Origin of the sequence: Pseudomonas aestiva (assembly GCF_039908605.1) — a bacterium.
Taxonomy (GTDB): domain Bacteria; phylum Pseudomonadota; class Gammaproteobacteria; order Pseudomonadales; family Pseudomonadaceae; genus Chryseomonas; species Chryseomonas aestiva.
In genome coordinates this window covers 1-222,201 of sequence record NZ_CP150916.1, presented here as the reverse complement: position 1 = coordinate 222,201, position 222,201 = coordinate 1, and the positions used below count along the sequence as shown (strand labels likewise).

Genomic DNA, 222,201 nt, shown 5'->3' with positions numbered 1-222,201 from the left:
ACCACGCAGTCGACGATCAGCTTGGCGTTGGGGATCGACAGGATCTCCAGGGCACGCTGATAGGAACCCACCAGCGGCAGCTGGGCATCGTTCCAGGGCACCATGGACACCACCAGGAAGATGGAGACCAGATAGAACAGCGCGATCCGCCAGATCACCGAGTTGGTGGCCCTGCTGATCTGCCGCGACGGGTCTTTGGACTCGGCGGCGGCGATGGTGACGATCTCGGTCCCCATGAAGCTGAACATGGTGGTCAGCAGGGCACCCAGCACCGCGCCGAAGCCATTGGGCATGAAGCCGCCGGTATGGGCCATCAGGTTGCTCAGGCCACTGACCTCGCGACCCGGCAGGGCCCCGACCAGGGCCGCCGCGCCCAGGGCGATGAAGGCGACGATGGCGATGACCTTGAGCAGGGCGAACCAGAATTCGAACTCGCCGTACTTGGCGACGCTGAACAGGTTGGTCACGGTCAGGATGCCGGTGATGATCAGGGCGAACTGCCAGGTGGCGATCGCCGGGAACCAGGCACTGAGGATGGCCGCGGCGGCCACCGCCTCCAGCGGAATCACCAGCACCCAGAACCACCAGTACAGCCAGCCGATGGTGAAGCCGGCCCAGCGACCGATGCCCTGCTGCGCATAAGAGGAAAAGGAACCGGTATCGGGCGAGGCGACGGCCATTTCACCCAGCATGCGCATGACCAGCACCACCAGGGTACCGGCCAGGGCATAGGCCAGCAGTACGGCCGGGCCGGCCGCGGCGATGGCATGACCGGAGCCGACGAACAGGCCGGCACCGATCACCCCGGCGATGGACAACATGGTCACATGGCGCGGTTTGAGCGCCGGAGAGAGGCTGCATTCTACGTTGGACATAAGGTGTTACCTGACAACGGAAAGCCTCCCAAGTGCAACTTGCGCGCCATCCCTGCTGAAATCGGCACAAATCGAACTCAAAGAGTGCAATGCCTCGCGGAAAGCGGCGAAAAAGCGGCGCTCCAGCGAGCTATCGCGCTAACCATCTGATGTGCAAAGTGATTTCTTTTAAGTGCACAAGACCGTTTGGCTTGCTTCGTTAGGTATCACCTTGTGCAACTTGCACCCTTATGGTGCTTGCAAAGGTGGAACCTTAGGTAACTCAGACAGGATCTGAGCGCCAGCAACCTGCTCCCCATGGTCGGAAATGCCCCCCACGGCGGCGAGATCGCCATGCCTGGAGCGTCGCGACCGGTTCTCGCCGCACCAAGCTCACCCGAGGCCGCGCCCAGGCGCTTTTCCCTTCGCAACGGGAGCGCGGGAACTTGCCGGGCCGCTTGGCCTCTGCACAGCTGCGACAAAATGTAACCGCGGCCGGTAGATGTTGGTAATATTCCAACATATTAGCTAGCTAACCATAAGCCCCTAGTTTTCATGTCGGGCACCTGATGAGACCCCTGACCATGTCCGCAGACGATTCCGTCCCGGCCCGCCGCGACTTCCTGCGCAAGTCCCTGAGCCTGATTCCCGTGGTCGCCCTGGCGGGCGGTGCCCCCTCGGGCCTGGCTCTCGCCGCGCCCACTCCGGAAAGCAAGCCGGGCAGCAGTCCGCGCGCCGACCACTATCAACCGGTGTTCTTCAACGCCGAGGAATGGGCCTTCGTGCAGGCCGCGGTGGCCCGGCTGATTCCGGCGGACGAACTCGGTCCGGGCGCGCTGGAAGCCGGCGCGCCGGAATTCATCGACCGACAGATGCAGACCGCCTATGCCCGCGGCGGCCTCTGGTACATGCAGGGTCCCTTCGCCGTCGATGCCGCACCGGAGATGGGCTACCAGAGTCGCCTGGTACCCCGGGACCTCTATCGCCTGGGCATCGCCGCGGTGGATCGCTGGACCCGTCAGCAGCACGGCAAGGTCTTCGCCGAGCTGGCACCCGCCGACCAGGACGCGGCCCTCAAGGCCCTGGAAAGCGGTGACGCCGCGCTCGAGGGCGTGCCGGCCAAGCTGTTCTTCGCCCAGTTGCTGCAGAACACCAAGGAAGGCTTCTATTGCGATCCGCTGCATGGCGGCAACAAGCAGCTGGTCGGCTGGAAGCTCGTGAATTTCCCCGGCGCCCGCGCCGACTTCATGGACTGGGTGGAGCGCGACGAGCGCTATCCGCTGCCGCCGGTCTCCATTCGCGGGGAGCGCGGTTGATGGCCAAGGTATTGCCCAGCAAGCAGGTAGTGATCGTCGGCTTCGGCTGGACCGGCGCCATCATGGCCAAGGAACTGACCGAGGCCGGTCTGGACGTGGTAGCCCTGGAACGCGGCAGCTACCGCGACACCTATCCCGACGGCTCCTACCCCCAGGTGATCGACGAACTCACCTACAGCATCCGCAAGAAGCTGTTCGTCGATGTCTCCAAGGAAACCGTCACCATCCGCCACAGCGTCAATGATGTCGCCCTGCCCAACCGCCAGCTCGGTGTCTTCCTGCCCGGCGATGGCGTGGGCGGCGCCGGCCTGCACTGGTCGGGGGTGCACTTCCGCGTCGATCCGGTGGAACTGCGCCTGCGCAGTCACTATGAAGAGCGCTACGGCAAGAAATTCATCCCCGACGGCATGACCATCCAGGACTTCGGCGTCAGCTACGGCGAGCTGGAGCCCTACTTCGACTTCGCCGAAAAGGTCTTTGGCACCTCGGGCACCGCCTGGAGCATCAAGGGCCAGGTCGTAGGCGACGGCAAGGGCGGTAACCCCTATGCCGCGGATCGCTCCAGCGACTTCCCGCTGCCGGCGCAAAAGAACACCGTCTCGGCGCAACTGTTCGAGAAGGCCGCGCGGGACGTGGGTTATCACCCCTACAACCTGCCCTCGGCCAACACCTCGGGGCCCTACACCAACCCCTATGGGTGTCAGATGGGCCCCTGCAACTTCTGCGGCTACTGCAGCGGCTACGTCTGCTACATGTATTCCAAGGCCTCGCCGAATCTCAACATCCTGCCGGCGCTCAAGCAGGAGCCGCGCTTCGAGTTGCGCAGCCAGGCCCATGTGCTGCGGGTGAACCTGGACAGCACCGGCAAGAAGGCCACCGGGGTGACCTACCTGGACGCCCAGGGCCAGGAGCTGGAACAGCCGGCCGACATCGTCATCCTCGCCGCCTTCCAGTTCAACAACGTGCGCCTCATGCTGCTGTCGGGCATTGGCCAGCCCTATGATCCCAGGACCGGCGAGGGCGTGGTCGGGCGCAATTTCGCCTACCAGAACATGGCCACCATCAAGGCCTTCTTCCGCCAGGACCAGCACCACACCAATCCCTTCATCGGCGCCGGCGGCAATGGCGTGGCGGTGGACGACTTCAACGCCGACAACTTCGACCACGGCCCCCACGGCTTCGTCGGCGGCTCGCCGATGTGGGTCAACCAGGCCGGCACCCGGCCCATCGCCGGGGCGGCCAATCCGCCCGGCACGCCGCAGTGGGGCAGTGCCTGGAAAAAGGCCCAGGCCGGCTACTACAACCATCAGCTGTCGATGGACGCCCACGGTGCGCACCAGTCCTATCGCGACAACTACCTGGACCTGGACCCCACCTACCGTGACGCCTATGGCCAGCCGCTGCTGCGCATGACCTTCGACTGGAAGGACAACGACATCCGCATGACCCGCTTCATGGCGGCCAAGATGAAGAAGATCGCCGAGGCCATGAGCCCCGAGCACATCAGCGTCTCGGTCAAGGAGTTCGGCGGGCACTTCAACACCGCCAGCTACCAGACCACCCACCTCAACGGCGGCGCCATCATGGGTACCGATCCCAAGACCAGCGCGGTCAATCGCTACCTGCAGAGCTGGGACGTGCACAACGTCTTCGTGCCGGGCGCCTCGGCCTTTCCCCAGGGTCTGGGCTACAACCCCACCGGCCTGGTGGCGGCCCTGACCTACTGGGCGGCGCGCGCCATCCGCGAGCAATACCTGAAGAACCCCGGCCCCCTGGTGCAGGCATGAGAGGCGCGCCCATGATCCTCCGTACCCTCGCGACCCTGCTGCTGGGCGCCGGTCTGGCCATGACGGCCCAGGCCGCCGAAGATCCTGACCCGGCGCTGGTCAAGAAAGGCGAATACCTGGCCCGGGCCGGCGACTGCGTGGCCTGCCACACGGCGCCGGGCGGCCAGCCCTTCGCCGGCGGCCTGCCCATGCAGACGCCCATCGGCAATCTCTACTCGACCAACATCACCCCGGATCGGCAGACCGGCATCGGCGCCTACAGCTATGCCGAATTCGACGCCGCCATCCGCCAGGGCATCGCCAAGGAGGGTCATACCCTCTATCCGGCCATGCCCTACCCCTCCTATGCCCGGGTCAGCGAGGGCGACATGCGCGCCCTCTATGCCTACTTCATGCACGGCGTGACGCCGGTCGAGCAGGCCAATCGCGACAGCGACATCCCCTGGCCGCTGTCCATGCGCTGGCCCCTGGCGATCTGGCGCCAGCTGTTCGCGCCCGAGGTGGTGCAATTCCAGCCCGCGCCGGACCAGGATCCGGTGGTGGCGCGTGGTGCCTATCTGGTGGAAGGCCTCGGCCACTGTGGCGCCTGCCACACGCCACGCGCTTTCACCATGCAGGAAAAGGCCCTCTCCCCTGCCGATGGCAAGGACTTCCTGGCCGGCAGCGCACCCCTGGAAGGCTGGATCGCCAAGAATCTGCGTGGCGATCATCGCGATGGCCTGGGCAACTGGAGCGAAGACCAGCTGGTGCAGTTCCTCAAGACCGGGCGCTCCGCCGACAGTGCCGTGTTCGGCGGCATGACCGAGGTGGTGCAGCACAGCCTGCAGTACCTGAGCGACGCCGACCTGCAGGCCATCGCCCGGTACCTCAAGACCTTGCCGGCCAGGGATCCGCACGATGTGCCCTTCCAGGCCGACGGGCGTGCCGCCGCGGCGCTCTGGCGAGGCGATGACAGTGCCCGGGGCGCCCAGGTCTATGTGGACAACTGCGCCGCCTGCCACCGCACCGATGGCCAGGGTTATGACCGGGTATTCCCGGCGCTGGCCGGCAATCCGGTGCTGCGTACGGCCGATGCTAGTTCGCTGATCAACATCGTGCTCAAGGGCGGCACCCTGCCCGGCCTGCACACCGCGCCGTCGATGATCGTCATGCCGCCCTTCGGCTGGCGCCTGAACGATGCCCAGGTGGCCGACGTGGTCAGCTTCATCCGCGCCAGCTGGGGCAACGACGCCGCCCCGGTCAAGGCAGCTGAGGTCGCCAAGTGGCGCACCGACGATACGCGCACCACCTCCGGGGACGATCTCGGCCAGGCCTTCGGTCATGGTCAGCCAGAGCCGCGCGAAGCGGGTAAATAGCGTTCGCTTCAGCGCCGCAGCCAGGCCGGATCCACGGCGGCGAACACCTCCAGCAGCCACTCGACCCAGGCGCGTACCCGCGGCGAGGTCTGGCTGGCCAGGGGGTAGACCGCCGCCAGCGGCAAGTCCGGCGGTGGCTGGTCGGGCAGGACTTCGCACAGCCGGCCGGCCGCCAGATCCGCCGCCACGTGATAGCGCGGCGCCTGGATCAGGCCCAGCCCGGCCAGGGCGGCGCCGACATAGACGTCGATGCCGCTGAGGGTCAGGCGTCCGGGCTGATCCAGACAGTGCAGCTCACCCTCGTGCCGGAATTCGAAGGGCAGCCGACGACCGCTGCGCTGGGAGCGGTAGTGCACCAGCTGGTGCTGGGCGAGATCCGCGAGGTTGTCCGGCCAGCCCTGGTGCGCAAGATAGTCCGGACTGGCACAGGTCACTTGCACCAGCTCGCCCAGCGCCTGGGCGGCCAGACCCTCGTCGAGCAGGGGTCCGCTGCGCAGCACGCAGTCGATGCCCTCGCCGATCACGTCCACCGGTCGATCGTCGGCGCTGACGACCAGCTCCAGTTCGGGATAGCGGCGACAGAAGTCTGGCAGCGCCGGTATCACCAGCGCCCGCCCCAGGGCACCGGGCAGATCGACGCGCAGCCGACCGCGTGGCTGACGCCGCCGCTGGCTGAAGGCGCCTTCGATGTCATCCAGCTCGGCCAGCCAACCGACGCAGCGCTCGTAGTAGGCGGCGCCGTCCAGGGTCGGACTGACCCGCCGGGTGGTGCGATGCAGCAGCGTCACGCCCAGATGGGCTTCCAGCTGCTGCACCAGCAGGGTCGCCATTGCGGGTGACAGGCCGAGATCGGCGGCCGCCCGGCTGAAGGAGCGGCGCTCGACGATCCGCACGAAGCCGCGCATGGCTGCCAGTCGGTCCAAGACTCTTCAATCCCATCGAATACTGCCTGTCTTGATAGCAGCTTTGTTCACGTCCTCTCAATAGCGAGACTGGCCTGGTCTTTCACGAACGGAGCGTACGTCATGCTGCAACGACAACTGGGCCGCAATGGCCCGCAGGTATCCGCCATGGGACTGGGCTGCATGGGCATGAGCGAGTTCTATGGCGCCACCGACGAGAGCGAGGCCCTGGCCACCCTGGACCTGGCCCTGGAACGCGGCGTGACCCTGCTGGATACCGCCGATGCCTATGGTCCTCATCACAACGAGGAGTTGCTGGGCCGAGCCCTGCGCGGACGCCGTGAGCAGGTATTCCTGGCCAGCAAGTTCGGCCTGGTGCGCAGCGAAGATCCTGATACCCGTGGGGTGAATGGCCGGCCCGACTACGTGCGTCAGGCGGTGGAGGGCAGTCTGCGCCGGCTGGGCATCGAGCATCTCGATCTCTACTACCAGCACCGGGTCGATCCCGAGGTGCCAATCGAAGACACGGTTGGCGCCATGGCCGAGCTGGTGCAGGCCGGCAAGGTGCGCTACCTGGGGCTGAGCGAGGCCTCCAGCGCGACCCTGATCCGCGCCCAGCGGGTCCATCCCATCGCGGCCCTGCAGAGCGAGTTTTCGCTCTGGTCACGCGATCCCCAGGAACGCGGCGTGCTCGCCACCTGCCGCGAACTGGGAGTCGCCCTGGTGGCCTACAGCCCGCTCGGCCGCGGTTTTCTCACCGGCGCCCTGAAATCACCGGAGGATTTCGCCGCGGATGACTATCGCCGCCTGAGTCCGCGCTTCCAGGGCGAGAATTTCCAGCGCAATCTGGCGCTGGTGGAGCGGGTACGCGCCCTGGCCGGCGCCAAGGGCGTCACGCCCGGCCAACTGGCCCTGGCCTGGGTGCTGGCCCAGGGCGAGGACATCATCCCTATCCCCGGTACGCGCCGGCGGCATTATCTGCAGGAGAATCTTGCCGCGCTCGACGTGCAGTTGAGCGCAGCGCAGGGCGCCGAATTGGCTCGGCTGTTTACCCCGGAACAGGTGGCCGGTACGCGCTACCCCGCCGCCTGGATGCAGCTCGTCGAGCGCTAGTGACCATCAAGCCCGTCGCCGACCGACGGGCTTGCACGGTTGGCATCGATCCTGCTAGCTTGATCGGGTTAGTACCAAGCTGACCCCAATCGCTGGACGCCTTTCCGCTCGATGTAGCAGCGCGAAACAAGCGTCATCCAGATCAAACCGATCCCTCGATTGCTCAGGATCTGCCGCCCTGGCCTCTGAATCTCGTGCCAGGCCGGTTGCCTGCCTTCCCAAGTACTTACCTGCATGCCTGGGCATCTTGCCCACACGCTGCCTTCCTCCAGCCAGAGATTCAGCCGTCGGCCGTTATGGGTACGAGGTTGCTGGAGTTATTTCACCGCGCCGACTGAGCGTGGGTCCCAAGGATAGACAGATGAACATTCAAAATCAGGCCATCGCGGCCATGCAACACCTTCAAGCGGCCTTTGCACCGTTCCAATGCATCACCACCCCGGCTTCGCGCAAGGGCGGTTTCAGCTTTACCGTGGTCGACGAGCGCGGTGTCGCCTGTCGCAGCGAGCGTCTCTATCCCGAGCAGTACAACGCTGCGGCCGGGCTGGAACGCGTCATCGAACGTACCCGTCGCGCCCTGGTGGCCTGAAGCGCCACACGAGTGCCGGACGCATCACGGTTTCCGTGATGCCCATGCCGGCAGCCTCCATCTGCGGTATGTTTGGCACAGCTTCGCGTAGGCGTGAGCCAAACAATGAATCCCAAGATGGAGGTCGCATGTCGCAAGTCGTATTCATCCGCCATGGCCAGTCGGCGTGGAACCTGGAAAACCGCTTCAGTGGCTGGGCGGATGTGGATCTGACCGAACAGGGGATCCGCGAGGCCCACGAGGGCGGTCAGGCGCTCAAGGACGCCGGCTTCCTCTTTGACGTGGCCCATGTCTCGGTGCTCAAGCGCGCCGTGCGGACCCTCTGGCACGTGCAGGAAGGCATGGACCAGATGTGGCTGCCGGTGGTGAGCGACTGGCGCCTCAATGAGCGTCACTATGGTGGCCTGACCGGCCTCAACAAGTCCGAGACCGCGGCCAAGTACGGCGAAGAGCAGGTACTGGTCTGGCGCCGCAGCTACGACGTCCCGCCGCCCGAGCAGAGTGTCGAGGAGCAGCAGGCGCTGGCCGCCGACCCGCGCTATGCCGGTCTGTCGCTGGATCAGGTGCCGCGCACCGAGTGCCTCAAGGATTGCGTCGAGCGCGTGCTGCCCTACTGGAACGAAGTCCTGGCCCCGGCCATCCGTAGTGGCCAGCGCGTGCTGGTGGTCGCCCATGGCAACTCCATGCGTGCCCTGATCAAGTACCTGGACAATATCTCCGACAGCGACATCGTCAGCCTCAACATCCCCAACGGCGTGCCGCTGGTGTACGAGTTCGACGAGAATCTCAAGCCCACCAAGCACTACTACCTGGCCGACCCGGACGAGGTCGCTGCCAAGATGGCCGCGGTGGCCAATCAGGGCAAGGCGAAGTAAGGCGTCTTCGTCCTGCTTCGATCGCGGCTATGGCCGCGATAGTCCGAAAACCCAGACCCGTAGCGTGGAAAACCGCTTGGCGTTTTTCACAAGCAGGGTCGCTGGTGAACGGTGGACAAAGGCTGGCGCCGATATCCACCGTACCTCAGGTGCGACCGTTCGGTCGTTGCACCACCCGGGCTTCACCCAGGACGCCTTCTTGCTGGGCGCCCTCGTCCTGCCCCGCCTGAATCTCTTCGTCGGCTTCCACGCCCCCATCGCCTGGCGTCTTCTCGCCCTTTTCCTTGCCTTCGTCGCTGTGGTGTTCGATCACCGCATTGATCTCCGCGCCGAACAGCAGCACCGCTGAAGACAGATAGAAGTACAGCAACAGCACGATGATGGCGCCGATGCTGCCGTAGGTGGCGTTGTAGTTGGCGAAGTTCTGCACATAGTAGCCAAAGCCCAGGGATGCCAGGATCCAGACCACCACCGCCAGCACCGAGCCGGGGGTGATGAAGCGGAAGCTCTGCTTCACGTCCGGGGTGACGTAGTAGAGCGCCGCCACGGCGATCATCAGCAGGGCCACCGCCAGCGGCCAGCGGATCAGCGCCCAAAGGGTCACCATGTAGTCCTCCAGCCCCACGTAGGCAGCTAGCCAGTTCATCACCTGGGGCCCTAGCACCATCAACGCCGCAGCGCTGAGCAGGATTCCGGCGAGGCCGATGGTGTGCAGCACCGACAGCGGAATGCGCTTCCAGGCCGGACGGCTTTCCACCACGTCATAGGCGCTGTTCATGGCGGTCATCAGCGAGCGGAAGCCACCGGACGCGGACCAGAGCGCGACGATGATACTGAAGGACAGCAGGCCGCCCTTCTGCGTCTGCAGCTGGTCGATGATGGGATTGACCGTATCCAGGGCGGTGGGCGGCAGCAGGTAGGCGGCCTGTTCGCGCAGGAAGGTGAAGAAGTCCGGCAGGTGCAGGAAGCCGATCAGGGCGATCAGGAACAGCAGGAAGGGAAACAGCGAAAACAGCATCTGGTAGGCCAGTGCCGCTGCATAGGTGGGCATGTCGTCGGCCACGAATTCCTGGACGGCACGCTTGATGACGGTGAACGGCGAAACGCCGCGCAGGCTGAAGGCAAACAAGGACATGACGGCTCCTGACGAACGTTCCTCACGAAGGATTCCTGGGGCGGACCTGCCCGGCCCGCACCCGGCGGCTTTGCAGATCCGCCCTACCTTCAGAGTGGCAGCAGCCGGGTTGGTTGCGCCCTGACGTCAGAAGCCGGAACCCGAGGCATCCCGGCAGGCGGCGATCTCGGCGGCCGTGGGCATCCTGAGTTCCTCTATCCCGCGGCTTTCATCGAAACGGATGAAGCCGGCGGCGGCGAATTCGCGCAGCCAGCCATCCATGGGCCACAGCCCCCAGCGCGCCTGGAAGCGCCGGGCGTTCTCCAGGATGCTGGCGAAATGATTGAGCGGTGGGTGATAGGTCGGATGGTACTGATGGAAAGCGCGCGCCTCGACCTGATAGACGGGCACCCCCGCCTCGCGGGCGCGAAAGGCGAAGTCGGTGTCTTCGCCGCCATAGCCGCGATAACCCTCGTCGAAGCCGCCGATGCGACCGAAGGTGGCGCGGGTACAGGCGAAGTTGAGCGACCAGAACAGCGGATGGGGAATCGCCTCGCCCGGTGGACGCTCCCGGTGCAGGGGATGGACAACACCGCTGGCGAGCAGCTCCTCCGGCGTCCAGTCGCCTTCCGCGATGCCAGCCGGCAGGTAGTGGACGAAGCCCTGGTGCAGGGCCTCGGGGCGCGCGGTCAGCGCCTGGCGATAGGCATCGAGCAATCCGGGCGCGGGGATGCAGTCCACGTCGAGAAACACCAGGTCCTCGCCTGGTGCGGCGGCTACGGCGGCATTGCGCGCGGCGGCCAGGGGCAGGATGCCGTCGCCTGCCACGCCAAGCACCTGAATCGGAAAGCCTGGGGTGTGCAGCGCACGCGGCGGCTCGTTCATCTGCACCACCACCAGGGCCGCCGGAGGCGTCGGTGCCAATTCCAGCCCACGGATGAGATTGGCCAGTTGCCGCTCGCGACCTTTGACCAGGGTCAGGACGATCATGCCAGCACCTCCTGGGCGACCTGCCGAATACAGGCAGCGGCGCGCTGGGCACCCGCGCCGTCGCTTACTGCCATCCAGCCCTCGGGATCGAGCTCGAGGGTCCTGGCCAGCAGTTCCGGCCAGGCGTCGTCGGCGGGCCAGCTTTCGCAGGTGATCGCCAGGCCCTGTGCGGCCAGCAGGCTTCCGGTGGACAGTTGCTCGTCGAAGGGCCGGGCATCCGGCAGACAGAGGAAACGACAGCGCAGGTCGGCCAGTTCCGCCACCAGGCTGTCACCCGCCGAGCCGATCACCAGCTCCGCGCGGGTCAGCCAGGGTGCGGGATCGGCGACGCTGCCCAGGAAGCTCAGATTGGCCGGCACCTCGGTCGCGTCGTCCAGCACCGGACCCAGTACCGTCCAGCGCCAGTCGGGACAGGCCCGGGCCGCCGCGACCAGCCGCGCGCGACCGAAGGCGGTGCCGCCATGGCCGGCGATGACGGTGACCGTGCCGGGCTCGCGGAGGCGGTCGGGTTGCGGCCCGGCATAGCGCGACAGGCTGCCGGCATAGCAGGTCTTGGCCCGCCAGGAAGCCGGGGTGGCAGGCTCTTCCAGGCATTGCGGATAGGGCGCCAGCAGGCGACTGGCACTGGCGTAGGCCAGTTCGTGGGCGGCATCGAAGCGACTGCCGCGCTGGCGCAGGTAGATTGTCGGCACGCCGCACAGCCGGGCCAGCAGGGCCACCTCCACCGAGACGTCGACCACCAGCAGGCAGGGCCAGGCGCGGCGGAACCAGTCCACCAGCAGGCCCATGCGCTCGCGCAACCCTGCCACGCCGAGCGGCGCATAGTGCAGGCAGGCGAAGGCTTCGCCTTCGACGCCAGGGGCCACGTCGGGCGGCAGCGGACAGAGCCGGACGTTGGGCAGCGCCACCTGCTCGGGCAGGCGACTGCCAAACAGGGTCAAAGGGCCGTCGAAAGCAGCGGCGATGGCCAGGGCGCGGGTCACGTGGCCGGCGCCATGATGGTGGGCGTAGTAACCGATGTTCAGCTCAGTCACGGGCGGTCTAGCCACGGGCCACCCGGCCGGCGGCGACATCGGCGAGCAGGCGCTCGTAGCGGTCGATCATCAGCCGGTGGCTCCACTGCGCCTCGGCCCGCGCCCGGCAGGCGTCACGGGACAGCGACAGGGCTTCGCGCAGGGCCGCCGCCAGGGCCGGCACATCGCCCGGCGGGGCCAGGGCACCGGTCTCGGTGGTGAGCAGTTCCGGCAGGGCACCGCGGGCAAAGGCGGCGACCGGCGTGCCGCAGGCCAGGGCCTCGGCGACGATCAGGCCGAAGGGTTCGTCCCAGCAGGGCGTGACCAGGCAGGCACGGGCCTGGGCGACTTCGACCGCCAGGGCGGTACGGTCCAGGTGACCGAGGTAGACGGCCTGCTCGCCCAGGCGCGGCGCGATCTCCTGGCGGAAATAGCGCTCGTCGGTGGCCTGGCCGGCCAGGCGCAGGGGTACGCCGGCCTCGCGCGCGGCATCCAGCGCCAGGTGCGGCCCCTTGTCCGGCACCAGGCGGCCGAACCAGAGGGCATGGTCGCCGATCGGCGTAGCGCGCGGGCGCCAGGCGTCGAGGTCGATGCCGTTGGGAATCACGTGGCAGGCCGGCGCCAGATGCGCCCAGTTGTCGGCATTGGCCTGGGAGACGGTGCAGTAGTGGCCGCCACCGCGCTTGTGCAATTCGCCGATGGCGTTGATCAGTTCGAAGAACGGCGGGGTGTGCAGCACCGTGAGCATGGGCGTGCGGATCAGCCCGGACATGGTCACCGGCACATAGTGCAGGGCATTGTTGAAGATGACGTCGAAGCCATGGCCATCGATGCGCTGCAGGCAGTCGAGATAGCCGTGGTGCTCGTCGAGGTACTCGGAGCTGAGCACGTTGCGCTTGCGCCGGCAGCCGTCCGCGCCGTAGTTGCCGTCGTCGAGGATGGGCACCACCTTCAGCTCCGGCGCCGAGGCCGAACTGGCGAACAGCGTCACCGCGTGGCCCCGTTCGCGCAGTTGCAGGGTGATGTCGTAGGTGAAGGCTTCGAGACCACCGGCGAAGGGCTGGCGTACCGGGTGTTTCACGTGGGTGAGAATGCCTATGCGCATGGAACCGTCCGCCTACTGTTGCCTGTCATCCCACCGTCCTTATCGCGAGCCGCTGGTTGATAGGAGTCTCAGCGACGGGAATTGGTTGTGCGCTTCGTCGTGAAAGCCGCGCGGCGGGCAAACCTCCGAAGCGGACCAGGGGTCAGCTTTCCTGGACCCGTATTCCCAGCAGACGACGGAGGTTTCCATGCGTTATGAATTGCACTACTGGCCCAGCATCCAGGGCCGCGGCGAATTCGTCCGCCTGGCGCTCGAAGAGGCCGGCGCACGCTATCTGGATGTCGGCAATGCCCCGGAGGACGAAGGTCTGGGCATACCCGCCATGGCGGACTACCTGCAAGGCCAGAAGACCCATCGGCCGCCCTTCGCCCCACCCTTTCTCAAGGCCGGCGACGAGGTCATCTCCCATGTCGCCAACATCCTCCAATTCCTCGGGCCACGGCTGGACCTGGTACCGGCCGATGAAGAATCCCGCTTCTGGGTCCACGGCCTGCAGCTGACCATCACCGACCTCACCGCCGAGGCCCACGACGTCCATCATCCGGTGGCCATCTCCCTGACCTACGAAGAGCAGCAGGACGAGGCCCGGCGGCGGGCCAAGGCCTTTGCCGGCGAGCGGATCCGTACCTACCTGAGCTATTTCGAGCGGGTGCTGGGCTTCAACCCGGCAGGCGACAGCTGGCTGGTGGGCGAGCGTCGCTCCTATGTCGACCTGTCGCTGTTCCAGGTGGTGGCCGGCCTGACCTACGCCTTCCCCAACGCCATGCGGCGGCTGGCGCCGGAGATACCGCGGGTGCTGGCCGTGGCCGAGCGGGTGGCCGCGCTACCCAACATCGCCGCCTACCTGGCCTCGCCACGCCGCCTGGCCTTCAGCGAGAACGGCATCTTCCGCCATTATCCAGAGCTGGATCCGGCCTGACCGGCAAAAGAAAAGGCCGCCCTGGGGCGGCCTTTTCCGTACAGCCTGGGCTCAGGCGCGGTCGATGGTGTTCTTGACCGCTTCCTTGCCCTTGCCGACGTTCTTTTGCAGTTTGCCTTCGGCTTCCTGAGCACGACCCTCGCCTTTCATGCGCGAGTTGTCGGTGGCATCGCCGACGCCTTGCTTGACCTTGCCGGCCACTTCTTTGGCGGTACCCTTGATCTTGTCGCTGGTGCTGCTCATATCAGTCTCCTTGGGATCGCACAGGCAGTGCGCTTGTAAAATCCGACTGCGGCTCTAACCGGGAGGTTTCGACCATTCGTCGCACAGCGCAGCGGCCAAAAGCATCAGGAAGCTTTGGGCAGCGGTTCCGGAAGCCTTTAGACTTCCTGCCCTTTTTCGTGAGCGACCACCCAGGCGCCTTTCCCGCCGGGAACGTTGCGCGGGGCCGCCTCTCCAATTTCCACACCCCTTCACCGGAGACTTCTGATGTCGCTGAGCCAATTCGACAACCTGCCGGGCGTGACCGCCCAGCCCGACGCCGCCACCCGCGAGTTCGTCTTCAACCACACCATGCTGCGGGTCAAGAACCTGGAGACCTCGCTGGACTTCTACACCCGCGTGCTGGGTTTCACCGTAGTCGATCACAAGGACTTCCCGGACGCCAAGTTCAGCCTGACCTTTCTTGCCCTGGTCGATCGCAACCAGGTACCGGAAGATCCGCAGGCCCGCCAGCACTGGCGCAAGTCCACCCCGGGCATTCTCGAACTGACCCACAACCACGGTACCGAAGACGATGCCGGCTTCAGCTACCACAATGGCAACAGCGATCCGCGCGGCTTCGGCCACACCTGCGTGGCGGTCCCGGACATCCGCGCCGCCTGCGAGCGCTTCGAGCAACTGGGCGTGGCCTTCCAGAAGCGCCTGACCGACGGCAGCATGAAGGAAATCGCCTTCATCAAGGACCCCGATGGTTACTGGGTCGAAGTCATCCAGTTCACCCCGCTGTCCTGATCCCTCCGGGCCCGGCGTCCGTCGGGCCCACCCTGCCTGTCCTTCTGAAGACATCCGACGACTTTTCGGCGCTTAACTGATACCGACTGGCTCCAGGCCATCGACGCCTGCTCATGCCTTTGGCGTACTGCTGGCGAAAAGCCTTACCAAAGTCGTATTGCGCACCCCAGCCAGCGACGTCGTCAGAGAGCCCAACATGAACAAAACAACAAGAATTCGTACCGGGATGTACAGCGTGCTCAGCCTGTTCGTCGCCTGCCTGCTGCTGGCTTGCCTGTATGGGTGGCTCAGCGCCCGGACCAGTGCCCAGCAGATCCGCGACCTGGATAGTCTGACCATGGAACAGCTGGACAAGGTCAACAACGCCGCCACCTGGATCAGCCGCGCCAGCGCCAACTCCCATACCGCCATGCTCGACCGGGTCAACGGCGATGCGGCCAAGGCCGAGAAAGGCGTGAAGCTGGCGCTGGAGCGGTTGGACATCGCCCGCAAGCTGATCACCGACATGCAGGCCAGCGTCAGCGATCCCAAGCTGAGCGGCCAGATCGAAGCCATGCTCAAGGCCTTCGACGCCTACAAGGTCATCGTCGAAGGACAGATCGCCGCCTGCCGGGCCGGCGACCTGCCCGGCTACATCCGTATCAGCGACGGGGCCAAGGGGGCCAGCACGGCCTTCGCCGACACCCGTCAGGCCTTCACCGACGAGATCACCGGCCGTATCGCGGCCACCCTCGCCGCCTCCGACAGTCGCGTGTCCCAGGCCCAGATCGGCAGCCTGCTGCTGGTCGGTCTGACCCTGCTGCTGGCAGTGCTCTCCGGCTGGTTCATCGCCCGCCGGGTGCTGGCCCCGCTCAACGAAGCCGGCGAGCACTTCGCCGCCATGAGCGAAGGCGATCTGACCCGCCGTATCGAGGTGCGCAGCCATGACGAGATCGGCCAGCTGTTCGCCGGCCTCGCCACCCTGCAGAGCCGCCAGCGCGACACCCTGGCCCAGCTCAATCGCACCGCCGAGCAACTCGACAGCGCCGCCCAGGAACTGGGCGAGGTGACGGCCCAGAGCAACCGCACCCTGAATCAGCAACAGCAGGAACTGGAACAGGCCGTGACGGCGGTGACCGAGATGACCACCGCCGTTGAGGAGGTGGCCCGCAATGCCGCCTCCACCTCGGATACCGCCCGCGAATCCGATCGCCTGGCCACCGGCAGTCGCGGCCAGGTGGCCCAGGTGCTCAGCGAATTGCAGAGCATGCAGACCACGGTCAACGAAAGCGAAACCGTGATCGCCAGCCTGGCGCAGCAGGCCAACCAGATCGGCAAGGTGCTGGACGTGATCCGCGCGGTCTCCGAGCAGACCAACCTGCTGGCGCTCAATGCCGCCATCGAGGCCGCACGCGCCGGCGACGCCGGCCGTGGCTTCGCCGTGGTGGCCGACGAGGTGCGCAGTCTGGCCCAGCGCACCCGCCAGTCGACCCTGGAGATCGAGCAGATGATCGGCAACATCCAGGCCGGCACCGGTCAGGCGGTGACCGCCATCCAGCGCAGCAACACCCTGGCCGGCACCACCCTGGAAACCACCGAGCGGACCGGCCAGAGCCTGGAGCACATCTTCGTCGCCATCGGCGACATCAACGAGCGCAACCTGGTCATCGCCAGCGCCGCCGAGGAACAGGCCCAGGTGGCGCGGGAGGTGGATCGCAACCTGATCAACATCCGCGAACTGGCGGGCGTGTCCAAGCGCGGCGCCGACCAGATCGAGACCTCCAGTCGCCAGCTGGTCGCACTGACCCGCGAGATCCACGGCCTGGCGGCGCGCTTCCGCGTCTGACCTGCCAGGCGACTACCCGGGAACAGGCGTCCCGGGGTAGCCGCGGCTTTACCCAACTTTACGTTTTCTTGGCATGACGTCGCCGCCGCTACAGGAGAAAATTGGCCCGGGCGCCAGGCGTGGCGCCCGTTCTCGCCACGGAGCTGCCTGACGTCATGACGACCTGCCCTACCCCGCGCGGCCCTCGCCTGAGGTGCCTGCTGCTGTCCTTTCTCGCCTCGCCCCTGGGTCTGCTGGTGGTGCTGACCGGCGTGCTGCAAGTGCTCGGCCCCGGCTAGGGCCGCAGCGTCCGGCCACCGAAGCGGCCGGAACCGCCTGGCTCACAGGCGGAAGCGCGTGACCAGGCCATTGAGGTCCACGGCCAGGCGCGACAGCTCGGCGCTGGCGGCGCTGGACTGCTCGGCACCCGCGGCGGTCTGGACCGACAACTCGCGGATGTTCACCAGGTTGCGATCCACTTCGCGGGCCACCTGGGCCTGCTCTTCCGCCGCGCTGGCGATCACCAGATTGCGCTCGTTGATGCCGCCGATGGCGCCATGGATGCGCTCCAGGGCATGGCCTGCGCCGCGCGCCACCTCCAGGGTCGATTGGGCCCGCTCGGTGCTGCTGCGCATGGCCGCCACCGCCTGCTCGGTGCCCTGCTGGATGGTGCCGATGGAGGTCTCGATCTCGCGGGTCGACTCCTGGGTGCGATGGGCCAGGGCCCGCACCTCGTCGGCCACCACGGCGAAGCCGCGACCCGCTTCACCGGCGCGCGCCGCCTCGATGGCGGCATTGAGCGCCAGCAGATTGGTCTGTTCGGCGACGCTGCGGATCACGTCGAGCACCTTGCCGATGTCGTTGACCTGTACCGCCAGATCGCCCACCAGGGTGGCACCGTGCTGGACGTCGTCGCTCATGGTGGCGATGGCGCCCACGGTTTCCTGCACCAGGTCGCGGCCGTCACGGGCCACGCCGGCCGATTCCTGGGAGGCCTGGGAGGTATTGACGGCATTGCGCGCCACCTCGTCCACAGCCGACGACATCTGGTTCACCGCGGTGGCGGCTTGTTCGATCTCGGCGTTCTGGCGTTGCAGGCCGCGACTGGATTCATCGGTCACGGCATTGAGTTCTTCCGCCGCCGAAGCGAGCTGGGTGGCCGAGCCAAGGATGCCCTGCAGGGTCTGGCGCAGCTGGCCCTGCATGGTTTTCATGGCCTGCAGCAGGCGCGCGGCCTCGTCGCGGCCTTCGCTGTGGATCTCCTGGCTGAGGTCGCCGGTGGCGATCACCTCGGCGGCCTGCACGGCGCGGGCGATGGGCTGGGTGATGCTGCGGATCAGCAGCCAGGCGAAGACCACGGTCAGCAGCGCAGTGGCCGCCAGCAGCAGCACCAGCCACTGGATGGCATGGCTATAGTCGGCAGCGGACTGGGCGTTGGCCGCGGCGGTCTGCTGATCCACCAGGTCGGTGAGTTGCTTGAGCACGCCATTGACCGCATCGGAGTTGGCCAGCAGGTCTTCGTTGAGCAGGCGGCGCAGGGGCTCCAGCTGATCGGCGGCGGAAAATGCCAGCATGCGCTGCTGCAGACCGTCGTACTGGGCGATCAACTGACCGTAGCGGCTGTAGGCGGTGCGCTCTTCGTCAGACTGGATCAGCGCCTCGTAGCGCTGCTGGGCGGCGCGCATCTGGCCATTGCGCTGCTGGAACAGCGCCTGGGTCTTGGCGATGATCTCCGGCTCGCGATTGAGCAGCAAGCGATAGGAAAGTACCCGCAGGCGCAGGGTCAGGGCGGTCAGCTCGTCGAGCGCGGCCACGCGCGGCATGGCGCGGTCTTCGATGGCCAGGCCCGAGGCGCGGATGTCGTTCATCTTGACCAGGGCGGTGCCGCCGAGCAGCAGCAGGAGCAGACCGATAAAGGCGAAACCAAGGGTGGCACGCCGCGCGATAGAGAGATTGCGAAAGGACATGGAGAGTTTCCGTTGAGCCTGGAAAGCACCCGCTATCGACCGCACCGTGCAAATCCTGAGGTCCGTTGTCGGACCGGATTTCTCCACCCCTGTCGAGCAAAGGCCGCAAACCCTTGTCCTATAGGGCATCGGAGCTATTGAAAGGCTGGCGAAAGGTCTAGGCTGCGGCACTGTGCCGCAGATCACAGGCCGGAGGCAAAGTGGGCGAAAGACGCTCGATTTCCCCCAGCGGCATTGCGTTCACATTTTTGCACATCTCTCGCAAGCCCCTGATCGCCAAGGAAATCTGTTCGGCTATCGCGATTCACGTTTTCTTCACGGGGAAAAGCACGATTCGGCGCCTATATTCCGGCTTCGTGCCGATAAAAGGTCTAAAAGCGCTGATCGTGCAGCGATAATGGCTGGATGATCTCAGTATAAGTTTGAAATATCTTCTGCGTTGTCCGTCACGAGCTATTGTTTCAGCGTGGATTAAGGTTGAGGTCACCAAGATGACCTGCCGGGTGCCAGGACGCTGCCCGGATACGCGATGGACCGCCAGACAATGAAGCCACCAGCACCCCCAGAGGGCCGGGGCGTATCGAGGCGATGCCAGGGGGCGTCTAGCCACTAACCAGCGCTTGCCGCTGCCATTGCGTACTTGAGAAGAGGTCAGAAACAGATGAGCGATAACACGGATACCTTCGGCGCACCCGACGAGGCCCTCCTGCAGCTGGTCGATGGTTTCAAGCGTTTCCGCCAGGATGTCTTTCCCGAACAGGAAGCGCTGTTCAAGAAACTCGCCAGTGCGCAGTCGCCCAAGGCCATGTTCATCACCTGCGCCGACTCGCGCATCGTCCCGGAACTGATCACCCAGAGTTCGCCAGGCGATCTGTTCGTAACCCGTAACGTCGGCAACGTGGTGCCCCCCTATGGCCAGATGAACGGCGGCGTCTCCACCGCCATCGAGTACGCGGTCGTGGCCCTGGGCGTGAAGCACATCATCATCTGCGGCCACTCCGACTGCGGCGCCATGAAAGCCGTGCTCAATCCCGATCCGCTGGAAAAGATGCCGACAGTAAAGGTCTGGCTGCGCCATGCCGAGGTCGCCCGTACCGTGGTCGAAGACCATGGCCATTGCGACTGCGGCCACGGCGGCACCCTGGGCTTTCTCACCGAGGAAAACGTGGTGGCCCAGCTGGTCCACCTGCGCACCCACCCCTCGGTAGCGTCGCGGCTGGCCAGCGGTCAGCTGCAGATTCACGGCTGGGTCTATTCCATCGAAACCAGCGAGATCAAGGCGTACGACGCCCAGCAGGAGCGCTTCCTGCCCCTGGATGGCGAAAACATGCCGGTCGCCACCCCGCGTCCGCGCCTGCAACCGGCCTGATCCACCGCGGCCAGCCGGTTCGCCGGCTGGCCGCCCCGAGACGGGTCGCTCGGCCCGTCTCCATAACAGCGCACTGCGCCGGACGATCCCACCTTGGGGCTCCATGGGGATCGCCCACCCTAGCCGCTAGCCGCCTGTATCCCGAACCGTGTCATATGACGTGATATGACACGCGGGCACCCTTTTTCCTAGTCGCTGGAGGACCAGGACCATGCTTGGCAATCAACAGACCCTGGGGCGCAACCTGTCGCGCGACGCCCTGGCCTCACTGGTAGTGTTTCTGGTCGCCCTGCCGCTGTGCATGGGGATCGCCATCGCCTCCGGCATGCCGCCGGCCAAGGGCATCATCACCGGCATCATCGGTGGCCTGGTGGTCGGCTTTCTCGCCGGCTCGCCGCTGCAGGTCAGCGGTCCGGCCGCCGGCCTGGTGGTGCTGGTGTTCGACCTGATCAACCGCCATGGCATCGAGGCGCTGGGTCCGGTACTGCTGCTCGCCGGCCTGCTGCAACTCATCGCCGGCTTCACCCGGCTGGGCGCCTGGTTCCGCGTCACCTCACCGGCGGTGGTCTACGGCATGCTCGCCGGCATCGGCATCCTCATCGTGCTCTCGCAGCTGCATGTGATGCTGGACGCCAAACCGGCGGCCTCGGGTCTTTCCAACCTGCTGGCCTTCCCGGGCGCCGCCCTCACCGCGGCGGGCCAGTGGAACGGCAGTGGCAGCGGCGCCCAGGCGGCGCTGATCGGGCTGCTGACCATCGCCAGCATGTGGCTGTGGGAGAAATTCCGCCCACAGACGCTGCGCTTCCTGCCCGGCGCCCTGATCGGCGTGACCCTAGCGACCCTGGCCAGTCTCTGGCTGGCGCTGGACATCCGCCGGGTGGAAGTGCCCAACAACCTGGCCGACGCCATCGACTGGGTGACCTTCGCCGACCTCGGCATGCTGGCCAACGCCGAACTGGTGGTGGCCGCCCTCGCCCTGGCCTTCATTGCCAGCGCCGAGACCCTGCTCTCGGCCGCCGCGGTGGACCGCATGCACAACGGACCGCGCTCGCACTTCGACCGCGAACTGGGTGCCCAGGGGATCGGTAATCTGCTCTGCGGCGCCGTCGGCGCGCTGCCCATGACCGGGGTCATCGTGCGCAGCTCGGCCAATGTCCAGGCCGGCGCCACCAGTCGCGCCTCCGCCATCCTGCATGGCCTCTGGCTACTGGCCTTCGTCGCCGCCCTGCCCTTCGTGCTCAAGCTGGTGCCGGTGGCGAGCCTGGCCGGCGTGCTGGTGTTCACCGGCGTCAAGCTGGCCGATCCCAAGTCGCTGACCGGGCTCAAGCGCTATGGCCGGACGCCCATGGTCATCTATGCCCTGACCGCCCTGATGATCGTCGCCACCGATCTGCTGACCGGGGTGCTGGTGGGCTTTGGCCTGTCGATCGCCTTCCTGGCGGTCAAGGCGGCCCAGCTCAAGGTCAGCCTGACCTATCGCGAAGACCAGCCGGACCAGGCCGATCTGCGCCTGGTGGGCGCCGCGACCTTCCTGCGCGTGCCCCAGCTGACCAAGGTGCTGGAGCAGGTCAAGCCGGGCACTACCCTGCACGTGCCCCTGGAGCGCGTCTCCTATATCGATCACGCCTGCATGGAGCTGCTGGAAGACTGGGGACGGACCCAGGCCAGCAATGGCATGCGCCTGGTGATCGAGCCCAAGGCACTGGAGCGGCGCCTGGAAGGCCAGGCACCGGCGGGTCAATCGGTCATGCCGACCCAGGCACCGGCCTGATCCGGGTGGCGGAGCAGCCAGGCGGCGCTCCGCCACGCTTCATCCAGCGCCAGGGTCCGCCGACGGAGGGCCGGACCGCCAGCGCGATCGCTGATCGCGATACTGGCTTGCCAGAGCCTCGCAGCGTCCCAGTGACATGCAAAGGCCACTCCATAAAGTGGACATTCTGTCCACAAAAAGCGCCTGAATTGACTGATAAATGCCCAAGTTGGCGTCGGTCATCCTACCAACGGCTAATAGTCTGCTAATTAACTTTCGCTCTTCTCGGGTTTGCCTTATAACGCTATCTGGTTCGACTTTTGTCGCACCAACGATCTTTGTGTCGGGCCACCCTCTATCTCGGGGGTAATCGCTTTGCCAGGAAAGCCATGCGACGCCCACACGGCTAAAAATGACCCCACGAGAGGTAGCTATGCGCAAGCCTGAATTGGCGACGGTGATCGCTGAAAAAGTCGGACTTCCAAAGGAACAGGCCAACGTCGTGCTCAACACGCTGTTGGACGAGATCGCGAATGCGCTGCACCGCAAGGACAGCGTTACCCTAGTCGGCTTCGGCACCTTCCTGCCGCGTCACCGCGGTGCCCGCATGGGGAAGAATCCCCAAACTGGCGAGCCGGTCAAGATTCGTGCGAGCAACACGGTGGCGTTCAAGCCCGGCAAGGCGCTGAAGGACAGCATCGAAGGCTGAACATGAGGCGGCACGGATCGCCGCTGCAGCCAAAAGGCATCGCCTCTGCGATGCCTTTTTTGTGTCCGCGTGGAGGACGCGGAGCGGGGTGATCAGCCGATGGCGATCATCTCGAAGTCGCCCTTGCCCACGCCGCAATCCGGGCACAGCCAATCCTCGGGCACATCCTCCCAGCGCGTCCCCGGCGCGATGCCGTCGTCCGGCCAGCCCAGGGCTTCGTCATAGATATAGCCGCACACGATGCACTGCCATTTCCGCATGTTCTGTTATCTCCCAACCGGCTTCAGGTAGCGCGAACGCTACGCGAAAGCCTGGCAAAGGCCAACCGTGCCGGAGCCCGACTGATACCCGGAGCGCCATGGTTGCGCCTGGCGACTGTCCACCCCCTATCTCCATCAGCTAGGCTGCGCCCATGAATTCCTCGTCAGCGCCCATGCCCTGGGCCATCTATTTCGCCGTGCTGGGCAGCGTCATCAGCGTCGGCCTGGCCATCGGCCTGTCGATGCCGCTGGTCTCGCTGCGGCTGGAGGGCTGGGGCTATGGCAGCTTCGCCATCGGCGTCATGGCCGCCTCGCCGGCCCTCGGCATCCTCACCGGCGCCAGCCTGGCCGGACGCCTGGCCGCGCGAGTCGGCACACCGCGGCTGATGCAGCTGTGCCTGGTGACGGGCGCCGCCTCGCTGATCCTGCTGTCGCTGCTGCCCAGCTATCTGCTGTGGCTGCTGCTGCGCCTGGCCCTGGGCGCCATCCTCACGCTGATCTTCGTGCTCGGTGAAAGCTGGATGAACCAGGTCATCACCGATCGCTGGCGCGGCCGCCTGGTGGCCCTCTATGGCAGCAGCTATGCCCTGAGCCAGCTGGCCGGCCCGCTGCTGCTGGGGGTGCTGGGTACCGAAGGCGACCAGGGCTTCTGGCTGGGCGCCCTGCTCATGCTCGGCGGCGCCACCCTGCTGCTCGGTCGCCGGGGTGCGCCAGCGGCCGGCGGCCATACCGCGGCTTGGCGGGCCCTGCTGGACTTCTGCCGCGGCGCTCCGGCCATCGCCTGGGCGGTGGCGCTGTTCGCCTGCTTCGAGGCGATGATCCTTACCCTACTGCCGGTCTATGCCCTCAACCAGGGCTTCGGCCAGCAGCTGGCCTTGTACATGGTCAGCGCCGTGGTGGTGGGCGATGCCCTGCTGCAACTGCCGCTGGGGCTGCTCGCCGACCGCCTCTCACGCCAGGGTCTGTTTCTCGGCTGCACCCTGGGCCTGCTGGCGGTCAGCCTGGCCCTGCCACTGCTGCTGCACACCCCGGGCGTCTGGCCGCTGCTGGTGCTGTTCGGCGCCACCGCGGGCGGTCTCTTCACCCTGGCGCTGATCCTGGTCGGCGAGCGCTATCGCGATGCCGAACTGGTCAGCGCCAATGCCTGCATCGCCCAGCTCTGGGGACTCGGCTGCCTGGTCGGTCCGCTGGTCACCGGCGCCGCCAGCCAGTGGCTCACCGGCCATGCCGTGCCGCTGCTGATGGCCTTCGGCGCCGCCGTGCTGCTGGTGATCGTCAGTCGCCGGGGCAGCGTGCCGGTTACAGCCGAGCAAGCAGCCTGACGAGCCCCATGAAAAACGCCGGCACTGGGCCGGCGTTTTTCATGTCAGGCAGTGTCAGGCGGCGCTCAGAACGCCGGCACCACGGCACCCTTGTACTTCTCTTCGATGAACTGCTTCACCGCCGGAGTGTTCAGCGCCTTGGCCAGCTTCTGCACGGCGTCGCTGTCCTTGTTGTCCGGGCGGGCGACCAGGATGTTGGCATAGGGCGATTCCTTGCCTTCCAGCAGCAGGGCGTCCTGGGTCGGGTTGAGCTTGGCTTCCAGGGCGTAGTTGGTGTTGATCAGCGCCAGGTCGACCTGGTTCAGCACGCGCGGCAGGGTCGCGGCCTCCAGCTCCTTGAACTTGAGCTGCTTGGGATTCTCGGCGATGTCCTTGGGCGTGGCGAGGATGTTGGCGCTGTCCTTGAGCTTGATCAGCCCGGCCTTCTCCAGCAGCAGCAGGGCGCGGCCGCCATTGGTGGCATCGCTGGGGATGGCCACGACGGCGCCTTCGCGGACTTCGTCGAGCTTCTTGATCTTCTGCGAGTAGATGCCGAAGGGCTCGACGTGCACCTGGGCGACGGTTACCAGATCGGTGCCACGGCTCTTGTTGAATTCGTCCAGGTAGGGCTGGTGCTGGAAGAAATTGGCGTCCAGGCGCTTCTGGGCGACCTGCAGGTTGGGCTGCACGTAGTCGGTGAAGACCTTGATCTGCAGGTCCACCCCTTCCTTGGCCAGCTGGGGTTTGACGAATTCGAGGATCTCGGCGTGGGGCACCGGGGTGGCGGCGACGCTGAGGGTCTCGGCGGCGTGGGCGGTCAGGCTGGCGGCCAGCAGGGCGGCGGTGGCGAGCAATTTCTTCATGGCAGTTTCCTAAAGCGGGGTGGAACCGTCGGCGCCTCTGCGGGCGTCGACGGCGGTGGAGCTGAGGCTCAGAAGGCGGGAACGACGGCGCCCTGGTACTTCTTCTCGATGAATTGCTTCACCTCGGGGGTGGTCAGGGCCTTGGCCAGCTTCTGGATGGCCGGGTCATTGGCCTTGTCGGCGCGGGTATAGAGCAGGTTGGCGTAGGGCGACTCGCCGCTCTCGATGAAGAGGGCGTCCTTGGTCGGCACCAGCTTGGCTTCCAGGGCGTAGTTGGCGTTGATCAGCGCCAGGTCGACCTGGTTCAGCACCCGCGGCAGGGTCGCGGCTTCCAGTTCCTTGAACTTGAGGTGCTTGGGATTCTCGACGACGTCACGCGGGGTGGCGGTGACGTTGCTCGGATCCTTCAGGGTGATCAGACCCTGCTTGGCGATCAGCAGCAGCGCACGACCGGAGTTGCTCGGATCGTTGGGGATGGCCACGGTAGCGCCGTCCTTGAGCTCCTTGATGTCCTTGATCTTCTGCGAGTAGGCACCGAAGGGCTCGACGTGCACCGCCACCACCGGCACCTGGTCGCTGCTCGGATTGCTCTTCTGGTAGCTGGCGTAATAGGGCTTGGTCTGGAAGTAGTTGGCATCCACCTGCTTCTGATCGGTCTGGCGATCGGGCTGGATGTAGTCGGTGAAGACCTTGATCTTGAGGTCCACACCTTCCTTGGCCAGCTGCGGCTTGATGAATTCCAGGATCTCCGCATGGGGAACCGGATTGACCGCGACGGTCAGGGTCTCGGCGGCCTGGGCGGCGGTGGCGACACCCAGGCCGAAGGCCAGGGACAGCAGGGTACGTTTCAGCGACATCGGGGATTTTCCTTGTGCAAAACCTTCGAGTGGATGAGGCCTGAATCAACGACGACTGAAATGGGCGACGAGGCGATCGCCGACCATCTGCAGTACCTGGACCAGCACCAGCAGCAAGAGCACCGTGACCACCATGACGTCGGTCTGGAAGCGCTGGTAGCCGAAACGGATGGCCAGATCGCCGAGGCCGCCGCCGCCGATCACCCCGGCCATGGCGGTGTAGGACACCAGAGCGATGGCGGTGACGGTGGTGGCCGCGATCAGCCCGGGCAGGGCCTCGGGCAACAGGGTGCGGGTGACGATCTGCCAGAGACTGGCGCCCATGGCCTGGGTCGCCTCGATGATGCCGCGGTCGACCTCGCGCAGGGCGGTCTCCACCAGCCGGGCAAAGAAGGGCGCGGCGCCCACCACCAGCGGCGGAATGGCGCCCTCGACGCCCAGGGAGGTACCGATCAGCCAGACCGTGATGGGGATCATCAGGATCAGCAGGATGATGAAGGGCACCGAGCGCAGCACGTTGACCACGAAGGAGAGGATGCCGTAGACCAGCGGCTGCTCCAGCAGCTGGCGGCGGCTGGTAAGGAACAGCAGCACGCCCAGCGGCAGGCCGAGGATCAGGGTGAAGAGCATGGACCAGCCAAGCATGGCCAGGGTGTCCTGGGTCGCCTGCCAGATCTCGGCCCAGTCGATGTTGCTGAAGAGTTCGTCCATCAGCGCAGGACCTCCACGGTGACGTCGGCGGCCTGGAAGCGAGCCAGGGCGGCGTCCAGGTCACCGCCCACCAGGGCGATGGTGAGCTGGCCATAGGGCTCGTCCCGGATGCGGTCGATGCGCCCGCCGAGAATGCTGTAGTCCACACCGGTCTCCCGGGCGACGTGGCCCAGCAGCGGTGCATAGGTGGCTTCGCCGCGGAAGGTCAGCCGCAGGATGCGGCCTTCGACATGGGCATAGGCGTCGGCCAGTTCGGTCTCGTCCTGATGCTCGGCCTCGAACACGAAGCGGCGGGTGGTGGGGTGCTGCGGGTGCAGGAAGACATCGGCGACGGTGCCCTGCTCCACCACGGCGCCGCCATCGAGCACGGCGACGCGATCGCAGACGCGGCGGATCACGTCCATCTCGTGGGTGATCAGCACGATGGTCAGACCCAGCTCGCGATTGAGTTCGGCGAGCAGTTGCAGCACCTGGGCGGTGGTCTGGGGATCGAGGGCGCTGGTGGCCTCGTCGCAGAGCAGGATCTTCGGCTCGGTGGCCAGGGCGCGGGCGATGCCGACGCGCTGCTTCTGACCGCCGGAGAGTTGCGCCGGGTACTTGCGCGCCTGGTCGGACAGGCCGACCCGCGCCAGCAGTTCCTCGACCCGCTGGGTGATCTGCGCCCGCGAGCGGCCGCCGGCCAGTTCCAGCGGCAGGGCCACGTTGGCCGCCACGGTCTTGGACGAAAGCAGGTTGAAGTGCTGGAAGATCATGCCGATGCGGCGGCGGAAATCGCGCAGCTCGGTCGAGCCCAGGGTGGTGACCTCGGCGCCATCGACCTGGAGGCGACCGCCACTGGGAGCTTCGAGGCGGTTGATCAGGCGCAGCAGGGTGCTCTTGCCGGCACCCGAATGGCCGATCAGGCCGAAGATCTCGCCGGCTTCGATCCTCAGGTCGACCGGCTGGAGCGCCGCGACCTCGCGACCGCGCGTGCGGTACGTCTTGTGGACAGCGTGGAATTCGATCAATGGAAAAACCTTGTGGGTATCGTCAGACAACAGGATGGTGATCCAGCCGCGCAGTTTAACGTGCGCGCTTATATCTGCTTAGCACTTGTTGTCGGGTATTACGCCAATAAAGGCATATGGCCAGCCAAGACCCTGGCCGAGCGCCAGGCGAACAGCCCGTCGCCTCGTCTCAGCCAAGCGGAACACCGGCTCTGGACCGCGAGTCACTAGAAGACTGCCTGAATTCGCCCCACATTCCGTAGGGGACGCAAAGAGCGCCCTCCAGGCGCCTGACGAGGACTTTCCATGGCTACGCCCCCCAAGAGTGAACTCGCCGGTACCGATACCCAGGATCGCCAGAACACCTCGAAGAAGATCGAGCAACTGGAGCAATTCCGTTCCGATGCCACCGGCCAGGCACTGCGTACCAATCACGGCGTGAAGATCGCCGACAACCAGAATTCGCTGCGCGCCGGCACCCGCGGACCTTCCCTGCTCGAAGACTTCATCATGCGGGAGAAGATCACCCACTTCGACCACGAGCGCATCCCGGAACGCATCGTCCATGCCCGTGGCACCGGTGCCTATGGCTACTTCCAGCCCTACCAGGACTGGTCCGACCTGACCAAGGCCGCCCTCTTCCGCGACCCCAACCACCAGACCCCGGTGTTCGTGCGCTTCTCCACCGTGCAGGGCCCGCGTGGCTCCGGTGACACCGTGCGCGACGTGCGCGGCTTCGCCATCAAGTTCTACACCGAGGAAGGCAACTGGGACATGGTCGGCAACAACATGCCGGTCTTCTTCATCCAGGACGCCATCAAGTTTCCCGACTTCGTCCATGCGGTGAAGCCCGAGCCGCACAACGAGATTCCCACCGGCGGCAGCGCCCACGACACCTTCTGGGACTTTGTCTCCCTGGTGCCGGAGTCGGCGCACATGGTGCTCTGGACCATGACCGACCGGGCCATCCCGGTGAACCTGCGCAGCATGCAGGGCTTCGGCATCCATACCTTCCGCATGATCAATACCGCGGGCAAGGGCGTCTTCGTCAAGATCCACCTGAAACCCGCCGGTGGCGTGCGCTCCCTGGTGTGGGACGAAGCCCAGAAACTGGCCGGCAAGGACACCGATGCCCACCGGCGCGACCTCTGGGAAGCCATCGAGGCCGGTGACTATCCCGAGTGGGAATTCGGTGTGCAGATCATCCCCGAGGAAGACGAGCACAAGTTCGACTGGGACATCCTCGACGCCACCAAGATCATTCCCGAGGAGCTGGTGCCCATCACGCCCCTGGGCAAGCTGGTGCTCAACCGCAACCCGGACAACTATTTCGCCGAGACCGAGCAGGTCGCCTTCTGCCCCGGCCACGTCGTGCCCGGCATCGATTTCAGCAACGACCCCCTGCTACAGGGTCGCCTGTTCTCCTACACCGACACCCAGATCAGCCGCCTCGGCGGACCGAACTTCCACGAGCTGCCGGTCAATCGCCCGGTGGTGCCGAATCACAACGGCCAGCGCGACGCCAAGTACCGCATGACCATCGACAAGGGTCGTGCCTCCTACGAGCCCAACTCCATCGATGGCGGCTGGCCCAAGGAGACGCCGCCGGCGCCCCAGGATGGCGGTTTCGAGAGCTATTACGAGCGTATCGATGGCCACAAGGTGCGCGAGCGCAGCGAGACCTTCGGCGACCACTTCTCCCAGGCCACGCTGTTCTACAACAGCCTGTCGGAAGCCGAACAGTCGCACGTCGCCGATGCCTACAGCTTCGAGTTGGGCAAGGTCGAGCGGATGTGGATCCGCGAGCGGCAGGTCAACGAGATCCTCGCCAACATCGATCTGGAACTGGCGCAGAAGGTCGCCAAGAAGATCGGCGTGACCCCGCCCACCGCGCCCACCGTACAGCCGCGCAAGGTGTCCATCGACAAGTCGCCGGCGCTGAGCCAGCTCAACCTGCTGTCTGGCAATATCAAGGGCTTCAAGGTGGCGGTACTGGTGGGTGACGGCGTCATCGCCAGCGAAGTGGCGGCCATCAAACAGGCGCTCAAGGCCGAAGGTGCCCATGTGAAGGTGCTCGGCCCCACCGCCGGCCCGGTCAAGGCGGCCGACGGCAGCGAAGTGGCCGTGGACGGTTCGGCCGAGGGCATGCCTTCGGTGGCGCTGGACGCGGTCTATGTGCCGGGCGGTGCCGAGAGCGTCAAGGCCATGCTCGACGACGGCGTGATCAAACACTACCTGCTGGAAGCCTACAAGCACCTCAAGGCCATCGCCCTCACCGGCGAAGCCGAACAGCTGCTCAAGGCGGTCTATCTGAGCCCCGACGAGGCGCTGCTCACCGGCGGCGACTTCAAGGCGGTGCAGCAGGACTTCTTCGCCGCCATCGCCAAGCACCGTTGCTGGGCGCGGATGCCGAAGATCAAGTCCATCCCGGCCTGATCACTCGGGCATAAAAAAGCCGACCGTCGCGAGACGGTCGGCTTTTTTCGTTTTGGGGCTATCGCGGCCCACCGATGGGGCCACGATGATTCCGTAGGTTGGGCTGAGACGGCTCCATCGTCGAAGCCCAACAGGCCGAGCCGTCAGCGCGCTTATTGTTGGGCTTCGCTGCGCTCAGCCCAACCTACGGCCATCCACTAGCTCGGTAAGCCACCGCTGCAACCGTGATGCCCCGTAGGTTGGGTTGAGACGGCTCCATCGTCGAAGCCCAACAGGCCGAGCCATCAGCGCGCTCTATTGTGGGCTTCGCTGCGCTCAGCCCAACCTACGGGTCCTGCGCGGGATCAACCCAGCACCAGCACCCCGTCCATTTCCACCTGGGAGCCCTTGGGCAGCGCGGCAACGCCGATGGCAGCGCGCGCCGGATACGGCTGCTGGAAGTAGCGGCCCATGATTTCGTTGACGGTGGCGAAATGCGAAAGGTCGATCAGGAAGATGTTCAGCTTGACGATATCGGCCAGGGAACCACCGGCGGCTTCGGCGACGGACTTGAGATTCTCGAACACCTGGACCACCTGGGCTTCGAAGCCGTCCACCAGCTCCATGCTGGTCGGGTTGAGCGGGATCTGCCCGGAGAGATAGACGGTGTCACCGACCTTGATCGCCTGGGAATAGGTGCCAATGGCGGCGGGCGCCTTGTCGGTGTGGATCACTTGCTTGCTCATGGGTCGCTCCTGTGCGGGAAAGGATCGATTCTGCAAGCCGGTGGCGACCTGCTGCAACCTCAGAACCTGTTCACGATCGTGCGAGCTAGAGGCAAACAAGGCGAAAATGCCTGAGGAAGCAGAGTTTACGAGGGGTAAATGAGCATTCCGAAGGCATTTTCAATGCCGTTTGGCCGACGCGCAGCAGATCGTGAGCAGGTTCTCAGCTGCGAACCCGAGTGATACCGGCCACGCCCTTGAGCGTGCGCAGCTTCTTGATCACCCGCGCCAGGTGCACGCGATCGCGCACGCTGACCACCAGCTGGACCACGCTGACCCGGCCGTCGCGCTCGTTCATGCCGATCTTCTCGACGTTGGCGTCCACCGCGGTGACGTTGTTGGCCAGCATGGCGATCAGGCCGCGCTGGTGCTCCAGCTGGACACGCAACTCGACGCTGAATTCGCCGGTGACGTCCTTGGCCCAGTTGAGCACGATGCATTTTTCACTGTTGTGTCGGAATTCGGCGATGTTCCGACAGTTTTCCAGGTGGATCACCATGCCCTTACCGGCCGAAAGGTGGCCGACGATGGGATCGCCCGGAATCGGCGTGCAGCACTTGGCGTAGCTGATCACCAGGCCTTCGGAGCCGCGGATGGCCAGCGGACCCTGCGGCGTGGTGCCGGGCTGCGGCTCCAGCGGCTCTTCCTGCTCGCTGCCGGACACCAGGCGCCGCGCCACCACGTAGGCCATGCGATTGCCCAGGCCGATCTCTTCGAGCAGGTCTTCCAGCACCACGCCCTTGTACTCGCCCAGCACCGAGAGGATGCGCATCGGCGAGATCTTCGACAGCTGGGTGCCAAAGCCCGACAGCGCCTTGTTCAGCAGGCGCTCGCCAAGGCTGATGGACTCGGAACGCCGCTGCTGCTTGAGCGCGTGGCGAATGTTGGTGCGCGCCTTGCCGGTGACCACGAAGTTGAGCCAGGCCGGATTGGGCCGGGCACCGGGCGCGGTGACGATCTCCACCGTCTCGCCGCTGCCCAGCGGCTGCGACAGCGGCGCCAGGCGGCGATTGATGCGGCAGGCGATGCAGCTGTTGCCCACGTCGGTGTGCACCGCATAGGCGAAGTCCACGGCCGTAGAGCCCTTGGGCAGCTCCATGATGCGACCCTTGGGGGTGAAGACGTAGACCTCGTCGGGGAAGAGGTCGATCTTCACGTTCTCGATGAATTCCAGGGAGTTGCCCGCGCGTTGCTGCAACTCGAGGATGCCCTTCACCCACTGGCGCGCGCGCAGGTGGCTGGCGCGCGGCTCGTCACCCCCGGCCTTGTACAGGCCATGGGCGGCGATGCCGTTGTTGGCCATCTCTTCCATCTCGCGGGTGCGGATCTGGATCTCGATGGGCACGCCGTGCATGCCGAACAGGGTGGTGTGCAGGGACTGGTAGCCGTTCGCCTTGGGGATGGCGATGTAGTCCTTGAAGCGCCCCGGGAACGGCTTGTAGAGGTTGTGGACCGCACCGAGTACCCGGTAGCAGGTGTCGACCTTGTCGACGATGATGCGGAAGCCGTAGACGTCCATGATCTCGTTGAACGACTTACGCTTGCCGCGCATCTTCTGGTAGATGCTGTGCAGGTGCTTTTCGCGGCCGACCACCTCGCCGTCCAGGCCGTCGCGGGCCAGGCAGTTGGCCAGGGATTCCTGGATCTTGCCGAGGATCTCACGGCGATTGCCCCGCGCGGTCTTGACCGCCCGCTGGATGCGTTCGGCGCGCATCGGGTGCATGGCGCGGAAGCCCAGGTCCTCGAATTCCACGTAGAAATCGTGCATGCCCAGCCGGTTGGCGATGGGCGCGTAGATTTCCAGGGTTTCCTTGGCGATGCGCCGACTCTTGTCCGGTGGCATGGCGTCCAGGGTGCGCATGTTGTGCAGCCGGTCGGCCAGCTTGACCAGGATGACGCGAATGTCCTTGGACATCGCCATGGTCATCTTCTGGAAGTTCTCCGCCTGGGCCTCGGCCTTGGTCTCGAACTTCATCTGGGTCAGCTTGCTGACCCCGTCCACCAGCTCCGCCACCGTTTCGCCGAACTGGGCGACCAGGGCTTCCTTGGCGATACCGGTGTCCTCGATCACGTCGTGCAGCATGGCCGCCATCAGGCTCTGATGGTCCATGTGCATGTCGGCGAGGATGTTGGCGACGGCCAGCGGATGGGTGACATAGGGCTCGCCGCTGCGACGGCGCTGCCCATCGTGAGCCTGCTCGGCGTAGTAGTAGGCCCGCCTGACCAGATTGACCTGGTCGGGGGTCAGGTAGTCCGCCAGACGCTCGGCCAGCAAATCGATGCCGGTCGGGCGGGCGTCACCATACGCAGGCTCGGCGGCCATGGCTTAGAGGGCCTCGCCGTCCGCTTCTTCGTTGACTTCGAAAGCGGCAAACAGCGGCTCTTCTTCGACGATGTCGTCCAGACGGATGACTTCCTCGTCGACCAGGCCTTCGGCGATCTCGCGCAGGGCGACGACGGTGGGCTTGTCATTGTCCCACGGTACCTTGGGCTCCTTGCCGCCGGTGGCCAGCTGGCGCGAGCGCTTGGTGGCGAGCATGACCAGCTCGAATCGGTTGTCTACGTTGTCCAGGCAGTCTTCGACAGTAACGCGGGCCATGGTCTTCCTCGTGGCGATGATGATCCCGGGAACGGGGGACCCGATAGTATAAAAATTCGCCAGTGGCAAGGGAAGAGGCGGTGGTCGGAGGACCGCCGGCACCGCTCCGTGCAGAAGCGGCTCCCGCCAGCGCCGGACGGGAGCCCTGGCCGGATCAGGCGCTCGCTTTCTTCTTCAGGCGCCAGGCGTGCAGCAGCGGCTCGGTGTAGCCGCTGGGCTGCTCGCGGCCCTTGAAGATGAGGTCGCGGGCGGCGCGGTAGGCGTAGGAGCTGTCGAAGTGGCCGGCCATGGGTTCGTAGAGCGCATCGCCGGCGTTCTGGCCATCGACCACCCTGGCCATGCGCTGCAGGGTCTCGTCCACCTGTGCGGCCGTGACCACGCCGTGGTGCAGCCAGTTGGCGATGTGCTGGCTGGAGATGCGCAGGGTGGCGCGGTCTTCCATCAGGCCGACGTCATGGATGTCGGGCACCTTGGAGCAGCCCACGCCCTGGTCGACCCAGCGCACCACGTAACCGAGGATGCCCTGGCAGTTGTTGTCCAGTTCCTGCTGGATGGCTTCGGCGGACCAGTCCGGCGACTCGGCCACCGGCACGCTGAGCAGCCCGGCGAGCAATTCGCCACGGGCGGCGTCGACGTCGCTGCGTTCCAGCTCCTGCTGCACCTGCTGGACGTTGACTTGGTGGTAATGCAGGGCGTGCAGCACGGCGGCGGTGGGCGACGGTACCCAGGCGGTGTTGGCGCCGGCCTTGGGATGACCGATCTTCTGTTCCAGCATGGCCGCCATCAGGTCGGGCATGGCCCACATGCCCTTGCCGATCTGCGCCTTGCCACGCAGGCCGCAGGCCAGGCCGACCAGCACGTTGTTGCGCTCGTAGGCGGTGATCCACTTCGAGGTCTTCATGTCGCCCTTGCGCAGCATGGGCCCGGCCAGCATGGCGGTGTGCATCTCGTCACCGGTGCGGTCGAGGAAGCCGGTGTTGATAAAGGCCACCCGCGCCGCGGCGGCGGCGATGCAGGCCTTGAGGTTGACGCTGGTGCGGCGCTCCTCGTCCATGATGCCCAGCTTGACGGTGTTGGCCGGCAGCCCCAGCAGGGCCTCGACGCGGTCGAACAGCTGCACGGCGAAGGCCACCTCGGCCGGGCCGTGCATCTTCGGTTTGACGATGTACACCGAGCCGCTGCGGGAGTTGCCCTGGCGCTTGAGGTCGTGCATGGCGATGGTCACGGTGACCAGGGCGTCGAGGATGCCTTCGGGGATCTCGCGACCGCCCTCCAGCAGCACCGCCGGATTGGTCATCAGGTGGCCGACGTTGCGGATGAACAGCAGCGAGCGCCCGTGCAGGCTCAGCGGCTGGCCGTCGGCGCCTTGATACTCGCGATCGGGGTTGAGGCGACGGGTAAAGGTCTCGCCACCCTTGCTGACCTCTTCGGCCAGATCGCCCTTCATCAGGCCCAGCCAGTTGCGATAGGCCAGCACCTTGTCGGCGGCGTCCACCGCGGCGATGGAGTCTTCCAGGTCCATGATGGTGCTGACCGCGGCTTCCATGAGCAGGTCCTTGACCCCGGCGGCGTCGGTCTTGCCGATGGTGCTGGCGCGGTCGATCTGGATCTCCAGGTGCAGGCCGTTGTGGCGCAAGAGCACCGCGGACGGCGCGGCGGCATCGCCCTGGTAGCCGACGAAGGTGGCTGGATCGGCCAGTTCGCTGGTGCCGCTCCTGAGGTCCACCACCAGGCGACCGTCCTGGATGCGGTAGGCGGTGGCGTCCCGGTGCGAGCCACTGGCCAGGGGCGCCACGCCGTCCAGCACCTGGCGGGCGAAGGCCACCACCTTGGCGCCGCGGGTGGGGTTGTAGCCCTTGCCGCGCTCGGCGCCCTCGCTCTCGGGCAGGGCGTCGGTGCCATAGAGGGCGTCGTACAGCGAACCCCAGCGCGCGTTGGCGGCGTTCAGGGCGTAGCGGGCGTTGAGCACCGGCACCACCAGCTGCGGACCGGCCTGCTCGGCGATCTCGCGGTCGACGCCGGCCGTCGAGGCCTGCACCTGGCCGGGGACCGGTTGCAGATAGCCGATGCCTTCGAGGAAGGCCTGGTAGGCGGGCAGATCGGTGACCGGACCGGGATGGGTGCTGTGCCAGGTGTCCAGCTCCACCTGCAGGCGATCACGCTCGGCCAGCAGTTCGCGATTGCGCGGCGCCAACTCGTGCACCAGGGTGTCCACGCCCGACCAGAAGGCGGCGGTGTCGAGCCCGGTGCCGGGCAGCACTTCCTCGTCGATGAAACGCTGCAGTTCGGTGGCCACCTGCAGGCGGCCCAGGGTAGTGCGGTCGGTCATGATGGCTTTCCTTGATAACGAAACTGTCGAGAGAGGGTTAACCCAGTGCCGCGATGGCGGCCTTGGCGACCTGCGCATCTTCCGGGGCCTTGACGCCGGAGACGCCAACCGCGCCCACCACCTGGCCGTCCACCAGGATGGGTACCCCGCCTTCGAGCATGCCCTGCATCAGCGGAGCGCTGAGAAAGGCGGTGCGGCCGTTGTTGATCATCTCTTCCAGCACCTTGGACTCCTTGCGCGCCAGGGCGGCGCTGCGGGCCTTTTCCGGAGCGATGTAGGCGCTGTTCGGCGCGGCGCCGTCGAGGCGCAACAGCGCCAGCGGATGGCCGCCGTCATCGGCCACGGCGATGCACACGGCCCAGCCCTGGCGTTCGGCTTCGGCGCGACCGGCGGCCAGCAGGGTGTTGATCTCGGCAAGGGTGAGCACGGCTTTGGTGTTCATGGGGCCTCCAGGGTTAAGGGTTGGGTCGGAGCGGCCAGGGCCGCGTCGAGGATTTCGATCCAGTGGCGTACCGGGGTGCGCCCGGCGCTGTCGAGATGGCTCTGGCAACCGATGTTGGCGGTGGCGATCACCTCGGGGTGACCACTCTCCAGGGCATCGAGCTTGGCGTCGCGCAGCCGCCGCGACAAGTCCGGCTGGGTCAGCGAATAGGTGCCGGCCGAACCGCAGCAGAGGTGACCGTCCGGCACCGGCGCCAACGGAAAGCCTAGGCGCTGCAGGACGCCTTCCACGGCGCCACCGAGGCGCTGGGCGTGCTGCAGGGTGCAGGGGCAATGGAAGGCCAGCCGCGGGGTGTTCTGCAGCTGCAGCTCTTCCAGCGGCAGCTCGCGCAGCACCTCCACCAGGTCGCGGGTGCGCGCCGAGACTTCCCGCGCCTTGGCGGCATAGGCCGGGTCGTCCTTCAACAGGCTGGCGTATTCCTTGACGAAGGCGCCGCAGCCGCTGGCGGTCTGGATGATGGCTTCGGCGCCGCCCTGCAGCGCCGGCCACCAGGCATCGATATTGCGCCGGGCGCGATCGAGGCCGGCTTCCTGGGCATTGAGGTGATAGTCCACCGCGCCACAGCAACCGGCGCGGGGCGCGGCGTCCAGGCTGATGCCGAAGCGATCCAGCACCCGCGCGGTGGCGGCATTGGTATTAGGCGACAGCCCAGGCTGCACGCAGCCTTCGAGGATCAGCATGCGCCGGGCATGGCGCGGTGCCGGACGCATGCCCGGGGCGGCGATGCGCGCCGGCAGCTTGGCCTGGACGCCGGCCGGCAGCAGCGGCTTCAGCGCCTGGCCGCCTTTCAGCAGGGCGCCGAACAGCCAGGGCTGCGGCAGCACCTGGCGCAGCCCGGCGCGCAGCAGGCGCTGGCCCAGCGGCCGCGGCACCCGGCGCTCCACCTCGGCGCGGCCGATGTCGAGCAATTCGTGATAGGAGACGCCCGAGGGACAGGTGGTCTCGCAGTTGCGGCAGGTCAGGCAGCGGTCGAGGTGCTCGCGGGTCTTCTCGCTGACCTCGCCGCCTTCGAGCATGCCCTTGATCAGATAGATGCGCCCACGCGGACCGTCCAGCTCGTCGCCGAGCAACTGGTAGGTCGGGCAGGTGGCGTTGCAGAAGCCGCAGTGCACGCAGCTGCGCAGCACCCGCTCGGCATCGGCGGCACGGGGCAGTTCACGGGCGGCGGGACTCAGATTGGTTTGCATGATGTCTTTCCCCTACAGCCCGGCGTACAGCCGACCCGGATTGAAGATCCCCTGGGGGTCCAGGCGCGCCTTGAGGCGGCGGTGATAGTCGAGCAGCGCGGCGGGCAGCGGATGCTGGGCCTCGCGCTCGGCGTCCGGCGTGTAGCACAGCGCATGGCCACCGGCACGCTCGGCGATCTCGCGCAGAACCGTGGCCGGGGCATCGCTCTTGAGCCAGTACTGGGCACCGCCCCAGTCCAGCAAGAGGCTGCCGGGCAGCTCCAGCAGCGGGGTATTGACCGGTACCGACAGCCGCCACAGCGGCCTGGGGTCGTCGAAGAAGGCCAGCCGCTGTTCGTTGAGCTCGTCCCAGAACGTCTCGCCCAGGGCTTCACCGCCCAGGCGATCGACGGCCGAGCGCACCGAGCCCTCGCCGCCCTCCAGGCGCAGCTGCAGCCGCTGGCCGTCATGGCAGGCCGCCGAGATCGGCAGGGCTTCGCGGCCCCAGACGGCGAGGCGCTGCAGGGCGCGCGCGGCGTCCAGTTCCAGGCTCAGACTCTGGCTGCAACGCGGCCGGGGCAGCACCTTGAAGGACACCTCGGTGATCACCCCCAGGCAACCCTGGCTACCGGCCAGCAGGCGAGAGACGTCGTAGCCGGCGACATTCTTCATCACCTCGCCACCGAATCTCAGGTGCTCGCCGGTGCCGGTGAGCAACCGAGTGCCCAGGACGAAATCCCGCAGGCTGCCGGCCCAGGGCCGGCGCGGACCGGAGAGGCCGCAGGCCAGGGTACCGCCGACCGTGGCGCCCTCCCCCAGCCGTGGCGGCTCGCAGGGCAGCATCTGCCCCCGCTCGGCCAGGGCGGCATCGAGTTCGGCCAGCGGCGTGCCGGTACGGACCGTGGCCACCAGTTCGGTGGGGTCGTAGTGCACCAGACCGCAGTGGCCGCTGACGTCCAGCGGCTCGCCCTCGACCGCACGCCCCAGGTGGGCCTTGGTGTCGCCGCCATGGATGCGCAGCGGCTGGCGACGGACCAGGGCCTCGCGGACCTGGTCGAGGAGCAGTTCCAGGCTGTCCATCAGAAGCGCTCCAGTTCGGGGTGGGGCAGTTGGCCACGATGCACGTGCAGGCCACCGAATTCGGCGCAGCGGTGCAGGGTCGGCACGTTCTTGCCGGGATTGAGCAGCCCGGGGGCATCGAAGGCGGCCTTCACCGCGTGGAAGAAGAGCAGTTCGCCGGACTGGAACTGGGTGCACATGGCATTGATCTTTTCCCGACCCACGCCGTGTTCACCGGTGATGGTGCCGCCCACCGCCACGCAGAGGTCGAGGATGCGACCACCCAGGGCCTCGGCCTGCTCCAGCTCGCCGGGCCTATTGGCATCGAAGAGGATCAGCGGATGCAGGTTGCCGTCGCCGGCATGGAAGACATTGCCCACCGCCAGGCCGTATTCCGCGGACAGCGCCTCGATGCCGCGCAGTACCTCGGGCAGGGCGCGGCGTGGAATGGTGCCGTCCATGCAGTAGTAGTCGGGCGACAGCCGCCCCACCGCGGGAAAGGCATTCTTGCGCCCGGCCCAGAATTTCTGCCGCTCGGCCTCGTCGCGGGCCAGGCGGATCTCGGTGGCGCCGGCGGCGGCCAGCAGGCTGCTGACGCGCTCGATGTCGGCGGCCACGTCGGCTTCCACCCCGTCCAGCTCGCAGAGCAGGATGGCCGCGGCGTCCACCGGGTAGCCGGCGTGGATGAAGTCCTCGGCGGCTCTCAGGGTCAGGTTGTCCATCATCTCCAGCCCACCGGGGATGATGCCGGCAGCGATGATGTCGGCCACCGCCGCTCCGGCGCGTTCGATGTCGGCGAAGCTGGCCATCACCACCCGGGCACAGGGCGGCTTGGGCAGGAGCTTGACGGTCACCTCCACCACGACGCCGAGCAGGCCCTCGGAGCCGGTGAACAGCGCCAGCAGGTCGAAGCCGGGACTGTCCAGGGCGGCGCTGCCCAGGGTCAGGCGCTCGCCCTCCAGGGTAACGATCTCCACCGCCAGCACGTTGTGCACGGTCAGGCCGTATTTCAGGCAGTGCACGCCGCCGGCGTTCTCGGCCACGTTGCCACCGATGGAACAGGCGATCTGCGACGAGGGATCGGGGGCGTAGTAGAGGTCGTGGGGCGCCGCAGCCTGGGAGATGGCCAGGTTGCGCACCCCGGGCTGGACCCGGGCACGGCGGCCATCGGGGTCCACGTCGAGGATGCGATTGAAGCGCGCCATCACCAGCAGCACGCCCTGCTCCAGTGGCAGGGCGCCACCGGAGAGACCGGTGCCGGCACCGCGCGCCACCAGGGGCACGTTCAGTTCATGGCAGAGGCGCAGGGTCGCCTGCACCTGCTCCACCGTTTCCGGCAGCACCACCAGCAGCGGCGTGGTGCGATAGGCCGCCAGGCCATCGCATTCGTAGGGCTTGAGGTCTTCCCTGTCGTGCAGCAGGCAGTGCTCGGGCAGTTCGACACGCAACCGCTGCAGCAGTTGCGCCTTGTCCGGGCGGGGCAAGGCGCCGTCGAGACGTTCGTCGTAGACCAGGCTCATCGGGTAACCACCCTTGTTGTTGTTCTGGCTGGAGAGGCTTTGTTGTACCCCGACTGCAACCAGGGCGTCCATGACCCAGCGCACTGGTCATACCAGTTTTTACGCCCTCTTAGACCAAAGGATTAGCAGGTTTCAGCCTGCTTGACGGCAAATCCGGCCGATGGCTCACTAGGATGAAACCTCGTGGTCATACCAGCAGGAAATCCTTATGTCCGCACCCGTCGCCCGCCTTCCCGTCGCCGAGAACGTCAGCCAGCAGATCGAACGGCTGGTGGTGGACGGGGTGCTCAAGGTCGGACAGTCGCTGCCCTCCGAGCGCCGCCTGTGCGACAAGCTCGGCGTCTCCCGCACCGCCCTGCGCGAGGGCCTGGGGCTGCTGCGCGCCCGTGGCATCATCGAGACCCGCCACGGCCAGGGCAGCTTCGTCGCCCGCCTGGCGGCGCCGGCGGCGGAGAATCCGCTGCTGCACCTGTTCAGCAGCCAGCCGCGCACCCTCTATGACCTGCTGGAAGTCCGCGCCCTGCTGGAAGGCGAGGCCGCGCGCCTGGCCGCGCTGCGCGCCACCACCGCCGACCTGGTGCTCATCGGCCGCCGCTACGACGAGCTGTGCGCCGCCTGCCAGGATCCGGCCAGCCTGCCGGCGGAAACCCACGCCCGCCTCGACCACGCCTTCCACCTGGCGATCAGCGAGGCCTCGCACAACCCGGTGCTGGTGCACACCCTGCAATCGCTCAACGAGCTGCTGCTGGGCTCGGTGTTCGCCTGCATCGCCAATCTCTATCATCGGCCACCGCAGCGCCGCGAAATCGACGCCCAGCATGCCCGCCTCTATGCCGCCGTGAGCCAGCGCCTGCCCGACGAAGCCCATGCCGCCGCCCGCGAGCACATCCACAGCGTGAGGGACAGCCTGCGCGAGATCGAGCAGGAAGAGCAGCGCCTGGTGCGGGCCACCATGCGTCTGGAAGGCTGGACCTAGCGAAAAAGGCCCGCTGGCAAACATCGGCGCCAGAGCCACTGTCCGTCAGCCCAGGGTGCGCCCCGTCCCTCCACCGGGCGCAACATCTTGCAACTGCCCTGCCCCGCCCCCATGCTTAGCCGACCTTTCTGCAGCTCTCGGCCCTAATGGACCCTTCCACCAGTCTCGCCTCGACGTTGTTCGCCGATCTCGGCCTCGTGTTCTTCGCCTTCTTCCTCGTGCTGCTCAACGGCTTCTTCGTCGCCGCCGAGTTCGCCATGGTCAAGCTGCGCGCCACCCGCGTGGAAGCCATCGCCAAGAAGCATGGCTGGCGCGGGCGCATCCTCAAGAAGGTGCACAACCAGCTCGACGCCTACCTCTCCGCCTGCCAGCTCGGCATCACCCTGGCCTCCCTGGGCCTGGGCTGGGTCGGCGAGCCGGCCTTCGCCGAATTGCTCGAACCCCTACTCGGCGCCGTCGGCGTCAGCAGCCCCGAGGTGATCCATGGCATCGCCTTCTTCTCGGCGTTCTTCATCATCTCCTACCTGCATATCGTGGTCGGCGAGCTGGCGCCCAAGTCCTGGGCGATCCGCAAGCCCGACCTGCTCTCGCTGTGGACGGCGGTGCCGCTGTACCTGTTCTACTGGCTGATGTACCCGGCCATCTGGCTGCTCAACGCCAGCGCCAACGGCATCCTGCGCATCGCCGGCCAGGGCGAGCCGGGCGCGCACCACGAGCACCACTACAGCCGCGACGAACTCAAGCTGATCCTGCACTCCAACCGCGCCACCGACCCGGACGCCCGGGTGCTGGCCTCGGCGGTGGAACTGGGCGAGCTGGAGGTGGTGGACTGGGCCAATTCCCGCGAAGACCTCATCTACCTGGACAGCAAGGCCAGCCTGGACGAGATCCTCACCCAGATCCGCCGCTCCAAGTACAGTCGCTACCCGGTCTATGACGAAGACAGCCAGACCTTTACCGGGGTGCTGCACATCAAGGACCTGCTCCTGGCCATCGCCGGCCTGGACAGTGAAGCCGCCTCCTTCGACCTCGACGACCTGGTGCATCCGCTGGAGCGGGTGACCAAGCACATGCCGCTGTCCGACCTGCTGGAGCAGTTCCGCCGCGGCGGCGCGCACTTCGTGCTGGTGGAGGAAGCCGACCACAAGGTCATCGGCTTCCTGACCATGGAAGACGTGCTCGAGGTCCTGGTGGGCGACATCCAGGACGAACACCGCAAGACCGAGCGCGGCGTGGTCGCCTACCAGCCGGGCAAGCTGCTGGTGCGTGGCGACACCCCGCTGTTCAAGGTCGAGCGGCTGCTGGGCATCGACCTGGATCATGTCGAGGCCGAGACCCTGGCCGGGCTGATCTACGACAGCCTGAAACGCGTTCCGGAAGAGGAGACGGTGCTGGAGGCCGAAGGGCTGCGCATCATCGTCAAGAAGATGAAGGGCCCCAAGATCGTCCTTGCCAAGGTCATCAAGCTGGACCCCAAGGACGTCCGCCGACGCCCGCCGGAAGAGCGCTGAGGGCGCGCGGCTTCAGCCGCGTCCGCTGCCCAGCTCCGGCAGGCCATCGCCCAGGCAGACACGATTGCGCCCGCCGCGCTTGGCCGCATAGAGCGCCCGATCGGCGTCTTCCAGGAGCCCCAGGCCGTGTTCGAGATTGCTCGGCACGGTCACCGCGACCCCGATGCTGATCGACGGCCGCAGGCGTCCGTGCTCGGTCTGCAATTCCAGCGCCGCCACGTCCTTGCGGATGCGCTCCGCCAGCGTCCGGGCGGCGACCTGGTCGCTCCCGGGCAGGGCGATGACGAACTCCTCGCCGCCATAGCGCGCCGCCACCTCCCCCGCCCGCTGGACGTGCTGGCGCAACACCTCGGCCACGCACCTCAGGCATTCGTCGCCCAGGGTGTGGCCATGGGTGTCGTTGACCGCCTTGAAGTGGTCGATGTCCACCAGCAGCACCGCCAGCGGCAGTTCGGCACGGATGGCGCGGCGGATCTCCTGCTGGAAGAGGCGCTCGAAATGCCGGCGGTTGCCGAGTCCGGTCAGGGGATCGGTCTGGCTCTGGTGCAGCAGTTCGCGATTCAGTCGTTCCAGGGAAGCCTTGGCCTGCTGCAACTCCACGGTGCGCAGCGCCACCCGCAACTCAAGCTCGACAAAGGAGGCCTCGCGCTCCCGGGCCAGCGCCGTGGAGGCTTCCAGGGCCTGTCGTTGGGCCTCGATTCGCGCCCGCCGCTGCAGACTCAGGCCCTCGGTGAGCCCCAGCGACAGCATCACGAAGCCCAGGGCGAAACCGGCCATCTGCCCATGGAAGGCCGGACTGTCCGCGGCCAGCCAGCCGGCCACAGCCAGCAGCTGGATGGCGCTGCCCAGCAACAGCAGGGCCCAGGCGGCGCTGAACCACAGCGCCATGCGGCTGCCGCGCAGCGCCAGGTAGGTGGTGGTGCCCAGCAGGCCCAGGCAACTCAGCGCCATCATGCCGAGCATTTCCTGAAAGCTCAGCAGGTCCGGCCAGATTAGCGTGACGACCAGCGCCACGTTCCAGTAGCCGATCAGCAGGCGATTGCCGAAATCGATCCAGCGACCGCCGTGATAGAGACTGAGCAGATAGCGCACGAACAATCCGCCACTCAGAAAGCACAGGGCGGCGAAGGCCAGGTGCGCGCGCAGAGCGAAGGCCGGGCTCTCCGGCCAGAGTTGCCAGGCGCCATAGCCGCTGGTGACCGCCTGATAGCCGATGACGCTGAGCAGATAGAGGGCATACCAGCCAAAGCCCGAACGGCGGCCGAAACCCCACAGCGTGAGGGTCAGCAGCAGGATGGTGATCAGGCAGCCAAAGAAGCTGCCGACCAGCCAGGCATCCTGCTGGGCCTCGCGCAGATAGGTGGCCGGGGTGACCAGGCGCAGCGGTAGGACGAAGGTCTCCCGCGAATCCAGCCGCAGGTAGACCTCCTCCACGGCGCCCGCGGTCGGCGCCAGGGCGAACATCAGCTGGCGCCCGGGCAGCGCCCGTTGCGTCGCCAGCAGCGCCAGGCCGCTGCGCTGCAGCGGACTCCAGCGACCATCGGTAGCGCGGGTGCGCAGGTCCAGGCGATCCAGCACCGGCCAGGTCGGAATCAGCCACCAGGCCTGGTCGTCGCGGCCCTGGATGGCGAAGCGCAGCCAGAGGCCCTGGCGACCGTCATGGAGCAGCATTTCCAGCTCATCCGGCGCATGCCAGCCGTCCTCGCCACCGCTTGGGCGCGCAGCGGCCTCGGCAAAGGTCAGACTGGCGGGCGCCTTGAGAATCTCCAGTGCCGGGCGGGGATCGTAGCTGCGCGCCGGATCGTCGAGCCGCAGCACCTGCGCCTGGCCGTCGAGGGCGATCAGCAGCAGGACCAGCAGGTGCAAAGCCCGATTGCGCCCACCGGCGCACAGGGCGGCCAGGAATCCTTTCATGGGGCGGCATCCGTAGCCTGAAGGAAGGAAAGGCCGCGGTAGAGCCCGCGCCCTGGAGGAAATAGCGTGGTGATAGCATAACGCCACCAGACCTGTTCCTGCCAAGGGATTTCTATCGGCGACAGGGTGCCTGGGCCCTGGATGGGCCCGGTGGCGTCAGCCGGTCTGGAACGCCCTTAAGCGCGGACTCAGCGGTCGCCCAGCGCCATGTTGGGCAGGGCCGCCAGCGGTCGCACGAAACGGAAGGGAATGGAGACCATTTCACCGCCCGTGTGGGCCTGGACGACGAAATGCAGATGGGGACCGGTGCTGCGACCGGTGTTGCCCGACTCCGCCAGGGGCGTGCCGATCTCCACCCGCTCGCCGGGTCGCACCTTGACCGAACCACGGCGCAGGTGCAGGTAGGCGCTCTGGCTGCCGTCCTCGTGGGCGATGCGCACGAAGTTGCCGGAGGGGTTGGGACCATGGCCGAACTGGCCGTTTTCGACGTCGATCACCGTGCCGGCCCGGGCGGCGCTGATCGGCGTGCCCTCGGGCATGGCGATGTCCACGGCATAGCGGCCCTTGGGCGTGTGGTGACTGAAATCGCCGCCCGCGCCCTGGGTCACGTAGTAGACACCCTGGCGCCAGGGCCAGGCGTAACCATAGCCGATGCCGTTGTCGGCAGCACCTGCGACATCCGTCGCCAGCGGCGGCAGGGTGCCGACCGGCAGCTGCGGACTGTAGCTGAAGGCCTGTTCGAAGTGCATGGGAAAGCCCTGCTGGCGCTTGCGGATCACCGCCAGCTGCACCGTGGAGCGGGGCTCGATGACCTGGCGGATCGGGCGCTCGGCACCGGCCACGTTGACGGTGCGCTGCAGGCGCAGCTCGACCCGCACGGGTACGTCGAAATCGTTGCGAACCTCGAAGATGCGGCCTTCACTGGCATTGCGTACCTTGAGCTTGACCTGCCCCTTGCGGGCCGGGCTCTTGGCGGAGGTCTTGGTCAGGGTCGCCTTTTCGGCCGCCGGCGCGAGGGCGGGCATGGCCAGGGCGAGGGTCAGGCAGGAGATCAGGGCGGTCAGGCGTCGGTCCATGGCATAGGGCCACCATGATGGGCAAGGACAGAACCTAACAAAGCCATGCAGACTGGGCGACGGCCAAACCCCGGCTTTGTGAAGCCGCTGGCAAAGCATCGACGCAAATAAAAAAGCGTGGCACTCAAATCCCTGTGCCACGCTGCCACCGATCGGACGGTAGTTCAATACAGGCCTGATGGTTCAGGCAGGTCAGCCAAGCGGCGGGTGTTCTGTGCGACACTCCCGCGAGAGGCAGGTTTGCGGCGTGCAGAGGGGTCACCCCTGGGCGCGCCCGATGCTCCGGCCATAGTGCTGCAGGTTAGGCCCTGGCACCTGGACCCGGCCCAACCGAAACGGACAGCTGTTATGCAGGAACAGACAATCGACCGAGCGCGGAGCGTAGTGGCGGATGCCCCCATCCCGCCTGCCGGTCCCCTGGTGTCCCAGCTCAGCACCTTCGCCCATGGCCAGGTGTGGCCGCCGCATGTGCACGATCAGGCGCACCTGATGTACACGGTCAACGGCGTGCTGGAGGTCACCACCCACGAAGGGGTCTGGTACGTACCGCCCAAGCAGGCGATCTGGATTCCGCCACGCATCGAGCACCAGGCGCGGGCCAATGGCGAGGCCACCCTGCAGGTGGTGATCATCGAATTGCCGAGCGGCCTGCCCTGTCCCCAGGCGGCCACCCGCATGGTGCTCATCTCGCCGCTGCTGCGCGAATTGTTGCGCTGCCTGAGACGCGGCGGCGCTTCCTACGGCGAGGCCGAGCTGGGCAGCCACGTACGGGCGCTGATGCTGGCGGAGCTGGTGTTTCTCGAAGAGACCGCCCTGCACCTGCCGGCGCTGGCCGACCGGCGCCTGCGGGCCATCCAGACCAGTCTGCACGCCGATCCCGCCGACGACACGGCACTGGCGACTTGGGCGCAGCAGCTGCACCTCTGCTCGCGCAGTCTGGCGCGGCTGTTCCTCAAGGAAACCGGCACCAGCTTTTCCACCTGGCGCCAGCACACCCGGCTGATGCTGGCCCTGCCGCGACTGGCCGCCGGCGAGCCGGTGACCCGGGTGGCCCTGGACCTGGGCTATGCCTCGCCCTCGGCCTTTACCCGGATGTTTCGCCGGGTACTGGGCGTCTCGCCCAGCGAGTACCTCGACGCCCAGGGCTGACCCCGGCGCTCAAGGTCCGCCGACGGCGAAGTTCGGTAGGCTGTCCACCGCCTGGGCGAAGCGGAAGGGAATGGATTCGACCGCTTCGCCGGTGTTGCGCTGGACCACGAAGTGCAGGTGCGGCCCGGTGCTGCGTCCGGTGTTGCCGGAAGACGCCAGCGCCTGGCCCGGGCGCACCCATTGGCCTTCGGCGACCTTGATCGAACCGCGCTGCAGGTGCAGGTAGACACTCATGGTGCCGTCGTCGTGGAGGATACGGACGAAGTTGCCGGAGGGGTGATTGCCGCGCCCGTCCTGGTCGTTCTCCACCTCCACCACCTGACCGGCGCGCGAGACCACGATGGGCGTGCCCTCGGGCATGGCGATGTCCACCGCATAGCGACTCTTCGGCGTGTTGTGGCTGAAACCACCGCCGGCGCCCTGGCTGACGTTGAAGGGTCCGCCCAGCCAGGGCAGCGGATAGGCGAAACCGGAGGCGAAGACCGGTGTGGCACTGCCCATCAGGGTGGTGAGCTGCGGGGTATAGCGTTGCGGACGCCCCGGATCGGGCGCGATCAGCGTCGCCAGGCGCGTCAGGCTGCGCGCCGGCAGGACCTTGCGGATGGGCGCCTCGCCGACGCCGCTGACATTCTGCAGCGCCGAGAGGCGCAGGGTGACGGTCACCGGCAGGAAGCTGTCGTTGCGCACCTCCAGCACCGTACCGCCGGCATAGTGCCGCGGCTGCAGCTTGACCCGCTGGTCGAGTCGCTCGATGGGGTCGTCACTGAAGGTCATCACCTTGGCGCCCTTCTGCGCCTTGTCGGTGTAGGTGACCACGCCGTTGCCATCCACGTACTTGTAGATGGGCGCCGCCAGGGCGGGACCCGAAAGGACGAGTGACAGTAGCAGCAGGCGACAGGCAAGTGGCATGGGCAAGGCGTCAGAAAGCCGCGGTGTCGCAGTGCGAAGCAGTCTCCGTGCCAGCCTCTGCATGGCGCCGCCCTGCCCTAGGCGCCCGGCACGTAGTGCCGCTGGGCGGTGCCCTTGGCGATCAGTCGCGACAGGTAGTCGAGCTTGGCCGGGTCACGGTCGATGAAGCGGAAGTTGACCTGCACCCACTCGCTGGCCGGGGTCGCTTCCACCGCGCTGAGGGAATGCAGGTAGCCATTGAGGCGCGCCACGTCGCCACCGTCTTCGCCCTGCTCCAGGTCGAGCACGGCGGTTTCCAGGATCTGCGGCAGCGGGTCGCCACGGCGGACCACCAGCAGGGCCTCCTTGATGCTGATGGCCTTGATCAGGCAGGCCATGCTGGCGTTGGGCAGGCGCAGCTGGCCCTGGCCAAAATTGGCGGCGGGCTTGCCGCGGGCGGGTGGCGGCGGCGCGCCGCCGGTGAGCAGGGCGGCACTGGAGGTGGCAGCCGGGGCCGCCACCGGGGCGGCGACCGGCTGGACCACGTCGCTGCGGCCGGCGGTCAGGGCGCCGAGGGAGTCATTGGCGAAGCCGGTGGCCGGGCGTGGCTGGGCGCCGGCCTGCAACTCGGCGAGCTTGCCGGTGCGCTGCAGGGCCTTCTTGACCTTGGCCGCCAGCTGTTCGTTGGAGAACGGCTTGCCCATGTAGTCGGACACCCCGGCCTGGATGGCCTGGACGACGTTTTCCTTGTCGCCGCGGCTGGTGACCATGATGAAGGGCACGCCCTTGTGGTCCGGCTGGGCACGAAACCAGCTCAGCAGTTCCAGACCGGTCATGCCGGGCATTTCCCAGTCGCAGAGGATGAGGTCGAAGCGCTGCTTGCCGAGCAGCGTCTGGGCGCGGCGACCATCGGCCGCCTCGTCCACCACCAGCCCGGGAAACAGGTTGCGCAGGCCCTTCTTGATCAGATCGCGAATGAAGGGCGCATCATCCACCACCAGTACGTTCAACTTGCTCATCGGTCACTCCATGCCAAGTCTTCCAGCATAGCAGGCAGGTCCGGGACGCCACCCGGGGAGTGACCGGGCGGATCATTCGCGCGACCGATTGACCTCTTCGGCCATGCGCTTGAGGCCCATGTGCCGTACGTCGGTGCCCTGCACCAGGTAGATCACCAGTTCGGCGATGTTGCGCGCGTGGTCGCCGACCCGCTCCAGGGAGCGCAGCACCCAGATGATGCTCAGCACCCGCGAGATGGAGCGCGGGTCCTCCATCATGTAGGTGGCCAGTTCGCGCAGCGCGGACTTGTATTCACGATCGATCAGCTTGTCGTACTGGGCCACCGAGAGCGCCAGTTCGGCGTCGAAGCGGGCGAAGGCGTCCAGCGCCTGATGGACCATCTTGCGCACCTGTTCGCCGATGTGGCGGACTTCGACGTAGCCGCGCGGGGCCTCGCCGTCCTCGGTCAGCTCGATGGCGCGGCGGGCGATCTTGGAGGCCTCGTCGCCGATGCGCTCCAGGTCGATCACCGACTTGGAGATGCTGATGATCAGGCGCAGGTCGGAGGCCGCGGGCTGCCGGCGGGCCAGGATGCGCAGGCATTCCTCGTCGATGCCGCGTTCCATGATGTCGATCTGGTCGTCGATGGTGCGCACCTGGCGCGCCAGGCCGGCATCGGCGTCGATCACCGCGCGCACGGCGTCGCTGACCTGCTTTTCCACCAGACCGCCCATGGCCAGCAGGTGGCTGCGGACCTCTTCCAGTTCGACGTTGTATTGCTGGGAGATGTGCTGCGTGTGGCCTTCTTTGTTGATCATGCTTTCAGTCCTGCCTGAGAGGAGCGAGTCGCCGGGTGGGGCACCGGCCTGCCTGGAACTAGCCGTAGCGGCCGGTGATGTAGTCTTCGGTCTGCCGCTTTGCCGGATTGGTGAAGAGGGTGTCGGTGTCGCCGTGTTCGACCAGCTGGCCCATGTACATGAAGGCGGTGTAGTCGGACACCCGCGCCGCCTGCTGCATGTTGTGGGTGACGATGACGATGGTGTAGCGCTGTTTCAGTTCGTGGATCAGCTCTTCCACCTTGAGGGTGGAGATGGGGTCCAGCGCCGAGCAGGGTTCGTCGAGCAGCAGCACATCGGGCTGCACGGCGATGGTGCGGGCGATCACCAGGCGCTGCTGCTGGCCGCCGGAGAGCCCCAGGGCCGACTCGTGCAGGCGGTCCTTGACCTCTTCCCACAGCGCCGCGCCGTGCAGCGCCCACTCCACCGCCTCGTCGAGCACCCGCTTCTGCTTGATGCCCTGGATGCGCAGGCCGTAGACCACGTTCTCGTAGATGCTCTTGGGAAAGGGATTGGGCTTCTGGAACACCATGCCCACCCGCCGCCGCAACTCGGCGATCTCGGTGCCGCGGGCATAGATGTTCTGGCCGTCGAGCAGGATCTCGCCATCGATGCGGCAGTCTTCCACCAGGTCGTTCAGGCGATTGAAGCAGCGCAGCAGGGTCGACTTGCCGCAACCGCTGGGGCCGATGAAGGCGGTGACCCGCTGGCGCGGAATCTCCAGGGCGATGTCCTGCAAGACCTGCTTCTTGCCGTAGAACAGATTGAGCCGCGGCACCGACAGGGCCACGCCACCTTCGCTCGCCGCAGGCTGGGCGCTGGCCGCGTAGGCGGCGGCGGTTCTGAAGATGGAGGAATCGGAAGGCATGGGGTCTCCTCGGCCGCGGGCGCTAGTGTGGCGCTTCAGAAGTTCGCACGAGATTTGGCGAGTGATTTTTGGCGGTTCGGCGCTCCGATGGGGGCCAGGCGCCGCGACGAGTCATAGCAGGGCTATGGCGAGGAGTGGCAACGCCGTCCACGCCGAAAAAGCGTCGCCAAAATCGTGTAGTTAACTTCTGAAGGACCATACTATTCTTCCAGCAGCCGGTATTTTTCGCGCAGCCGGTTGCGCAGGAACACGGCGGACAGGTTCAGCCCGGCGATCACCAGCACCAGCAGCAGCGCGGTGGCATAGACCAGCGGGCGGGCGGCTTCCACGTTGGGGCTCTGGAAGCCGACGTCATAGATGTGGAAGCCCAGGTGCATGATCTTCTGATCCAGGTGCAGATAGGGGTAGTTGCCGTCCAGCGGCAGCGCGGGCGCCAGCTTGACCACCCCCACCAGCATCAGCGGCGCCACCTCGCCGGCGGCGCGGGCCACGGCGAGGATGAGCCCGGTCATCAGCGCCGGGCTGGCCAGCGGCAGCACCACCTTCCACAGCGTCTCGGCCTGGGTAGCGCCCAGCGCCAGGGAGCCCTCGCGAATGCTGCGGGGGATGCGCGCCAGGCCCTCTTCGGTGGCGACGATCACCACCGGCACGGCGAGGATCGCCAGGGTCAGCGAAGCCCACAGCAGCCCCGGGGTGCCAAAGGTCGGCGTCGGCAGGCTGGCCTGGAAGAACAGCTGGTCCAGGGAACCGCCGAGCACATAGACGAAGAAGCCCAGGCCGAAGACGCCATAGACGATGGCCGGCACCCCGGCGAGGTTGTTGACGGCGATGCGGATGGTGCGGGTCAGCGGACCCTGGCGGGCGTATTCGCGCAGGTAGATGGCGGCGATGACGCCGAAGGGGGTGACGATCACCGCCATCAGCAGGGTCATCATCACGGTGCCGAAGATGGCCGGGAAGACGCCACCCTCGGTGTTGGCCTCGCGCGGATCGGCGCTGAGAAATTCCCACAGCTTGCTGCCATAGAAGCCGAGCTTGGCACCCAGGCCCATGGCGTTGGGCTGGTAGGCGCGCACGATGCGCGCGAGATTGAGTTCCAGGGTGCGGCCCTCGACGTCGCGCAGCACCACGCTGTCACGGCGACGCTCCTGGCGTAGGCTGGCCAGCTGGTCCTCCAGCTCGCCGTAACGGGCTTCGAGCTCGGCGCGGCGGGCGGCGAGATCCGCCTGGGCGGTGGCGTCGAGACGGCCGTCCAGCTCCAGGCCGCGGCCCTCCAGGCGCAGCCGCTCCAGGGCGTAGTTGACGCTGCCGATGTCCTGTTTCTCCAGACGCTCCAGCTGCTCGCTCAGGTCGCGGGTGCGCAGCAGGCGACGCTGCAGTTCGGGCACCGCCGCGGCGCCCTTGGCCACCTGGCGCCCCTCTTCGCGCACCTCCAGTGCATAGCCGTAGAAGTTGCCCCATTCGCGGCGCTCCAGCACCAGGGCGTCGGTCGGGGTCTGGCGATCGCGCAGCCAGTCGCCGACCAGCCAGACGAAATCGCTGCCATAGAGGTCGCGATTGCCCAGCTTGAAGAGTTCGCGGGTCAGGGTTTCGCCGCTGTCCGGCGGCAGGGTCACCCCGGCGCTGCGCAGCCGCTCGGCCGGTATCGTCTCCTGCTCCACCACCTGGCCGAGCACCAGGCGCGATTCCAGGCCCGGCGGCGTGTAGCGCGCCTGTACCACCTCGGCCGGCCAGAAGTGCGCCAGGCCGCGCACGGCGAGGATGCCGATCAGGCCCAGGGTCATGAGCACGGCGATGGCCACGGCGCCGGCGCTGAGCCAGATCCCGGGCGCGCCGCCCCCCAGCCAGGCGCCCAGGGAGCGCCGCTGCCCGATGCCCCGCTGTTGCGGCGCGCCGGCGCTAGAGGGCCGCATATTTTTTCCTCAGCCGCTGGCGGATCAGTTCGGCCAGGGTGTTCATCAGGAAGGTGAAGCTGAGCAGTACCAGCGCGGCCAGGAACAGCAGCCGGTAATGGGTGCCGCCTACCTCGGATTCGGGCATCTCCACGGCGATGTTGGCCGCCAGGGTGCGCATGCCCTCGAACAGGTTGGCATCCATGATCGGGGTGTTGCCGGTGGCCATGAGCACGATCATGGTCTCGCCAACGGCGCGGCCCAGGCCGATCATCAGCGCCGAGAAGATCCCCGGACTGGCGGTGAGCAGCACCACCCGCACCAGGGTCTGCCAGGGGGTGGCGCCCAGCGCCAGGGAGCCCAGGGTCAGGCTGCGCGGCACGCTGTAGATGGCGTCTTCGGCGATGGAGAAGATGTTGGGGATGACGGCGAAGCCCATGGCCAGGCCGATGATCAGGGCGTTGCGCTGGTCGTAGGCGATGCCCAGGGTCTGGCTCAGCCAGAGGCGCAGGTCGCCGGCGAACAGCAGGGTTTCCAGCCAGGGACTGAGCCACAGCGCCAGGGCGGTGGTCAGCAGCACCACCGGCAACAGCAGCAGGCTTTCCCAGCCTTCCGGGATCCGCTCGCGCAGACTCAGCGGCAGGCGCGACCAGCCGAAACCCGCGGCGAGGATCGCCAGCGGCAGGAGCAGCAGCAGGCTGAACAGCCCCGGCAGGTGATTTTCCACGAAGGGCGCGAGGAACAGCCCGGCGAAGAAGCCGAGGATCACCGTGGGCAGCGCCTCCATCAGCTCGATGACCGGCTTGACCGTACGCCTCATGCGCGGCGCCATGAAGTAGGCGGTATAGACCGCCGCGGCGATGGCCAGGGGGGCGGCGAACAGCATGGCGTAGAAGGCCGCCTTGAGGGTGCCGAAGGTCAGCGGCGCCAGGCTCAGCTTGGGTTCGAAGTCCGCGGTGGCGGCGCTGGATTGCCAGACCCGCGCCGGGGCTTCGTAATTTTCGTACCAGACCTTGCCCCACAGCGCCGACCAGGAGACTTCCGGGTGCGGATTGTCCAGGCGGAAGCCGAGCAGCCGGCCATTTTCCTCCAGCAACAGCCGATCGGCGCGCGGCGACAGCGCCAGCACCCCGGCAGCGGGGGCGATCCGCTCGCGCAGCAGGGTACGCCCGGAGGTGCTGTGGAAGACCCCCAGTTCGCCTGCGGCATCCAGCGCCACGAAGCCCTTGCGCCGCTGCTCCGGCACCAGCTGGACGATGGGCGCGCTGCCCAGCTGGAAGCTGCGGATAGGCCTCAGCACCGGTTCGCCGTCCTGGCCGCGGACCATGAACCACTGGCCGATGCCACCCTTGGCGGTACCCACCAGCAGCGACACGCCGCCCAGCAGCTGGGCGCTGGCAGTGACCTCGTCGTCGGCCGCGTCGAGCAGCTTGTAGTGGCCATTGAGGCTGCCGTCGCGCAGGTCGAAGACATCCGCCTGGGCGCGGCCATTGAGGGCATAGAGCCAGCGACCGCGGGGATCGAGGTAGAGCGCCTTGGCCGCGGCGTTGAGCGGCCCGAGGGTGAGCGAGGTACGCACGGGAACGGCCGCGCCACCGGTCACCGGCGCGGCCAGGCCGGCCAGGCGCAGGGCCGTCACCCGATTGCCCTGGGCGCCGGCCAGCACCAGCAGGTCCTCGTCACCGGCGATGGCGACCCGCTCCAGGGCCGTACGAGCGGCGCCCAGGTCCAGCGGCTCGCGCCCGTAGGGAAAGTCCAGTTCCGGGGTGATGACCCGGGTGCCCTGGGGATAGCGGGAGACATAGCGCTTGTGCGCCACCAGCACGCGGCCATCGGACAGGCCCAGGGCGATCAGTCCGCGGGGGGCGTCCTGGGCCTGGCTGCTGATGGTGACACCGGGCGGCAGCGGCAGACGCTCGCGCATGACTGGCTGGCCGTCGGCCAGGGTGAAGAAGGTGGCCTCGCCGGCCCGGGAAAGATGCAGGCCGAGGCGATTCTGCTCGTCGATGCCCAGCAGCAGCGGCGCCCCGGCGGCCGCCAGCCAGTCGGGCTGGGGCAGCGGCTGGGCTTCCAGACTGGCGCCACGCAGCAGCGGCAGCACCACATAGGCCAGGTAGAAGAAGATCAGGGTGATGGTGGCCAGTACGGCCAGCCCACCGGCCAGCACCGAGCCCCGTATCAGACGATCCTGCAGGGCCCGCCAGCGCCGCCGCCGGCGTAGTGCAGGCGTGTTGAAGTCCAGCCGAGCAGGGCCGCGAGGATCGGGCGGGGACGGGGGTACCGGGGATATCATGGCGCAGAGCCTAATCACGTCGTGTGACAGAAAGGTTACAGCGAATGGGCGGCCAGAGACGCTACGCCCGGCGCGGGCGCAGGGTCTCTGGGCACTCAGTAGCCCAGGGTCTTCAGGGCCTGCTGCACCACCGCTGCCGGCAAGGGGATATAGCCATCCTTGACCACGGCCTCCTGGCCGCTGCGCGAGAGGATCAGCCGCAGGAATTCTCCTTCCAGGGGGTTGAGCGGGCGATTGGGCGCCTTGTTCACATAGACGTAGAGATAGCGCGCCAGGGGATAGCGCCCGGACAGGGTGTTCTCCTGGTTGTCCGCGACGAAGTCGGTGGTGCCCTGGCGGGCCAGCGCCAGGGTATGGACGCTGGCGGTCTGGTAGCCGATGCCGGAGTAACCGATGCCACCCAGGGACTGGCTGATGGCCTGGACCACCGAGGCCGAGCCCGGCTGTTCGTTGACGTTGGCGCGGAAGTCGCCACGGCACAGCGCCGCTTCCTTGAAGTAGCCGTAGGTGCCCGACACCGAATTGCGGCCGAAGCGCTGGATCGGGCGCTTAGCCCAGTCGCCGGTCAGGCCCAGGTCGCCCCAGGTCTTGAGTTCGTGCGGACCGCCGCAGAGCCGGGTGCTGGAAAAGATCGCGTCGACCTGTTCCAGGGTCAGCTGGCGCAGCGGATTGTCCTTGTTGACGAAGATCGCCAGGGCATCGATGGCCACCGGCACCGCGGTGGGCTGGTAGCCGAAACGCTGCTCGAAGGCCTGGAGTTCGGCGTCCTTCATCTTGCGACTCATGGGGCCGATGGCGGCGGTGCCCTCGGTGAGCGCCGGCGGTGCGGTGGACGAGCCGGCCGCCTGGATCTGGATATTGAGATTGGGATACTGGCGCTTGTAGCTCTCGGCCCAGAGCGTGACCAGGTTGGCCAGGGTGTCGGAGCCGACGCTCGACAGATTGCCGGAGATTCCGCTGACCTTCTGGTAGGCGGGGATGGCCGGGTCGACGCCCTCGGCCCGAGCGGTCGTACCACCTAGCGCCAGGGCGAGCGCCACAGCGGTCAGCGGACCTTTGATGTCCATGCCGGATTCCTCGCGAGGATGGGAGACGGGCCTGGGCCGGCGACGCTCAGGCGCAAGCCGGCACTCGAGGCTCTGTACGAAAGATCGCCGAGCGAAGGTCAGGCAAGGCGAAAATCAGTGAGGAAGCGGACCGGGCTCGCGAACGAGTTTACGAGGGGTAAATGAGCATTCCGAGCTGATTTTTAACGCAGCATCACCGAGCGCAGGCATTTTTCGTACAGAGCCTAGGCGCGCATTGTGACGGATTTATGAGCCAGCGCCAGCCGCCCCTGCAGGTTCGACTAGGCTGCAAGGGAGTCTGCGCTGCACCACCCTGGCGCAGACCTGGCCGCTGGCTCCGCCACGACCGCCCAGGCACGCGGCCTCCGCGGGCCGGACCACCATTTGCATAGCTAAGCATTCATCTCAGTGCAGAGGAACGCACCATGGCCCAGGCTCTTCCGACGTCCTCCTCCCCCGCCGACGCCACTCCCGCCAGCGCGGGCGCCACGCCCTCGCGCGCCAAGCTGATCGCCGCGGCCAGTCTCGGCAACGGCCTGGAGATGTTCGACTTCACCGTCTTCAGCTTTTTCGCCGCCATCATCGGCCAGCTCTACTTTCCTTCGGACACTCCCTATGGCTCGCTGCTGATGGCGGTCGGGGTGTTTGGCGTCGGCTTCGTCATGCGCCCGCTGGGCAGCATGGTGCTGGGCGCCTATGCCGATCGCCACGGGCGCAAGCAGGCGATGCTGCTGACCATCACCCTGATGGGCCTGGGCAGCGCCCTGATCGCCTTTACCCCGACCCATGCCCAGATCGGCCTTGCCGCGCCGCTGATCCTGCTCGTGGGGCGCCTGCTGCAGGGCTTTTCCGCCGGCGGCGAGATCGGCGCCGCCACCACTCTGCTGCTGGAGTCGGCCAGTCCCGGCCGGCGCGGCTTCCATGTCAGCTGGCAGGTGATCAGCCAGGGCGGCAGTGCCCTGCTCGGCGCCGCCCTGGGCGCCCTGCTCACCCGCAGCCTGTCCGAGGCCGAGCTGCACGCCTGGGGCTGGCGCATCCCCTTCCTGGTCGGCTTGCTGATCATTCCGGTCGGCCTCTATATCCGCCGCCAGGTGGACGAGACCTGGAGCGGCGCCGGCACGGTCGAGGGCGGTCCGGTGCGCGCCTTCCTGCGCGAGCATCCGCGGCGCTTCGGCCTGGGCCTGCTGATCGTGATGTCGGCGACCCTGCTGACCTACCTGATGCAGTTCTACATGCCCACCTACATGACCCGCATCGTCGGCCTGCCGGCCACCAGCGCCTACCTGGCCGGGGTGGCCTCCAGCGCCGTGCAGATGGCCGCCGCCCTGGCCGCCGGGCTGCTGCTGGATCGCTTCGGTCGCTACAAGCCGGTGGCCCTGGTCAGCCTGGCGGTGGCCCTGCTGGGCATCTACCCGGCCTTCGTCTGGCTGAATGACCCTACCACCCAGGGCCTGGCCTTCGCCGCCCGCTTCGTGGTGATCACCGCCATGAGCGTCAACATGACCGCCGGGCTGCTGCTGATCCTCGCCGGCCTGCCGCGGCCGGTGCGCGCCACGGGGCTGGCCATGACCTACGCCCTGGCGGTGACCCTGTTCGGCGGCACCGCCCAGTTCATCGCCACCTGGCTGATCGAGGCCACCGGCAGCCCGCTCGCCCCGGCCTGGTACCTGATCGTCATGCTGCTGATAGGATGGCTGGCACTGCTGAGCTATCCCGAACGCCACCTGGATTGAGAGAGATCGCCATGAGCCTTGCCACTGCTGCGGATCAAGACGCCACCGCCCGTCATATCGCCGGCTACCTGCCGGAAATGGTCGCCCTGCGCCGCGACATCCACCGCCATCCCGAACTGGGTTACCAGGAACAGCGCACCAGCGACCTGGTGGCCGCCGCCCTCGCGGGCTGGGGCTACGAAGTCCATCGCGGCCTGGGCGGCACCGGGGTGGTTGGCACCCTGCGCGCCGGCATCGGCAGCAAGGTGCTGGGCATCCGCGCCGACATGGACGCCCTGCCGATCCTGGAAACCACCGGGCTCGACTACGCCAGCCAGCACCCGGGCCGCATGCATGCCTGCGGTCACGACGGCCACACCACCACCCTGCTCACCGCCGCCCGCTGTCTGGCCGAGACCCGCGCCTTCGACGGCACCCTGCACCTGATCTTCCAGCCGGCCGAGGAAGGCCTGGGCGGCGCCCTGAAGATGATGCAGGACGGCCTCTTCGAGCTGTTCCCCTGCGACCAGGTGTTCGGCCTGCACAACATGCCCGGTGTGCCCACCGGCAAGTTCTGCTTCGTCGACGGCGCCGCCATGGCCTCGTCCGACACCGCCCTCCTGCGCATCCGCGGCCAGGGCGGCCACGGCGCGGTGCCGGACAAGGCCGTCGACCCCATCGTCGCCAGTGCGGCCACGGTGATGGCGCTGCAGACCGTGGTCTCGCGCAACGTGGCGCCGCTGGACACCGCGGTGATCACCGTGGGCAGCATCCACGGCGGCGAGGCCTCCAACGTCATCCCCGATGCGGTGGAGATGAAGCTCACCATCCGCGCCTTCCAGGACAGCACCCGCGACCTGCTGGAGCAGCGCATCGGCGCCCTGGTGCGCGCCCAGGCGGAAAGCTTCGGCGCCACGGCCGAACTGGACTACCAGCGCGGCTATCCGGTGCTGGTCAACCATGACAGCCCCACCGCCTTCGCCCGCCAGGTGGCGGTCGAGCACTTCGGCGCCGAGGCCCTGCATCCCTTCGCGCCCATCCCGGCCAGCGAGGACTTCGCCTACATGCTGCAGCAGGTGCCCGGTTGCTACCTGTTCGTCGGCAATGGCCCGAGCGCCAACCTGCACAACGCGGCCTACGACTTCAACGACGCCCTGCTGCCGGTCGGCGCGCGCTACTGGGTCAAGCTGACCGAGGCCTTCCTCACCGCCTGAGGCGCCGCCCCGCCGGCACCCTCACCCGGGGTGCCGGCGACGGAATCTTCACGCGCGGGCCGCTAGACTGCAGGGTCATCCCCCAAACTCGAGAGGTCGCCATGCGACGTGTTCCGCGCCTGGGCTGGCGCCAGGGTCTGGCGCTGGGCGTCGCCGTGCTGGCGGCGGGGTTCGCCTATCCAGCCTGGCGACATTTCCATCCGGTCAGTGCGGCCGAGGGCTGGCGCTATCGGGAATTCGCCGCCGACATCCCCATGGTCAGCGCCCTGGCACTGGATGCCGACGGCAGCCTGTTCGTGACCCAGGAATTCTCCAGTCGCCGCGGCAGCCTGCTGCGCCTGCTGCCCAGCGGCGCGCGCCAGCCGGTGCTGGGCGAGCTGTCCAAGCCCGATGGCCTGGTCATGTTCCAGGGCGGTCTGGTAGTCAGCCAGGAAGGCGGGCCGCTGCCGGTGTTTCTCCTGCGCGATGGCCAGCGCCAGGCCCTGTTCGACGGCAACGATGTCGAGGGCGTCGCCACCGATGGCCAGACCCTCTATGCCATCGAGGACCTGCCACGCGGTCGCCTGCTCAGCTACGACCCGCTGCAGCGCCACCTGGCGGTGCTGCGCGACGGCCTGGAAGAAGGCGAAGGGGTGGCGCGCTGCCCGGATGGCCGGCTGTTCTATACCGAGAAGGCCAAGGGCTGGGTCAAGCAGTGGCAACCCGGGGGTGCAGACACCCTGGTCGCCACTGGCCTCGACGCCCCCGGTTTCGTGCAGTGCTCGGCCGATGGCCTGTGGATCACCGAAGACGCCACCCACGGCGCCCGGGTGCTGCTGGTGCAGCCCGACGGTCGCCTGGTCACGGTGCTCTCGCACCTGCGCTCGGCGCAGACCCTGATCCCTCGTGGCGACGGTCATTACCTGGTCGCCGAGCAGGGGCGCAACCGCATCCTGGAGTTGTCGCGAGAAGCCGGAGCCGACCGCTAGGGCGAGCGGCTCCGGGTACCTCAGGGCAGGCGATACACCAGACAGGGATTGCCGTTGAGGCGGCGACCCAGCACCGGGGTGAGGTCGGCCAGCGGGGTGCCCGCCAGCAATTCACGGTCGTCACGGGCAAGGATGATCCAGGCGCCGGACGGCAGGTGCGCCAGGTCCGCGACCTGCGGCCGGGCGATGAAGATCGGCTGCTCGTCGTGGTCCAGATTCATCATGTAGCGGATCGCCCAGCTGTCCTGACCGAGGCCGAAGAACACCAGGGGGCCCGGCTGCTGCTGGCGCAGACCCTCCACCTGCTGGACGAAGCCGCGGGTGTCGTACTGCAGGTCCTGGGCCGGCTCTACCACCGTGACCAGCATCAGCCACTGGGCGGCCAGCGCCAGGGCGCTCAGCGTGAGCAGGCGGCGGTGGCCGTGCAGCCGGCGCCAGCTGACTAGGGCGGCGAGCTGCAGGGCGACGAAGACCGGTACCAGCAACGCCAGCGAGACATCCGGCCAGTAGCCATGGCGCTGCCAGAGGTGACGACAGACCAGCATGGCCACCAGGGCCAGTCCGGGCAGCGCCAGCACCAGCGCCGTGTAGAGCGGCGCGACCCGGCGGAACCAGCCCTCGGCGCGCAGGAGGCCATGGGCGGCGATGGCGGCCAGGAAGGGCACCATAGGCACCACATAGTAGGCGCGCTTGAAGTGCGGGATGGACAACCCGACCAGGATCAGCAGACCGCTCCCGGCGAGGCCCAGCAGCAGGCGGCGCTGGGCGGTGTGCGGCCAGGCCAGCAGACGACGGTGCTCGGCCAGCAGCACCAGCAGCGCCAGCGGCAGCACCGGCAGATAGCGATACAGCCCCAGCTGCAGATAGAACCAGAACGGCTTGCCGCTTTCGTCCAGCCGGCCAGTGACCTGCATGTGCCAGACCTCGGCGGCGAAGTCCGCCCCGCCCTCATGATGGGCCAGCTGGATCAGCGTCCACCAGCCGAGGGCGAGCAAGGCCAGACCGGCCAGGCCGTAGCCCAGCAGGCGCTGCACGGCGAGGGTGCGCCGCGCCGGCTCGCCCCAGGCGACCACCAGCCAGTAAAGGCAGACCACGCCACAGGGCTCGATCAGCCCCAGCGGGCCGCGGATGGCGAAGCCCAGGGCGAACAGCGGCAGCACCAGCAGACGGCGCAGCGGGCGGCCGTCGCGGTCGGCGCTATGGAGCAGGTAGAAGCAGAGCAGCACCACCAGGGCGACCAGCTGGTCCAGGCAGACCGCGCGAGCCTTTTCCAGCCATTGCGGGGTCAGGGCCACCAACAGCACCGTGAGCAGCGCCCAGGCGCGGCGGGTGTCGGCCAGCAGGCGATAGGTCAGCGCCAGCACCGCGGCCGAGGCCAGGGCGGTGGGCAGCACATTGGCCAAGTGATTGGGCGCGCCGATCACCCGCGCGGCCAGCCAGCTCAGCCAGGTGGCGGTGCCGGGATAGTCCGGATAGGGCTGGCCATAGGTGGTGGCGAAAAAGGACGGGCCATGGCGAAACATCTCGCCGAGGAAGACCGCCCAGCGACCGTCGAAGCCCTGGGGCGCCTGGTTCCAGATGCCGAGGGTGAACATCAGGGTGGCGACCACCCCGAGCAGCAGGCTTTCGCGGCGCAGGCGACTGGCCGCCGGCAGCGCGTAGAGGGGCGCGCTGCGTGGGGTCAGGGGCATGGGCGAGACCATCAGGCGGCATCCACGCGGCGGGCGACCTGGGGACCGCCCAGGGCGGCGCCACGCCCGATGGCGAAGTATTCGATGCCGCGGCGCTCCATGCGCTCGGGATCGAACAGGTTGCGACCGTCGAAGATCACCGGCTGGTTGAGCTGGCGGGCGATCAGATCGAAGTCCGGGGCCTTGAACTGCTGCCACTCGGTGCAGATGACCAGGGCATCGGCCCCGGCCAGGGCGGCTTCGGGGGTGCCCATCAGTGCCAGGCGCTCGTCATGGCCATAGAGGCGCTGGGCCTCGGCCATGGCCACCGGATCGAAGGCGCGCACCTTGGCGCCGGCCTCCCAGAGGGCCTCCATCAGCACCCGGCTGGGCGCATCGCGCATGTCGTCGGTGTTGGGTTTGAAGGCCAGCCCCCAGAGGGCGAAGGTGCGGCCGCGCAGGTCACCGTCGAAGTAGGTGTTGATGCGCTCGAACAGCTTGGTCTTCTGGCGCACGTTGATGGCTTCCACGGCGCGCAGCAGATCCAGCTCCACGGCGTTTTCCTCGCCGGTGCGGATCAGCGCCTGCAGGTCCTTGGGGAAGCAGGAGCCGCCGTAGCCGCAGCCCGGGTAGATGAAGTGGTGGCCGATGCGCGGATCGGCGCCGATGGCCTGGCGCACCGCCTCGATGTCGGCGCCGACGTGCTCGGCCAGTTCGGCGATCTGGTTGATGAAGCTGATCTTGACCGCCAAGAGGCTGTTGGCGGCGTACTTGGCCAGCTCGGCGCTGCGCAGGTCCATGCACTGGATGCGGTCATGGTTACGGTTGAAGGGCGCATAGAGTTCGCGCATCACGTCGCGGGCCACCGGCGAATCGGTGCCCACCACGATGCGATCGGGCTTCTTGCAGTCGGCGATGGCGGCGCCTTCCTTGAGGAATTCCGGATTGGAGACCACCTCCACGTGCAGGGTGCGACCCTCTTCGGCGAGCACCTCGTGGATCAGCGCGCGGACGCGGTCGCCGGTGCCCACCGGCACGGTGGACTTGTTCACCACCAGCAGCGGATCGCGGGACACCGGCTGGCCGATCAGCGGCTCGCGCCGCAGGCGGGCGATGGTCTCGGCCACGGCGAAGACGGCGGACAGATCGGCCGAGCCATCGGCGGCCGGCGGGGTGCCGACGGCGATGAACTGCACGGCGCCATGGGCCACGGCCTCGGCGGCCTCGTGGGTGAACACCAGGCGCCCGGCAGCCAGGTTGCTGCGCACCAGCTCTTCCAGACCCGGCTCATAGAGGGTCACCTCGCCGCGCTTGAGCTTGTCGATCTTGGCGCGATCGATGTCCATGCACACCACCTGGTGGCCGACTTCCGCCAGCACGGCGGCCTGCACCAGACCCACGTAGCCGATGCCGAAAACGCTGATGTTCATAGGGTATTCCTCAGGGTGGGAGCGGCGCTGGCGCGGGGCCCGCCGACGAGGGCGACGCCGGCCACGACCAGCGCGACGCCCAGGGTTTTCCAGGGGGTGAAGGATTCGGCGGCGCCCGGCAGCCAGGCCGCTCCGAGGTGGACGAAGACGTAGGAGAGGCCGAGCGCCGCATAGGCGCGACCCAGCGGCAGGCGCGCCAGGGCGGCCAGCCAGGCCAGCAGCGACAAGCCATAGCAGAGGATGCCCAGGGCCAGCAGCAGCCCGGCCGCGCCGAACAGCGCCGACGGCGTGCTCAACCACGTGGCCATCGCCGGCAGCCGCACCAGGGCGGCGCGCAGAGACAGTTGCGCGAGGGTGGTGAGCAGGATGCTCAGGCCAAGCGGCAACAGGCCGTTCATAGCTGGCCTCCCAGCAGGGCGGCGCCGGCGACGATGCACAGGCAGCCACACCAGGCGCGGGCATCCACCGCCTCGCCGAACACCAGGCGGGCCAGCAGGGTCACCGCCAGGGTGTTGAGCGAGAGCAAGGGATAGGCGACGCCCACCGGCACCCGCTGCAGCACCGCGCACCAGACCAGCAGGGCCAGGCCCAGGCAGACCAGGGCGCCCCACAGCCAGGGCGAGCGCAGTCGCGCGGCCAGGGCATTGCCGGCGGTCACCGCGCGCTTCTGGCCCAGTTGGCCGGCGCAGGTGAGGCCGATCACCACGGCGATCAGCAGGCCGTCGAGGGCGGTCATGGCGCCGGCCTCGGATAGACCAGCAGCACCAGGCGCTCGCTGGCGATGCTCTCGCCGGGCTCGGGCAGGCTGTCGAGCAGCTGGCGATCGCTGGGGCCGTCGACCCGCAAGAGGATGGCCACCGGACCCTGGTCGCGATGGGCGGCGAGCCAGGCGGCCAGGTCGCGCTCTTCGATCAGGCGACCGCTGGCCGGCTCGCGGGCGAAGCCGTACTTGAGCTCGCCCGGACCGCCCACCAGCACCACGTCGTCGCGGTGGGTGGCCCAGGCCAGGCTGGCGGCCACGCCGAGGTCGTTGCTGACCAGCAGGCCGGCATTCTTGAAATGACCGAGCTGGGCCTGGATGAAGCTGCTCGGCAGCTTGTTGTCGACCAGGCTGTTGGGCAGGGCGATGGACAGCAGCGGCAGCAGCACCCAGAGCGCCAGGGCCGGCGCCAGCAGGGTGCGCCGCGGCCAGACCAGTGTGGCCAGGCCGGCCAGCAGCAGTGCCAGGGGCGCCAGCAGGGCCAGGGCGCGGGTCAGGCCTTCGCCGCTATCGTAGAGGCGACCGCCATAGATCAGCAGGGCGGCAACGCCGGCCAGGCCCAGCAGCAGATTGCACAGGCCGTTCAGGCGCAGGGCGCCGGTGGCGTCGCGCCTGCCCGCCTCCAGCAGGGTGCGCGCCAGCAGCGGCACCAGGGCGGCCAGGGTCGGCAGCAGGTAGGTGGGCAGCTTGCCGCGGCTGAAGCTGAAGAACAGCAACTGGCCGACCACGGCGATGCCGAGGAAGGCGGTACCGGCATGGCGGCGCTCCTGCCAGGTCCGGCCCAGGGTACGCGGCAGCAGGCCGGCCCAGGGCAGGATGGCCAGCAGCAGCACCGGGCCATAGAACCAGAACGGCCGCTCGTGCTGGGCATCCTGGCCGGCGAAACGCTGGATGTGCTCGTGCCAGAAGAAGAAATTCCAGAAATCCGCGTCGCGCCGGGCCACCAGCAGCGCCCAGGGCGCTACCACCAGGATCGCCACCAGCACCGCCAGGGGGCCGCGGCGGAGCAACTCGCCCAGGCGCCGCTGCAGGAGGAAGAAGGGCACGGCCACCAGCACCGGCAGCACCAGGGCGAGAAAGCCCTTGGTCAGCAGGCCGCAGCCACAGGCCAGTCCCAGCAGCGCCCACTGGCCCAGGGCCGCGCTACGGGTTTCGGCGGCCTGGGCCTGCCAGAGGGCGAGCAGCGCCAACGCCATCCAGAAGGCGAATTGGGCGTCGAGGGTGACGTAGGTGGCCAGCCCCGCCACGGCCACGCAGGACAGATAGACCACCCCGGCGAGCAGCGCCAGCGGGCGGTCCTGCCAGATCAGCCGGGTCAGGCGCGCCACCAGGGCGGCGGTGGCGAGACTGGCCAGCAAGGGCACCAGGCGCACGCTCAGCAGCGAATCCCCGAGCCAGGCCTGGGCGATGGCCTGGGTCCAGTAGCCGCCGATGGGTTTCTCGAAATACGGCAGGCCGAGGAAGTGCGGCACCACCCAGTCGCCACGCCGCCAGAGTTCCTGGGCGATCTGCGCATAGCGCGACTCGTCCGGAATCCACAGGCCGCGCCAGGCCAGCGGCAAGGCATAGGCCAGCAGCGCCAGCGGCAGCAGCATCCACAGGCGCCGCCGACTCATGCCTGCACGCCCAGCCAGCCCTGGCGTCCGGCCAGGCTGCCACGCACCAGGTTGCCCGCGGGCAACTGGCGCGGATCGGCCGGCAGGCGGTCGCCCAGGGTCAGGAACAGGATGCCCTCCTCCCGCGCGGCCTTGAGCAGGGCGCGGAAATCCTCGGCGAAGGCGATGCCTTCCACCTCGGCGTGCAGGGTGTAGACGTTGAGCGCCCCCGGACGGAAGCGCTTGAGCAGATAGTTGTTCCAGTCACCGGCGGCCAGCTCCGGGCCGACCACCTCGTCGAAGGTCGGCATGTCCACCGGCACCTGGGGGGTGCCGTGGCCGCCGTTGCCCAGCCGCGGGCGGAACAGCGCACTGCCGCGGCAATCGCTGTTGTACCTGAGGCCGAAGGCTTCCTTGGCCAGCACCACCCGCGGATCGGCGCGCCAGCCGGCGGCGGCGGAGCAGTCCACCTTGCCACCGAGGATGTCTTCCAGGGCCTGCAGGCCACGGCCGAATTCGGCGCCCAGGCGCTCCAGGCTCCAGCTGCCGGTATGGGCCTGCCAGGCGTGGTGGTCCCAGGCGTGCAAGCCGACCTCATGGCCGCGGGCGCGGGTCTCGCGCATCAGGTGACCGAGGTCGCGCCCGATGGGGCGACCCGGCCAGGCGGTACCGGCCAAGAGGATGTCCCAGCCGTAGAGGCTGGCGGCCTTGGATCTGAGCATCTTCCACAGGAAGGTGGGCTTCACCAGGCGCCAGAGGTGGCGCCCCATGTTGTCCGGTCCGACGCTGAAGAAGAAGGTGGCCTTGACCCCGGCTTCGTCCAGCAGGTCGAGCAGCCGCGGTACCCCTTCGCGGGTGCCGCGATAGGTGTCCACGTCGATGCGCAGGCTGGCCGGGATCAGGGTGTTCATCAGGCCTCCCGCTGCGCCATGGCTTCGCGCAGGAAGAAGTCCAGCGTCTTGCCGACGGTGGCGGCCATGGCGGTGCTCGGCTGCCAGTCGATCAGGCGGCGGGCGTTCTCCACGCTGGGCTTGCGGTGGGCCACGTCCTGGTAGCCGTCGCCATAGAAGCTCTTGCTCTCCACCTCACGGAAGCCGGCGAAGGGCGGGAATTCATGGCGCAGCGGATGGGCCTCGAACTGGGCCAGCAGCTCTTCGGCCAGCTCGCGGATGCTCGCTTCGTTGTCCGGATTGCCGATGTTGATGATCTGGCCGTCGCAACGACCGCCCTGGTTCTCGATGATGCGGAACAGCGCCTCGATGCCGTCGTCGACGTCGGTGAAGCAGCGCTTCTGGGCGCCGCCGTCGACCAGCTTGATCGGGGTGCCTTCCACCAGGTTGAGGATCAGCTGGGTGATGGCGCGGGAGCTGCCGATGCGCGCCGAGTCCAGACGATCCAGACGCGGACCCATCCAGTTGAACGGGCGGAACAGGGTGAATCTCAGGCCCTTGGCGCCGTAGGCCCAGATGACCCGGTCGAGCAGCTGCTTGGAGACCGAGTAGATCCAGCGCTGCTTGTTGATCGGGCCGACCACCAGGTTGGAGCGGTCTTCGTCGAAGCGCTCGTCCTGGCACATGCCGTACACCTCGGAGGTGGACGGGAAGATCACGCGCTTTCCGTACTTCACGCAGTGGCGAACGATCTTGAGGTTTTCCTCGAAGTCCAGTTCGAACACGCGCAGCGGATTGCGGGTGTATTCGATGGGGGTGGCGATGGCCACCAGCGGCAGCACCACGTCGCACTTCTTGATGTGGTATTCCAGCCACTCGGTGTGGATGGAGATGTCGCCTTCCACATAGTGGAAATTCGGATCGGCCTTGAGCCGCTCGATGGCGTCGGAGCCGATGTCCAGGCCATAGACCTCGTACTCGCCGTCGGCCAGCAGGCGTTCGGAGAGGTGGTTGCCGATGAAGCCGTTGACGCCGAGGATCAGCACCCGGGTACGGCGCTTGGCGCGGCGATCCTGGCGGTGCAGGCGGGCACCGGCCACCAGGCCGGCTTCGCGGGCCAGTTGCGGACCGGACAGATAGAGGCCGTTGTCGCCCAGCTGGCCGGCCTGGATTTCCAGGACGCCTTCGCCACAGGCGATGCGCAGCGGCTCCAGGCTCAGCACGCTGCCGGGGGCCTGGTCATGGCTTTCCTGACGCGCCTGGGCGCTCCAGACGATCAGCTTGCGATCACCGATCCAGCCGAAGGCGCCCGGATAGGGTTGGGTCACGGCGCGCACCAGGTTGCCCAGCTCCACGGCCGGACGGCTCCACTCCAGCTCGCCATCGGCGGCGCTGCGGCGGCCAAAGGTGGTGGCCTGGCTCTCGTCCTGCTCGCGCTCGGTCAGGCGGCCTTCGGCCAGGGCCGGCAGGCTGTCGCGCAGGAGCGTCTGGCTGGCTTCGCGCAGCTTGGCGTGCAGGGTCAGGGCGGTGTCGTCGGCGGCGATGGCGACGCGCTGCTGGGCGACGATGGCGCCGGCGTCGGCGCGCTGGACCATGCGATGCAAGGTCACGCCGGTCTCGGTCTCGCCGTTGACCAGCACCCAGTTGGCCGGGGCGCGACCGCGATAGCGCGGCAGCAGCGAACCGTGCAGGTTGTAGGCGCCGCGCTTGGCGCAGGCCAGGACGTCGTTGGACAGCAGGTTGCGGTAGTAGAAGGAGAAGATGAAATCCGGCTCCAGGGCGCGGATGCGCTCGACCCAGATCGGGTGGTTGACGTCTTCCGGGGCATGCACCGGGATACCGTGGCGGGCGCAGAGCTGGGCCACCGAACCAAAGAAGCGGTTCTCGCTCGGGTCATCCGGGTGGGTGAAGACGGCGGCGATGGGATAGCCGGCCTGGATCAGCGCGGCGAGGCCGGCGCAGCCGATGTCGTGGTAGGCGAAGACGATGGCGGTTTTCATCAGGGGCTTTCCTGTTACTGGACCTGGCGCAGCGGCGCCGGCGAAGGAGAAAGGGTGGCGGCGCGGATCACTTGTTCCACGTGGAACCGGGGCCGGGCACGGACGTCGTGGTACACCCGGCCGAGGTACTCGCCGAGCAGACCGAGGCCGACGAACTGGGCGCCGGTAAAGATGAACAGCACGGCGAACAGCGAGAACACGCCATCGGCCGCCCACTCGGCGCCGTGGGTGACGCGCAGTACCAGCAGCAGCGCGGCGAAGAGGAAACCGAAGATGGCCAGGCCACCGCCGAACAGGCTGAGCATGCGCAGCGGGGTGGTGGTCATGCAGGTCAGCAGGTCGAACATCAGGTTGATCAGCTTGAGGAAGCCGTACTTGGAATCCCCGTGTTCGCGCTCGGCGTGGGCCACCTCGATCTCGGTGGTGTGGCGGGCGAAGCTGTTGGCCAGGATCGGGATGAAGGTGCTGCGCTCGTGGCAGGCCAGCATCGACTGCACCACCTGGCGGCGATAGGCGCGCAGCATGCAGCCGTAGTCGCGCATGGCGACGCCGGTGGAGCGCTGCACGGCGCGATTGATCAGCCGCGACGGCAGGGTGCGCAGATAGGAATCCTGGCGCTGCTGGCGCACGGTGCCGACTACGTCGTAGCCCTGGGCGGCGGTGTGCACCAGGCGCGGGATCTCTTCCGGCGGATTCTGCAGGTCGGCGTCCAGGGTGATGATCAGATCGCCACGGGCCTGTTCGAAGCCGGCGAGGATCGCCGAGTGCTGGCCATAGTTGCGATTGAGCAGCACTGCCACGACCGGGCTGTCCGGCTCGCTGGCGGCCTGCTGCAGCAGTTCGGCGCTGCGGTCGCGGCTGCCGTCGTCGACCAGGATGATCTCCACCTGGCAATCCAGCAGGCGGCAGGCGGCGCGGGTGCGGCGCAGCAGTTCCGGCAGGCTGGCTTCTTCGTTGTAGACGGGGATCACCACGGATACCCGGTCGATGGCATAGGGCTTCATGCGCCTTTCTCCAGCAGGTCTTCGATGGCGCCGACCACGCGGTCGACGTCGGCGAGGGTCATGTCGGGAAACAGCGGGATGGAGCACAGCCGGGCCGAATTCCATTCGCTGTTGGGCAGCGCCAGCTCCGGCCAGCGCTCGCGGTACCAGGGGTGCAGGTGGGTGGCGGTGAAATGGATGCCGGTGCCGATGCCCCGCGCCTTGAGGCCGCCCATGAAGGCTTCGCGCTCCATCCCGCACCGCTCGGGGCAGATGCGCAGGATGTAGAGGTGCCAGGCGTGGGTCTGGGCGTAGTCGGGCAGCGAAAGAGGGGCGACCGGCAGGTGCGCCAGGCGCTGGGTGTAGGCCTGGGCCAGCAGCCGGCGGCGGCTGTTGATGTCGCCCAGGCGATCCAGCTGTACCAGTGCCAGGGCGGCGTGGATGTCCGAGAGGTTGTACTTGAAGCCGGGCTCCTGCACCTGGGCCTGGGGCTTGCGGCCCAGGGCGTGACGGTCGAAGGCATCCACCGCCAGGCCGTGGAATTTCAAGCGGCGCACCCGCTCGGCCAGGGTGGCGTCGTCGGTCACCAGCATGCCGCCTTCGGCGCAGGTCAGATTCTTGATGGCGTGAAAGCTGAAGATGGCGGTGCCGCGCTGGCCGATGGACTCGCCCTGGTAGCGGGTGCCGGCGGCGTGGGCGGCGTCTTCGATCAAGGCCACGCCATGCTCGCGGGCCAGGGCGCGCAGCGGGGTCAGGTCACAGCTGGCGCCGGCGTAGTGCACCGGCACGATGGCCTTGGTGCGCGGGGTGATGGCGGCGGCCACCTGCTCGGCGGAGACCATCAGGGTGTCGCGGTCGACGTCGACGAACACCGGGGTGGCGCCGATCAGGGTGATCATGTTGGCGGTGGAGACCCAGGTCAGCGAGGGGGTGATCACCTCGTCGCCGGGGCCGATGTCCAGCGCCAGCAGGGTCACGTGCATGGCGGCCGTGGCCGAGCACAGGGCGACGGCGTGGGCGGCGCCCACCGAATCGGCGAAGCGCTCTTCCAGCAGGTTGGCCTGGGGCCCGGTGGTGATCCAGCCCGAGGTAAGCACCTTGCTCACCGCGGCTACTTCCTCGGCGCCGATGCTGGGCCGCGAGAACGGCAGGAAAGGCTCGTCCAGCTGACGCGGGGCGGTGCTCTGGGACAGATCGGTCATGGCGGCTCATCCGAAGCGAGGGGCGCCGGGACAGGACAGCCGACGCGGTGAGCCCAGGCTAAGGCGTCTTGCCTTACGGCCCCCTTAGCGCAACCTGACAACTGCCTGACAGCCGGTCAGCTCGCTGCCCACCCCCGTGAACCTCTTGGCAAAACAAGGGCTTAGCCTGTTACTAATGGGGTGCCGGTGGTCGGTGAGAGGCCTAGAATGCTGACCCCTGCCGCCTTGGCAGTCCCGAACCTGACACGAGAGACGACCGCGCCCATGCTGGACAACACCCTGAGCGAACTGGAAACCGCCATCCGCGGCCTGCTGCAGCACAACCAGCGCCTGACCGCCCGCACCCAGGAGCTGGAGCAGGCCCTGCTGGCCGCGCGCGAGGAAAACGACACCCTGCAACTGAGTCTGCTGGAGCAGGAAGAACACGGCGCCAGCACCCGCCAGCGCGTGGAAGGCCTGCTGGCCCTGCTCTCCGCTCAGTCCGTCGAGCAGGCGGTAGCCGCCGACGCCGAGCAGCGCCACGCGGCCAGCGTCGAGTGAAGACCGCCAACGCGGGCGACGAGGTGGAGGTGCTCGGTCGCCGCTACCGTTTCAAGGTGGCCGAAGGCGACCGCGCCGCCCTGCAACAGGCCGCCGCCCGCCTGCGCGACGAACTGGTCGCCATCCAGGGCGATCGCCGCCGCGGTGATGCCATCGAGCTGCTGGTGCTGGCCGCCCTGCGCCTGAGCCTGGACACCGCCGCCGACGCCGGCGCCCTGACCGCCCTCGACGCCCGCCTCCAGGCCCTGACCGCCGAGGTACGGGCGACGCAGGAGGCCTAGCCTCATCCACAGAGGCACGGCACCCGCGTGGAAAACGCTCCGCGGTTTTCCACCCTACGCCGGACGCTCGCTCCGCCCCCTCTCCCCCTGGGAGAGGGTTGGGGTGAGGGCACCCCTCCGGCCGAAGCCACCGGCATAGGCTCGACTCCGCCAGAACCTACCGCCTGCGGTCGATCCCGTAGCGTGGATGACGGCGCAGCCTCATCCACAGAGACACAGCACCCGAGTGGAAAACGCTCCGCGGTTTTCCACCCTACGCCGGACGCCCTCACCCCACTCCCTCATTCCCGTGCAACCGCCCTGCCCCGGCCAGCTTGACCACTCCGCGACCCCGTGCGAGCTTCGGGGCCCTTTCCCTGCCCTGGAGGTCCGTCATGTCGAGTGCTCGCTGGCTCTTCCTGCCGCTCTTGAGTATCGCCCTCGGCGCCCAGGCCGCGCCGGCGCCGCTGCCGGCCCTGCTGGACGCCATGGCCCAGCGCCTGACGCTGGCCGATCAGGTCGCCCGCAGCAAGCACGACAGCGGCAAGCCGGTGCTGGACGAAGTCCGCGAACGCCAGGTGCTGCAGGACGTCGCCCAGGCCGCGCCCGCCGCCAGCGTCTCACCGGCCACCGCCCAGACCTTTTTCGCCGCCCAGATGGAAGCCAACAAGCTGGTGCAATACGGCCTGCTGCAGGCCTGGCGGCGCAACGAACAGCCGCTGCCCGCCAGCACGACGGACCTAACGGCACTCAGGACCCAACTGAACGAACTCCAGGCCAGGCTGCTCGGCGGTCTCGCCGCCACCGGCGAATTGCGCGCCGCCGCGGATTGCCCGGCGCAGCTGGATCGCGCCCTCGCCGCCCATCTCGCCGCCGCACACCCCGATGCTCTCCACCGCCTGGCCCTGGTGCGGGCGCTGGGCGATTTCTGCACCCTGCCCCGCTGAGAGCGTGTGCATAATCGGCGGCACGGCGACCGAACCGCGTTGAATCCAAGGACTCCCCATGCACATCCTGCTCGTCGAAGATGACGCCACCCTGGCCGACGGTATCCGCCGCGTCCTGGAAGGCCATGGCATGCAGGTCGACCTCCTGCGCAACGGCGCCGAGGCCGACGCCTGGCTGCGCACCACCCGCTTCGCCGTGGTGGTGCTGGACATCGGCCTGCCCGGTGGCCTGGACGGCTTCGAGGTGGTCCGCCGCCTGCGCCAGCGTGGCAGCGACCAGCCGGTGCTGCTGCTCACCGCCCGCGACGCCATCGACGACCGGGTGCACGGCTTCGAGGTGGGCGCCGACGACTACCTGGTCAAGCCCTTCGCCGTGCCCGAGCTGGTGGCGCGGATCAAGGCACTGGTCCGTCGCGCCGGTGGCCAGAACAGCGCCGACCTCGCCCTCGGCGCCCTGCGCCTGGACACCGCCGCCCACCAGGCGCGCCTCGGCGACACCCCGCTGGATCTCTCGGCCCGCGAGTGGGCAGTGCTCGAACACCTGCTGCGCCAGGCCGGCAAGGTGGTCTCCAAGCAGCAGATCATCGACGCCCTGGCCCCCTGGGGCAGCGAGGACCTGACCCACAACGCCGTGGAGGTCTATGTCTCGCGGCTACGGTTGAAACTGGCCGACTCCGGGGTCGGCATCCGCACCGTGCGCGGCTTCGGCTATCGCCTGGAAGAAGCCGCGCCATGACCGCCACCGCGCCCAGCCTGCGCCGGCGGCTGCTGAAATGGCTGGTGCTGCCGGTGCTGCTGGTCAATCTCGGCGGCGCCGTGGTCAGCTACCAGTTCGCCCGCAAACCGGCCTTCAGCGCCCTGGACGGCGATCTCACCGATGCGGCGATCCTGCTGCTCGAACAGCTGGAAGTGGATGGCAACGGCCGCCTGTGGCTGCCGACGGAAGCCGACTACCTGCTGCGCCACAACAGCCACGACCACGTCTGGCTGGCGGTGCGCAGCCTCGACGGCCAGCTGCTGTTCGGCGATGCCGCCATGCCGGTCCAGGAGATCACCGACGAGATGCGCGACGGCCATACCACCGCCCTGCGCACCCGCATCAACGATCGCTCGGTATTCATGGTCGGCCGCCTGGGCGTGGTGGCCGGGCAACCGGTGGTGGCCAGCGTGGCCCAGACCCTGAGTCGCCACACCGCCGCCCTGCAGCGCATGGTGCTGACCCTGGTGGCGGTGCAGATCCTGGTCGCCCTGCTGATCGCCGCCCAGCTGCTCTGGGCGGTACGCCGGGGCCTCAAGCCCCTGGAACGGCTGGAGCGTCAGCTCGACAGCCGTCACTACGATGACCTGGCGCCGCTGCGCGAAGAGGGTGCGCCCCGCGAACTGGGCACCTTCGTCACCGCGCTCAACGGTCTCCTGCTGCGCATCCGCGAGGGCGCGCGCAACCAGCGCGCCTTTCTCGATGACATGGCGCACCAGTTGCGCACCCCGCTGGCCGGCATCAGCACCCTGACCCAGTGGCTGCGCCAGCGCCATGCCGGCGATGCCGAAAGCGCCGCGGCCCTGGCGCAGCTCCAGGCCGCCACCGAGCGCATGACCCGCCAGACCAACCAGTTGCTGACCCTGGCCCGCGCCGCCACCGCGCGGCTGGAAAGCCCGCCGCGCGAGCCCCTGCGGCTGGACGAACTGATCGGCGCAGCCATGCCCAGCCAGCTGTCCCAGGCCGATGGCCACGGCATCGACCTGGGCTACGAACTGGAGCCGCAGACCGTGCAGGGCAATGCCTTCCAGCTGCGCGACCTGCTCGACAACCTGGTCGACAACGCCCTCAGATACAGCCCGCGCGGCGGTCAGGTCACGGTGCGGCTGCGTGGCCAGGCCGGAGCCACGGTACTGGAGGTGGAAGACGACGGCCCGGGCATTCCCGAGGCGGAGCGCGAACGCATCTTCGAGCGCTTCTATCGCCTCGACAGCGGCATCCATGGCACCGGCCTGGGCCTGGCCATCGTCCGCGACATCGCCACCGCCCACGATGCCGGCATCGAACTGGCGACCGCGGCAGGTGGCCAGGGCCTGCGGGTGGCCATCCATTTCCCGCCCCTGGTCGTGCCGCCGGTGGAGCCTTCGTAGGTTGGGTGGAAAGCTACCCTCACCCCAACCCTCTCCCCGAGGGAGAGGGGGCTGTCAGGCGCGACGTGCGCCATCGGTAGGTTAGGCTAAGCCCCGCGAAGCCCAACACGCCGAAGCCTAGCCCCTCCCCCCGAGGGAGAGACGCTGTCCGGCGCGATCGAAACCCCGCTGTTCCGCCCTACCCCCGCCACCCCGGATTCTCCAGCAGCACCGCCATCCCCTGCCCACCGCCGATGCACACCGCCGCTACCCCGTACCTGAGCCCCTCGGCGCGCAGCTGACGCGCCAGGGTGATGGCCAGGCGCAGGCCGGTGGCAGCCAGCGGATGCCCCAGGGCGATGGCGCCGCCATGCACATTGAGCCGCGCCGGATCCAGCTCCAGGGCGCGCTGCACTGCCAGCAGCTGGGCGCCCTGGGCTTCGTTGATCTCCAGCCGGTCGATGGTCTCTAGCGCCAGGCCGGCGCGGTCGAGCAGGCCCTGGATGGCCGGTACCGGGCCGCTGCCCATGACGTCCGGCGGCACGCCTACCACGCAACTGCCGCGCACCCAGGCCAGTGCCCGTGCCGACGGAGCGTCCGCGCCCCGCGCCAGCAGCACGGCGGCGGCGCCGTCGGCCACCGCGCAACTGTTGCCGGCGGTCTGGACCCCGCCCGGATGCACCGGCGTCAGCCGTGCCAGGGCCTCCCGCGAGGTTTCCCGTGGATGGCTGTCATGCTCGACCACCGCACAGCCCCGCGGCAGGCGCAACTCCCGCGGCGCCAGGCCCGCGGCCTCGAAGCGCGCCGCCGCCACCGGCACGATCTCTGCGGCGAACCAGCCCTGGCGCTGGGCCGCCAGGGCCCGCTCGAAACTGCGCAGCGCCCAGGCATCCACGGCCTCGCGGGCGATGCCGTGGCGCTGCGCCAGGCGCTCGGCGGTGGCGATCATGTCCAGTCCGGCCGCCGGGTCCTTGAGCGCCTCCCAGAGAAAGTCGTGGAATTCCACCGGCGCGCCGAGGCGAAAGCCGCTGCGGTGGGTATAGGCGGCGATGGGATTGCGGGTCATGGACTCGGCCGCCACGCACAGCACCTGGCTGGCCTGGCCGCTCTGCAACTGATCGCCGGCCTGGCGCAGCAGCTCCAGGCCGGTGCCGCAGACCCGTTGCAACTGCAGCGCCGGCACCGCCTCGGGCACCCCGGCATAGAGGCCGATATGGCGTGGCAGCAGATAGGCATCGAAGCTGGCCTGGGCCACCGAGCCGGCCAGCACGGAATCCACCGCCCCGGCCGCATGCCCGCGCGCCAGCAGCGCCCGCGCCACGGTGATGCCCAGGTCAGTGGGCGATACCTGCCCCAGAGCGCCACTCAGATCGGTCCAGGGCGTGCGCACGCCGTCCAGCAGCAGGACGTCGTCGTAGAGCGCCCCCATACCGTTACGCATGACCAGGCGCCTCGGCGCGGGCCGCCGCCGCAGGCGCCGCCGTCCGCCGCTGCAGCAGGGCCAGCACCGCGCCCGCGGCCACCAGCACCGCCGGAGTGGTGGCCACCACCAGGGTCGCCGCGCCACCGCCCAGGGCCAGGACCTGACCCGCCAGCAGCGGTCCGGCCATGGCGCCCAGACGCCCGACCGCCACCGCCGCGCCGGTCCCGGTCGCCCGCACCGCCGCCGGATAGAGCTGCGGCGCCAGGGCATAGAGCACCAGTTGGCCACCCACCACGAACAGCCCGGCGGCGAAACCGGCCAGGGCCACCAGTGGATAGGCCTCGGCCAGACCCAGCCCGGCCAGCCCTAGCAGGATGCCCAGGTAGATGGCCAGCACCGTCAGCCGTGGCCGCCAGCGATCCATGAGCAGGCCGAACAGCACCGAGCCGATGCCGCCGCCCAGGTTGAAGAGGATCTGCACCCCCACCGCCTGGCCGCGGCTGAAGCCCTGGCCCACCAGCAGCGACGGCAGCCAGTTGAGCAGCATGTACATCACCGTGAGGGTGAAGAAATAGCCCAGCCACAGCAGCAGGGTGGTCGACAGCGGGATGGCGCCCAGCCAGGCCCCGGGCGAGCCGCTCGACTGAGGTCCGCCTCGATTGCGCAGAAAGCCGGCGGTCTCCGCCAGGTAGCGTCCGAGCAGCGGCGCCACCAGCAGCGGCGTCAGGCCGCCGACATAGAACACCGTCTGCCAGCGGCCGACGTCCAGCAGCCCCACCACCGCCGCCAGGGCGCCACCCAGGGGCACGCCGCAGTACATCAGGCTGACCGCCGTGGCGCGGGCGCGCTCGTCCACCGACTCGGCGGACAGCGCGATCAGATTGGGCAGGGCGCCGCCCAGGCCGATGCCGGTGAGCAGCCGCGCCAGCAGCAGGCTCTCCAGACTCCAGACATGGGCGGTGGCCACCGAGAAGACCCCGAAGATCAGCACGCAGGCGATCAGCACCCGCTTGCGGCCGATGCGATCGGCGCACCAGCCGCCGATGAAGGCGCCGGGCAGCAGGCCGAGGATGCTGGCGCTGAACACCAGGCCCATCTGCCCCGGCTGGAAGCCGAAGGCCTTGGCCATGGCCGGGGCGGCGATGCCCATAGCCTGGAGGTCCATGCCCTCCAGCAGGGCGACGATAAAGCACAGCAGCAGGGTCAGGCGGGCCCCGGGCGGAACGGTCGAGAGCAGGCGCATGGTGGACTCCTCAGAAGCGGAAGGTGGTGGCGACCATCAGGAAGCTGGTGTCGTCGCCATCGGCCTGGCGCACGGCGGCGCCGGCCTGGAAGTAGCTGTATTCCAGATCCAAGGTCAGGTTGGCGGTGGGCATCCAGCGCAGGTTGTTGCGCCAGAGGGTGCCGGCCTTGCGCGCCGAGCTGGCCGCGGTGCCCGGCACCGTGGTCATGCCCGGCAGGTAGACGCCGTCTTCGGTGCTCTGCCGCCAGACGCCGAACAGCCCGCTCTCCAGCTGCAGGGTCGGCTGCGGCGCCAGGGTCAGCAGCGGGCCGACCAGATAGAGGTTGGCCAGGGTGGTGAGACCGGAGTCGCCATAGAAGCCGTTCTTAGGATAGAGCGGATCGAAGGTGCCGACGCGGTCGTCGCCCAGGCCGTGATCGCCGCTGGCGGCGTCCACCCGCAGGGCCAGCCGCGGCTTCCAGGCGCCGCCCAGGCGATAGCCGGTTTCGCTGCTCAGGCCCCAGGCGCGGATCTGGGCGCCGGCCAGATGCCCGCCCTGCCCGGCCAGGTCCCAGCTCCAGTCCCAGGGACCGGCGTTGCCGAACAGGCGGAGGCCGGCGGTGTAGCGCTTTTCCGCGCCGGTCAGGCCGTCCAGGGTGCGCTGGTCGGTCTCCAGGCCGAAGCCGTAGACATCCAGCTTGAGCGGCCCGGCCAGCGGCAGGGTGCCGTAGAGGCCATAGAACTTGACCGCGTTGTTGGAGCCATCGTCGAAGCTGTCCTCGCCGGTCACCACGGGCCTCAGGCCGAAGGCGTCCAGCCGGTAGCCGTCCGGGCGACTCCAGGCCAGGCGCAGGCCGTCGAAGTTGAGGCGGATGTTGCGGGCGTCGCGGTAGGTGACGAAGGCCTGGTTGCCATAGCCCAGCTCCTGGCGACCGATGCGGGTCATCAGCTTGCCGCCGGCCAGCGGCGTGTTGAGGTCAATGAAGGCCTGGTGCAGTTCGGTGCGGCTCTGATCGTAGGGCCCGTAGAGCGCCTTGTTCCAGGCGCGGGTGTTTTCCAGCTGGACGAAGGCGCGCACGGCGTCGTCGAACAGGTGCAGATCGGCGTGCAGCTGCAGGCGCTGCTGGATGTAGTGATCGGTGGCCACCCCGCGCCGGCCAAAGACCGGATTGCGGATGCTGTCGAAGCGATAGCGCGCCTCGCCGCCGGTCTGCAGCCAGGCCGCGTCGCCGAGGCGCTGGTAGCGCAGCCCGTCGAAGGGATCGGTGCGCTTTTGCGGATCGTCGAGAAAGCGATAGTCCTCGGCCCAGCGTGGCGGTCCGGGCGGCAGGGGACGCGCGGTCTCCAGGCTGTTGAGCGGCTTGGGCCGGGCGCTTTCCAGGGTGGTGGAAGGCGCGGCGAGTAGGCCCTGGCTGGCGAGCAAGGAGGCAAGAGTGGTAAAGGCGAGGCACGAGCGGGCCCGTGCGCGGGCCGGAAGCGAGCGCGGAAAAGACATGAGATGACCGTCCTGACTGGGGAAGCGGAAGGCGCCGCCGGGGCGCGCGGATCAGGGCCTAGCGGGCGCGGATCAGGTAGCGGTCAGGAGGGAGGGTGGTTGGATAGCGAGCTGACATGGCGGGTGTCCCTTTGTTGTTGTTGTCGTCACCAGAGGGCGGCTTGGCCCTGGCTCGATGATGGTCGATGGCAGAAATGGATCAAGCCATCCGGACCGAATCTGGCCGATTACCGAACGTTATCTTTATTAACTTTATTCCTGCAGGACGACTGGTCAGCCAGGTCTCTCGACGTCTTCTGTATCGCGCTTTGTAACAATGCCCGCCCTTGAGGGGTCCATGAGGAGGCCCGTACGGGTTAAGGTTCCTTCTCCCACGATCGAAAAGGCGAACTCATGAGCTCCAAGACTCCCCTCCTGCTGGCTGGTGCCGCGCTCTTCACCCTGCTGGCCGGTTGCGGCTCGCACGAAACCCAGAGCAGCCCGGCGGCGGCCTCCTCGGCCCCGAGCGGCGCCGTCAGCAGCAGTGGCCGTTGCAACTCCGATGCGGTCCAGGATCTGGTCGGCAAGGCCCTCTCCCCGGCTCTGGCCGAAGAAGGCCGGCAGCGCGCCGGTGCCCAGGTCGTCCGGGTGGTCCGTCCGCAGGACCCCATGACCATGGACTTCAATTCCCAGCGCCTGACCATCACCACCAGCGCCAGCCTGGTGGTGCAGACCGCCACCTGCGGCTGATCCCCGGCGCGCCCCACGACCTGCCGGCCACCGCCGCGCAGGTCGGCGCGTCCAGCTAGAGGCCGAAGCCCTGGCGCAGGGCCGCCACGCTGTGGAAGTGAAAGGCCGGGCGCTGGCGCTCCAGCTCTTCCCGACTGCCGAAGCCATAGCCCAGCGCCACCGCCGCCACGCCGTTGGCCTGGGCGGCGATCAGGTCGTGCTCGCGGTCACCCAGCATCAGGCAGCTTTCCGGCGCCAGGCCTTCGGTTTCCAGCACGAAACGCAGCAGTTCGGTCTTGTCGGCGCGGGTGCCATCCAGCTCGCTGCCATGCAGGGCAGTGAAGAATTCCGTCAGGGCGAAGTGCCTGAGGATCTCCACGGCGAACACCCGCGGCTTGGCCGTCACCAGATAGAGCCGCCGTCCGGCCGCCTGCAACTCGGCCAGCAACTCGCGGATGCCCGCATAGACCTCGTTCTCATAGAGACCGGTAGCGCGAAAATACCCCCGATAGGCCTCCACCGCGCGCCAGGCCCGCGCCTCGTCGAAGCCGTAGTGGATCATGAAGCTCTGCAGCAGCGGCGGGCCGATGAAGATTTCCAGCCTGCGCAGATCGCGCTCCTCGATCCCCTCGGCGCGCAGCGCCACCTGGATCGCCCGGGTGATGCCCAGGCGCGAATCGGTGAGGGTGCCATCGAGATCGAACAGCAGATGAGGGTGATGCATGGGATGTCCTGGCAACGGGAAATCCTGACCAGTATGGCGAGCGGGGACAGAGACCGGTAGGCTCGACCGCTCCATTGGAAATGAGTCTTGTTCGCCGATGCCGCCTTTGCCCCGTTCCGTCCGTCACAGCGCCTGGCTGGCCCTGCCGCTGCTGCTCGCCCTCGCCGCTCCCGGCCAGGCCCGCCCCATCGATCGGCCCATGGACGCCCAGGTGCTGCAGCAGCCGGGCCACGGCTATGCCTTCAGCGAACTCCAGCTGGATTCCGTCGATGGCGCCCGCCACTACCAGGTATGGATCGCCCGACCCGCCACCCCGGCACCGGCCGCCGGCTATCCGGTGCTCTATCTGCTCGACGGCAACGCCGCCCTGGGCGGGCTGAACGCCGAGTTGCTCGATACCCTGGCCAGGCGGCCCCATCCGCCCGTGCTGGTCGCGGTGGGCTACACGGGCGGCAAGCGCATCGACGGCCCCGGACGGGCCTACGACTACACGCCGTCCGCGCCTACCAGCGAACGCTTCCGCGAGCTGGCCACCGGTGGCGCCGACGTCTTTCTCGCCTGGCTGCTGGAGCGCCTGGAGCCGGCGGTGGCGCGGCAGTTGCCGCTGGATCATGGCCAGCGCGCGCTCTGGGGCCATTCTCTGGGCGGACTGTTCGTCCTCCACGCCCTGCTCACCCGCCCCGACGCCTTCGCCCAGGGCTACGCCGTGAGTCCCTCGCTGTGGTGGAGCCCCACCGTGCTACCTCAGAGTGATGAGCAGCTCAAGGAGCGTTTCAAGGCCCATCCGGCCCGCCTGGTGCTGCTGCAGGGCGGCGCCGAACGCGAACTGCCCGCGCACTTCCAGAGCGAGGTCCCCGCCGATGCCACCCGGCGCCTGGCCGACCGCCTCGGCCAGCTCCCCGGCATCCGGGTGCGCTACGAGGTGCTCGAAGGCCTGGGCCACGGCCCCATGCTGCCGGCCTCGCTGCGGGCCGTGTTGAGCGAGTGGCGCTAGTCCGCCAGCCAGCGATACATCACCAGGCAATCCACCAGCCCCAGACTGGCATGGCGATAGGCCCTGGGCAGGGTGCCGACGATCTCGAAGCCGTGTTTCTGCCAGAGCCGCACCGCCACCTGGTTGCTGGCCACAACCGAGTTGAATTGCATGGCCTGGAAGCCCAGTTCGCGAGCCACCTGCACGGAGTGCTCGCAGAGGGCGCCAGCCACGCCCTGGCCACGGGCGGCAGGAGCGACCATGTAGCCGCAATTGCAGACGTGATCGCCCGGGCCCATGGCATTGGCCTTGAGGTAGTAGCTGCCGAGAATCTGGCCATCGCGTTCGGCGACGAAGGTTGCCCGCGGCAGCTCCACCCAGAGGCGCCAGGCGTCGTCGCGGCTCATGTCCGGGTCGTAGGCATAGGTCTCCCGGGCCTGGGCGACCTGCTGGATCAGCGGCCAGACCTGATCGAAATCGGCGGCGGCGAGGGGGCGAATCTGCATGGGTGACTCCGGCGGACGAAGGAGTCGCCAGTGTCGCCTAGCCGGCCGCCGCTGCCAAATCATCGCCCTCTTCCAGCAGGCCCTGGGCGCCCTGGTGACAGGCCACCAGCAACTCCTCGGCCAGGGCCTCGTCGTCCAGCGCCCGCGCCAGGGCCACGCCACCGATCAGGGTGGTGGCCAGCTGCAGCGCCCGGGCGCGCCGCTGCGCCGGCGGTCCTGGCAAATCCCGCTCCAGCCGGCTGACGAAGCGCGCGAAGAAGCGGGTATAGCTGCCACGGATGGCGGCCTCTCGATGGGTGACGTCGGCCGCGAGAAAGGCCAGCGGACAGCGCAGCGAATCGCCCTCGGCATGCTCGCGACTCAGGTAATGCTCGACCAGCTGCCCGAGGCCTTCGCTACCGAGACCGTCGAGCCGGGCCCTGCCGACCCGCGCGGCATGGGCGATGGCCTGGTCATAGACCTCGGTCTTGGTGCGGAAGTGGTGATAGAAGGCGCCGCGGGTGAGACCGGCATCGGCCATCAGGTCATCGAGGCCGACCGCATCGAAGCCGCGAAGGGCGAACAGGCGGGCAGCGCTGTCGAGGATGCGCTGGCGGGTCTGCTCGCGCTTATCAAGGGGCCAGGCCATGGCTCCTCCAGATTATGTTCTTGAACATAAGGTCTCCTTTGCCAGCATGCAGCCTTCTTTGCAAGGAGCCTGCAGCATGACGCCCTATCTCTTCGGTCCCGCCTTCAGCACCCTGGTGCGCAGCGTGCGCCTTCATGCCCTCGAACAGGACCTGGAGCTACCCTGTGGCCTCGCCCCTGACGGCCAGGCGATCGCCTGGCGCAGCGAAGCCCATTTGGCGCTGCACCCCTTCGGCCAGGTGCCGGTGCTGTTCGATGGCGAGCTACGAATCTTCGAGACCCTCGCCATCTGCCGGCATCTCGATCGTCGGCTCTCGCCGGAGCGCGGCGGCAACCCGGAGCAGGACGCCTGGAGCAGCGCTCTGCTCACCACCGTGGATACCCGCCTGGTCCGCCGCTATCTGCTGCGCGTCGCCGGGCCACGACCCGAGCCCTTCCGCACGCCGGAGGAGGAGCAGCGCGCCCTGGCCGACGTCGACGCGACTCTGGCCGTGCTCGATCGCCAGTTGGGCGACCAGAGCTTTCTCTGCGGCGCCGACTTCAGCCTACCCGACGCCCTGCTGGCGTCCATGCTCGACTACCTGGAGCCCCTGCCCGACCTCCACTGGCAGACGACCTGGCCCCGCCTCGCCGCCTACCTCGACCGCCTGCGCGCGCGACCCTCCGGCCAGGCGATCCTGGTGGCGACCGACTTCAAGCTGCGCTGAGCCGACAGGAGCTACCAGGGGCCACCTACCTTCCCAACACGCCGTAGCCACCCCCTCTCCCTGCGGGAGAGGGCCAGGGTGAGGGCCGCCCACCACCCCTCCCTACCTGCTAGCCTTGGAAGCTCCTCCCCCGTCCAAGGACCGCCCATGACCACCGCCCGCCCCATCGCCCTCGTCACCGGTGCCTCCCAGGGCATCGGCCGCGCCGTCGCCCTCGGTCTGCTGCAGGACGGCTTCCGCGTGGTCCTCGCCGCTCGCCGCGCCGAACCCCTGGAGGCCCTCGCCGAAGAAGCCCGGCAACAGGGCGGCGAAGCCCGGGCGGTACCCTGCGACGTCACCGATGCCGCCAGCGTCGAGGCGCTGTTCGCCCGCATCCGCGATACCTACGGCCGCCTGGACCTGCTGTTCAACAATGCCGGCGTCGGTGCCCCGGCGGTGCCCATCGACGAGCTGGAACTGGACGCCTGGCACCGGGCGGTCAACACCAACCTCACCGGCGTCTTTCTCTGCAGCCGCGCGGCCTTCGCCCTGATGCGCGCGCAGACACCCCGTGGCGGACGCATCATCAACAACGGCTCCATCTCGGCGCACACGCCCAGGCCCTTCAGCGCGCCCTACACCGCCACCAAGCATGCCGTGGCCGGGCTGACCAAGGCTCTGGCCCTGGACGGCCGCGCCTTCGACATCGCCTGCGGCCAGATCGACATCGGCAACGCCGCCACCGAGATGACCGAGCGTATGGCCAACGGCGTACTCCAGGCCGACGGCAGCACCGCGGTGGAGCCGCGCATGGACGTCCGGCACGTCGCCGATGCCGTTCGCTACATGGCCAGCCTGCCGCTGGACGCCAACGTCCAGACCCTGACGGTGATGGCGACCAAGATGCCCTATGTAGGGCGGGGCTGAGGGGTTCCACGTAGAGTCCGATTAGACAAGGAGTGCAAGATGAATCCAGTCGAGGTCGTCTCCTTCTGGCGTGCCGCCGGCCAACGCCTGTGGTTCAACGGCGGTCCTGCCTTCGACGCCGAGTGCCGCTCGCGTTTCGAGGCCACGCATCTGGCCGCCAGTCGCGGTGAGCTGGACGGCTGGGTTGCCAGCGCCGAAGGCGCTCTGGCTTTGTGTCTGCTGCTTGATCAGATCCCGCGCAATATCTTCCGCCACAGCAGCCACGCCTTCGCCACCGACGGCCTGGCTCTGCAACACGCGCGACAGGCGATCGACGCCGGGCTGGATCAGCAGATCGAAGCCGAACTGCGCGCCTTCTTCTACCTGCCCTTCGAGCACTCCGAGGCGCTGGACGATCAGCGGCACTCGCTCATACTTTTCGAGGCACTGGGGATCGAGCACTACCGGCGCTATGCAGAGGCTCATCTGGAGGTGATCGCTCGCTTCGGTCGTTTTCCGCACCGAAATTATGTTCTAGGCCGGCTCAACACTCCGGACGAACAGGCATGGTTAAACGCAGGTGGCGGCTTTTAAACAAGCAGTAAAGGTACTTCCGGTAAGCTTCAAGAAGGCCGGCTATCAAGCACCCAAACGCCGATCGATTTTCCGATTCAGGATGATCGACGTCTGCGTCTGCTTGACCCCTTCGAGGTTGCCGATGCGGTCGAGCAGTTCGTCGAGCTTTTCGTGGGTGGTGCAGCGCAGGAAGGCCAGGTAGTCGAACTGGCCGCTGACCGAGGAGACTTCCTCGACCTCGACCATCTTTTCCAGGGCGCGGATGACGCCGGCGGTGCTGCGCGGCAGGACGCTGATGGCGCAGTAGGCGCGCACGGCGGCCTGTTCCAGTTCGGAGCCCAGGCGCAGGCCGTAGCCCTGGATGATGCCGTCGCGCTCCAGGCGCGCCAGGCGGGTGACCACAGTGGTGCGCGCCAGGCCCAGCTGGCGGGCCAGGGTGGCGTTGGAGGCGCGGGCGTTCTGCTGCAGCAGGTGAATGAGCTGCCAGTCGGTCGGATCGAGTTTGGTGAACATCGTGGCTGCCTGCCAGGGGCGGACGTCGGGACCGGGGGCCGCCGACGCGGGAGCCTCCATTCTAGGCGGGGCGGCCGAGGGCAGCCAGGGCGGTGTCCAGGGATTCCTGTTGCTGGCGTTCGTACAGCGCCATCTCGTCGAGCACCGGCGCACCCAGGACGGCTTCGAAGGCGGCGCGATTGCCGCCGCTCTGGTACTCCTGCTGGCTGCCGGCCCCCAGGTTGGACTGGAAGATGCCTGCGGCGCTGACGGGCAGGAAGTCTTCGTAGGTGATGGGATCGGCCAGGAGCTGGCCGGCGCCGATCAGGGCTTCGGTATCCGTGGTCTCGACGCTCGACCCAGTGCTCTGCGCGGCACGATAGCGGAACCAGGCCAGGCCCTGGCGGCGCAGCTCGTCCCAGTTGTCGGGTAGCGCCTGGAACACCTCGGCCAATACCGTTGCGTAGTCACTGCCGGCCGCCTTGCTGCGCTGGCGGACCTCCTGCAGGAGTTCGTCGTAGCGCTGGCGACCGGCCGGCGTGAGGGCGATGCCACGCTGCTCGATCTCGCCGAAGCGCGCCGTGTGCGAACCCTGGACCTCGCCCTGGAACAGGATGGGTTCTTCCAGCGCCTTGAAGCTGGTCTGGCGCAGCAGGATGGGGCACTGGCGGCGGGGCGGCCCCTCGATAGTTTCCTTGGGCGCGATACCGCGCGCGGGCATCCGGGCCTGGACGGCGTCGATGTCGAGGGTGCGCGGGGTCAGGTGGTTGATGTGCGGACCCTTGAAGCAGACCACGTCGGCGATCAGCCGATGGGCGTCGTGCAGGCGCTGATAGAGGCTGGCGTCGACATTGGCCTCGCGGTGCCAGCGAAAGGTCTCCAGGGCTTCCTGGACGAAGGCTTCGGCTTCGGCATCCGTCAGCCCGCCCTGGGCCTCGGCGCGCTCGATCAGCTCCAGCGCGCCCGGGGTGAAGATGCGGCGCTCGTTCAGGACCTTTTCGGCCAACTGGCGCAGCTCGGCGTCTTCGATCAGCTCCAGGCGCAGCAGCGAGGTGAAGACGCGAAACGGATTGATCTGCAGAGCCGCCGGCTCGACGGGGCGGAAGGCGGTGGAATGCACCGGCACCCCGGCCACGCTGAGGTCGTAGTAGCCGACCGGCTGCATGCCCATCACGGCGAACAGGCGGCGCAGGGTGGTCAGTTCCGCGGCGGTGCCGACGCGGATGGCGCCGTGGCGCTCTAGGTCCAGGCGCTCCGCGGAATCCCCGGCGAAGCCCGGCTGTCCGGCGTTCACCTCGGCGACCAGTTCCAGCAGGGTGCCGTACTGGGGCACCTCCTGGCGGTACATCGCTGACATGGCCTGGGAAAAGCGGGTGCGGATCAGATCCGGGGAAAGCAGCGACGCGGCGGTCATGGGAGCGACTCCTGGCTCAGGCTAGAAGCCGATTTCGACATGCCCGCGCGGGCTGCTCAAGCGATCTTTGCTCATTGGATCATTCCCCGGGGGAATGGGCGGACTGCCTCAGTGATCCTTGTGCTGGGTCTTGGGCTTCTTCACATGATCGGCGCCGGTATTGCTGCCCGATCCGCCGCTGGAGCCGTTGTCGGCCGCGCCGACGCCGGTGCTTGGTGCCTTCTCCATGCCATGGGTGCTGGTGGGATCGGGCCGCGCGGGGGTGGCCGGGGGATTGGTCGGGCTGGTCTGGGCCAGGGCGGCGCCGGACAGGCTGAGGCCCAGGATCAGGGCGGGAAGCAGGGGGAACGGGCGCATGGGAGGACTCCTCTGGACGGATTCACTCCCCTTTAGGCACCTCCCGCGCAGGGAGGTGCCGCGCCGTGGATCAGCTGCCGCTGGTAGTGGCCTTGTGGACCTTCTTGTGCGCCACCTTCTTGTGGTGGGTGGTGGCCTGCTTGCCGGTCTTGGCCGGGCTGCTGCTGGTCGCGGCAGGGGGCGTGGCCGGATCGGCGGGCGCCGTCTGGGCGAAGGCGGCAGAGGTGGCCAGCAGGCCGGCGAGGGTCAGGCAGAGGGTGGTGCTTTTCATGGAAGTCACTCCTTCGGTGGCTGATTGCAGGTTCAGTTAGCCGGCTTTCGCCCGGCAAATCCGTGTCCTCGTCCACAGCCGGGGCCATTGGTAACAATATATTTCAATCGACTGCCAAGGCGTTAACAGTCTGACGACCTCTTCGCCAGGGTCCCGGCTTGGGCATAATGCCGGGACGCCCCCCTGATCGTAGCCGCGCATGCCCAAGAGTCCTCACCTTCCCAAGCGCCCCCGCTGGAGCAGCCTGCTGCTACTGGCCCTGGGTCTGACGCTGCTGCTGATTCCGCTGCGCTACGCGGCCCAGCACTATTACGAGGCGCAACTGGGCGAGCAGAACGGCCAGACCCTGGATCTCTATGTCGCCAACCTGCTGGGCACGCTGCGGCGCTACGAGGTGCTGCCGGACCTGCTGGGCGATCTGCCGGTGCTGCGCCATGCCCTGGAAGGCCAGGGCGACAGCACGGCCCAGGACGCCGCCAGCCAGATGCTGGAAGACATCCGCCAGCGCACCGGGGCGGACGTCATCTACCTGATGCAGGACGACGGCACCTGCCTGGCCAGTTCCAACTATCGCCAGGCGGACAGCTTCGTCGGTCGCGACTTCTCCTTCCGGCCCTATTACAAGGCGGCCATGCAGGGCCAGCCGGGGCGCTTCTTCGGTCTCGGCACCACCTCCAGCAAGCGCGGCTACTATTTCGCCGCCGCCGTGCGCGATGGCACGCGGGCCATCGGCGTGGTGGTGGTCAAGGTCGACCTGGACAGCGCGGAAAAGCTCTGGGGCAATGCGCCCGAGCAACTGCTGGTCACCGACGACCTGGGCGTGGTCATCCTCACCTCCCATGACGCCTGGCGCTTTCGCGCCACCCATCCGCTGGACGAACGCCAGCGCGAGCAGGTCAATGCCAACCGGCCCTACCCCACCACCAATCCGGCGCCCCTGACCCTGGTGCCCGGCGACTGGCTGACCCAGACCCGCAATCTCGACGAGGTCGGCTGGAACGCGCAGATCCTGGCGCCGCGGGAGATGGTCGAGCGCCAGGTGCGCAGTGCCCTCTACGTCGGCGCGGCGACCCTGCTGGCGCTGCTGCTGTTGCTGGTGGTCATGACCCTGAGACGGCGCCACTTCATCGAGCGCCTGGCGCTGGATGCCCGGGCCAAGCGTGACCTGGAGCTGAACGTGGAGGAGCGCACCCGCGACCTGCAGACGCTCAACGCGCGGCTGCAGCAGGAGGTGCACGACCGCGAGCAGGCCCAGCGCGAACTCATGCGCGCCCAGGACGAAGCCGTGCAGGCCGGCAAGCTGTCGGCGCTGGGGACCATGTCGGCCAGCATCAGCCACGAACTCAACCAGCCGCTGGCCGCCATCCGCAGCTACACGGAAAACGCCGTCGTATTGCTCGACCACGATCGGCTGGACGATGCCCGCGGCAATCTCAAGCTGATCGGCGAGCTGACCACGCGGATGGCCAACATCATCGCCCACCTCAAGGCCTATGCCCGTGGCGCCCGCCGTGCGCCGGAGAGCGTGGTGCTGCAGGGCGCCCTGGAAGACGCCCTGGCGCTGGTCGCCGCGCGGCGCCGAGCCATGCAGGTGGAGCTGATCCGCGACCTGCCCGATGCGCCGCTGTGGGTGCAGGCCGGCGAAACCCGCCTGCGGCAGATCATCAGCAACCTGCTGAGCAATGCCCTCGACGCCCTCGCGGAAAAGACCAGCACCCGCCGGCTGTGGCTGACCACCAGCATCGACGAGCGCGGCGTGACCCTGATCCTGAGAGACAACGGTCCGGGCTTTTCCAGCGAGGCCCTGGCCCGCGCCCACGAACCCTTCTTCACCACCAAGGCCACCGCCCAGGGCCTCGGCCTGGGCCTGGCGATCTGCGATAACCTGTTGCGGACCCTCGGTGGCCACCTGCACCTGTCCAACCATGGCGACGGTGGCGCCGAGGTACGTCTCTATCTGCTGCATGGCAAGCCGGGGGTCGCCTCGGTGCCCCAGGAAGAAGTCCGCGGTTGACCGTCAGCCCTCTACCTTAGGTCCCAGTCATGAGTGCCCTGCCCCCCTTCGATCCCGCCAGCCAGATCCTGCTGATCGACGACGACGCCCACCTGCGCCTGGCGCTGAGCCAGACCCTGGACCTGGCCGGTTTCAAGGTGACGACCCTGGCCGATGCCCGCGAGCTGGAGCTGGCGGCCGTGCGCGACTGGCCCGGCGTGGTGGTCAGCGACATCCGCATGCCCGGCATCGATGGCCTGGAGTTGCTGGCCCAGCTGCACCAGCGTGACGCCGAATTGCCGGTGGTGCTGATCACCGGCCACGGCGACGTGCCCCTGGCGGTGCAGGCCATGCGCGCCGGCGCCTATGACTTCCTGGAAAAGCCCTTCGCCAACGATGCGCTGATCGACAGCGTGCGCCGCGCCCTGGGCGCCCGCCACCTGGTGCTGGAGAACCGCAGCCTGCGCCTGGCCCTCGCCGAGCGCCATGAACTCCAGACCCGGCTGATCGGCCAGACTCCGGGCATGGCCCGGCTGCGCGACCAGATCGGCGCCCTTGCCGCGACCCAGGCCGATGTGCTCATTCATGGCGAGACGGGCGCAGGCAAGGAGGTGGTGGCCCGCGCCCTGCACGACCTGTCGAATCGTCGCGACGGCCCCTTCGTCGCCATCAACGCCGGCGCCCTGGCCGAATCCGTGGTGGAGAGCGAACTCTTCGGCCATGAACAGGGCGCCTTCACCGGCGCCCAGAAAAGACGCATCGGCAAGTTCGAATACGCCAGCGGCGGCACCCTCTTCCTCGACGAGATCGAGAGCATGAGCCTGGATGTCCAGGTCAAGCTGCTGCGCCTGCTGCAGGAGCGCAAGGTCGAACGCCTCGGCTCCAACCAGCAGATCCCGCTGGATATCCGGGTGGTCGCCGCCACCAAGGAAGACCTGCGCCAGGCCGCCGACCAGGGTCGCTTCCGCGCCGACCTCTACTACCGGCTCAATGTCGCCACCCTGCGCATCCCCGCCCTGCGCGAGCGCAGCGAAGACATCCTGCCGCTGTTCCGCCACTTCGCCCTGGCCGCCGCCCAGCGCCATGGCACCCCGCTGCGCGAAGCCGATGCCGAGCAGCGCGCCGCTCTCATCGCCCACAGCTGGCCGGGCAACGTGCGCGAATTGCAGAACGCCGCCGAGCGCTTCGCCCTGGGGCTGGAGCTGGCGCTGGACAACAGCGCCTATGCGCCCCTGGCGCCCATGACGGCGCCGCCCGTGGCCGCGGCCCCGGTGCTGGCGGCGCCCGCCGCGGCAGCCCTGGCTGCCGGACTGGGCGAGCAGGTCGAGGCCTTCGAGCGCGAACTCATCCAGCGCGAACTGGCCCGGCCCCACGCCTCCCTGCGCAGCCTGGCCGAAGCCCTCGGCCTGCCGCGCAAGACGTTGTCCGACAAGCTGCGCAAGCACGACCTGCAATTCACCGGCGGTGCGGCGGACGAAGGCGACTAGGCCAAGGTCGGCTGGTCGCGCCTGTCCAGGAGTGGCAGAGTGCGAGACTTAGGCGTACGCCCAAGGAGACCCTCTTGACCTCGCTCATGCTCGCAGAAGCCGCCGCCAGCGGCGCGGCGGTCGCTCGCCAACTGGCGACCATCGACCAGGCCCTGGCGGCTCTGGCCGACGACCTCAGGGGCAATCCGCCGCAGCTGGCGCTGACGGTGGCGCGTGGCAGCTCGGACCATGCGGCCAGCTATTTCGCCTACCTGGCGATGGCCCACCTGGGGCTGCCGGTGCTGTCCCTGCCGCCCTCACTGGTGACCCTGCGCCAGGCGCCGCTACGCGTCGAAGGCCAGCTCGCCCTGGGCTTTTCCCAGTCCGGACGCAGTCCCGATCTGATCGAGACGCTGTCCGCCCTGGATCGCTACGGCGCCCGCACCGCGGCCCTGGTCAACGAGATCGACTCGCCGCTGGCCCTGGCCTGCCGCCATGCCATCGGCGTGCAGGCCGGTCCCGAGCGCAGCGTCGCCGCCACCAAGAGCTTTATCGCCACCCTGGCCGCCGCCGCCCGGCTGATCGCCCACTGGCAGCAGGACGAGACCCTGCTTGCCGCTGGAGTCGCCTTGCCCGAGGCCCTGGATCGCGCCGCCGAACTGAGCTGGGCGCCGGCCCTGACCGTCCTGCGCGACGCCGAACGCTGCATGGTGGTCGGCCGCGGGCCGGGCTTCGCCATCGCCCAGGAGGCCGCGCTCAAGCTCAAGGAAACCTCGGCGCTGCAGGGCGAGGCCTTCAGCGGCGCGGAATTGCAGCACGGTCCCCTGGCGCTGGTGGAGCGTGGCTATCCGCTGCTGATCTTTGCCCTGCGCGGCCCCGAACAGGCCGGTCTGCTGCAACTGGCGCGGGACCTGCGCGCACGCGGTGCGCGGGTGCTGCTGGCCGCGCCGGACGAGATCGCCGAGCGCGACCTGCCCCTCGCCGTCGCCGGTCATCCGGACCTGGACGGCCTGCTGGCGATCCAGAGCTTCTATCGCCTGGCCGCACTGCTGGCCGAGGCTCGGGGCCAGGACCCGGACCAGCCGCGCCACCTGCGCAAGGTCATCCTCACCCGCTGAGGCGGCGATCGCTCGTCCAGGCGCTGCCGCTTGCAGAGCGCCTGGATTACCCGCTCCATCCAGAGAGCTAAGTCTTTGGAGCTAGCCGCCGACGGCTGGTCGACGGGTAATCTGCCAAGCGGTCCACAGAGCCGGTAAGTCGCTGGAAATCGGTCAGTTTTTTCTTGTCGCTCCCGGCGATTTGTCTCAGCGTTCGCGCAACGGATGATGAGACAGCCCATATGGACATGCGCGCGATACCTGCGAGCAAGGTCTGCCTGACGACGAGAAACGTCCTCCTGGCAGAACTGCTCAAACCCTTTCTCGAAGAACGCCACGGCATCGAGCTCAGCTGCGCCCGCGAGCTGGAAGCGGCCGGCGAGACCAGCCTGGTACTGGTCGATCTCGGCAGCGTGCCCGAAGCGCCACTGGAGCGCTGGCTGGAAAGCCTGGCGCCGGCGGTCACCGTGGCCTTTCTCAACGCCAGCCTCGAACAGGCCCTGCCCTGGGTCGAGCGCTTTCCCGCCATCCAGGGCGTGTTCGCCCCCCAGGCCAGCCGCGACCAGCTGCTGCAGGGGCTGGGCGCACTGCTGGCCGGCGAGGACTGGCTGCCCCGCGCCATCCTGGCCCACCTGCTGCGGCGCTCCCGCGAGCGCCCCAGCATCGCCGCCGACGGCCTGACCCGGCGCGAGCGGGAGATCCTCCGGCTGGTGGGGCGCGGGCTGTCCAACGCCGCCATCGGCGAGGCGCTGTGCCTGAGCACCCACACGGTCAAGAGCCACATGCACAACCTGCTGCGCAAGACCGGCGCGGCCAATCGCGCCGAGGCGGCGCTGCGCTTCCATGCCGGGCAGGACCTGCCGGGATGAAGGCGGCCTGGCTGCTGCTCGGCCTGCTGCTGGCCGGACCGCTGCGGGCCGAGGGCGAGCTGATCCAGGGACTGCTGGTGGACAACACCATCTCCCGCTTCGGCCACGACTTCTATCGCCACTTCGCCGACCGCCTGACCGATACCACCGACCTGGACTTCAACCTGGTGGTGCGCGAACGGCCTTCGGCGCGCTGGGGCAGCCTGGTCTGGGTCGAGTACGAGCAGCGGCTGCTCTATCGCCAGTTCATTCCGCCGAACAACAGCGAACTCAAGGATGCCGCCTACGCCGCGGCGGACCAGGTCCACGAGGGCATCACCCGCCGGCGCCTGGAAAATCTGCTGCAGGACACTTTCGACATGGATAAGGACGAGTTATGAACGCGCACGCCTGGAAGGCCCTGCCCCTGCTCTGCATCCTGGGCGTCGCCCCGGCCATGGCGACCGAGCTGGTCTACTCGCCGGTGAATCCGTCCTTTGGCGGCAATCCGCTCAATGGCACCTACCTGCTGAACAACGCCACCGCCCAGGATCGCCACAAGGATCCCGACCTGCGCAGCAGCGCCAGCAGCCAGTCGCCCCTGGAACGCTTCACCAGCCAGCTGGAATCGCGGCTGCTGTCCCAGGTGCTGACCGACATCAAGGACGGCAACTCGGGCACGCTGTCCACCGACCAGTTCATCGTCAACATCGTCGACGATTCCGGCAACCTGACCGTGCAGATCACCGACCGCGGGACCGGGGAGATTTCGGAAATCTCCGTCAACGGCTTCAACCAACCCTGAGCACGGATGCCTGCCATGAACGCCTTTTCCCTGGCGGCGGCCCTGAGCGCCGCCCTCGTCCTGACCGGCTGCGTGCGCGACCCCATGCCCGCCGAACAGAATGCCGCCCCGACCCTGACGCCGCGCGCCTCCACCTACTATGACCTGCTGGCGCTGCCGCCGCCCAAGGGCCCGCTGGTGGCCGCCGTCTACGGCTTCCGCGACCAGACCGGGCAGTACAAGCCCAATCCGGCCAGCTCCTTTTCCACCGCCGTGACCCAGGGCGCCGGCAGCATGCTGGTGGACGCCCTGCAGGCCAGTGGCTGGTTCGTGGTGCTCGAACGCGAGGGCCTGCAGAATCTGCTGACCGAACGCAAGATCATCCGTGCCACCCAGAACAAGCCGGACCTGCCGGAGAATCTGCAGCAGGCGCTGCCCTCGCTGCAGGCGGCCAACCTGCTGCTCGAAGGCGGCGTGGTGGCCTATGACACCAACGTCCGCAGCGGCGGCGAGGGGGCCCGCTACCTGGGCATCGGCCTGTCCGAGGAGTACCGGGTGGATCAGGTCACGGTCAACCTGCGTGCCATCGATACCCGCAGCGGTCGGGTGCTGGCCAATGTCATGACCTCCAAGACCATCTACTCCATCGGCCGCCAGGCCGGGGTCTTCAAGTTCATCGAATTCAAGAAGCTGCTCGAAGCCGAGTCCGGCTACACCACCAACGAGCCAGCGCAGCTGTGCGTGCTCTCGGCCATCGAGGCGGCGGTCGCTCATCTGGTCGCCCAGGGCGTGGAGCGGCGCCTGTGGCTGGTGGCCGACGGTCGCGATCCGCGCGATCCGGCGCTGACCAAGTACCTGGAGCCGAACCGGCGCTAGGGATTAAGCCGCCGGCCCCGCGGGATTCGCTCCCTGGAGCGATAGCGATGGGCCAGGCGGCTCCGGACAATGCCAGGCGGAGAATCTTAGGCAATGACGGTGACAGAGATGCGCAGCCCAACCCGCGGCCTGGCCGTGGTCCTTGCCCTGGCCCTCGGCCTGGACGCCCTGGCGTCGGCCGCCGATCTCATGGAGACCGGCGACCTGGGTCAGGCCCCAGCGGCCGGGCGCGACGCCGTCATCCGCCAGTTCGGCGTAGGCAACCAGGCGCTCATCGACCAGCGCGGCACCGCGCTGCGCGCTCAGGTGGCCCAGAGCGGCGCCGCCCAGGAAGCCCGCATCCTGCAGGACGGCACGGAGCTGAGCGCGGTCATCCTCCAGGGCGGCTACGGCAACGTCGCACGCATCGAGCAGGTCGGCAGCGGCAACCAGGCCGACATCCTGCAACTCGGCGTCCAGGGCAACGCCCGCATCGAACAGCACGGCTCGGGCCTGTCCAGCCGCATCGTCCAGTACGGAAGCAACCAGAATACGGTGGTACGTCAGTACCGCTGATGGCACTCATGGAGATCAGACAGATGTTTCTACTCAGGCCCCTGGCCGCCCTGACGCTGGCCCTCGTGGCCGCCAACGCCTTCGCCCAGAACAGCACCGCCCTCGTCCAGCAGGACGGCACCAGCGGCACCCTCACCCTGGACCAGAGCGGCGCCGGCAACAGCGCGTCCCTCTATCAGCTGCAGGGCGAAGGCAACGCGATCAGCGTGGTCCAGACCGGCGCCAGTAGCGCCACCATCACCCAGGGCGGCGATATCTACGGCTACGCCCAGGGCAATGTGGCGACCCTGCGCCAGGAAGGCGGCAGCAGCGTCCATAGCCTGGCCCAGGACGGCTTCGGCAACCAGGCCACCATCAGCTCCGTGGGCAGCAACAGCGGCACCCTGGTCCAGTCGGCCTCCAGCGCCCAGCTGACCCTGGAGCAGAACGGCGACAACAACCAGGTGCGCGTCGACCAGAGCGGCGATGCCGTGACGGCGACCCTCGCCCAGTCCGGCACCGACAACCGCATCGACCTGACCCAGCAGGGCTACTCGGTCGACACCGTGGAGCTGACCCAGCGTGGCCAGGCCAATGTCGCCACGGTGCTCTCCTCCGGCAAGTTCAACGAACTGACCTTTACCCAGGACGGCAATCGCAACACCCTGAACGTCGACCAGGCCGGCCGCGGCAATCGCTTCAGCGGCAGCTCCACCGGCGACGACAACCTGGCCAGCGTCACCGTCCAGGGCGACAGCAACCAGACCAGCATCGTCCAGAGCGGCAACGGCAACGAGGCGCGTCTCGACGTCACCAGCGCCATCAGCACGGCCAGCGTCAGCCAGGTCGGCGACAGCAACCGCGCGAGCATCCTGCAGACCTCGGCCAACTTCAACGGCTTCAACGACAGCGCGCGGATCTCGCAGAGCGGCTTCGGCAACAGCGCCACCATCAACCAGCGGTGACGCGCGCTGCCTGGCTGCTCGCGGCCCTCCTGCCCCTGGCAGGCGGCGCCGCGGCCAGCGCCCGCCTGGAGTTGCAGCCGCAACCGGCGGGCGCTCAGGTACAGCTGTGCTTTACCGGCGAAGACACACCCCTGAGCTACGAACTCGTCATCGAATTGCACGGACCGGGGGGCGTCGCCCGCACCCGTCAGGCCGGCGCGGCCAGGGGTGACGGCTGCCCGGTCACCACGCGCCTGGGCGCAGCACCGGGCAGTCTGATCGAGGCGACGCTGAGTTGGCAGCGGCAGGGACAGGCGCAGCCCGTCATCGAGCGACGCTTGCAGCTGTAGCTCAGCGCAGAGGTTCCACGTGGAACCTGGGCTACAGGGTCAGCGGCAATTCCAGCGGGGTCTGCTGCCGCGCCGCCAGGCGCTGCTGGAATTCGACCGGGTCATGAATCAGCACGTCCTGGCCGGCAAAGGCCTGGGCGGCGATCAGTCGTGACAGCCAGAAGCGCACGCAGGCGACGCGCAGCAGCACCGGCCACAATTCGGCTTCGCCCGGCGTGAAGTGGCGATCGGCGGCATAGGCCGCCAGCAGCGCCCGAGCGCGCGGCAGGTCCAGCGCGCCGCTCTCGGTGGAGCACCAGTCGTTCACCGTGATGGCGAGGTCATAGAGCATCCAGCCGGAACTGGCATTGTAGAAGTCGATGACGCCCGAAAGCCGGGGACCATCGAACATCACATTGTCGCGGAACAGGTCGCCGTGCAGATTGGCCTCGGGCAACGGCGGCTGCTCGCTCAGCAACGCGCGGATCTCCCCCAGGGTGCGCTCCAGCAGCGGCCGGGCCGTGGCGTCCAGGCCCGGCGCCAGGCGCTCGCCTTCGGCCAGCATCCAGGCCAGGCCGCGATCACTGGCGCGCTCGATGCGGCGCTCGCCGGCGGTGGCCCGGTGCAGATGGCCCAGCAGGTGGCCGACTTCGCCGCAATGATGGGGATTGGGCGCACGCTCGTGGCGGCCGGCCAGGCGCGGTTGCAGCAGCGCCGGCTTGCCGGCCAGCTGGCGCAGGGCCTGGCCATCCTGGGTGCGCACCGCATAGGGCACCGGCAGGTCGGCGTCGTGGAGGACATCGAGCAGTTCGATGAAGAACGGCATCTCCGCCACCGGACCGCGCTCCACCAGGGTCAGGACGAATTCGCCGCCTTCCAGGCTGATGAAGTAGTTGGTGTTTTCCGAGCCCTCGGCGATGCCCCGGAAATCCCGCAGCCGGCCCAAACCATAGGGCGCGAGAAAGGCTTCGAGGGTGGGACGATCGAGGGGCGTGAAGACGGACATGACAGGGCCTGGCGGAGGAATGTGCGAGCGGCGCGCAGTTTACCGGTCCAGGCGCCTTGCGCCTACCAGCTGAACAGGCGCCAGCTGGGGACGTGCAGGGTCGGCTTGTCGTTGGCGGCGGTGCTGCTGCCATCGGCGGGCACCAGCTCGTAGGGCGCGCCATGCTTGGGGATGACCCGGGTGGATTGCAGCACCCCGCGGATGCGCGTCTCCTCGATGGTCTGGTCGCCGGCCTGGTAGCGGATCACCTTGATCTCGTCAGGCAGGGGCTTTTCCCCCGGTGGCAGCGGTTCCGCGGCCTGGACCAGCGGCGCCAGCAGCAACGCGGCGAAGAGGAAGCGACGAGCACCCATGGTAACCTTTGACCTTTTGAACGGAGCGAGTGGTCGATTCTAGGCTCTGTACGAAAAGTCGTCGAGCGAAGGTCAGGCGAGGCGAAAAAGACTGAGGAAGCGGAGTTTACGAGTGGTAAATGAGCATTCCGAAGGCTTTTTCAACGAAGCATCACCGAGCGCAGACACCTTTCGTACAGAGCCTAGAACCCGGTTTTGCAGTCGTCGAGACTAGCCGGACAGACGCCGCACACGCCACGACAAAGGTCCAGACCATGAGCCACGCCCCTCTCGTCCTGGTGGACGGTTCCTCCTATCTCTATCGCGCCTTCCATGCCCTGCCGCCGCTGATGACCTCCACCGGCAAGCCGACCGGCGCGGTGAAGGGCGTGCTCAACATGCTGCTCTCGCTGCGCCGCCAGTATCCGGACAGCCTCTTCGCGGTGGTCTTCGACGCCAAGGGCCCGACCTTCCGCGACGAACTCTTCGCCGACTACAAGGCCCAGCGCCCGGCCATGCCCGACGACCTGCGCGGCCAGGTCGAGCCGCTGCACGCCTGTATTCGCGCCCTGAGCCTGCCGCTGCTGGCCGTCGAAGGGGTGGAAGCCGACGATGTCATCGGCACCCTCGCCCGTCATTGCGCCAGCGCCGAGCGCCCGGTGGTGATCTCCACCGGCGACAAGGACATGGCCCAGCTGGTCTGCCCCTATGTCACCCTGGTCAACACCATGAGCGGCAGCGTGCTGGACGTGGAAGGGGTCAGGACCAAGTTCGGCGTGGGCCCCGAGCTGATCATCGACTACCTGGCGCTGATGGGCGACAAGATCGACAACATCCCCGGGGTACCCGGGGTGGGCGAGAAGACCGCCGCCGGCCTGCTCAACGGCATCGGCGGTGGCCTGGATACCCTCTACGCCAACCTCGATGCCGTGGCCGCCCTGCCCCTGCGCGGCGCCAAGTCGCTGGCCGCCAAGCTGGACCAGCATCGCGAGCAGGCCTACCTGTCCTACCAGCTGGCGACTATCAAGCTGGACGTGCCGCTGGAGCTGACCTTCGACGAGCTCAAAGTCGGCGAGCCCCATGTGGAAGCCCTGATGGCGCTCTATCAGGAACTGGAATTCAAGTCCTGGCTGGATGACCTGATCCGCGACACCAAGCGCCAGGGCGCTCCCCTGCCGCTGGCCGAGGACGCCGCCACCACCCAGGTGGAAACCCACTACGACACGGTGCTGGAACAGGCCGACTTCGACGCCTGGCTGGCGCGCCTGCAGGCCGCCGACCGCTTCGCCTTCGACACCGAGACCACCAGCATCGATGCCCAGCGCGCCGAGCTGGTGGGGCTGTCCTTCGCCGTGGCGCCGGGCCAGGCCGCCTATGTGCCGCTGGCCCACAGCTACATGGGCGCGCCGACCCAGCTCGCGCTGGAGCCGGTGCTGGCCGCGCTGAAGCCGCTGCTGGAGGACCCGGCCAAGCTCAAGGTCATGCAGCACGGCAAGTACGACCTCAATGTGCTGACCCGCTACGGCATCACGATCCAGGGCATCGCCTTCGACACCATGCTCGAATCCTATGTGCTGGACGCCACCGCCACCCGCCACGACATGGACAGCCTGGCGCTCAAGTACCTGGGCCACAGCACCATCCGCTTCGAGGACATCGCCGGCAAGGGCGCCAAGCAGCTGACCTTCGACCAGATCGCCATCGAGCAGGCCGGGCCCTATGCCGCCGAGGATGCCGACGTCACCCTGCGCCTGCACGAGACGCTCTGGCCCAGGCTGGAAGCCATCTCCGGCCTGGCTGGAGTCCTGCGCGACATCGAGATGCCGCTGGTGCCGCCGCTGGCGCGCATCGAGCGCAACGGCGCCCTGGTAGATTCGGCGCTGCTCGGGGTGCAGAGCCGCGAGCTGGGCGAGAAGATGATCGCCCTGGAAAAGGAGGCCTATGAACTGGCCGGCCAGGAATTCAACCTGGGTTCGCCCAAGCAGCTGGGCGAGATCCTCTTCGTCAAGCTGGGCCTGCCGGTGGTCAGCAAGACCGCCTCCGGCCAACCTTCCACCGCCGAGGCGGTGCTGCAGGAACTGGCCGACCAGGACTTCCCGCTGCCCAAGGTGCTGATGCAGTACCGGCAGATGAGCAAGCTCAAGAGCACCTACACCGACAAGCTGCCGCAGCAGATCAATCCGCGTACCGGCCGTATCCATACCAGCTACCACCAGGCGGTGACGGCGACCGGCCGGCTGTCTTCCAGCGACCCGAATCTGCAGAACATCCCGATCCGTACCGCCGAGGGCCGGCGCATCCGCCAGGCCTTCGTCGCGCCGAAAGGCTATCGCCTGCTGGCGGCGGACTATTCGCAGATCGAGTTGCGCATCATGGCTCACCTGGCCCAGGACGAAGGTCTGCTGCACGCCTTCCAGAACGACCTGGACGTGCACCGCGCCACCGCCGCCGAGGTGATGGGTGTGCCGCTGGAAGAGGTCAGCAACGAGGATCGCCGCCGCGCCAAGGCCATCAACTTCGGTCTGATCTATGGCATGAGCGCGTTCGGCCTGGCCAAGCAGATCGGCGTCGGCCGGGCCGAGGCCCAGGCCTATATCGATCGTTATTTCCAGCGCTATCCCGGTGTGCTGGCCTACATGGAGCGCACCCGCGCCCAGGTGGTGGACCAGGGCTATGTGGAGACCCTCTATGGCCGCCGGCTGTACCTGCCGGACATCCACTCCAAGAACCAGGGCCTGCGTCGCGCCGCCGAGCGGGCGGCGATCAACGCGCCCATGCAGGGCACCGCGGCGGACATCATCAAGCGCGCCATGATCGCCGTGGATGGCTGGCTGCAGTCGACCCCGGAGCTGGACGCCCGGGTGATCCTGCAGGTACACGACGAACTGGTGCTGGAGGTCCGCGAAGATCAGGTGGAGCGTCTGCGCGAAGGCCTGCTACCGCTGATGAGCGGTGCCGGCGAGCTGGACGTGCCACTGCTGGTGGAGTCGGGGGTGGGTGGCAATTGGGACGAGGCGCACTGATGGGCGCTGGAGGTTGGGATCGTTGGGCTTCGCAGGCTCAGCCCAACCTACGGGTCCTGTCACCCTCGGTCGCGTGGAAAACGGCGTAGCCTTTTCCACCTGAGGATTGAGTGCCAAGGGTACCCTCACCCCGGCCCTCGCCCTGAGGGAGAGGGGGCGGTTTGGAGCGTGGTTTTGACACCGCGACCTCGTAGCGTGGAAAACGGCGTAGCCTTTTCCACCTGAGGATTGAGTGCCAAGGGTACCCTCACCCCGGCCCTCTCCCTGAGGGAAAGGGGGCGGTTTGGAGCGTGGTTTTGGCACCGCGACCTCGTAGCGTGGAAAACGGCGCCGCCTTTTCCACCTGAGGATGGGGCGCCGAAGGTGCCCTCACCCTTGCCCTCTCCCAGAGGGAGAGGGGATACGGCTTCAGCGCACCACGCCTTCCTCGCGCAATACCTTGAAGATGGCGGCGGCTGCCGCTTCCGGGGTCAGGTCCTTGAGGACCTGGCCGCCATCGCCGGAGGCCTTGGCCGTGGCCGCCTTGAAGCGATCGGCGGCGGTCTTGGCCTTGATCACCTTGAGGCGCTTGGGGCGCGCCTTGGCCGGTTGCAATTCGCCGTTTTCGAACAGACTGTCCTGCACCACCTCGATGGTCTCCACCTGCAGCTCGCCACGCCGGGCCGGGCCGAAGGCGCTTTGCCGCGGCGCCGGAGCGGCGCTGTCGACACTGGCGACAAAGGGCAGCCGTACCCGCAGCCGCCGGCGCTGACCGCGCGGCAGGGCTTGCAGTACGGTCGCCTGGCCGCCTTCCACGGCTTCCACCGCAGCGAGGCCGACCACCAGCGGCCAGCCGAGGGTCTCGGCTAGCAGATAGGGCAGCAGACCCGAACCTTCGCCGGTTTCCGCCTGGCTGCCGGTCAGTACCAGGCCGGCACCGACCTCGCGCAGGGTCTCACCGAGGGCTGGCAGGGCATCGGCACCCGCCGGTTGTTCCAGTACGTGCAGGGCCGGCACGCCCATGCCCAGATAGCCGCGCAGGGCCTCTTCGGCGGGATCACCGGCGTGCAGGACGCGTAGCTTGTCGCCCACCAGGCGCAGGCCGAGTTCGACGGCGCGGGCATCCTGTTCCGCCCGCCGGGCACGCCCGGAACTGGGATGGGCGCCAACGGACACCAGGGCCACGACCTTGACGCCGTCCAGCGACGGCAGCTTCTGCTCAAGCGACATCCTGCAACTCCCCTGCCCGCTGTTGTTCGACCAGCCGCGCCAGGGCGGCCAGGATGGCGTCACCGTTGCCGATCACAGACAGATCGGCACGCTTGACCATGTCGCAACCCGGATTGGTGTTGATGGCGATGACCTTGTCGCAACTGGCGATGCCCTGCAGGTGCTGCACGGCGCCGGAGATGCCCACGGCCAGATAGACCCGGGCGGTGACCCAGGTCCCGGTGGCGCCGACTTGGCGGTTGCGCGGCATATGGCCGTCGTCCACCGCCACCCGCGAGGCGCCCTCGGTGGCGCCCAGCAGCGCGGCGGTGCTGTGGAAGAGATCCCAGTCGCGGATGCCGTTGCCACCGGAGAGGATGAATTCGGCCTCGGCCAGGGGAATCTGCATGGGATCGACAGCGACCGGACCGAGGTCCTCGATGCGTGGCAGGTGGCGAGCGATATTGCCGCTCAGGGTTACCGGCAGGACCTCGTGGCGGGTCTCGCCGACCGGCTCCGCGCATTCCGGCAGGGCCAGGACCAGGCGCGGCAGCGGCTGCTGCAGATCCTGGCGACCTGCCCCGGCACGGCCGATGACCAGGCTGTCCTTGACCTGCCAGACGCGAGTGGCGGGGCGCTCGTGCAGAGCGGCGCCCAGGCGCCGACCCAGCTCACCGCCACCGCTGCGGCTGTCGGGCAGCAGCCAGTGACGCGGCTGCAGTTCGTTGTTCACCGCACGCAGCGCCAGCACCCGCTGTTCGGGGGCATAGCCCTGGAATTGCTCGCCGTCCAGATGCAGCAGGCGATCCACCCCGGCGGTATCGAAGGCCGTTTCCTTGACCTCGCCAAAGACCACGGCCAGCACGGCGCCCTCGGCGCCGGCCAGTTGCCGGGCCAGGCCCAGCAGGTCACGGTCATGGGCGGTCAGGCGACCACTGACCAGATCCGGAACCACGGCGATATAGAAGGCCGGTTCGGCGATCCGGTGCAGCGGCAGCTGTTCTTCCACCGCCTGGGCGGCGCCACGACGACCGCCGCCCTGCTGGGCGCCGCTGCGGTCGATACGCTTGACGCCCTGGGGGCCGACGAAACCGACGGCCGCGGCGTGGGGATTCTTGCGGACCAGGCCATTGGGCCCCATCCAGCGGCTTTCGGCATCGGCGCTGCTGGCGATGCTCGCATGCAGCGGATGCAGACGGTTGCGCGCGATCCACTCGCGGCGCGGGTCGCGACGAATGATGCTCATGCTGGGCGCTCCGTTTGAAAATGGCAGGTGAGGTGCGCGGTGGGCCCCTCACCCCAGCCCTCTCCCCTGAGGGGAGAGGAGGTAAAAGCGGTGAACACCGGGACTTGCCTGGCACACCTGACCATCCCCTCGCCCCACGGGGAGAGGGCTAGGGTGAGGGGGCCCCGACGCCCGCTCACGACAGGGCCTCCGCCACCGGCCGCCGTGCGGCGGCCGGCTTGCTGTCCACCGGCGCCTCGACGATGGCTTCGGCCACCAGCTCGGCGATGTCCTTGATCTCCGGGCGCGGGGCGACCACGCCTTCCAGCATCAGGGTGCACTGGGGGCAGCCCACGGCCACCAGCTCGGCGCCGGTTTCCTGGATGTCGGCCATGCGCATGTCGGGAATCCGCTGCTTGCCGGGGATGTCGGTGATGGGCGCTCCGCCGCCACCGCCGCAGCAGCGCGAACGGAAGCCGGAACGCTCCATCTCCTTGACCGCGATGCCCAGCGCCTTGAGCACCGCGCGCGGCGCCTCGTACTCGCCGTTGTAGCGGCCCAGGTAGCAGGGATCGTGATAGGTGATGGTGGCGCCCTGCTCGGCCAGGGCGTGCTGGCCCAGGTGCAGGGTGCCGCGGCTAAGCAGGGTCTCGATGAAGGTGCTGTGGTGCTGCACCTGGTAATGGCCGCCCAGATCGCCGTATTCGTTCTTGAGCATGTGGAAGCTGTGGGGATCGCAGGAGACGATGGTCTGGAAGCGATACTTGCCCAGGGTCTCGATGTTGCGCCTGGCCAGCTGCTGGAAGGTCGCCTCGTCGCCCAGGCGACGGGCCACGTCACCACTGTCGCGTTCTTCCAGACCGAGCACGGCGAAGTCCACCTTGGCCGCCTTGAGCACCTTGACGAAGGCGCGCAGGGTGCGCTGGTTGCGCATGTCGAAGGCGCCGTCGCCGACCCAGAACAGCACCTCGGCCTGGCCCTTGTCCTGCATCAGCGGCAGGTCCAGGTCGGCGGCCCAGTTCAGGCGGCCACCAGGGGCGAAGCCGCCGGGGTTGTCGGTGGCGATGAGATTTTCCAGCACCTCGGCGCCCTTGTTCGGCGTCTCGCCGCGTTCCAGGGTCAGGTGCCGGCGCATGTCGACGATGGCATCGACGTGCTCGATCATCATCGGGCACTCCTCGACGCAGGCACGGCAGGTAGTGCAGGACCAGAGGGTCTCGGCGTCCACCAGGGCCTTGCCCTGACGGGCAACGATGGGCAGGTGCGGACCGCCGGCGTGCTCGCCGACCGGCTGGCCGGGATAGGGCGAGCCGAAGTAGCGGGCATCGCTGCCGCCCTTGAGGCCGACGACCATGTCCTGGATCAGCTTCTTGGGGTTGAGCGGCTGGCCGGCGGCGAAGGCCGGGCACATGGCCTCGCAACGACCGCACTGGACGCAGGCGTCGAAGCCGAGCAGCTGGTTCCAGGTGAAGTCGGCGGGCTTTTCCACACCCAGCGGCGCCTTGGGATCGTGCAGGTCCAGGGCCTTGAGGCCGCTGGAGCGGGCGGCGCTGGCGTTGTGCGGGGTGCTGAAGCGCTCGGCGCGGCGGTGCCAGGCCAGGTGCAGGGCGCCGGCGAAGGCGTGCTTGATGGGACCGCCCCAGGTCATGCCGAGGAACAGCTCGGACACGCCCCAGGCCACACCGACCGCCAGCACCGCGGCCAGAATCCAGCCCCCGAAGTCCGGCGGCAGGATGCCGGCGACCGGCAGGGTGGCGATGAAGAAGCTCGCGGCAAAGGCCAGCAGGCTCTTGGGCAGGCGCATCCAGGGGCCCTTGGACAGCCGTGCCGGCGGGTTGCGGCGACGCTTGGCGACAAACAGGGCGCCGGTGAACATGCAGGCGGTGGCGGCCAGCAGCGCCCAGCCGAGGATGCGGCTGTGCAGGCCGAAGCCGTGCACTAGGATGGCCAGCAGCGCCGCCAGGACGAAACCGCCCGCGGTGGCCACGTGGGTCTTGGAGATGTACTTGTCGCGGTCGACCACGTGGTGCAGGTCCACCAGGTAGCGCCGCGGCATCTTCAGCAGCCCGCCGAGCCAGTCGACCTCGGCCGGACGCCCTTGCCGCCAGAGGCTGAAGCGGCGCACGGCGCCGATCACGGTGAGGGCCAGGGCGGCGAAGAGCAGGATGGGGAGGATGGTACTGAGCATTGCGGGTCTCCCTACGGGACCTCGGGTGGCAGCGGAACACCCCCTCTCCCTGGGGAGAAAGCCGAGAGGGGGAGCCCACGTTCACGCCAAGGCGTCAGCGAGGCCCCTCACCCCCGCCCTCTCCCTCAGGAAGAGGGGGCTGTCCGTGCCGACCGGACGTTGCGAACCCTCACGGGGCGTGTCTTAGAAGTCCTTGCACAGGCGCAGGGCGTCGTAGATGGCGGCGTGGGTGTTGCGCTGGGCCACGCAGTCGCCGATCCGGTAGAGCAGGTAGCCGTTGCCGGTCTCGCCGAGCGCCGGCTGCGGCTCGATGGCGAACAGCGCCTCGATGTCCATCTGGCCCTTGTTGCGCGAGTCTTCCTTGAGGGCGTAGTAGAGCCCCTCGTCCGGGCGTACGCCGTTTTCGATGACGACCTGGTCGACCACGCGCTCCTCGCGGGCGCCGGTGTATTCGTTCTCCAGTACCGCGATCTTCTTGTCGCCCTCGGCGTAGACCTTTTCCAGCATCAGGTCGCCGGTCATGATCACTTCCTTGGGATAGAGACTGCGGTAGTAGGTCGGGAAGGTGGTCCCGCCGATGGCCACGCCCGGCTTGATGTCGTCGGTGACGATCTCGACCTGGGCGCCCTTGTCGGCCAGGTAGTCGGCCACCGACATGCCGGTGAATTCGCAGATGGTGTCGTACACCAGCACGTTCTTGCCCGGCTCGACCTTGCCCGAGAGGATGTCCCAGCTGCTGACGACCAGGCCGTCGGCGGCGTGCCAGTGGTCGACCTGTTCCAGGAAGGGATGGCCGCCGTTGGCCAGGATGACGATGTCCGGGCGCAGGTCGAGGATGGTCGCCGGATCGGCAGCGGTGCCCAGACGCAGGTCGATGCCCAGGCGCGTCAGCTCCAGCTGGTACCAGCGGGTGATGCCGGCGATCTGGTCGCGCTGCGGCGCGCGGGAGGCCAGGGTGATCTGGCCGCCGAGCTGCTCCTGCTTCTCGAACAGGGTGACGTCATGGCCACGCTCGGCGGAGACGCGCGCGGCCTCCATGCCGGCCGGACCGCCGCCGACGATGACTACCTTGCGCTTGGGCCCGGTGGACTTCTCGATGATGTGCGGCAGGCCCATGTATTCGCGGCTGGTGGCGGCGTTCTGGATGCACAGCACGTCCAGGCCGTTGTACTGGCGGTCGATGCAGTAGTTGGCGCCGACGCACTGACGGATCTGGTCGATCTGGCCCATCTTGATCTTGGTGATCAGGTGCGGATCGGCGATGTGAGCGCGGGTCATGCCGACCATGTCGACGTAGCCGCCCTCCAGGATGCGGGTGGCCTGGTTAGGGTCCTTGATGTTCTGGGCGTGCAGCACCGGCACGTTGACCACTTCCTTGATGCCCGCCGCCAGGTGCAGGAAGGGCTCCGGCGGATAGGTCATGTTGGGGATGACGTTGGCCAGGGTGTTGTGGGTGTCGCAACCCGAGCCGACCACACCGATGAAGTCGAGCATGCCGGTGTCGCTGTAGTACTTGGCGATCTGCTTCATGTCGTCGTGGGACAGACCGTCCGGGTGGAATTCGTCGCCGGTGATGCGCATACCGACGCAGAAGTCGTCACCGACCTCGGCGCGCACGGCCTTGAGAACCTCCATGCCGAATCTCATGCGGTTCTCGAAGCTGCCGCCCCATTCGTCGGTGCGCTTGTTGACCCGCGGCGACCAGAACTGGTCGATCATGTGCTGGTGCACGGCGGACAGCTCGACGCCGTCCAGGCCGCCGGCCTTGGCCCGGCGCGCGGCCTGGGCGAAGTTGCCGATCACCCGCCAGATCTCTTCCGGCTCGATGGTCTTGCAGGTGGCGCGGTGCACGGGCTCGCGGATGCCCGACGGCGACATCAGGGTCGGCCAGTGGCCGCCGTCCCAACGCGAACGGCGCCCCATGTGGGTGATCTGGATCATGATCTTGGCGCCGTGCTTGTGCATGGCGTCGGCCAGATTCTGGAAGTGCGGAATGATGCGGTCGGTGGAGAGGTTGACCGAACTCCACCAGTGCTGCGGGCTGTCGATGGCGACCACCGAGGACCCCCCGCAGATGGCCAGGCCGATGCCGCCCTTGGCCTTCTCTTCGTAATACTTGACGTAGCGCTCGGTAGTCATGCCGCCGTCGGTGGCATAGACCTCGGCATGGGCCGTGGAGAGTACGCGGTTGCGGATGGTGAGCTTGCCGATCTGGATCGGCTGGAACATTGCTTCGAAGGCCATGACCTTCTCCTCGATCGGCTGGTGCGCGGTCTTGAGCCGCGCTCTTGCTCTGGGGTGTCGCTGGGGTGGCGGCGAGCGGGTCGGCAGCCACCCGGGGGCGCGGCGTTACTTCGGCCGGGTGACGAACAGGCCGTCGTCGTGGCCTTCTTCGGAACCGCTGTATTCCTGGACGGTGACGGTGCGGATGGCACTGCCCTTGGCGGCCAGGATCTGGTCGATGGCGCCGGAGAACCAGCCGGTGAACATGTAGTCCACCTTGCGATTGACCTTGCCGTAGACGTAGACGAAGGCGGAATGCTTGAGCTTGACCTCGGCGTAGCCGGTGTCCAGGTCGAGCTTCTGGGTCTCGAACAGGCCCCAGCCGCGCTGCGACAGGCGCTTCATGTAGTGCTCGAACACCGCGGCGCCATGGATGCCATGGCATTCGGCTTCCTTCTCGCACCAGTGCCAGGCGGACTTGTAGCCGGCCTTGTAGAGGATCTCGGCGTACTTGTCGGCGCCCAGGACTTCTTCGATGCCCATGTGGTTGTTGACGAAGAAGTGCCGGGGTACGTACAGCATCGGCAGGGCGTCGGTGGTCCAGACGCCGGTTTCGTCGTCGACCTGGATGGGCATTTCGGGGGCGTGGCTGGCCATGTGTGGAGCTCCGATTCGCTAATACGTATCTAAAAAAAGGTGTGGGTGAATGCCTGTGGAGCCGTAGCGAGCGCGCCGCTGGCAAGGAGCCCCGCAGCGCCAGGTGAGAGCAGTACCGAGGTACGGCGAACCTGGCGCGAGGACGCGACGCCGCTAGCGGTGTGCGCAGTAGGCTCCAGAGGTATTCACTACTCGCCCCAGACTTCGCCGAGGATGCGCATCCAGTTCTCGCCCATGACCTTGCGCACGGTGCGCTCGGGCATGCCGCGCTTGAGCAGGGTCTCGGTCAAGTTGGGGAATTCACCCACGGTGCGGATGCCCAGCGGGTTGACGATCTTGCCGAAGCTGGTCAGGCGACGGGCGTAGCCCTTGTCATGGGTCAGCCACTCGAAGAAGTCATGGCCGTGGCCCTGGGTGAAGTCGGTGCCGATGCCGATGGAGTCTTCGCCCACCAGGTTCATCACGTACTCGATGGCCTCGGCGTAGTCGTCGATGGTCGAGTCGATGCCCTTGGCCAGGAAGGGGGCGAACATGGTCACGCCGACGAAGCCGCCGTGGTCGGCGATGAACTTGAGTTCCGCATCCGACTTGTTGCGCGGATGCTCTTTCAGGCCGGACGGCAGGCAGTGGGAGTAGCAGACCGGCTTCTTGGATTCGAGGATGACTTCCTCACTGGTCTTGGAGCCGACGTGGGAGAGGTCGCACATGATGCCGACGCGGTTCATCTCGGCGACGATCTCGCGGCCGAAGCCGGACAGACCGCCGTCGCGCTCGTAGCAGCCGGTGCCCACCAGGTTCTGGGTGTTGTAGCACATCTGCACGATGCCCACGCCGAGCTGCTTGAAGATCTCGACGTAGCCGATCTGGTCTTCGAAGGCATGGGCGTTCTGGAAGCCGAACAGGATACCGGTCTTGCCCTGGGCCTTGGCCTGGCGGATCTCGGCGGTGGTGCGCACCTGGACCACCAGATCGCTGCACTCGCGGATCAGCTTCTGGCTCGCCGCGATGTTGTTGACCGTCGCCTGGAAGCCCTCCCATACCGAGACGGTGCAGTTGGCGGCGGTCAGGCCACCCTTGCGCATGTCTTCGAAGAGTTCGCGGTTCCACTTGGCGATGATCAGCCCGTCGATGACGATGCTGTCGGCGTGGAGTTCGGTGGCATTCATGACAGGCTCCGGCGTTGGTCTCGCGCCGGAACGGGTGCCGGCGATTCGAGGCCAGCATAGCCCCGGGGTCCTGGCCGACCGGATGCAAAAACGACAGGGGTATCACCAGAAGCGTCAGTGACCGGGTCGGCCTACCCCGGCGGCAGGCCCGCGACCGCCACCGCAAGCTCCGGCGCCGACGACCGGTGCGGCCGGTCTTCCCGCGGACTCAGGCCGAAGCGCTGGCGGTAGCAGCGGGAGAAATAGGACGCGGACTCGAAGCCGCAGGCCAGGGCGACGTCCAGCACGCTGGCCTCGCCCTGCTGCAGCAGCTGGCGCGCCCGGTCCAGGCGCAGCTGCAGATAGAAGGTGGAGGGGGTCGTCTGCAGATGGAGGCGGAACAGCCGCTCCAGCTGGCGGCGGGTCACCTGGATGCCGGCGGCCAGTTCCAGGGTGCCCAGGGGCGTCTCGGTATGGCGCTCCATGCGCTCCACCACCCGGATCAGCTTGCGGTTGGCGATGCCGTAGCGCTGCGCCACCTGCAGCCGCTGGTGCTCGCGCGGCGGGCGGATGCGCCCGAGCACGAATTGCTCGGAGACCTGCACCGCCAGTGCGCTGCCGTGGCTGCGGCCGATCAGCTCCAGCAGCAGGTCGAGACTGGCGGTGCCGCCGGCGCAGGTGATGCGACCGCGGTCGATCTCGAACAGCTCGCCGGTCACTTCCAGTTGCGGCCAGGCTTCGCGAAAGGCCGCCACCGCCTCCCAGTGCAGGGTGATCCGGTGGCCGTCGAGCAGCCCGGCACGGGCCAGCACCAGGGCACCGGTGTCGATGCCGCCCAGGGGATGGCCGTGGCGGGCGACCTGGCGCAGCCAGCTGGCGAGGCCGTCGTCGTAATGGGCCAGGGGCTCGAAACCGGCCACCACGAACAGGGTGGTGCCCGGCTCCAGGGCGTCGAGGCCGCCGTCGACATTGACCGACATGCCGTTGCTGGCGGTCACCGCCGCGCCCTCGCGACCGAGGATGCGCCAGCCATAGCTGCCCGGACGAAAGCGATTGGCTACCCGCAGGGGTTCCAGGGTGGCGATGAAGCCCAGGGCGGAAAAGCCGGGCAACAGGAGAAAGGCAAAGGACTGCGGCATGGGTGGGGCGTCCCTGGTAACGATTGGCTTGTGCAAGCAAGAAGGTCGCCAGGGTGCAAATTCCGGTCGTCGGGCTGCACATGACCGCGGGGCGAGGCGCCTAGGGTAGAAGGCAACCGGCAGTCATCCCCGCCCGCCGCCCCAGGGAGTTCGCCATGCCCAACAAGACCCTCAGCACCACCCTCCTCGCCTGCGGCCTGCTGGCCGCCACCCTCGGCAGCGCCCGCGCCGCCGATCCCGACAGCTGCCAGACGGTGCGGATGGGCATCGTCGGCTGGACCGACGTGGTCGCCACCAGTGCCCTGGCCGAGGTCATGCTCGAAGGCCTCGGCTACGGCGTGAAGCCGACCACCGCCTCCCAGCAGATCATCATGGCGGCCATGGGTGACAAGAATCTGGACGTGTTCCTCGGCTACTGGCAGCCGACCATGCAGCCGGTGGTGCAGCCCTTCGTCGACAAGGGCCAGGTCAAGGTGCTGACCCCGCCGCTGCTGGCCGATGCCCAGTCCACCTTCGCGGTACCCGAGTACGTCTACGAGGGAGGCCTGAAGACCTTTGCCGACATCGCCCGCTTCAAGGACAAGCTCGGCGGCAAGATCTACGGCATCGAGCCGGGCAGCGGCGCCAACCGTGGCACCGCCGAAATGATCAAGACCGACCGCTTCGGCCTCAAGGACTTCCAGCTGGTGGAGTCCAGCGAGGCGGGCATGCTCACCGCCGTGCGCCGCGCCGAGAAGCGCAAGGAATGGATCGTGTTCTTCGGCTGGAAGCCGCACCCGATGAACCTGCAGATCAAGATGCGCTACCTGACCGGCAGCGAAGATGTCTTCGGCCCCAACGAAGGCCAGGCCACGGTCTCGGTGGTCACCACCGCCGACTATCCGCAGCGCTGCGCCAACGTCCAGCGGCTGCTCGGCAATCTGCACATGGACAGTGCCGAGGTCAGTGCCGTGATGGCGCCCATCCTGGAGCGCACCGCGCCCAAGGAAGCCGCCCGCGCCTGGCTCAAGGACCACCCGCAACGCCTCGACGCCTTTCTCCAGGGCGTGACCACCCGTACCGGCCAGCCCGCCGCTGCTCTCAAGCTCTGATCGCCCAAGGACAGACCCTATGAACACCGATGTCATCGTCACCTGCGCCCTGACCGGCGCCGGTGATACCGTAGGCCGCAATCCCCATGTCCCCGTTACCCCGGCGCAGATCGCCGCCGCCGCCCTGGAAGCGGCCCGCGCCGGCGCCACCGTGGTGCACGCCCATGTGCGCGATCCCGCCACCGGCAAGCCGAGTCGCGACGTGGCCCTCTATCGCGAGGTGGTCGAGCGCATCCGCGAGGCGGACGCCGAGATCGTCATCAACCTCACCGCCGGCATGGGCGGCGATCTGGAGATAGGGCCAGGCGAGACGCCCACCGACTTCGGGCCCGGCTCGGACCTGGTCGGCCCCCTCACCCGCCTGCTGCACATCGAGGAATTGCGCCCGGACATCTGCACCCTGGATTGCGGCACCCTCAACTTCGGCGACGGCGACTTCATCTATGTGTCCACCCCCGCGCAACTGCGCGCCGGGGCCAGGCGCATCACCGAATTGGGGGTGAAGGCCGAGCTGGAGATCTTCGACACCGGCCACCTCTGGTTCGCCAAGCAACTGCTCAAGGAGGGGCTGCTGAAGGATCCGCTGTTCCAGCTGTGCCTGGGCATTCCCTGGGGCGCCCCGGCCGATACCACCACCATGAAGGCCATGGTCGACAACCTGCCGTCGGGCGCCTGCTGGGCCGGCTTCGGCATCGGCCGGATGCAGATGCCCATGGCCGCCCAAGCCATGCTGCTGGGCGGCAACGTCCGCGTCGGCCTGGAAGACAATCTCTGGCTGGACCGTGGCGTCCACGCCACCAACGGCAGCCTGGTGGAGCGGGTCATCCAGATCATCGAACGCCTGGGCGGACGCGCCCTGAGCCCCGCCGAAGGGCGCGACCGCATGCAGCTGGGAGGTGCCCGGTGAGCGCCGTCTTCGCCGCCCTCGGCACCGGCGTGATCGGTGCCGGCTGGATCGCCCGCGCCCTGGCCCGCGGCCTTACGGTGCGCGCCTGGGATCCGGCACCCGGCGCCGAGGCCGCCCTGCGCACTCGCCTGGCAAATGCCTGGCCGGCGCTGGAGGCCCAGGGCCTGGCGCCCGCTGCCAGCCTGGAGCGCCTGAGTTTCCATACCGATCTGGACGCCGCGGTGGCCAGCGCCGACGTCATCCAGGAAAGCGCCCCCGAACGCCTGGAGCTCAAGCGCGAACTGCATGCCCAGGTCAGTCGCGCGGCGCGGCCCGACGCCCTGATCTGCTCCAGCACCTCGGGCCTGCTGCCGAGCGACTTCTATGCCGAGGCGCTGCACCCCGAGCGCTGCCTGGTGGGCCATCCGTTCAATCCGGTCTATCTCCTGCCGCTGGTGGAGGTGGTGGGTGGCCGCCAGACCTCGGCGGCCAACCTGGAGCGCGCCGAAGCCTTCTATCGCGAGCTGGGCATGCGACCGCTGCGGGTGCGCAAGGAGGTGCCCGGCTTCATCGCCGATCGCCTGCTCGAAGCGCTCTGGCGCGAAGCCCTGCACCTGGTCAACGACGGCGTCGCCACTACCGGCGAGATCGACGACGCCATCCGCTATGGCGCCGGCCTGCGCTGGTCGTTCATGGGCACCTTCCTGACCTACACCCTGGCCGGCGGCCCGGCGGGCATGCGCCACTTCATGCAGCAATTCGGCCCGGCGCTGAAGCTGCCCTGGACCTACCTGGAAGCCCCGGAGCTGACCGACGGCCTGATCGACGCCGTGGTTGAGGGTACCCAGGCCCAGCAGGGCGATCTGGAACTGGCGGCGCTGGAGCGCTATCGCGACGACTGCCTGCTGGCGGTGCAGGCGGCCATCGCCGACTGCAAGACGCGCCACGGGATTCGGGACTAGGAGCGGCCATGATCATCCATCGCACCACGGTCGCGCCCGAGTGGGTCGACTACAACGGCCACCTGCGCGACGCCTACTACCTGCTGATCTTCAGCCACGCCAGCGACGCCCTGATGGACGCCATAGGCCTGGACGCCGCCGGCCGCGCCGCCAGCGGGCACTCGCTGTTCACCCTGGAGTGCCACCTCAACTTCCTCCATGAAGTGAAGGCGGATGCCCGGCTGGAGGTGCGGGTAAGATTCCTGGCGCTGGACGCCAAGCGGCTGCACCTGCACTTCGGCCTCCATCACCAGGGCCAGGCCGACCTGCTGGCCGCCTCCGAGCAACTGCTGCTGCACGTCCACCTGGACGGCCCCCGTTCCGCGCCCTTCGCGCCACGGGTGCACGACTGGCTGGCGACCCGGCTGGCGGCGCAGCGGGACGAGCCCTGGCCGGAGCATGTCGGGCGGGTCATCGGCCTGCCCCCGCCCCGCCCATGAAGGCGCCCCCGCTGTCGGCGGACATGGCCGCCTTCGTCACGGCCAGCCATTCCTTCGCCACTACCGATTCGGACCTCCAGGCACAGCGCCAGGCCTATGCGCGGCTCTGCGCCGTCCTGGCGCCGGCTGACTACAGGGGCCTGGCGGTCAGCGATCACCGCGCCGGCGCCGTACCGTTGCGGCTGGTGGCGCCGCGGGAGTCCGCCGCTGACCGCCCCGCCCTGCTCTATCTGCACGGCGGCGGCTGGATGCTCGGCGACCTGGATTCCCATGGCTTTCTCGCAGCACGGCTGGCGCGACAACTGGGACTGGCGGTGCTGCTGGTGGACTATCGCCTGGCGCCCGAACACCCCTATCCCGCCGCCCTGGACGATGCCTGCCAGGCCTGGGACTGGTTGCAGCAGCAAGCCTTGACCCTGGGGCTGGACCCGACCCGGCTGGCGGTGGCCGGCGACAGTGCCGGCGGCACTCTCGCTGCCGCCCTGTGCCTGGCGCTGCGGCAGCAGAGGCGTGCCCAGCCGCGGGCCCAGGCATTGATCTATCCCGCGCTGACCGCACGGATGCTGCCCAGCGAACGCCGGCAGGCCCAGGCGCCGCTGCTGAGCGCCGCCGACTGGCGGGCGTGTCTGGATGTCTATCTGCCCCACCCGGCGGAGCGCCGCGAGCCTCTCGCCCTGCCGTTGCAGGCTGGCGATTTCAGCGGGTTGGCGCCGGCCCTGGTCGCCGTGGCCCAGCGCGATCCCCTGGCCGACCACGGCCGCGCCTATGCCGCTGCCCTGCGTGGCGGCGGGACGCCCTGTCGCCTGTGGCAAGGTGCCGGTCTGTTGCACGGCGCCCTGCGCGCGCGGGGCCAGAGGGCCGAGGCCCTGCGCGAGGCCCTGGAGCGCTTTCTCGCTGGCGAATTGGGCACCCTGCCCACCGCTGACCTGGCGAAAGACAAAAAAAAACCTCAACCGCTGGAGACGGAAGAGGTTCAAACGCCCTGATGGGCCTCAGTGTGTAACCGGGGGGGGGTTGCTCGACTCTGGTGGCGAACAACCGGAATATGTCGTTGATAGGCGCCATTCTAACGGCGAACGTCGCCCTTGACCCTGCGGCAGATTGTCCGGGCAGGGCGTCGTAATAAATCTACATTGCCTGGGCAGAGGGCGAGGCGCTTTCCAAAAACGACATCCGGCTATGCGGCGACGCCAGCCCGGCTTGCCGTCTGCGACACCAGTGGGAGAATCCAGGCATTCCACCGGAGAGGGCAGCACCATGATGATCGCCGACTTGATCGACCAGGACGACTTCCGCGACCGCCTGCGTGCGCTGGGTTTCAACGTGACACCCGCGGCGACCGCGGACGAGGCCTGTCGCCAGGCGGTGACGGGCCTCAACCAGGAACGCGCCCAGGTCCTGCGGCAACTGATCCAGGAATTGCTGTCGGGCAGCGCGGCGCTGCTGCCGGCGGTGCGCCAGGCCATCGACCAGCAATTGCTGCCGGCCCTGGCCCCGACGCGTGCCTAGTGAACGCTAGGGTCGCAGCAGACTCAGCCGGCCCAGCAGCGGCAGCCGTCCCAGGCCCCGCAACGGGGGTGTCAGCAGGCGCTCGCCCTGGCGGGCAAAGGCGGCGGCCAGCGGCGTGTGCAGGCCCAGGCTGATCACCCCCAAGGCCAGGGCCAGCCCGCCGATATAGTCATCCGAGCCCCAGTGGGCGCCGGCCACCAGCCGCGGCAGCATGAACAGCACGGCCAGCGCGGCCACTACCAGTCGCCGCCCCCCGCGGGTGAAATGCGCCATGAACAGCGCCCACAGCAGCAGCACCGAGGCGTGGTCGCCGGGAAAGCTGGCGCCGGATCTGTCCTTCAACTCCCAGCCGTGTTCCAGCCCGGGAAAGCGATCGCTGAGCAGATAGGCGCCGGCGAGCACATCGGACGGACTGGAATGCTGCAAACCCCAGGCTTCGATGCCCTTGGTCAGCAGGGTGCGCACGATCAGCAGGATCACCAGTAGACCGACGAAGGCTGCCAGCGCTGGCCGTACCTGCCGGGCCGGATAGGCCCAGCCGCCCCGGACCAGCAGCGCCAGCAGGATCAGGCCGACCAGGGCATCCACCGGTCGCAGGCTGAAGAAGGTCCAGAGATAGAGCCAGGCGCTGGACTGCGCCAGCGGGGCATTGAGGGCGTGGAACAACCCGGCGTCGAAGGCCAGCAACTGACTCCGAACGTCAGGGATCAGCCAGAGCAGCAGCAGGCCCAGGGCCAGCCCCTGGCATAGCGCCAGGCGGCGCCACTGCCAGGTGGAAGGGAAGAGTGGAGCGTTCATCGAGGTCTCTTTTCACGAAAATTTCACGAATAGACCCGCTTGACCTCGATAACGTCACACTTTGTTACAGCCAGATGACGCAACAGTCCTTTGCATCCGCTGACTCAACCCAGGAAGGCCAGGGCCTCGTCTGCGACCAGCTCCGGTAATTCTTCCGCCAGGTAATGGCCACCCGGCAAGGCGCGCCCGCTGACCTGGGTGGCCACCTGGCGCCATTCGGCCAGCGGATCGAAGCAGCGCCCCACGGTGCCTTCGGCGCCCCAGAGCACCCGCAGCGGCAATTCCAGCCGGCGCCCGGCATCCAGGTCGGCCTGGTCATGCGCCAGATCGATCCCGGCGCTGGCGCGGTAGTCCTCGCAGATGCCACGGGCGGTGCCGGGCAGGCTCAGGCAGCGCAGGTATTCGGCCAGCACCTCCGGGGGAAAGGGCGCCAGGCCGGCGCTGCGGGTACCCATCACGCCCTTGAGATAGCCTTCCGGATCGGCTTCGATCAACCGCTCGGGCAACGGCGCCGGGCGGATCAGGAAGAACCAGTGCCAATAGGCCCGGGCGAAGGCCTCGTCGGTCTGCCGATACATGGCCAGGGTCGGCGCGATGTCCAGCAGCATCAGCCGCTCCACCGCCGCGGGATGATCCAGCGCCAGGCGATGGGCGACGCGGGCGCCACGGTCGTGGGCCAGCACGGCGAAGCGCTCGTGACCGAGCCGGCGCATCAGCGCGACGTTGTCCCGCGCCAGGGTGCGCTTGCTGTAGGCCTCGGCACCCGCGTCGGGCTTGGCGCTGTCGCCATAGCCGCGCAGGTCGGCGGCCACCAGGGTAAAGCGCTCGGCCAGCCGCGGCGCCACCTTATGCCACATGACATGGGTCTGGGGATGGCCGTGGAGCAGGAGCAGCGCCGGCCCCTGACCGCCGACGCGGCAATTGAGCTCGACGCCGCCGACGTCCAGCCGCCGCTGTTCGAAGCCCGCAAAGAGGCCGTCCATCTCAGGCCAGGGCCGCGGCGATGGCCTGTCCCAGGCTTTCGGTGGTGCCCTGGCCGCCGAGGTCGCGGGTCAGGGGCGCCTGCTCCGGCCCCTGGCGCAGCACGGCCTCGATGGCCGCCACCACGGCAGCGCCGGCTTCGGCATGGCCCAGATGCTCCAGCATCATGGCGCCGCACCAGATCTGGCCGATGGGATTGGCGATGCCCCGCCCGGCGATGTCCGGCGCCGAACCGTGCACCGGCTCGAACAGGCTGGGGAAGGTGCGCTCCGGATTGATGTTGGCCGAGGGCGCGATGCCGATGGTGCCGGTGCAGGCCGGGCCCAGGTCGGAGAGGATGTCGCCGAACAGGTTGCTGGCCACCACCACGTCGAACCAGTCCGGATGCAGGACGAAGTTGGCGGTGAGGATGTCGATGTGGAACTTGTCCACCGCCACGTCCGGATAGGCCTTGCCCATCTCCTCCACTCGCTTGTCCCACCAGGGCATGGTGATGGCGATGCCATTGGACTTGGTGGCCGAGGTCAGCTTCTTGCGTGGCCGCTGCTGGGCCAGGTCGAAGGCGAACTTGAGGATGCGGTCGGTGCCGTGACGGGTCATCACCGTTTCCTGGATCACCACCTCGCGCTCGGTGCCCTCGAACATGATGCCGCCGACGCTGGAATACTCGCCCTCGGTGTTCTCGCGCACCACATAGAAGTCGATGTCACCGGGCTGGCGATTGGCCAGGGGCGCCTTGACCCCGGGCATCAGCCGGCAGGGACGCAGGTTGACGTACTGGTCGAAGCGACGGCGGAATTGCAGCAGCGAGCCCCAGAGGGAGATGTGATCGGGCACCACGTCCGGCCAGCCGACGGCACCGAAATAGAGGGCGTCGTAGCCCTTGAGGGTCTCGAACCAGTCGTCCGGCAGCATCTTGCCATGAGCCTGGTAGTACTCGGCGCTGGCGAAGTCGAAGTGGTCCCACTGCAGTTCGATACCAAAGCGGCGGGCGGCGGCGTCCAGCACGCGGATGCCTTCGGGCATGACTTCCTTGCCGATGCCGTCTCCGGCGATGGCCGCGATCTTGTGGGGCTTGGACGCTTGCATGGGCTTTCTCCGGCAGTCTGGATGGAATGGACCCAGTGTAGTCTCGCGCCGGAGGCGTACAATCCCGCTCCAGGGAAAGCCATTCTTAACCTGGGATCAAGAATCTTGTCCACCGATGACCTCGCCTTCTTCGTCCGCCTGGCTGGCCATCCCAGCCTGACCGCCGCTGCCCGGGAACTGGGTCTGTCGCTGGCGGCGGTGAGCAAGAGACTCACCGCCCTGGAGCGCCGGCTGGGGGTGCAGCTGATCCGCCGTACCACGCGGCGCCTGGACCTGACCCCGGAAGGCCTGCGCTATCTGGAAGGCGCCCGCCCGCTGCTGACCCAGCTGGAAGACCTGGAAGCCGCGGTCGGCCGACCCGATGCGCCTCTCGCCGGGGTGCTCAATCTCAACGCCACCTTCGGCTTCGGCCGCCGGCACCTGGCGCCGCTGCTGTCGGACTTCGCCCGCCGCCATCCCGAACTTGAGCTCAACCTGTACCTCTCCAGCCATCCGGTGAATCTGCTGGACGGTCCCTTCGACCTGGACATCCGCGTCGGCGAACCGCCGGACGCCCGGGTCATCGCCCATCGCCTGCTGGACAACCGCCGCCTGCTCTGCGCTGCCCCCGCCTACCTGGCCCGGGCCGGCGTGCCGGAAAGCGTGGCCGACCTGGCGCGGCACAACTGCCTGGTGCTGCGCCAGGACGCGGGCGACTACGCCGTCTGGCGCTTCACCCGGGACGGCGAGCATTTCGCCCAGAAGGTCCGCGGCAGCCTGAGCAGCAACGATGGCGAGGTGGTGGTGCGCCTGGCGCTGGAGGGCCACGGGCTGATCCTGAGATCGGAATGGGACGTGGCCGAGCTGATCGCCAGCGGCGCCCTGGTGCCGCTGCTGACCGATCATGAGGCCTCGGCGGCGGCCATCTATGCGGTGCACCGCCAGCAGCGCCACGTGCCGCGCCGACTGTCCGAACTGATCCGCCATCTGGCGCAGGAGCTGCCCGCGCGGCTGGGACGCTAGTGTGGTGTTTCAGAAGTCAACTGCACAATTTTGGCGGCGCTTTTTCGGCTTGAGCGGCGTTGCCACTCCTCGCCATACCCCTGCTATGACTCGTCGCGGCGCCTAGCCCAAGTCGGAACGCCGAACCGCAAGAAATCACTTGCCAATTCTTGCGCGAACTTCTGAAACACCACACTAGGCTGCACGAATCTTCCAGACCGACATCAGGTCAGTGACTAGACTGAAAGGCCCGAAAGCCCACTTCTCTCGCCATGGCCGACGATCACTGGATCCAGCTGCAGCAGGACGCCGAGACCGGCATCGAGACCCTGCGCGCCCATTTCGAGGGCCACGCCTATGACCCGCACTGGCACGACGCCTATCTGGTCGGCTACACCGAGCAGGGCCTGCAGCAATTCCACTGCCGGGGCCAGCGCCACCTGAGTACCCCCGGGCAGGTCTTCCTGCTGGAGCCCGGTGAATTGCATGACGGCCAGGCGCCGGAGGCCGAGGGCTTCACCTACTCCATGCTCTATCTCGATCCCCAGTGGCTGGCGCGCGAGCTGCAGGGGCTGCATGGCGACGCCCGGCCCCTGGGCGAACCCGGCTTCGCCCGCACCCTGGTGGAACAGGCCGAGCTGCATCGCGCCGTGGCCTGGGCCCATGAGGTCCTGAGTCGTCCGGAATTGCGCATCGTCCGCCAGAGCGCCCTCGATGCCCTGCTGCTGCGCCTTCTGCCGCACCTGCAATGGCGGGCGCCCCAGGGCGGCGATCCACGGCTGCCCCAGGTGGCCTTGCGCGCCCGCGACTTCCTGCAGGCCCATCATCACGAGGACATCGGTCTGGAGGAACTGGCCCAGGCCGCTGGCGTCGACAGATTCCGCCTGACCCGCGCCTTCAAGGCGGCCTTTGGGCTGGCGCCCCATGCCTATCTGGTGCAGCTGCGCCTGTCGCGGGCGCGCCGCCTGCTGGCCGACGGCCTGTCGCCGGCGGAGACCGCCGCCGCCCTGGGCTTCGCCGACCAGAGTCACCTGGGTCGCTGGTTCCGCCGCGCCTATGGCCTGACCCCGGCGGCCTATCGCGCGCGCTGCTCGAATCTTCCAGACCGCTAGCGGCAAGGCTTGCGACCCTGGTGGCTCAGTCCTTCCAGGAGTCTCCCATGTCCCTGTTGCCCTTCCTGCTGTTCGCCCTGGTCGCCTCCATCACCCCCGGACCGACCAATGTGCTCATCCTCGGCCACAGCGCGCGCCACGGTGCCCGGGCCAGCCTGCCGCTGGTGCTGGGCGGCAGCCTGGGCGCGGTGGCCCTGGTGCTGGTGGTGGGTTTCGGTCTCGGCCAGACCCTGGCGCAACATCCGGACTGGCAGCGCGGCCTGGCCTGGGCCGGGGTGCTCTGGCTGAGCTGGCTGGCCTGGCAACTGGCCCGCGCCGGAGCGCCCGCGGTGGCGGATGACGGTGCCCGTCTGGGCTTTGGGGGTACCGCCGGGCTACAGGTGCTCAACCCCAAGAGCTGGAGCATGGCGCTGGCGGTGGTGACCGTCTACGCCGAACCCGGTGCCGATCTCTGGCAGCAGGTGCTGGTGCTGGCCCTGGTGTTCCTGCTGGTGTCCGTACCCTGCCTGGGCCTCTGGGCGCTGCTTGGCCGGGTCGCGGCGCATGGCCTGAAATCGACCCGCGCCTGGCGCGGCTTCAACCTGGGGATGGCGGCGCTGCTGCTCGCCTCGGCCTGGGCGACGGTGGTCTAACGCAACAGGCAGTAGCGGATCAGCGCCTTTTCCACGCTCTGCTTCTGTCTGAGCACGAGCAGTACCACCACCGCCTGCTCTGTAGTCTTGATCTCGTAAAAGACCCGGAAGCCGTCATGATTGAATTCACGGTAATGCAGGACGCCCAATTCACTGGCCTGGCGGCTGACGGGAAAAGCCAGGGGCGCTGCTGGTAGCTGACTCTCGATGGCGTCGATCAGCCCAGCGATCTTGGCAAGCGCATTCTGCTGGTTGCTGTGATCGGCCAGATGATGGACCTGATCTTCGAGGCTGAGAACAGCGCATTCAGTAAAACGTAGAGCCAGGTTCATTCAATCTCCAGAGAAACGCCCAGCCAAGCGATCTTTTACCTGCGTAGCAGTCTGGTACTGCCCCTCGTTGTCCTCATGCGAGCTCATGGCTAGAAGCTTGACCAGGGCAATGGCCTCGTCGCGACGTTTGCGCTCCTCGTAGGACTCGATGACATACGCCGGTACCCCGTTCTGGGTGACGACCATGGGTTCGTCAAGATCGAGATTGGCCGCGTGGCGCTTCAGATAACTGATGGTTTCGGTTTTCATCGGGTGTCCTCCTGAGCTGAAAGCCTGAGCTTCCCTTCCAGAGAGATGGCACAGGCGTCATGGCGTGGCCATTAGCTTACCGATAACACAGTAAAAACCAAATACAGACCAAATAAAGACTAAACGAGTTTATAGATCAGACTGGCACGCCATGCTGATCCCGAAAATTCTCTTCCAGATGCTCCAGCCAGGCGCGCACCGCCGGCAATTGGCCACGGCGGTGCGCATAGGCGGCCTGGAGATGGCCACCGGGGATCGACCAGTCCGGCAGCAGGCGATTCAGGAGGCCCTCGGCCAGCTCGGCCTGACAATAGGGCAACGGCAGCAGGGTATAGCCGAGCCCGGCCAGGGCGGCGGCCTTGCGCACGCCGAAGTCATCGATGCCCAGGCGCGCTTCCAATATCAGTTCGCGACGTTCGCCCTGAGGTCCTGCGAGACGCAGGTGCACCTTGCGATCCACCTCCAGGGCGCCCAGCAGCGGCAGGCCCAGCAAGGCCTCCGGGGTATCCAGCCGACGCCCGGCGAGCAGTTCGGGGGTCGCCACCAGCACCACCGAGGCCTGGCGCAGCCGCCGCACCACCAGGCCTGGTTCTTCGTCGTCCACGTCCCGCACGCGCATGGCGACGTCCACTCCTTCGTTGATGATGTCCACCCGCCGATTTACCAGCAGCATGTCCAGCTGCACCTGGGGATAGCGGGTAAGAAACCGCGTCACCACTTCGGGAAGATACTGCTGCGCCAGGGCCACCGGGCAGGACACTCGTAGCGGTCCACGCGGCTCGCTGGACAGGCTAGCGGCGGTTTCGGCAGCGTTCTCCGCCTCGCGCAGCAGCGCCTGGCAGTGCACCAGGTAGCGCTCGCCGAGAGTGGTCAGGGTCAGGGTGCGGGTGGTGCGCTGCAGCAGCCGCGCGCCCAGGCGGGTCTCCAGCTCGGCGATGCGCCGGGACAGTCGCGACTTGGGAATGCCCAGCAGGCGCCCGGCGGCGGCGAAACCCCCGGCTTCCACCACCTTGGCGAAGTAGGCGAGATCATTGAGGTCTTGCATGGGCGATTGTCCTATCCATGGGACGAAGCATCGCATTCTAGGCGACTAATCAGCCGATCGTCTTATCGGTAGTCTGGGCTCATCGCGTCGAACCCCACAGGACTACCGCCATGAAACTCTTGCACATCGATTCCAGCATCCTGGGCGATCACTCCGCCTCCCGGGCCCTGAGCGCCAAGGTCGTCGGTGCCCTCAAGGCCGCTACGCCAGGCCTCGAGGTCAGCTACCATGACCTCGCCCACGACTCCCTGGGTCACTTCTCCGCCGCCAGTCTGGCTGCCGGTGCGACCCCGGCCGAGCAGCGCAGCGCCGAGCAACGCGACGAAGCCGAGCGCAATGCCCGCGCCCTGCAGGAATTCCTTGCCGCCGACGTGCTGGTGCTGGGTGCGCCCATGTACAACTTCACCATCCCGACCCAGCTCAAGGCCTGGATCGACCGCATCACCGTGGCCGGCACCACCTTCCGCTATGGTGAAGCCGGTCCGGAAGGCCTGTGTGGCGACAAGAAGGCGATCATCGTCGCCACCGCGGGCGGCATCCATGCCGGCAAGCCCACCGGTATCGCCCACGAAGACTATTTGAAGCTGCTGCTGGGCTTCCTCGGCATCACCGATGTCCAGATCGTCCGCGCCGAAGGCCTGGCCTATGGCGACGGAGCAAAGAGCGCGGCCCTGGCCAGCGCCGAACGCCAGATCGCCGACCAGTACGCCTGAGTCAGGACGCCCTCAATCCCGGCCCCTCTCCCTCAGGGAGAGGGGAGCAGAGCGGCCCTCGTCTTTGCAAGGTGAGATTCGGGTACGCCTGAAAGCCCCTCACTTCAAAGATCGCGGCAAGCTCTGGAGGCCTGGGACACCAGCGCTCATCCAACCGCACCGATGCGCTCTTCCCCCTCTCCCTCCGGGAGAGGGCCGGGGTAAGGGCAGGCCCGGCCTCAGCTGAATCCCACCACCGGATGCGGCACATAGGGCGCTTCCAGGGCACTGATCTCTTCCTCGCTCAGCTGCAGTTCCAGCGCCGCCACCGCATCCTCCAGATGCTGCGGCTTGGACGCGCCGACGATGGGCGCGTCGATGCCCGGCTTCTGCAGCAGCCAGGCCAGGGCCACCTGGGCACGCGGCACGCCGCGGGCTTCGGCGATGCGCGCCACGGCGGCGACGATCTGCCGATCGGATTCCTCGCTGGCGGTATAGAGCGTCTTGCCGAAGGCATCGCTTTCGGTGCGCGCGGTGCTGGCGTCCCAGTCACGGGTCAGGCGGCCACGGGCCAGCGGACTCCAGGGGATCACGCCGATGCCGGCATCGCGACACAGCGGCAGCATCTCCCGCTCCTCTTCGCGAGCGAGCAGATTGACGTGGTTCTGCATGGTGGCGAATCTCGTCCAGCCATGGCGCTCGGCGGTGTGCAGCGCCTTGGCGAATTGCCAGGCGTACATGCTGCTGGCCCCGATGTGCAGCGCCTTGCCGGCCTTGACCACGTCATGCAGGGCTTCCAGGGTCTCCTCGATGGGCGTGTGATAGTCCCAGCGATGGATCTGGTAGAGATCGACATGGTCGGTGCCCAGGCGCTGCAGGCTGGCGTCGATGGCGGAGAAGATCGCCTTGCGCGACAGGCCGCCGACATTGGGCTTGTCGCGCAGCGGGAAGTACACCTTGGTCGCCAGCACGATTTCCTCGCGCACGGCGTTGGCCTTGAGAAAGCGGCCGACGATCTCTTCGCTGGTGCCGTCGGAGTAGCTGTTGGCGGTGTCGAAGAAGTTGATGCCGAGATCCAGCGCCTTCTTCAGCAGCGGCTGGCTCTGGTCTTCCGGCAGGGTCCAGGGGTGATTGCCGCGCTCGGGGACGCCGTAGGTCATGCAGCCGAGGCAGAGGGGCGAGATCTTCAGACCGGTACGGCCTAGATTGCGGTAGTTCATGGGGGCCTCCAGGGGTGGTCGAAAAGAGTTGACCATGGCGGTCCCGGATCGACTGCAACGAACTTACCGGCTGCTGGCTTGTTCTAGATGGATTCGTACCTAACAACCGGAGATGCTCCATGAAGAAATATGCTTCCGCGGTCTGGCAAGGCGGTCTGAAGGATGGCAAAGGCCATATCTCCACCGAGAGCGGCGCGCTCAAGGACAATGCCTACGGCTTCAACACCCGTTTCGAAGGCACACCAGGCACCAACCCCGAAGAATTGATCGGCGCGGCCCATGCCGGCTGCTTTTCCATGGCCTTCTCCATGCTGCTGGGCCAGAACGGTCTGACCCCCGAGCGGATCGAGACCAAGGCCGACGTGACCCTGGACAAGGTCGGTGACGGCTTCGAGATCACCACCATCGATCTAACCATGAAGGCCAAGATCCCCGGTGCCACCCAGGAACAGTTCACCACCATCGCCAATCAGGCGAAGGAAGGCTGCCCGGTGTCCAAGGTGCTCAAGGGTGCCAAGATCAACCTGAACGCCACGCTCGAAGGTTAAGGGTCGCAGGTGCCTGCCGGTGCCGCCCAGGCATCGGCAACACCCTGTTCCAGAGCTCGTTCGCCGAGACCTTGGCGAGTCGCTAGACTGCTCCGACCCCGCTTTCGGAGAGCACAATGAACGACTCCATCTTCATGACCCTGTTTTCCATCCTCGCCCTGTTGCTGCTCGGCGGCGGTGTCTACGGCTGCGTGATCCTCAACCGCCAGCGCAAGGACATCGAGAAGAACGACAGCGAAGGCTAGGCCGGTCGCCGACCCGCCAGATAGCGCACGCCCTGGGCGCCGAAGACTTCCGAGTGAGGCTCATGGGCGGCCAGGTGAAAGACCTCCCCTGCCGCATAACGACGCTCGCCCGCTGCCGTGCGAATGCGCAGTTCGCCTTCGATGACCAGCGCCTTCGCTTCGAAGGGATGGGCATGGGATTCCAGGCTGCCCAGGGCTTCGCGCTCGACCAGCACCGGTGGCTGAAAGCCCTCGCGGGCGAGTTGCTCGATGAAGGCGGCCTGGTCCAAGAGCGCTCCTTGAGCTGCTGACGATCAACGCCCAGATTAGGAACCCAGTCCAACAGGGGCCAGTGCAATATCGCTATGACAAGGCATGGCTGCCGCTATGGCCGACCACGCCTGCCGAACCGATGGAAACCTCGGCGACCCGAGGTTCCACGTGGAGCATCAACGCTCCAGCTTGCGCTCGACCTCGGCGGTCTTGCGCTTGAGCGCTTCGGCTTCCTGCTCCTTGGTCTTGATGTCGGTCGGCGTGATGACCTTGTCGATGGCATCGGTCGGCGTCGATTCCGGCTGCTCCATGTCCTTTTTCACCACATCCACCGGACGGCCCGCCTCATCGAGAGCGGGTTCGTTGGGCGGGGTCTTGCCCAGGTGGGCATCGGAACGCTGGTCAGTCATGGCAGGCTCTCCTCAATAGGGTGTCTCTTTCGAGCGCAACGACCGACAGGGAGTTCGCCCGCGACTCAATTGCGGGTGCGAACCCGCTCCAGATAGGCCAGCAACTGCGCCTGCTCGCTGGCATCCAGCGGCGCGAAGACCGCTTCCAGCGCCTGGGTACGCGGCACCTGGGCCTGGTCCAGCGCCTGGCGACCCTGCTCGGTCAGATGGACCAGCAGCGCCCGGCGGTCCTGGGGATGGGGTTCGCGACGGACCAGGCCGTCGCGCTCCAGGGCGTCGAAGGCATCGGTCAGGGTACGGGGCGCATGGCGCAGCTGTTCGGCGACCTCGCCCGGACGGCAGGGTCCCAGGCGCTCCAGCACCTTGAGCACCTTATAGCGGGCGAAGGAGAGTCCGGAGGCCTTGAGGGTCTCATCCAGTTGTTGGCGCATCTGCCGTTTCAGATCCATCAGGGCTTCGGCAATGGCGGCGGCGGTTGACATGAAAGCTGCTTACCTCGAATATAGTGAGGAACCTCAATGAATGGTACCTCCGCAATGGCGACATCTTTTCACAGCCGCGAGGGCGATGCCAGTGCCCCTCACCTTTTCCAGCGTGTGCGCTTCGATCTCAAGCGACGTTGGGCGACCGTCGTCCGCCGCGAAGACCTGGGTGGCGACCTGCTGCGCCTGACCTTTGGTGGCAGCGATCTGGCCGATTTCCAGAGCGCGGCCTTCGACGAGCACGTGAAGCTGTTCGTCCCCGCCGACACCACCCCGATCCGCGCCGCCAGCGCCGAGCAGCTGGTGGGTCGGCACTACACGCCGCGCCACTACGATGCCGCCCGTGGCGAACTGGCCATCGACTTCTATCTGCATGAAGCCGGGGTGCTGACCACCTGGGCGCGTCAGGCGCAGCCCGGTGCCGAGCTGATCATCGGCGGCCCCAAGGGCGCCCTGGTGCCGCCCGAGGACTTCGACTGGTACCTGCTGGCCGGCGACGAGACCGCCCTGCCCGCCATCGCCCGTCGCCTGGAGCAGCTGACCGCCGATGTCCGGGTCCAGGTCGTCGCCGAAGTGGCGCGTCCGGGCCTGGAGATCGCCCTGTCGACGGCCGCCGCCGCCGAGATCCGCTGGGTCTATCGCGAAACCGGGGCCAATGCCCTAGTGCAGGCCCTGGAGCAGCTGGAGCTGCCCGCAGGCGAAGGCTATGCCTGGATCGCCGGTGAAGCCACGCAAGCCCGCGCCGCGCGTCAGGCGCTGCTGGCCAAGGGATTGCCGCGGGACTGGGTCAAGGCGGCCGGCTACTGGAAGCTCGGCGAAAGCGACCAGCACATGAAGGTCGAGGATTGAGCACCACCGCCGCCGTCACCGACGGCCTGCCCCCGCCACGCCGCTATCGCGCCGTCGCCGCCCTGCTACTGGCCATCAGCATGACGGTGCTGGACAGCGGCATCGCCAACCTGGCGCTGCCCAGCATCGCCGAAGCCCTGGACGTCTCGGCCGCCGCGGCGGTCTGGATCGTCAGCGCCTATCAGCTGAGTCTGGTCGCCCTGCTGTTTCCCCTGGCCGCGGTGGCCGAGCGTCTTGGCCTGCGCCCGGTCTTCACGGCCGGGGTCGGGATCTTCGGCCTGGCCTCCCTGGGCTGCGCCCTGGCGCCGGATCTCGCCAGCCTGGTGGCTGCACGGGCGCTGCAGGGGGTGGGCGCCGCCGCCATCATGTGCGTCAGCGCCGGTATCGTCCGGCTCTCCTATCCGCGCGACCGGCTGAGTCGTGGCATCGCCATCAATGCCCTCTGCGTGGCCCTGAGTTCCGCCGCTGCGCCCAGCCTGGGGGCGGCCATCCTGACGCTAGGTGGCTGGCCCTGGCTGTTCGCCGTCAATGTGCCCGTGGCGATGCTGATCGCACTGCTGGTGCACAACCTGCCCGACAGCCCCCGTGCGCAGCGCCGCCTCGATCCGTTCAGCGTGCTGCTCAACGCCCTGCTGTTCTGCGCCGGCATCGGCGGTCTCGAACGCCTCGGCGCCGCGCCGTTGCAGGGCCTAGGCCTGCTGCTGCTGGCCGCGGCCAGTCTGCTGTTGCTGGTACGCCGCGAGCGCGGTCTGCCAGCGCCCCTGCTGCCGGTGGACCTGCTGGGACTGCCGGCCATGCGTCATTCGGTGCTGGCTTCGGTCTGTTCCTTTGCCGCGCAGATGCTCTGCTTTCTCGCCCTGCCCTTCTATCTGCAACACCAGCTCGGGCTGGTGCCGCTGCAGGTGGCCCTGCTGATGCTGGCCTGGCCGCTCACCGTGGCCGTGTCGGCGCAGGTAGCCGGGCGCCTGGCCGACCGCCATCCGCCGCAGCGGCTGTGCATGCTCGGCGGTCTGGGCATCGCCCTGGGGCTGGCGGCGGCAGCAGTGATGCCACTGGAGCGCTCGACCGCCCTGCTGATCCCCTGCCTGATCCTCGGCGGCATCGGCTTCGGCTTCTTCCAGGTACCCAACAACAGGATCATGCTGACCGCCGCCCCAGCCGGTCGCAACGGCGCCACCGGTGGCGTCCAGGCCACCGCCCGGCAGACCGGCATGGCCCTGGGTGCCGCGGCCCTGGCGCTGCTGCTGCATCTGGACAACAGCCTGGCCCCGCGGCTGGGACTGGCCCTGGCGGCAACGCTGGGTCTGGTCGCCGCCTGGTCCAACTGGCGGGCACCGCGCTAGGGCTGGGGGGTCGCCTGGTCGAGCAGCGCCTTGAGCGCCTGCTCACGCTCGGCCGCCGGGCGCTCGCCCAATAGCCGTACCCGCTGGAAGAACGCCGGCCAGTTGCCCGGGTGCTGTCGATAGAGGGCGGCAAAGGCCGGCACCCACTGTTCGTACAGACCATAGGGCACCAGCCGCGCGTTGTTGAGCGGCTGGCTCATCCAGCCATCGAAGCGGCGATCGTCACGCCAGGCCGGGGTAGCGCGCAGCCGCTGGTAATCGCTGCGCAACTGCGCGAAGCGTCTGACCTTGGCCGCGCGCCTGGCCGCGGTCGTCAATGGCTGGGCATAGAGCCTGGCCAGGTCTGCGCGGGTGGTCAGCAGCAGCGCGCGGAATTGCTGATAGCGGGCTTCGCGTCCCGCATCGGGTGGCGGCAGGCCGCGACTGGCGCGCCATTGCCGCAGGCCTTCGCCCTCGACGAAGGTGGCATAGGACTCGTTGAAGGCGGTATCGCCGGGCAGATAGAAACGCTGGTGCGCCAGCTCATGGAAGATCGTGGCCGCCACCTGGTCGTCGTCCCAGCGCAGCATGCTGCTGAGCAGCGGATCGCTGAACCAGCCCAGCGTCGAATAGGCCGGCACGCCACCGACATAGGTGTCCTGGCCCTGCGCCTGCAGCCGCTGCGCCTCGGCTCGGGCCTTGGCTTCCCGGTAGTAGCCGCGATAGGCCACGCAACCGGCGATGGGAAAGCAGTGGGTGGTGGGCTGGGTGGAAAATTCGGCGGTGGCGAAGACATTCCACAGCACGAAAGGCCGCTTGAGTTCGACGAAACTGCGATAGCTGGCGTTGTCCGGCAGGGCCAGTTCGGCACTGGCGAAGCGGCGGGCCGCCGCCGCGGCGGCGAGGCGTTCGCGCAGGACGGCGGGGCGCGCCGGATCTGCGACGACCGTCGCAATGGGCTCGCGATCACGGATCAGCGCCCACTGGCCCTGTACCATCTGGCCGTAGTACCCGACCGAGGTACAACCGCTCAGTCCGATCACGAGGGACAGCAGCGCCAGCCAGCGGCTCGTGCGTTGCGCAGGCAGGGTGCCTGGCTGGGTGGCGCGCCCTTCCCTGCCCGGAGTTGTAGCCGTCATGCGTAGACTGTGCCTGCTGTTGCCTGTGCTGTTCCTAGGTGGCTGTTCCCTGTGGCCCTTGCCCAAGCCCGATCCGGCACAGGCCTGGATCGATCTGGACAGCGACGGCAAGGCCAAGCTGGAAGCCCTGCGCGCCGATCGCAAGGATCTCGAAGACAAACGCTACTTCCAGGTCTGGCCAGGGAGCCATGATCTGCAGGTACGCTACCAGTTCGAGGTGCAGCCCACCAACATCGGCGCCCAGGTGGCCGATCCGCTGGCGCGCACCTGCCTGGTGACCCTCAACTACAAGGCCTTCGCCGCGGGCGAGCGCTATCGCCTGGAAGCCGGCCAGACCGGCTGGCGACCCTGGGCGCGCCTCTATGACGAGCGCAACCAGGAAGTGGCGCGCAGCACTGCCAGTCGTTGCGGCGACGTGTAGACTCGGCTGATCTCCCTGCCGCGAGTCGCCGTCCATGCGTCTGCGCCTGCTGGTCCCTCTGCTGCTACTGCTGGGCGGCTGCACCACGCCGCTGCCCCCTGTGGATCCCCATCAGGCATGGGTCGATCTGGTGCTGCGCGAACCCGCGGTAGGGGCTTCGCTGCTGGCCGAGTCCCAGGACGGCAGGCGCCTCGACGATGGCCGCTATTTCCAGCTCTCCCCCGGCGGCCACAGCCTCAAGGTGAGCTATCGCTACGAACTCTATGGCGGCGGTGGCTTCGGTTCGCGCTTCGGCTGGCGGGAACCGCTGCAGATCCAGTGCTATCTGGAACTGGACTACGCGGACTTCCAGGCCGGCCGGCGCTATCGCCTGGAAGCCGAGAACACCTTCGGTCAGGGCGAGATCACCCTCTACGACGGCCCGCGCGAACTGGTGAGTTCCGAACGAGGCATCTGCTCGCCCTTCTGACCCGCGGCTGGCCAGGCGGCCAGCACGGTCAGGCGACGGACCGCTAGGCGGGTACGCTGAGCCAGTCGTCCTGGCTGCGGTCCTGGGTGCGGACCACGGGCGGACGACTCTTCTGCTCGCGCAGCTGGCGACTCATGCGCAGGAAATCCTCGCGTTCCATCCAGCGCGGTGCGGGCTGGGCAAGGGACAGAGCTTGGCGAATCCGGGCGAACGGCGACATGGCATTACCCTCTTGGCTAAATACTGTATGCGCAAACAGTACTAAGCCAGGCGGAACTGTACAAGTATCCAGCGGATGAACGGTCTGTCCCCCGGGTCGGAGATCAGTCGTTGCGCTGATAGAGGATCTTGTAGGTCCCGTTGGCGCAGCTGCCCACCACCATGTTGGGATCGCGCACCTCGGCATTGGGGACCGCTTCGAGGGTATAGGCGGTCACCCCGGCCGACTGGATCTTGACCTCGATGTCGGCCTTGAGCTGGTCGCAGGACAGGGGTTCGGCCCGCACGGCGGTGCTCAGCAGGGCGGCGCAGCAGAGTAGCGATAGACGCAGCATGGCGATTTTCCTTGGCGTGATGACCTCTCAGGCTTGGACGCCCGAGCTGTGGCGATGTTCTCAGCGCTGCCCTTTGGTCAGCGAAGCGGTGGAACCTGGAGCCCGAACGGTATTTCCGATGGTCACTCCTTCCAGCGAAGTGCCCCCATGTTCCAGTGGTTGAAAGACAATTCCCAAGTCCTCACGCTCTTCGCCCAGTGCTGCACCCTGGGCGTCTGGGTGCTCTATGCGCAGCTCCTGCTCAACAACTACAAGCGCCAGCGCCAGCCTCGGCTGATCATCAACCGCGGCGCCGGCAAGGGCGTGGGCGCCCTCTGCCTGCTGTCCAACATGAGCGCCGAGCCGGTGTTCATCAACCAGCTCACGGTGATCCTCAAGACCAATCGAGAGACGCTCTACACCGATGTCACCGACATCCGCGAGAGCGGCCAGGATGACTTCGACCCTGATCTGGTGCTGGGCGAGGCGACCCACCAGGGTCCGCTCAACACCGGTGACTTCACCCACATCGGCACCTTCCAGGGCCTGATCCGCCGCGCCGCCGAGCACAACGGCCTGACCCTGGAAAACCACCGGCCGCCCGAGGGCTGGGTATTCGAGGGCCTGGAGATCCGCGCGGTCGCCTTCTATGGTTCGGATCACGATCCCATCGGAGTGCGCCGGCGCTTTCGCCTGGGCCAGCACGACGGCCACTACTGCGCGCTGATCGCCGAGGACTGGCAGACCCAGCAACTGACCTCGCGCCGCCAGCGGCGCATGGTGCAGGACGACTGGATGGTCGACCTGGAACCCAAGGCTCAGCCAAAGAACCAGTAGCAGATCAGGATCGACGCCGTGACCCCGGTGAATTCCGCCAGCAGGGCGCAGCCCACCGCATGGCGGGCGCGCTGGATGCCCACCGCGCCAAAGTACACCGCCAGCACATAGAAGGTGGTCTCGGTACTGCCCTGGATGGTCGCCGCCACCAGCGCCGGAAAGCTGTCCACGCCATGGGTCTGCATGGTCTCGATCAGCAGCGCGCGGGCGGCGCTGCCGGAGAAGGGCTTTACCAGCGCGGTGGGCAGGGCCTCGACGAAGCGGGTGTCCCAGCCAAAGAAGGTCACCGCATGGCGAACGCCTTCGAGGATGGCTTCCAGGGCGCCGGAGGCGCGCAGCACGCCCACCGCGCAGAGCATGGCCACCAGGTAGGGCAGCAGCGACTTGGCGACGTCGAAGCCTTCCTTGGCGCCTTCGACGAAGGCTTCGTAGACCGGCACCTTGCGCAGGGCGCCAAGGATCATGAACGCCAGGATGATGCCGAACAGGGTCAGGTTGCCGAGCAGCGACGACAACCCGGCCAGCGCGGTGGCGGTCAGGGTGAAGAGAAAGGCGACGAAGGCGCCGAAGGCCAGGGCGCCCCCGCCGATCCAGGCCAGCACCACCGGATCCCAGAGTTTCAGCCGCTGCATGAAGGCCACCGAGAACAGCCCCACCAGGTTGGCGCAGGTATGGGCCAGCAGGATCGGCAGGAACACCAGGGTCGGATCGGTGGCGCCCTGCTGGGCGCGGTACATGAACACCGTCACCGGCAGCAGCGTCAGCGAGGAGGCGTTGAGCACCAGGAAGAGGATCTGCGCATTGCTCGCCGTGGTGCTGCTGGGATTGAGCTCCTGCAGGGCGCGCATGGCCTTGAGGCCGATGGGCGTGGCGGCGTTGTCCAGGCCCAGGCCGTTAGCGGCGAAGTTGAGGGTGATCAGCCCCAGCGCCGGATGGCCGCGCGGCACCTCGGGCATCAGCCGGGCGAACAGCGGCCCGAGCAGTCGCGCCAGGGCGTCCACCAGCCCGGCCTTCTCGGCGATGCGCAGGATGCCGAGCCAGAGGGTCAGGGTGCCGAACAGCAGCACCATGACCTCCACCGACAGCTTGGCCATGGCGAACAGGCTCTCCACCATGGCGGCGAACACCCCGGTGTTGCCGACCACCAGCCACTGGCCGAAGGCGCTGATCCCGGCAACGATGAAGAAGCCCAGCCACAACCCGTTGAGCATCGCGGTTCTCCCGGTAAAACGGCGATGATAACCGCAGCGTCCGCTCCCTGCAGGGACGCCGTTCAGTCTGTGGTCATCGCCGTCGGGTTATCCTCTGACCTTTCACGCAACCCGCTGGAGTCCGCCCATGCGTCTGTCCGTTCTCGCCCTGCCGCTGGTGCTCGCCGCCAGTCCGGTCTTCGCCTTCAACCTCAACGACGCCGTCAACGCCTACAACGGCGCCAACGGCAACAACAACGCCAAGGCCACCGCCGCCGCGGCGGCCACGCCCCAGGCCCAGGGCCTGCTGCAGGCGCTGACCAGCCAGCTCAACGTCACCCCGCAGCAGGCGGTGGGCGGCACCGGCGCCCTGCTCGGCCTGGCCAAGAATCAGCTGGTGGGCAACGACTATCGCCAGCTGGCCAAGGCCGTGCCAGGCCTGGATCAGCTGGCCGGCGCCAATGCCACTGGCGGCCTGGCGCAACTGGGCGGCCTGGGCAGTCTGCTCGGTGGCGGCGGTCAGGACGCCAAGCAGAGTCCGCTGGGCAGCCTGCTGGGCAATGTCGACAGCCGCCAGGACGTCGACAAGACCTTCAACGCCTTGGGCATGAACAGTGGCATGACCAGCCAGTTCGCCCAGGTGATCCTCGGCTATCTCGGCAAGCAAGGCACCCAGCCCTCCCTGCTGAGCACCCTGGGCAATGTCTGGGGCCTGTGACGGCGCCCCGCGCTGGCTGACCCGCGCGGCGGCCAGCCAGGTGCCAGATTACAGCGAGGCGCCGCTCGGCTGGCTCTATGCGGACCGTGGTTCCCTCACCGAACGGCTGACCGCCCTCAGCGATGGACGCTTCGCCGTCGAGGTGATCGCCCAGGGCTGGCAACCGCTGCGCCCGGACGAGTGCCAGGCGCTTGAAGTGCCGCCGGCCAGCCCCGGCTGGGTGCGCGAGGTCTGGCTGCGCGGCAATGGCGAAGCCTGGGTCTTCGCCCGCAGCGTGGCGGCGCGCACGGCCCTGGAAGCGGCGGATTTCAACCTGGCGGCGCTGGGCGAACGGCCGCTCGGGCACTGGCTGTTCCAGGCGCCGGCCTTTGTCCGCGGGCCGCTGGAAGCCTGCCGCTATCCACTGGCCTGGCTGCCCGCAGGGGCGGCAACCGCGCCCTGCTGGGCCCGGCGCTCGGTGTTCCGGCGCGGTCCCCTGGCGATCCTGGTGGGCGAGGTCTTTCTGCCGGCCTTCTGGCCTCACGCCGGGCGCGAGGGCTAGGCGGAGCATCACGACGGCAGCGGCGACGCCCCAGGGCCCCTATAATCGCCAGGCCCTTCACCATGCAGCCGTCCGATGAAAAAGAACGCCTCCCGTCCCCGTGATCGCCGTCCTGCCGCGCCCCGCGGCCCCGAGCCCAGCGCCCGGGTGATCGCCACGCGTCCGCGCCGCGAGCGCATCCGCGACTTTGTCCAACTGACCCGGCTGGACCGACCCATCGGTATCTATCTGCTGCTCTGGCCCACCCTCTGGGCGCTGTGGATCGCCGCCGAGGGCGTGCCGAGTCTGAAGAATCTGCTGATCTTCGTGCTCGGCGTAGTGCTGATGCGATCGGCCGGCTGCGTGATCAACGACTTCGCCGACCGCAACTTCGACGGCCACGTCGCCCGCACCAAGAATCGTCCCCTGGCCACCGGGCGCATCTCGCCCAAGGAAGCCCTGCTGTTCTTTGCCGTGCTGGTGCTGCTCAGCTTCGGCCTGGTGCTCTGCACCAATGCCACCACCGTCTGGCTGTCCTTTGGCGCCCTTGGCGTGGCGGCGCTCTATCCCTTCATGAAGAGATATACCTACTACCCTCAGGCGGTACTGGGTGCGGCCTTTTCCTGGGGCATGCCCATGGCCTTCACCGCCGAGACCGGCGCGTTGCCGGCGGCGGCCTGGCTGCTGTTCGTCGCCAACGTGATCTGGACGGTGGGCTACGACACCTACTACGCCATGGCCGACCGCGAAGACGATCTCAAGATCGGGGTGAAATCCACCGCCATCCTGTTCGGCGACGCCGACCGGGTGATCATCGCCACCCTGCAGGGCCTGACGCTGTTCTGCCTGGCGCTGGCCGGCGGCCGCTTCGGCCTGGGCCTGCCCTTCTACCTGGGCCTGCTGGTGGCAGCCGGCTGCTTCGCCTGGGAATTCCACGTCACCCGCAACCGTGACCCGCTGGTGTGCTTCAGGGCCTTCCTGCACAACCACTGGGCGGGTCTGGCGATCCTCATCGGGATCATCGCCGATTACGGACTGCGCTGAGCCGGAGCGCCCGCGGCGGCATCGGCCACCACCTCCGGCAGCGCCTCGGGTTGCGCCGCCGGCACCGCCCGGGCCTTCTTGGCCCTGGAGGCCTTGCGGCTCTGCTGCCAGGCCACCGCCAGGCCGCTGGCGCAGATGATGAGGATGCCGATCAGCGCGCCGCTGTCCGGCACATGGCCGAAGACGAGGTAGCCGATGATGCCGGCGGTGACGATCTGGCCGTAGCTGAAGGGCGCCAGCAGCGCCGGCGGCGCATAACGGAAGGCCTGGGTCAGCAGCAGGTGGCCGGACATGCCGAAGAGGCCGAGCAGCGCCAGCATGAAGCCGTGGGTCAGGGTCGGGATCTCCCAGAAGAAGGGCACCACGCTGCTCAGCACCAGGGTATTGATGATGCCGGTGAGAAAGTTGCTGGTGGTGGGGCTGTCGATGCCGCTGAGCAGGCGCGTCAGTAGCTGGTAGAGGCCGAAGCACACCGCCGAGCAGACCGGCAGCAGCACCGCCGGGGTGAACAGCTGGCCGCCCGGCCGAACGATGACCAGCACCCCGATGAAGCCGGCCAGCACCGCCGCCCACTGGCTGCGGGTCACGCTCTCCTTGAGCAGCGGCACCGACAGTGCCGTCACCATCAGCGGGGCGAGAAAGTTGACCGCGGTGGCCTCGGCCATCGGCAGATAGCGCAGCCCGGTAGTGAAGAACAGGCTGCAGCCGATCAGGCACAGCGCCCTGAGCACCTGCAGCCCCGGCCGCTTGGTGCGGATCACCGCCAGCCCCGAGCGCGGGATGAAGATGCCCATCATCAGCAGGGTGTGGGAGAGGTAGCGGGCCCAGACCACCATGACCACCGGATAGAAGCCGGACAGGTACTTGGAGAGGGCATCGTGGGAAGCGAACAGCCAGACCGCGAGGCAGATCAGGGCGATGCCCTTGAGCGGCTGGTCGGCGAATCTCAGAGTGGGTCCTGCGGTAGCGCTCATTGGACTCCCGTGGTACTGACGGCGGTCCCTGACCGCCTGCATGATCCGGCCGTCCTGCACGGCGGTCCGTCGGCGTGACCACCGACTCGGGACATGGACCTCGATGCCACCGGAGCGTGCCGTCGAGCAACCGTCCTGTCGCCCTCAGGACCGCGATACCGGGCGATATTTCAATAGCTTACTAACTATGACCCGGCGTGCAGCCCGGTCTCCCCCGAGCTTAGTCCAAGCGCCCCGCCGATCTCAATGCGCTTGGCCGACGACTTCGCTGACGGCCCGCACGAAGGCCTCGTCCGCCTCCAGCGCCCCGGGGATCTGCTCGCGCAGATAGGCCACCCAGGTGCGGATCTTGGCATCCAGGTACTGCCGCGAGGCATAGAGGGCATAGACGTTGAGGCGCTGCAGGCGATAGGCCGGCAGCACTCGCACCAGGCTGCCGTCGCGCAGGCCGTCCACTGCCGAATAGAGCGGCAGCACGCCAATCCCCAGCCCCTGGCGCAGGGCCTCGGTCATGGCGTCGCCGACGTTGACCTGGAAGGGGGTCTCGCCGATGCGATAGGTTTCCGGTCCATTGGGGCCGTCGAAGTGCCAGCGGTCGAAGGACACCACCGGACTGATGAATCTCAGGCAGGCGTGATTGGCCAGTTCCGCCGGCGTCTGCGGCTGGCCGTGTTCCTGCAGATAGGCCGGCGAGGCGCAGAGGATGCTGTAGGTGTGGCCGATCTGCTGGGAGACGAAGCCGGAGTCGGGCAGCTCCACGGCTACCACGATGGCGAGATCAAAGCCCTCCTCCAGCAGATCGGGGATGCGGTTGGCCATGGTCAGGTCGAAGCGCACCTCGGGGTGCAGGGCACGATAGCCGGCGATGGCGCGGATCACGTAATGCTGACCGATGCCGGTCATGCTGTGCACCCGCAGCCGCCCTTCGGGCCGCGCCTGAGCGTGCCCGGCCTCGGCTTCGGCCTCCTCGACATAGGCGAGGATCTGCTCGCAGCGCGCCAGGTAGCGCTGGCCGGCTTCGGTCAGGGCGATGCGTCTCGTCGTGCGGTGCAGCAGGCGGGTGCGCAGATGGGTTTCCAGATGGGCCACCGCCCGGGAGACGTGGGCCGTGGTGGTCTGCAGCGTCTGGGCCGCCCCGGTGAAGCTGCCGCTTTCCACCACGGCGACGAAAACGCGCATGTTGTGCAGGGTGTCCATGCCGCCTCGACAGTCGGGAAAAGCGTCATTCTCCATATTATTTCAGTATGTGAAACAAAGATTCGCGGGTTGACGCGCTAATCGACCACCCCGGAATTTTATAGAATCGTTAGCAGCCTAATGGTAACGTCCGCTGACCTCGCGGTTTACGTCCGTCCTCTACAGGCGTCCTCTTCAGTTCCAGCTCATCTTGCCAACCTCGCTGCGCTGCCTCATGCCAGACGCAGGTTTGGCCCTGTTGCCAACGGACCTCCACGTGTCGCCTTCCTCTAGCAGAGTCTGGCCTGCGCTCTCGGTGGTCGCCCTCGCGACCCTGCTGGCCGGCTGTATCGGTACCGGTCACAACGCGCCCCAGGCGCAGCGCCTCGACGACCAGGCGCTGGCCACCGACGGAGCCATCCAGGCCGCCGCCAGCCAGGCCGCCTGGCCCGAGCGCCAGTGGTGGCGCGCCTATGGCGATCCCCAGCTGGATGCCTGGATCAGCGGCGCCCTGGCGGACAACCCGCGCCTGGCCACGGCTGCCGCCCGGGTGCGCCGCGCCGAGTCCCTGGCCGGCCTGGCCGAATCCCGTGAAGCCCTGCAGGTCGAGGGCAAGGGCGCCTTCAAGCGCTACAGCTGGCCCACCGACGGCTTCTATGGCCCGGGCGAGCTGGCCGATCGCACCACCTGGAACAACAATGCCGAACTGGGTCTGAGCTATGCCCTGGACTTCTGGGGCCGCGAACGCGACGCCAGCGCCCAGGCCCTGGACCAGGCCCACCAGGCCGCCGCCGAGGTGCGCGCGGCCGAGCTGGAGCTGACCGGCAACATCGTCCGCAGCTATATCGGCTTCGCCCTGCACCACGACCAGCGCGACATCCTCGCCGCCACCCTGGAGCAGCAGCGGCACCTGGCCGACCTCGCCCAGCGCCAGCTGGACGGCGGCCTCGGCACCCAGTTCGAGGTCAGCCAGGCGCGCGCCCTGCTGCCCGAGACCGAACGCCAGCTGGAAGCCCTGGACGAGACCCTGGCGCTGGATCGCAACCAGCTCGCCGCCCTGGCCGGCAAGGGCCCGGGTGCCGGCGCCCGCCTGCAACGCCCGCGCCTGACCCTGGGCGCGGCACCGCGCCTGCCCAGCGCCCTGCCGCTGGAACTGGTCGGCAAGCGCCCCGACGTGGTGGCGCGTCGCTGGCAGATCGCCGCGGCGGCGAAGGGCGTGGACGTCGCCCGCGCCAGCTTCTATCCCAACATCGACCTGGTGGCCAACGTCGGCCAGTTCCTGACCCTGGGTCGCCTCAGCGAGATGCTGACCCACGCCAAGACCGGCTCCTTCATAGGTCCCGCCTTTTCCTTGCCGATCTATGACGGTGGCGCCCTGCGCGGTCGCCTCGGCGCGGAGTCGGCGGCCTACGACGTGGCCGTCAGCGCCTACAACCAGACCCTCGTCGACGCCCTCAAGGACATCTCCGACGCCCTGATCAAGGCCGATTCGGCAGCCCGGCAGGCCACCCTCGCCGACCAGGCCAGCCAGGAGGCCCAGCGCACCTACGACATCGCCCGCGAGGCCTTTCGCCGCGGCCTGACCGACTACCTGCACGTGCTCGACGCCCAGACCCGGCTGTTCGCCCAGCAACGCGTCACCGCCCAGGTGCACGCCCTGCGCCTGGCGGCCCAGGCCGCGGCCCTGGTCGCCCTCGGTGGAGGCGCGGACCTCGAACGCGGCCCGGGCGACCACGACCTGGTGCCGGCGCGCGTCGCCGTCGAGCGAGCCCCCCGATGACTGCCGGCACCGCCACCGGTGCGCCGCTGCGCCAGGCCCTCGGCGCCTGGGCCCGCAGCGATGGCAGCCTCTGGCTGTACCAGGCCAAGGTGCTGCTCGCCGCCAGCCTGACCCTGTGGCTGGCCATGCGCCTGCAACTGCCGCATCCCAGCTCGGCGGTGATCACCGTGTTCATCGTCATGCAGCCGCAGAGTGGCCAGGTGCTGGCCAAGAGCTTCTATCGGGTGATGGGCACCCTGCTGGGACTGGCGGTGATGCTGGTGCTGATCGCCCTGTTCGCCCAGGAACGGGTGCCCTTCCTGATCTTCCTGGCGCTGTGGATCGGCCTCTGCGTGGCCGGTTCGGCGCGCTACCGGGACTTACGCAGCTACGCCTGCATGCTGGCCGGCTACACCGCCGCGCTGATCGGCATCCCTGCCGCGCTCAATGCCGACACCGCCTTCATGTCGGCGGTGATGCGGGTGCTGGCCATCACCCTGGGCGTGCTCTGCAGCGGCGCGGTGAGCGCGGCGGTCTTTCCGCAGACCAGCGCCACGGCCATGCGCGCGACTCTCTATCGGCGCATGGGCGGCTTCGCCGGACTGGCCGCCGACGTCCTGCGCGGTCGTCTCGACCGTGCCTCCCTGGAGGCTGCCGGAGTACGCCTGGCCGCCGAGGCGGTGGGGCTGGAAAGCCTGCGCAGCGCCTCGGCCTTCGAAGACCCGCACATGCGCATGCGCAGCGGGCGCCTGGCCCGGCTGAACGCCGAATTCATGGGCCTGACTACCCGCCTGCATGCCCTCAGCCGCCTGCTGATGCGCCTGCGCGAGCGCGACGCCCAGTTGCCGCTGGCAGCCCTCGAACGCCTCTGGGCGCCGCTGCTGGAGGTGTTCGAGGAATGGCGTGGCCAGGCCCTTACCGAACGCGCGGCCCTGGTGGCGGCGGCGCGTCTGGAGCAGCTGCACCAGGGTCTGCGGCCGCGCATTCGCGCCCTGCGTGCCGAGTTGCCGCCCCTGAGCGAAGCTGACCGGCGGGACTTCGAGACCGCCGTGGAGCTGCTCTTTCGCTTCACTGGCGAATGGCACGGCTATCTGCAGACCCATGCCTCCCTGGCGGCGCCACGCCACAGTCGCGAACAGTGGAAGCCGCGCTTCGTGGCCAAGGCCAATGCCCTGGGCGCGGCGGTCACCGGCCTCCGCAGCGCCTTTCTGGTGCTGGTGCTGGGCGCCTTCTGGATCGCCAGCGCCTATCCCAGCGGCGGCATGCTGGCGCTCAACGCCGCGGCCGTCTCGGCGTTGGCCTCGGCCTCGCCCGATCCCAAGCGCACCGCCCTGCAGATGGCGGTCGGCGCCAGTGGCGGCGTGGTGCTGGGCTTCTTCCTGACCTTCTTCGTCTTTCCCTGGATCAGCGGCCTGCCGCTGCTGCTGCTGACCCTGGCGCCGGTGTTCATGCTGGGCACCTGGATTTCCCTGCGCCCGGGCTGGATGGGCTATGGCCTGGGTTGCCTGGTGTTCTTCTGCTTCACCTCAATTCCCGACAATCCGCCGGTCTACGACGCCTACGTCTTCATCAACAACGGCATCGCCGTGGTCCTGTCGATGGTGATCACCGCGGCGGTCTCGGCGGTGCTGCTGCCACCCAACAGCCCCTGGCTGTGGCGCCGCCTGGAGCGTGACCTGCGCCAGCAGCTGGTGCGGGCGGTGAGCGCGCCGTTGCCGCACCTGGCGCCGACCTTCGAAGGCCAGACCCGCGACCTGCTCAACCAGGCCTATGGCGTCAGCGCCGGACGCGGTGAAGCGCAGCGGCGCCTGATCGGCTGGGCCTTCGTGGTGCTGGAGATCGGTCATGCGGTGATCGAACTGCGCCAGTTGCAGGCCCGCCTGCCCACGGCCCCGCGCTATGCCGAGGGCAGCGCCTGGCGCCAGGCCATCCGCGTGCTCGGGCGCGCCCTGGTGCGCCTCTTCCTCAAGCCCGGCGCGGAACATCTGCGGCGGGCGCTGGTGGCAGTGGACGCGGCCCTGCTTGCCGTGGCGACCGTGACCGAACCGCCGGAACTGCCCTATGACGAGTCGCCCCTGCGCCAGGTGCAGAGCGACCTGCATTTCATCCGCAGTGCCCTGCTCGATCCCCAGGGGCCCCTGGCCCGCTATCACGAGATTCCCCATGCCCCGTGAAATCGCCTTCCACGGCCTCTACCTGCCCACCGTGACGGTGCTGTTCCTGGTCGCCGCCCTGCTCGCCTGGGCGCTGGACCGGGTGCTTGCCGCGGTCGGCCTCTACCACGTCGTCTGGCATCCGGCGCTGCTGCGCCTGGCCCTGTTCATCTGCCTCTACTGCGCCCTGGCGCTGTGCGTCTATCGCTAGGACTCCTGCCATGATCCTCAAGAAACTCTTCGGCGTGCTCTTTACCCTGCTGGTGGTCTGCCTGGCGCTGATCCTCGGGCGGCTGCTCTGGGTGCACTACATGAACGATCCCTGGACCCGCGATGGCCGGGTGCGCGCGGAGGTCATCACCATCGCGCCCGACGTGGCGGGTCTGGTGACCGAGATCGCCGTGCGCGACAACCAGTGGGTCAACCAAGGCGACCTGCTGCTGCAGATCGATCCGGAGCACTACGAGATCGCCGTGCATCAGGCCGAGGCCACGGTCGCCGCGCGCAAGGCCACCCTGGCCATGCGCCAGCAGAACGCCCGCCGCCGTGCCGACATCGACAGCCTGGTGGTTTCCCGCGAGAACCGCGAAGACGCCAGCAGCGCCGCCCTGGCCGCCGAGGCCGATCTGCGCCAGGCACAGGCCCAGCTGGAATCGGCGCGCCTCAACCTCAAGCGCACCCGGGTGCTGGCCCCGGTCGACGGCTACGTCACCAACCTCTCGGTGTTCAAGGGCGACTATGCCGCCGCGGGCGCGCCCAAGCTGGCCGTCATCGACGCCCATTCGTTCTGGGTCTATGGCTACTTCGAAGAAACCAAGCTGCCCCATGTGCAAGTGGGGGCGGCCGCCGAGATGCGCCTGATGAGCGGCCAGACGTTGCACGGGCATGTGGAAAGCATCGCCCGTGGCATCTATGACCGGGACAATCCCCAGAGTCGTGAACTCACCGCCGACGTGAATCCCACCTTCAACTGGGTTCGCCTGGCCCAGCGGGTACCGGTGCGCATCGCCCTGGATCCACTGCCCGAGGGCCTGTTGCTGGCAGCTGGTACCACCTGCACCGTGGTACTGGAAGACGTTCGCGGCGAACGCTCCTGGTGGGACGCCTTCTGGCAGGGCTGAGCCCGCCCCGGACATCCGCCTTTTCACTGCGCCAAAACGACAACACCCCTGACACCGGCAGGTTTCGCTTGAGACGAAACCGGTCGAATTCAGGGGTGTGGTCGTATCCAGCCCAGTCCGCCGCGAGTGCGAAAGTACTCCCTGTACTCTTGGAACCCTCCCTTACTGCAGAGCGTCCCGACCTTGTGGCCCTTGCGTCTCGGATCAGGAGACGACTTCGAGGTTGTCCATTGAATCGGCTTAAAGCTGCAATTCAATGACAGCGCCTCGGCTGCCGGTCGTCACGACCGACAGCCTGTCTTTCATGGGGCTGGCGTCAGGGACGACGACGGCCCATGAAGAACGACACCACGAACAGCACCAGGAACAGCACGAACAGGATCTTGGCGATACTGGTGGCAGTACCGGCGATGCCACCGAAACCCAGGACGCCTGCGATGATCGCGATGATCAGGAAAGTGATAGCCCAGCTCAGCATGGTGTTTCTCCTATGTATTACAAGTGCACTCAGCGGACGACAGCACCTGTCCAGCGAGCAGTGGTTTTATTAGCGAAATCCTGGGTATCCAGACTCGCCATCCGTGGTTCCACAGCGGTCAGATCGAGATCCAGACCGTTGAGGTTGTGCGTCTGATTGAGCGCACGACCCATTATCAAAGCGCTGAGCAACATCCCGATCACAACCGCCGCTGCAGCGAACAACACAATCACCAGCAGCATCCACATCATGGTCATGACCTCAGAATACCCAGCGGGTCTGCTTTACCAAACGGTCACCGTTGGACTGTGCCGGGATGGCTTTGAGTTCCCCACGACCTTGACTTGCCAGCGGCTTGGCTGCAGGCACCATGGCCTGGGCAGCAATGCGGGTGGAGGCGATGAGGGCCTGTTCGCGGCTGACGTCCTGGCCCTGAGGGGCAGCGACGGCGGCGCTGGCGAAGCAAGCGAAAAGCGCAGTACCTACCAAGTGCTTGCGAAGGGTCTGGCTGATCATCGGGTCTCTCCTGCAGTCCGTTGGCCCTAAGGCCGGCTTGCTAAGGAGATTGCAGACTACGTGCCAGCTTTTCGAAAACCTTTTTTAGCTTATAAATCAAAAACTTACAGTTTTCACTGGTAGCCGCCACACATGCACCTTGCAAGGTGCAACACCTGAAGCATTGCGTTTTGCATGATGGCCAGGGGTTGCTTGGATGGTCCCGGTCCGGTCGGCTGCCAGGCGCAACGGCAAATGACCGGACAAAAGTCTTTCTGAACACCAGGAAAACCGTCTTTTCCCATTTTCGCCCCTCCGGGTTGCGATCTGCACGATGCTCGCAGAGGGACGGTCGATAGCCCGATGGTCCTGCGGATTGCAACTTGCACGATGTATCATGGACTAACTGCCAGCCCTGTCCTTTAGCGCGTTTCGGCCCTTTGGCCTGGAGTTTTGCCGTCATGGAACAAACCAGCGGTCGCATCCTGCTCGTGGACGACGAAGCCGCCATCCTGCGTACCTTCCGCTTCTGTCTGGAAGACGCCGGCTATAGCGTCGCCACGGCCAACAGCGCGGCCCAGGCCGAAGCCCTGCTGCTACGTCAGGTCTACGACCTCTGCTTTCTCGATCTGCGCCTGGGCGCGGACAACGGTCTGGACGTCCTGCAGCAGATGCGCATTCAGGCGCCCTGGATGCGGGTGGTGATCGTTACCGCCCACTCGGCCATCGACACCGCGGTGGACGCCATGCAGGCCGGCGCCGCCGACTATCTGGTGAAACCCTGCAGTCCCGACCAGTTGCGCATGGCCGCAGCCAAGCAGCTTGAGTTCCGCCAGCTCTCGGCGCGCCTGGAGGCGCTCGAAGGCGAGGTGCGCAAATCCAGCGCCGGTCTCGATTCGCGCAGTCCGACGATGATGAGCATCCTGGAGACCGCCCGACAGGTCGCCACCACCGATGCCAACGTGCTGATCCTCGGCGAGTCCGGTTCCGGCAAGGGCGAACTGGCCCGCGCCATCCACGCCTGGAGTCGCCGCGCGAAAAAGACCTTCGTCACCATCAATTGCCCCTCGCTGTCCGCCGACCTGATGGAAAGCGAGATGTTCGGTCATACCCGCGGCGCCTTTACCGGCGCCAGCGAGAGCACCCTCGGCCGCGTCAGCCAGGCCGACGGCGGCACCCTCTTCCTCGACGAGATCGGCGACTTCCCCCTGGCCCTCCAGCCCAAGCTGCTGCGCTTCATCCAGGACAAGGAATACGAACGCGTCGGCGATCCGGTGACCCGCCGCGCCGACGTGCGCATCCTCGCCGCCACCAACCGCAACCTGGAACAGATGGTGGCGGAAAACGAATTCCGCGAAGACCTGCTCTATCGCCTCAACGTCATCGTGCTCAACCTGCCGCCCCTGCGCGAGCGCAAGGAAGACATCGTCGATCTCGCCGAGCGCTTCCTCGCCCGCTTCGTCAAGGACTACAACAGACCCGCCCACGGCTTCAGCGAGGCGGCCCTGGACGCCCTGCGCAACTACGGCTGGCCGGGCAACGTCCGCGAGCTGCGCAACGTCATCGAACGCGCGAGCATCATCTGCGGCCAGGACCTGGTGGACGTCAATCACCTGGGCCTGGGTGACAGCCCGGCCACCAGCGGCGCAGCCAGCGCACCGCGGGTCGGCGAGGCGCTGAGCCTGGAGGCCCTGGAGCGCGCCCACATCGCCGCGGTGATGGCCACCAGCGAGACCCTCGACCAGGCCGCCAAGACGCTGGGCATCGACGCCTCCACGCTCTATCGAAAACGCAAGCAGTACGGGCTATGAAGCTGCCGATCAAGTTGCACACCCGCCTCTTTCTCAGCATCTCCGCCCTGATCGCCGTAGCCCTCATCGGGCTGCTGGTCGGCCTGGTCAGCGTGCTGCACCTGGCCCGCGAGCAGAGCGTCCAGACCCGCAGCAACCTGGACTTCATCAACCTGACGCTGAACATGCGCCAGGAGCTGAGCAACAGCCTGTTCCAGATGCTCGACGGGGCACCTGATCCGCAGTCACTGGTGGCGGCCCAGCAGCGTTTCCAGGAGTACCTGCAACGGGTCGAGGGCCAGATGCGCAATCCCGAGCAGCTGGCCATCCTGGAAGACGTCAAGCAGCGCTACCAGCGCTTCGCCGACTACCTGCGCTCACCGCCGGCGGGCTATGGCGAGTTGCGCGCCGATCGCGGCTTCCAGCAAACCCTCAATGCGCTACGCACGCGCATCTACGACCTGCAGCGCAGCTACGTGGTGACCCTGGAGCGCATGCAGGACGAGGCCCATGACCGCGCGGTGATCATCGCCCTGCTGCTGGCGCTGATCGGCGTGGCCATCCTGGTCACCGGGGTGGTGACCGCCAACGGCATCGCCCGGCGCTTCACCGGCCCCATCGATGGCCTGGCCAAGGCCGCCGAGCGCATCAGCCAGGGCAACTTCGACGTCCAGCTGCCGACCTCGCAGATCGCCGAATTCACCCTGCTCAGCCGCCGCTTCGGCAACATGGCCCAGGCCCTGCACCGCCTCAGCCAGACCAATGTCGAGGCGCTGGTGGCCGGGCAGCGGCGCCTGCAGGCGGTGCTCGACAGCATCGACTACGGCCTGGTGATCCTCGATCCCCAGGGCAACATCGAACACGCCAATCCGGTGGCCTGCCGCCAGCTGGGCTGGAACGAGAATCACTTGGGCGAATCCCTGATCGCGGCCCTGGAGCGTCCGGAAATCGAGGCCAGCGTGCAGCGAGTGCTGGCCGGCGGCGCCCTGGATGCGGCGCCCGAAGACCTGGAGATCCGCGTCGACGACGAGGTGCGGCTGCTGGCCTGGAGTCTGACCCCGGTCAACCACGCCGACGGCCGTAGCGTGGGCGCGCTGATGGTGCTGCGCGATGTCACCGAGCAGCGCGCCTTCGATCGGGTGCGCAACGAGTTCGTCCTGCGCGCCTCCCACGAATTGCGCACCCCGGTCACCGGCATGCACATGGCCTTCGGTCTGTTGCGCGAACGCCTCAAGGTGGCGCCGGAATCCCGCGAGGCCTTTCTGCTGCAGACGGTGGACGAGGAAACCCATCGCCTGGTGCAGCTGATCAACGACCTGCTGGACTATTCCCGTCACCAGAGCGGTCTGCAGCGTCCGGAAAAATTGCCGAGCGAGATCGGCGACCTGCTGGAAGCGGCCCGCGCCCGCCACGCCGACGAGGCCCGCGAGCGCGATGTCGAGCTGGCCGTCGAGTTGCTGCACACGCCGCTGCCACGCGTCAGCCTGGATCCCAAGCAACTGGGCCGGGTGTTCGACAACCTGCTGAGCAATGCCCTGCGCCATACCCCGGCGGGCGGCCGTATCGTCATCCAGGCCATGCGCCAGAACGAGCAGCTGCTGATGGCGGTGCAGGACAATGGCGAGGGCATCGCCTACGCCCAGCAGGGCCGGGTGTTCGAGCCCTTCGTGCAGATCGGCAGCCAGAAAGGCGGCGCCGGCCTGGGCCTGGCCCTGTGCAAGGAAATCATCCGCCAGCACGGGGGGCGCATCGGCGTGGTCTCCCGCCCCGGTCAGGGCACCCAGATCTTCATGACCCTGCCGACCTGAGCCAGGTCGGCCTCCGCCCACGAGTAGGGTCGCGCCAGTCGGCCCGATCCTGCCAGGACGGATGAAAACGAACGCCCGCTCGGACAGCCCCCTGTCCCTCGGGGAGAGGGTTGGGGTGAGGGCAACACCCCATCACGACGTCACAGTGGAAAAGGCTGCGCCGTTTTCCACGCTACCGGGCTGGCCTCTCTCCTTTCGGGAGAGCCGCCGTAGGTTGGGTTGAGCGCAGCGCAGCCCAACGGTGCCTAGATCGAATCCGCGTTGCTGGGCTGCGGCGATGGCGCCGTCTCAACCCAACCTAGGGGCGCTACAGCAGCGTCCGCTCCAGCGCCTGGCGCCAGCCGGCATAGAGTTCGGGTACGGCATTGGCGCGGGGTTCGTAACGGCGGCGGGGCCGTTCGAGATCGGCCAGGGCCGCGGCGTCCTGCCACCAGCCCAGGGCGTGGCCGGCCAGGTGGGCGGCGCCCAGCGCCGAGACCTCCGGCGACAGGCTGCAGATCACCGGGCGCTGCAGGAGATCGGCCTGGAATTGCAGCAGCCATTCGTTGCGCGTGGCGCCGCCATCCACCCAGAGTTCGTCCAGGGGCGTTGGACTGTCCTGCTGCATGGCATCGAAGACGTCGCGAATCTGGTAGGCGATGGCTTCCAGGGCCGCGCGCATCAGGTGCGCCCGCCTGCAATTCTCCGCCAGGCCGCAGAACAGTCCGCGCGCCTCGGCCCGCCAGTGCGGCGCACCGAGGCCACCCAACGCTGGGACGAAGTAGACGCCGCCGTTGTCCGGCAGCGCCGCAGCTTCGGCGGCCAGGGCCTCCAGCTCTCCGGCGCCGCCCAGCAGCCGCGCCGTCCAGCCCACGGCAGCGCCGGTGTGGACAATGTTGCCTTCCAGGGCAAAGGTCGGGGTCTCGCCCAGGCGCCAGGCCAGGGTGGTGGCCAGGCCATGGGCGGAGACCACGGGTTCGGCGATGGGTGTCATCAGCGAGGAGCCGGTACCCAGGGTGGCCTTGACCTTGCCCGGGACGAAACCGCCCTGGCCGAACAGCGCCGCATGGGAATCGCCGATCATCGCCAGGATCGGCAGTCCGGCCGGTAGCGGGCCCTGGGCACGGGTCTCGCCGAAGCAGCCGGCACTGGAGCGGATCTCCGGCAGCGCCGCCCGGGGAATACCGAACAGACCCAGCAGCTGCGGATCCCAGTCACCACCGCGCAGGTCGAGCAACTGGGTACGGGCCGCATTGGCCGCGTCGATGAGAAAGCTCGTGCCACCGCTGAGTTGCCAGAGCAGCCAGCTGTCCACGGTGCCCAGGCAGATCTCGCCGGCGGCGGCGCGGGCCGTGCCGTCCGGAATCTGATCGAGCAGCCAGCGCCACTTGCCGGCGGAAAACATCGGGTCCAGCGCCAGGCCACTGCGCTGCAGGATCAACTCGCCGTGACCGGCGGCGTGCAAGGCTTCGCACTGCGGCTGGGATCTCTTGCACTGCCAGCTCACCAGCGGACCGAGCAACTGGCCGCTGGTGCGCTCCCAGGCCAGGGCGGATTCGCGCTGGTTGCTGATGGCGATGGCTGCCAGGGGGGCATCCGTCTGGGCCAGGCAATCGCCGATGGCGCCCTGCAGGGCCTGCCAGATGGCCAGGGGATCCTGCTCGGCATAGCCCGCCTGCGGATGCTGGACGGTGAGCGGTCGAGAACCGCGGGCCACGACCCGACCGGCGCGATCCACCAGGATCGCCTTGGCATTGGTGGTGCCCTCGTCGAGGGCGAGGATCAGCGGTTCGGCGGCCATGGCAGCTCCTGTTGTTCTTGTCGTGGCAGACGCCTGAGCCTCAGCGCAGGCGCTGCACCGCGGCAACGATACCGGCGGAATCGATACCATGCTTGGCACGGGTCGGGCCGCGGCCACCGGCGGCGGCATACTCGCCATCGGCGATGCCCAGGCGGATCAGCGGCACGCTCAGCGCGGCTTCGGCCATGACCTCGGCGACCAGGCTGCCCACCCCGCCGTTGACGTTGTGCTCTTCTACCGTGACCACTCCGCCGCGAGCGGCGCAGAGGGCTTCCAGCAGCGCCTCGCGCTGCAGCGGACGGATCGACGACAGATTGATCACCTGGGCGCTGATGCCCTGCTCGGCCAGCGACCGCGCGGCCTCCACCGCCTCATGGACCACCGAACCCAGGGCCACCAGGCTGACGTCGTGACCCTGGCGCAGCACGTCGACCTGGCCAGGGACGAAGCGGTAGTCGGACTCATGCAGATCGGGCAGCGCCTTGCCGTCCAGGCGGATATAGACCGGACCGTCATGGGCCAGGGCGTGCTCGACGATCTGCCGGCACTCGCGGCCATCGGCCGGCGCATAGATCTCCACGTTGCCGAAGCCGCGCATCACGGCGATGTCGTCGAGGCTGTGGTGGGTACTGGCCAGGGGACCATAGCTGGCCCCGGCGTTGAGCCCGAACATCTTGACGTTGGACCTGTTGTAGCAGACGTCCACCTTGACCTGTTCGTTGGCGCGGGAGATCAGAAAGGGCGCGGCGTTGCAGGTCACCGCCACCTTGCCGGCGAGGCCCAGGCCGGCGGCCACCCCGACCAGGGTCTGTTCGGCGATGCCGACGTTGACCAGGCGCTCCGGGAAGCGTTTGACGAAGGGGCCGATCTTGGCCGTGGAGGTGGAGTCGCTGACCACCGGCACCAGGTCGACGCCGGCGTCCACCGCGGCGATGAAGGCCTCGACCATGACGCTGGCGAGATGGGCTTCGCCCGGGATCTGGGTATCAGTGGCCATGGTCGAGTTCCTCCAGTGCAGCGGCGATCTCGTCGCCCTTGGGCACCCGGTGGTGCCATTCGGGTTTGCCTTCGATGAAGGAAACCCCCTTGCCTTTGACGGTATTGGCGATCAGCACCTGGGGCTGGCCGCGGTGTTCGCGCAGCGCTTCCAGGGTCTCCACCAGCTGGGCCACGTCGTTGCCATCGCACTCGACCACATGGAAGCCGAAGGCGCGCCACTTCTCGGCCAGGGGCTCCAGCGGCAGGATCTCGGCGGTGGGACCGGCCAGTTGCAGGCGGTTGTGGTCGACGATCACCGTGAGGTTGTCCAGCCGGTACTTGGCGGCGGTCAGCGCCGACTCCCAGTTGGAGCCCTCGCCCAGTTCGCCGTCACCGGTCAGCACATAGACGCGGCGCGGACTGCCATCGCGTTGGGCGGCCAAGGCGATCCCGGTGGCGACCGGCAGGCCGTGGCCGAGGGCGCCGGTGTTGAGCTCGATGCCAGGGGTCTTCTGCCGCACCGGATGACCCGGCAGGTGGGAGTCGAAATGCTGGTAGGTGTCGAGCCATTCCGGCGGGAAGTAGCCGGCCTCGGCCAGGCAGCAGTAGAGGCCGCCGACGCCATGGCCCTTGCTCTGGATGTAGATGTCGCGCTGGGGATCGGCGAGGCGTTCCGGAGCGACGTCGAGCAGGCGGAAATAGAGGGTGGCGAGGATGTCGGTCTCCGACAGATCCGCCCCGGTATGGCCGCCGGCAGGCGAGCCGGCATTGAGCTGGATGACGCGCCGGCGGATCAGCCGGGCCTTTTCGCGAATCTGCGCGACGTCGTACTGGAACGGATTCATCAGGCGACCCCCTCGGGTATCCGAAGCTGCGATGGAGCAGACGCCTGCCGAGGTTTCAGTGGGCGTCTTATGAATATTTATTCGTCACTGAAAATATATTTATCATTTAGACCCCAATCCGCAGGGCCGTCAATAGCCAGGAAAGGCCGTTGGCGATCTGGCGAGCGGATAGAATGCGGGGCGGGATGCGGGATTGCCGAAGCCATCGCGTTCGGCATGCAGCGATGAAAAGGCGCTTGACTTCCATTCGCAACAGGCGGAGTCTGAATTAAAAATCAGGCACGCATAAATATTCAGGCGAGCCGGACACAAGAACAATAACCCCTAGGAGAAGTGCGTGGACGCCAAAGCCCCGACCGCCTCGCCACCCGCCAAGCCCCTCGCTCGCCTGGCACTGCGCCTGCCGCGCAACGTCGGCGGCCCGCTGATCGGGCTGGCGCTGCTGATCGCCGTGTTCTCCTTTGCCTCGGAGTACTTCTTCTCCGTGCGCAACGCCCTCAACATCCTCGACCAGGTGACCGTGCTCGGCATCCTGGCCATCGGCATGACCCTGGTCATCGTCATCGGCGGCATCGATCTGTCGGTGGGCTCGGTGCTGGCCTTCTCCATGATGCTGCTGGGCTGGCTCTACCAGGACATCGGCTGGTCGCTGGGCTTGGCGATTCCCGCCGCCATCCTCGGTGGCCTGGTCTGCGGCCTGGTTTCGGGGCTGCTCATCGCCAGGGCCCGGCTGCCGGCGTTCATCGCCACCCTGACCATGATGTCGGTGGCCCGCGGCCTGGCCAACATCCTCACCGACGGTCGCCAGATCGTCGGCTTCCCGGACTGGTTCACCAACCTGGCCACGGTGCGGCACTTCGGCTTCCTCTCGGTCACCGTCGGGCTGTTCCTGCTGATGCTGCTGGTGGCCTGGGTGTTCCTGCGCTTTCGCGCCGGTGGTCGCAACCTCTATGCCATGGGCGGCAGCGCCGAGGTGGCGCGGTTGTCGGGCATCAAGGTGCGCACCATCACCATCTGGATCTATGCCCTGAGCGGCGCCCTGGCGGGCCTGGCCGCGGTGGCCATGGCGGCGCGCCTGGATTCGTCCCAGCCCAGCGCCGGCCTGTCCATGGAGCTGGATGCCATCGCCGCGGTGGTGATCGGCGGCGCCAGCCTCAGCGGCGGTGTCGGCAGCGTCGGTGGCACCCTGGTCGGGGTGCTGATCATCGGCGTGCTGCGCAACGGCCTGAATCTGCTGGGGGTCTCGCCCTTCGTGCAGCAGGTGGTCATCGGCATCGTCATCGCCCTGGCCGTCACCCTGGACACCCTGCGCCGCCGTAACGGGCAGCGCTAGGTCAGATCTGCTTCGTCTCGTCACCGCAGTACAACAATAACAACGGAGTGCCATCCATGCTGACCCCCAAGAAGCTGTTGCTCAGTACCCTGTTCGCCGCCATCACCTGCACCGGCGCCCTCAATGCCCAGGCCAAGGAACTCACCGTGGGCCTGGCCGTGGCCAACCTGCAGGCCGACTTCTTCAATCAGATCAAGCAGGCCGTCGAGGCCGAAGGCAAGGCCAAGGGCATCAAGGTGATCACCGTGGACGCCCAAGGCAACTCGGCGACCCAGGTCAACCAGATCCAGGACCTGATCACCCGCCAGGTCGACGCCCTGATCTACATCCCGGCCGGCGCCACCGCCGCCGGTGTCCCGGTCAAGGCGGCCAAGGCCGCCGGCATCCCGGTGGTGGCGGTGGACCGCAACGCCCCCGACGCCCCGGGTGACACCTTCATCGCCAGCGACAGCGTCGCCGCCGCCCGCACCCTGGCCGAATACGTCGGCAAGGTCACCAACGGCAAGGGCCGCGTCGCCATCCTCCAGGGCCAGATCGGCACCACGCCGGAAAACGATCGCGCCAAGGGCTTTGCCGAAGGCCTGGCCAAGTTTCCCGAGCTGAAGGTGGTCGCCCAGCAGCCCGCCGAGTGGGCCCAGGACAAGGGCTTCGCCGTGGCCCAGGACATGCTCCAGCGCGATCCCAACATCAGCGTCTTCTTCGGCCGGGCCGACGCCATGGCCCTGGGTGCCGCCCAGGCGGTCAAGGTCGCCAACCTCGACCATCCGGTGACCATCGTCGGCTTCGACGGCGACGTGGCCGGCCTCAAGGCGGTGGCCGCCGGCACCCTGTCCGCCACCATGACCCAGCAGACCCGCAAGATGGGGCGCATGGCCCTGGAATCGGCGGTGGCGCTCAAGGAAGGCAAGCAGGTACCCAAGGAGCAGCTGCAGGAAGCGATCCTGACCACCAAGGATAACGTCGCCCCCTTCATCGAGAACCATCCGTAACGGATCGTCTGGCCAGCGGCGGGTAACGGCCGCCGCCTCCCGCCCTTATCCAGGTGCCTCCAGAGGGAGGCACAGCTTCTGCTCCCCCTTCGGAGGCCCCATGTCCGCCGTCATGCCCCTGGAACAGCCCGCCGCTCTCAGCCTGAGAAACATCGGCAAGAAATACGCCGGCATCGAGGTGCTGGCCGGGGTGGACGTCGACATCCAGCCGGGCGAGGTCCTGGCCCTGCTCGGCGAGAACGGCGCCGGCAAGTCCACGCTGTCGTCGATCATCGCCGGCCTGGTACCCCCCGAGGCCGGTGGGCGCATGACCTGGCTGGGTCGCGACTACGTCCCGGATTCCCCCGGCGCCGCGCTGGCCGCCGGCATCGGCCTGATCCACCAGGAGATCCGCCTGCTGCCGGAGCTGACCATCGCTGAAAACATGTTCGTCGGCCGCCTGCCCATGCGCGGCGGGCGGATCGATCGCGCCTTCATGGCAACCGAGGCCCAGCGCCAGCTGGATCGCCTGGGCCTGAAGGTACCCGCCACACGCACCGTGGCCGGCCTCAGCGTGGCTGCCCAGCAACTGGTGGAGATCGCCAAGGCGCTGACCCTCAAGGCACGCCTGCTGATCCTCGACGAGCCCACCGCGGCCCTAGGTGGCGAAGAAACCGAGTTGCTGTTCGCCCAGGTCGAGCGGCTCAAGGCCGAGGGCGTGTCCTTCATCTATATCAGCCATCGCCTGGAAGAGATCGCGCGCATCGCCGACCGGGTGCTGGTCTTGCGCGACGGCCGCCAGATCGCCCTGCACGCCACCGCCCAGGTGCCGGTGCGGCAACTGGTGGAAGAGATGGTCGGGCGCAGCGTGGAACGCATCTTCCCGGCCATGGCCGCGCCCGGTACGCAGGAAGTGCTGCGGGTCAAGGATCTCAGCTGCCGCGAGATGCCGCTCAAGCACATCGATTTCGCGGTGCGCGCCGGCGAGGTGTTCGGCGTGGCCGGGGTGGTCGGCGCCGGCCGTACCGAACTGGTCCGCGCCATCGCCGGCGCGGCCGAGCAGGTCACCGGCACCCTGGTGCTGGAAGGCCGGACCTGCCGCTTCGCCAGCCCGTGCGAAGCCATCCAGGCCGGCATCGTGCTGGTGCCCGAGGATCGCAAGCAGCAGGGCGTGGTGGTCGACCACGCCATCGAGGAAAACCTCATCTATGGCAACACCGATCTGCTCGCCGCCGGTGGCTGGGTGTCGCCCGGCAAGCTGCGCGCCTTCGCCCGCAAGGCGGTGGCGCGGCTCGGCGTGAAGGGCCAGCCGGAGCAGGCCATCGCCGCCCTCTCGGGTGGCAACCAGCAGAAGGTGATCATCGCCAAGTGGCTGGCGCGCAATCCCAAGGTCTTCATCCTCGACGAGCCCACCCGCGGCATCGACGTCGGCGCCCGCGCCGCCATCTACCAAGTGATCGCCGAACTGGCGGCCACCGGCATGGCGGTGATCGTGGTCAGCTCGGACCTCGACGAGGTCCTCGGCCTGTCGCACCGGGTCATGGTGATGAGCCGTGGCCAGCAGATGGGCATTCTCGAACGTGAACAGGCCACCCCGGTGGCCGTGATGGAATTGGCTACTGCCTGACTAGGAGTTTTCCCATGCGTCTCTTCGATCTCGGCGGCCAGACCGCCTTCGTCACCGGTGCCGGCAGCGGCATCGGCCAGGCCATCGCCATCGGTCTCGCCGAGGCCGGGGCCCAGGTGGCCTGCTTCGACCTGCCGGGCAGTCGCGACCTGGCCGGTACCGTCGAGCGTATCCAGGCCCACGGCCGCCGTGCCCTGGCCCTGGAAGGCTCGGTGACCAGCGCTGCCGATCTCGAGGCCGCCGTGGCCCGTACCGAAGCCGAACTCGGCCCGCTGAGTCTCGCCGTCAACAGCGCCGGCATCGCCAACGCCCAGCCGGCCGAGGAACTGGAATTGGAGCGCTGGCAGCGCATGCTCGACATCAACCTCACCGGGGTGATGCTCAGCTGCCAGGCCCAGGCGCGGGTGATGCTGCCGCGCGGCAAGGGAGCCATCGTCAACATCGCCTCCATGTCCGGCAGCATCGTCAACCGCGGCCTGCTGCAGGCCCACTACAACACCTCCAAGGCCGGCGTCATCCACCTGACCAAGAGCCTGGCGATGGAGTGGGCCGAGCGCGGCATCCGGGTCAACTGCATCAGCCCCGGCTACACCGCCACGCCGATGAACACCCGTCCCGAGGTGGCCGACCAGGTCAGGATCTTCGAGCAGACCACCCCGCTGGGCCGCATGGCCGAGGTGGAGGAAATGGTCGGTCCGGCGATCTTCCTCTGCAGCCCGGCGGCATCCTTCTGCACCGGCGTCGATCTGATCGTCGATGGTGGTTTCGTCTGCTGGTAACAACCCGCTGGCGATCACGCGTGCCTGATCGCCAACCGCTCTAGGAGGTTTCACGTGGAACGTCGCTTCGCAGGTCAAACCGTGGTCATCACCGGCGGTTGCCGCGGCATCGGTGAGGGTATCGCCGAGCGCTTCGGTCGTGAGGGCGCCAACCTGGTGCTGGTCTCCAACGCCGAGCGGGTGCACGACACCGCCGCGCGGCTGGCCGCCGAGACCGGTGCCGAGGTGCTGCCGCTGGTGGTGGACATCACCGACGAGGCGGCGGTGGCCGACCTCTATGCCCAGGCCGAGGCCCGCTTCGGTCGCATCGACGTCTCGGTGCAGAACGCCGGGATCATCACCATCGACGCCTTCGACCGCATGCCGCGCGAAGACTTCGATCGCATCCTGCAGGTCAACACCACCGGCGTCTGGCTGTGCTGCCGCGAGGCAGCCAGGCGCATGGTCGCGGCCGGGCGTGGCGGACGCCTGATCAACACCAGCTCCGGCCAGGGTCGCCAGGGCTTCATCTACACGCCGCACTATGCGGCGAGCAAGATGGGCGTCATCGGCATCACCCAGAGTCTGGCCCATGAACTGGCGCGCCATGGCATCACGGTCAATGCCTTCTGCCCGGGCATCATCGAAAGCGAGATGTGGGACTACAACGACCGGGTCTGGGGCGAGATCCTTTCCACCCCGGAAAAGCGCTATGGCCAGGGCGAACTGATGACCGAGTGGGTCGGCAACATTCCCATGAAGCGCGCCGGCACCCCCGCCGACGTGGCCGGCCTGGTGGCCTTCCTCGCCTCGGCGGACGCCGGCTACATCACCGGCCAGGCGATCAATGTGGACGGTGGCCTGATCATGTCCTGAGAAGCTGCTCATAGGCGGCTACGCGTCGGCCAAACGGCGTTGAAAGCCCTTCGGAATGTTCATTTACCACTCGTAAACTCCGCTTCCTCAGGGCTTTTCGCCTTGCCTGACGCTAGCTCGCGCGCTGACGAGCAGCCTCGGGCAGGAACGCCCGGCCGCAAAAGCCTTGGCGTCCGGCGGGAGGCTGAGGGAAAATAGCTGGAAAATGCGCCTTTCTAACAGGTACGTGCCTGCTTTTCGGTGGTTCGTCGCGGCCAGGGGACTTCCCGGTCCGGGCTGGCGGCCGCGAGCACGGCGTATCCGCTGGTACCGGGAATCTGGATGAGTAACCTCGAAGAACAACGCCTGCTGACCAAGATTGCCTCCCTCTACTACGAAGAGGGACTCAAGCAGTCGCAGATCTCCGAACAGCTCGACCTGTCGCAATCCTTCGTCAGCCGCGCCCTAAGCCGAGCGCTCAAGGTAGGCATCGTGCGCATCTCGGTGCAGCGCCCGCGCAACTTCCATCTGGAACTGGAGCGTCAGCTGCAGCAGCGCTACGGCATCCGCCAGGCCATCGTGGTGGAGCCCACCGGCGACGACGAAGAGGCCATCAAGCAGGCCATCGGCTCGGCGGCCGCCCACTACCTGGAAACCAGCGTCACCGAGAAGGACCACATCGGCATCTCCTCCTGGAGCTCCACCATCCGCGCCATGGTCGGCCACATGCACCGGGGCAGCAGTCGCCAGGGCGCGACCGAGGTGGTGCAGCTGCTCGGCGGGGTCGGCAACAAGGGCGCCTTCGAGGCCACCCTGCTGACCCAGCAACTGGCCAACCTGCTGGGTTGCCCGGCCTATCTGCTGCCGTCCCAGAGCATCGAGCAGTCACCGGAAAGTCGCCAGCGCATCCTGCAGCTGGACGAGGTGCGCGAGGTCACCGAACGCTTCGCCCGGCTCACCGTGGCGCTGGTCGGCATCGGCGAACTGGAGCCGTCGCAGCTGCTGCGCAACAGCGGCAACTACCATGGCGAGGCCATGCTGGAGGTGCTCGCAGCCCGCGGCGCGGTGGGCGACATCTGCCTGAGGTACTTCGATGCCCAGGGCCGGCCGGTGCTGGACGACAGCGAAGAGACGGTGGTCGCGGTGGATCTGCCGCAACTGCTGAAGATCGACCGCGTGGTGGGTCTGGCCGGCGGCCTGCGCAAGGTCAACGCCATTCGCGGCGCGCTACAGGGTGGTTATCTGGACGTCTTGGTGGTCGATCTGCGCACCGCTCTGGCTCTGGTTCCCTGATCGACGCAACGCGCTGCCAGAAACCGGCTCGAAAACGCGATTTCCTGCCAAACCGTACGTTACATTTGGAAATCTTTGGCAACATTCGGCACGGGCTGATCCGTAAGCTGTAGGACGACTGTTCTCTGGATAGCGTCCCATGACCTCTGCGTCTTCGGCTTCGGCCACTGCCCTGCCCCCCTCCCAGCGCGCCGCCGCCCTGTCGGCGCGTCTCGATCGCCTGCCAGCCACCCGCAGCCTGTGGCGCCTGGTGGCGCTGCTGTCCATCGGCGGCTTCTTCGAACTCTACGACCTGTTCCAGACCGCCTACATCAGCCCCGGTCTGTTGCGCGATGGCGTCTTCCAGACCGGCGCGGCCGGGGTGTTCGGCGTCTCCGACCAGGCCGCCTTCGCCGCGGCCACCTTTCTCGGCCTGTTCGTCGGCGCCAGCCTGCTCAGCCCCATCGCCGACCGCTTCGGCCGCCGGGCGATCTTTACCTGGGCGCTGGTCGGCTACACCCTGGCGACCCTGGCCATGGGCCTGCAGACCACCGCCCTGGGGCTGATCGTCCTGCGCTTCGTGGTGGGCATCGGCCTGGGCCTGGAGCTGGTGACCATCGACGCCTATCTGTCGGAACTGGTGCCCAAGGCCATGCGCACCTCGGCGTTCGCCTTCGCCTTCGCCCTCCAGTTCCTCTCGGTGCCGGCGGTGGCGTTGCTGTCCTGGTGGCTGGTGCCCCAGGCGCCGCTGGGGATCTCCGGCTGGCGCTGGGTGGTGCTGTCCAGTGCCGTCTTCGCCCTGTTCATCTGGTGGCTGCGCCAGCGCCTGCCCGAATCACCGCGCTGGCTGGCCCAGCAGGGCCGGCTGGACGAAGCCGAACAGGGCGTGGAGCGCCTGGAAGCCGCCTGCCAGGCCGACTGCGGCCAGCCGCTGCCGCCGCCAGCGGCAGTGGTGGAAGAACCTGCGGTAAGCGCGCGCTTCGCGGCGCTGTGGCAACCACCCTATCGGCGCCGGGTGATCATGCTGATCGTCTTCAACCTGTTCCAGGCCATCGGCTTCTTCGGCTTCGGCAACTGGCTGCCGGCGCTGCTCTCCGGCCAGGGCGTGAACCTGACCCACAGCCTGGGCTATGCCTTCGTCATCACCCTCGCCTATCCGCTAGGGCCGCTGCTATTCGTGCGCATCGCCAATCGCTTCGAGAACAAGTGGCAGATCGTCGGCTCCGCCCTGGGGACGGTGGGCTTCGGCAGCCTGTTCGCCCTGCAGCAGGGTGCCCTCGGTCTGATCCTCTGTGGCATCGGCATCACCTTCTGCAACGCCTGGCTGACCTTCGCCTTCCACTCCTACCAGGCCGAGCTGTTTCCCACCGCCATCCGCGCCCGGGCGGTGGGCTTCTGCTATTCCTTCAGTCGGCTGTCCACGGTGTTCAGCAGCCTGCTGATCGGCACCCTGCTGGAGCGCCTGGGCACCCCGGGGGTGCTCGCCTTCATCGTCGCCAGCATGCTGATCGTGGTGCTGACCATCGGCCTGTTCGGCCCGCGCACCCGCAACCGGGCGCTGGAGGCCATCGCCCGCTGAAGGATTCCGGGTTCAGAGCCGGAATTGCCGCACCGCACCGCTCAGGTCACCGGCCAGGCGCGCCAGGTCGGTGCTGGCGGCCGCGGTCTGCCCGGCCCCGGCGGCGTTCTGGGTGGACAGGTCGCGAATGCTGGTGAGGTTGCGATCCACCTCGCGGGCCACCTGGGCCTGCTCCTCAGTGGCGGCGGAGATGCTCAGGTTGCGCTCGGTGATCTGCCCGATGTGGCGACCGATCTCGGCCAGGGCCTCGCCGGCGGCCGCGGCCACCTCCAGGCAGACACCAGCCTGCTGATTGCTGGTGGCCATGGCGTCCACCGCCTTGCCGGCGCCGCCCTGAATGGCGCCGATCATGTCTTCGATCTCGCCGGTGGACTGCTGGGTACGGGCCGCCAGGGCGCGCACCTCGTCGGCCACCACGGCAAAGCCGCGACCCGCCTCACCGGCACGCGCGGCTTCGATGGCGGCGTTGAGCGCCAGCAGATTGGTCTGCTCGGCGATGCCGCGGATGACGTCGAGCACCCCGCTGATGCGTTGCACCTGGGCGGCCAGGCCGTCGATCTCGCCACTGCTGGAGGTCACGGCGCCGTGCAGGGCGTGGATGGTGGTGAGGGTCTCCTTGACCCGGCGCTGACCGAGGTCGGCCGAGGTGCGCGAATCCTGGGCGGCGGCGCTGGCGGCGGCGGCGTTGCGCGCGACCTCCTCCACCGCGGCGGTCATCTGGTTGACAGCGGTGGCCGCCTGGGCTAGTTCGTCGTTCTGCCGCTGAATGCCGCGCAGCCCGGTATCGGTGACCGTCGACAGCTCTTCGGAGGTGGATGCCAGGGTGGTGGACGACAGGGTCAGCCGCTCCAGGGTGCCGCGTAGGTTGTCCTGCATCCGCGCCATGGCCGCCAGCAACCGGCCGGGTTCGTCGCGCCCGTCCGGCTCGACGGTCCGGCTGAGGTCGTTGGCGGCGATGCGCTCGGCCACCGCCAGGGCCTTTTCCAGCGGCCCGGTGAGGCTGCGGGTAAAGCGCCAGGCCAGCAGCAGGGTACTGGCCAGGGCCGCCACCATCACCGCCACGGTGATGGCGATGGCGTTGTGGTAGCTGGCCATGGAGGCAGCGGCCAGCCGCGTGACCTTGCCGTCGACCACCCCGGCGAGTTCGTTGACGGTAGCGCTCAGGGCATTGCCACTGTGGGCCATCTCGCCGTCCTGCCCGGCCAGCTTGAGCAGCTCGGCGTCGTTCTGGTCGTCCAGCGCCTTGAGATAGCGATTCTGGTTGTTCAGGTAGGTGGCCAGCTGGCCGGTCATCCGGGTGTAGACCTCCCGCCCGGTGTCGGTGAGCAACAGGGCGTCGAACTGGCGCACATGCTGTTCCAGGCTGGCCTTGGCCGCCTCGATGGCCTTGTGCACCGCCTGGGTCTCGGCATTGGAGCTGGCCAGCATCAGCCCCTGGTTGTGCATGCGCAGACTCAGCAGATCGGCACGGATCTCGCCGATGGTCTGGACGCTGGGGATGACATTGCCGACGATCTGCTCCTCGCCCTCCTTGATGACGCGATTCTGGCCCAAGGAAAACAGCCCGAGGCCGATCACCAGCAGGGCGAAGAAACCAAAGGCAACCAGGGCCCGCGGGGCGATGTTGAGGGAGCGTAGCTTCACCGGCAAGACCTCGAAAAAATGATTAGCCCCCTCATGATCGGCCAAACGGCGCCAGGCTTTAGGGTTCGCTGGCGCCGGATGAATGTTTTATCGCCTAGGCCTCCCCCGCCTCGCTCAAGCGCGTCTGCGCCAGCCGTTTCGCGCCGGCCACGTCGGCCTTGCCGGTCCCCAGTTTCGGCAGGCTGTCCACCGCCAGCCAGGCCGAAGGCAGCAGCAGTCCGCTCACCCCCTGGGCCAGCAGGGTCTTTTCCACTGCGGCGCCGTCCAGGGTGCCGGTATGCAGCACCACGATGCGCTCGCCCTTCCTGGCATCCGGCAGATTGACCGCCTGCAGCTCGATCTCCGGATCGGACACCGCCTTGGCCAGGGCCTGCTCCACGGCGCCCAGGCTGACCATCTCGCCGCCGATCTTGGCGAAGCGCGAATAGCGGTCGACGATGGTGAGAAAGCCGTCCTCGTCCAGCCGACCCTGGTCGCCGGTCACGTACCAGCGCTCGCCGTCGATCTCGCGGATCGCCTTGGCGGTGCGCTCGGGATCGTTCAGGTAGCCCTGCATCAGTTGCGGCCCGCCGATCAGCACCATGCCGGCCTCGCCGGTGGGCAATTCGGCAAAGGTCTGGGGGTCGACGATCTTGAAGCCGGTCCCCGGCAGCGGCATGCCCACGGTGCCGAGCTTGCCGCCGCGCTGCACCTGCAGGTAGCTCATGTCCAGGGCATCGGGCAGGTTGACCGAGGCCACCGGCGCGGTCTCGGTGGCGCCGTAGCCCTCGTAGATGTCCTGGTTGAACTTGAGCTTGAAGGCCTCGCGCACCGCCGGATCCAGGCGCTCGGCACCGGCCACCACGATGCGCAGACTCTCCAGCATCAGCGGATGCACCTTGGTGTTGCGCACGAACAGCCGCAGGAAGGTCGAGGTGCCGCAGAGCACCGTGGCGCGATGGGTCGCCACCGCCTTGGCGATGCCGGCCACGTCGGTGGGATCGGCCTGGCAGACCACCGGCACCCCCTCGATCAGCGGCAGGAACTGGGTCACGGTGAGGCCGAAGGCGTGGAACAGCGGCAGCGAGGCCATGAAGACGTCGTCGTCCTGGGTGTTGAGCACGTCCGAGGTCTGCTTGAGATTGGCCATGAGGTTGCTGTGGCTGAGCATCACCCCCTTGGGCGTACCCTCGCTGCCACTGGAGAAGAGGATCGCGGCGGTGGCCTCGGGATCGTGGGCGCGACTCACCAGCACCTGCAGCATGGCGGTGGGCAACAGCCAGACTGCCAGCCAGTTGGCCAGTAGCTCGGCCTTGCCGATGCCGGCGCGCAACTCCTCCAGATCCACCACCTCGCGTCCGGCCAGCAGCTCGTCCACCGGCAGACCGCGCTTGCGCAGGCGGTCGAGGAAGCGCGTCGAGGTGTAGACGGTACGGATACCGGCCTGGTCCAGGCCGGATGCCAGCGCCTCGGGCGTGGCCGTGTAGTTGAGATTGACCAGAGTCTTGCCAGCCAGCAGCACCGCCATGTTGGCCAGCATGCCGCCGCTGCTGGTGGGCAGCAGCAGGCCGAGATTGGCCTCGGGCCGCTTGCGCATCCGCCGCGCCAGGCAGGCGGCGCCGGTGAGCGCCTGGGCGGCCTTGAGCGGAGCGCCCAGGTCGTCGATCAGCGCCAGGCCATTGGGCCGGCGCTTGACGCTGGCGACCCAGGCATCGGCCAGCGACGGCAGGCCCTGCATGTAGCGCTCCCAGGAGCGGATCGACAACTCGAAGATCCGCCGCTTGAGCACATCGGCCGGAGTGTCCTTGGGCAACGCCTTGCCGAAGGCCACCACCACCTCGCGGTGCAGCGGGCTGTCTCGCAGCTCCTTGAGCTTGCTGGAAGAGCGCGAGAACTGGCTGCCCCAGAGGCCGCGCAGGTAGAAGGGCACGATCTGCACCTCGGGACCGACCCGCTCGCAGGCCTTTTCATAGCCGCGGCGGAATTCGCCGAGCTGACCGGTGCGGCTGATCGCCCCTTCCGGAAACAGGCAGACCACCTCGCCGGCGCTCAGCAGCCCGGCCACCTGCTCCAGCGCCGCGCCGGCGCCGGTGCCCTGGGCGATGGGCAGGCAGCCCATGGCCTTGAGGAAGGGCTTCAGGTACCAGCGCTCGTAGATGGCGCGCAGCATCACGAAGCGTACCGGGCGCGGACTGGCGATCTGCACCATGGCCCAGTCGACCCAGCTGATGTGATTGCCCAGCAGCAGCACCCCGCCCTGGGCCGGCAGGTTCTGCAGGCCCTGCACCTGGATGCGGTAGTGCCGGGTGACCATCAGGCCGAGCAGGAAACGCACCAGACTCTGGGGCAGCTTCCACACCGTGTAGGCGCCGCCGATCAGCGCCACGGCGGCGATCAGCAGCAGCAGCCAGCGACTGTCCAGACCAAGCAGGGCGATCACCGCGGTGAGCACCAGAAAGCTCAGCATGGCGACGTTCTGCACCCAGTTGTTGGCCGCCAGCACCGTACCGAGCTGGTCCTCGCGGGCATGGAACTGGATCAGGGCGTTGAGCGGGACGATGAACAGCCCGCCCATCAGGCCGATGAAGATGAAGTTGAGCGCATGCACCCAGGCCGAACTGGGCGCCGGCAGCCACCACAGGCCGAGGGCGATGCCCAGGGCGCCCACCGGGATCAGCCCGGTCTCGATGCGCCCACGCGAGGCCCGACTGGCCAGCGCCGAGCCGATGGCGATGCCGATCCCGGCGCAGGCCAGGATGCCCTGCAACAGCAGCACGTTGTCGATGCCCAGATGATCCTTGGCATAGGCCGGAAAGCTCGCCAGAAGCACCTGGCCCACCGACCAGAACACCGCCAGGCCGATGATCGACAGGCGGATCACCGGATTCTCGCCGATCACCGCCAGGTTGCGCCGGGCGGTCTGCAGCCGCAGATAGGCATGCCAGTCGAAGGGCTCGCGCGGCCTGGGCTCTTCCAGCAGCGGCAGGCGATAGAGCAGCGCTACCTCGGCCAGGCTGCAGAGCACCAGCAGCCAGCCCAGCGGCGCGATGTCCTGCAGGATCGCATGGGGCGTGGCCTGGCCCTCGCCCAGGTGCAGCTGGAAGAAGGCGGTGAAGACCACGGTGCCGGCGAGAATGGCGATGATGGAATTGGCCTGCACCAGGCCATTGCCCTCGGCCAGCCGCTGCTTGCCGAACAGCGCCTTGATGTAGCCGTACTTGGCCGGCGAGTAGAAGGTCGCCTGGATGGCCAGCAGGAGCGTCATGGCGAAGGCCAGTTCGAACAGCCCGGCATAGTAGGCCAGGGTGATGCCCAGGGTGATGGCCACCGCCGCCCAGCCGCCGAGGCGCAGCACCCGGACCTTGGCGAAGCGATCGGCCACATGGCCGGAGGGACTAAACAGCAGGATGAAGGGCAACAGCATCATGCCGTTGACCAGGGCGGTCAGCACCACCTGGGTGGAACCGTCATAGACCTTGAACACGGTGTTCTGGATGACGATCTTGTGGCCAAGATCGACGAAGGCGTTGAGAAAGACGGCGATCAGGTAGGGCCAGGCCCCCTTGATCCGGTGCAGCTTGTCCATGCGGAGTCTCTTTCGAGCAGGGGAATCCGTAGCCTGAGTGAGACGCTCTGGCAGCGCAAGCAGCGCCATTGGTCAACAAATATGCGAATCAGGGCTATACAAGCTCGCGAAAGCGAGTATGGTGTGGGCACTGCTACTGCAATAGTTACTCGATACCTGCTTGATGTTGCTTCATTTTCATCTCCTGGCTCGTCTCACTCTCGCATTACAGTCCCGCTAGCGAATGTCTCGCTAACGTGGTTGTTCCCCCTACACCCTGGAGATACTCATGTCCAATCGTGAAAATGGCACCGTCAAGTGGTTCAACGATGAAAAAGGCTACGGCTTCATCACCCCGGAAAGCGGCGCCGACCTGTTCGTGCACTACCGCTCCATCGAAAGCGCCGGCTTCAAGAGCCTGAGCGAAGGCCAGAAGGTCACTTTCGTGGCTGTCAAAGGCCAGAAGGGTATGCAAGCTGACCAGGTTCAAGTCGTCTAACGACTGATCCGGTTGCAGAAAGGCCCCACTTCGGTGGGGCTTTTTCGTTTCTGGGATTTAATGTTTTAGCCAACGTTGCCACGCTTCACGTCGTCCCTTCTTTTGGGCAACCCAAGGTACCGGCGCCCCCAATGCCCCTTCCAGCAAGGCGAACGCAATCGTTGCGCAAGGGGTCAAGCGGCATAGATGCCGCGAGAGTCGCGAGGGCCGGGGACGGCCCTTCGCGGCGGGCCCCTGGAGCGGCGATGGAGGGAGCGTACCCCGGCAAAGCCGGGGCCGAATGGATGAGCAAGCGTTTTTGTTTATTTTTTTAGCGATTGAAAAAAGTGAGTCGCCCGGCGGGGCGAAACAGAAGTGTCCCCAGTGCACGATAACGAGCTAAGCAACCGCTTCTACCGAAAGCCAGGCTTCACTCAACCCTTGTCATACGCCCGCTCCAACGCCTCGTTGAGCGTCCGCAACACCTTCACCCGCGCGAATCGCTTGTCGTTGGCCTCCACCAGCGTCCAGGGCGCGATGGCCGTGCTGGTCTGCACCACCATGTCGTTGACCGCCTGGCTGTAGAGATCCCACTTGTCCCGGTTGCGCCAGTCGTCCTCGGTGATCTTGAATCGCTTGAAGGGCGTTTCCTCGCGGGCGCGGAAGCGCTCCAGCTGGGTGTCCTGGTCAATTGCCAGCCAGAACTTGGCCAGCACGAGGCCGGCGTCGTGGAGCTGTTCCTCGAAGTCGTTGATCTCGCCGTAGGCACGCTGCCAGTCGGCGGCGGGTGTCAGCCCCTCGACCCGCTCCACCAGCACCCGGCCGTACCAGGAACGATCGAAGATGGTGAAATTGCCCTGCCGCGGGATATGCCGCCAGAAGCGCCAGAGATAGGGCTGGGCCAGCTCTTCGTCGCTGGGCGCGGCAACCGGGACGATGCGGTACTGCCGGGGATCCAGAGCACCCGTGACACGGCGGATGGCGCTGCCCTTGCCAGCAGCATCGTTGCCCTCAAAGGCCGCCACCAGGGCGTGGCGACGATACTTCTTGTCGCGCAGCCGCCGCGCCAGCCGGGCCTGCTCAGCGAGCAGCTGGTCCTCGTAATCGGCCTTGTCCAGGCGCTGACTCAGGTCCATGGCCTCCAGCACGCCGCGGCCATCGACCGGCGGCGGCAGTACCGCGGCGGCCTTGCGCTGCTTGCGCGGCTTGTTGGCCAAGGCGCGCTGCAGCGCCTTGAGCAGCACGGTGCCGACGGTCAGGCTGCGAAAGCGCTCGTCGAAACCGGGCACCACGTGCCAGGGGGCATAGTCCTGATGGGTTCGCCGCACCACGCGCTCGCCTTCCTTGACGAAGCGGTCGTAAACCTTGGCCTGGCGCCAGTCCAGCGGACTGAGCTTCCAGCCCAGGCGGGGATCGTTCTTGAGGTGCTTCAGGCGCTGCTTGAGCTGGGGCTTGGAGAGGTGGAACCAGAACTTGAGGATCAGCGCGCCTTCGTCGGCGAGCATGCGCTCGAAACGTTCCGCCTGGCCGATGGCGGCATCCAGCTCGACGCGACTGAGTTCCTTGTTAACCCGGCCGTGCAGCATCTGGCTGTACCAGTTGCCAAAGAACACGCCGATCCGCCCCTTGCCCGGCAGGCGCTGCCAGTAGCGCCACGCCGGCGGATGCTGGCGTTCCTCGTGGCTGGGCTGCAGAAAGGTCTCGACGCGGATCAGGCGCGGATCCATCCACTCGTTGAGCAGCTTGACGGTCTCGCCCTTGCCCGCCCCCTCGATGCCATTGATCAGCACGATCACCGGGAAGCGGCCTTGGGTCTTGAGTTCGTACTGGGCGGCCAGCAGCGCCTCGCGCAGCTTGGGCAGCTTGGCGTCGTAGGTGGCCTCGTCGAGCAGGTGTTCGTTTTCGGCGGCTTCGAACATCCGGATCTCCTTGCGCGGGTGGTCGGGCAACTATAGCCCTTCTGACCGACCCGACGGCAGGCGGTGCCCGGGCCGACGTCCATGACCGAAATATGACGATTAAATGAAATTTGGCATCTCCCGCTGTTGTAGCGGTCTTCCCACCGTTAGGCTCCCGCGCAGAGCGGGTCTGCCGTCCACCCATAAGGAGAGTTCGATGGCCTTTCGTTTCGATGCGCGGCAACCGGCTGACGAGGAAGTCCGCCGCGTGGTGACGGATCGTCTGGTACAGGCTGAGGCATCCCTGTCCAGCGGTACCCCCAAGGGCGTGCACGAGACGCGCAAGCGACTCAAGGAACTGCGCGCCCTCCTGCGGCTGCTGCACGGCGCCCTGGGCAAGCGCGCCTTCGCCAGTCGCAATCGGCGCCTGCGCGACCTTGGGCGCGAGCTGTCCTCGCTGCGGGACAGCGCCGCCCTGGTGGAAAGCTGGGACAAGCTGGGCGAGTCCGATCGCAAGAGATTCGCCTCGCCGGCCATGAAGCGCGTGCGCCAGCGCCTGCAGGAGCGCGCCGACCAGCAGATCGCCGCGGCCAGCGGCCATCCCGAGTTGCTCGAGGCGCTGACCGCCCTGCATGAGGAGGTGGCCGGTTGGAAACTCGCCGGCAAGGGCTTCGCCCTCTTCGCTCGTGGCCTGGAAGACAACTACAAGGCCGGGCGCCAGGCGCTCAAGACCGCACGCGACAAGCCCACCGACGATACCCTGCACGACTGGCGCAAGCGGGTGAAGGATCACTGGTATCACACCCAGTTGCTTGCCGCGGCCTGGCCGGCGGAGTTCAAGACTCGCCAGAAGAGCCTCAAGCGTCTTTCCGAATACCTGGGCGACGATCACGACCTGGCGGTGATGCAGCAGCTGTTGGTGGACGAGCCGACCCTGTTCGGCGCCAGCAACACCCGCCTGGCCATCGGCGAAAGCCTGGCCCAGCAGCGCGAGCGGCTGCAGGCGAAGGCCTTTTCCCTGGGCCTGCGCCTCTATCTGGACAAGCCCACCGCCCTTGCCGAGCGCTGGCGCGATCTCTGGCGCCTGGCCAGTCGCCCCTATACGCCGCGCAAGGTCAAGGATAGGCCCAAGTCGGCGCCGGTCGGACTGTTGCCGCACCTGGTCGAAGAATCGTCAGTCTAACGCCTGGGCCAGAGGGGATCTGTCGCGTCTGGTGGTGGTCCAACCCTAGGCATACCACCACGACGAGGTCTCGCGATGAAATCCAAGCTGCTCGCTTCCCTGTTTGCATGTTCCGTCCTGGCCAGCACCGCGGCCCTGGCCGACCAGCCCGGTGCCGACTGGATGCCCATGAACGACGTTAAGTCCAAGCTCATGGAGCAGGGCTACACCTCGATCAGCAAGATCGAAGCCGATGACGGTCAGTGGGAAGGCGAAGGCATGAAGAAAGATGGTATGAAGTACGACTTCCATGCCGACGCCAAGACCGGCAAGATCACCAAGGAAAAGATGGACATGTGATCCCCCGGGGATCCGATCGCGCGGTCGGATCCCTGTCTGCACCTGCCTCTTCCCACGCTTCCGCCCGGTCGGCCCATCCTGAGCCGTCTTCTCGTCACCTAGGAACCTTCATGTACAGTACCGCTTTGGTCGAGCTGCTGCGCACCCATGAGCGGCCGCTGCTCGATGCCTGGATCGGCGCCCAGCGCGCCGCCGGCATGCGCATCGACCTGCTTGACGAAACCACCATTCTGGCCAATTCCGCCGAGTTGCTGCGGCGGATCACCGTGGCCGCCGCCCAGGGCCTGGGCAATCTGCGCGAGCCGCATTGGCAGCCGGTACGGGCGCTGCTGGAGCGCTTCTCCTTCGACCAGAGCCGTGCGGGCCTGACGCCCGCGCAGACAGCGACCTTCGTCTTCTCGCTCAAGGAACCGCTGTTCAACCTGATCCAGAACGAGTGCGACGACCCGCTCGCCGAGATCTGGGCCGCCACCCGGCTGATCGACGATCTCGGCCTGTACAGCATGGAAAGCTACATGAGCGGCCGCGAGACGGTGATCCGCGAGCAGCAGGAAAGCATGCTGGAACTGTCCACCCCGGTGGTGGAGCTGTGGGACGGCATCCTCGCCATCCCGCTGATCGGGGCGCTGGATAGCAACCGCACCCAGGTGGTGATGGAGTCGCTGCTGGAAAAGATCGTCCAGACCGAGTCGGACATCGCTATCATCGATATCACCGGCGTGCCCACGGTGGACACCATGGTCGCCCAGCACCTGCTCAAGACGGTGACCGCCGCCCGCCTGATGGGTGCCCAGTGCATCATCAGCGGCATCCGCCCGCAGATCGCCGCCACCATCGTCCACCTGGGCGTGGACTTGGGCGATGTGATCACCAAGGCGTCCCTGGCCGATGCTTTCCGCCTGGCCCTGCGCCAGCAGGGCATGCGCCTGGCCGCCCCGATAAGGGTTTGAGGAACACGCCATGATCGAGCGGATTCCGATCCTCAAGCTGGGCCCCTTCCTACTGCTGAGCATCCAGGTCGACATGCATGACCAGCTTGCGCTGGACCTGCAGGAAGACCTCACCGAGCAGATTGTGCGGCACAAGGCCAAGGGCGTACTCATCGACATCTCAGCGCTGGAAATCGTCGACTCCTTCATTGGCCGGATGCTGTCCCACATTGCCCAGGTCTCGCGTATCCTCGATGCTAAGGTGATCGTGGTCGGCATGCAGCCGGCGGTGGCCATCACCCTGGTGGAGCTAGGGCTGTCGCTGGACGGCATCGCCACGGCGCTGAACATGGAAAAGGGCATGCGCCGGCTGGAAGCCATGGTCGCCGCGGACGAATCGCTTGAGGAGTCAGAGAGTGGCGAAGACACAGACGCTTCCACTCCGCCAGGAGACTGACATCGTGCTGATCCGTCAGCAGGTGCGCAAGGTCGCCGAAGCCATCCGCCTGGGCCTGATCTCCCAGACCAAAATCGTCACCGCGGCCAGCGAGATCGCGCGCAACGGCCTGGTCTACGGGCTGGGCGGCGAATGTCTGATCGAGGAGACGCAGCGCGCCGGCAAGCCGGCGATCCGTCTGGTGATCCGCGACCAGGGTCCGGGTATTGCCGATCTCGACCGCGCCATGGTCGATGGCTACACCTCGGGCAAGGGCCTGGGCCTCGGCCTGTCTGGCTCGCGGCGACTGGTGGACGACTTCCACATCGACAGCCAGCCCGGCCAGGGCACCACCGTCGAACTCTGGAAGTGGCGATGAACGACCAGCCGTGCAGCCTGGTGCTGCCGGTGACCACCACGGTCCATGTCGATGCTGCCCGGCGTGCCCTGGTCCGGCTGGCCACTAGCGTCACCACCGATGAAACCCGACTCGGACGCCTGACCATCGTCGCCCAGGAGCTGGGCTACAACCTGGTTCGCCATGCCGGGCACGGCGAGCTCCTGGCCACCCTGAGCGGCGAAGGCGTGCTGGATGTTCTGGCGGTGGATCGCGGCCCGGGCATGCACGACGTCGCCCGCTGCCTGAGCGATCACTACAGCACGGCGGCCACCCTGGGTGCCGGTCTGGGGGCGATCCGCCGGCAGTCCGATGTCTTCGACATCCATTCGCGACCCGGCCAGGGGACGGTGGTGCTGGCGCGCTTCCATCTGGCCGGAGCGCCCGGTACCCGGTTGCAGCATGGCGCCCTGTGCACGCCACACCCCGAGGAACAGGTCTGCGGTGACACCTGGGCGGTCAGCGGACGGCGCCTGCTGGTGTGCGACGGTCTGGGGCATGGCCAGCAGGCCGCCACGGCTAGTCGCCGGGCACGGGAGGTGTTCCTGCGCCATGGCACGCACCTACCGCTGCAGCGGCTGATGGAGAATCTGCACCAAGCGTTAATGGACACCCGCGGCGCCGCCCTAGCGCTGGCCGAGTTGGACCCGGACCAGGGCCAGGTGAGCTTTTGCGGCATCGGCAACATCGCCGGGCGCCTGCTTGGCAACACCTCGCGCAGCCTGGTGTCCAATAATGGCACCCTTGGCTACCGGATCGGGCGGATCCAAACCTACACCTACCCTTGGACACCCAGCAGCCTGCTGGTGCTGAACTCCGATGGACTGACGTCCAAGGTGGGACTGGGCGAGCACTCCGGGCTCGGGGCGCGCCATCCGGCCCTGATCGCCGCCCTCCTGCATCGTGATTTCCGGCGTTCCGCCGACGATGCCACCGTATTGGTACTCAAGCATGTCTGACGTCTTGCACCTGTTGACCCTCGCCCTGCGCAGCGAGCAGGACATCGTGCATTGCCGCCAGGCCGCCAAGCGCCTGACCGCGGCCTTGGACTGGCCGATGCTGGAGCAGATCCGCCTGGCCACCGCCGTCTCCGAACTGGCGCGCAACATCCATCAGTACGCCGGCAGCGGTCAGTTCGACTTCGCCCTGCTGCGTGACGAAGGCCAGCGCCTGCGCGGCCTGGAGGTGCGTGCGATCGACCAGGGTCCGGGCATCGCCGAGATGGAGGCCATCCGCGCGGGCAGCTATCGTTCCAGCACCGGCATGGGCATCGGCCTGCGCGGCGCCCAGCGGCTGTTCGATGACTTCGACATCCAGACCTCCCCTGCCGGTACCCGCATCACCGCCCGCAAGTACCAGGCGCCACTCGCCTTTCCCGAGGCGGCGCTGCTGCAGGCGCTGACGGCCGAATTGCAGGGCAGTCCGCCAGCGGATCCCTATCAGCAGATCCGCCTGCAGAGCGAAGAGCTGCTGCTGACCAACACCGAACTGCAACTGCGCCAGTCGGAACTGGAGGTCACCAACAAGGAGCTGGAAAACACCAACCAGGGCGTGGTGGCGCTCTATTCCGAGCTGGAAAAGGCCACCCAGGAACTCAAGGAGGCCAGCGAGGCGAAGACGCGCTTCTTCTCCAACATGACCCATGAATTCCGCACCCCGATCAACATCATCGAGAATGTCGCCAAGCTGCTCGCCAGCGGCGTGGACGGGTCGCTCAATGCCGAACAGCAGCGCCAGGTGCGCTTCATCAGCGACGCGGCGCTGGAACTGGCCAATCTGGTCAGTGAGCTGCTGGCCCTGGCCGAGGTGCAGTCCGGACGCCTGACCATCGTGCCCCAGCCCTTTACCCTGGCGCCCTTCATCGAGCGCCTCGAACAGTTCGCCGCGGCCCTGGCGCCGCGCTATTCCCAGGTCAGTTTCAGCGTCGCCCCGCCGCCTGCCGAGGTGCTGCTGGATACCGACGAGAGCCGGCTGTTCCAGGTGCTGCGCAACCTGATCTCCAACGCCTTCAAGTACACCCCCCGGGGCCAGGTGCGCATCCAGGTATTCCAGCCGGACGACGCCAGCCTGGAATTCCTGGTGGAGGACAGCGGCATCGGCATCGCCGCCACGGATCAGCAGAAAATCTTCGAGGAATTCGAGCGCATCCGCTCGCCGCACCTGACCCACATCGAAGGCACCGGCCTGGGCCTGCCCCTCGCCCAGCGCCTGGCCGTGCTGCTCGGTGGCGAGCTGTCCGTCGACAGCGCGGTCGGTCGCGGCAGTCGCTTCACCCTGCGTCTGCCACGCCACTACGCCAGCCACCGGGATGCCGCGCCGGAACCCGATCTCAGCGGTCTCACCGTGCTGGTGATCGAGGACAACGAGGGGGATCGCTATCTGGTCCGCCGCACCCTCGAACGCCTCAATCCGGTCCTGCTGGAGGCCGACAGCGCTCGCAGCAGCCTGGATCGCCTTAACGCCGTGCGCCCAGACATCATCATCCTCGACCTCGACCTGCCCGACATCAACGGCGAGGACCTGCTCGCCAGCATGGACTGGAGCATGCACCGGCGGGTGCTGATCAATACTGCCAAGCCGCTGGACGAGGCGGGTTGCCAGCGGCTGCAGGACTATTGCCACGCCATCCTGTTCAAGCATGCCCCCGATCACGCCGAGCGGCTGCTGGCCGAGGTCTGCGCCCTGGCGCGGAGCCTGTCCGATGACTAGCGCCCTGCGCCGCATCGTCATCATCGACGACACCGAAGCCAATCGCTATGTGCTGCGCAAGATCCTCGTCAGCCAGAGTCACTATGAGGTCCTGGAAGCAGCCAGCGGCGCTAGTGGCCTGGCGCTGATTGACGAATCCGTCGAACTGGTGATCATCGACGTCAATCTGCCGGACACCACCGGCTTCGAGCTGATCCAGGCCATCGAGCGCAAGTGCGGCTGGGGCCGGTTACCAGCCATCATCAACATCTCGGCCACCTTCGTCTCTGGCAAGGACAAGGCCCAGGGCTTTAATACTGGGGCTCAGGCCTACCTGACCCACCCGATCAATCCGGAAGAAGTGCTGGCCACTGTCGGCGCCCTGCTCAAGGCCAGCTCCCGGGTCGGGCACATGGAGCAGCAGCGCAATTCGGCTATCGCCCGCAGCGAGAACCTGCAGGCGGAAAAGGTCATGCTCGAACGCTTCATGAGATCGCTCAACCACGACCTACGCTCGCCGCTCACCGCCGCCACTATGGTGGTCAACCTGATGCAGCGCAGTCCGGCGCGGCGTACCGACGATCTGCTGCAAACCCTGCACGACAATTTGCAGCGCATGAACCAGATGATCACCGACGTGCTGGATATCAGTCACATGAGCCTGGGTGGCGGTGTCCGCCTCAGCGGTGATCCGCTGGTGCTAGGTCCGCTGCTGAACGAGGCCGCGGCCAATCTGCAGCTGCAATTCAGCAACCACCTCGATCTGCAGCTGGAGACGCCGGAGCTGGAGGTGCTGTGGGACAGATACGCCTTTCTGCGCATCTTCGACAACCTGGTGCTCAACGCCGCCAAGCACGGCGAGGCGGGGACGCCGATCTGGGTCCGCCAGTGGCTGGCGGATGATCAGGTCATGCTGGAGCTGCGCAACCTTGGGCAGTTTCCCGACGAAGTCCTGGCCAATCTGGCCACGCCCTATTTCATCTCCACCCGCAGTGACAAGCGCGGCTGGGGCCTGGGCCTGCCCATCGTCAAGGCGCTTAGCGAAAGCTTCGGCGGCGAGGCACGCTTCGCCAATGGCGCGGGCGAGGTGGTCATCACCCTGCACCTGCCGCTGCGTTTGGCCTAGCCCAGTGCCTACTGACCGAATGTAGGTTGGGCTGAGACAGCTCCACCGTTGAAGCCCAACATGGCAGGCTCGACCTGGGCAGCGTTGGGCTTTGCTCAGGTTCAGCCCAACCGCCTTCCTCCTCAGAACTCGATCTGCACATCCCCCTGCGGGATGCTGCAGCAAGACAAGATGTAGCCTTCGGCTTCGTCCTCCTCGGTAATGCCGCCGTTGTGGTCCATGACCACCTCGCCGCTCTTCTTGAGCACCTTGCAGGTGCCGCAGATGCCCATGCCGCAGGCCTTGGGAATGTGCAGGCCGAGCTTGGCCGCAGCGCCGTGGATGGTTTCGCCGGGGCCGATGTTGACGCTCTTGCCACTCTCGGTGAAGGCGATGTTGCACTGGGCTTCCAGGGGAATCGGCGGCAGCTCGGCCGCGGCATCGGCCTGTTCGGCCGCCTCGACCTTGGCTTCCGGCGGCGTCGCGCCAAAGGATTCCTCGTGGTAGTGGGTCATGTCGAAGTCCAGCTCGCGGAGCATGGTCTTGACGGCATTCATGTAGGGCGTGGGGCCGCAGCAGAAGATCTCACGCTCACGGAAGTCCGGCGCCATCAGCTCCAGCATGCGGCGGTCGAAGTAGCCTCGATAGCCGGCCCAGGACTCGCCGTGTTCGGTGCGCTCGCATACCAGGTTCAGGGCGAAGTTGTCGATCCGAGCGGCCATGTGCTCCAGCTCACCTTGGTAGATAATGTCGCGCGGAGTGCGGGCGCTGTGCACGAAGATCATGTCGACGCTGGCATTGGTGTCGTAGAACCAACGTGCCATAGACATCACGGGGGTGATGCCGACGCCGCCGGAGAGGTAGAGCACCTTGTCGGCGGGATAGTCGATGGCGTTGAACAGCCCGACCGGACCGTGCACCGCCAGATTGTCGCCGACCTTAAGGGTGTCGTGCAGCCAGTTGGATACCTGGCCACCTGGCACGCGCTTGACGGTGATGGAGAAGCTGTAGGGCACCGAGGGCGAGCTGGAGATGGTGTAGGAGCGCATCACCTGGCGGCCGTCGATCTCCAGCTCCAGGGTCACAAACTGGCCCGGCTTGAAGAAATACATCAGCGGGATTTCGGCGGTGAAGCAGAAGGTGCGTACATCCCAGGTTTCCTGGATGACCTTGACGCAGCGCACGGGGTGGCGGCCATTGGTCCAGGTCTGGGTGGTTACGGGATTGAGGAAGGTATTCATGACGTACCTCGACTGCCACTGGGGCTATTGGCGGCGATTCTGGGAGGGCCCCACGACCGCCACTTTCCCAATCGCGACATCCACATGCCGATGGCGACCGGCCCAGCAGTGGCAAGGGCTGGGGCGTCGTGAACAGCGTCGGCCATGTCGCCCATGAGCAAGGCCCCCTCCCAGCTCCGGCTTCACACTCCGCCCAAGCCGAACCTGAACAGCGCGCGACGGGCGAAACCTGGGTCATTCGGCGGCCCTGCCCCGTTGGCCAATAGCCTTGCAACACCGTGACCAACCACTTTCGCCACCCGCCGCGGTGGCCACGAGGATGTACGATGGACGTCAGCACCTTGAGTTTGGGCGACCCTCTCGATCCGGCCCGCAAGGCCACGGCCGAGATGCTGCGCACCCGCGAGCGCACCTACTCCCTGCCCCAGCCGTTCTACAACGACGAGCGCCTGTTCCAGATCGACATGCAGGAGATCTTCGGCAAGGAATGGCTGATCGCCGGCATGACCTGCGAGATCCCTACCAAGGGCAACTTCATCACCCTGCAGCTGGGTGACAACCCCATCCTGGTGGTCCGCGGTGCCGAGGGCAAGGTGCATGCCTTCCACAACGTCTGCCGCCACCGGGGTTCGCGCCTCTGCGTGAGCGACAAGGGCAAGGTCGCCAAACTGGTCTGCCCCTACCATCAGTGGACCTACGAGCTGGATGGCCGCCTGCTGTTCGCCGGCAGCGAGATGGGCGCCGACTTCAACATGGCCGACTTCAACCTCAAGCCGGTCCACGTCAAGACCGCCGGCGGCTACATCTTCATCTCCCTGGCCGATGAGCCACCGGCCATCGACGACTTCCTGCGTACGCTCGAGCACTACATGGAGCCGTACGACATGGAGAACGCCAAGGTCGCGGTGCGCACCGACCTGGTCGAGCAGGCCAACTGGAAGTTGGTGCTGGAAAACAACCGCGAGTGCTACCACTGCAGCGGCTCCCACCCCGAACTGCTGAACACCCTGCTGGAGTGGGACGACGTTACTGATCCGCGCGCCTCCCAGGCGTTCAAGGATCAAGTGGCCGCCTGCACCAGTCGCTGGGACGCCGACAACATCCCCTATGCCCATGCCAGCTTCGGCCTGCGCAACCGCATCGTGCGCATGCCGCTGCTCGCCGGCACTGTATCCATGACCATGGACGGCAAGCCTGGCTGCAAGAAACTCATGGGACGCATTAAGGACCCGGACCTGGGCTCCATGCGCATCCTGCACCTGCCGCACTCCTGGAACCACTGCATGGGCGATCACATGATCGTCTTCACCGTCTGGCCGCTGGGTCCGACTGAGACCGTAGTGACCACCAAGTGGCTGGTACACAAGGATGCTGTGGAAGGCGTCGATTACGATCCGGTTAATCTGCGCAAGGTTTGGGATGCCACCAACGACCAGGACCGCCGGCTGGCCGAGGAAAATCAGCGCGGTATCAACTCCAAGGCCTATCAGCCGGGTCCCTACTCCAAGACCTACGAGTTCGGCGTGATCAACTTCATCGACTGGTACAGTGAGCGCCTACTCAACAATCTAGGCGAGGAGCAGCCGGCGCCCCACCTGCATCAGGTCGGCTCTACCAGCGCATAAGTCAGATTTAAGACGAATGACCATCAAGTCACGGCGGCCCTAGCCGTTAAAGGGGGCCTCACTCTTCACCGGGGCTGCCGCCGTGACCTTTCGTTCCTTCTCCCTCGCCATTCGCAGCGTGTTGTGTTTCGGCCTGTTGGCCATCCTCGTCGCCAGCCTGGGCCTGTTCGGCCTGCTGCAACTGTCGCAGATCCGTGCCCAGGGCCAGGTAATCGAGACCAACAACGTGCCCAGCATCGTCGAAGCCGACAACCTCGCCCTGCAACTGGCCCGTACCCGGGTCGAGGTGCTGCGCCTGCTGGCCATTCCGGACGCCGCCACCGTCGCCAACACGCGCAAGAAGATCGACAGCATCAATGCCGACATCGGCGCGGGGTTCGGGCGCTATGAGAAACTCATCAGCGGCGATCGCGAGCGCCAGGCCTTCGACGGCCTGCGCCAGATCCATGGCGACTATGTCCGCTACACCGCGCAGCTGGCCGATCTGATTGGCGCCGGCAAGCTCGACGAGGCCCGCAGCCTGATCCAGACCAGCATGGCCCAGCTCGGCGTACAGATGAACGAGCGCACCGAAGCCCTGCGCAAGATCAACCAGGAAGACATCAAGGCGGCCTCCCAGCACTCCGGCGACACCTATGCCCAGGCCACCTCCATTACCTGGATGGTCATCGCCCTGGCCCTGGGTCTGACCGTGCTGCTGGCCTGGCGCCTGACCCTGAGCATGACCCGGCCCATCGCCGAGGCCGTGGCCGCCGCCCGGACCATCGCCAGCGGCGATCTGACCCAGACCCTGGATACCCGCGGTCACGACGAAGCCGCCCAGCTGCTGCAGGCCATGCAGCAGATGCAGACCAATCTGCGCGACACACTGGGGCACCTGGGCCATTCCGCTACCCAGCTGGCCTCCGCCGCCGAGGAAATGACCGCGGTCATGCAGGAGAGCGCCCACGGTCTGCAACAGCAGAACAGTGAGATCGAGATGGCGGCCACCGCCGTCACTGAGATGAGCCAGGCGGTGGACGAAGTGGCCGGCAATGCCACCTCCACCTCGTCCGAATCGCGCCAGGCCGCCGATACCGCGCGCCAGGGCCAGCGGCAGCTGGGCGATACCCTGGGCGCCATCGAGGTGTTGACCGAGAACGTGCTGGGTGCCAGCGAACAGGCCCGCCAGCTGGCCGAGCAGACCCGCAATATCAGCCAGGTGCTGGACGTGATCCGCTCGGTCGCCGAACAGACCAACCTGCTGGCGCTCAACGCCGCCATCGAAGCGGCGCGTGCCGGTGATGCCGGTCGCGGCTTCGCCGTGGTCGCCGACGAGGTCCGCGCCCTGGCCCATCGCACCGGCGAATCCACCCGCGAGATCGAAGGCATGATCGGCAGCATCCAGCAGGGCACCGGGCAGACCGTCGATGCGCTGCTGACCAGTGCCGACCAGGCGCGCCAGACCCGCGAGCAGGCGCAGTCGGCCAACGCCGCCCTGGCCGCCATCGCCCAGTCGGTGTCGGGCATCGACGAGCGCAACCTGGTGATCGCCAGCGCCGCCGAAGAGCAGGCCCAGGTGGCCCGCGAGGTGGACCGCAATCTGGTGCGCATCCGCGATCTGTCGGTGCAGACCGCTGCCGGTGCCGAGCAGACCCGCGCCGCCAGCCAGCAGCTCTCCGAGCTGGCAGTGGAGCTCAACGGCCAGATCCGCCGCTTCCGCGTGTGACCTGTCCGGCAGGGACACCCCTGCCGGATCCCGTCGCGGTGGCAAAACCGGGAGGCGACCGCTACGCTGGCGCCTTCGCCCACCGCGCCTCTCTCGCATGAGCTATCGCTACGTCATCTTCGACTTCGACGGCACCCTGGCGGACAGCCTGCCCTTTCTGCTGAGCTGCCTGGGCGAGCTGGCGCGAACCCATGGCTTTCGCCAGCCAGCCGCCGACGAGTGGCCCCGGCTGCGCGCCGCCTCCCTGACCGGTCTGCTCGACAGCCTGGGTATCCCCCTCTGGCAGGTGCCACGCATCGCCCGGCACTATCGCCGGCTGCTGGCCCAGCGGGGCGATCAGGTCCTGCCCTTCGCCGAGATTTCCGCCACCCTCGACCGCTTGCAGGCCAGCGGCCTGCAGCTGGGCCTGGCGACCTCCAACTCCGCCGCGGCCGTCCACCAGGTACTGCCCCAGGCCGGACATCTGTTCCCCGCTGGCGAATTCGACATCCCCCTGCTGGGCAAGGCCCGACGCCTGACCCGCCTGCTGCGCCGCCAGGGTGTCGCGCCGGCCGATGCGCTCTATGTGGGCGACGAGCTACGCGACCTCCAGGCCGCGCGCCGCGCCGGTCTGGGCTGCGCGGCCGTGGCCTGGGGCTATGGCTGCCCGGCGACACTGCGCGCCCAACATCCCGATCTCTTCTTCGAACAGCCGGCCGAGCTGCTGCGGCTGACGCCCTCTCCCTGCTGAAGGAATGCCCATGAAGTCTCTGTTGCTGGTCGCTGGTCTCTGTCTGAGCGGTCTCTTGCACGCCGCCGAACTGCAGGTGCGGGTCGAGACGGTCGACGCCTCGGGGGGCCAGCTACTGCTGGCGGTGTTCGACAGCGAAGCGGCCTGGAAGGAGCACAAGACACCGGTGGCCCAGGCCCATCTTGCCGCGCAGGCGGGTGCCCAGGAGCAGCGCTTCGAGCTGCCGCCCGGGCGTTATGCCGTATCGGTCATCCACGACAGCAACGGTAACAGCCAGCTGGACACCAATTTCATCGGCATGCCCACCGAACAATACGGCTACAGCAACAATCCGCCGCTGCGCATGCGCATGGCCACCTTCGAGGAATGCGCCTTCACGCTGCCCGCCACAGGCCTGCGCCAGCAGGTGACGCTGCGCTAGGCCACAGCAGTCATGCACAGCCTTCCAAACAGAAAATCAACAGAGTTATCCACAAGACTTTTAGCGACGATTGCTGAGCCCGGCGCTGAACAGACGTGGATAACTCATTGGGATGGCAGCAGAAATCCCTTGACTTGGGAATATCCCGAAAAACTGGTCAATATTTGATCGATTCTCTGTAAGCCGCACCAGCTCTGGCCTCTGGCACTAGACGAACAACCTATCCACAGCCCTATGCAGCTCTATTGTGGGTTGTGGAAAACAGCCGAAAGTGGATTGATCATTTTTTGTACGATCCTCTGCAGGCCTTGCCAGTCATGGCGTACAGGTCAGGTCCCACATCTTTTCCACAGGCACGCACACAGCAGATGTGGGAAAACCCGGAGGCCGGGTCCGCTTTCAGCCGTTCGAGTGACCTGAATCGAATTGGCTATTTATTGATCAACTTTTCCCGAGCAATCGCCTGATCGGTTGCTGACAACTTGCCCAGGGCTTATCCACAGCCTTTACCTGTCAGGCAATGACGGCAAAGCGATCCGGTGTTCGCAGCCTGACTCGGCGGATCAAGCCGTAACGTATTCGATCAACAGGCCGAGTACCCGTCCAGCCCTTCTGCCACGCGGTTCTGCGTTGAAAGCGAACAGACTGCCCACAGGGTTATGCACAGCTTGCTGGTTGTCCAGACATAAAAAAAGACCGCCTGAAGCGGTCTTTTGGAGAGCTGGCGAAGGCCTAGCGCGCGGTGCGTACGCTGTCCGACAGCTGCTTGCAGAGGCCAAGCACGCCGTCGATGGCAGCGCCCGAGGACGCAGCCTTGGCGATCTGGTCGACGAACGCCGAGCCCACCACCACACCATCGGCGATGCGGGCGATCACCCGCGCCTGCTCGGGGGTACGGATGCCGAAGCCGACGGCCAGGGGCAGGTCGGTGAAACGGCGCAGGCGCGCCACGGCGGCCTCGACGTGCTCGGTGGTGGCCGAGCCGGCACCGGTCACCCCAGCGACGGACACGTAGTAGACGAAGCCGGAGCTGGTGTTGAGTACGCGTGGCAGGCGGGCGTCATCAGTGGTCGGAGTGGTCAGGCGGATGAAGTCGATGCCGGCGGCCTGGGCCGGCAGCGCCAGCTCGGCGTCGTGCTCGGGCGGCAGGTCGACCACGATCAGGCCATCCACACCCGCTTCGGCGGCTTCCGCCAGGAAGCGCTCCACACCATAACGATGGATGGGGTTGTAATAGCCCATCAGCACCAGTGGCGTCTCGCCTTCCCCGCGGCGGAAGTCGCGCACCATCTCCAGGGTCTTGGCCAGATTCTGGCCCGCCTGCAGGGCCCGCAGGGCAGCGGCCTGGATGGCCGGGCCGTCAGCCATGGGATCGGTGAAGGGCATGCCCAGCTCGATGACGTCGGCACCGGCCGCCGGCAGGCCCTTGAGGATGGCCAGTGCGGTGTCGTAGTCCGGATCGCCGGCGGTGGTGTAGGTGACCAGGGCCGCGCGGCCCTCGGCCTTCAGCGCGGCGAAGCGGGTTTCCAGGCGGCTCATAGCTTGTCTCCCAGATGACTCATCACGGTCTGCATGTCCTTGTCGCCGCGGCCCGAGAGGCAGATCACCATCAGGTGGTCCTTGGGCAGGTGCGGCGCGCGCTTGTAGGCCTCGGCCAGGGCGTGAGCCGTTTCCAGCGCCGGAATGATCCCCTCCAGGCGGCAGGTCTGGTGGAAGGCCTTGAGCGCCTCGTCGTCGTTGATCGGTACGTATTCCACGCGCTTCACGTCGTGCAGGTGGGCGTGCTCCGGGCCGATGCCGGGATAGTCCAGGCCGGCGGAAATGGAGTGGGCATCGATGATCTGGCCATCGTCGTCCTGCAGCAGGAAGGTACGGTTACCGTGCAGTACCCCGGGCACCCCGCCGTTGAGGCTGGAGGCATGCTTGTCGGTGTCGACGCCGTGGCCGCCGGCCTCGACGCCGATGATGGCGACGTCTTGGTCATCGAGAAATTCGTGGAACAGGCCCATGGCATTGGAGCCGCCGCCGACGCAGGCGATCAGGCTGTCGGGCAGGCGTCCTTCCTTCTCTAGGATCTGCGCGCGGGTCTCGCGACCGATCACCGCCTGGAAATCGCGGACCATGGCCGGATAGGGGTGCGGACCGGCCACGGTGCCGATCAAGTAGAAGGTGTCGGCGACGTTGGTTACCCAGTCGCGCAGCGCCTCGTTCATGGCGTCCTTGAGGGTGCCGGTACCGGACGTGACCGGAATTACCTCGGCGCCCAGCAGCTTCATGCGGAAGACGTTGGTCTGCTGGCGATCGATGTCGGTGCTGCCCATGTAGATGACGCAGGGCAGGCCGAAGCGCGCGGCGACGGTAGCGGTGGCCACACCGTGCATGCCGGCACCGGTCTCGGCGATGATGCGGGTCTTGCCCATGCGCTTGGCCAGCAGGATCTGGCCAATGCAGTTGTTGATCTTGTGCGCGCCGGTGTGGTTCAGCTCTTCGCGCTTGAGATAGATCTTGGCGCCGCCGAAGTGCTCGGTCAGGCGCTCGGCGAAGTACAGCGGATTGGGACGACCGACGTAGTCGCGCTGGAAGTAGGCCAGCTGCTCGAGAAACGCCGGATCCTCCATGGCGGTCTCGTATTCGCGCTGCAGATCGAGGATCAGCGGCATCAGGGTTTCGGCGACATAGCGACCACCGAACTGGCCGAACATGCCTTGAGCGTCGGGGCCCTGGCGATAAGCGAACTGGGTCATGGGGTTCTCCTATGAAGATGGATCTACCTTACCCGCTTGAGTGCCGCGGATAAATCGATAAGATCGTGATGATCCGTTAGGAAATCTCACAGATGAGCGATGCCCGCGACCTGCCTTCGCTGAATGCCCTGCGCGCCTTTGAGGCCACCGCCCGTCTGGGTGGCATGAGTCGCGCCGGCAACGAACTGCACGTGACCCATGGCGCCGTGAGCCGCCAGATCCGTGCACTGGAGGAACAGCTGGGAGTGGCGCTGTTTCGCCGCGAAGGCCGGGGATTGGCGCTGACCGAGGCGGGGCTGCGCCTGCGAGAGGTGAGTGGCGAGGTCTTCGAGCGCTTGCGTGAGGTGAGCGCCGAACTCAAGGCCGGCAGTCGCCGGGGGCCGTTCGTGCTGGGCTGCCCGGGCAGCCTGGTGGCGCGCTGGTTCATTCCGCGGCTGGATCGCCTCAATCGCGATCTGCCGGAGCTGCGCCTACACCTCTCGACCCGTACCGACGACACCCCACTGGCCGCCGCCGGCCTGGATGCCAGCCTGTTGTTCACCGAGACCGCACCCCCTCCGGACGTCCTACCCTATCACCTGGCGCCCGAGCGCATCGGGCCGGTGCTGAGTCCCTACTGCCCGGCCTATCTGCGGCTCAGGGAAGGCGACCTGCAGGCCTTACTGGCCGAACGGTTGCTGCACACCCTGTCACGGCCCCAGGCCTGGCCACAGTGGTTTGCCACCCAGGGCCTGGAGGCGCCGGTGCTGGATTACGGGCAGGGCTTCGAGCACCTCTATTACCTGCTGGAGGCGGCGCTGTCGGGATTGGGCGTGGCGATCGCACCGGAGCCACTGGTGGCGGCGGATCTGAAGGCGGGCAGGCTAGTTGCGCCCTGGGGCTTCGCCGCGACCGGTGCGGAGTTGGCGCTATGGGCGCCGGGTCGGCTGGCGGATGAGCGGGTGGAGCGGTTGGCGGCCTGGCTCAGAACCGAGCTGGCCGAGCGCTAGCGCCTGAGGCATCCCTTGGGATGCCTCGGACTGCCACTATCAGTGGTCGCCGCGCAGCAGTGCCCAGCCGACTAGGACGGTCACGCCAGCAGCAATGCCGACGGTGGCCCAGGGATGTTCGCGAGCCACGCCACTGGCGGCGCGACCGTACTGACGGGTCAGACGACGCACGTCGTCATAGACTTCTTCCAGCGAATCGCCCGAATGATGCAGGGCTTCGCGAGCGGTGCTCTTGAAGGAATTCAGGCTGCTGCGGGATTCGCGTGCAGCGTTCTTCTTCAGCGATGCCAGCGAGTCGAGCAGGCTGTTGATTTCGTTCTCGATGCTGGCGATGGACGCCTGGTAATCGGTATTACGGGCCATGACAACCTCCTGGGATGGACGGATTCAGGAAATGTGACTACCGAGGCGTTGGAAAGTGCTGCAAAGCAGTGGGCGAGAGCCTGGGCAGTGAACTTATCGGGGCCTTTCGCGGCCTCAAATGTCAGAAGCACCCTTCCCGGCGAGTCGACCGCGACACCGGTCTACGCGTTGCCGGTTATCCGCTGCAGCGCCCGTCATTGCTGACCCAGGAGATTTTCATGTCCGATCATCACACCTACAAGAAGCTGGAAATCGTTGGCTCTTCCACCACCAGTGTCGAGGACGCCATTAATAATGCCCTCGCCGAGACGTCCAAGTCGGTGAAGAACCTGGAATGGTTCGAAGTGGGTGAAATCCGCGGTCACATCCAGGACGCAAAGGTGGCGCACTATCAGGTCACCCTGAAGATCGGCTTCCGTATCGAAGCCAGCTGAGTAGATACTCAAGACCTCCCTCCCCTCGCAAAAGGACAGGCAAGATGCGTAGAGTCGTGATTACCCTCGGTTTGTTTGCCCTGAGCAGCGGTGCTTTCGCCGCTAGCACCTCGTGCGACACGGTCAAGGCCGATATCGATGCCAAGCTGCAGGCCAAGCAGGTAGCGCACTACAGTCTCGAGGTGGTAGACAAGGGCAGCGCCAGCGCCTCCGCCAAGGTGGTGGGCAGCTGCGAAAGTGGTAGCAAGGAAATCGTCTACCAGCGTCGCTAGGTCGCTGACGGCAAGGCGCCGCTCAGAGACGGCACCCTGGCTCTCGAAGAAACGCCCACGGTCGCCAGACCGTGGGCGTTTCTGCTTTCAGAGATCCGTGGCGGGACCAAAGAACTCGTGACGGATCTGCTGCTCCGGCACCCCCAGCTCCAGCAGATCACGCCGCACCTGGGCCATGAAGGGCTGCGGGCCGAGGACGTAGGCGTCCAAATCGCGACCCTTGGGCAACCAGCGCTGCAGGCGCGCCCGGTCCAGCCGCGAAGCGTAGACCTCTTCCGCCACCGGCTCGCTGTAGCAGAAGTACAGCTGCAATTGCGGATGGTGGGCGGCCTGCTCTTCCAGCCAGTGGCCGAAGGCCTGCACCCCGACATGGCGGGTGCAGTGGATCAGCTGGATCGGTCGCCCGCTTGGCAGCGCCGCCGACACCATGGGCAGCAACGGCGTGATGCCGACCCCGCCGGCGATCAGCAGCAGCGGCCGGGTGGAATGCTGCAGGACGAATTCACCGGCCGGTGCGAAGACCTGCAGCACGCTGCCTTCGTGGGCATCGGTGTGCAGGAAGCGCGAGACCACCCCACCCGGCTGATGCTTGACGCTGATCCGGTAGCCACGGCCATCGCTGGCCGCCGAGATCGAATAGTTGCGCCGGTATTCCACCCCATCGAGGATCACACTCAGTCCCAGGTACTGGCCGGGCTGGGCGATGCTGGTGGGCAGGCCGTCCACCGGCTCCAGGTAGAAGGAGCTGATCTCTTCGCTTTCCGGCTCGATCCGGGCGATGCGGAACGGCCGCCCGCCACGCCAGCCACCGGGCGCCTCGGCCTGGGCCGCATAGCGGTGTTCCTCGGCGCCGATCAGCAGATTGGCCAGTTGGCCATAGGCGGCGGCCCAGGCGTCGATCACGGCATCGGTAGCCACCTCGGCTCCCAGCACTTCGCGGATGCTTTGCAGCAGGGCGATGCCCACCAGGGGATAGTGATCCGGCTGCACCTGCAGCGAGACGTGCTTGTTGACGATCTGCTCCACCAGCGGTCCCAGGGTGTCCAGCCGGTCGATGTAGCGGGCATACATGAGTACCGCCCGGGCCAGCGCCCGCGCCTGGGCACCACTGGCCTGGTGGGCGCCGTTGAACAGCGGACGGATCTCGGGGTTGTCGCCGAGCAACTTGTCGTAGAAATGCCGGGTCAGGGCCTCGCCGCCGGTTTCCAGCAGCGGGACGGTAGCCGTGATGATGGCTTTTTGGTCTGATGACAGCATGGCAGGGATCTCCAAACAGGACTGCCCTGGCCGTATCACGAGTCGTGCCAACCAAAAAACTGCGCTAGATCAGTCTTTTATCCGGGGACCTGGTCATAATGACCAGGTCCCTATGACTCGCCGAGGTCAAATTGACCCGTACCACCCTGCTCGAAGCCATGGTGCCACTGGTGGCGGATCTGGCCCGCGACCTACCCGATCAGCAGCGCTATGCCAACCTGCTCGACGCCCTGCGCCAGGTCCTGCCCTTCGATGCGGTGGCCCTGCTACGACTGGATGGCGAGGTGCTGGTGCCCCTGGCGGTGCGCGGGCTCGCGGCCGATACCCTGGGCCGCCGCTTCAAGGTCGGCGAGCACCCGCGCCTGGCGCTGCTGCTGGCGAGTCGCGCGCCCACCCGCTTCGCCCTCGATTGCGACCTGCCCGATCCCTACGATGGGCTGGTGGAAGGCGTGCAGGGGCATCTGGAGGTCCACGACTGCCTGGGCTGTCCACTCTATGTGCAGGACCAGCTCTGGGGCCTGCTGACCCTGGATTCGCTGCAGGCGCAGAACGCCCAGCCCGAGGATCTCACCACCCTGGCGGCCTTTGCCGGGCTGGCCGCCGCCACCGTGGCCGCCGCCGAGCGCATCGGCCAGCTCTCCGCGCGCATCGTCAGCGAGCACGAGCTGACCGTGGCCTATCAGCAATCGGTGGGGCACCAGCGGCCTCGCGAACTCATCGGCCAGAGTCCGGCCAGCCTGCGCCTGCGCCAGGAGATCGAGACCGTGGCGGCCAGCGATCTGACCGTGCTCATCACCGGCGAGACCGGGGTCGGCAAGGAACTGGTCGCCGAAGCCGTGCACGCGCGCTCGCTGCGCCAGCAGCGGCCGCTGATCAGCCTCAACTGTGCGGCCCTGCCCGAGGCGCTGGTGGAAAGCGAACTCTTCGGCCATGTGCGCGGTGCCTTTTCCGGGGCCGTCAGCGAACGCCGCGGGCGCTTCGAACTGGCCGATGGCGGCACCCTGTTTCTCGACGAAGTCGGCGAATTGCCACTGACGGTGCAGGCCAAGCTGCTGCGGGTGCTGCAGAGCGGCCAGTTGCAGCGGCTGGGCTCGGATCGCGATCTCAAGGTGGACGTGCGCATCATCGCCGCCACCAATCGCGACCTGGCCGACTGCGTGCGTGCCGGGCGCTTTCGTGCCGATCTCTACCATCGCCTGAGCGTCTATCCGCTGGCCGTGCCGGCCATGCGCGAGCGTGGCCGCGACGTCCTGCTACTGGCCGGTTTCTACCTAGAGCAGAATCGCGCCCGCCTGGGCCTGCGCGGCCTCCGGCTGACCCCCGCGGCGCAACGGACCCTGCTGGCCTACGACTGGCCGGGCAACGTGCGCGAACTCTCTCACCTCATCAGCCGGGCGGCGCTTAAGGCCCATGCCGGCAGCGAGGAACGCGGCGGCATCCTGACCCTGGACAGCGATCAGCTCGGCCTGCCACTGGGCAGCACGGCCCTGCCCGATGAGGATCCCGCCCTGCCCGCCGCCTCCCTGCGCGAAGCCACGGAGGCCTTCCAGCGGCAGACCATTACCCTGGCCCTGGAACAGCATGGGCAGAACTGGACCCTGGCCGCCGCCGCCCTGGGGCTGGACCGCGCCAACCTCGCCCGCCTGGCGCGGCGGCTCGGGCTCAAGTAGCGCTCGGAGAATTAGCGGTCAGAGCGCTTTCTGTACCGCCGGCAGGCCGGGCTGGCCGTCGCGGGTGGTGACCCCCTGCAGCCAGGGCTCCAGCACCTGGGGATGGGCCTTGAGCCAGGCCCTGGCGGCGGTGTCGTAGCTGCCGCCCTTGTCCCGCGCGGCGCTCATGACGGCGTTTTCCATGTCCAGGGTGAACTTCATGTTGGTCAGCAGCCGGGCCGGATTGGGGCACTGCTCGGCGTAGCCCTTGCGCGTCAGGGTGTTCACCGTGCCGGCGGTACCGAAATACTTGTCGCCCCCGGTCAGGTACTTGATCGGGTAGTCGACGTTCATGGGATGCGGCGTCCAGCCGAGAAAGACCACCCACTTGTCGCGCTTCACCGCCCGCCCGACCTGGGACAGCATGGCCTGTTCGCTGGATTCGACCAGTTGCCAGCCGCCCAGGCCGAATTCGTTGTCCTGGATGATCTTCTGCAGCGACTGGTTGGCCGGCGCGCCGGCGCCGATGCCATAGATCTTCTTGCCGAACTGGTCGGCGTGCTTGGCCAGGTCGTCGAAGCTATTCACCCCGCCTTCCCAGACATAGGTGGGCACCGCCAGAGTGAATTCGGTCCCGACCAGATTCTGCGCCAGCTCGGTGACCTGCCCGGTCTTCACGAACTGGTCGTAGTGCGCCTGCTGCGCCGGCATCCAGTTGCCAAGGAAGGCATCCACCTGCCCGTTACGCATGCCGCCGTAGATGATCGGCACCGCCAGGGTCTCGACCTTGCCGGTATAACCCAGTGCACTCAGGATCGCGCCGGTGAGGGCGTTGGTGGCGGCGATGTCGCTCCAGCCCGGATCGGCCAGGCGAACCGTTGCGCAGGCCTGGTCCTCGGCCTGAGCCGACAGGCTGACCAGGGCCAGCGTGAAGGTAGCGATGATTCCGTGTTTCATGGCCGTGCTCCAGTTAGCGGTTCAGGGTTGAGGGTAGCGGGCGCGACGCTCCAGGTCGTCGAGGTCGATGTGATTGCGCATGTATTGCTGGCTGGCATCGACGAAGGGCTGGTGATCCCAACTGGTCCGCTCGCCTTGCTCCAGGGCCGCCGCGACGAAGCGCCGCCGCCGCTGGCTGGCCAGCACCTCGCCGTGCAGGCGCGGCAGGTCCCAGCGCTGGCGGACCTCGGCCTGGAAGCTGGCGAGCAGCTCGGCATAGTCGGGGCTGGCGGCCAGGTTTTCGCGCTCCAGCGGATCATTGTGCAGATCGAACAGCAGCGGCGGATCCAGTTCGCAATGGATGTACTTGTAGGCGCCGCGGCGGATCATCAGCAGCGGGCTGACGGTGCCCTCGGCCAGGTATTCGCCAATGACCTCGTCGTGCCCTACCCGGCCTTCCAGGTGCGGCAGCAGCGAACGACCATCCAGCGGCAGCTCCTCCGGCAACTGGCCGCCGGCCAGCTCGACGAAGGTCGGCAGCAGGTCCATGGTCGACACCGAGGCCTGCACTCGCGCCGGGGCGAAGCGGCCGGGCGCATGGATCAGCAGCGGTACCCGCGCGGCCATCTCGAACCAGTGCATCTTGTACCAGAGTCCGCGCTCGCCGAGCATGTCGCCATGGTCGCCGGAAAAGACGATCACGGTATCGTCGGCCAGACCGCACTCTTCCAGGGTCTTGAGCAGGTGGCCGACCTGGGCGTCGACATAGCTGCAGGCACCGTAGTAGGCCTGGCGGGCGTCGCGGATCTTGGCCTCGGGCAGCGGTTTGTCCCACAGATCGATCACCTTGAGCAGGCGCTGGCTATGGGGGTCCTGCTCGGCCTGAGGAATGGCGCCTTCCGGCAGCGGGATGTCGACCTCGTTGTACAGGTCCCAGAATTCGCGGGGAATGGTGTAAGGATCGTGCGGGTGGGTCAGGGACACGGTCAGGCAGAACGGCTGGTCATCGCCGCGACGCACGTGATCGTAGAGGTACTGACGCGCCTTGAAGACCACCTCTTCGTCGAAATCCAGCTGGTTGGTGCGCACGCAGGGTCCGGCCTGCAGCACCGAGGACATGTTGTGGTACCAGCTCGGGCGCACGTCCGCCGCGTCCCAGTTCACCGCCCAGCCGTAGTCGGCGGGATAGATGTCGCTGGTCAGGCGCTCTTCGTAGCCGTGCAACTGGTCCGGTCCGCAGAAGTGCATCTTGCCCGACAGCGCCGTGCGATAGCCCAGGCGCCGCAGGTGGTGGGCATAGGTGGGGATGTCGGCGGCGAAATCGGCGGCGTTGTCGTAGCCGCCGATCTTCGACGGCAGCTGGCCGCTCACCAGGGTGAAGCGCGAGGGTGCGCACAGCGGGCTGTTGCAATAGGCGGAATCGAACATCACGGCGCGCTCGGCCAGGCGTTGCAGATTCGGCAGCTTGATCGGCGAGGCAGGGTCGTACAGTGGCAGGATGGGCGCCGCCATCTGGTCGGCCATGAGAAAGAGGATGTTCATCGGCTTGGACAAGAGCGCCTCCGCTAGGATCAGGGTTGCTTATGGGTAGCCCATCATCCGATGCTGAAAAATCTGCGTGAAGGCCATCTGGAGTGATGTTTCGGATAAGCTGGGCTTATGTCTAATCTCCACGGGAAAGCCCTTTTGGACGCTACCCTCCCAGCCGATCGCCCTGCCCTGGCGCTGGACAGCCTGCGCACCTTCGAGGTGGTGGCGCGTCGCCTGAGCTTTACCGCAGCCGCCAGCGAACTGGGCACCACCCAGCCGGCCATCAGTCAGCAGATCAAGCGCCTGGAGGCCCAGCTGCAGGTCCGGCTGTTTGATCGGGTCCATCGCGGCATCCTGCTCACCGAGGCCGGACGGCTGCTGCAGGAATACGTCGAGGCCGGTCTCGCTACCCTGGACGAGGGGGTGCGGCTGGTCACCGCCCGGCCTGCCCATGAGGTCCTGCAGGTGGCTACCGACTTCGCCTTCGCCGCCTATTGGCTGCTGCCGCGCCTGCCGCGTTTCCATGCCCGCCACCCGGAGCTGGACGTCAGCCTGGTCACCAGCGACCGGGTGCCGCTGCCCGGTCCGGAGATCGACATCACCCTGGGCTTCGGCGACGGCCGCTTCAAGCATGGCGAAGCCTGGCCGCTGTTTCGCGAAGAGGTCTTTCCGGTGTGCAGTCCGCGCCTGCTCCAGGGTCGGCAGCCGCCGCTGCCCGCCATGGAGCTGGGGCGCTGGCCGCTGCTGCATCTCAAGGCGGCGCCCAACAGCCGCTGGTACGACTGGAAGACCCTGCTGCCGGCACTGGACCTGGCGCCCCTGCCCGCGGCGCCGTCCGGCGCGGTGCTGAGCTTCGACAACTACACCCTGGTGATCCAGGCGGCCATCGCCGGCCAGGGGCTGGCGATCGGCTGGCGTCACCTGGTGGACGATCTGCTGCGGCAGGAACTGCTCTGTCGCCCCTTCGCCGGACTGGCCACCTCGCGCTATGGCTATTACGCCATCCTGCCCGAGCGCAAGCGGCGCCAGCGGCTGGTGCAGCGTTTTCTCGACTGGCTGCTGGAAGAGCTGGAGATGCCGCGCGAGTCCCTGGCCGGCGCACGGCTTGCGACCTGAGCCGAACTCAGCGCTCGTAGACTTCCAGTGGCAGATCGTCCGGATCGGCGAAAAAGGTGAATCTCCTGCCGGTCAGCTCGTCGGTACGGATGGGCTCGGTGACCACGCCATGGCCCTGCAGGTGGGCGACAGTGGCGTCCAGGTCAGCCACGGCGAAAGCCAGGTGGCGCAGCCCCTGGGCCTCCGGGCGCGACGGCCTGGGCGGGGCATCGGGAAAGGAGAACAGCTCCAGCTGGGCATGCGTTCCCACTGCCAGATCCAGCTTCCAGGAGCGCCGGGCCTCGCGATAGGTCTCGGCGATCACCGGCAACCCGAGGATCTCGGTATAGAAGTGCCGGGAGCGTTCGTAGTCGGCGCAGATCAGCGCCACATGGTGCAGACGGTCGAAGTGGGTCATCAGGGTACCGCGACGAATTTGAGGTCGGACGGAGCACCGACGTCCAGGCTTTGCAATTCATCGCCGAGCTTGCCGCTGTCGGGATCCCGGGCGAAGACCTTGAGCTGGTTGGATTTCTGGTTGGCCACCAGCAGGTACCGCCCGGACGGGTCAAGGGCGAATTCCCGCGGCGACAGGCCATTGACCGGATGGCGCTCGACAAAGGTCAGGGTGCCGTCGGGATTCACCGCGAACACGGCAAGCTGGTTGTCCGTGCCACGGCTGGCGACATAGAGGAAACGTCCGTCGCCGGACAGGTGCAGGGCCCCGGCATCCCGCTCGCCGGTGAATTCCTGGGGCGTCAGGCTGTAGCTCTGCAACTGCCGCAGCATGCCGTCCTGGTGGGCGAAGGCCATCACCTGACCGGTCAGCTCCAGGGTCAGGTAGGCGTAGCGGCCATCGGCGCTGAACACCAGGTGGCGCGGCCCACTGCCTTCCGGCACCGGCACGAAGGGTGTCTCCGCGGCCACCAGCGGCCGTTCCGGCTGCTGCGGCAGATAGCGATAGACGAATACCTTGTCGGCGCCCAGATCAGGAGCGAAGACGAAGCGGCCATCCGGGGTCGTCACCGCCGCGTGCACATGGCTGGACTGCTGGCGCGGGTGCTGTTCGCTGGGCTGGTGGAATTCGATCTGCGCCACCGGGCTGAGCACGCCGCCGTCCTGGATCGGCAGCACCGCCAGCGAGCCTTCCGGCAGGCTGGAGTAGTTGGCCACGAACAGGAACTTGCCGTCGGTGCTGAGGCTGGAGTGGGTTGGCTCGTCGCCCAGGCTCTTGACCTGGCTGACCTGCTGCAGGCGGCCATTGCCGGGTTCGAAACGATAGGAAGTGACCCGCCCGATGCTGTCGCCGCTCGAACCCCGGCCATTCTCGTTGACGGCGAACAGGGTCCGGCCATCCCGCGACAGGGTCAGAAACGAGGGGTTGGACGCCTTGACGATGCGCAGCGGGCCATCGATCTGACCATTGCGGCTGTTGAAGCGATAGACATACAGCCCCTGGCTGCTGCCCGCGGTATAGCTGCCGACCAGCAGATTGAACAGACCGGGTTCGGCGCGGGCCGGGGCGTTGTGCCCCACGAGCAGGGCGAACAGGGCCAGCGGCAGCAGACGGGGCAGAGCTCTCATGGGAAATCCTTGGCGAGCGGTGGGCGTTGAGACCGATGCGGAGCGGCCCGGTTTCCCTACCCACTGGAGGCGAAAGGCGGCCGCGCGCGGCGGCTATTCTACTGAAATCCGGGCTGGCACTGTGCCAGAGGCCTTTCGCCATTTATCGCCTGCGCCGGCGCGCTGGCGGTCTATGTCGGGTCAACCGGCGCGAGGAGGCCGCGCCAGAGCCTGCGGTGAACTCGGCACTGTTCGAGGGCTGCCGGTAAAAGAATTGGTCAGGCTAGTCCAGCACGCCCTGCAGGATGGCGTAGACGAGCCCAGTGCCCACGGCGACCAGCACCATGTCAGTCCCCAGGCGGCGCCATTCGTAGCCCGGATAATCCGGCAGCTGGCGGGCGATACCCGGCGGCAGCGGTCGGCCATACCCGGGAGGCAAAGGGTGCCCGCGTTCCAGACGCAGTCCTGGCGGCAGGTCGCCACCGCGGCCGATCTGGCCGCGCAGTGCCTGGATGCGTTCCCGCGCCGGTCCCAGATCCGGCGGTCCACCAGCGGCCGGTCCGGCACCCGGGCGACCCTGGCCGCGCGATCCAGGGCCCGGTCCCTGGCCATGGGGGCCACCCTGTTCCTGCCAGCCCGGTCCGTGCGGACCCTTGGGCCCGCCAGGCCCGTGATCCGGAGGCGCGGCCAGGGCCAGATTGCCGATCAGACAGAGGGCTGCAGTGGAAAGAAGGGTACGCATCGGCAGCTTCCTCGTAGAGGACGATGGCAGCGGTTATCCACTTGGAGTCTGGTTACTGAAAAAGACTCCCGGGTCATTCCCGGACGCACAGCCTGTGGATAAATCGGGGATAAAAGCGGTATAACTCTGTGATAAATCCCCAAATCCCGTTAGGGACCAAATAAAAATCCTTTATTATCAATATCTTAAAAAGATGATCGGCTGGCTATCGAATCCGCTTTTTGTGGATAAAGCCTGGGACCCCCCTATGCTGACGCCCGTTCTCGCCTGCATTCAAGCCTTGCGCGGAGGGATTTTCTCCAGCCTGGAAACGGAAAAGCCGCGCCTGAATGACCAGGCGCGGCTTTTCCGAAGGTCGCCTTTCCCTATTCCGGCTTCTTCAGCTTGGGATTGGGAAAGAACTGCACGGCCTGCACCTTGGGATCGGGCTTCTTGGGCTTGAGAGCACTGATATTGACCCGCGTCGGCAATTCCTTGGGGACCGAATTGCCGCGCTCGTCCAGGGTGTCGCTGTAGCCGCAGGAGACGCACTCGCGGTTGGGCGTGCTGTCCTGGGTCCACATCTTCAGGGTGTCCTGCGCCTGGCACGCCGGGCAGACCGCCCCGGCGATGAACCTCTTGCGGATCGGCTCGCTCACGCCGCCTCCTCGCTCAGCCCGGAATGGCGGAGCAGGGCATCGATGCTGGGTTCGCGGCCGCGGAAGTCGACGAACAGCACCATGGGCGCCTGGGACCCGCCGCGGGCCAGGATGGCTTCACGGAAGGCCCGACCGGTTTGCGGATTGAAGACGCCTTCTTCCTCGAACTTGGCGAAGGCATCGGCGGACAGCACCTCGGCCCACTTGTAGCTGTAGTAACCCGCGGCATAACCGCCGGCGAAGATGTGCGCGAAGCTGTTGGGGAAGCGGTTGTAGGCCGGCGGGCGGACCACGGAGATCTCGTCGCGGATGCCTTCCAGCACGTCACGCACGCTACGACCATCGCCATGGGTGGCATGCAGCTCGAAGTCGAACAGCGAGAATTCCAGCTGGCGCAGCATCATCAGGCCGGACTGGAAGTTCTTCGCCGCCAGCATCTTGTCGAGCAGTTCCTGGGGCAGTGGCTCGCCGGCCTCGTAGTGACCGGAGATCAGCGCCAGGCCCTCGGGCTCCCAGCACCAGTTCTCCATGAACTGGCTGGGCAGCTCCACCGCATCCCAGGCCACGCCGTTGATGCCGGAGACGCTGGCGTGCTCGACGCGGGTCAGCAGGTGATGCAGGCCGTGGCCGAATTCATGGAAGAGAGTGGTCACCTCGTCATGGGTGAGCAGCGCCGGCTGGCCGGGGCTGGCCGGGGTGAAGTTGCAGACCAGGTAGGCCACCGGATCGATCAGCCGGCCCTGGGCATCGCGACGCTTGTCGCGGGCACCGTCCATCCAGGCGCCACCGCGCTTGTTGGCGCGGGCATAGAGATCGAAGTAGAAGCGGCCGATGGAGGTGCCGTTTTCCTTGATCTCGAACAGGCGCACGTCCGGGTGCCACTTCTCAAAATCGCGCAGTTCGGCGATCTCGATGCCATAGAGCTTCTGCACCGTGGCGAACAGGCCGGAGAGCACCTTGTCCACCGGGAACCAGGCGCGGACCTCTTCCTGGGACAGCGAATAGCGCTGCTGGCGCAGCTTTTCGGCGAAATAGCCGGTGTCCCAGCTCTGCAGATCCTGCACGCCCTGTTCGGCGGCGAAGGCACGCAGTTCTTCCAGGTCGCGCTGGGCGAAGGGCTTTGAGCGCACGGCGAGGTCACGCAGGAAACCCAGCACCTGATCACTGCTCTCGGCCATCTTGGTGGCCAGCGACAGCTCGGCATAGTTAGCGTAGCCCAGCAGACGCGCCAGTTCCTGACGCAGGTCGAGCAATTCCTCCATCACCGGGCCGTTGTCGAACTGGCCGGCGTTGGGACCCTGCTCGGAGGCGCGGGTGGCGTAGGCGGCATAGACTTCCTCGCGCAGGGCGCGGTCATCGGCGTAGGTCATCACCGCGTAGTAGCTGGGGAATTCCAGGGTCACCAGCCAGCCGTCCAGCTCCTTGGCCTGGGCAGCGGCCTGCAGCTGGGCCTTGGCCGATTCGGGCAGGCCGGCGAGGGCGGCTTCATCGGTGAGGTGCTTGGTCCAGGCCTGCGTCGCGTCGAGCAACTGGTTGGAAAACTTGCTGCCCAGCTCGGACTTGCGCGCCTGGATGGCGGCATAGCGCTGCTGCTCGGCCGGCGGCAGGTCGATGCCGGACAGGCGGAAATCACGCAGGGCATGTTCCAGGGTGGTCTTCTGGCCGGCGTCGAAGCCCTTGGCTTCTTCGCTTTCGGCCAGGCGGCTGTAGGCCTGGAAGAGGTCCTTGTTCTGGCCGATCTCGGTGGAATAGGCCGACAGCTTGGGCAGGCAGGCCTCATAGGCGGCGCGCAGCTCGGCGCTGTTGCACACGGCATTGAGGTGGCCGATGGGGCTCCAGGCCTGGCCCAGCCGATCGTTCAGCTCGTCCATCGCCAGCACCAGGCCGGCCCAGGTGGGGTGTTCCTTCTGCGTCTCCAGCAACTTGGCCAGGGCGGCACGGTTCTCGGCCAGGACGGTATCGATGGCCGGCTCGACGTGCTCGGGCTTGATGGCGGAAAAGGGCGGCAGGTCGTAGGACTGAAGCAGCGGATTGCTGGCGCTCACGGCGTTCCCCTCGGGGCGATGGCTTTGACAGTTATATATGGAGCCCATCCTAATAGGTCTCAAGACCCTTCCGACGAGAAAAGGTATCTATCGTGACCATAAGGACCTTCCAGGGTAAGACCCCGCACCTGGGCGAACGCGCCTTCGTCGACGCCACCGCCGTGGTAATCGGTGATGTCGAGCTCGGCGCAGACAGCTCGATATGGCCGCTGACGGTGATCCGCGGCGACATGCATCGCATCCGCATCGGCGCCCGCACCAGCATCCAGGACGGCAGCGTGCTGCACATTACCCACGCCGGGCCCTTCAATCCGGACGGCTATCCCTTGCTGATCGGCAACGACGTCACCGTCGGCCACCAGGTGACCCTGCACGGCTGCACGATTGGCGACCGGGTGCTGGTGGGCATGGGCAGCATCGTCATGGACGGCGCGGTGCTGGAGGACGACGTGGTGATCGGCGCCGGCAGTCTGGTCCCGCCAGGCAAGCGGCTGGAAGGCGGCCACCTCTACGTCGGCCGCCCGGTCAAGCAGATCCGCCCGCTGGAGGAGAAGGAACGCGCCTTCTTCACGTACAGCGCCGGCAACTACGTGAAGCTCAAGGACCAGCATCTGGCCGAGGGCTATGGGGAGGAGGGGGCCTAGGCGTCCGCATTCGTTGGCTTCGGAGACAAAGCCGCCTCAGCCGCAGAGCGAGCGCCGTAGCGTGGAAAACGGCGCCGCCTTTTCCACAGGTGACTTCATGGCGCGGGGCTCACCCTCACCCCAACCCTCTCCCAAAAAGAGAGGGAGCTATCCGAGTAGCCTTCAGAGCCGTAGCGTGGAAAACGGCGCAGCCTTTTCCACAGGTGACTTCGTGGCGCGAGGCTCGCCCTCACCCCAACCCTCTCCCAAAAAGAGAGGGGGCTATCCGAGTAGCCTTCAGAGCCGTAGCGTGGAAAACGGCGCAGCCTTTTCCACAGGTGACTTCGTTGCGCGAGGCTCGCCCTCACCCCAACCCTCTCCCAAGGGGAGAGGGGGCTGTCAGAGCAGGCGGCCATCTCCAGTTGGTAGGTTGGGTTGAGCGCAGCGAAGCCCAACGCTCGGCTACCCCCGCAGCGGACAGCCCTCATCCAGGCGCGAATACAGCACCCCACGCAACGCCTGCAATTCGTCGATACGCGCCTCGATGAGCCTGAGCTTGTCGCGCAGCAGCTCCTGCAGATAGGCATCCGGATCGGCAGCGCGCTCGACGTCCTCCAGGTTGGCGGCGATTTCCTGCAGGCTGAAACCCAGTCGCTGGGCGGTACGGATGTAGCCCAGCCATTCCACGGCTTCAGGCGGATAGTCACGATAGCCGTTGGTCCGCCGCCGCGCCTTGAGCAGCCCCTGGCGCTCGTAGAATCTCAGGGTGTCGCGACTCAGGCCGGTGGCCTGGGCGAGGGTGCCGATACGCATCCGTTCTCCTTGACCCTGGACCTAGCTCCAGGGTCGACACTGGACTTCCTCTCGTTCAAGGAAGTCCGTCCATGTGGAAGCTTGCGCCCTATCTGCGGCTGGTCCGTGCCAGCGCCCTCTATGATCTGCTGGTTACCGCGCCCTTCGCCACCCCCTGGAGTCTCGCCTGGCTGCTGCGGCAGCTCGACGGTCTCGGCCAGGCACTGGGCCTGGCGCCCCTGGCGGAGTTCCCGCCGGAAGCCCTGCTGCTGGGCAATCTGCTGGGCTCCCTGGTGTGCGTCTGGTCCGTGCTGCGCCTGGTCAGGCCTTCGCTGCTGCTGGGACGCTACGACGCCGTGGCCAGGGGCCTGTTCGCCTTCTGGCAGGCCTGGGCGCTGTACCAGGGCGCCAGTCCCTTGCTGGCAATGTTCCTGGTAGTCGAAATCGGCTTCGGCGTCGCCCAGGCGTGGCCGGTGTCTCTGGCCTCGTGCCCCTGCTCGTTGGGCTTCGGCGATAGAACCGCCTCAGCCCAACCTACGACGCCGCTCCCGTAGGTTGGGCTGAGCGCAGCGAAACCCAACAGCGTCGCGGAACTAACCCAGCTGCCGCCGCAACTCCGCCAGTACCGGGGCGCTGTCGGGACGCACGCCGCGCCAGAGTTCGAAGGCCTCGGCGGCCTGTTCCACCAGCATGCCCAGGCCGTCCAGGGTGTGGAAGGCACCCTCGTCCTGCGCCCAACGATTGAAGGGGGTAAGGCCCTTGCCGTACATCATGTCGTAGGTCACCGTCTGCGGGCCGATGACCGCCTCCGACAGGGGCGGGCGACCGCCACCGAGACTGGCCGAGGTGCCGTTGATGATGACGTCGAAGGGCTCTCTCAGGGTGGAGAAGGCGGCCACCTCGATGGCCCCCAGCTCGGCGAACTCCCGCGCCAGTTGCACCGCCTTGAGTTCGGTGCGATTGGCCAGCACCAGTTGTCCGGGATTGCAGGCCAGCAACGGCTCCAGCACGCCGCGTACGGCGCCGCCGGCGCCCAGCACCAGGACGCGCTGGCCGGCCAGCTGCAGACCGGCGTTGACCGTGAGATCCCGGACCAGGCCGGCGCCGTCGGTGTTGTCGCCGAGCAGGCGACCGTCAGGCTGGCGCTTGAGGGTGTTGACCGCCCCGGCGCGGCGCGCACGGGGGGTGAGTTCAGCGCACAGCTGGTAGGCCTCTTCCTTGAAGGGCACCGTGACATTGGCGCCCAGGCCGCTCTGGAAGAAACTGCGGGCGCTTTCGCTGAAGCCGTCCAGCGGCGCCAGCAGCGTCCCGTAGTGCAGGCGTTGGCCGGTCTGGTCGGCGAACAGGCTGTGGATCAGCGGCGACTTGCTGTGGGCGATGGGATTGCCGAAGACGGCGTAGCGATCCATGGGCTCTATCCTGCGGGCGTCGGGGCGAGCGCGAGCCAGTCGCGGTCGGTGAGAAAGAAGTCGGTCAGCCGCGCTTCCGGCGAGCCGGGCACGGGTTTCCAGTCATAGCCCCAGCGCACCTCGGGCGGCAGCGACATGAGGATGGACTCGGTGCGCCCGCCGGATTGCAGGCCGAACAGGGTGCCGCGGTCATAGACCAGGTTGAATTCCACGTAGCGACCGCGGCGATAGGCCTGGAATTCCCGCTCGGCCTGACCGTAGGGCTGGTCGCGGCGGCGCTGGACGATGGGCAGGTAGGCGTCGACGAAGGCATCGCCGATGGCGCGCTGGAAGGCGAAGCAGGTGTCGAAGTCCCAGTCGTTCAGGTCGTCGAAGAACAGGCCGCCGATGCCGCGCGGTTCGCCCCGGTGCTTGAGGTGGAAATAGCGGTCGCACCAGGCCTTGTAGCGCGGATAGACGTCGGTGCCGAAGGGCGCGCAGGCGTCATGGCAGACCTGGTGCCAGTGCACGCAGTCGGCCTCGTTGCCGTAGTAGGGGGTGAGGTCGAGACCGCCACCGAACCACCAGACCGGCGCCTCGCCGGGCTTCTCGGCGAGAAAGAAGCGCACATTGGCGTGAGCCGTGGGGATATGAGGATTGCGCGGGTGCATGACCAGGGAGACACCCATGGCCTCGAAGCTGCGCCCGGCCAGTTCCGGGCGATGGGCGCTGGCCGAGGGCGGCAGGCTGTCGCCATGCACATGGGAGAAGTTCACGCCGCCCTTTTCCAGCAGGGCGCCGTCGGCAATCACCCGGGTGCGGCCACCACCGCCGGTCGGCCGGGTCCAGGCGTCTTCGGCGAAAGCTGCGCTGCCATCCTCGGCTTCCAGTGCGGCGCAGATGCGCTCCTGCAGATCGAGCAGATAGGCCTTGACGGCCTCCAGGGAGGGATTCATCGCAAGGATTTCCACAACAGGCGGGGAGGGCGCAGAGCATAACACCCGTATCCGACCGGTTGACGTGGCCCGCGGTTGCGGCTTGGATGAAGGCTCACCCCAAGAGAGCCCGGCCAAGGGCTCCAACCAGGAGATACTCAAGCATGGCCCAGCGCATCCAGTTCAGCCGCACCGGTGGTCCCGAAGTACTCGAACTTGTGGATTTCGAACCCGCCGCGCCCGGCCCCGACGAGGTGCAGGTGCGCAACCACGCCATCGGCCTCAACTTCATCGAGACCTATTACCGCAGCGGCCTCTATCCGCCGCCGGCGCTGCCCTCGGGCCTGGGCACCGAAGGGGCCGGGGTGGTGGAAGCGGTCGGCAGCGCCGTCACCCGCTTCAAGGCCGGCGATCGCGTGGCCTATGCCACCGGGCCGCTGGGCGCCTATGCCGAGGTCCATGTGCTGCCCGAGCGGCATCTGGTGCACCTGCCGGAGGCGATCTCCTTCGAACAGGGCGCCGCCGTTATGCTCAAGGGACTGACCGTGCAGTACCTGCTGCGCCAGACTTATCCGCTGCAGGCCGGCGACACCGTGCTGTTCCATGCCGCGGCCGGGGGCGTCGGCTCCCTGGCCTGCCAGTGGGCCAAGGCCCTGGGCGTGCGCCTGATCGGCACCGCCGGCTCCCCGGAAAAGCTGGAAAAGGCCAAGGCGCTGGGCGCCTGGGCGGTGATCGACTACCGCCAGGAAGACGTCCCGGCGCGGGTCCGCGAATTGACCGAGGGCGCCAAGGTGCCGGTGGTCTACGACGGCGTCGGCAAGGACACCTGGGAGATGTCGCTGGACTGCCTGGCCCCACGCGGTCTCATGGTCAGCTTCGGCAACGCTTCCGGCGCGGTCACCGGGGTCAATCTGGGTATTCTCTCGCAGAAAGGCTCGCTCTATGTGACCCGGCCGACCCTGGCCACCTACGCCGCCTCCCCCGAAGCCCTGCAGGACATGGCCGATCAGCTGTTCGAGCTGATCGGCGATGGCCGCATCCAGGTGGACATCGGCCGACGCTATCCACTGGCCGAAGTGCAGGAGGCGCACCGGGCGCTGTCAGGTCGCGAGACCAGCGGCTCGACCATCCTGCTGCCCTGAGGCGAAGCACCCGGATGCCTGGCCGGGTAAATCGTGACGGCCATTAAGTTTCCCGCACCCAGGCGGCACGACGGGGGTAAACGCCGGTCTATCTCGGACAGTCAGGTCGCCTCGGCCTCGACGTTCTTTCCAGAATCGGCCGGATCGCTGCCCTCGTCATGCCTATCTCCAGCCCCCTCGCCAGCCTGCTCGACACCGCCACGGACACGGCGCTCATCACCCTGACCGCCGAAGGGCGGATCGGGCAGTGGTGCCCGAACGTCGCCCGGCTGCTGGGCTGGACGGCGCAGGACTGGCTCGGTGAATCCATCGTCGGTCTGCTGCTCCCGGAGCCGCCGGCCGACGGCTGGCTGACCGCCCTCGAACGCTGCCAGACCAAGGGCCTGCGCCACCGCGACGGTCATCTGGTACGCCTCGACCTGCATCTGGTGCCGCTGCGCCGGGCCGAGGTCGCCGTGGGCTGGTTGCTGCATGTCTGGCAGGCCCCGGCGAGTCGTGCCCGTTTCGCCGCCCGGCGCAGCGCCGAGCGGGAGCTGCCGCAACGCCTGCAGGCGCTCGGCGAATGGTCACGGCGCCTCGGCGGCACCACGGATCTGGCCGCCTTGCGACTGTGCGCCACCCAGGCCCTGCGGGACCTGGCCGACGATCCCCAGGCGCGGCTGCTGTCCGTGGCCGAGGCGGGCAGTCCGCCGGTGGGTGAGTTGCTCATCCCCTTCGGTCCTGCCACTCAGCCCCTGGGCTATCTGCAACTGGGCGGCGCCGTCGAGGCGGATACCCGGCTGGTGCTGGATCAATTGGCCCTGCTGCTGGGCGCCCTGCTCATGCGGCAGCAGACCCAGGACCAGGTCCGCCACCTCGAACGGCGGTTGTCGCTGGAACAGGGGCTGCTGGCCAGCGTGCTGCAGCAGGCGCCCCTGGGCATCTCCATCACCGAGGCCGGCAGCGAAGAAGCGGTGATGCTCAACGACCGCGTCGATACCCTGCTGGGCAGACGTCCGGCCGGCGAGACGCTGGACGAACGCTATGGCGCCATCGGCGCCCTGCACGCCAATGGCCAGCCCTATGCGGTGGACGACTATCCCACGGTACGGGTGCTGCGCAGCGGCCAGGCGGTGGCGCCCGAACTGATGCGCTATCGGCGGCCCGACGGCAGCATCCGGCTGCTGGAGGTCTCCAGCGCGCCGGTCCGCTCCGCCACCGGCGAGGTGATCGCCTCGGTCACCCTGTTCGACGACGTCCAGCAGCGCGTCGATGCCGAAACCGCCCTGCGCGAACACAGCGCGCGCCTGGCCAGCCTGATCAACCAGGCGGCGGTCGGCATCTGCCAGACCGACGCCCGCGGGCGCATCCTGCTCGCCAATCGTCGCTATTGCGAAATGCTCGATCGTAACGAGGTCGGGGTGCTGGAGCAGACCCTGCAGGCCCAGACCCATCCCGAGGATCGGGCCATCCTGGAGCGCCACCTCGACACCCTGCGCGAGCGGGGCGACAGCTTCAAGCTGGACCAGCGCTTCCTGCGCCCCGACGGCACGGTGGTCTGGGTCAGCCTGCACGGCTCGCCGCTGCAGTCGGAAGTCGGCCAGGCGCTGTCGGTGAGTCTGGTGGTGGTGGATCTCACCCAGCGCAAGCAGGCCGAAGCCGCGCTGCACCTGTCCAACCAGCGCTTCCGCAATGCCGTGGAGGCAGTGCAGGGAGTGGTCTGGACCAGCAACGCCCAGGGCCATCTGCTCGGCGAACAACTCGCCTGGAGCACCCTGACCGGGCAGAGTTATGCGCAGTATCAGCAGGACGGCTGGGCCGATGCCCTGCATCCCGAGGATGCTCCCCGCACCCTGCGCCGCTGGCGCCTGGCGGTGCAGCAGCAGGTGGATTTCCACGACGAGCACCGCCTGCGCTGTCGCGATGGTCAATGGCGCACCTTCAGCGTGCGTGCCCTGCCGGTGCGGGAGAATGGCGTGGTCTGCGAATGGGTGGGCGTGCACACCGACGTCAGCGAGATCCGCATGGCCGAGCACCGCCTGCGGCGGCTGGCCGAATTGCTGGAACAGCGCGTCCACGAACGCACCGTCGAGCGTGACCGCATGTGGCGTGTGGCCGACGACCTGCTCGGCGTCATCCAGGGGCAACGCTGGCTCAGCCGCAATCCTGCCTGGGGCCGGGCCCTGGGCTGGGACGACGAGGAATTGCGTCATCAGCCGCCGACCTCGCTGGAGCATCCGGACGATCCGCCGGTATTTCCGCGCCTGGCCGCCCTGCGCCACGGCGAGGTGCTCAGCGATCTGCCCGGGCGCCTGCGCACCCGCGACGGTCACTGGCGCCACATGATGTGGAAGGCCACTGCCGATCACGACGGACGCATCTATGTCTTCGGTCGCGACGTCACCGTCGAGCACGACGCCGCCCTGGCCCTGCAGAACGCCGAGGCCGCGCTGCGCCAGGCGCAGAAGATGGAAGCCATCGGCCATCTCACCGGCGGCATCGCCCATGACTTCAACAACCTGCTCACCGGCATCAGCGGCTCCCTGGAATTGCTGCGCCGCCGCCTGGACCAGGGGCGCCACGACAACCTGCAGCGCTACCTGGACACCGCCGAGCAATCCGCCACCCGCGCCGCTGCCCTGACCCATCGCCTGCTGGCCTTCGCGCGTCGGCAGACTCTCGACCCGCGGCCGGTAAACGTCAATGACCTGATTCTGTCCCTGGAAGAACTCTTCCAGCGCACCCTGGGCGAACGCATCAGCCTGCGCAGCAGCCTCGCGCTGCAGTTGCCACCGGCACGCACCGACACCAACCAGCTGGAGAACGCCCTGCTGAATCTGGTGATCAATGCTCGCGATGCCATGACCGAAGGCGGCCAGCTGACCCTGGAAACCGCCCTCGATCACCTTACCGACCTGGCCGCCGAGCATGACCTGCCACCAGGCGATTACGTACGCCTGACCATCGCCGACACCGGCAGCGGCATGCCGGCCGAGGTGGTGGATCGCGCCTTCGATCCCTTCTTCACCACCAAGCCCATTGGCCAGGGCACCGGCCTGGGTCTGTCGATGCTCTATGGCTTCATCAAACAGTCGGGTGGCCATGTGACCCTGGAGAGCGAATTGGGCAGTGGCACCCGGGTCAGCCTCTGGCTGCCCTGCGCCCCGCCCGAGCGGCCGGCGGCGAGCGACACGCCCCAGCCAGCCATCGCCCAGAGCCGGGGCGAACGCCTGCTGCTGGTGGAAGACGATGTTTCGGTGCGATTGCTGCTACGTGAGATGCTCACCGAGCTGGGCTATCGCGTGCGCACCGCCGCCAGTGCCTCGGCGGCGCTGACCCTGGTCGACGGCGATCTGCCCTGTGACCTGCTGATCACCGACCTCGGCCTGCCGGATCTCGACGGTGCCGAGCTGGCAGGGCGTCTGCGCGAGCGCTGGCCGGAGCTGCCGGTGCTGTTCGTCAGCGGTCACGCCGAGCGGCCGACCCCGAATGGCGAGCTCTCGCTGGCCAAGCCGTTCCAGATCGATGCGCTGGCGCGGTTGCTGCGCCAGCTGCTCGATTGACCTAGGCCCTAGGGCCGGAAGACCTTGCCGGTCACCAGGTCGCGAATCACGCTGGGATTCTTGCGCCCGCCCAGTTCGCCCATGAGAATACCGTCCAGGTTATCGGGAAAGTACTGCTGGACCCGCAGCCGGGTGCGCGCGGCCGGGCGCCCGGCGGGATTGGCCGAGGTGGAGATCAGCGGCCCGGTCAGGGCGCAGAGTTCGCCCACCAGGGGATGCTCGGAGACCCGCAACGCCACGGTGGCGTGGGCGCCGGTCACCCAGCCGGGCAGGCGATTGTGGTGCGGCACCAGCCAGGTGTTGGGGCCCGGCCAGGTGCTGGCCAGCTTGGCCAGGGAGGCCTCGGGCAGATCGTGGAGCAGGAAGTCGAACTGGCGGATGTTGTCGGCCACCAGGATCAGACCCTTTTCCATCGGCCGCCGCTTAAGCATCAGCAGGCGATAGACCGCGGCCTGATCCCAGGGATCGCAGCCCAGGCCCCAGACGGCCTCGGTGGGGTAGGCCAGGACGCCCCCCTCGCGCACGATTCGCGCCGCCTGCCGCACTCGCCAGCTGTTATGCATCGCCTAGCCTCCGCCAAATCCCTGAAGTCTACCCGAGCGCGCTGCCGATACCAGTCATCCGCCGCTAGCCGAGACGACTCCAGCTGCCCTGCTGCGCCACCACCCGGCCTTCCAGCTCCAGCTCGGTCAGCTGGACCAGGACCTCCGACAGCGACAGGCCGCAGAGCCGCGCCAGCTCTTCGCTGTTGAGCGGTCCGGCGGTCAGGTGGCGCAGCAGGGGATGATCCTCCACTGCCGCGGCCGCGGCGAGTGGGGCCAGGCTGCGCCAGCCCTGCAGGGCGTCGAGGATGTGTTCCACGCTTTCCACCAGTTGCGCGCCCTCGCGGATCAGCTGATGACAGCCGCGGGCGCCGGGATGATGGATGGAGCCGGGCAGGGCGAACACTTCGCGGCCCTGCTCGGCAGCCAGCCGCGCGGTGATCAGCGAACCGCTGGAGGGGCTGGCCTCCACCACCAGGGTACCCAGGCTGAGACCGCTGATGATCCGATTGCGCCGCGGGAAGTTGGCGGCCTGGGGGGTGCAGTCCAGCGGCAACTCCGAAACCAGCGCGCCACCCTCGGCCAGCAGGCGCCGGGTAAGACCCAGGTGCCGGCGCGGATAGAGCTGTCGCAAGCCGGTGCCCAGCACGGCGACCGTGCCGCCGCCGGCCTCCAGGGCGCCCTGATGCGCCGCGCCATCGATGCCCAGCGCCAGGCCACTGGTGATGCAGAAGCCGGCCGCGGCCAGGCTGTGGGCGAAACGCCGGGCATTGTCCAGCCCCTGGGCACTGGCCTGGCGACTGCCGACCAGGGCCAGTTGCGGCCGTTCGAGCAACGCGACCTGTCCTTCGGCGAACAGCAGCGGCGGTGGATCGGCGATCTCGGCCAGCAACGCCGGATAGCGCTCGTCACCCAGGCAGAGCAGGTGGCGTTCGGGGCCGTCCAGCCAGGCCAGGGCCTGATCGACCCGTTCGCGGGTCGCCGGGCTGCGACGAGCATCCGCGGCCACCGCCGGCAGGCGCAGGGCGCGCCAGGCCGAGGCGGGGGCACTGAGGGCGGCAGCGGCGCTGCCAAAGGCATCCAGCAGCAGGCGCTGGCGCACCGCGCCGAGTTCCGGCAGGGCATGCAGGCGAAGCCGGGCGTCCAGCTCGGCAGGGGAGAAGCTGGCCATGGTGTCGTCCTTGAGAGGTGGCCGGTCGCCGTCCTGGCGACCCGGGAGGGGTTAGGGGTTGCGCACCTTGTCCATGATTTCCAGCTGGCGAGTGGCGGTCAGGATCAGGCCGTAGCTGATCTTGTCGTAGGTGCGAAACACCATCAGCAGGCCGGCGCGCTCGTCGGGGATTTTCACCAGCTCGCCGGTGATGCGATCGCGCACCGTCTCGCCGGTCTTGTTGACCGCCAGCACATTGCCTTCGGTCAGGCCATCGCGGGTGCCCTTGTTCAGGGTGACCACATCGAACTGGCCGACCTGGGTGACGCCACGGGGCACGTCGAGGATCAGGCCGCTGATGTCACGCGCCGGCGCGCTGGGCATGAAGGTGGAATTCACCAGCCGCTCCTCGGTGGGGAACAGCCGGTCGCCCAGGCGGACCTCCTGGGTGGTGCGGGTCAGCCGCAGGGTGGCGATGTCGCCTTCCTGGGTAACCAGATCGGCGCTGCCGATGAAGTCGCCGTTGATGCCGAGGAAGGCACCGGTCTTGGGATCGACATAGGTCTTGCCCTGGCGATAGATGCCATAGGCCGAGACGCCCGGTTGCAGCTTGCCGCGCACATAGATGCGATCGCCAGCGCCGCTCACCACGCGCTCGGCGTTGCCGGCCACCACATAGGGCGCCGCCTGGAATTGTTCGGCCGAATCGATGGCGCGATTCTGCAGCAGGAAGCTGTTGACCGCTTCCAGCGGAATGGCCGGGATGGCTTCGGCGATGGGCGTGCTGCGCACCGTGGGTGACAGCTTGACCGTGCCGCGCGAGGCGCCGCGGTTGAGTTGCAGGCGCGGCTGACCGTCGACATAGCTCAACACCAGGGTATCGCCGGGATAGATGAGGTGGGGATTCTTGATCTGCGGATTGGCCTGCCAGATCTCCGGCCATTCCCAGGGTTTGCTGAGGAATCTGGCGGAGATGTCCCAGAGGGTATCGCCGCGGACCACGGTATAGCTTTCCGGGTGATCCTGTCGCAGGGTGACCGCCGCATACGCCGACTGTAGGGCGCCCGCTGCAACCAGCGCCAGGGCGAACAAAGATTTCCTCATGCGTCGAATCCCTTTACACTTAGCTTTGAAGAACCGTCTTCACGCAAACGTCGGGGAATCGCCCCAGTCGTGCCCTGATCGCCACCTTTGTCGGCACCGGGCGGCGCAGGCGCCCATCCCCGTCGACCGACGTCATCCACCGTTCGGGACCAGCCCGAGCCGGGTGGATACAACGCTGCGGCATCTTAGCAGCGCCCCTTGACTGTATTCCACAAGTGCCCTCAACGCCATGGCGATCCTAGACATCCTCGAATTCCCCGATCCCCGCCTGCGCACCGTTGCCAAGCCCATCGACACGGTGGACGACGCCCTGCGCCAGACCATCGACGACATGTTCGAGACCATGTACGAAGCGCCCGGCATCGGTCTGGCAGCCACCCAGGTCAACGTCCACCGTCGCCTGGTGGTGATCGACGTCAGCGAAGACAAGAGCGAACCCCTGGTCTTCATCAATCCCGAGGCCGAGCCGCTCACCCAGGAACTGGGCGAGTACCAGGAAGGCTGCCTGTCGATCCCCGGTTTCTACGAAAAGGTCTGCCGCCCCGAGCGCGTCCGGGTCAAGGCCCTGGACCGCGACGGCAAGCCCTTCGAACTGGAATGCGACGGCCTGCTGGCGGTGTGCATCCAGCACGAGATCGATCACCTCGACGGCAAGCTGTTCGTCGACTATCTGTCGCCGCTCAAGCGCGATCGCATCAAGAAGAAGCTCGAAAAGCAGCAGCGCCACAAGGCCTGATCGCCCTGGCGGACGGCGTCATCGGCGTCCGCCGCTCGCCCTTTCCGCCAGGTCCGCCATGTCCAGATCCCTTCGCCTCGTCTTCGCCGGAACCCCGGAATTCGCCGCCGTGCACCTGCAGGCGCTGATCGACGCCGGTTATCCCATCGCCGCCGTCTACACCCAGCCGGATCGCCCCGCCGGGCGTGGCCAGAAACTGGCCATGAGTCCGGTCAAGCAGTTGGCGCTGAGCCACGGCATCCCCGTGCAGCAGCCGCCGACCCTGCGCGATCCCGCCGCCCAGGCCACCCTGGCGGCGCTGGAACCCGATCTGCTGGTGGTGGTGGCCTACGGCCTGATCCTGCCTCAGGCGGTGCTCGACATCCCCCGTCTGGGCTGCATCAACAGCCATGCCTCGCTGCTGCCGCGCTGGCGCGGCGCCGCGCCCATCCAGCGCGCCCTAGAGGCCGGCGATGCCGAGTCCGGGGTCACCGTGATGCGCATGGAAGCCGGTCTGGATACTGGTCCCATGCTGAGCAAGGTGACCACGCCGCTGACCGCCACGGACACCGGAGGCAGCCTGCACGATCGCCTGGCCGCCCTGGGCGCCGCTGCCGTGGTCCAGGCCCTGCCGGGTCTGGCCGACGGGAGTCTGCCGGGCGAGGTGCAGGACGACAACCTGGCCACCTACGCCCACAAGCTCAACAAGGACGAGGCCCGGCTGGACTGGGGTCGTCCGGCGGCGGAGCTGGAGCGCCGTATCCGCGCCTTCAATCCCTGGCCGCTGTGCCACACCGCCCTGGCCGGCGAGCCACTCAAGGTCTGGGCCGCGGAACTGGCCGAAGGGCAGGGCGTGGCGGGCATGGTGCTGGATGCCGATCGCTCCGGCCTGCTGGTCGCCTGTGGCGAGGGTGCCTTGCGCCTGACCCGCCTGCAGCTGCCCGGTGGCAAGCCACTGGGCTTCGCCGATCTCTATAACGCCCGTCGCGAGCGCTTCGCCCCCGGTCAGGTGCTGGGTCTATGAATCCGCGACTGGCGGCTACCCGCGCCCTGGCGGCGGTCCTTGCCGGACGTGCCTCCCTGGGCAGCAGCCTGCCCGAGCAACTGGCCAAGGTCGATCCGCGTGACCGCGCCCTGGCCCAGGATCTGGCCTTCGGCACTGCCCGCTGGCAGCCGCGCCTGTCGCTGCTGGCGGAAAAGCTCATGGAAAAACCCTTCAAGGCCGGCGACCGCGATCTCGAAGCCCTGCTGCTGATCGGGCTCTACCAGCTGTTCCATACCCGCATCCCGGCCCATGCCGCCATCGGCGAGACGGTGGGTTGCGTCGACAAACTGAAGAAATCCTCGGCCAAGGGTCTGCTCAACGCCGTGCTGCGCCGCGCCCAGCGCGAATACGACAGCCTGTTGCCGGCCCTGGAGCATGATCCCGCCGCGCGCCTGGCCCATCCGCGCTGGCTGCAGAAGATGCTCAAGGCACGCTGGCCGGAGCAGTGGGAAGCCATCGCCACCGCCAACAACCTGCATCCGCCACTGATTCTCAGGGTCAATCGCCGTCAGGGCAGTCGCGACAGCTATCTGGCCGAGCTGGCCGCCGCCGGCATCGAGGCCGTGCCCTGCGCCTTCAGCGCCGACGGCATCCGCCTGCTGCAGCCCCAGGACGTCACCGCCCTGCCGGGCTTTGCCACGGGGCGTCTCAGCGTGCAGGACGAAGCCGCCCAGCTGGCCGCCGAACTCCTGGAGCTGGCACCCGGCCAGCGGGTGCTGGACGCCTGTGCCGCGCCCGGTGGCAAGACCTGCCACCTGCTGGAACGCGAACCGGGGCTGGCCGAGGTGGTGGCGCTGGACGCCGATGCCGGCCGTCTGCAGCGGGTCGAGCAGAATCTGGCCCGCCTGGGCCTCACCGCCCGCACCCTGGCCGCCGACGGCCGCGCCGTGGCCGACTGGTGGGACGGCACGCCCTTCCAGCGCATCCTGCTGGACGCTCCCTGCAGCGCCACCGGGGTGATCCGCCGCCATCCGGACATCAAGCTGACCCGCCAGGCCAACGACATCGCGCCCCTAGTGCAGCTGCAGGGCGAACTGCTGGACGCCCTCTGGCCGACGCTGGAGGTGGGCGGCATCCTGGTCTATGCCACCTGTTCGGTGCTACCGGAAGAAAACAGCGACAACCTCGCCGCCTTTCTCGCCCGCACCCCGGGCGCCCGCGAACTGGATATCCCCGCCCCCTGGGGCCTCGCCCAGCCCCATGGCCGCCAGCTCCTGCCGCAGCCCGACGGCCACGACGGCTTCTATTACTGCAAGCTGATCAAGATCGCCAAGTAGGAATCCCGCCATGCTCGAATCCCTGGAGAAGATGCTCGCCCGCGGCCAGGACAACGCCCTGCTCAGGTTCGGTCTGGGCAAGGGCTATCTGGATGCCGGGGAGCCGGCGCGGGCGATCGAGCACCTGGCGCGCTGCGTCGAATTCGATCCGGCCTATTCGGCGGCCTGGAAGCTGCTGGGCAAGGCCCATGAGGGGAGCGGCGATCTGGCCAGCGCCGAGGCGGCCTGGACCCAGGGCCTGCAGGCGGCGCAGGCCAAGGGCGACAAGCAGGCGGAAAAGGAGATGACGGTGTTTCTCAAGCGCCTGGCGCGCCGCGCTCAGTCCTGATCGCGCAGGAACCTGAGGCCCGCGCCGTCGCCGTCGGTGCGCATGACTTCCATGGTCACCTTGGGCGCTTCGATCGGCAGATCGAGTACCTGGCCGACCACGCGGGTGCCCTGCGGTAGCCGGGTCAGCTCGGGATGCACCACATAGACGCCACCATCGGACAGGTCGCGGGTCTCACCGACGATCTCGCCGTCCGGATAGGCGATCCACAGCCGGCACTTGAGTGGGGTACGGGTATGTTGGCGCTGATCGCGCGAATTCATCGCCTGACTCCCTGGCTTGGGCGTTCCCTAGAGGTCCGGGCAGCTTCCGGCAAAGCCCAGCGGCTGTCAGCCACGCGCCGACCGAACGGTCCTGGCGAAGCGCCGAGCGATAGGTCATAGGACCACCGCCTGCCCCTCAGCGCCCGGGCAGGACCCGGGCGAAAGACCTCAGTACCACTTCTCCTCGCCATCCGGGCGATTCTTGAACCTCTTCATGCTCCACATGTACTGGGTCGGATAACGCCGTACGTAGCCGGCCAGCACCTCGCTCATGGCGGCCACCGAGACTTCCGGATCCGGGTCGTACATGGCCGGCGGCGCGGCCTCCAGGATCACCTTGTAGCCGCTGCCGTCTGCCAGGCGCACGGCATGGAAGAACACCCCGCGGGCCTTGCCGCGCGCCAGCAGCGAGGGCACGAACTTGCTGGTCAGGGCGGTGGTGCCGAGAAAGGGCACGAAGAGGCCGGCGCTGCGACTCGGCTCGGGATCGGCCGGAATCCCCACGGCGCCGCCGCGCCGGACTTCCTTGATCACGCTGATGATGCCTTCCGGCGTGGAGGGCGCCACGCGGTTGCCCAGCTGGACCCGCTGGCGCTTGAGCAGGTCGTCCACCGCCTTCAGCTTGGGCGGCCGATAGAAGATGATCGGCTTGGCATGGGAGCAATAGAAGTGGTTGAGCAACTCCCAGTTGCCCAGGTGGCTGGTGATGCCCACCACGCCATCGCCGGAGGCCAGGGCTTCCTGCAGGACGTCCATGCCTTCCACCTCGCGCACCAGGCGCAGGGAACGCTGGGGCGACCAGATCCAGGCGCAGGCGCTCTCGGTCAGGGTCTTGCCGATGCCGCGCAGGCACTCGCGCGACAGCCGCTCCAGGCCGGCGGCGTCGAGTTCGGGGAAACAGTGGGCGAGGTTGATGCGGGTAACCTTGCTGGCGCGGGTCGGCAGCCTCCACATGCACCAGCCGATGAATCCACCCAGGCGCTGGACCAATGGCCAGGGCAGCAGGGCGAAAAGGCGCAGGAAGGCGATCATCAGCGCGCCTTTGAATCTTTCCAAAAGAGGGACTCCTGTCTGAATGCGCCGACAGTTTAGCGTCTACAAGTCCCGGAAACGTTAAGAAAGCGTAAGGTTCGCGCCAACTGACGCCTATACATTCGACTTTTCCTGCAGTTCTGCCGACGAAGACGCCAATTCGGCATGGCGGTCGCAATCGAGGGTATGGTCCATCACCAGACCCATGGCCTGCATGAAGGCGTAGCAGATGGTCGGACCGACAAAGGTGAAACCGGCCCGCTTGAGCGCCTTGCTCATGGCCTCGGCTTCCGAGGTGATCGCCGGCACCTCCTGGCGATCGCGAAAGTGATTGATCCTGGTTGCGCCACCGACAAAGGACCACAGCCAACCGGAAGGGTCTTCGAGTCTCAGCCAGGCCTGGGCATTCTGACGAGCGGCGCGCAGCTTGGCGCCATTGCGGATGATGCCCGGGTCCTGCATCAGCACGGCGATCTCGGCATCGCTCAGCTGCGCCAGGCGCTGGGGATCGAAGCCATGCAGCACTTGGCGATAGCGCTCGCGCTTCTTCAGCACGGTGATCCACGACAGTCCGGCCTGGAAGCCTTCCAGCAGGAGAAATTCGAAGAGCACCGCCGGATCGCGCTGGGGCACGCCCCATTCATGGTCGTGATACTCGATGTACAGCGGATCGGCGGTGCACCAGAAACAACGCGGCATGGCGAAGGCTCGGACGGCGAGGGGAGACGTCACCTTAGCGCAGTTGCCAGGTCGATGAGACGTATCCAACGGCCTCGCCAGGCGCATTTCCACGCTATCAGATTGCCAGCGTATCGCAGCCATGGCGGCGCTAGACCGTAGGTTGGGTTGAGACGGCGCTATCGTCGAAGCCCAACATCACCGGCGCCCCAAGACAGTGTTGGGCTTCGCTACGCTCAACCCAACCTACGCTGGCCCACGGTTGCGTTAACGGGAGCAGGCACTTTCCCGTCAGGCAGCCCTAAAGCCCCCATGCGGCCACCTCCGGCTTTCAGCTATACTCCCCGGCTTTTCGTCGCAGCCGAACGGGTATCTTTCGTGAGCCAGTCCAAGCCCACCGTGCGCACCTTCCAAGACTTGATCCTGGCCTTGCAGCAATACTGGGCCGAGCAGGGCTGCGTGGTACTCCAGCCCTATGACATGGAAGTCGGCGCCGGTACCTTCCACACCGCCACCTTCCTGCGCGCCATCGGTCCCGAGACCTGGAACGCCGCCTATGTGCAGCCCAGCCGCCGCCCCACCGACGGCCGCTATGGCGAGAACCCCAATCGCCTGCAGCACTACTACCAGTTCCAGGTGGTCCTCAAGCCCAATCCGGACAACTTCCAGGAGCTCTACCTCGGCTCCCTGGCCGCCATCGGCCTGGATCCGCTGGTGCACGACGTGCGCTTCGTCGAGGACAACTGGGAATCGCCCACCCTGGGCGCCTGGGGTCTGGGCTGGGAAATCTGGCTCAACGGCATGGAAGTCACCCAGTTCACCTACTTCCAGCAGGCGGGCGGTATCGAGTGCTATCCGGTGACCGGCGAGATCACCTATGGCCTGGAACGCCTGGCCATGTACCTGCAGGGCGTGGACTCGGTCTACGACCTGATCTGGGCCGACGGCCCCTTCGGCACCGTGACCTACGGCGACGTCTTCCACCAGAACGAAGTGGAGCAGAGCACCTACAACTTCGAGCACGCCAATGTGCCCAAGCTGTTCGAACTGTTCGACTTCTACGAGTCCGAGGCCAATCGCCTAATCGCCCTGGACCTGCCGCTGCCCACCTACGAGATGGTGCTCAAGGCCTCCCACACCTTCAACCTGCTGGACGCCCGCCGCGCCATCTCGGTGACCGAGCGCCAGCGTTACATCCTGCGCGTGCGCACCCTGGCACGCAGCGTCGCCCAGGGCTACTTCAAGGCCCGTGCCCGGCTGGGCTTCCCGCTGGCCAGCCCCGCGCTGCGTGACGAGGTCCTGGGTCGCGACGATGTCCAGGCGCTGCTCAAGGAGGGCGAATGATGAGCACCACTCTGGATTTCCTGGTCGAACTGGGTACCGAAGAACTGCCACCCAAGGCGCTCAAGACCCTGGGCGACAGCTTTCTCGCCGGTATCGAGAAGGGCCTCAAGCAGGCCGGTCTCGGCTATGCCAGCGCCCGCGCCTATGCCGCGCCGCGCCGCCTGGCCGTGCTGGTCGAAGCCCTGCAGACCCAGCAGCCCGAGCGCAGCGTCAACCTGGACGGCCCGCCTCTACAGGCCGCCTTTGGCGCCGATGGCCAGCCCACCCAGGCGGCCCTGGGCTTCGCCCGCAAGTGTGGCGTCGACATCAGCGCCATCGATCGTAGCGGCCCCAAGCTGAGATTCTCCCAGAGCATTCCTGGTCAGCCGGCGGCCAGCCTGCTGCCCGGCATCGTCGAAGCCTCCCTGGCCGAGCTGCCGATTCCCAAGCGCATGCGCTGGGCCGCCCGCCGCGAGGAGTTCGTCCGTCCCACTCAGTGGCTGGTGATGCTGCTGGGTGATGAGGTCATCGACTGCGAGATCCTCACCCGCCGTGCCGGCCGTGAGTCCCGCGGCCATCGCTTCCACCATCCCGACGCCGTGCGCATCAGCGCCCCGGCCCACTACGCCGCCGACCTGCGCGCCGCCCATGTGCTGGCCGACTTCGCCGAGCGCCGCCAGCTCATCGAATCCCGCGTCGCCGAGCTGGCCGCGGCGGAGCAGGGCAGCGCCGTGGTGCCACCCGCGCTGCTGGATGAGGTGACCGCCCTGGTGGAATGGCCGGTGCCGCTGGTCTGCGCCTTCGAGGAACGTTTCCTCGAGGTGCCCCAGGAAGCCCTGATCACTACCATGCAGGACAACCAGAAGTACTTCTGCCTGCTGGACGCCCAGGGCAAGCTGCTGCCGCGCTTCATCACCGTGGCCAACCTGGAAAGCAAGGATCCCGCGCAGATCATCAGCGGCAACGAGAAGGTGGTCCGCCCCCGTCTCACCGACGCCGAGTTCTTCTTCAAGCAGGACCAGAAGCAGCCGCTGGAAAGCTTCAACGAGCGCCTCAAGAACGTGGTCTTCCAGGCCCAGCTCGGCACCGTCTACGACAAGGCCCAGCGCGTCGCCACCCTGGCCGCCTTTATCGCCGAACGCATCGGCGGTGATGCCGAGCGCGCCCACCGTGCCGGCGTCCTCGCCAAGTGCGACCTGGCCACCGAGATGGTCGGCGAATTCCCCGAGATGCAGGGCATCGCCGGCTACTACTACGCCAAAAAAGGCGGCGAGGCCGAAGACGTGGCCCTGGCGCTCAACGAGCAGTACATGCCGCGCGGTGCTGGCGCCGAACTGCCGCAGACCCTGACCGGCGCCGCCGTGGCCCTGGCCGACAAGCTCGACACCCTGGTCGGCATCTTCGGCATCGGCATGCTGCCCACCGGCAGCAAGGATCCCTTCGCCCTGCGCCGTCAGGCCCTGGGTGTGCTGCGCATCCTCATCGAGAAGGGCCTGGAGCTGGATCTGCCAGCCGCCGTCGCCTTCGCCATCGCCGGCTATGGTGAGCGGGTCAAGGCTGCCGGCCTGCAGGAGCAGGTGCTGGATTTCGTCTTCGACCGTTTGCGTGCCCGCTACGAGGACGAAGGCGTCGACACCGCGGCCTACCTGGCGGTACGCGCCCTGCGTCCGGCCTCGGCGCTGGACTTCGACCAGCGCGTCCAGGCCGTGCAGGCCTTCCGTCGTCTGCCGGAGGCCGAGGCCCTGGCCGCCGCCAACAAGCGCGTCTCCAACCTGCTCGGCAAGTTCGAAGGCCGGGTCGCGGCCCAGGCCGATGCCGCCCTGTTCGAGACTGACGCCGAACGCACCCTGGCCGCCGCCATCGCCGAGGCCGAGCGGGATGCCGCGCCCCTGGCCGAAGCCCGTCGCTATGGCGCAGCCCTGGAGCGCCTGGCCAGTCTGCGCGCGCCGGTGGATGCCTTCTTCGACGAGGTGCTGGTCAACGCCGAGGACGAGCGTGTCCGCGCCAATCGCTATGCGCTGCTCGCTCACCTGCGTGGCCTGTTCCTCGGCATCGCCGACATCTCGGTGCTGGGCTAAGGCATGAAACTGATCGTGCTGGACCGCGACGGCGTCATCAATGTCGATTCCGATGACTACGTACGCAGTGCCGCGCAGTGGCAACCGCTGCCCGGTAGCCTGGCGGCCATCGCCCGGCTGAACCGGGCCGGTTGGCAGGTGGCCGTGGCCACCAACCAGTCCGGTCTGGCGCGCGGCTACTTCACGGAAGACGACCTCGCGGCCATGCACGAGAAACTGCAGCGGCTGCTGGCGGAGGAGGGCGGTCGGGTCGACCTGATCCTCCACTGCCCCCATGGCCCGGAAGCCGGCTGCGACTGCCGCAAGCCGCTGCCCGGCCTGTTTCGCGCCATCGCCTACCACTATGGCCGTGTCGACCTGGGCGGTGTCCCGGTGGTGGGCGACAGCTTGCGCGATCTGGAAGCCGGCATGGCCCTTGGCTGCACGCCCTACCTGGTGCGTACCGGCAAGGGCGAGCGCACCCTGGCCAAGCCTTTGCCATCCGGTACCCGGGTCTTCGCCGACCTGGCGACGGTGGCTGATCATCTGCTCGAGGAAGCGCCCTGATGCGGCTCTTGCGTACCCTGTTGTTCTATGTGCTGCTGGGGACCAGCGGCATCCTCTGGTCCTGCGTCAGCCTGCTGATCGCGCCCTTCCTGGCCTATCGCGCCCGCTATCGGCTGGTGGTCAAGGCCTGGACCGGTTTCGCCGTCTGGCTGGCCAAGGTCATCTGCGGCATCCGCTACGAGATCGACGGCCTGGAAAACGTCCCGGCGCAGCCGTGCGTGATCGTGGCCAACCACCAGAGCACCTGGGAAACCTTCTTCCTGTCCGCCCAGTTCGAGCCCACCTCCCAGGTGATCAAGCGCGAATTGCTCAGGATTCCCTTCTTTGGCTGGGCCTTCTCGCTGCTCAAGCCCATCGCCATCGACCGTGACAACGGCAAACTGGCCCTGCAGCAACTGACCGAGCAGGGCGGCCGTTATCTCGCCCAGGGCTGCTGGGTACTAATCTTTCCCCAGGGCACCCGCATCGATTACGGTCAGATGGGCAAGTTCTCCCGCGGTGGCGCCGCCCTGGCCTGCAGCCTCAACGTGCCCATCCTGCCCATCGCCCACGATGCCGGCGCCTACTGGCCCAATCGCTCCTGGATCAAGTCGCCGGGGACCATCAAGGTCAGCATCGGCCCGCTGCTCCATCCCCAGGGCCAGGATCCCCGTGCCATCGTCGATCTCAATAATCGCTGCTTCGCCTTCATCGAGCAGGCCCTGGCCCCCAAGCCCGATGCCAACCCGGCCGAGCGCTGCGTAGCCTGAATGCCAGGCCGCAAGGCCTGGATGTTTCCACCTCTTTTCCTCCCTTTTCCCACAGACTTATCCACAGGCTGAGCCAAGCTTTTCGCGTATCCGAATTTTGGGTTGCTAGCGCGGATTGACCGTCATCCACAAGTACCGACAAGCTTATTCCCAGGCTTATCCACAGGAACGTCCTTTATATCCTGTGTCTCTATGCCGCATAGCACGGCCCCTTTACGGATATTTTCGGCGTTGATGAAAAGCGGCTGAGGAAAACTATCCACAAAACCTTCGGCTATAAGATGAACGGCGTTCGTTGTCGTGGAACGAAACGGCGCGACTCTCTAGCCAGAATGTTTTCCACAAAAAAGCCCCGCATGGCGGGGCTTGTGCATAACCGCAGTCGATCAGACGTCGAGGTTCGATACCGCCAAGGCGTTGCTCTCGATGAAGTCGCGACGCGGCTCCACGTGATCGCCCATCAGGGTATTGAAGATCTGATCGGCAGCTACGGCATCCTCGATGGTTACCTGCAGCATGCGGCGCACGTTCGGGTCCATGGTGGTTTCCCACAGCTGATCCGGATTCATCTCACCCAGGCCCTTGTAGCGCTGAATGTTGAATCTCTTGCTGGTCTCGTTCATCAGCCATTCCCAGGCTTCCTTGAACGTGCTGACCGGGCGACGGCGTTCACCGCGCTTGGCATAGGCGCCTTCTTCCAGCAGGTTGTCCAGCTGGGCGGCCAGCTCGGTCACCAGGCGGTAATCGTTGCTGCCGAAGAAATCCCGGTTGAAGGTGACGTAGCTGGACAGGCCATGGGCGCGGGTTTCCACCTCTGGTAGCCATAGGCCTCGCTCGCGGTCCTCGCGCAAGCTGACGCGGTAGGTAGTGCCAGAGCGCTCGGAGGTCTGCAGGCGCGCGCTAAGGCCTTCCAGCCACTGACGCATTGCCGCTTCATCAGCCAGCTGATCGACACCGACCCGCGGCAGGTACAGCAGGTGTTCGCTGACGGCGGCCGGATACAGCCGCGACAGGCGCTTGAAGGTCTTCATCACCTGGCGATAGCTGTTCACCAGCTTTTCGAGTTCCACACCGGACAGGCCCGGGGCGTTCTCGTTGACGTGGAGGCTGGCCTCTTCCAGGGCGGTCTGGGTCAGGTATTCCTCCATCGCCTCGTCGTCCTTGATGTACTGCTCCTGCTTGCCACGCTTCACCTTGTACAGCGGCGGCTGGGCGATGTAGATGTAGCCCCGCTCGATCAGCAGCGGCATCTGGCGGAAGAAGAAGGTCAGCAGCAGGGTACGGATGTGCGAACCGTCCACATCGGCATCGGTCATGATGATGATGTTGTGGTAGCGCAGCTTGTCGATGTTGAATTCTTCGCGGCCGATGCCGCAGCCCAGCGCGGTGATCAGGGTGCCCACCTCCTGGGAGGAGAGCATCTTATCGAAGCGCGCCTTCTCCACGTTGAGGATCTTGCCCTTGAGCGGCAGGATCGCCTGGGTGCGCCGGTTGCGGCCCTGTTTGGCCGAACCACCGGCGGAGTCACCCTCCACGATGTAGAGTTCGGACAGCGCCGGGTCCTTCTCCTGGCAGTCCGCCAGCTTGCCCGGCAGGCCGGCGATGTCCAGGGCGCCCTTGCGGCGGGTCATCTCGCGCGCCTTGCGCGCCGCTTCCCGGGCCCGGGCCGCGTCGATCATCTTGCCGACCACCGCCTTGGCTTCGTTGGGGTTCTCCAGCAGGAAGTCGGAGAAGTGCTTGCCCATCTCCTGTTCCACCGCGGTCTTCACCTCGGAGGAGACCAGCTTGTCCTTGGTCTGGGAGGAGAACTTGGGATCCGGCACCTTGACCGAGATGATGGCGGTCAGGCCTTCACGGGCGTCGTCACCGGTGGTGGCCACCTTGAACTTCTTGGCCAGGCCCTCGGCCTCGATGTAGCTGTTCAGGTTGCGTGTCAGCGCCGAGCGAAAGCCCGCCAGGTGGGTGCCGCCATCGCGCTGGGGAATGTTGTTGGTGAAGCAGAGGATGTTCTCGTTGAAGCTGTCGTTCCACTGCAGCGCCACTTCCACGCCGACGCCATCGTCTTCGCGCTGCACCTGGAAGTGGAACACCTCGTTCACCGCGGTCTTGTTGGTGTTCAGGTAGTCGACGAAGGCGCGCAGGCCGCCCTCGTACTTGAACAGCTCTTCCTTGCCACTGCGCTCGTCGCGCAGGACGATGCCGACGCCGGAGTTGAGGAAGGACAGTTCGCGAATCCGCTTGGCCAGGATGTCCCAGCTGAACTGGATGTTGTTGAAGGTCTCGGCGGACGGCTTGAAATGCACCTGGGTACCGGTGGTGTCGGTCTCGCCGATCACTGCCAGCGGCGCCTGGGGTACGCCGTGCACATAGACCTGCTCCCACAGCTGGCCGGCGCGGCGAATGGTCAGCCGCAGCTCCTCGGACAGGGCGTTCACCACCGAGACGCCCACGCCGTGCAGGCCGCCGGACACCTTGTAGGTGTTGTCGTCGAACTTACCGCCGGCGTGCAGCACGGTCATGATGACCTCGGCCGCCGAAACGCCTTCTTCCTTGTGGATGTCCACCGGGATGCCGCGGCCGTTGTCGCGCACGGTGATGGATTCATCCATGTGGATGGTGATGCTGATCTCGCTGCAGAAGCCGGCCAGGGCCTCGTCGATGGAGTTGTCCACCACCTCGAAGACCATGTGGTGCAGGCCGGTGCCGTCATCGGTGTCACCGATGTACATGCCGGGGCGCTTGCGCACGGCATCCAGTCCCTTCAGCACCTTGATGCTGGAAGAGTCGTAGGTATTGGTCTCGCTCATGCTTGGCTCCCGCTAGTGTGGGTCTGCTTGATATGGCCGTGTTCCACGTGAAACACGCTGACCTCTGTCTCCGGCCGCCAGGCGGCCTGTAGCGTCTCGCGCTCGACACAGGTGATGAAGACTTGGCACTCCAGTGCCTCCAGCAGCCGGCACAAGGCCAGCCGGTGTCCCTCGTCCAGTTCCGAGGGCAGGTCGTCGATGAGATAGACGCACTGGCCCCGCTTGACCTGGTTGACCAACCGCCCTTGGGCGATGCGCAACGCGCACACCACCAGCTTCTGTTGGCCGCGCGACAGGATGTCCGCCGCGTTGTGGTTGCCGATGCGAATGCGCAGGTCGGCGCGCTGGGGCCCGGCCTGGGTATGTCCCAGCTGCAGATCCCGCGGCAGACTGTCCGCCAGCACCTCGCGCAGATCGCGCTCGCGGTCCCAGCCGCGGTAGTAGCTCAGGGTCAGGCCATCGAGCTGGATCAGCTCGGCCAGTACCGTGGTGAATTCCGGCTTCAGACGCTGGATATAAGCCTGGCGAAAGCCATCGATCTCGGCGCTGGCCAGGGCCAGTTCCTGATCCCAGGCGGCCTGCGCCGCAGGGTCGATTTTACCACGTCTGAGCCAGTGATTTCGCTGTCTGAGCGCCTTTTGCAGGCGTTGCCATAGCGGCAGAAATCGCTGTTCCTCGTGGAACACGCCCCAGTCGAGAAACTGCCGCCTGATCTTGGGACTGCCTTCGAGCAACCGGAAGCCGTCAGGGTTGATCAGCTGCAGCGGCAGCACCTCGGCCAGCTGCGCCGCGCTGCGGGCATTCTCGCCATTGATGCGGATCTGGTAGTCACCACCGCGCTCGCGCTGGATGCCCAGGCTGCAGTCCTGCCCACCGGGCAGCCGCACCTGGCCGAACACCGTGCAACTGGCCTGCTCGTGCTGGATGACCGGCGCCAGCTTGGTGCTGCGAAAGGAGCGGGCCAGGCCCAGCAGGTGGATGGCTTCCAGCAGGCTGGTCTTGCCGCTGCCGTTGGCGCCATGCAGGAGGTTGACCCGGGGCGAGGGCTGAAGCGCGACCGCCTGCAGATTGCGCAGGCGGTCGGCGTTGAAGCGGATCAGCGTCATCGAACGGCGATCAGAGGCGCATCGGCATCACGACATAGGAGGAGTCGTCGTTGCCCGCCTCCTGCAACAGCGCACTGCTGCTGGAATCGGACAGGGTGATGCGCACCTGGTCGGTGGTCATCACGCCGAGCACGTCGAGCAGGTAGCTGACGTTGAAACCGATCTCCAGGCTGCCGCCGTCGTAGTCGACCTGCAGTTCTTCCTCGGCCTCTTCCTGCTCCGGGTTGTTGGCCTGGATCTTCATGAAGCCGTTTTCCAGCTGCAGGCGGATACCACGGTACTTCTCGTTGGAGAGAATGGCGGTGCGGCTGAAGGCTTCGCGCAGATGCTGGCGCTCGCCCAGTACCAGCTTGTCGCCATGCCGCGGCAGCACGCGCTCGTAGTCGGGGAACTTGCCGTCCACCAGCTTGGAGGTAAAGGTGAAATCGCCGGTGGTGGCGCGGATATGGTGCTGGCCAAGGACCACGTTGACCGGCTCTTCCGGTTCGGTGAGCAGGCGCGACAGCTCCAGGATGCCCTTGCGCGGCACGATGACCTGGTGCTTCTCGGCCTGGTCGACATCGGCCTCCAGCATGCACATGGCCAGGCGGTGACCATCGGTGGCCACGGCGCGCAGGCGCCCGGTGCTGGCTTCCAGCAGCATGCCGTTGAGGTAGTAGCGCACGTCCTGCTGGGCCATGGCGAAGCCGGTGCGCTCGATAAGGCGGCGCAGACGGCCCTGGGGAATGCTGAAGTTAAGCGAACCCGGACCTTCCTCCACGGTGGGGAAGTCATTGGCCGGCAGGGTGGACAGGGTGAAACGGCTGCGTCCGGCGCGGATCAGCAGCTTCTGCTCCTCGGTGCGGATGTCGATCAGCGCATCGGGCTGCAGGCTCTTGCAGATGTCCATCAGCTTGCGCGCCGGCACGGTGATCTCGCCGGCTTCGGCGGCTTCTTCCAGATCGACCCGGCCAACCAGTTCGACCTCCAGGTCGGTACCGGTCAGCGAGAGGCGCTGGCCTTCCACGACCAGAAGTACGTTGGACAGCACCGGCAGCGTTTGCCGACGTTCCACGACACCGGCCACCAGCTGCAGCGGTTTCAACAGGGCTTCGCGTTGAATGGTGAAATGCATGGTCAGGTCCTTGCCAGGGCCGCGTCCGTCAAGTGGTCAGGGTACGCAGCAGGTTCTTGTAATCCTCGCGGATATCCGCGTCGGATTCCCGAAGTTCGGCGATCTTGCGACAGGCATGCAACACCGTCGTGTGATCGCGCCCGCCAAAGGCGTCGCCGATTTCCGGCAGGCTGTGGTTGGTCAGTTCCTTGGACAGCGCCATGGCGACCTGCCGCGGCCGGGCGACCGAGCGCGAGCGGCGTTTTGACAGTAGATCGGCGATCTTGATCTTGTAGTACTCGGCCGCGGTGCGCTGAATGTTGTCGATGCTGACCAGCTTGTCCTGCAGCGCCAGCAGATCCTTCAGCGACTCGCGGATCAGCTCGATGGTGATGTCGCGGCCCATGAAGTGGGCATGGGCGATCACCCGCTTGAGCGCGCCTTCCAGTTCCCGCACGTTGGAGCGGATGCGCTGGGCAATGAAGAAGGCGGCGTCGTGAGGCAGGTCGACCTTGGCCTGGTCGGCCTTCTTCATCAGGATCGCCACCCGCGTCTCCAGCTCCGGCGGCTCCACGGCCACGGTGAGCCCCCAGCCGAAGCGCGACTTGAGCCGCTCTTCCAGGCCATCGATCTCCTTGGGATAGCGGTCGCTGGTGAGGATCACCTGTTGTCCACCTTCGAGCAGGGCATTGAAGGTGTGGAAAAACTCTTCCTGCGAACGCTCCTTGCGGGCGAAGAACTGGATGTCATCGATCAGCAGCGCATCCACCGAGCGGTAGAAACGCTTGAATTCGTTGATGGCGTTGAGCTGCAGCGCCTTGACCATGTCGGCGACGAAGCGCTCCGAATGCAGATAGACGATCTTGGCGTTCGGATTGCGCTTGAGCAGGTGGTTGCCCACCGCGTGCATCAGGTGGGTCTTGCCCAGACCCACGCCCCCATAAAGGAAGAGCGGGTTGTACCCGTGCTTGGGATTGTCCGCCACCTGCCAGGCCGCAGCGCGCGCCAGCTGGTTGGACTTGCCCTCGACGAAGTTCTCGAAGGTGAAGGTACGGTTCAGATAGCTGGTGTGCTTGAGCGCACCCTCCACCTGCACGGTACGTTCGGTCTTGACGACCGGCTCGTCGGCCAATTCCGCCGTCACGTCTTCCAGGGCAACACCCGCGGTGACGATGTCCGACTGGATCGGTTGCGACGCCTGCACCGGTGGTGGCAACGGAGTGCTCTGGCTGCTCGGCGTCTGGACCGCGCGCGGCTTGTTGCTGCGCTTGCTGCCGATCAGCAAGGACAGCACCGGGGCGATACCGTCGTCGGCATGCTCCTCGAGCAATTCGAGCAGGCGACCCAGGTATTTCTCGTTGACCCAGTCGAGCACGAAGCGGTTGGGCGCGAACACCCGCAGCTCATCCCCTTCCGCTTCCACCTGCAGTGGCCGGATCCAGGTATTGAATTGTTGCGAAGGCAACTCGTCGCGCAGCACATCCACGCAACGTTGCCAGAGTTCGACCGACAC

General features: G+C 67.3%; 213 protein-coding genes (1 of these 213 only partly in view). 105 read left to right on the top strand and 108 right to left on the bottom strand.

What is annotated here, in order from left to right; genetic code table 11:
• On the bottom strand, nt 1-875 hold the 5' portion of the coding sequence (gene gabP / locus AABM56_RS01065) for a GABA permease (RefSeq protein WP_133860392.1). It extends 514 nt beyond the left edge of the window; the window shows 875 of its 1,389 coding nt (coding positions 1-875); the start codon lies at nt 873-875; its stop codon lies off the left edge, out of view.
• Between the two features lie 563 nt (nt 876-1,438).
• On the opposite strand from gabP, the gene AABM56_RS01060 reads away from it, so the two are divergent.
• From AABM56_RS01060 to AABM56_RS01050, 3 genes are read left to right on the top strand one after another with little or no spacing between them, the layout of a single operon-like run.
• Nucleotides 1,439-2,170 carry a gluconate 2-dehydrogenase subunit 3 family protein gene (locus AABM56_RS01060; protein ID WP_263259084.1) on the top strand — a complete coding sequence of 244 codons (732 nt, stop codon included), beginning with the start codon at nt 1,439-1,441 and terminating at the stop codon, nt 2,168-2,170.
• Nucleotides 2,170-3,957: a GMC family oxidoreductase gene (locus AABM56_RS01055; protein ID WP_133860390.1), complete on the top strand. Its 1,788-nt coding sequence runs from the start codon at nt 2,170-2,172 to the stop codon at nt 3,955-3,957. The genes AABM56_RS01060 and AABM56_RS01055 overlap by 1 nt, the downstream gene beginning before the upstream one ends.
• A gap of 11 nt (nt 3,958-3,968) precedes the next feature.
• Nucleotides 3,969-5,312 (top strand): cytochrome c, encoded by a 1,344-nt coding sequence (locus AABM56_RS01050; protein ID WP_347883796.1) that lies wholly within the window; start codon nt 3,969-3,971, stop codon nt 5,310-5,312.
• Between the two features lie 8 nt (nt 5,313-5,320).
• Here the strand turns inward: AABM56_RS01050 and AABM56_RS01045 are convergent, their stop codons facing one another.
• Nucleotides 5,321-6,235, bottom strand: a complete 915-nt coding sequence (locus tag AABM56_RS01045; RefSeq protein WP_347883795.1) for a LysR family transcriptional regulator — start codon at nt 6,233-6,235, stop codon at nt 5,321-5,323.
• 102 nt (nt 6,236-6,337) lie between these two features.
• Between AABM56_RS01045 and AABM56_RS01040 the strand changes: the two genes are divergently transcribed.
• From AABM56_RS01040 to gpmA, 3 genes are all read left to right on the top strand, one after another.
• On the top strand, nt 6,338-7,327 hold the full coding sequence (locus AABM56_RS01040; protein ID WP_347883794.1) for an aldo/keto reductase: 990 nt from the start codon (nt 6,338-6,340) through the stop codon (nt 7,325-7,327).
• Nucleotides 7,328-7,688: 361 nt separating this feature from the next.
• The gene (locus AABM56_RS01035; RefSeq protein WP_059316634.1) at nt 7,689-7,916 is read left to right on the top strand and encodes a hypothetical protein; all 228 of its coding nucleotides are present in this window, start codon (nt 7,689-7,691) and stop codon (nt 7,914-7,916) included.
• 128 nt (nt 7,917-8,044) lie between these two features.
• A complete protein-coding gene (gpmA, locus tag AABM56_RS01030; protein WP_044341142.1) occupies nt 8,045-8,791 on the top strand; it encodes a 2,3-diphosphoglycerate-dependent phosphoglycerate mutase in 747 nt (248 codons plus the stop codon).
• 145 nt (nt 8,792-8,936) lie between these two features.
• Here the strand turns inward: gpmA and AABM56_RS01025 are convergent, their stop codons facing one another.
• From AABM56_RS01025 to AABM56_RS01010, 4 genes are all read right to left on the bottom strand, one after another.
• Entirely contained in the window at nt 8,937-9,926 is a 990-nt protein-coding gene (locus tag AABM56_RS01025) for a YihY/virulence factor BrkB family protein (protein WP_347883793.1), read from the bottom strand.
• 126 nt (nt 9,927-10,052) lie between these two features.
• Entirely contained in the window at nt 10,053-10,895 is an 843-nt protein-coding gene (locus AABM56_RS01020; RefSeq protein WP_133860385.1) for a glycosyltransferase family 2 protein, read from the bottom strand.
• Complete coding sequence (locus AABM56_RS01015; RefSeq protein ID WP_263259081.1) at nt 10,892-11,929, bottom strand: hypothetical protein; 1,038 nt, start codon at nt 11,927-11,929, stop codon at nt 10,892-10,894. The genes AABM56_RS01020 and AABM56_RS01015 overlap by 4 nt, the downstream gene beginning before the upstream one ends.
• A gap of 7 nt (nt 11,930-11,936) precedes the next feature.
• Entirely contained in the window at nt 11,937-13,013 is a 1,077-nt protein-coding gene (locus AABM56_RS01010) for a glycosyltransferase (RefSeq protein WP_133860383.1), read from the bottom strand.
• A 187-nt stretch (nt 13,014-13,200) separates the two neighbouring features.
• Between AABM56_RS01010 and AABM56_RS01005 the strand changes: the two genes are divergently transcribed.
• Nucleotides 13,201-13,932: a glutathione S-transferase gene (locus AABM56_RS01005; protein ID WP_133860382.1), complete on the top strand. Its 732-nt coding sequence runs from the start codon at nt 13,201-13,203 to the stop codon at nt 13,930-13,932.
• A 51-nt stretch (nt 13,933-13,983) separates the two neighbouring features.
• On the opposite strand, the gene AABM56_RS01000 is transcribed toward AABM56_RS01005, so the two are convergent.
• Nucleotides 13,984-14,175, bottom strand: a complete 192-nt coding sequence (locus tag AABM56_RS01000; protein ID WP_026083651.1) for a CsbD family protein — start codon at nt 14,173-14,175, stop codon at nt 13,984-13,986.
• A gap of 246 nt (nt 14,176-14,421) precedes the next feature.
• On the opposite strand from AABM56_RS01000, the gene gloA reads away from it, so the two are divergent.
• The 3 genes from gloA to AABM56_RS00985 all read left to right on the top strand — a co-directional run bounded on the left by gloA (nt 14,422) and on the right by AABM56_RS00985 (nt 17,049).
• Nucleotides 14,422-14,946: a lactoylglutathione lyase gene (gene gloA, locus AABM56_RS00995; RefSeq protein WP_133860381.1), complete on the top strand. Its 525-nt coding sequence runs from the start codon at nt 14,422-14,424 to the stop codon at nt 14,944-14,946.
• Nucleotides 14,947-15,142: 196 nt separating this feature from the next.
• On the top strand, nt 15,143-16,771 hold the full coding sequence (locus tag AABM56_RS00990) for a methyl-accepting chemotaxis protein (protein WP_133860380.1): 1,629 nt from the start codon (nt 15,143-15,145) through the stop codon (nt 16,769-16,771).
• 155 nt (nt 16,772-16,926) lie between these two features.
• A complete protein-coding gene (locus tag AABM56_RS00985) occupies nt 16,927-17,049 on the top strand; it encodes a hypothetical protein (protein ID WP_263259659.1) in 123 nt (40 codons plus the stop codon).
• A gap of 42 nt (nt 17,050-17,091) precedes the next feature.
• Here AABM56_RS00985 and AABM56_RS00980 read toward each other — a convergent pair whose 3' ends face one another.
• A complete protein-coding gene (locus AABM56_RS00980; protein ID WP_133860379.1) occupies nt 17,092-18,717 on the bottom strand; it encodes a methyl-accepting chemotaxis protein in 1,626 nt (541 codons plus the stop codon).
• Between the two features lie 661 nt (nt 18,718-19,378).
• On the opposite strand from AABM56_RS00980, the gene AABM56_RS00975 reads away from it, so the two are divergent.
• The 3 genes from AABM56_RS00975 (at nt 19,379) to AABM56_RS00965 (ending at nt 22,545) form a co-directional block, all read left to right on the top strand.
• Entirely contained in the window at nt 19,379-20,086 is a 708-nt protein-coding gene (locus tag AABM56_RS00975; RefSeq protein WP_133860378.1) for a carbonic anhydrase, read from the top strand.
• Nucleotides 20,087-20,297: 211 nt separating this feature from the next.
• Nucleotides 20,298-21,857 (top strand): SulP family inorganic anion transporter, encoded by a 1,560-nt coding sequence (locus AABM56_RS00970; RefSeq protein ID WP_263259657.1) that lies wholly within the window; start codon nt 20,298-20,300, stop codon nt 21,855-21,857.
• Between the two features lie 412 nt (nt 21,858-22,269).
• Entirely contained in the window at nt 22,270-22,545 is a 276-nt protein-coding gene (locus tag AABM56_RS00965) for an HU family DNA-binding protein (RefSeq protein WP_017639309.1), read from the top strand.
• Between the two features lie 92 nt (nt 22,546-22,637).
• Here the strand turns inward: AABM56_RS00965 and AABM56_RS00960 are convergent, their stop codons facing one another.
• Complete coding sequence (locus tag AABM56_RS00960) at nt 22,638-22,805, bottom strand: rubredoxin (protein WP_007161456.1); 168 nt, start codon at nt 22,803-22,805, stop codon at nt 22,638-22,640.
• Between the two features lie 173 nt (nt 22,806-22,978).
• On the opposite strand from AABM56_RS00960, the gene AABM56_RS00955 reads away from it, so the two are divergent.
• On the top strand, nt 22,979-24,127 hold the full coding sequence (locus AABM56_RS00955; RefSeq protein ID WP_133860602.1) for an MFS transporter: 1,149 nt from the start codon (nt 22,979-22,981) through the stop codon (nt 24,125-24,127).
• Nucleotides 24,128-24,192: 65 nt separating this feature from the next.
• Here the strand turns inward: AABM56_RS00955 and AABM56_RS00950 are convergent, their stop codons facing one another.
• From AABM56_RS00950 to AABM56_RS00935, 4 genes are all read right to left on the bottom strand, one after another.
• On the bottom strand, nt 24,193-24,969 hold the full coding sequence (locus AABM56_RS00950; protein ID WP_068384577.1) for a MetQ/NlpA family ABC transporter substrate-binding protein: 777 nt from the start codon (nt 24,967-24,969) through the stop codon (nt 24,193-24,195).
• A 68-nt stretch (nt 24,970-25,037) separates the two neighbouring features.
• Nucleotides 25,038-25,826, bottom strand: coding sequence for a MetQ/NlpA family ABC transporter substrate-binding protein (locus AABM56_RS00945; RefSeq protein WP_068384575.1), 789 nt, complete (start codon nt 25,824-25,826; stop codon nt 25,038-25,040).
• A 45-nt stretch (nt 25,827-25,871) separates the two neighbouring features.
• On the bottom strand, nt 25,872-26,537 hold the full coding sequence (locus AABM56_RS00940; RefSeq protein ID WP_017639302.1) for a methionine ABC transporter permease: 666 nt from the start codon (nt 26,535-26,537) through the stop codon (nt 25,872-25,874).
• Nucleotides 26,537-27,544, bottom strand: coding sequence for a methionine ABC transporter ATP-binding protein (locus tag AABM56_RS00935; RefSeq protein ID WP_133860376.1), 1,008 nt, complete (start codon nt 27,542-27,544; stop codon nt 26,537-26,539). The genes AABM56_RS00940 and AABM56_RS00935 overlap by 1 nt, the downstream gene beginning before the upstream one ends.
• A gap of 285 nt (nt 27,545-27,829) precedes the next feature.
• On the opposite strand from AABM56_RS00935, the gene katE reads away from it, so the two are divergent.
• Nucleotides 27,830-29,959, top strand: coding sequence for a catalase HPII (gene katE, locus AABM56_RS00930; RefSeq protein ID WP_133860375.1), 2,130 nt, complete (start codon nt 27,830-27,832; stop codon nt 29,957-29,959).
• A 344-nt stretch (nt 29,960-30,303) separates the two neighbouring features.
• Here the strand turns inward: katE and AABM56_RS00925 are convergent, their stop codons facing one another.
• From AABM56_RS00925 to glcD, 8 genes are all read right to left on the bottom strand, one after another.
• Nucleotides 30,304-30,684 carry a RidA family protein gene (locus AABM56_RS00925; RefSeq protein ID WP_064307739.1) on the bottom strand — a complete coding sequence of 127 codons (381 nt, stop codon included), beginning with the start codon at nt 30,682-30,684 and terminating at the stop codon, nt 30,304-30,306.
• Between the two features lie 202 nt (nt 30,685-30,886).
• A complete protein-coding gene (gene spoT / locus AABM56_RS00920; protein WP_133860374.1) occupies nt 30,887-33,046 on the bottom strand; it encodes a bifunctional GTP diphosphokinase/guanosine-3',5'-bis pyrophosphate 3'-pyrophosphohydrolase in 2,160 nt (719 codons plus the stop codon).
• Nucleotides 33,047-33,049: 3 nt separating this feature from the next.
• Nucleotides 33,050-33,322: a DNA-directed RNA polymerase subunit omega gene (rpoZ, locus tag AABM56_RS00915; protein ID WP_007161465.1), complete on the bottom strand. Its 273-nt coding sequence runs from the start codon at nt 33,320-33,322 to the stop codon at nt 33,050-33,052.
• A gap of 154 nt (nt 33,323-33,476) precedes the next feature.
• Nucleotides 33,477-35,651 carry a malate synthase G gene (locus AABM56_RS00910; RefSeq protein WP_133860373.1) on the bottom strand — a complete coding sequence of 725 codons (2,175 nt, stop codon included), beginning with the start codon at nt 35,649-35,651 and terminating at the stop codon, nt 33,477-33,479.
• Between the two features lie 37 nt (nt 35,652-35,688).
• Nucleotides 35,689-36,093: a heme-binding protein gene (locus AABM56_RS00905; protein ID WP_133860372.1), complete on the bottom strand. Its 405-nt coding sequence runs from the start codon at nt 36,091-36,093 to the stop codon at nt 35,689-35,691.
• Complete coding sequence (gene glcF / locus AABM56_RS00900; protein WP_133860371.1) at nt 36,090-37,340, bottom strand: glycolate oxidase subunit GlcF; 1,251 nt, start codon at nt 37,338-37,340, stop codon at nt 36,090-36,092. Before glcF ends, AABM56_RS00905 begins: the two co-directional genes overlap by 4 nt.
• Before the next feature lie 12 nt (nt 37,341-37,352).
• Nucleotides 37,353-38,399: a glycolate oxidase subunit GlcE gene (gene glcE / locus AABM56_RS00895; protein WP_133860370.1), complete on the bottom strand. Its 1,047-nt coding sequence runs from the start codon at nt 38,397-38,399 to the stop codon at nt 37,353-37,355.
• Entirely contained in the window at nt 38,399-39,898 is a 1,500-nt protein-coding gene (gene glcD, locus AABM56_RS00890; protein WP_133860601.1) for a glycolate oxidase subunit GlcD, read from the bottom strand. Before glcD ends, glcE begins: the two co-directional genes overlap by 1 nt.
• A gap of 208 nt (nt 39,899-40,106) precedes the next feature.
• Between glcD and glcC the strand changes: the two genes are divergently transcribed.
• Together glcC and AABM56_RS00880 are read left to right on the top strand one after the other, a co-directional pair.
• On the top strand, nt 40,107-40,874 hold the full coding sequence (gene glcC / locus AABM56_RS00885) for a transcriptional regulator GlcC (RefSeq protein WP_133860369.1): 768 nt from the start codon (nt 40,107-40,109) through the stop codon (nt 40,872-40,874).
• A 146-nt stretch (nt 40,875-41,020) separates the two neighbouring features.
• Nucleotides 41,021-42,385 (top strand): hemolysin family protein, encoded by a 1,365-nt coding sequence (locus tag AABM56_RS00880; RefSeq protein WP_133860368.1) that lies wholly within the window; start codon nt 41,021-41,023, stop codon nt 42,383-42,385.
• A gap of 12 nt (nt 42,386-42,397) precedes the next feature.
• Here the strand turns inward: AABM56_RS00880 and AABM56_RS00875 are convergent, their stop codons facing one another.
• Complete coding sequence (locus AABM56_RS00875) at nt 42,398-44,299, bottom strand: diguanylate cyclase (RefSeq protein WP_347883792.1); 1,902 nt, start codon at nt 44,297-44,299, stop codon at nt 42,398-42,400.
• A 188-nt stretch (nt 44,300-44,487) separates the two neighbouring features.
• On the bottom strand, nt 44,488-45,375 hold the full coding sequence (locus AABM56_RS00870; protein ID WP_263259655.1) for a M23 family metallopeptidase: 888 nt from the start codon (nt 45,373-45,375) through the stop codon (nt 44,488-44,490).
• Nucleotides 45,376-45,723: 348 nt separating this feature from the next.
• Here AABM56_RS00870 and AABM56_RS00865 point away from each other — a divergent pair, with 348 nt between their 5' ends.
• On the top strand, nt 45,724-46,524 hold the full coding sequence (locus AABM56_RS00865) for an AraC family transcriptional regulator (protein ID WP_133860365.1): 801 nt from the start codon (nt 45,724-45,726) through the stop codon (nt 46,522-46,524).
• Nucleotides 46,525-46,533: 9 nt separating this feature from the next.
• On the opposite strand, the gene AABM56_RS00860 is transcribed toward AABM56_RS00865, so the two are convergent.
• From AABM56_RS00860 to AABM56_RS00830, 7 genes are all read right to left on the bottom strand, one after another.
• Nucleotides 46,534-47,433 (bottom strand): M23 family metallopeptidase, encoded by a 900-nt coding sequence (locus AABM56_RS00860; RefSeq protein ID WP_133860364.1) that lies wholly within the window; start codon nt 47,431-47,433, stop codon nt 46,534-46,536.
• 77 nt (nt 47,434-47,510) lie between these two features.
• Nucleotides 47,511-48,431 carry a response regulator gene (locus AABM56_RS00855; RefSeq protein ID WP_133860363.1) on the bottom strand — a complete coding sequence of 307 codons (921 nt, stop codon included), beginning with the start codon at nt 48,429-48,431 and terminating at the stop codon, nt 47,511-47,513.
• Between the two features lie 72 nt (nt 48,432-48,503).
• Nucleotides 48,504-49,229, bottom strand: coding sequence for a phosphate signaling complex protein PhoU (gene phoU / locus AABM56_RS00850; RefSeq protein ID WP_007161478.1), 726 nt, complete (start codon nt 49,227-49,229; stop codon nt 48,504-48,506).
• A 58-nt stretch (nt 49,230-49,287) separates the two neighbouring features.
• On the bottom strand, nt 49,288-50,115 hold the full coding sequence (gene pstB / locus AABM56_RS00845; RefSeq protein WP_133860362.1) for a phosphate ABC transporter ATP-binding protein PstB: 828 nt from the start codon (nt 50,113-50,115) through the stop codon (nt 49,288-49,290).
• A 200-nt stretch (nt 50,116-50,315) separates the two neighbouring features.
• Complete coding sequence (gene pstA, locus AABM56_RS00840) at nt 50,316-51,989, bottom strand: phosphate ABC transporter permease PstA (RefSeq protein WP_178083893.1); 1,674 nt, start codon at nt 51,987-51,989, stop codon at nt 50,316-50,318.
• A 25-nt stretch (nt 51,990-52,014) separates the two neighbouring features.
• Entirely contained in the window at nt 52,015-54,300 is a 2,286-nt protein-coding gene (locus AABM56_RS00835) for an ABC transporter permease subunit (protein WP_178083883.1), read from the bottom strand.
• A gap of 95 nt (nt 54,301-54,395) precedes the next feature.
• A complete protein-coding gene (locus tag AABM56_RS00830) occupies nt 54,396-55,367 on the bottom strand; it encodes a PstS family phosphate ABC transporter substrate-binding protein (protein WP_133860360.1) in 972 nt (323 codons plus the stop codon).
• A 425-nt stretch (nt 55,368-55,792) separates the two neighbouring features.
• On the opposite strand from AABM56_RS00830, the gene AABM56_RS00825 reads away from it, so the two are divergent.
• The 3 genes from AABM56_RS00825 (at nt 55,793) to AABM56_RS00815 (ending at nt 59,261) form a co-directional block, all read left to right on the top strand.
• Nucleotides 55,793-57,100 carry an MFS transporter gene (locus tag AABM56_RS00825; RefSeq protein WP_133860359.1) on the top strand — a complete coding sequence of 436 codons (1,308 nt, stop codon included), beginning with the start codon at nt 55,793-55,795 and terminating at the stop codon, nt 57,098-57,100.
• 11 nt (nt 57,101-57,111) lie between these two features.
• Nucleotides 57,112-58,293, top strand: a complete 1,182-nt coding sequence (locus AABM56_RS00820) for a M20 aminoacylase family protein (protein WP_347883791.1) — start codon at nt 57,112-57,114, stop codon at nt 58,291-58,293.
• A 101-nt stretch (nt 58,294-58,394) separates the two neighbouring features.
• Entirely contained in the window at nt 58,395-59,261 is an 867-nt protein-coding gene (locus AABM56_RS00815) for a hypothetical protein (protein ID WP_133860357.1), read from the top strand.
• Between the two features lie 20 nt (nt 59,262-59,281).
• Here the strand turns inward: AABM56_RS00815 and AABM56_RS00810 are convergent, their stop codons facing one another.
• Genes AABM56_RS00810 through arnB form a run of 9 tightly spaced genes read right to left on the bottom strand, consistent with a single transcriptional unit; the run spans nt 59,282 to nt 69,755 of the window.
• A complete protein-coding gene (locus AABM56_RS00810; protein ID WP_133860356.1) occupies nt 59,282-60,964 on the bottom strand; it encodes a glycosyltransferase family 39 protein in 1,683 nt (560 codons plus the stop codon).
• Nucleotides 60,964-62,361 (bottom strand): UDP-glucose/GDP-mannose dehydrogenase family protein, encoded by a 1,398-nt coding sequence (locus tag AABM56_RS00805; protein WP_133860355.1) that lies wholly within the window; start codon nt 62,359-62,361, stop codon nt 60,964-60,966. The genes AABM56_RS00810 and AABM56_RS00805 overlap by 1 nt, the downstream gene beginning before the upstream one ends.
• Nucleotides 62,358-62,759, bottom strand: a complete 402-nt coding sequence (gene arnF / locus AABM56_RS00800) for a 4-amino-4-deoxy-L-arabinose-phosphoundecaprenol flippase subunit ArnF (protein ID WP_017639274.1) — start codon at nt 62,757-62,759, stop codon at nt 62,358-62,360. The genes AABM56_RS00805 and arnF overlap by 4 nt, the downstream gene beginning before the upstream one ends.
• Entirely contained in the window at nt 62,756-63,097 is a 342-nt protein-coding gene (locus AABM56_RS00795) for an EamA family transporter (protein ID WP_133860354.1), read from the bottom strand. The genes arnF and AABM56_RS00795 overlap by 4 nt, the downstream gene beginning before the upstream one ends.
• Nucleotides 63,094-64,737, bottom strand: coding sequence for a lipid IV(A) 4-amino-4-deoxy-L-arabinosyltransferase (gene arnT, locus AABM56_RS00790; RefSeq protein ID WP_263259654.1), 1,644 nt, complete (start codon nt 64,735-64,737; stop codon nt 63,094-63,096). Before arnT ends, AABM56_RS00795 begins: the two co-directional genes overlap by 4 nt.
• Nucleotides 64,734-65,615, bottom strand: coding sequence for a 4-deoxy-4-formamido-L-arabinose-phosphoundecaprenol deformylase (gene arnD, locus AABM56_RS00785; protein ID WP_133860598.1), 882 nt, complete (start codon nt 65,613-65,615; stop codon nt 64,734-64,736). Before arnD ends, arnT begins: the two co-directional genes overlap by 4 nt.
• Before the next feature lie 11 nt (nt 65,616-65,626).
• A complete protein-coding gene (gene arnA / locus AABM56_RS00780) occupies nt 65,627-67,609 on the bottom strand; it encodes a bifunctional UDP-4-amino-4-deoxy-L-arabinose formyltransferase/UDP-glucuronic acid oxidase ArnA (protein WP_347884140.1) in 1,983 nt (660 codons plus the stop codon).
• An 11-nt stretch (nt 67,610-67,620) separates the two neighbouring features.
• Nucleotides 67,621-68,610 carry an undecaprenyl-phosphate 4-deoxy-4-formamido-L-arabinose transferase gene (gene arnC / locus AABM56_RS00775; RefSeq protein ID WP_068384540.1) on the bottom strand — a complete coding sequence of 330 codons (990 nt, stop codon included), beginning with the start codon at nt 68,608-68,610 and terminating at the stop codon, nt 67,621-67,623.
• Nucleotides 68,607-69,755 carry a UDP-4-amino-4-deoxy-L-arabinose aminotransferase gene (gene arnB, locus AABM56_RS00770; RefSeq protein WP_263259660.1) on the bottom strand — a complete coding sequence of 383 codons (1,149 nt, stop codon included), beginning with the start codon at nt 69,753-69,755 and terminating at the stop codon, nt 68,607-68,609. The genes arnC and arnB overlap by 4 nt, the downstream gene beginning before the upstream one ends.
• A gap of 300 nt (nt 69,756-70,055) precedes the next feature.
• Between arnB and AABM56_RS00765 the strand changes: the two genes are divergently transcribed.
• From AABM56_RS00765 to AABM56_RS00745, 5 genes are all read left to right on the top strand, one after another.
• Nucleotides 70,056-70,331 carry a hypothetical protein gene (locus AABM56_RS00765; protein WP_133860353.1) on the top strand — a complete coding sequence of 92 codons (276 nt, stop codon included), beginning with the start codon at nt 70,056-70,058 and terminating at the stop codon, nt 70,329-70,331.
• Nucleotides 70,328-70,612, top strand: a complete 285-nt coding sequence (gene zapA, locus AABM56_RS00760; RefSeq protein ID WP_133860352.1) for a cell division protein ZapA — start codon at nt 70,328-70,330, stop codon at nt 70,610-70,612. Before AABM56_RS00765 ends, zapA begins: the two co-directional genes overlap by 4 nt.
• A 374-nt stretch (nt 70,613-70,986) precedes the next feature.
• Nucleotides 70,987-71,538 carry a chorismate mutase gene (locus AABM56_RS00755; RefSeq protein WP_133860351.1) on the top strand — a complete coding sequence of 184 codons (552 nt, stop codon included), beginning with the start codon at nt 70,987-70,989 and terminating at the stop codon, nt 71,536-71,538.
• 58 nt (nt 71,539-71,596) lie between these two features.
• On the top strand, nt 71,597-72,274 hold the full coding sequence (locus tag AABM56_RS00750; RefSeq protein WP_133860350.1) for a response regulator transcription factor: 678 nt from the start codon (nt 71,597-71,599) through the stop codon (nt 72,272-72,274).
• Entirely contained in the window at nt 72,271-73,665 is a 1,395-nt protein-coding gene (locus AABM56_RS00745) for a sensor histidine kinase (protein WP_133860349.1), read from the top strand. The genes AABM56_RS00750 and AABM56_RS00745 overlap by 4 nt, the downstream gene beginning before the upstream one ends.
• A 178-nt stretch (nt 73,666-73,843) precedes the next feature.
• On the opposite strand, the gene AABM56_RS00740 is transcribed toward AABM56_RS00745, so the two are convergent.
• From AABM56_RS00740 to AABM56_RS00730, 3 genes are read right to left on the bottom strand one after another with little or no spacing between them, the layout of a single operon-like run.
• Nucleotides 73,844-75,085, bottom strand: coding sequence for a thiolase family protein (locus tag AABM56_RS00740; protein ID WP_347883790.1), 1,242 nt, complete (start codon nt 75,083-75,085; stop codon nt 73,844-73,846).
• Complete coding sequence (gene mhpT, locus AABM56_RS00735) at nt 75,078-76,310, bottom strand: 3-(3-hydroxy-phenyl)propionate transporter MhpT (protein WP_133860347.1); 1,233 nt, start codon at nt 76,308-76,310, stop codon at nt 75,078-75,080. The genes AABM56_RS00740 and mhpT overlap by 8 nt, the downstream gene beginning before the upstream one ends.
• A gap of 10 nt (nt 76,311-76,320) precedes the next feature.
• Nucleotides 76,321-77,784: an alginate export family protein gene (locus AABM56_RS00730; RefSeq protein WP_263259872.1), complete on the bottom strand. Its 1,464-nt coding sequence runs from the start codon at nt 77,782-77,784 to the stop codon at nt 76,321-76,323.
• A 393-nt stretch (nt 77,785-78,177) separates the two neighbouring features.
• Between AABM56_RS00730 and AABM56_RS00725 the strand changes: the two genes are divergently transcribed.
• Nucleotides 78,178-78,513: an I78 family peptidase inhibitor gene (locus AABM56_RS00725; protein ID WP_027598593.1), complete on the top strand. Its 336-nt coding sequence runs from the start codon at nt 78,178-78,180 to the stop codon at nt 78,511-78,513.
• Between the two features lie 55 nt (nt 78,514-78,568).
• On the opposite strand, the gene AABM56_RS00720 is transcribed toward AABM56_RS00725, so the two are convergent.
• Entirely contained in the window at nt 78,569-79,216 is a 648-nt protein-coding gene (locus AABM56_RS00720) for an HAD hydrolase-like protein (protein ID WP_133860345.1), read from the bottom strand.
• Between the two features lie 106 nt (nt 79,217-79,322).
• Here AABM56_RS00720 and AABM56_RS00715 point away from each other — a divergent pair, with 106 nt between their 5' ends.
• Entirely contained in the window at nt 79,323-80,210 is an 888-nt protein-coding gene (locus AABM56_RS00715; RefSeq protein ID WP_263259871.1) for an alpha/beta hydrolase, read from the top strand.
• On the opposite strand, the gene AABM56_RS00710 is transcribed toward AABM56_RS00715, so the two are convergent.
• Both AABM56_RS00710 and AABM56_RS00705 read right to left on the bottom strand, forming a co-directional pair.
• Complete coding sequence (locus tag AABM56_RS00710; RefSeq protein ID WP_133860343.1) at nt 80,207-80,695, bottom strand: GNAT family N-acetyltransferase; 489 nt, start codon at nt 80,693-80,695, stop codon at nt 80,207-80,209. The genes AABM56_RS00715 and AABM56_RS00710 overlap by 4 nt on opposite strands.
• A 37-nt stretch (nt 80,696-80,732) precedes the next feature.
• Nucleotides 80,733-81,323: a TetR family transcriptional regulator gene (locus AABM56_RS00705; protein ID WP_347883789.1), complete on the bottom strand. Its 591-nt coding sequence runs from the start codon at nt 81,321-81,323 to the stop codon at nt 80,733-80,735.
• Between the two features lie 76 nt (nt 81,324-81,399).
• Between AABM56_RS00705 and AABM56_RS00700 the strand changes: the two genes are divergently transcribed.
• The 3 genes from AABM56_RS00700 to AABM56_RS00690 all read left to right on the top strand — a co-directional run bounded on the left by AABM56_RS00700 (nt 81,400) and on the right by AABM56_RS00690 (nt 83,508).
• Nucleotides 81,400-82,029: a glutathione S-transferase family protein gene (locus AABM56_RS00700; protein ID WP_133860341.1), complete on the top strand. Its 630-nt coding sequence runs from the start codon at nt 81,400-81,402 to the stop codon at nt 82,027-82,029.
• A gap of 147 nt (nt 82,030-82,176) precedes the next feature.
• On the top strand, nt 82,177-82,935 hold the full coding sequence (locus tag AABM56_RS00695) for an SDR family oxidoreductase (protein ID WP_133860340.1): 759 nt from the start codon (nt 82,177-82,179) through the stop codon (nt 82,933-82,935).
• Between the two features lie 39 nt (nt 82,936-82,974).
• A complete protein-coding gene (locus AABM56_RS00690; protein WP_133860339.1) occupies nt 82,975-83,508 on the top strand; it encodes a DUF924 family protein in 534 nt (177 codons plus the stop codon).
• 45 nt (nt 83,509-83,553) lie between these two features.
• Here AABM56_RS00690 and AABM56_RS00685 read toward each other — a convergent pair whose 3' ends face one another.
• From AABM56_RS00685 to AABM56_RS00670, 4 genes are all read right to left on the bottom strand, one after another.
• Nucleotides 83,554-84,003: an Lrp/AsnC family transcriptional regulator gene (locus tag AABM56_RS00685; protein WP_042135142.1), complete on the bottom strand. Its 450-nt coding sequence runs from the start codon at nt 84,001-84,003 to the stop codon at nt 83,554-83,556.
• A 61-nt stretch (nt 84,004-84,064) separates the two neighbouring features.
• On the bottom strand, nt 84,065-85,396 hold the full coding sequence (locus AABM56_RS00680; RefSeq protein WP_263258529.1) for a VOC family protein: 1,332 nt from the start codon (nt 85,394-85,396) through the stop codon (nt 84,065-84,067).
• A gap of 108 nt (nt 85,397-85,504) precedes the next feature.
• A complete protein-coding gene (locus tag AABM56_RS00675) occupies nt 85,505-85,753 on the bottom strand; it encodes a hypothetical protein (RefSeq protein WP_133860337.1) in 249 nt (82 codons plus the stop codon).
• 70 nt (nt 85,754-85,823) lie between these two features.
• Nucleotides 85,824-86,024, bottom strand: a complete 201-nt coding sequence (locus AABM56_RS00670) for a hypothetical protein (protein ID WP_133860336.1) — start codon at nt 86,022-86,024, stop codon at nt 85,824-85,826.
• 199 nt (nt 86,025-86,223) lie between these two features.
• Here AABM56_RS00670 and AABM56_RS00665 point away from each other — a divergent pair, with 199 nt between their 5' ends.
• From AABM56_RS00665 to AABM56_RS00620, 10 genes are all read left to right on the top strand, one after another.
• Nucleotides 86,224-88,038: an ATP-binding protein gene (locus AABM56_RS00665; RefSeq protein ID WP_133860335.1), complete on the top strand. Its 1,815-nt coding sequence runs from the start codon at nt 86,224-86,226 to the stop codon at nt 88,036-88,038.
• A gap of 29 nt (nt 88,039-88,067) precedes the next feature.
• Complete coding sequence (locus AABM56_RS00660; protein WP_133860334.1) at nt 88,068-89,504, top strand: sigma-54 dependent transcriptional regulator; 1,437 nt, start codon at nt 88,068-88,070, stop codon at nt 89,502-89,504.
• Between the two features lie 86 nt (nt 89,505-89,590).
• Complete coding sequence (locus tag AABM56_RS00655; RefSeq protein ID WP_263258654.1) at nt 89,591-90,601, top strand: SIS domain-containing protein; 1,011 nt, start codon at nt 89,591-89,593, stop codon at nt 90,599-90,601.
• 227 nt (nt 90,602-90,828) lie between these two features.
• Nucleotides 90,829-91,449 carry a LuxR C-terminal-related transcriptional regulator gene (locus AABM56_RS00650; RefSeq protein ID WP_252977223.1) on the top strand — a complete coding sequence of 207 codons (621 nt, stop codon included), beginning with the start codon at nt 90,829-90,831 and terminating at the stop codon, nt 91,447-91,449.
• Complete coding sequence (gene csgE, locus AABM56_RS00645; protein ID WP_133860331.1) at nt 91,446-91,829, top strand: curli production assembly/transport protein CsgE; 384 nt, start codon at nt 91,446-91,448, stop codon at nt 91,827-91,829. Before AABM56_RS00650 ends, csgE begins: the two co-directional genes overlap by 4 nt.
• On the top strand, nt 91,826-92,233 hold the full coding sequence (locus AABM56_RS00640; RefSeq protein ID WP_133860330.1) for a curli assembly protein CsgF: 408 nt from the start codon (nt 91,826-91,828) through the stop codon (nt 92,231-92,233). Before csgE ends, AABM56_RS00640 begins: the two co-directional genes overlap by 4 nt.
• Nucleotides 92,234-92,248: 15 nt before the next feature.
• Entirely contained in the window at nt 92,249-93,088 is an 840-nt protein-coding gene (locus tag AABM56_RS00635; RefSeq protein ID WP_133860329.1) for a CsgG/HfaB family protein, read from the top strand.
• Between the two features lie 108 nt (nt 93,089-93,196).
• Nucleotides 93,197-93,643, top strand: a complete 447-nt coding sequence (locus AABM56_RS00630) for a curli fiber surface-exposed nucleator CsgB (protein ID WP_263258531.1) — start codon at nt 93,197-93,199, stop codon at nt 93,641-93,643.
• A gap of 23 nt (nt 93,644-93,666) precedes the next feature.
• Nucleotides 93,667-94,587: a hypothetical protein gene (locus tag AABM56_RS00625; protein WP_263258532.1), complete on the top strand. Its 921-nt coding sequence runs from the start codon at nt 93,667-93,669 to the stop codon at nt 94,585-94,587.
• The gene (locus AABM56_RS00620) at nt 94,584-94,916 is read left to right on the top strand and encodes a hypothetical protein (protein WP_133860326.1); all 333 of its coding nucleotides are present in this window, start codon (nt 94,584-94,586) and stop codon (nt 94,914-94,916) included. Before AABM56_RS00625 ends, AABM56_RS00620 begins: the two co-directional genes overlap by 4 nt.
• A gap of 31 nt (nt 94,917-94,947) precedes the next feature.
• Here AABM56_RS00620 and AABM56_RS00615 read toward each other — a convergent pair whose 3' ends face one another.
• Both AABM56_RS00615 and AABM56_RS00610 read right to left on the bottom strand, forming a co-directional pair.
• Complete coding sequence (locus tag AABM56_RS00615) at nt 94,948-95,901, bottom strand: homoserine kinase (RefSeq protein WP_263258533.1); 954 nt, start codon at nt 95,899-95,901, stop codon at nt 94,948-94,950.
• A 62-nt stretch (nt 95,902-95,963) separates the two neighbouring features.
• Nucleotides 95,964-96,254 (bottom strand): DUF2782 domain-containing protein, encoded by a 291-nt coding sequence (locus tag AABM56_RS00610; protein ID WP_027597317.1) that lies wholly within the window; start codon nt 96,252-96,254, stop codon nt 95,964-95,966.
• A gap of 254 nt (nt 96,255-96,508) precedes the next feature.
• Here AABM56_RS00610 and polA point away from each other — a divergent pair, with 254 nt between their 5' ends.
• Nucleotides 96,509-99,256 (top strand): DNA polymerase I, encoded by a 2,748-nt coding sequence (polA, locus tag AABM56_RS00605; RefSeq protein ID WP_133860324.1) that lies wholly within the window; start codon nt 96,509-96,511, stop codon nt 99,254-99,256.
• A 408-nt stretch (nt 99,257-99,664) separates the two neighbouring features.
• On the opposite strand, the gene AABM56_RS00600 is transcribed toward polA, so the two are convergent.
• The 7 genes from AABM56_RS00600 to AABM56_RS00570 form a co-directional block, all read right to left on the bottom strand.
• Nucleotides 99,665-100,438 carry an electron transfer flavoprotein subunit beta gene (locus AABM56_RS00600; protein ID WP_166655886.1) on the bottom strand — a complete coding sequence of 258 codons (774 nt, stop codon included), beginning with the start codon at nt 100,436-100,438 and terminating at the stop codon, nt 99,665-99,667.
• 16 nt (nt 100,439-100,454) lie between these two features.
• Nucleotides 100,455-101,690 carry an electron transfer flavoprotein subunit alpha/FixB family protein gene (locus AABM56_RS00595; protein ID WP_133860322.1) on the bottom strand — a complete coding sequence of 412 codons (1,236 nt, stop codon included), beginning with the start codon at nt 101,688-101,690 and terminating at the stop codon, nt 100,455-100,457.
• A 175-nt stretch (nt 101,691-101,865) separates the two neighbouring features.
• On the bottom strand, nt 101,866-103,857 hold the full coding sequence (dgcB, locus tag AABM56_RS00590; RefSeq protein WP_133860321.1) for a dimethylglycine demethylation protein DgcB: 1,992 nt from the start codon (nt 103,855-103,857) through the stop codon (nt 101,866-101,868).
• Nucleotides 103,858-104,040: 183 nt separating this feature from the next.
• Nucleotides 104,041-106,101, bottom strand: a complete 2,061-nt coding sequence (gene dgcA, locus AABM56_RS00585; RefSeq protein WP_187980671.1) for a dimethylglycine demethylation protein DgcA — start codon at nt 106,099-106,101, stop codon at nt 104,041-104,043.
• A gap of 105 nt (nt 106,102-106,206) precedes the next feature.
• On the bottom strand, nt 106,207-106,737 hold the full coding sequence (locus AABM56_RS00580) for a DUF5943 domain-containing protein (protein ID WP_007160248.1): 531 nt from the start codon (nt 106,735-106,737) through the stop codon (nt 106,207-106,209).
• 188 nt (nt 106,738-106,925) lie between these two features.
• Nucleotides 106,926-107,903: a dipeptidase gene (locus AABM56_RS00575; RefSeq protein WP_133860319.1), complete on the bottom strand. Its 978-nt coding sequence runs from the start codon at nt 107,901-107,903 to the stop codon at nt 106,926-106,928.
• A 131-nt stretch (nt 107,904-108,034) separates the two neighbouring features.
• The gene (locus AABM56_RS00570) at nt 108,035-109,021 is read right to left on the bottom strand and encodes a GlxA family transcriptional regulator (RefSeq protein WP_133860318.1); all 987 of its coding nucleotides are present in this window, start codon (nt 109,019-109,021) and stop codon (nt 108,035-108,037) included.
• 155 nt (nt 109,022-109,176) lie between these two features.
• Between AABM56_RS00570 and choX the strand changes: the two genes are divergently transcribed.
• The 6 genes from choX (at nt 109,177) to AABM56_RS00540 (ending at nt 113,948) form a co-directional block, all read left to right on the top strand.
• Nucleotides 109,177-110,112: a choline ABC transporter substrate-binding protein gene (choX, locus tag AABM56_RS00565; RefSeq protein WP_133860317.1), complete on the top strand. Its 936-nt coding sequence runs from the start codon at nt 109,177-109,179 to the stop codon at nt 110,110-110,112.
• Between the two features lie 19 nt (nt 110,113-110,131).
• Nucleotides 110,132-111,019 (top strand): 3-keto-5-aminohexanoate cleavage protein, encoded by an 888-nt coding sequence (locus tag AABM56_RS00560; protein ID WP_133860316.1) that lies wholly within the window; start codon nt 110,132-110,134, stop codon nt 111,017-111,019.
• Entirely contained in the window at nt 111,016-111,960 is a 945-nt protein-coding gene (locus AABM56_RS00555) for an L-carnitine dehydrogenase (protein ID WP_133860315.1), read from the top strand. Before AABM56_RS00560 ends, AABM56_RS00555 begins: the two co-directional genes overlap by 4 nt.
• Before the next feature lie 8 nt (nt 111,961-111,968).
• Nucleotides 111,969-112,439 carry a thioesterase family protein gene (locus tag AABM56_RS00550; RefSeq protein WP_133860314.1) on the top strand — a complete coding sequence of 157 codons (471 nt, stop codon included), beginning with the start codon at nt 111,969-111,971 and terminating at the stop codon, nt 112,437-112,439.
• The gene (locus AABM56_RS00545) at nt 112,436-113,425 is read left to right on the top strand and encodes an alpha/beta hydrolase (RefSeq protein WP_166655879.1); all 990 of its coding nucleotides are present in this window, start codon (nt 112,436-112,438) and stop codon (nt 113,423-113,425) included. The genes AABM56_RS00550 and AABM56_RS00545 overlap by 4 nt, the downstream gene beginning before the upstream one ends.
• 271 nt (nt 113,426-113,696) lie before the next feature.
• Nucleotides 113,697-113,948 carry a hypothetical protein gene (locus AABM56_RS00540; protein ID WP_064309107.1) on the top strand — a complete coding sequence of 84 codons (252 nt, stop codon included), beginning with the start codon at nt 113,697-113,699 and terminating at the stop codon, nt 113,946-113,948.
• Between the two features lie 6 nt (nt 113,949-113,954).
• Here the strand turns inward: AABM56_RS00540 and AABM56_RS00535 are convergent, their stop codons facing one another.
• From AABM56_RS00535 to AABM56_RS00525, 3 genes are all read right to left on the bottom strand, one after another.
• Nucleotides 113,955-114,746, bottom strand: coding sequence for a phosphatase PAP2 family protein (locus tag AABM56_RS00535; protein ID WP_133860313.1), 792 nt, complete (start codon nt 114,744-114,746; stop codon nt 113,955-113,957).
• A 104-nt stretch (nt 114,747-114,850) separates the two neighbouring features.
• Entirely contained in the window at nt 114,851-115,729 is an 879-nt protein-coding gene (locus AABM56_RS00530) for an alpha/beta fold hydrolase (RefSeq protein ID WP_133860312.1), read from the bottom strand.
• Nucleotide 115,730: 1 nt separating this feature from the next.
• The gene (locus tag AABM56_RS00525; RefSeq protein ID WP_133860311.1) at nt 115,731-116,816 is read right to left on the bottom strand and encodes a tartrate dehydrogenase; all 1,086 of its coding nucleotides are present in this window, start codon (nt 116,814-116,816) and stop codon (nt 115,731-115,733) included.
• A 105-nt stretch (nt 116,817-116,921) separates the two neighbouring features.
• On the opposite strand from AABM56_RS00525, the gene AABM56_RS00520 reads away from it, so the two are divergent.
• From AABM56_RS00520 to AABM56_RS00510, 3 genes are all read left to right on the top strand, one after another.
• On the top strand, nt 116,922-117,818 hold the full coding sequence (locus AABM56_RS00520) for a LysR family transcriptional regulator (protein ID WP_263258534.1): 897 nt from the start codon (nt 116,922-116,924) through the stop codon (nt 117,816-117,818).
• Between the two features lie 251 nt (nt 117,819-118,069).
• Nucleotides 118,070-118,909: an AraC family transcriptional regulator gene (locus AABM56_RS00515; protein ID WP_133860309.1), complete on the top strand. Its 840-nt coding sequence runs from the start codon at nt 118,070-118,072 to the stop codon at nt 118,907-118,909.
• Nucleotides 118,910-118,956: 47 nt separating this feature from the next.
• The gene (locus tag AABM56_RS00510) at nt 118,957-119,541 is read left to right on the top strand and encodes a LysE family translocator (protein ID WP_133860308.1); all 585 of its coding nucleotides are present in this window, start codon (nt 118,957-118,959) and stop codon (nt 119,539-119,541) included.
• Here the strand turns inward: AABM56_RS00510 and AABM56_RS00505 are convergent.
• The 3 genes from AABM56_RS00505 to AABM56_RS00495 all read right to left on the bottom strand — a co-directional run bounded on the left by AABM56_RS00505 (nt 119,538) and on the right by AABM56_RS00495 (nt 121,167).
• A complete protein-coding gene (locus AABM56_RS00505) occupies nt 119,538-119,873 on the bottom strand; it encodes a type II toxin-antitoxin system RelE/ParE family toxin (protein ID WP_133860307.1) in 336 nt (111 codons plus the stop codon). The two genes, AABM56_RS00510 and AABM56_RS00505, sit on opposite strands and share 4 nt — an antisense overlap.
• Nucleotides 119,874-120,122 carry a type II toxin-antitoxin system Phd/YefM family antitoxin gene (locus tag AABM56_RS00500; protein ID WP_133860306.1) on the bottom strand — a complete coding sequence of 83 codons (249 nt, stop codon included), beginning with the start codon at nt 120,120-120,122 and terminating at the stop codon, nt 119,874-119,876. It lies immediately after the preceding gene.
• A gap of 136 nt (nt 120,123-120,258) precedes the next feature.
• Nucleotides 120,259-121,167 carry a LysR substrate-binding domain-containing protein gene (locus AABM56_RS00495; RefSeq protein ID WP_133860305.1) on the bottom strand — a complete coding sequence of 303 codons (909 nt, stop codon included), beginning with the start codon at nt 121,165-121,167 and terminating at the stop codon, nt 120,259-120,261.
• 110 nt (nt 121,168-121,277) lie between these two features.
• On the opposite strand from AABM56_RS00495, the gene AABM56_RS00490 reads away from it, so the two are divergent.
• Nucleotides 121,278-121,880 (top strand): NAD(P)H-dependent oxidoreductase, encoded by a 603-nt coding sequence (locus AABM56_RS00490; protein ID WP_133860304.1) that lies wholly within the window; start codon nt 121,278-121,280, stop codon nt 121,878-121,880.
• Between the two features lie 218 nt (nt 121,881-122,098).
• Here AABM56_RS00490 and AABM56_RS00485 read toward each other — a convergent pair whose 3' ends face one another.
• Nucleotides 122,099-123,079: an aldo/keto reductase gene (locus AABM56_RS00485; RefSeq protein ID WP_133860303.1), complete on the bottom strand. Its 981-nt coding sequence runs from the start codon at nt 123,077-123,079 to the stop codon at nt 122,099-122,101.
• A 119-nt stretch (nt 123,080-123,198) separates the two neighbouring features.
• Between AABM56_RS00485 and AABM56_RS00480 the strand changes: the two genes are divergently transcribed.
• Nucleotides 123,199-123,627, top strand: a complete 429-nt coding sequence (locus tag AABM56_RS00480) for an OsmC family protein (RefSeq protein ID WP_017641568.1) — start codon at nt 123,199-123,201, stop codon at nt 123,625-123,627.
• 116 nt (nt 123,628-123,743) lie between these two features.
• The gene (locus AABM56_RS00475; RefSeq protein ID WP_260175707.1) at nt 123,744-123,872 is read left to right on the top strand and encodes a hypothetical protein; all 129 of its coding nucleotides are present in this window, start codon (nt 123,744-123,746) and stop codon (nt 123,870-123,872) included.
• Here the strand turns inward: AABM56_RS00475 and AABM56_RS00470 are convergent.
• The 3 genes from AABM56_RS00470 to AABM56_RS00460 all read right to left on the bottom strand — a co-directional run bounded on the left by AABM56_RS00470 (nt 123,869) and on the right by AABM56_RS00460 (nt 125,016).
• Entirely contained in the window at nt 123,869-124,141 is a 273-nt protein-coding gene (locus tag AABM56_RS00470) for a cupin domain-containing protein (protein WP_133860302.1), read from the bottom strand. The two genes, AABM56_RS00475 and AABM56_RS00470, sit on opposite strands and share 4 nt — an antisense overlap.
• Before the next feature lie 159 nt (nt 124,142-124,300).
• A complete protein-coding gene (locus tag AABM56_RS00465) occupies nt 124,301-124,534 on the bottom strand; it encodes a hypothetical protein (protein WP_187980687.1) in 234 nt (77 codons plus the stop codon).
• Between the two features lie 65 nt (nt 124,535-124,599).
• On the bottom strand, nt 124,600-125,016 hold the full coding sequence (locus AABM56_RS00460; protein WP_133860300.1) for a MarR family winged helix-turn-helix transcriptional regulator: 417 nt from the start codon (nt 125,014-125,016) through the stop codon (nt 124,600-124,602).
• Between the two features lie 54 nt (nt 125,017-125,070).
• Between AABM56_RS00460 and AABM56_RS00455 the strand changes: the two genes are divergently transcribed.
• A complete protein-coding gene (locus tag AABM56_RS00455; RefSeq protein WP_347883788.1) occupies nt 125,071-125,865 on the top strand; it encodes a siderophore-interacting protein in 795 nt (264 codons plus the stop codon).
• Nucleotides 125,862-127,208, top strand: a complete 1,347-nt coding sequence (locus tag AABM56_RS00450; RefSeq protein ID WP_347883787.1) for an MFS transporter — start codon at nt 125,862-125,864, stop codon at nt 127,206-127,208. The genes AABM56_RS00455 and AABM56_RS00450 overlap by 4 nt, the downstream gene beginning before the upstream one ends.
• On the opposite strand, the gene AABM56_RS00445 is transcribed toward AABM56_RS00450, so the two are convergent.
• Nucleotides 127,205-128,326 carry an aminopeptidase gene (locus AABM56_RS00445; protein WP_133860297.1) on the bottom strand — a complete coding sequence of 374 codons (1,122 nt, stop codon included), beginning with the start codon at nt 128,324-128,326 and terminating at the stop codon, nt 127,205-127,207. The two genes, AABM56_RS00450 and AABM56_RS00445, sit on opposite strands and share 4 nt — an antisense overlap.
• Between AABM56_RS00445 and AABM56_RS00440 the strand changes: the two genes are divergently transcribed.
• Together AABM56_RS00440 and AABM56_RS00435 are read left to right on the top strand one after the other, a co-directional pair.
• Entirely contained in the window at nt 128,325-128,747 is a 423-nt protein-coding gene (locus AABM56_RS00440; RefSeq protein WP_133860296.1) for a hypothetical protein, read from the top strand. The genes AABM56_RS00445 and AABM56_RS00440 overlap by 2 nt on opposite strands.
• Before the next feature lie 34 nt (nt 128,748-128,781).
• Nucleotides 128,782-129,216 (top strand): hypothetical protein, encoded by a 435-nt coding sequence (locus AABM56_RS00435; RefSeq protein ID WP_133860295.1) that lies wholly within the window; start codon nt 128,782-128,784, stop codon nt 129,214-129,216.
• 43 nt (nt 129,217-129,259) lie between these two features.
• Here the strand turns inward: AABM56_RS00435 and AABM56_RS00430 are convergent, their stop codons facing one another.
• Entirely contained in the window at nt 129,260-129,436 is a 177-nt protein-coding gene (locus tag AABM56_RS00430; RefSeq protein ID WP_166655878.1) for a hypothetical protein, read from the bottom strand.
• Between the two features lie 103 nt (nt 129,437-129,539).
• Nucleotides 129,540-129,770: a DUF1161 domain-containing protein gene (locus tag AABM56_RS00425; RefSeq protein WP_133860294.1), complete on the bottom strand. Its 231-nt coding sequence runs from the start codon at nt 129,768-129,770 to the stop codon at nt 129,540-129,542.
• 147 nt (nt 129,771-129,917) lie between these two features.
• On the opposite strand from AABM56_RS00425, the gene AABM56_RS00420 reads away from it, so the two are divergent.
• Nucleotides 129,918-130,586 carry a hypothetical protein gene (locus tag AABM56_RS00420; protein WP_133860293.1) on the top strand — a complete coding sequence of 223 codons (669 nt, stop codon included), beginning with the start codon at nt 129,918-129,920 and terminating at the stop codon, nt 130,584-130,586.
• Here the strand turns inward: AABM56_RS00420 and AABM56_RS00415 are convergent.
• Nucleotides 130,568-131,797 (bottom strand): nucleoside recognition domain-containing protein, encoded by a 1,230-nt coding sequence (locus AABM56_RS00415; protein WP_133860292.1) that lies wholly within the window; start codon nt 131,795-131,797, stop codon nt 130,568-130,570. The two genes, AABM56_RS00420 and AABM56_RS00415, sit on opposite strands and share 19 nt — an antisense overlap.
• A 127-nt stretch (nt 131,798-131,924) precedes the next feature.
• Here AABM56_RS00415 and AABM56_RS00410 point away from each other — a divergent pair, with 127 nt between their 5' ends.
• From AABM56_RS00410 to ubiA, 3 genes are all read left to right on the top strand, one after another.
• Nucleotides 131,925-132,494, top strand: coding sequence for a DUF2780 domain-containing protein (locus AABM56_RS00410; protein ID WP_133860291.1), 570 nt, complete (start codon nt 131,925-131,927; stop codon nt 132,492-132,494).
• Nucleotides 132,478-133,035, top strand: coding sequence for a chorismate lyase (locus AABM56_RS00405; protein ID WP_133860290.1), 558 nt, complete (start codon nt 132,478-132,480; stop codon nt 133,033-133,035). The genes AABM56_RS00410 and AABM56_RS00405 overlap by 17 nt, the downstream gene beginning before the upstream one ends.
• 75 nt (nt 133,036-133,110) lie before the next feature.
• A complete protein-coding gene (gene ubiA / locus AABM56_RS00400; protein ID WP_263258538.1) occupies nt 133,111-134,058 on the top strand; it encodes a 4-hydroxybenzoate octaprenyltransferase in 948 nt (315 codons plus the stop codon).
• Here the strand turns inward: ubiA and AABM56_RS00395 are convergent.
• Nucleotides 134,043-135,032 carry a DMT family transporter gene (locus tag AABM56_RS00395; RefSeq protein WP_133860289.1) on the bottom strand — a complete coding sequence of 330 codons (990 nt, stop codon included), beginning with the start codon at nt 135,030-135,032 and terminating at the stop codon, nt 134,043-134,045. The genes ubiA and AABM56_RS00395 overlap by 16 nt on opposite strands.
• Before the next feature lie 243 nt (nt 135,033-135,275).
• Nucleotides 135,276-136,229 carry a LysR family transcriptional regulator gene (locus AABM56_RS00390; RefSeq protein ID WP_133860288.1) on the bottom strand — a complete coding sequence of 318 codons (954 nt, stop codon included), beginning with the start codon at nt 136,227-136,229 and terminating at the stop codon, nt 135,276-135,278.
• A 256-nt stretch (nt 136,230-136,485) separates the two neighbouring features.
• Between AABM56_RS00390 and AABM56_RS00385 the strand changes: the two genes are divergently transcribed.
• The 4 genes from AABM56_RS00385 to AABM56_RS00370 are packed head-to-tail and all read left to right on the top strand — an operon-like array spanning nt 136,486 to nt 141,241.
• On the top strand, nt 136,486-137,988 hold the full coding sequence (locus AABM56_RS00385; RefSeq protein ID WP_263258540.1) for an efflux transporter outer membrane subunit: 1,503 nt from the start codon (nt 136,486-136,488) through the stop codon (nt 137,986-137,988).
• Nucleotides 137,985-140,141 carry an FUSC family protein gene (locus AABM56_RS00380; RefSeq protein ID WP_347883786.1) on the top strand — a complete coding sequence of 719 codons (2,157 nt, stop codon included), beginning with the start codon at nt 137,985-137,987 and terminating at the stop codon, nt 140,139-140,141. The genes AABM56_RS00385 and AABM56_RS00380 overlap by 4 nt, the downstream gene beginning before the upstream one ends.
• Nucleotides 140,131-140,331: a DUF1656 domain-containing protein gene (locus AABM56_RS00375; RefSeq protein WP_007160208.1), complete on the top strand. Its 201-nt coding sequence runs from the start codon at nt 140,131-140,133 to the stop codon at nt 140,329-140,331. The genes AABM56_RS00380 and AABM56_RS00375 overlap by 11 nt, the downstream gene beginning before the upstream one ends.
• Before the next feature lie 10 nt (nt 140,332-140,341).
• The gene (locus tag AABM56_RS00370) at nt 140,342-141,241 is read left to right on the top strand and encodes an HlyD family secretion protein (RefSeq protein WP_133860286.1); all 900 of its coding nucleotides are present in this window, start codon (nt 140,342-140,344) and stop codon (nt 141,239-141,241) included.
• Between the two features lie 316 nt (nt 141,242-141,557).
• Here the strand turns inward: AABM56_RS00370 and AABM56_RS00365 are convergent, their stop codons facing one another.
• The 3 genes from AABM56_RS00365 to AABM56_RS00355 are packed head-to-tail and all read right to left on the bottom strand — an operon-like array spanning nt 141,558 to nt 142,235.
• On the bottom strand, nt 141,558-141,719 hold the full coding sequence (locus AABM56_RS00365; protein ID WP_007160206.1) for a DUF1328 domain-containing protein: 162 nt from the start codon (nt 141,717-141,719) through the stop codon (nt 141,558-141,560).
• Nucleotides 141,720-141,748: 29 nt separating this feature from the next.
• Complete coding sequence (locus AABM56_RS00360) at nt 141,749-141,970, bottom strand: hypothetical protein (RefSeq protein ID WP_178083882.1); 222 nt, start codon at nt 141,968-141,970, stop codon at nt 141,749-141,751.
• Between the two features lie 10 nt (nt 141,971-141,980).
• Nucleotides 141,981-142,235, bottom strand: coding sequence for a hypothetical protein (locus tag AABM56_RS00355; RefSeq protein WP_007160204.1), 255 nt, complete (start codon nt 142,233-142,235; stop codon nt 141,981-141,983).
• Between the two features lie 440 nt (nt 142,236-142,675).
• Between AABM56_RS00355 and algB the strand changes: the two genes are divergently transcribed.
• Together algB and AABM56_RS00345 are read left to right on the top strand one after the other, a co-directional pair.
• On the top strand, nt 142,676-144,025 hold the full coding sequence (gene algB / locus AABM56_RS00350; protein WP_133860284.1) for a sigma-54-dependent response regulator transcription factor AlgB: 1,350 nt from the start codon (nt 142,676-142,678) through the stop codon (nt 144,023-144,025).
• A complete protein-coding gene (locus tag AABM56_RS00345; protein ID WP_133860283.1) occupies nt 144,022-145,812 on the top strand; it encodes an ATP-binding protein in 1,791 nt (596 codons plus the stop codon). The genes algB and AABM56_RS00345 overlap by 4 nt, the downstream gene beginning before the upstream one ends.
• A gap of 307 nt (nt 145,813-146,119) precedes the next feature.
• On the opposite strand, the gene AABM56_RS00340 is transcribed toward AABM56_RS00345, so the two are convergent.
• From AABM56_RS00340 to AABM56_RS00330, 3 genes are read right to left on the bottom strand one after another with little or no spacing between them, the layout of a single operon-like run.
• On the bottom strand, nt 146,120-147,592 hold the full coding sequence (locus tag AABM56_RS00340) for an FGGY family carbohydrate kinase (protein ID WP_133860282.1): 1,473 nt from the start codon (nt 147,590-147,592) through the stop codon (nt 146,120-146,122).
• A 40-nt stretch (nt 147,593-147,632) separates the two neighbouring features.
• Nucleotides 147,633-148,589 (bottom strand): transketolase family protein, encoded by a 957-nt coding sequence (locus AABM56_RS00335; protein ID WP_133860281.1) that lies wholly within the window; start codon nt 148,587-148,589, stop codon nt 147,633-147,635.
• On the bottom strand, nt 148,579-149,415 hold the full coding sequence (locus AABM56_RS00330; RefSeq protein WP_133860280.1) for a transketolase: 837 nt from the start codon (nt 149,413-149,415) through the stop codon (nt 148,579-148,581). The genes AABM56_RS00335 and AABM56_RS00330 overlap by 11 nt, the downstream gene beginning before the upstream one ends.
• 388 nt (nt 149,416-149,803) lie before the next feature.
• Between AABM56_RS00330 and AABM56_RS00325 the strand changes: the two genes are divergently transcribed.
• The 7 genes from AABM56_RS00325 (at nt 149,804) to AABM56_RS00295 (ending at nt 157,807) form a co-directional block, all read left to right on the top strand.
• Nucleotides 149,804-150,748, top strand: coding sequence for an ABC transporter permease (locus AABM56_RS00325; RefSeq protein WP_252977283.1), 945 nt, complete (start codon nt 149,804-149,806; stop codon nt 150,746-150,748).
• A 56-nt stretch (nt 150,749-150,804) separates the two neighbouring features.
• Nucleotides 150,805-151,737 (top strand): sugar ABC transporter substrate-binding protein, encoded by a 933-nt coding sequence (locus AABM56_RS00320; protein ID WP_027597270.1) that lies wholly within the window; start codon nt 150,805-150,807, stop codon nt 151,735-151,737.
• 100 nt (nt 151,738-151,837) lie between these two features.
• The gene (locus tag AABM56_RS00315; RefSeq protein WP_133860278.1) at nt 151,838-153,343 is read left to right on the top strand and encodes a sugar ABC transporter ATP-binding protein; all 1,506 of its coding nucleotides are present in this window, start codon (nt 151,838-151,840) and stop codon (nt 153,341-153,343) included.
• Between the two features lie 14 nt (nt 153,344-153,357).
• A complete protein-coding gene (locus AABM56_RS00310) occupies nt 153,358-154,122 on the top strand; it encodes an SDR family oxidoreductase (RefSeq protein WP_133860277.1) in 765 nt (254 codons plus the stop codon).
• Between the two features lie 54 nt (nt 154,123-154,176).
• Nucleotides 154,177-154,977 carry an SDR family oxidoreductase gene (locus tag AABM56_RS00305; RefSeq protein WP_133860276.1) on the top strand — a complete coding sequence of 267 codons (801 nt, stop codon included), beginning with the start codon at nt 154,177-154,179 and terminating at the stop codon, nt 154,975-154,977.
• Between the two features lie 321 nt (nt 154,978-155,298).
• Nucleotides 155,299-156,249 carry a sugar-binding transcriptional regulator gene (locus tag AABM56_RS00300; protein ID WP_133860275.1) on the top strand — a complete coding sequence of 317 codons (951 nt, stop codon included), beginning with the start codon at nt 155,299-155,301 and terminating at the stop codon, nt 156,247-156,249.
• A gap of 139 nt (nt 156,250-156,388) precedes the next feature.
• Nucleotides 156,389-157,807 carry an MFS transporter gene (locus AABM56_RS00295; protein ID WP_347883785.1) on the top strand — a complete coding sequence of 473 codons (1,419 nt, stop codon included), beginning with the start codon at nt 156,389-156,391 and terminating at the stop codon, nt 157,805-157,807.
• A 12-nt stretch (nt 157,808-157,819) separates the two neighbouring features.
• Here the strand turns inward: AABM56_RS00295 and AABM56_RS00290 are convergent, their stop codons facing one another.
• Together AABM56_RS00290 and AABM56_RS00285 are read right to left on the bottom strand one after the other, a co-directional pair.
• A complete protein-coding gene (locus AABM56_RS00290; RefSeq protein ID WP_166655877.1) occupies nt 157,820-159,451 on the bottom strand; it encodes a methyl-accepting chemotaxis protein in 1,632 nt (543 codons plus the stop codon).
• 94 nt (nt 159,452-159,545) lie between these two features.
• A complete protein-coding gene (locus tag AABM56_RS00285; RefSeq protein ID WP_263258544.1) occupies nt 159,546-163,016 on the bottom strand; it encodes an acyl-[ACP]--phospholipid O-acyltransferase in 3,471 nt (1,156 codons plus the stop codon).
• Between the two features lie 268 nt (nt 163,017-163,284).
• On the opposite strand from AABM56_RS00285, the gene AABM56_RS00280 reads away from it, so the two are divergent.
• Nucleotides 163,285-163,494, top strand: a complete 210-nt coding sequence (locus AABM56_RS00280; protein ID WP_007160189.1) for a cold-shock protein — start codon at nt 163,285-163,287, stop codon at nt 163,492-163,494.
• 413 nt (nt 163,495-163,907) lie between these two features.
• Here the strand turns inward: AABM56_RS00280 and pap are convergent, their stop codons facing one another.
• Nucleotides 163,908-165,392 (bottom strand): polyphosphate:AMP phosphotransferase, encoded by a 1,485-nt coding sequence (gene pap, locus AABM56_RS00275; protein WP_347883784.1) that lies wholly within the window; start codon nt 165,390-165,392, stop codon nt 163,908-163,910.
• Between the two features lie 196 nt (nt 165,393-165,588).
• Here pap and AABM56_RS00270 point away from each other — a divergent pair, with 196 nt between their 5' ends.
• The 8 genes from AABM56_RS00270 to AABM56_RS00235 all read left to right on the top strand — a co-directional run bounded on the left by AABM56_RS00270 (nt 165,589) and on the right by AABM56_RS00235 (nt 172,469).
• Nucleotides 165,589-166,554, top strand: a complete 966-nt coding sequence (locus AABM56_RS00270) for a CHAD domain-containing protein (RefSeq protein WP_133860270.1) — start codon at nt 165,589-165,591, stop codon at nt 166,552-166,554.
• Nucleotides 166,555-166,629: 75 nt separating this feature from the next.
• Nucleotides 166,630-166,893, top strand: a complete 264-nt coding sequence (locus tag AABM56_RS00265; RefSeq protein WP_059313049.1) for a PepSY domain-containing protein — start codon at nt 166,630-166,632, stop codon at nt 166,891-166,893.
• A 110-nt stretch (nt 166,894-167,003) separates the two neighbouring features.
• Nucleotides 167,004-167,843 carry an STAS domain-containing protein gene (locus tag AABM56_RS00260; protein WP_133860269.1) on the top strand — a complete coding sequence of 280 codons (840 nt, stop codon included), beginning with the start codon at nt 167,004-167,006 and terminating at the stop codon, nt 167,841-167,843.
• A gap of 13 nt (nt 167,844-167,856) precedes the next feature.
• Nucleotides 167,857-168,279 carry an STAS domain-containing protein gene (locus tag AABM56_RS00255; protein WP_347884139.1) on the top strand — a complete coding sequence of 141 codons (423 nt, stop codon included), beginning with the start codon at nt 167,857-167,859 and terminating at the stop codon, nt 168,277-168,279.
• 4 nt (nt 168,280-168,283) lie between these two features.
• Nucleotides 168,284-168,637, top strand: a complete 354-nt coding sequence (locus tag AABM56_RS00250) for an ATP-binding protein (RefSeq protein WP_133860267.1) — start codon at nt 168,284-168,286, stop codon at nt 168,635-168,637.
• Nucleotides 168,634-169,614, top strand: a complete 981-nt coding sequence (locus AABM56_RS00245; protein ID WP_133860266.1) for a SpoIIE family protein phosphatase — start codon at nt 168,634-168,636, stop codon at nt 169,612-169,614. Before AABM56_RS00250 ends, AABM56_RS00245 begins: the two co-directional genes overlap by 4 nt.
• Nucleotides 169,607-171,364, top strand: coding sequence for an ATP-binding protein (locus AABM56_RS00240; RefSeq protein ID WP_347883783.1), 1,758 nt, complete (start codon nt 169,607-169,609; stop codon nt 171,362-171,364). Before AABM56_RS00245 ends, AABM56_RS00240 begins: the two co-directional genes overlap by 8 nt.
• On the top strand, nt 171,357-172,469 hold the full coding sequence (locus AABM56_RS00235) for a response regulator (protein WP_133860264.1): 1,113 nt from the start codon (nt 171,357-171,359) through the stop codon (nt 172,467-172,469). Before AABM56_RS00240 ends, AABM56_RS00235 begins: the two co-directional genes overlap by 8 nt.
• 122 nt (nt 172,470-172,591) lie before the next feature.
• Here AABM56_RS00235 and AABM56_RS00230 read toward each other — a convergent pair whose 3' ends face one another.
• Nucleotides 172,592-173,689, bottom strand: a complete 1,098-nt coding sequence (locus AABM56_RS00230) for a hybrid-cluster NAD(P)-dependent oxidoreductase (RefSeq protein WP_263258548.1) — start codon at nt 173,687-173,689, stop codon at nt 172,592-172,594.
• Nucleotides 173,690-174,015: 326 nt separating this feature from the next.
• Here AABM56_RS00230 and gbcA point away from each other — a divergent pair, with 326 nt between their 5' ends.
• The 4 genes from gbcA to AABM56_RS00210 all read left to right on the top strand — a co-directional run bounded on the left by gbcA (nt 174,016) and on the right by AABM56_RS00210 (nt 178,173).
• Complete coding sequence (gene gbcA / locus AABM56_RS00225; RefSeq protein ID WP_133860262.1) at nt 174,016-175,314, top strand: glycine-betaine demethylase subunit GbcA; 1,299 nt, start codon at nt 174,016-174,018, stop codon at nt 175,312-175,314.
• Between the two features lie 82 nt (nt 175,315-175,396).
• On the top strand, nt 175,397-177,022 hold the full coding sequence (locus AABM56_RS00220) for a methyl-accepting chemotaxis protein (protein ID WP_347883782.1): 1,626 nt from the start codon (nt 175,397-175,399) through the stop codon (nt 177,020-177,022).
• 97 nt (nt 177,023-177,119) lie between these two features.
• Nucleotides 177,120-177,752, top strand: a complete 633-nt coding sequence (locus AABM56_RS00215) for an HAD hydrolase-like protein (RefSeq protein WP_347883781.1) — start codon at nt 177,120-177,122, stop codon at nt 177,750-177,752.
• A gap of 10 nt (nt 177,753-177,762) precedes the next feature.
• Nucleotides 177,763-178,173, top strand: coding sequence for a DUF2141 domain-containing protein (locus tag AABM56_RS00210; protein ID WP_133860259.1), 411 nt, complete (start codon nt 177,763-177,765; stop codon nt 178,171-178,173).
• Nucleotides 178,174-178,905: 732 nt separating this feature from the next.
• Here AABM56_RS00210 and trpA read toward each other — a convergent pair.
• Together trpA and trpB are read right to left on the bottom strand one after the other, a co-directional pair.
• Nucleotides 178,906-179,712, bottom strand: coding sequence for a tryptophan synthase subunit alpha (trpA, locus tag AABM56_RS00205; RefSeq protein ID WP_133860258.1), 807 nt, complete (start codon nt 179,710-179,712; stop codon nt 178,906-178,908).
• Entirely contained in the window at nt 179,709-180,917 is a 1,209-nt protein-coding gene (gene trpB / locus AABM56_RS00200; RefSeq protein ID WP_347883780.1) for a tryptophan synthase subunit beta, read from the bottom strand. Before trpB ends, trpA begins: the two co-directional genes overlap by 4 nt.
• Before the next feature lie 92 nt (nt 180,918-181,009).
• Between trpB and AABM56_RS00195 the strand changes: the two genes are divergently transcribed.
• Nucleotides 181,010-181,906 (top strand): LysR family transcriptional regulator, encoded by an 897-nt coding sequence (locus AABM56_RS00195; RefSeq protein WP_133860256.1) that lies wholly within the window; start codon nt 181,010-181,012, stop codon nt 181,904-181,906.
• 39 nt (nt 181,907-181,945) lie between these two features.
• Here the strand turns inward: AABM56_RS00195 and AABM56_RS00190 are convergent, their stop codons facing one another.
• Nucleotides 181,946-182,269: a YqjD family protein gene (locus AABM56_RS00190; RefSeq protein ID WP_007160170.1), complete on the bottom strand. Its 324-nt coding sequence runs from the start codon at nt 182,267-182,269 to the stop codon at nt 181,946-181,948.
• A gap of 218 nt (nt 182,270-182,487) precedes the next feature.
• On the opposite strand from AABM56_RS00190, the gene AABM56_RS00185 reads away from it, so the two are divergent.
• Together AABM56_RS00185 and AABM56_RS00180 are read left to right on the top strand one after the other, a co-directional pair.
• A complete protein-coding gene (locus AABM56_RS00185; protein WP_017641514.1) occupies nt 182,488-182,703 on the top strand; it encodes a dodecin in 216 nt (71 codons plus the stop codon).
• Nucleotides 182,704-182,747: 44 nt separating this feature from the next.
• Nucleotides 182,748-182,975: a DUF1161 domain-containing protein gene (locus AABM56_RS00180; protein ID WP_263258551.1), complete on the top strand. Its 228-nt coding sequence runs from the start codon at nt 182,748-182,750 to the stop codon at nt 182,973-182,975.
• Nucleotides 182,976-183,062: 87 nt separating this feature from the next.
• Here the strand turns inward: AABM56_RS00180 and hmpA are convergent, their stop codons facing one another.
• A complete protein-coding gene (gene hmpA, locus AABM56_RS00175) occupies nt 183,063-184,232 on the bottom strand; it encodes an NO-inducible flavohemoprotein (protein WP_347883779.1) in 1,170 nt (389 codons plus the stop codon).
• Between the two features lie 131 nt (nt 184,233-184,363).
• Between hmpA and norR the strand changes: the two genes are divergently transcribed.
• Nucleotides 184,364-185,902 carry a nitric oxide reductase transcriptional regulator NorR gene (norR, locus tag AABM56_RS00170; protein WP_133860253.1) on the top strand — a complete coding sequence of 513 codons (1,539 nt, stop codon included), beginning with the start codon at nt 184,364-184,366 and terminating at the stop codon, nt 185,900-185,902.
• Nucleotides 185,903-185,920: 18 nt separating this feature from the next.
• On the opposite strand, the gene AABM56_RS00165 is transcribed toward norR, so the two are convergent.
• Nucleotides 185,921-186,838 (bottom strand): choline ABC transporter substrate-binding protein, encoded by a 918-nt coding sequence (locus AABM56_RS00165; protein ID WP_133860252.1) that lies wholly within the window; start codon nt 186,836-186,838, stop codon nt 185,921-185,923.
• A 21-nt stretch (nt 186,839-186,859) separates the two neighbouring features.
• Nucleotides 186,860-188,359: a choline-sulfatase gene (gene betC, locus AABM56_RS00160; RefSeq protein WP_133860592.1), complete on the bottom strand. Its 1,500-nt coding sequence runs from the start codon at nt 188,357-188,359 to the stop codon at nt 186,860-186,862.
• Nucleotides 188,360-188,476: 117 nt separating this feature from the next.
• Between betC and AABM56_RS00155 the strand changes: the two genes are divergently transcribed.
• Nucleotides 188,477-189,463 (top strand): LysR substrate-binding domain-containing protein, encoded by a 987-nt coding sequence (locus AABM56_RS00155; RefSeq protein ID WP_133860251.1) that lies wholly within the window; start codon nt 188,477-188,479, stop codon nt 189,461-189,463.
• A 7-nt stretch (nt 189,464-189,470) separates the two neighbouring features.
• Here the strand turns inward: AABM56_RS00155 and AABM56_RS00150 are convergent, their stop codons facing one another.
• From AABM56_RS00150 to prlC, 5 genes are all read right to left on the bottom strand, one after another.
• Entirely contained in the window at nt 189,471-189,860 is a 390-nt protein-coding gene (locus AABM56_RS00150; protein ID WP_064307108.1) for a VOC family protein, read from the bottom strand.
• Nucleotides 189,860-191,026 carry a lactonase family protein gene (locus AABM56_RS00145; protein WP_263258553.1) on the bottom strand — a complete coding sequence of 389 codons (1,167 nt, stop codon included), beginning with the start codon at nt 191,024-191,026 and terminating at the stop codon, nt 189,860-189,862. The genes AABM56_RS00150 and AABM56_RS00145 overlap by 1 nt, the downstream gene beginning before the upstream one ends.
• 262 nt (nt 191,027-191,288) lie before the next feature.
• Complete coding sequence (locus tag AABM56_RS00140; protein WP_187980773.1) at nt 191,289-191,747, bottom strand: anti-virulence regulator CigR family protein; 459 nt, start codon at nt 191,745-191,747, stop codon at nt 191,289-191,291.
• Nucleotides 191,748-192,112: 365 nt separating this feature from the next.
• Nucleotides 192,113-192,385: a YheV family putative zinc ribbon protein gene (locus tag AABM56_RS00135; RefSeq protein ID WP_133860248.1), complete on the bottom strand. Its 273-nt coding sequence runs from the start codon at nt 192,383-192,385 to the stop codon at nt 192,113-192,115.
• On the bottom strand, nt 192,382-194,478 hold the full coding sequence (gene prlC, locus AABM56_RS00130) for an oligopeptidase A (protein ID WP_347883778.1): 2,097 nt from the start codon (nt 194,476-194,478) through the stop codon (nt 192,382-192,384). Before prlC ends, AABM56_RS00135 begins: the two co-directional genes overlap by 4 nt.
• 44 nt (nt 194,479-194,522) lie before the next feature.
• Between prlC and AABM56_RS00125 the strand changes: the two genes are divergently transcribed.
• Nucleotides 194,523-195,074: a gamma carbonic anhydrase family protein gene (locus AABM56_RS00125; RefSeq protein ID WP_133860246.1), complete on the top strand. Its 552-nt coding sequence runs from the start codon at nt 194,523-194,525 to the stop codon at nt 195,072-195,074.
• A gap of 441 nt (nt 195,075-195,515) precedes the next feature.
• On the opposite strand, the gene AABM56_RS00120 is transcribed toward AABM56_RS00125, so the two are convergent.
• Complete coding sequence (locus tag AABM56_RS00120; RefSeq protein WP_133860245.1) at nt 195,516-195,866, bottom strand: MerR family transcriptional regulator; 351 nt, start codon at nt 195,864-195,866, stop codon at nt 195,516-195,518.
• A gap of 71 nt (nt 195,867-195,937) precedes the next feature.
• On the opposite strand from AABM56_RS00120, the gene AABM56_RS00115 reads away from it, so the two are divergent.
• Nucleotides 195,938-196,399 (top strand): hypothetical protein, encoded by a 462-nt coding sequence (locus AABM56_RS00115; protein ID WP_263258555.1) that lies wholly within the window; start codon nt 195,938-195,940, stop codon nt 196,397-196,399.
• A 39-nt stretch (nt 196,400-196,438) separates the two neighbouring features.
• Here AABM56_RS00115 and aroE read toward each other — a convergent pair whose 3' ends face one another.
• Both aroE and hemF read right to left on the bottom strand, forming a co-directional pair.
• Entirely contained in the window at nt 196,439-197,254 is an 816-nt protein-coding gene (gene aroE, locus AABM56_RS00110) for a shikimate dehydrogenase (protein ID WP_347883777.1), read from the bottom strand.
• A 5-nt stretch (nt 197,255-197,259) separates the two neighbouring features.
• On the bottom strand, nt 197,260-198,189 hold the full coding sequence (hemF, locus tag AABM56_RS00105) for an oxygen-dependent coproporphyrinogen oxidase (RefSeq protein ID WP_133860243.1): 930 nt from the start codon (nt 198,187-198,189) through the stop codon (nt 197,260-197,262).
• Nucleotides 198,190-198,332: 143 nt separating this feature from the next.
• On the opposite strand from hemF, the gene AABM56_RS00100 reads away from it, so the two are divergent.
• Nucleotides 198,333-199,310, top strand: a complete 978-nt coding sequence (locus tag AABM56_RS00100) for an NADPH:quinone reductase (protein ID WP_133860242.1) — start codon at nt 198,333-198,335, stop codon at nt 199,308-199,310.
• Between the two features lie 158 nt (nt 199,311-199,468).
• A complete protein-coding gene (locus tag AABM56_RS00095) occupies nt 199,469-202,852 on the top strand; it encodes a PAS domain S-box protein (protein WP_133860241.1) in 3,384 nt (1,127 codons plus the stop codon).
• Nucleotides 202,853-202,860: 8 nt separating this feature from the next.
• On the opposite strand, the gene AABM56_RS00090 is transcribed toward AABM56_RS00095, so the two are convergent.
• The 3 genes from AABM56_RS00090 to AABM56_RS00080 form a co-directional block, all read right to left on the bottom strand.
• Entirely contained in the window at nt 202,861-203,415 is a 555-nt protein-coding gene (locus AABM56_RS00090) for an L-threonylcarbamoyladenylate synthase (RefSeq protein WP_133860240.1), read from the bottom strand.
• A 64-nt stretch (nt 203,416-203,479) separates the two neighbouring features.
• The gene (gene dprA / locus AABM56_RS00085; RefSeq protein ID WP_347883776.1) at nt 203,480-204,565 is read right to left on the bottom strand and encodes a DNA-processing protein DprA; all 1,086 of its coding nucleotides are present in this window, start codon (nt 204,563-204,565) and stop codon (nt 203,480-203,482) included.
• A 51-nt stretch (nt 204,566-204,616) separates the two neighbouring features.
• Nucleotides 204,617-205,648, bottom strand: a complete 1,032-nt coding sequence (locus AABM56_RS00080) for a LysM peptidoglycan-binding domain-containing protein (protein WP_133860238.1) — start codon at nt 205,646-205,648, stop codon at nt 204,617-204,619.
• Nucleotides 205,649-205,877: 229 nt separating this feature from the next.
• On the opposite strand from AABM56_RS00080, the gene def reads away from it, so the two are divergent.
• The 4 genes from def to AABM56_RS00060 are packed head-to-tail and all read left to right on the top strand — an operon-like array spanning nt 205,878 to nt 209,013.
• Nucleotides 205,878-206,384: a peptide deformylase gene (gene def, locus AABM56_RS00075; protein ID WP_007160149.1), complete on the top strand. Its 507-nt coding sequence runs from the start codon at nt 205,878-205,880 to the stop codon at nt 206,382-206,384.
• Between the two features lie 58 nt (nt 206,385-206,442).
• Nucleotides 206,443-207,387 carry a methionyl-tRNA formyltransferase gene (gene fmt / locus AABM56_RS00070; protein WP_133860237.1) on the top strand — a complete coding sequence of 315 codons (945 nt, stop codon included), beginning with the start codon at nt 206,443-206,445 and terminating at the stop codon, nt 207,385-207,387.
• Complete coding sequence (gene rsmB / locus AABM56_RS00065) at nt 207,384-208,685, top strand: 16S rRNA (cytosine(967)-C(5))-methyltransferase RsmB (protein WP_133860236.1); 1,302 nt, start codon at nt 207,384-207,386, stop codon at nt 208,683-208,685. The genes fmt and rsmB overlap by 4 nt, the downstream gene beginning before the upstream one ends.
• 10 nt (nt 208,686-208,695) lie before the next feature.
• Nucleotides 208,696-209,013: a tetratricopeptide repeat protein gene (locus AABM56_RS00060; RefSeq protein WP_133860235.1), complete on the top strand. Its 318-nt coding sequence runs from the start codon at nt 208,696-208,698 to the stop codon at nt 209,011-209,013.
• On the opposite strand, the gene AABM56_RS00055 is transcribed toward AABM56_RS00060, so the two are convergent.
• From AABM56_RS00055 to AABM56_RS00045, 3 genes are all read right to left on the bottom strand, one after another.
• Entirely contained in the window at nt 209,004-209,276 is a 273-nt protein-coding gene (locus AABM56_RS00055; protein ID WP_007160145.1) for a PilZ domain-containing protein, read from the bottom strand. The genes AABM56_RS00060 and AABM56_RS00055 overlap by 10 nt on opposite strands.
• A 168-nt stretch (nt 209,277-209,444) precedes the next feature.
• Nucleotides 209,445-210,332 (bottom strand): lysophospholipid acyltransferase, encoded by an 888-nt coding sequence (locus AABM56_RS00050; RefSeq protein ID WP_133860234.1) that lies wholly within the window; start codon nt 210,330-210,332, stop codon nt 209,445-209,447.
• A gap of 90 nt (nt 210,333-210,422) precedes the next feature.
• Nucleotides 210,423-211,007: a DNA-3-methyladenine glycosylase I gene (locus AABM56_RS00045; protein ID WP_133860233.1), complete on the bottom strand. Its 585-nt coding sequence runs from the start codon at nt 211,005-211,007 to the stop codon at nt 210,423-210,425.
• Nucleotides 211,008-211,364: 357 nt separating this feature from the next.
• Here AABM56_RS00045 and glyQ point away from each other — a divergent pair, with 357 nt between their 5' ends.
• Genes glyQ through AABM56_RS00025 form a run of 4 tightly spaced genes read left to right on the top strand, consistent with a single transcriptional unit; the run spans nt 211,365 to nt 215,682 of the window.
• Nucleotides 211,365-212,330, top strand: a complete 966-nt coding sequence (gene glyQ / locus AABM56_RS00040) for a glycine--tRNA ligase subunit alpha (protein ID WP_133860232.1) — start codon at nt 211,365-211,367, stop codon at nt 212,328-212,330.
• Nucleotides 212,330-214,387, top strand: a complete 2,058-nt coding sequence (gene glyS / locus AABM56_RS00035; RefSeq protein ID WP_133860231.1) for a glycine--tRNA ligase subunit beta — start codon at nt 212,330-212,332, stop codon at nt 214,385-214,387. The genes glyQ and glyS overlap by 1 nt, the downstream gene beginning before the upstream one ends.
• A 3-nt stretch (nt 214,388-214,390) precedes the next feature.
• Nucleotides 214,391-214,933 (top strand): D-glycero-beta-D-manno-heptose 1,7-bisphosphate 7-phosphatase, encoded by a 543-nt coding sequence (gene gmhB / locus AABM56_RS00030; RefSeq protein ID WP_133860230.1) that lies wholly within the window; start codon nt 214,391-214,393, stop codon nt 214,931-214,933.
• Entirely contained in the window at nt 214,933-215,682 is a 750-nt protein-coding gene (locus tag AABM56_RS00025; protein WP_133860229.1) for a 1-acyl-sn-glycerol-3-phosphate acyltransferase, read from the top strand. Before gmhB ends, AABM56_RS00025 begins: the two co-directional genes overlap by 1 nt.
• 386 nt (nt 215,683-216,068) lie before the next feature.
• Here the strand turns inward: AABM56_RS00025 and gyrB are convergent, their stop codons facing one another.
• Genes gyrB through dnaA form a run of 4 tightly spaced genes read right to left on the bottom strand, consistent with a single transcriptional unit; the run spans nt 216,069 to nt 222,201 of the window.
• Nucleotides 216,069-218,489 (bottom strand): DNA topoisomerase (ATP-hydrolyzing) subunit B, encoded by a 2,421-nt coding sequence (gene gyrB / locus AABM56_RS00020; RefSeq protein WP_133860228.1) that lies wholly within the window; start codon nt 218,487-218,489, stop codon nt 216,069-216,071.
• On the bottom strand, nt 218,486-219,595 hold the full coding sequence (gene recF / locus AABM56_RS00015; protein ID WP_133860227.1) for a DNA replication/repair protein RecF: 1,110 nt from the start codon (nt 219,593-219,595) through the stop codon (nt 218,486-218,488). Before recF ends, gyrB begins: the two co-directional genes overlap by 4 nt.
• Nucleotides 219,596-219,605: 10 nt before the next feature.
• The gene (dnaN, locus tag AABM56_RS00010; protein WP_133860226.1) at nt 219,606-220,709 is read right to left on the bottom strand and encodes a DNA polymerase III subunit beta; all 1,104 of its coding nucleotides are present in this window, start codon (nt 220,707-220,709) and stop codon (nt 219,606-219,608) included.
• 28 nt (nt 220,710-220,737) lie between these two features.
• The gene (dnaA, locus tag AABM56_RS00005; RefSeq protein ID WP_347883775.1) at nt 220,738-222,201 is read right to left on the bottom strand and encodes a chromosomal replication initiator protein DnaA; all 1,464 of its coding nucleotides are present in this window, start codon (nt 222,199-222,201) and stop codon (nt 220,738-220,740) included.

What these genes read in the sequence shown, in the direction of transcription:
- AABM56_RS00405 (WP_133860290.1), top strand. Translation starts at nt 132,478, where the DNA reads ATGTCTGGGGCCTGTGACGGCGCCCCGCGCTGGCTGACCCGCGCGGCG.
- AABM56_RS00980 (WP_133860379.1), bottom strand. Translation starts at nt 18,717, where the DNA reads ATGTCCTTTCGCAATCTCTCTATCGCGCGGCGTGCCACCCTTGGTTTC.
- AABM56_RS00540 (WP_064309107.1), top strand. Translation starts at nt 113,697, where the DNA reads ATGATGATCGCCGACTTGATCGACCAGGACGACTTCCGCGACCGCCTG.
- AABM56_RS00300 (WP_133860275.1), top strand. Translation starts at nt 155,299, where the DNA reads ATGAGTAACCTCGAAGAACAACGCCTGCTGACCAAGATTGCCTCCCTC.
- AABM56_RS00815 (WP_133860357.1), top strand. Translation starts at nt 58,395, where the DNA reads ATGCGACGTGTTCCGCGCCTGGGCTGGCGCCAGGGTCTGGCGCTGGGC.
- AABM56_RS00940 (WP_017639302.1), bottom strand. Translation starts at nt 26,537, where the DNA reads ATGGACGAACTCTTCAGCAACATCGACTGGGCCGAGATCTGGCAGGCG.
- AABM56_RS00310 (WP_133860277.1), top strand. Translation starts at nt 153,358, where the DNA reads ATGCGTCTCTTCGATCTCGGCGGCCAGACCGCCTTCGTCACCGGTGCC.
- glcD (WP_133860601.1), bottom strand. Translation starts at nt 39,898, where the DNA reads ATGAGCCTGGTCTACGACGAACGTCTCGACGGCGCCTTGCCCCGCCCG.
- recF (WP_133860227.1), bottom strand. Translation starts at nt 219,595, where the DNA reads ATGACGCTGATCCGCTTCAACGCCGACCGCCTGCGCAATCTGCAGGCG.
- rsmB (WP_133860236.1), top strand. Translation starts at nt 207,384, where the DNA reads ATGAATCCGCGACTGGCGGCTACCCGCGCCCTGGCGGCGGTCCTTGCC.
- AABM56_RS00990 (WP_133860380.1), top strand. Translation starts at nt 15,143, where the DNA reads ATGAACAAAACAACAAGAATTCGTACCGGGATGTACAGCGTGCTCAGC.
- AABM56_RS00570 (WP_133860318.1), bottom strand. Translation starts at nt 109,021, where the DNA reads ATGCCGCAGTCCTTTGCCTTTCTCCTGTTGCCCGGCTTTTCCGCCCTG.
- AABM56_RS00595 (WP_133860322.1), bottom strand. Translation starts at nt 101,690, where the DNA reads ATGAGCATCATTCGTCGCGACCCGCGCCGCGAGTGGATCGCGCGCAAC.
- def (WP_007160149.1), top strand. Translation starts at nt 205,878, where the DNA reads ATGGCGATCCTAGACATCCTCGAATTCCCCGATCCCCGCCTGCGCACC.
- AABM56_RS00710 (WP_133860343.1), bottom strand. Translation starts at nt 80,695, where the DNA reads ATGCAGATTCGCCCCCTCGCCGCCGCCGATTTCGATCAGGTCTGGCCG.
- AABM56_RS00395 (WP_133860289.1), bottom strand. Translation starts at nt 135,032, where the DNA reads ATGAGCGCTACCGCAGGACCCACTCTGAGATTCGCCGACCAGCCGCTC.
- AABM56_RS01025 (WP_347883793.1), bottom strand. Translation starts at nt 9,926, where the DNA reads ATGTCCTTGTTTGCCTTCAGCCTGCGCGGCGTTTCGCCGTTCACCGTC.
- AABM56_RS00025 (WP_133860229.1), top strand. Translation starts at nt 214,933, where the DNA reads ATGCGGCTCTTGCGTACCCTGTTGTTCTATGTGCTGCTGGGGACCAGC.
- AABM56_RS00690 (WP_133860339.1), top strand. Translation starts at nt 82,975, where the DNA reads ATGAATCCAGTCGAGGTCGTCTCCTTCTGGCGTGCCGCCGGCCAACGC.
- AABM56_RS01035 (WP_059316634.1), top strand. Translation starts at nt 7,689, where the DNA reads ATGAACATTCAAAATCAGGCCATCGCGGCCATGCAACACCTTCAAGCG.
- AABM56_RS00745 (WP_133860349.1), top strand. Translation starts at nt 72,271, where the DNA reads ATGACCGCCACCGCGCCCAGCCTGCGCCGGCGGCTGCTGAAATGGCTG.
- AABM56_RS00245 (WP_133860266.1), top strand. Translation starts at nt 168,634, where the DNA reads ATGAACGACCAGCCGTGCAGCCTGGTGCTGCCGGTGACCACCACGGTC.
- dgcA (WP_187980671.1), bottom strand. Translation starts at nt 106,101, where the DNA reads ATGGCCTTCGAAGCAATGTTCCAGCCGATCCAGATCGGCAAGCTCACC.
- AABM56_RS00320 (WP_027597270.1), top strand. Translation starts at nt 150,805, where the DNA reads ATGCTGACCCCCAAGAAGCTGTTGCTCAGTACCCTGTTCGCCGCCATC.
- AABM56_RS00805 (WP_133860355.1), bottom strand. Translation starts at nt 62,361, where the DNA reads ATGAACATCAGCGTTTTCGGCATCGGCTACGTGGGTCTGGTGCAGGCC.
- hmpA (WP_347883779.1), bottom strand. Translation starts at nt 184,232, where the DNA reads ATGCTGTCATCAGACCAAAAAGCCATCATCACGGCTACCGTCCCGCTG.
- AABM56_RS00955 (WP_133860602.1), top strand. Translation starts at nt 22,979, where the DNA reads ATGCCCTGGGCCATCTATTTCGCCGTGCTGGGCAGCGTCATCAGCGTC.
- AABM56_RS00185 (WP_017641514.1), top strand. Translation starts at nt 182,488, where the DNA reads ATGTCCGATCATCACACCTACAAGAAGCTGGAAATCGTTGGCTCTTCC.
- AABM56_RS00485 (WP_133860303.1), bottom strand. Translation starts at nt 123,079, where the DNA reads ATGAACTACCGCAATCTAGGCCGTACCGGTCTGAAGATCTCGCCCCTC.
- AABM56_RS00880 (WP_133860368.1), top strand. Translation starts at nt 41,021, where the DNA reads ATGGACCCTTCCACCAGTCTCGCCTCGACGTTGTTCGCCGATCTCGGC.
- AABM56_RS00750 (WP_133860350.1), top strand. Translation starts at nt 71,597, where the DNA reads ATGCACATCCTGCTCGTCGAAGATGACGCCACCCTGGCCGACGGTATC.
- AABM56_RS00490 (WP_133860304.1), top strand. Translation starts at nt 121,278, where the DNA reads ATGAAACTCTTGCACATCGATTCCAGCATCCTGGGCGATCACTCCGCC.
- glyS (WP_133860231.1), top strand. Translation starts at nt 212,330, where the DNA reads ATGAGCACCACTCTGGATTTCCTGGTCGAACTGGGTACCGAAGAACTG.
- gbcA (WP_133860262.1), top strand. Translation starts at nt 174,016, where the DNA reads ATGGACGTCAGCACCTTGAGTTTGGGCGACCCTCTCGATCCGGCCCGC.
- AABM56_RS00670 (WP_133860336.1), bottom strand. Translation starts at nt 86,024, where the DNA reads ATGAAAAGCACCACCCTCTGCCTGACCCTCGCCGGCCTGCTGGCCACC.
- dnaN (WP_133860226.1), bottom strand. Translation starts at nt 220,709, where the DNA reads ATGCATTTCACCATTCAACGCGAAGCCCTGTTGAAACCGCTGCAGCTG.
- gloA (WP_133860381.1), top strand. Translation starts at nt 14,422, where the DNA reads ATGTCGCTGAGCCAATTCGACAACCTGCCGGGCGTGACCGCCCAGCCC.
- AABM56_RS00215 (WP_347883781.1), top strand. Translation starts at nt 177,120, where the DNA reads ATGAGCTATCGCTACGTCATCTTCGACTTCGACGGCACCCTGGCGGAC.
- hemF (WP_133860243.1), bottom strand. Translation starts at nt 198,189, where the DNA reads ATGAATCCCTCCCTGGAGGCCGTCAAGGCCTATCTGCTCGATCTGCAG.
- gmhB (WP_133860230.1), top strand. Translation starts at nt 214,391, where the DNA reads ATGAAACTGATCGTGCTGGACCGCGACGGCGTCATCAATGTCGATTCC.
- AABM56_RS00925 (WP_064307739.1), bottom strand. Translation starts at nt 30,684, where the DNA reads ATGAGCAAGCAAGTGATCCACACCGACAAGGCGCCCGCCGCCATTGGC.
- AABM56_RS00345 (WP_133860283.1), top strand. Translation starts at nt 144,022, where the DNA reads ATGAAGCTGCCGATCAAGTTGCACACCCGCCTCTTTCTCAGCATCTCC.
- arnF (WP_017639274.1), bottom strand. Translation starts at nt 62,759, where the DNA reads ATGAACGGCCTGTTGCCGCTTGGCCTGAGCATCCTGCTCACCACCCTC.
- AABM56_RS00145 (WP_263258553.1), bottom strand. Translation starts at nt 191,026, where the DNA reads ATGAGAGCTCTGCCCCGTCTGCTGCCGCTGGCCCTGTTCGCCCTGCTC.
- AABM56_RS00165 (WP_133860252.1), bottom strand. Translation starts at nt 186,838, where the DNA reads ATGAAACACGGAATCATCGCTACCTTCACGCTGGCCCTGGTCAGCCTG.
- AABM56_RS00835 (WP_178083883.1), bottom strand. Translation starts at nt 54,300, where the DNA reads ATGATATCCCCGGTACCCCCGTCCCCGCCCGATCCTCGCGGCCCTGCT.
- AABM56_RS00530 (WP_133860312.1), bottom strand. Translation starts at nt 115,729, where the DNA reads ATGGACGGCCTCTTTGCGGGCTTCGAACAGCGGCGGCTGGACGTCGGC.
- AABM56_RS00965 (WP_017639309.1), top strand. Translation starts at nt 22,270, where the DNA reads ATGCGCAAGCCTGAATTGGCGACGGTGATCGCTGAAAAAGTCGGACTT.
- AABM56_RS00355 (WP_007160204.1), bottom strand. Translation starts at nt 142,235, where the DNA reads ATGATCAGCCAGACCCTTCGCAAGCACTTGGTAGGTACTGCGCTTTTC.
- AABM56_RS00755 (WP_133860351.1), top strand. Translation starts at nt 70,987, where the DNA reads ATGTCGAGTGCTCGCTGGCTCTTCCTGCCGCTCTTGAGTATCGCCCTC.
- AABM56_RS00120 (WP_133860245.1), bottom strand. Translation starts at nt 195,866, where the DNA reads ATGCGTATCGGCACCCTCGCCCAGGCCACCGGCCTGAGTCGCGACACC.
- AABM56_RS00720 (WP_133860345.1), bottom strand. Translation starts at nt 79,216, where the DNA reads ATGCATCACCCTCATCTGCTGTTCGATCTCGATGGCACCCTCACCGAT.
- AABM56_RS00455 (WP_347883788.1), top strand. Translation starts at nt 125,071, where the DNA reads ATGGCGACATCTTTTCACAGCCGCGAGGGCGATGCCAGTGCCCCTCAC.
- fmt (WP_133860237.1), top strand. Translation starts at nt 206,443, where the DNA reads ATGTCCAGATCCCTTCGCCTCGTCTTCGCCGGAACCCCGGAATTCGCC.
- AABM56_RS00095 (WP_133860241.1), top strand. Translation starts at nt 199,469, where the DNA reads ATGCCTATCTCCAGCCCCCTCGCCAGCCTGCTCGACACCGCCACGGAC.
- AABM56_RS00365 (WP_007160206.1), bottom strand. Translation starts at nt 141,719, where the DNA reads ATGCTGAGCTGGGCTATCACTTTCCTGATCATCGCGATCATCGCAGGC.
- AABM56_RS00285 (WP_263258544.1), bottom strand. Translation starts at nt 163,016, where the DNA reads ATGGACAAGCTGCACCGGATCAAGGGGGCCTGGCCCTACCTGATCGCC.
- AABM56_RS00960 (WP_007161456.1), bottom strand. Translation starts at nt 22,805, where the DNA reads ATGCGGAAATGGCAGTGCATCGTGTGCGGCTATATCTATGACGAAGCC.
- AABM56_RS00865 (WP_133860365.1), top strand. Translation starts at nt 45,724, where the DNA reads ATGCAGGAACAGACAATCGACCGAGCGCGGAGCGTAGTGGCGGATGCC.
- AABM56_RS01055 (WP_133860390.1), top strand. Translation starts at nt 2,170, where the DNA reads ATGGCCAAGGTATTGCCCAGCAAGCAGGTAGTGATCGTCGGCTTCGGC.
- AABM56_RS00425 (WP_133860294.1), bottom strand. Translation starts at nt 129,770, where the DNA reads ATGCTGCGTCTATCGCTACTCTGCTGCGCCGCCCTGCTGAGCACCGCC.
- arnT (WP_263259654.1), bottom strand. Translation starts at nt 64,737, where the DNA reads ATGAGTCGGCGGCGCCTGTGGATGCTGCTGCCGCTGGCGCTGCTGGCC.
- AABM56_RS00380 (WP_347883786.1), top strand. Translation starts at nt 137,985, where the DNA reads ATGACTGCCGGCACCGCCACCGGTGCGCCGCTGCGCCAGGCCCTCGGC.
- pstB (WP_133860362.1), bottom strand. Translation starts at nt 50,115, where the DNA reads ATGCCTTCCGATTCCTCCATCTTCAGAACCGCCGCCGCCTACGCGGCC.
- pap (WP_347883784.1), bottom strand. Translation starts at nt 165,392, where the DNA reads ATGTTCGAAGCCGCCGAAAACGAACACCTGCTCGACGAGGCCACCTAC.
- AABM56_RS00695 (WP_133860340.1), top strand. Translation starts at nt 82,177, where the DNA reads ATGACCACCGCCCGCCCCATCGCCCTCGTCACCGGTGCCTCCCAGGGC.
- AABM56_RS00820 (WP_347883791.1), top strand. Translation starts at nt 57,112, where the DNA reads ATGAGCCTTGCCACTGCTGCGGATCAAGACGCCACCGCCCGTCATATC.
- mhpT (WP_133860347.1), bottom strand. Translation starts at nt 76,310, where the DNA reads ATGCGCCTGCTCTCGACCGTTCCGCCCGGGGCCCGCCTGACCCTGCTG.
- phoU (WP_007161478.1), bottom strand. Translation starts at nt 49,229, where the DNA reads ATGATCAACAAAGAAGGCCACACGCAGCACATCTCCCAGCAATACAAC.
- AABM56_RS00265 (WP_059313049.1), top strand. Translation starts at nt 166,630, where the DNA reads ATGAAATCCAAGCTGCTCGCTTCCCTGTTTGCATGTTCCGTCCTGGCC.
- AABM56_RS00210 (WP_133860259.1), top strand. Translation starts at nt 177,763, where the DNA reads ATGAAGTCTCTGTTGCTGGTCGCTGGTCTCTGTCTGAGCGGTCTCTTG.
- AABM56_RS00855 (WP_133860363.1), bottom strand. Translation starts at nt 48,431, where the DNA reads ATGAGCAAGTTGAACGTACTGGTGGTGGATGATGCGCCCTTCATTCGC.
- AABM56_RS00090 (WP_133860240.1), bottom strand. Translation starts at nt 203,415, where the DNA reads ATGCATAACAGCTGGCGAGTGCGGCAGGCGGCGCGAATCGTGCGCGAG.
- AABM56_RS00190 (WP_007160170.1), bottom strand. Translation starts at nt 182,269, where the DNA reads ATGGCCCGTAATACCGATTACCAGGCGTCCATCGCCAGCATCGAGAAC.
- AABM56_RS00985 (WP_263259659.1), top strand. Translation starts at nt 16,927, where the DNA reads ATGACGACCTGCCCTACCCCGCGCGGCCCTCGCCTGAGGTGCCTGCTG.
- AABM56_RS00230 (WP_263258548.1), bottom strand. Translation starts at nt 173,689, where the DNA reads ATGAATACCTTCCTCAATCCCGTAACCACCCAGACCTGGACCAATGGC.
- AABM56_RS01010 (WP_133860383.1), bottom strand. Translation starts at nt 13,013, where the DNA reads ATGCGCATAGGCATTCTCACCCACGTGAAACACCCGGTACGCCAGCCC.
- algB (WP_133860284.1), top strand. Translation starts at nt 142,676, where the DNA reads ATGGAACAAACCAGCGGTCGCATCCTGCTCGTGGACGACGAAGCCGCC.
- AABM56_RS00495 (WP_133860305.1), bottom strand. Translation starts at nt 121,167, where the DNA reads ATGCAAGACCTCAATGATCTCGCCTACTTCGCCAAGGTGGTGGAAGCC.
- rpoZ (WP_007161465.1), bottom strand. Translation starts at nt 33,322, where the DNA reads ATGGCCCGCGTTACTGTCGAAGACTGCCTGGACAACGTAGACAACCGA.
- AABM56_RS00045 (WP_133860233.1), bottom strand. Translation starts at nt 211,007, where the DNA reads ATGCCGCGTTGTTTCTGGTGCACCGCCGATCCGCTGTACATCGAGTAT.
- AABM56_RS00100 (WP_133860242.1), top strand. Translation starts at nt 198,333, where the DNA reads ATGGCCCAGCGCATCCAGTTCAGCCGCACCGGTGGTCCCGAAGTACTC.
- AABM56_RS00440 (WP_133860296.1), top strand. Translation starts at nt 128,325, where the DNA reads ATGCGTAGACTGTGCCTGCTGTTGCCTGTGCTGTTCCTAGGTGGCTGT.
- AABM56_RS00155 (WP_133860251.1), top strand. Translation starts at nt 188,477, where the DNA reads ATGTCTAATCTCCACGGGAAAGCCCTTTTGGACGCTACCCTCCCAGCC.
- AABM56_RS00080 (WP_133860238.1), bottom strand. Translation starts at nt 205,648, where the DNA reads ATGAGGAAATCTTTGTTCGCCCTGGCGCTGGTTGCAGCGGGCGCCCTA.
- AABM56_RS00860 (WP_133860364.1), bottom strand. Translation starts at nt 47,433, where the DNA reads ATGCCACTTGCCTGTCGCCTGCTGCTACTGTCACTCGTCCTTTCGGGT.
- AABM56_RS00630 (WP_263258531.1), top strand. Translation starts at nt 93,197, where the DNA reads ATGCGCAGCCCAACCCGCGGCCTGGCCGTGGTCCTTGCCCTGGCCCTC.
- AABM56_RS00685 (WP_042135142.1), bottom strand. Translation starts at nt 84,003, where the DNA reads ATGTTCACCAAACTCGATCCGACCGACTGGCAGCTCATTCACCTGCTG.
- AABM56_RS00635 (WP_133860329.1), top strand. Translation starts at nt 92,249, where the DNA reads ATGAACGCCTTTTCCCTGGCGGCGGCCCTGAGCGCCGCCCTCGTCCTG.
- glcE (WP_133860370.1), bottom strand. Translation starts at nt 38,399, where the DNA reads ATGGACAGCCTGGAACTGCTCCTCGACCAGGTCCGCGAGGCCCTGGTC.
- AABM56_RS00535 (WP_133860313.1), bottom strand. Translation starts at nt 114,746, where the DNA reads ATGAACGCTCCACTCTTCCCTTCCACCTGGCAGTGGCGCCGCCTGGCG.
- AABM56_RS00705 (WP_347883789.1), bottom strand. Translation starts at nt 81,323, where the DNA reads ATGGCCTGGCCCCTTGATAAGCGCGAGCAGACCCGCCAGCGCATCCTC.
- AABM56_RS00270 (WP_133860270.1), top strand. Translation starts at nt 165,589, where the DNA reads ATGGCCTTTCGTTTCGATGCGCGGCAACCGGCTGACGAGGAAGTCCGC.
- AABM56_RS01060 (WP_263259084.1), top strand. Translation starts at nt 1,439, where the DNA reads ATGTCCGCAGACGATTCCGTCCCGGCCCGCCGCGACTTCCTGCGCAAG.
- AABM56_RS00195 (WP_133860256.1), top strand. Translation starts at nt 181,010, where the DNA reads ATGAGCGATGCCCGCGACCTGCCTTCGCTGAATGCCCTGCGCGCCTTT.
- AABM56_RS00665 (WP_133860335.1), top strand. Translation starts at nt 86,224, where the DNA reads ATGCCCAAGAGTCCTCACCTTCCCAAGCGCCCCCGCTGGAGCAGCCTG.
- AABM56_RS00335 (WP_133860281.1), bottom strand. Translation starts at nt 148,589, where the DNA reads ATGGCCACTGATACCCAGATCCCGGGCGAAGCCCATCTCGCCAGCGTC.
- AABM56_RS00430 (WP_166655878.1), bottom strand. Translation starts at nt 129,436, where the DNA reads ATGTCGCCGTTCGCCCGGATTCGCCAAGCTCTGTCCCTTGCCCAGCCC.
- polA (WP_133860324.1), top strand. Translation starts at nt 96,509, where the DNA reads ATGAGCCACGCCCCTCTCGTCCTGGTGGACGGTTCCTCCTATCTCTAT.
- AABM56_RS00765 (WP_133860353.1), top strand. Translation starts at nt 70,056, where the DNA reads ATGCTGGACAACACCCTGAGCGAACTGGAAACCGCCATCCGCGGCCTG.
- glcC (WP_133860369.1), top strand. Translation starts at nt 40,107, where the DNA reads ATGTCCGCACCCGTCGCCCGCCTTCCCGTCGCCGAGAACGTCAGCCAG.
- AABM56_RS00795 (WP_133860354.1), bottom strand. Translation starts at nt 63,097, where the DNA reads ATGACCGCCCTCGACGGCCTGCTGATCGCCGTGGTGATCGGCCTCACC.
- AABM56_RS00410 (WP_133860291.1), top strand. Translation starts at nt 131,925, where the DNA reads ATGCGTCTGTCCGTTCTCGCCCTGCCGCTGGTGCTCGCCGCCAGTCCG.
- glcF (WP_133860371.1), bottom strand. Translation starts at nt 37,340, where the DNA reads ATGCAAACCAATCTGAGTCCCGCCGCCCGTGAACTGCCCCGTGCCGCC.
- AABM56_RS00740 (WP_347883790.1), bottom strand. Translation starts at nt 75,085, where the DNA reads ATGCGTAACGGTATGGGGGCGCTCTACGACGACGTCCTGCTGCTGGAC.
- AABM56_RS00370 (WP_133860286.1), top strand. Translation starts at nt 140,342, where the DNA reads ATGATCCTCAAGAAACTCTTCGGCGTGCTCTTTACCCTGCTGGTGGTC.
- AABM56_RS00650 (WP_252977223.1), top strand. Translation starts at nt 90,829, where the DNA reads ATGCGCGCGATACCTGCGAGCAAGGTCTGCCTGACGACGAGAAACGTC.
- katE (WP_133860375.1), top strand. Translation starts at nt 27,830, where the DNA reads ATGGCTACGCCCCCCAAGAGTGAACTCGCCGGTACCGATACCCAGGAT.
- betC (WP_133860592.1), bottom strand. Translation starts at nt 188,359, where the DNA reads ATGAACATCCTCTTTCTCATGGCCGACCAGATGGCGGCGCCCATCCTG.
- AABM56_RS01020 (WP_133860385.1), bottom strand. Translation starts at nt 10,895, where the DNA reads ATGATCGTCCTGACCCTGGTCAAAGGTCGCGAGCGGCAACTGGCCAAT.
- AABM56_RS00180 (WP_263258551.1), top strand. Translation starts at nt 182,748, where the DNA reads ATGCGTAGAGTCGTGATTACCCTCGGTTTGTTTGCCCTGAGCAGCGGT.
- AABM56_RS00340 (WP_133860282.1), bottom strand. Translation starts at nt 147,592, where the DNA reads ATGGCCGCCGAACCGCTGATCCTCGCCCTCGACGAGGGCACCACCAAT.
- dprA (WP_347883776.1), bottom strand. Translation starts at nt 204,565, where the DNA reads ATGGCCAGCTTCTCCCCTGCCGAGCTGGACGCCCGGCTTCGCCTGCAT.
- AABM56_RS00700 (WP_133860341.1), top strand. Translation starts at nt 81,400, where the DNA reads ATGACGCCCTATCTCTTCGGTCCCGCCTTCAGCACCCTGGTGCGCAGC.
- AABM56_RS00545 (WP_166655879.1), top strand. Translation starts at nt 112,436, where the DNA reads ATGAAGGCGCCCCCGCTGTCGGCGGACATGGCCGCCTTCGTCACGGCC.
- AABM56_RS00575 (WP_133860319.1), bottom strand. Translation starts at nt 107,903, where the DNA reads ATGAATGCCACCGAACTCCACGCCGACAGCATCGTCATCGACGGGCTG.
- AABM56_RS00480 (WP_017641568.1), top strand. Translation starts at nt 123,199, where the DNA reads ATGAAGAAATATGCTTCCGCGGTCTGGCAAGGCGGTCTGAAGGATGGC.
- AABM56_RS00060 (WP_133860235.1), top strand. Translation starts at nt 208,696, where the DNA reads ATGCTCGAATCCCTGGAGAAGATGCTCGCCCGCGGCCAGGACAACGCC.
- AABM56_RS00910 (WP_133860373.1), bottom strand. Translation starts at nt 35,651, where the DNA reads ATGACCGACCGCACTACCCTGGGCCGCCTGCAGGTGGCCACCGAACTG.
- AABM56_RS00375 (WP_007160208.1), top strand. Translation starts at nt 140,131, where the DNA reads ATGCCCCGTGAAATCGCCTTCCACGGCCTCTACCTGCCCACCGTGACG.
- AABM56_RS00870 (WP_263259655.1), bottom strand. Translation starts at nt 45,375, where the DNA reads ATGGACCGACGCCTGACCGCCCTGATCTCCTGCCTGACCCTCGCCCTG.
- AABM56_RS00115 (WP_263258555.1), top strand. Translation starts at nt 195,938, where the DNA reads ATGTGGAAGCTTGCGCCCTATCTGCGGCTGGTCCGTGCCAGCGCCCTC.
- AABM56_RS00680 (WP_263258529.1), bottom strand. Translation starts at nt 85,396, where the DNA reads ATGACCGCCGCGTCGCTGCTTTCCCCGGATCTGATCCGCACCCGCTTT.
- AABM56_RS00150 (WP_064307108.1), bottom strand. Translation starts at nt 189,860, where the DNA reads ATGACCCACTTCGACCGTCTGCACCATGTGGCGCTGATCTGCGCCGAC.
- AABM56_RS00550 (WP_133860314.1), top strand. Translation starts at nt 111,969, where the DNA reads ATGATCATCCATCGCACCACGGTCGCGCCCGAGTGGGTCGACTACAAC.
- AABM56_RS00825 (WP_133860359.1), top strand. Translation starts at nt 55,793, where the DNA reads ATGGCCCAGGCTCTTCCGACGTCCTCCTCCCCCGCCGACGCCACTCCC.
- trpA (WP_133860258.1), bottom strand. Translation starts at nt 179,712, where the DNA reads ATGAGCCGCCTGGAAACCCGCTTCGCCGCGCTGAAGGCCGAGGGCCGC.
- csgE (WP_133860331.1), top strand. Translation starts at nt 91,446, where the DNA reads ATGAAGGCGGCCTGGCTGCTGCTCGGCCTGCTGCTGGCCGGACCGCTG.
- AABM56_RS00505 (WP_133860307.1), bottom strand. Translation starts at nt 119,873, where the DNA reads ATGAACCTGGCTCTACGTTTTACTGAATGCGCTGTTCTCAGCCTCGAA.
- AABM56_RS00280 (WP_007160189.1), top strand. Translation starts at nt 163,285, where the DNA reads ATGTCCAATCGTGAAAATGGCACCGTCAAGTGGTTCAACGATGAAAAA.
- AABM56_RS00950 (WP_068384577.1), bottom strand. Translation starts at nt 24,969, where the DNA reads ATGAAGAAATTGCTCGCCACCGCCGCCCTGCTGGCCGCCAGCCTGACC.
- arnC (WP_068384540.1), bottom strand. Translation starts at nt 68,610, where the DNA reads ATGAAGCCCTATGCCATCGACCGGGTATCCGTGGTGATCCCCGTCTAC.
- AABM56_RS00830 (WP_133860360.1), bottom strand. Translation starts at nt 55,367, where the DNA reads ATGGACATCAAAGGTCCGCTGACCGCTGTGGCGCTCGCCCTGGCGCTA.
- AABM56_RS00615 (WP_263258533.1), bottom strand. Translation starts at nt 95,901, where the DNA reads ATGTCCGTCTTCACGCCCCTCGATCGTCCCACCCTCGAAGCCTTTCTC.
- choX (WP_133860317.1), top strand. Translation starts at nt 109,177, where the DNA reads ATGCCCAACAAGACCCTCAGCACCACCCTCCTCGCCTGCGGCCTGCTG.
- AABM56_RS00905 (WP_133860372.1), bottom strand. Translation starts at nt 36,093, where the DNA reads ATGAACACCAAAGCCGTGCTCACCCTTGCCGAGATCAACACCCTGCTG.
- AABM56_RS00810 (WP_133860356.1), bottom strand. Translation starts at nt 60,964, where the DNA reads ATGGTCTCGCCCATGCCCCTGACCCCACGCAGCGCGCCCCTCTACGCG.
- AABM56_RS00725 (WP_027598593.1), top strand. Translation starts at nt 78,178, where the DNA reads ATGAGCTCCAAGACTCCCCTCCTGCTGGCTGGTGCCGCGCTCTTCACC.
- AABM56_RS00580 (WP_007160248.1), bottom strand. Translation starts at nt 106,737, where the DNA reads ATGGCCAGCCACGCCCCCGAAATGCCCATCCAGGTCGACGACGAAACC.
- AABM56_RS00515 (WP_133860309.1), top strand. Translation starts at nt 118,070, where the DNA reads ATGGCCGACGATCACTGGATCCAGCTGCAGCAGGACGCCGAGACCGGC.
- AABM56_RS00510 (WP_133860308.1), top strand. Translation starts at nt 118,957, where the DNA reads ATGTCCCTGTTGCCCTTCCTGCTGTTCGCCCTGGTCGCCTCCATCACC.
- AABM56_RS01000 (WP_026083651.1), bottom strand. Translation starts at nt 14,175, where the DNA reads ATGAGCAGCACCAGCGACAAGATCAAGGGTACCGCCAAAGAAGTGGCC.
- AABM56_RS00500 (WP_133860306.1), bottom strand. Translation starts at nt 120,122, where the DNA reads ATGAAAACCGAAACCATCAGTTATCTGAAGCGCCACGCGGCCAATCTC.
- AABM56_RS00655 (WP_263258654.1), top strand. Translation starts at nt 89,591, where the DNA reads ATGCTCGCAGAAGCCGCCGCCAGCGGCGCGGCGGTCGCTCGCCAACTG.
- AABM56_RS00330 (WP_133860280.1), bottom strand. Translation starts at nt 149,415, where the DNA reads ATGAATCCGTTCCAGTACGACGTCGCGCAGATTCGCGAAAAGGCCCGG.
- AABM56_RS00415 (WP_133860292.1), bottom strand. Translation starts at nt 131,797, where the DNA reads ATGCTCAACGGGTTGTGGCTGGGCTTCTTCATCGTTGCCGGGATCAGC.
- AABM56_RS00975 (WP_133860378.1), top strand. Translation starts at nt 19,379, where the DNA reads ATGAGCGATAACACGGATACCTTCGGCGCACCCGACGAGGCCCTCCTG.
- AABM56_RS00390 (WP_133860288.1), bottom strand. Translation starts at nt 136,229, where the DNA reads ATGGACACCCTGCACAACATGCGCGTTTTCGTCGCCGTGGTGGAAAGC.
- aroE (WP_347883777.1), bottom strand. Translation starts at nt 197,254, where the DNA reads ATGGATCGCTACGCCGTCTTCGGCAATCCCATCGCCCACAGCAAGTCG.
- spoT (WP_133860374.1), bottom strand. Translation starts at nt 33,046, where the DNA reads ATGGCCGCCGAGCCTGCGTATGGTGACGCCCGCCCGACCGGCATCGAT.
- AABM56_RS00360 (WP_178083882.1), bottom strand. Translation starts at nt 141,970, where the DNA reads ATGATGTGGATGCTGCTGGTGATTGTGTTGTTCGCTGCAGCGGCGGTT.
- trpB (WP_347883780.1), bottom strand. Translation starts at nt 180,917, where the DNA reads ATGACCCAGTTCGCTTATCGCCAGGGCCCCGACGCTCAAGGCATGTTC.
- AABM56_RS00055 (WP_007160145.1), bottom strand. Translation starts at nt 209,276, where the DNA reads ATGAATTCGCGCGATCAGCGCCAACATACCCGTACCCCACTCAAGTGC.
- AABM56_RS01050 (WP_347883796.1), top strand. Translation starts at nt 3,969, where the DNA reads ATGATCCTCCGTACCCTCGCGACCCTGCTGCTGGGCGCCGGTCTGGCC.
- AABM56_RS00970 (WP_263259657.1), top strand. Translation starts at nt 20,298, where the DNA reads ATGCTTGGCAATCAACAGACCCTGGGGCGCAACCTGTCGCGCGACGCC.
- ubiA (WP_263258538.1), top strand. Translation starts at nt 133,111, where the DNA reads ATGAAAAAGAACGCCTCCCGTCCCCGTGATCGCCGTCCTGCCGCGCCC.
- gpmA (WP_044341142.1), top strand. Translation starts at nt 8,045, where the DNA reads ATGTCGCAAGTCGTATTCATCCGCCATGGCCAGTCGGCGTGGAACCTG.
- AABM56_RS00875 (WP_347883792.1), bottom strand. Translation starts at nt 44,299, where the DNA reads ATGAAAGGATTCCTGGCCGCCCTGTGCGCCGGTGGGCGCAATCGGGCT.
- AABM56_RS00610 (WP_027597317.1), bottom strand. Translation starts at nt 96,254, where the DNA reads ATGGGTGCTCGTCGCTTCCTCTTCGCCGCGTTGCTGCTGGCGCCGCTG.
- AABM56_RS00945 (WP_068384575.1), bottom strand. Translation starts at nt 25,826, where the DNA reads ATGTCGCTGAAACGTACCCTGCTGTCCCTGGCCTTCGGCCTGGGTGTC.
- AABM56_RS00675 (WP_133860337.1), bottom strand. Translation starts at nt 85,753, where the DNA reads ATGCGCCCGTTCCCCCTGCTTCCCGCCCTGATCCTGGGCCTCAGCCTG.
- AABM56_RS00625 (WP_263258532.1), top strand. Translation starts at nt 93,667, where the DNA reads ATGTTTCTACTCAGGCCCCTGGCCGCCCTGACGCTGGCCCTCGTGGCC.
- AABM56_RS00140 (WP_187980773.1), bottom strand. Translation starts at nt 191,747, where the DNA reads ATGCGTACCCTTCTTTCCACTGCAGCCCTCTGTCTGATCGGCAATCTG.
- AABM56_RS00465 (WP_187980687.1), bottom strand. Translation starts at nt 124,534, where the DNA reads ATGACTGACCAGCGTTCCGATGCCCACCTGGGCAAGACCCCGCCCAAC.
- dgcB (WP_133860321.1), bottom strand. Translation starts at nt 103,857, where the DNA reads ATGCTCAGTACCATCCTCCCCATCCTGCTCTTCGCCGCCCTGGCCCTC.
- AABM56_RS00525 (WP_133860311.1), bottom strand. Translation starts at nt 116,816, where the DNA reads ATGCAAGCGTCCAAGCCCCACAAGATCGCGGCCATCGCCGGAGACGGC.
- AABM56_RS00560 (WP_133860316.1), top strand. Translation starts at nt 110,132, where the DNA reads ATGAACACCGATGTCATCGTCACCTGCGCCCTGACCGGCGCCGGTGAT.
- prlC (WP_347883778.1), bottom strand. Translation starts at nt 194,478, where the DNA reads ATGGGCTCCATATATAACTGTCAAAGCCATCGCCCCGAGGGGAACGCC.
- AABM56_RS00475 (WP_260175707.1), top strand. Translation starts at nt 123,744, where the DNA reads ATGAACGACTCCATCTTCATGACCCTGTTTTCCATCCTCGCCCTGTTG.
- AABM56_RS00660 (WP_133860334.1), top strand. Translation starts at nt 88,068, where the DNA reads ATGAGTGCCCTGCCCCCCTTCGATCCCGCCAGCCAGATCCTGCTGATC.
- AABM56_RS01005 (WP_133860382.1), top strand. Translation starts at nt 13,201, where the DNA reads ATGCGTTATGAATTGCACTACTGGCCCAGCATCCAGGGCCGCGGCGAA.
- AABM56_RS00730 (WP_263259872.1), bottom strand. Translation starts at nt 77,784, where the DNA reads ATGTCTTTTCCGCGCTCGCTTCCGGCCCGCGCACGGGCCCGCTCGTGC.
- AABM56_RS00420 (WP_133860293.1), top strand. Translation starts at nt 129,918, where the DNA reads ATGTTCCAGTGGTTGAAAGACAATTCCCAAGTCCTCACGCTCTTCGCC.
- AABM56_RS00460 (WP_133860300.1), bottom strand. Translation starts at nt 125,016, where the DNA reads ATGTCAACCGCCGCCGCCATTGCCGAAGCCCTGATGGATCTGAAACGG.
- AABM56_RS00640 (WP_133860330.1), top strand. Translation starts at nt 91,826, where the DNA reads ATGAACGCGCACGCCTGGAAGGCCCTGCCCCTGCTCTGCATCCTGGGC.
- AABM56_RS00240 (WP_347883783.1), top strand. Translation starts at nt 169,607, where the DNA reads ATGTCTGACGTCTTGCACCTGTTGACCCTCGCCCTGCGCAGCGAGCAG.
- AABM56_RS00295 (WP_347883785.1), top strand. Translation starts at nt 156,389, where the DNA reads ATGACCTCTGCGTCTTCGGCTTCGGCCACTGCCCTGCCCCCCTCCCAG.
- AABM56_RS01040 (WP_347883794.1), top strand. Translation starts at nt 6,338, where the DNA reads ATGCTGCAACGACAACTGGGCCGCAATGGCCCGCAGGTATCCGCCATG.
- AABM56_RS00235 (WP_133860264.1), top strand. Translation starts at nt 171,357, where the DNA reads ATGACTAGCGCCCTGCGCCGCATCGTCATCATCGACGACACCGAAGCC.
- AABM56_RS00315 (WP_133860278.1), top strand. Translation starts at nt 151,838, where the DNA reads ATGTCCGCCGTCATGCCCCTGGAACAGCCCGCCGCTCTCAGCCTGAGA.
- gyrB (WP_133860228.1), bottom strand. Translation starts at nt 218,489, where the DNA reads ATGAGCGAGACCAATACCTACGACTCTTCCAGCATCAAGGTGCTGAAG.
- AABM56_RS00435 (WP_133860295.1), top strand. Translation starts at nt 128,782, where the DNA reads ATGCGTCTGCGCCTGCTGGTCCCTCTGCTGCTACTGCTGGGCGGCTGC.
- AABM56_RS00260 (WP_133860269.1), top strand. Translation starts at nt 167,004, where the DNA reads ATGTACAGTACCGCTTTGGTCGAGCTGCTGCGCACCCATGAGCGGCCG.
- AABM56_RS00445 (WP_133860297.1), bottom strand. Translation starts at nt 128,326, where the DNA reads ATGACGGCTACAACTCCGGGCAGGGAAGGGCGCGCCACCCAGCCAGGC.